The organism is Marinomonas sp. GJ51-14, assembly GCF_055808695.1.
Genome location: NZ_CM147879.1, coordinates 1,128,201 through 1,297,500, shown reverse-complemented (window position 1 = coordinate 1,297,500; position 169,300 = coordinate 1,128,201). Strand labels below are relative to the sequence as shown.

Annotated in this window: 147 protein-coding genes, 1 tRNA gene, 3 pseudogenes and 1 riboswitch (2 of these 152 only partly in view); of the genes and pseudogenes, 78 read left to right on the top strand and 73 right to left on the bottom strand. The window is 40.5% G+C overall.

What is annotated here, in order from left to right:
* The 4 genes from AC0L3Y_RS06290 to AC0L3Y_RS06275 form a co-directional block, all read right to left on the bottom strand.
* Window positions 1-173, bottom strand: partial view of an ABC transporter permease gene (locus AC0L3Y_RS06290; RefSeq protein ID WP_473469981.1) — the start only. It extends 622 nt beyond the left edge of the window; the window shows 173 of its 795 coding nt (coding positions 1-173); its start codon is at window positions 171-173; its stop codon lies beyond the left edge, outside the window.
* Window positions 170-1,057, bottom strand: coding sequence for an ABC transporter permease (locus AC0L3Y_RS06285; protein ID WP_473469980.1), 888 nt, complete (start codon window positions 1,055-1,057; stop codon window positions 170-172). The genes AC0L3Y_RS06290 and AC0L3Y_RS06285 overlap by 4 nt, the downstream gene beginning before the upstream one ends.
* Window positions 1,050-2,132: an ABC transporter ATP-binding protein gene (locus AC0L3Y_RS06280; protein WP_473469979.1), complete on the bottom strand. Its 1,083-nt coding sequence runs from the start codon at window positions 2,130-2,132 to the stop codon at window positions 1,050-1,052. Before AC0L3Y_RS06280 ends, AC0L3Y_RS06285 begins: the two co-directional genes overlap by 8 nt.
* 119 nt (window positions 2,133-2,251) lie before the next feature.
* Window positions 2,252-3,364, bottom strand: a complete 1,113-nt coding sequence (locus AC0L3Y_RS06275; protein WP_473469978.1) for an extracellular solute-binding protein — start codon at window positions 3,362-3,364, stop codon at window positions 2,252-2,254.
* A 436-nt stretch (window positions 3,365-3,800) separates the two neighbouring features.
* Between AC0L3Y_RS06275 and AC0L3Y_RS06270 the strand changes: the two genes are divergently transcribed.
* Window positions 3,801-5,687 (top strand): methyl-accepting chemotaxis protein, encoded by a 1,887-nt coding sequence (locus tag AC0L3Y_RS06270; RefSeq protein ID WP_473469977.1) that lies wholly within the window; start codon window positions 3,801-3,803, stop codon window positions 5,685-5,687.
* Window positions 5,688-5,745: 58 nt separating this feature from the next.
* On the opposite strand, the gene serA is transcribed toward AC0L3Y_RS06270, so the two are convergent.
* The 11 genes from serA to tkt form a co-directional block, all read right to left on the bottom strand.
* On the bottom strand, window positions 5,746-6,975 hold the full coding sequence (serA, locus tag AC0L3Y_RS06265) for a phosphoglycerate dehydrogenase (RefSeq protein ID WP_473469976.1): 1,230 nt from the start codon (window positions 6,973-6,975) through the stop codon (window positions 5,746-5,748).
* 166 nt (window positions 6,976-7,141) lie between these two features.
* Window positions 7,142-8,248, bottom strand: coding sequence for a tRNA (uridine(54)-C5)-methyltransferase TrmA (gene trmA, locus AC0L3Y_RS06260; RefSeq protein ID WP_473469975.1), 1,107 nt, complete (start codon window positions 8,246-8,248; stop codon window positions 7,142-7,144).
* Between the two features lie 105 nt (window positions 8,249-8,353).
* The gene (locus AC0L3Y_RS06255; protein WP_473469974.1) at window positions 8,354-9,550 is read right to left on the bottom strand and encodes a hypothetical protein; all 1,197 of its coding nucleotides are present in this window, start codon (window positions 9,548-9,550) and stop codon (window positions 8,354-8,356) included.
* Window positions 9,551-9,553: 3 nt separating this feature from the next.
* A complete protein-coding gene (gene mtnN / locus AC0L3Y_RS06250) occupies window positions 9,554-10,249 on the bottom strand; it encodes a 5'-methylthioadenosine/S-adenosylhomocysteine nucleosidase (RefSeq protein ID WP_473469973.1) in 696 nt (231 codons plus the stop codon).
* A gap of 33 nt (window positions 10,250-10,282) precedes the next feature.
* Complete coding sequence (locus tag AC0L3Y_RS06245; protein ID WP_473469972.1) at window positions 10,283-12,850, bottom strand: hypothetical protein; 2,568 nt, start codon at window positions 12,848-12,850, stop codon at window positions 10,283-10,285.
* Window positions 12,838-13,938, bottom strand: a complete 1,101-nt coding sequence (locus AC0L3Y_RS06240) for a substrate-binding domain-containing protein (protein WP_473469971.1) — start codon at window positions 13,936-13,938, stop codon at window positions 12,838-12,840. The genes AC0L3Y_RS06245 and AC0L3Y_RS06240 overlap by 13 nt, the downstream gene beginning before the upstream one ends.
* A 185-nt stretch (window positions 13,939-14,123) precedes the next feature.
* A tRNA-Leu gene (locus AC0L3Y_RS06235) sits at window positions 14,124-14,208 on the bottom strand.
* 145 nt (window positions 14,209-14,353) lie between these two features.
* Entirely contained in the window at window positions 14,354-15,421 is a 1,068-nt protein-coding gene (gene fba, locus AC0L3Y_RS06230; RefSeq protein WP_473469970.1) for a class II fructose-bisphosphate aldolase, read from the bottom strand.
* Window positions 15,422-15,654: 233 nt separating this feature from the next.
* Window positions 15,655-16,863 (bottom strand): phosphoglycerate kinase, encoded by a 1,209-nt coding sequence (locus AC0L3Y_RS06225; protein ID WP_473469969.1) that lies wholly within the window; start codon window positions 16,861-16,863, stop codon window positions 15,655-15,657.
* A gap of 45 nt (window positions 16,864-16,908) precedes the next feature.
* On the bottom strand, window positions 16,909-17,928 hold the full coding sequence (locus tag AC0L3Y_RS06220; protein ID WP_473469968.1) for a type I glyceraldehyde-3-phosphate dehydrogenase: 1,020 nt from the start codon (window positions 17,926-17,928) through the stop codon (window positions 16,909-16,911).
* Between the two features lie 133 nt (window positions 17,929-18,061).
* On the bottom strand, window positions 18,062-20,062 hold the full coding sequence (gene tkt, locus AC0L3Y_RS06215) for a transketolase (RefSeq protein WP_473469967.1): 2,001 nt from the start codon (window positions 20,060-20,062) through the stop codon (window positions 18,062-18,064).
* Window positions 20,063-20,427: 365 nt separating this feature from the next.
* On the opposite strand from tkt, the gene metK reads away from it, so the two are divergent.
* The 5 genes from metK (at window position 20,428) to AC0L3Y_RS06190 (ending at window position 26,122) form a co-directional block, all read left to right on the top strand.
* Complete coding sequence (metK, locus tag AC0L3Y_RS06210) at window positions 20,428-21,591, top strand: methionine adenosyltransferase (protein ID WP_473469966.1); 1,164 nt, start codon at window positions 20,428-20,430, stop codon at window positions 21,589-21,591.
* A 106-nt stretch (window positions 21,592-21,697) separates the two neighbouring features.
* Window positions 21,698-22,438, top strand: coding sequence for a 16S rRNA (uracil(1498)-N(3))-methyltransferase (locus AC0L3Y_RS06205; protein ID WP_473469965.1), 741 nt, complete (start codon window positions 21,698-21,700; stop codon window positions 22,436-22,438).
* Window positions 22,439-22,543: 105 nt separating this feature from the next.
* Window positions 22,544-24,040, top strand: a complete 1,497-nt coding sequence (locus AC0L3Y_RS06200) for a TolC family outer membrane protein (protein WP_473469964.1) — start codon at window positions 22,544-22,546, stop codon at window positions 24,038-24,040.
* 266 nt (window positions 24,041-24,306) lie between these two features.
* Window positions 24,307-25,254, top strand: a complete 948-nt coding sequence (gshB, locus tag AC0L3Y_RS06195; RefSeq protein ID WP_473469963.1) for a glutathione synthase — start codon at window positions 24,307-24,309, stop codon at window positions 25,252-25,254.
* 7 nt (window positions 25,255-25,261) lie between these two features.
* Complete coding sequence (locus AC0L3Y_RS06190; RefSeq protein ID WP_473469962.1) at window positions 25,262-26,122, top strand: energy transducer TonB; 861 nt, start codon at window positions 25,262-25,264, stop codon at window positions 26,120-26,122.
* 102 nt (window positions 26,123-26,224) lie between these two features.
* Here AC0L3Y_RS06190 and rpoH read toward each other — a convergent pair whose 3' ends face one another.
* The 4 genes from rpoH to ftsY all read right to left on the bottom strand — a co-directional run bounded on the left by rpoH (window position 26,225) and on the right by ftsY (window position 30,166).
* Window positions 26,225-27,091 (bottom strand): RNA polymerase sigma factor RpoH, encoded by an 867-nt coding sequence (gene rpoH / locus AC0L3Y_RS06185; protein ID WP_473469961.1) that lies wholly within the window; start codon window positions 27,089-27,091, stop codon window positions 26,225-26,227.
* 130 nt (window positions 27,092-27,221) lie between these two features.
* Complete coding sequence (gene ftsX, locus AC0L3Y_RS06180; protein ID WP_473469960.1) at window positions 27,222-28,229, bottom strand: permease-like cell division protein FtsX; 1,008 nt, start codon at window positions 28,227-28,229, stop codon at window positions 27,222-27,224.
* Entirely contained in the window at window positions 28,230-28,901 is a 672-nt protein-coding gene (gene ftsE, locus AC0L3Y_RS06175; protein ID WP_473469959.1) for a cell division ATP-binding protein FtsE, read from the bottom strand. It abuts the gene before it with no gap.
* A 47-nt stretch (window positions 28,902-28,948) separates the two neighbouring features.
* A complete protein-coding gene (ftsY, locus tag AC0L3Y_RS06170) occupies window positions 28,949-30,166 on the bottom strand; it encodes a signal recognition particle-docking protein FtsY (RefSeq protein WP_473469958.1) in 1,218 nt (405 codons plus the stop codon).
* Between the two features lie 173 nt (window positions 30,167-30,339).
* Between ftsY and AC0L3Y_RS06165 the strand changes: the two genes are divergently transcribed.
* The 3 genes from AC0L3Y_RS06165 (at window position 30,340) to AC0L3Y_RS06155 (ending at window position 34,375) form a co-directional block, all read left to right on the top strand.
* Window positions 30,340-31,653, top strand: coding sequence for a peptidase M16 family protein (locus AC0L3Y_RS06165; RefSeq protein ID WP_473469957.1), 1,314 nt, complete (start codon window positions 30,340-30,342; stop codon window positions 31,651-31,653).
* Entirely contained in the window at window positions 31,650-32,267 is a 618-nt protein-coding gene (rsmD, locus tag AC0L3Y_RS06160) for a 16S rRNA (guanine(966)-N(2))-methyltransferase RsmD (RefSeq protein ID WP_473469956.1), read from the top strand. Before AC0L3Y_RS06165 ends, rsmD begins: the two co-directional genes overlap by 4 nt.
* Window positions 32,268-32,488: 221 nt before the next feature.
* On the top strand, window positions 32,489-34,375 hold the full coding sequence (locus tag AC0L3Y_RS06155; protein WP_473469955.1) for a methyl-accepting chemotaxis protein: 1,887 nt from the start codon (window positions 32,489-32,491) through the stop codon (window positions 34,373-34,375).
* Between the two features lie 38 nt (window positions 34,376-34,413).
* Here the strand turns inward: AC0L3Y_RS06155 and AC0L3Y_RS06150 are convergent, their stop codons facing one another.
* On the bottom strand, window positions 34,414-34,548 hold the full coding sequence (locus AC0L3Y_RS06150; RefSeq protein ID WP_473469954.1) for a hypothetical protein: 135 nt from the start codon (window positions 34,546-34,548) through the stop codon (window positions 34,414-34,416).
* Between the two features lie 53 nt (window positions 34,549-34,601).
* Here AC0L3Y_RS06150 and metX point away from each other — a divergent pair, with 53 nt between their 5' ends.
* From metX to AC0L3Y_RS06110, 8 genes are all read left to right on the top strand, one after another.
* A complete protein-coding gene (metX, locus tag AC0L3Y_RS06145) occupies window positions 34,602-35,759 on the top strand; it encodes a homoserine O-succinyltransferase MetX (protein ID WP_473469953.1) in 1,158 nt (385 codons plus the stop codon).
* The gene (gene metW / locus AC0L3Y_RS06140) at window positions 35,759-36,349 is read left to right on the top strand and encodes a methionine biosynthesis protein MetW (RefSeq protein ID WP_473469952.1); all 591 of its coding nucleotides are present in this window, start codon (window positions 35,759-35,761) and stop codon (window positions 36,347-36,349) included. Before metX ends, metW begins: the two co-directional genes overlap by 1 nt.
* 82 nt (window positions 36,350-36,431) lie before the next feature.
* Window positions 36,432-37,052, top strand: a complete 621-nt coding sequence (gene rdgB, locus AC0L3Y_RS06135) for an RdgB/HAM1 family non-canonical purine NTP pyrophosphatase (protein ID WP_473469951.1) — start codon at window positions 36,432-36,434, stop codon at window positions 37,050-37,052.
* Window positions 37,049-38,218 (top strand): radical SAM family heme chaperone HemW, encoded by a 1,170-nt coding sequence (gene hemW / locus AC0L3Y_RS06130; protein WP_473469950.1) that lies wholly within the window; start codon window positions 37,049-37,051, stop codon window positions 38,216-38,218. Before rdgB ends, hemW begins: the two co-directional genes overlap by 4 nt.
* Before the next feature lie 439 nt (window positions 38,219-38,657).
* Window positions 38,658-40,241: a BCCT family transporter gene (locus tag AC0L3Y_RS06125; RefSeq protein ID WP_473469948.1), complete on the top strand. Its 1,584-nt coding sequence runs from the start codon at window positions 38,658-38,660 to the stop codon at window positions 40,239-40,241.
* Between the two features lie 110 nt (window positions 40,242-40,351).
* A riboswitch (yybP-ykoY riboswitch) is annotated at window positions 40,352-40,570 on the top strand.
* A gap of 9 nt (window positions 40,571-40,579) precedes the next feature.
* A complete protein-coding gene (locus AC0L3Y_RS06120; protein WP_473469946.1) occupies window positions 40,580-41,146 on the top strand; it encodes a TMEM165/GDT1 family protein in 567 nt (188 codons plus the stop codon).
* Between the two features lie 30 nt (window positions 41,147-41,176).
* Window positions 41,177-43,033 (top strand): DUF294 nucleotidyltransferase-like domain-containing protein, encoded by a 1,857-nt coding sequence (locus tag AC0L3Y_RS06115; protein WP_473469943.1) that lies wholly within the window; start codon window positions 41,177-41,179, stop codon window positions 43,031-43,033.
* Window positions 43,034-43,744, top strand: coding sequence for a 3'-5' exonuclease (locus tag AC0L3Y_RS06110; RefSeq protein WP_473469941.1), 711 nt, complete (start codon window positions 43,034-43,036; stop codon window positions 43,742-43,744).
* Between the two features lie 16 nt (window positions 43,745-43,760).
* On the opposite strand, the gene AC0L3Y_RS06105 is transcribed toward AC0L3Y_RS06110, so the two are convergent.
* The 7 genes from AC0L3Y_RS06105 to AC0L3Y_RS06075 form a co-directional block, all read right to left on the bottom strand.
* Window positions 43,761-44,840, bottom strand: coding sequence for a LacI family DNA-binding transcriptional regulator (locus AC0L3Y_RS06105; protein ID WP_473469939.1), 1,080 nt, complete (start codon window positions 44,838-44,840; stop codon window positions 43,761-43,763).
* 104 nt (window positions 44,841-44,944) lie between these two features.
* A complete protein-coding gene (locus AC0L3Y_RS06100; RefSeq protein ID WP_473469937.1) occupies window positions 44,945-46,564 on the bottom strand; it encodes an alpha-glucosidase family protein in 1,620 nt (539 codons plus the stop codon).
* 59 nt (window positions 46,565-46,623) lie between these two features.
* Window positions 46,624-47,718 carry an ABC transporter ATP-binding protein gene (locus tag AC0L3Y_RS06095; protein ID WP_473469935.1) on the bottom strand — a complete coding sequence of 365 codons (1,095 nt, stop codon included), beginning with the start codon at window positions 47,716-47,718 and terminating at the stop codon, window positions 46,624-46,626.
* Between the two features lie 84 nt (window positions 47,719-47,802).
* Window positions 47,803-48,945, bottom strand: a complete 1,143-nt coding sequence (locus AC0L3Y_RS06090) for a carbohydrate ABC transporter permease (protein WP_473469933.1) — start codon at window positions 48,943-48,945, stop codon at window positions 47,803-47,805.
* A 1-nt stretch (window position 48,946) separates the two neighbouring features.
* Complete coding sequence (locus AC0L3Y_RS06085; RefSeq protein WP_473469931.1) at window positions 48,947-49,957, bottom strand: carbohydrate ABC transporter permease; 1,011 nt, start codon at window positions 49,955-49,957, stop codon at window positions 48,947-48,949.
* 115 nt (window positions 49,958-50,072) lie between these two features.
* The gene (locus tag AC0L3Y_RS06080) at window positions 50,073-51,425 is read right to left on the bottom strand and encodes an ABC transporter substrate-binding protein (RefSeq protein ID WP_473469929.1); all 1,353 of its coding nucleotides are present in this window, start codon (window positions 51,423-51,425) and stop codon (window positions 50,073-50,075) included.
* 462 nt (window positions 51,426-51,887) lie between these two features.
* Complete coding sequence (locus tag AC0L3Y_RS06075) at window positions 51,888-52,859, bottom strand: carbohydrate kinase family protein (protein WP_473469927.1); 972 nt, start codon at window positions 52,857-52,859, stop codon at window positions 51,888-51,890.
* 243 nt (window positions 52,860-53,102) lie between these two features.
* Between AC0L3Y_RS06075 and AC0L3Y_RS06070 the strand changes: the two genes are divergently transcribed.
* On the top strand, window positions 53,103-53,837 hold the full coding sequence (locus tag AC0L3Y_RS06070) for a response regulator (protein WP_473469925.1): 735 nt from the start codon (window positions 53,103-53,105) through the stop codon (window positions 53,835-53,837).
* Window positions 53,827-55,293 carry an ATP-binding protein gene (locus tag AC0L3Y_RS06065; RefSeq protein ID WP_473469923.1) on the top strand — a complete coding sequence of 489 codons (1,467 nt, stop codon included), beginning with the start codon at window positions 53,827-53,829 and terminating at the stop codon, window positions 55,291-55,293. The genes AC0L3Y_RS06070 and AC0L3Y_RS06065 overlap by 11 nt, the downstream gene beginning before the upstream one ends.
* On the opposite strand, the gene AC0L3Y_RS06060 is transcribed toward AC0L3Y_RS06065, so the two are convergent.
* Window positions 55,279-55,497 carry a hypothetical protein gene (locus AC0L3Y_RS06060; protein ID WP_473469921.1) on the bottom strand — a complete coding sequence of 73 codons (219 nt, stop codon included), beginning with the start codon at window positions 55,495-55,497 and terminating at the stop codon, window positions 55,279-55,281. The genes AC0L3Y_RS06065 and AC0L3Y_RS06060 overlap by 15 nt on opposite strands.
* A gap of 17 nt (window positions 55,498-55,514) precedes the next feature.
* On the opposite strand from AC0L3Y_RS06060, the gene AC0L3Y_RS06055 reads away from it, so the two are divergent.
* The 5 genes from AC0L3Y_RS06055 (at window position 55,515) to ushA (ending at window position 61,908) form a co-directional block, all read left to right on the top strand.
* A complete protein-coding gene (locus AC0L3Y_RS06055) occupies window positions 55,515-56,762 on the top strand; it encodes an ABC transporter substrate-binding protein (RefSeq protein ID WP_473469919.1) in 1,248 nt (415 codons plus the stop codon).
* A 206-nt stretch (window positions 56,763-56,968) separates the two neighbouring features.
* Window positions 56,969-57,898, top strand: coding sequence for a carbohydrate ABC transporter permease (locus tag AC0L3Y_RS06050; protein ID WP_473469917.1), 930 nt, complete (start codon window positions 56,969-56,971; stop codon window positions 57,896-57,898).
* The gene (locus AC0L3Y_RS06045) at window positions 57,891-58,793 is read left to right on the top strand and encodes a carbohydrate ABC transporter permease (protein ID WP_473469915.1); all 903 of its coding nucleotides are present in this window, start codon (window positions 57,891-57,893) and stop codon (window positions 58,791-58,793) included. The genes AC0L3Y_RS06050 and AC0L3Y_RS06045 overlap by 8 nt, the downstream gene beginning before the upstream one ends.
* Window positions 58,794-58,910: 117 nt before the next feature.
* The gene (locus tag AC0L3Y_RS06040) at window positions 58,911-60,020 is read left to right on the top strand and encodes an ABC transporter ATP-binding protein (RefSeq protein WP_473469913.1); all 1,110 of its coding nucleotides are present in this window, start codon (window positions 58,911-58,913) and stop codon (window positions 60,018-60,020) included.
* A gap of 280 nt (window positions 60,021-60,300) precedes the next feature.
* Entirely contained in the window at window positions 60,301-61,908 is a 1,608-nt protein-coding gene (gene ushA / locus AC0L3Y_RS06035; RefSeq protein WP_473469911.1) for a bifunctional UDP-sugar hydrolase/5'-nucleotidase UshA, read from the top strand.
* Window positions 61,909-62,030: 122 nt separating this feature from the next.
* Here ushA and AC0L3Y_RS06030 read toward each other — a convergent pair whose 3' ends face one another.
* The 3 genes from AC0L3Y_RS06030 to rph form a co-directional block, all read right to left on the bottom strand.
* Entirely contained in the window at window positions 62,031-62,537 is a 507-nt protein-coding gene (locus AC0L3Y_RS06030; protein ID WP_473469909.1) for a hypothetical protein, read from the bottom strand.
* A 114-nt stretch (window positions 62,538-62,651) separates the two neighbouring features.
* Window positions 62,652-65,054, bottom strand: coding sequence for a putative bifunctional diguanylate cyclase/phosphodiesterase (locus AC0L3Y_RS06025; protein WP_473469907.1), 2,403 nt, complete (start codon window positions 65,052-65,054; stop codon window positions 62,652-62,654).
* Window positions 65,055-65,223: 169 nt separating this feature from the next.
* Window positions 65,224-65,943: a ribonuclease PH gene (gene rph / locus AC0L3Y_RS06020; protein WP_473469905.1), complete on the bottom strand. Its 720-nt coding sequence runs from the start codon at window positions 65,941-65,943 to the stop codon at window positions 65,224-65,226.
* 193 nt (window positions 65,944-66,136) lie between these two features.
* On the opposite strand from rph, the gene AC0L3Y_RS06015 reads away from it, so the two are divergent.
* The 3 genes from AC0L3Y_RS06015 (at window position 66,137) to AC0L3Y_RS06005 (ending at window position 68,456) form a co-directional block, all read left to right on the top strand.
* A complete protein-coding gene (locus tag AC0L3Y_RS06015) occupies window positions 66,137-67,003 on the top strand; it encodes a YicC/YloC family endoribonuclease (RefSeq protein WP_473469903.1) in 867 nt (288 codons plus the stop codon).
* Window positions 67,004-67,182: 179 nt separating this feature from the next.
* The gene (locus AC0L3Y_RS06010; protein WP_473469901.1) at window positions 67,183-67,521 is read left to right on the top strand and encodes an Arm DNA-binding domain-containing protein; all 339 of its coding nucleotides are present in this window, start codon (window positions 67,183-67,185) and stop codon (window positions 67,519-67,521) included.
* A complete protein-coding gene (locus tag AC0L3Y_RS06005; protein WP_473469899.1) occupies window positions 67,518-68,456 on the top strand; it encodes a tyrosine-type recombinase/integrase in 939 nt (312 codons plus the stop codon). The genes AC0L3Y_RS06010 and AC0L3Y_RS06005 overlap by 4 nt, the downstream gene beginning before the upstream one ends.
* A gap of 40 nt (window positions 68,457-68,496) precedes the next feature.
* Here AC0L3Y_RS06005 and AC0L3Y_RS06000 read toward each other — a convergent pair whose 3' ends face one another.
* Together AC0L3Y_RS06000 and AC0L3Y_RS05995 are read right to left on the bottom strand one after the other, a co-directional pair.
* Window positions 68,497-68,817, bottom strand: coding sequence for a hypothetical protein (locus tag AC0L3Y_RS06000; protein WP_473469897.1), 321 nt, complete (start codon window positions 68,815-68,817; stop codon window positions 68,497-68,499).
* A gap of 97 nt (window positions 68,818-68,914) precedes the next feature.
* Entirely contained in the window at window positions 68,915-69,595 is a 681-nt protein-coding gene (locus AC0L3Y_RS05995; RefSeq protein ID WP_473469895.1) for a hypothetical protein, read from the bottom strand.
* Window positions 69,596-70,478: 883 nt separating this feature from the next.
* Between AC0L3Y_RS05995 and AC0L3Y_RS05990 the strand changes: the two genes are divergently transcribed.
* From AC0L3Y_RS05990 to mobF, 5 genes are all read left to right on the top strand, one after another.
* Window positions 70,479-70,673: a helix-turn-helix transcriptional regulator gene (locus tag AC0L3Y_RS05990; protein WP_473469893.1), complete on the top strand. Its 195-nt coding sequence runs from the start codon at window positions 70,479-70,481 to the stop codon at window positions 70,671-70,673.
* A 10-nt stretch (window positions 70,674-70,683) separates the two neighbouring features.
* Window positions 70,684-71,022 carry a hypothetical protein gene (locus AC0L3Y_RS05985; protein WP_473469891.1) on the top strand — a complete coding sequence of 113 codons (339 nt, stop codon included), beginning with the start codon at window positions 70,684-70,686 and terminating at the stop codon, window positions 71,020-71,022.
* A gap of 147 nt (window positions 71,023-71,169) precedes the next feature.
* Window positions 71,170-71,463 (top strand): hypothetical protein, encoded by a 294-nt coding sequence (locus AC0L3Y_RS05980; protein WP_473469889.1) that lies wholly within the window; start codon window positions 71,170-71,172, stop codon window positions 71,461-71,463.
* A 15-nt stretch (window positions 71,464-71,478) separates the two neighbouring features.
* Window positions 71,479-73,194, top strand: coding sequence for a type IV secretion system DNA-binding domain-containing protein (locus tag AC0L3Y_RS05975; protein WP_473469887.1), 1,716 nt, complete (start codon window positions 71,479-71,481; stop codon window positions 73,192-73,194).
* A complete protein-coding gene (gene mobF / locus AC0L3Y_RS05970; RefSeq protein ID WP_473469885.1) occupies window positions 73,181-75,745 on the top strand; it encodes a MobF family relaxase in 2,565 nt (854 codons plus the stop codon). Before AC0L3Y_RS05975 ends, mobF begins: the two co-directional genes overlap by 14 nt.
* A 56-nt stretch (window positions 75,746-75,801) precedes the next feature.
* On the opposite strand, the gene AC0L3Y_RS05965 is transcribed toward mobF, so the two are convergent.
* Complete coding sequence (locus AC0L3Y_RS05965; protein ID WP_473469883.1) at window positions 75,802-76,320, bottom strand: phosphatase PAP2 family protein; 519 nt, start codon at window positions 76,318-76,320, stop codon at window positions 75,802-75,804.
* Window positions 76,321-76,598: 278 nt separating this feature from the next.
* On the opposite strand from AC0L3Y_RS05965, the gene AC0L3Y_RS05960 reads away from it, so the two are divergent.
* From AC0L3Y_RS05960 to AC0L3Y_RS05935, 6 genes are all read left to right on the top strand, one after another.
* Window positions 76,599-77,249 (top strand): helix-turn-helix domain-containing protein, encoded by a 651-nt coding sequence (locus AC0L3Y_RS05960; RefSeq protein ID WP_473469881.1) that lies wholly within the window; start codon window positions 76,599-76,601, stop codon window positions 77,247-77,249.
* A 342-nt stretch (window positions 77,250-77,591) separates the two neighbouring features.
* Window positions 77,592-78,725, top strand: coding sequence for a hypothetical protein (locus AC0L3Y_RS05955; protein ID WP_473469879.1), 1,134 nt, complete (start codon window positions 77,592-77,594; stop codon window positions 78,723-78,725).
* Window positions 78,722-79,789: a DNA cytosine methyltransferase gene (locus tag AC0L3Y_RS05950; RefSeq protein ID WP_473469877.1), complete on the top strand. Its 1,068-nt coding sequence runs from the start codon at window positions 78,722-78,724 to the stop codon at window positions 79,787-79,789. Before AC0L3Y_RS05955 ends, AC0L3Y_RS05950 begins: the two co-directional genes overlap by 4 nt.
* 753 nt (window positions 79,790-80,542) lie before the next feature.
* On the top strand, window positions 80,543-80,920 hold the full coding sequence (gene mntA, locus AC0L3Y_RS05945; RefSeq protein ID WP_473469875.1) for a type VII toxin-antitoxin system MntA family adenylyltransferase antitoxin: 378 nt from the start codon (window positions 80,543-80,545) through the stop codon (window positions 80,918-80,920).
* Window positions 80,917-81,324: a type VII toxin-antitoxin system HepT family RNase toxin gene (hepT, locus tag AC0L3Y_RS05940; RefSeq protein ID WP_473469873.1), complete on the top strand. Its 408-nt coding sequence runs from the start codon at window positions 80,917-80,919 to the stop codon at window positions 81,322-81,324. Before mntA ends, hepT begins: the two co-directional genes overlap by 4 nt.
* Before the next feature lie 787 nt (window positions 81,325-82,111).
* Window positions 82,112-83,395: a hypothetical protein gene (locus tag AC0L3Y_RS05935; RefSeq protein ID WP_473469871.1), complete on the top strand. Its 1,284-nt coding sequence runs from the start codon at window positions 82,112-82,114 to the stop codon at window positions 83,393-83,395.
* A gap of 42 nt (window positions 83,396-83,437) precedes the next feature.
* On the opposite strand, the gene AC0L3Y_RS05930 is transcribed toward AC0L3Y_RS05935, so the two are convergent.
* Window positions 83,438-84,343 (bottom strand): LysR family transcriptional regulator, encoded by a 906-nt coding sequence (locus AC0L3Y_RS05930; RefSeq protein WP_473469869.1) that lies wholly within the window; start codon window positions 84,341-84,343, stop codon window positions 83,438-83,440.
* 153 nt (window positions 84,344-84,496) lie between these two features.
* Between AC0L3Y_RS05930 and AC0L3Y_RS05925 the strand changes: the two genes are divergently transcribed.
* The 4 genes from AC0L3Y_RS05925 to AC0L3Y_RS05910 all read left to right on the top strand — a co-directional run bounded on the left by AC0L3Y_RS05925 (window position 84,497) and on the right by AC0L3Y_RS05910 (window position 90,117).
* The gene (locus tag AC0L3Y_RS05925) at window positions 84,497-85,402 is read left to right on the top strand and encodes an HlyD family secretion protein (RefSeq protein WP_473469867.1); all 906 of its coding nucleotides are present in this window, start codon (window positions 84,497-84,499) and stop codon (window positions 85,400-85,402) included.
* Window positions 85,402-86,409, top strand: a complete 1,008-nt coding sequence (locus tag AC0L3Y_RS05920; RefSeq protein ID WP_473469865.1) for a DUF2955 domain-containing protein — start codon at window positions 85,402-85,404, stop codon at window positions 86,407-86,409. The genes AC0L3Y_RS05925 and AC0L3Y_RS05920 overlap by 1 nt, the downstream gene beginning before the upstream one ends.
* Window positions 86,410-86,567: 158 nt before the next feature.
* A complete protein-coding gene (locus AC0L3Y_RS05915) occupies window positions 86,568-88,277 on the top strand; it encodes a sensor domain-containing diguanylate cyclase (protein WP_473469863.1) in 1,710 nt (569 codons plus the stop codon).
* Between the two features lie 313 nt (window positions 88,278-88,590).
* On the top strand, window positions 88,591-90,117 hold the full coding sequence (locus AC0L3Y_RS05910) for a sensor domain-containing diguanylate cyclase (RefSeq protein WP_473469861.1): 1,527 nt from the start codon (window positions 88,591-88,593) through the stop codon (window positions 90,115-90,117).
* 106 nt (window positions 90,118-90,223) lie between these two features.
* On the opposite strand, the gene AC0L3Y_RS05905 is transcribed toward AC0L3Y_RS05910, so the two are convergent.
* From AC0L3Y_RS05905 to AC0L3Y_RS05895, 3 genes are all read right to left on the bottom strand, one after another.
* Entirely contained in the window at window positions 90,224-90,724 is a 501-nt protein-coding gene (locus AC0L3Y_RS05905) for a YbhB/YbcL family Raf kinase inhibitor-like protein (protein ID WP_473469859.1), read from the bottom strand.
* A gap of 160 nt (window positions 90,725-90,884) precedes the next feature.
* Entirely contained in the window at window positions 90,885-92,558 is a 1,674-nt protein-coding gene (locus AC0L3Y_RS05900) for a sensor histidine kinase (RefSeq protein ID WP_473469857.1), read from the bottom strand.
* Window positions 92,559-92,779: 221 nt separating this feature from the next.
* Entirely contained in the window at window positions 92,780-94,981 is a 2,202-nt protein-coding gene (locus tag AC0L3Y_RS05895) for a GGDEF/EAL domain-containing response regulator (RefSeq protein ID WP_473469855.1), read from the bottom strand.
* Window positions 94,982-95,274: 293 nt separating this feature from the next.
* On the opposite strand from AC0L3Y_RS05895, the gene gmk reads away from it, so the two are divergent.
* From gmk to AC0L3Y_RS05875, 4 genes are all read left to right on the top strand, one after another.
* Window positions 95,275-95,898, top strand: coding sequence for a guanylate kinase (gene gmk, locus AC0L3Y_RS05890; protein WP_473469853.1), 624 nt, complete (start codon window positions 95,275-95,277; stop codon window positions 95,896-95,898).
* 57 nt (window positions 95,899-95,955) lie between these two features.
* Window positions 95,956-96,180, top strand: coding sequence for a DNA-directed RNA polymerase subunit omega (gene rpoZ, locus AC0L3Y_RS05885; protein ID WP_036157451.1), 225 nt, complete (start codon window positions 95,956-95,958; stop codon window positions 96,178-96,180).
* A gap of 62 nt (window positions 96,181-96,242) precedes the next feature.
* Window positions 96,243-98,360 (top strand): RelA/SpoT family protein, encoded by a 2,118-nt coding sequence (locus AC0L3Y_RS05880; RefSeq protein ID WP_473469850.1) that lies wholly within the window; start codon window positions 96,243-96,245, stop codon window positions 98,358-98,360.
* A gap of 61 nt (window positions 98,361-98,421) precedes the next feature.
* The gene (locus AC0L3Y_RS05875; protein ID WP_473469848.1) at window positions 98,422-98,808 is read left to right on the top strand and encodes a RidA family protein; all 387 of its coding nucleotides are present in this window, start codon (window positions 98,422-98,424) and stop codon (window positions 98,806-98,808) included.
* Between the two features lie 86 nt (window positions 98,809-98,894).
* Here the strand turns inward: AC0L3Y_RS05875 and AC0L3Y_RS05870 are convergent, their stop codons facing one another.
* Window positions 98,895-99,731, bottom strand: coding sequence for an NAD-dependent epimerase/dehydratase family protein (locus AC0L3Y_RS05870; RefSeq protein WP_473469846.1), 837 nt, complete (start codon window positions 99,729-99,731; stop codon window positions 98,895-98,897).
* A 191-nt stretch (window positions 99,732-99,922) separates the two neighbouring features.
* On the opposite strand from AC0L3Y_RS05870, the gene AC0L3Y_RS05865 reads away from it, so the two are divergent.
* The 3 genes from AC0L3Y_RS05865 to AC0L3Y_RS05855 all read left to right on the top strand — a co-directional run bounded on the left by AC0L3Y_RS05865 (window position 99,923) and on the right by AC0L3Y_RS05855 (window position 103,738).
* Window positions 99,923-100,828 carry a hydrogen peroxide-inducible genes activator gene (locus tag AC0L3Y_RS05865; protein WP_473469844.1) on the top strand — a complete coding sequence of 302 codons (906 nt, stop codon included), beginning with the start codon at window positions 99,923-99,925 and terminating at the stop codon, window positions 100,826-100,828.
* 9 nt (window positions 100,829-100,837) lie between these two features.
* The gene (gene recG, locus AC0L3Y_RS05860; protein WP_473469842.1) at window positions 100,838-102,919 is read left to right on the top strand and encodes an ATP-dependent DNA helicase RecG; all 2,082 of its coding nucleotides are present in this window, start codon (window positions 100,838-100,840) and stop codon (window positions 102,917-102,919) included.
* A 141-nt stretch (window positions 102,920-103,060) separates the two neighbouring features.
* The gene (locus AC0L3Y_RS05855) at window positions 103,061-103,738 is read left to right on the top strand and encodes a hypothetical protein (RefSeq protein ID WP_473469840.1); all 678 of its coding nucleotides are present in this window, start codon (window positions 103,061-103,063) and stop codon (window positions 103,736-103,738) included.
* A gap of 60 nt (window positions 103,739-103,798) precedes the next feature.
* On the opposite strand, the pseudogene lrp reads toward AC0L3Y_RS05855, so the two are convergent.
* Window positions 103,799-104,276, bottom strand: a pseudogene (gene lrp, locus AC0L3Y_RS05850) (leucine-responsive transcriptional regulator Lrp).
* 542 nt (window positions 104,277-104,818) lie between these two features.
* Between lrp and AC0L3Y_RS05845 the strand changes: the two are divergent.
* The 10 genes from AC0L3Y_RS05845 to phoR all read left to right on the top strand — a co-directional run bounded on the left by AC0L3Y_RS05845 (window position 104,819) and on the right by phoR (window position 113,941).
* Entirely contained in the window at window positions 104,819-105,841 is a 1,023-nt protein-coding gene (locus AC0L3Y_RS05845; RefSeq protein ID WP_473469838.1) for an amino acid ABC transporter substrate-binding protein, read from the top strand.
* Between the two features lie 115 nt (window positions 105,842-105,956).
* Window positions 105,957-107,132 (top strand): amino acid ABC transporter permease, encoded by a 1,176-nt coding sequence (locus AC0L3Y_RS05840; protein ID WP_473469836.1) that lies wholly within the window; start codon window positions 105,957-105,959, stop codon window positions 107,130-107,132.
* A 9-nt stretch (window positions 107,133-107,141) separates the two neighbouring features.
* Entirely contained in the window at window positions 107,142-108,242 is a 1,101-nt protein-coding gene (locus AC0L3Y_RS05835; protein WP_473469834.1) for an amino acid ABC transporter permease, read from the top strand.
* A 22-nt stretch (window positions 108,243-108,264) separates the two neighbouring features.
* The gene (locus AC0L3Y_RS05830; protein ID WP_473469832.1) at window positions 108,265-109,044 is read left to right on the top strand and encodes an amino acid ABC transporter ATP-binding protein; all 780 of its coding nucleotides are present in this window, start codon (window positions 108,265-108,267) and stop codon (window positions 109,042-109,044) included.
* Window positions 109,045-109,140: 96 nt separating this feature from the next.
* On the top strand, window positions 109,141-110,409 hold the full coding sequence (locus AC0L3Y_RS05825; protein ID WP_473469830.1) for an HDOD domain-containing protein: 1,269 nt from the start codon (window positions 109,141-109,143) through the stop codon (window positions 110,407-110,409).
* A gap of 6 nt (window positions 110,410-110,415) precedes the next feature.
* Window positions 110,416-110,976 carry a chorismate--pyruvate lyase family protein gene (locus tag AC0L3Y_RS05820; protein ID WP_473469828.1) on the top strand — a complete coding sequence of 187 codons (561 nt, stop codon included), beginning with the start codon at window positions 110,416-110,418 and terminating at the stop codon, window positions 110,974-110,976.
* Entirely contained in the window at window positions 110,973-111,827 is an 855-nt protein-coding gene (gene ubiA, locus AC0L3Y_RS05815) for a 4-hydroxybenzoate octaprenyltransferase (protein WP_473469826.1), read from the top strand. The genes AC0L3Y_RS05820 and ubiA overlap by 4 nt, the downstream gene beginning before the upstream one ends.
* Before the next feature lie 85 nt (window positions 111,828-111,912).
* A complete protein-coding gene (gene phoB / locus AC0L3Y_RS05810) occupies window positions 111,913-112,608 on the top strand; it encodes a phosphate regulon transcriptional regulator PhoB (protein ID WP_473469824.1) in 696 nt (231 codons plus the stop codon).
* A complete protein-coding gene (locus tag AC0L3Y_RS05805) occupies window positions 112,605-113,093 on the top strand; it encodes a phosphate regulon sensor protein PhoR (RefSeq protein WP_473469822.1) in 489 nt (162 codons plus the stop codon). The genes phoB and AC0L3Y_RS05805 overlap by 4 nt, the downstream gene beginning before the upstream one ends.
* Window positions 113,051-113,941 (top strand): phosphate regulon sensor histidine kinase PhoR, encoded by an 891-nt coding sequence (phoR, locus tag AC0L3Y_RS05800; RefSeq protein ID WP_473470596.1) that lies wholly within the window; start codon window positions 113,051-113,053, stop codon window positions 113,939-113,941. The genes AC0L3Y_RS05805 and phoR overlap by 43 nt, the downstream gene beginning before the upstream one ends.
* Window positions 113,942-114,013: 72 nt before the next feature.
* Here the strand turns inward: phoR and AC0L3Y_RS05795 are convergent, their stop codons facing one another.
* Together AC0L3Y_RS05795 and cysZ are read right to left on the bottom strand one after the other, a co-directional pair.
* Window positions 114,014-114,850 carry a response regulator gene (locus AC0L3Y_RS05795; protein ID WP_473469820.1) on the bottom strand — a complete coding sequence of 279 codons (837 nt, stop codon included), beginning with the start codon at window positions 114,848-114,850 and terminating at the stop codon, window positions 114,014-114,016.
* A gap of 2 nt (window positions 114,851-114,852) precedes the next feature.
* Window positions 114,853-115,629 (bottom strand): sulfate transporter CysZ, encoded by a 777-nt coding sequence (gene cysZ / locus AC0L3Y_RS05790; RefSeq protein ID WP_473469818.1) that lies wholly within the window; start codon window positions 115,627-115,629, stop codon window positions 114,853-114,855.
* A 237-nt stretch (window positions 115,630-115,866) separates the two neighbouring features.
* On the opposite strand from cysZ, the gene AC0L3Y_RS05785 reads away from it, so the two are divergent.
* Genes AC0L3Y_RS05785 through AC0L3Y_RS05775 form a run of 3 tightly spaced genes read left to right on the top strand, consistent with a single transcriptional unit; the run spans window position 115,867 to window position 118,530 of the window.
* Window positions 115,867-116,376, top strand: a complete 510-nt coding sequence (locus tag AC0L3Y_RS05785; protein ID WP_473469816.1) for a putative pterin-binding protein — start codon at window positions 115,867-115,869, stop codon at window positions 116,374-116,376.
* 4 nt (window positions 116,377-116,380) lie between these two features.
* Complete coding sequence (locus tag AC0L3Y_RS05780) at window positions 116,381-118,198, top strand: sensor histidine kinase (protein WP_473469814.1); 1,818 nt, start codon at window positions 116,381-116,383, stop codon at window positions 118,196-118,198.
* The gene (locus tag AC0L3Y_RS05775; protein ID WP_473469812.1) at window positions 118,195-118,530 is read left to right on the top strand and encodes an Hpt domain-containing protein; all 336 of its coding nucleotides are present in this window, start codon (window positions 118,195-118,197) and stop codon (window positions 118,528-118,530) included. The genes AC0L3Y_RS05780 and AC0L3Y_RS05775 overlap by 4 nt, the downstream gene beginning before the upstream one ends.
* Before the next feature lie 2 nt (window positions 118,531-118,532).
* Here AC0L3Y_RS05775 and AC0L3Y_RS05770 read toward each other — a convergent pair whose 3' ends face one another.
* The 6 genes from AC0L3Y_RS05770 to AC0L3Y_RS05745 form a co-directional block, all read right to left on the bottom strand.
* Window positions 118,533-119,033: a GAF domain-containing protein gene (locus AC0L3Y_RS05770; RefSeq protein WP_473469810.1), complete on the bottom strand. Its 501-nt coding sequence runs from the start codon at window positions 119,031-119,033 to the stop codon at window positions 118,533-118,535.
* Window positions 119,034-119,186: 153 nt separating this feature from the next.
* Window positions 119,187-119,900 (bottom strand): phosphate signaling complex protein PhoU, encoded by a 714-nt coding sequence (gene phoU / locus AC0L3Y_RS05765; RefSeq protein WP_473469807.1) that lies wholly within the window; start codon window positions 119,898-119,900, stop codon window positions 119,187-119,189.
* A gap of 15 nt (window positions 119,901-119,915) precedes the next feature.
* Complete coding sequence (pstB, locus tag AC0L3Y_RS05760; RefSeq protein WP_473469805.1) at window positions 119,916-120,746, bottom strand: phosphate ABC transporter ATP-binding protein PstB; 831 nt, start codon at window positions 120,744-120,746, stop codon at window positions 119,916-119,918.
* A gap of 20 nt (window positions 120,747-120,766) precedes the next feature.
* Window positions 120,767-122,467: a phosphate ABC transporter permease PstA gene (pstA, locus tag AC0L3Y_RS05755; RefSeq protein ID WP_473469802.1), complete on the bottom strand. Its 1,701-nt coding sequence runs from the start codon at window positions 122,465-122,467 to the stop codon at window positions 120,767-120,769.
* A gap of 11 nt (window positions 122,468-122,478) precedes the next feature.
* The gene (locus AC0L3Y_RS05750; protein WP_473469800.1) at window positions 122,479-124,737 is read right to left on the bottom strand and encodes an ABC transporter permease subunit; all 2,259 of its coding nucleotides are present in this window, start codon (window positions 124,735-124,737) and stop codon (window positions 122,479-122,481) included.
* Between the two features lie 111 nt (window positions 124,738-124,848).
* Complete coding sequence (locus AC0L3Y_RS05745; protein WP_473469797.1) at window positions 124,849-125,817, bottom strand: PstS family phosphate ABC transporter substrate-binding protein; 969 nt, start codon at window positions 125,815-125,817, stop codon at window positions 124,849-124,851.
* Between the two features lie 425 nt (window positions 125,818-126,242).
* Between AC0L3Y_RS05745 and AC0L3Y_RS05740 the strand changes: the two genes are divergently transcribed.
* The 6 genes and pseudogenes from AC0L3Y_RS05740 (at window position 126,243) to AC0L3Y_RS05715 (ending at window position 134,217) form a co-directional block, all read left to right on the top strand.
* Window positions 126,243-126,764 (top strand): TRAP transporter small permease subunit, encoded by a 522-nt coding sequence (locus AC0L3Y_RS05740; protein ID WP_473469795.1) that lies wholly within the window; start codon window positions 126,243-126,245, stop codon window positions 126,762-126,764.
* Window positions 126,764-128,152 carry a TRAP transporter large permease gene (locus AC0L3Y_RS05735; RefSeq protein ID WP_473469793.1) on the top strand — a complete coding sequence of 463 codons (1,389 nt, stop codon included), beginning with the start codon at window positions 126,764-126,766 and terminating at the stop codon, window positions 128,150-128,152. The genes AC0L3Y_RS05740 and AC0L3Y_RS05735 overlap by 1 nt, the downstream gene beginning before the upstream one ends.
* 56 nt (window positions 128,153-128,208) lie before the next feature.
* A complete protein-coding gene (locus AC0L3Y_RS05730) occupies window positions 128,209-129,168 on the top strand; it encodes an NADPH:quinone reductase (protein WP_473469790.1) in 960 nt (319 codons plus the stop codon).
* 136 nt (window positions 129,169-129,304) lie between these two features.
* Complete coding sequence (locus tag AC0L3Y_RS05725; RefSeq protein WP_473469787.1) at window positions 129,305-130,078, top strand: AraC family transcriptional regulator; 774 nt, start codon at window positions 129,305-129,307, stop codon at window positions 130,076-130,078.
* Window positions 130,079-130,382: 304 nt separating this feature from the next.
* Window positions 130,383-133,504 (top strand): annotated as a pseudogene (putA, locus tag AC0L3Y_RS05720) (bifunctional proline dehydrogenase/L-glutamate gamma-semialdehyde dehydrogenase PutA).
* 14 nt (window positions 133,505-133,518) lie between these two features.
* Window positions 133,519-134,217 carry a 1-pyrroline-5-carboxylate dehydrogenase gene (locus AC0L3Y_RS05715; protein ID WP_473469785.1) on the top strand — a complete coding sequence of 233 codons (699 nt, stop codon included), beginning with the start codon at window positions 133,519-133,521 and terminating at the stop codon, window positions 134,215-134,217.
* Window positions 134,218-134,336: 119 nt separating this feature from the next.
* Here the strand turns inward: AC0L3Y_RS05715 and AC0L3Y_RS05710 are convergent.
* From AC0L3Y_RS05710 to AC0L3Y_RS05690, 5 genes and pseudogenes are all read right to left on the bottom strand, one after another.
* Window positions 134,337-135,451 (bottom strand): annotated as a pseudogene (locus AC0L3Y_RS05710) (TRAP transporter substrate-binding protein).
* 219 nt (window positions 135,452-135,670) lie between these two features.
* On the bottom strand, window positions 135,671-136,783 hold the full coding sequence (locus tag AC0L3Y_RS05705) for a TRAP transporter substrate-binding protein (RefSeq protein WP_473469782.1): 1,113 nt from the start codon (window positions 136,781-136,783) through the stop codon (window positions 135,671-135,673).
* A gap of 328 nt (window positions 136,784-137,111) precedes the next feature.
* Window positions 137,112-138,224 (bottom strand): TRAP transporter substrate-binding protein, encoded by a 1,113-nt coding sequence (locus AC0L3Y_RS05700; protein ID WP_473469780.1) that lies wholly within the window; start codon window positions 138,222-138,224, stop codon window positions 137,112-137,114.
* A gap of 138 nt (window positions 138,225-138,362) precedes the next feature.
* Window positions 138,363-139,475 carry a TRAP transporter substrate-binding protein gene (locus AC0L3Y_RS05695; protein WP_473469778.1) on the bottom strand — a complete coding sequence of 371 codons (1,113 nt, stop codon included), beginning with the start codon at window positions 139,473-139,475 and terminating at the stop codon, window positions 138,363-138,365.
* Between the two features lie 309 nt (window positions 139,476-139,784).
* A complete protein-coding gene (locus tag AC0L3Y_RS05690; RefSeq protein WP_473469775.1) occupies window positions 139,785-140,876 on the bottom strand; it encodes a Gfo/Idh/MocA family oxidoreductase in 1,092 nt (363 codons plus the stop codon).
* Between the two features lie 127 nt (window positions 140,877-141,003).
* Between AC0L3Y_RS05690 and AC0L3Y_RS05685 the strand changes: the two genes are divergently transcribed.
* Both AC0L3Y_RS05685 and AC0L3Y_RS05680 read left to right on the top strand, forming a co-directional pair.
* A complete protein-coding gene (locus AC0L3Y_RS05685; RefSeq protein ID WP_473469773.1) occupies window positions 141,004-141,273 on the top strand; it encodes a CopG family ribbon-helix-helix protein in 270 nt (89 codons plus the stop codon).
* Complete coding sequence (locus AC0L3Y_RS05680; protein WP_473469770.1) at window positions 141,273-141,554, top strand: type II toxin-antitoxin system RelE/ParE family toxin; 282 nt, start codon at window positions 141,273-141,275, stop codon at window positions 141,552-141,554. Before AC0L3Y_RS05685 ends, AC0L3Y_RS05680 begins: the two co-directional genes overlap by 1 nt.
* A gap of 8 nt (window positions 141,555-141,562) precedes the next feature.
* Here AC0L3Y_RS05680 and AC0L3Y_RS05675 read toward each other — a convergent pair whose 3' ends face one another.
* Both AC0L3Y_RS05675 and uvrD read right to left on the bottom strand, forming a co-directional pair.
* Window positions 141,563-142,309 carry a hypothetical protein gene (locus tag AC0L3Y_RS05675; RefSeq protein WP_473469768.1) on the bottom strand — a complete coding sequence of 249 codons (747 nt, stop codon included), beginning with the start codon at window positions 142,307-142,309 and terminating at the stop codon, window positions 141,563-141,565.
* A 151-nt stretch (window positions 142,310-142,460) separates the two neighbouring features.
* A complete protein-coding gene (gene uvrD / locus AC0L3Y_RS05670; protein WP_473469766.1) occupies window positions 142,461-144,674 on the bottom strand; it encodes a DNA helicase II in 2,214 nt (737 codons plus the stop codon).
* Between the two features lie 186 nt (window positions 144,675-144,860).
* Here uvrD and AC0L3Y_RS05665 point away from each other — a divergent pair, with 186 nt between their 5' ends.
* From AC0L3Y_RS05665 to AC0L3Y_RS05655, 3 genes are all read left to right on the top strand, one after another.
* Window positions 144,861-145,055, top strand: a complete 195-nt coding sequence (locus tag AC0L3Y_RS05665; RefSeq protein WP_473469764.1) for a PA3496 family putative envelope integrity protein — start codon at window positions 144,861-144,863, stop codon at window positions 145,053-145,055.
* 295 nt (window positions 145,056-145,350) lie between these two features.
* Entirely contained in the window at window positions 145,351-146,547 is a 1,197-nt protein-coding gene (locus AC0L3Y_RS05660; protein ID WP_473469762.1) for an amino acid aminotransferase, read from the top strand.
* Window positions 146,548-146,713: 166 nt separating this feature from the next.
* Window positions 146,714-147,340 (top strand): DsbA family protein, encoded by a 627-nt coding sequence (locus AC0L3Y_RS05655; RefSeq protein ID WP_473469760.1) that lies wholly within the window; start codon window positions 146,714-146,716, stop codon window positions 147,338-147,340.
* Window positions 147,341-147,376: 36 nt separating this feature from the next.
* On the opposite strand, the gene AC0L3Y_RS05650 is transcribed toward AC0L3Y_RS05655, so the two are convergent.
* Window positions 147,377-147,931, bottom strand: a complete 555-nt coding sequence (locus AC0L3Y_RS05650) for a phosphatase PAP2 family protein (RefSeq protein ID WP_473470595.1) — start codon at window positions 147,929-147,931, stop codon at window positions 147,377-147,379.
* Between the two features lie 11 nt (window positions 147,932-147,942).
* Window positions 147,943-148,200 (bottom strand): hypothetical protein, encoded by a 258-nt coding sequence (locus AC0L3Y_RS05645; protein WP_473469758.1) that lies wholly within the window; start codon window positions 148,198-148,200, stop codon window positions 147,943-147,945.
* Window positions 148,201-148,535: 335 nt separating this feature from the next.
* On the opposite strand from AC0L3Y_RS05645, the gene eptA reads away from it, so the two are divergent.
* A complete protein-coding gene (eptA, locus tag AC0L3Y_RS05640; protein ID WP_473469757.1) occupies window positions 148,536-150,167 on the top strand; it encodes a phosphoethanolamine--lipid A transferase EptA in 1,632 nt (543 codons plus the stop codon).
* 57 nt (window positions 150,168-150,224) lie between these two features.
* Here the strand turns inward: eptA and AC0L3Y_RS05635 are convergent, their stop codons facing one another.
* Window positions 150,225-151,826, bottom strand: coding sequence for a GntR family transcriptional regulator (locus tag AC0L3Y_RS05635; protein ID WP_473469755.1), 1,602 nt, complete (start codon window positions 151,824-151,826; stop codon window positions 150,225-150,227).
* A gap of 204 nt (window positions 151,827-152,030) precedes the next feature.
* Here AC0L3Y_RS05635 and AC0L3Y_RS05630 point away from each other — a divergent pair, with 204 nt between their 5' ends.
* Both AC0L3Y_RS05630 and AC0L3Y_RS05625 read left to right on the top strand, forming a co-directional pair.
* A complete protein-coding gene (locus tag AC0L3Y_RS05630; RefSeq protein WP_473469753.1) occupies window positions 152,031-153,248 on the top strand; it encodes an aminotransferase class V-fold PLP-dependent enzyme in 1,218 nt (405 codons plus the stop codon).
* A 6-nt stretch (window positions 153,249-153,254) separates the two neighbouring features.
* Window positions 153,255-153,653 (top strand): SufE family protein, encoded by a 399-nt coding sequence (locus tag AC0L3Y_RS05625; RefSeq protein ID WP_473469751.1) that lies wholly within the window; start codon window positions 153,255-153,257, stop codon window positions 153,651-153,653.
* Here the strand turns inward: AC0L3Y_RS05625 and tcdA are convergent.
* Window positions 153,625-154,416: a tRNA cyclic N6-threonylcarbamoyladenosine(37) synthase TcdA gene (gene tcdA / locus AC0L3Y_RS05620; protein WP_473469749.1), complete on the bottom strand. Its 792-nt coding sequence runs from the start codon at window positions 154,414-154,416 to the stop codon at window positions 153,625-153,627. The two genes, AC0L3Y_RS05625 and tcdA, sit on opposite strands and share 29 nt — an antisense overlap.
* 114 nt (window positions 154,417-154,530) lie before the next feature.
* On the opposite strand from tcdA, the gene AC0L3Y_RS05615 reads away from it, so the two are divergent.
* Window positions 154,531-155,271, top strand: coding sequence for a TrmB family transcriptional regulator (locus AC0L3Y_RS05615; protein WP_036157660.1), 741 nt, complete (start codon window positions 154,531-154,533; stop codon window positions 155,269-155,271).
* 80 nt (window positions 155,272-155,351) lie between these two features.
* On the opposite strand, the gene AC0L3Y_RS05610 is transcribed toward AC0L3Y_RS05615, so the two are convergent.
* The 14 genes from AC0L3Y_RS05610 to AC0L3Y_RS05545 all read right to left on the bottom strand — a co-directional run bounded on the left by AC0L3Y_RS05610 (window position 155,352) and on the right by AC0L3Y_RS05545 (window position 168,741).
* The gene (locus AC0L3Y_RS05610) at window positions 155,352-155,771 is read right to left on the bottom strand and encodes a F0F1 ATP synthase subunit epsilon (protein ID WP_473469746.1); all 420 of its coding nucleotides are present in this window, start codon (window positions 155,769-155,771) and stop codon (window positions 155,352-155,354) included.
* A 64-nt stretch (window positions 155,772-155,835) separates the two neighbouring features.
* Window positions 155,836-157,212, bottom strand: a complete 1,377-nt coding sequence (atpD, locus tag AC0L3Y_RS05605) for a F0F1 ATP synthase subunit beta (protein WP_473469744.1) — start codon at window positions 157,210-157,212, stop codon at window positions 155,836-155,838.
* A 29-nt stretch (window positions 157,213-157,241) separates the two neighbouring features.
* Window positions 157,242-158,102 carry a F0F1 ATP synthase subunit gamma gene (atpG, locus tag AC0L3Y_RS05600; RefSeq protein WP_473469742.1) on the bottom strand — a complete coding sequence of 287 codons (861 nt, stop codon included), beginning with the start codon at window positions 158,100-158,102 and terminating at the stop codon, window positions 157,242-157,244.
* An 86-nt stretch (window positions 158,103-158,188) separates the two neighbouring features.
* Window positions 158,189-159,733: a F0F1 ATP synthase subunit alpha gene (gene atpA, locus AC0L3Y_RS05595; RefSeq protein WP_473469740.1), complete on the bottom strand. Its 1,545-nt coding sequence runs from the start codon at window positions 159,731-159,733 to the stop codon at window positions 158,189-158,191.
* A 38-nt stretch (window positions 159,734-159,771) separates the two neighbouring features.
* A complete protein-coding gene (locus AC0L3Y_RS05590; RefSeq protein ID WP_473469737.1) occupies window positions 159,772-160,308 on the bottom strand; it encodes a F0F1 ATP synthase subunit delta in 537 nt (178 codons plus the stop codon).
* A gap of 11 nt (window positions 160,309-160,319) precedes the next feature.
* Window positions 160,320-160,790: a F0F1 ATP synthase subunit B gene (locus AC0L3Y_RS05585; RefSeq protein ID WP_473469735.1), complete on the bottom strand. Its 471-nt coding sequence runs from the start codon at window positions 160,788-160,790 to the stop codon at window positions 160,320-160,322.
* Between the two features lie 58 nt (window positions 160,791-160,848).
* Window positions 160,849-161,106 (bottom strand): F0F1 ATP synthase subunit C, encoded by a 258-nt coding sequence (gene atpE, locus AC0L3Y_RS05580; protein WP_133010645.1) that lies wholly within the window; start codon window positions 161,104-161,106, stop codon window positions 160,849-160,851.
* Window positions 161,107-161,171: 65 nt separating this feature from the next.
* Entirely contained in the window at window positions 161,172-162,020 is an 849-nt protein-coding gene (gene atpB / locus AC0L3Y_RS05575; RefSeq protein WP_473469732.1) for a F0F1 ATP synthase subunit A, read from the bottom strand.
* 51 nt (window positions 162,021-162,071) lie between these two features.
* Window positions 162,072-162,476 (bottom strand): ATP synthase subunit I, encoded by a 405-nt coding sequence (locus AC0L3Y_RS05570; protein ID WP_473469730.1) that lies wholly within the window; start codon window positions 162,474-162,476, stop codon window positions 162,072-162,074.
* A 163-nt stretch (window positions 162,477-162,639) separates the two neighbouring features.
* A complete protein-coding gene (locus AC0L3Y_RS05565; protein ID WP_473469728.1) occupies window positions 162,640-163,521 on the bottom strand; it encodes a ParB/RepB/Spo0J family partition protein in 882 nt (293 codons plus the stop codon).
* A gap of 46 nt (window positions 163,522-163,567) precedes the next feature.
* A complete protein-coding gene (locus AC0L3Y_RS05560; RefSeq protein ID WP_473469726.1) occupies window positions 163,568-164,335 on the bottom strand; it encodes a ParA family protein in 768 nt (255 codons plus the stop codon).
* Window positions 164,336-164,338: 3 nt separating this feature from the next.
* Window positions 164,339-164,965: a 16S rRNA (guanine(527)-N(7))-methyltransferase RsmG gene (gene rsmG / locus AC0L3Y_RS05555; RefSeq protein ID WP_473469724.1), complete on the bottom strand. Its 627-nt coding sequence runs from the start codon at window positions 164,963-164,965 to the stop codon at window positions 164,339-164,341.
* Between the two features lie 53 nt (window positions 164,966-165,018).
* Entirely contained in the window at window positions 165,019-166,908 is a 1,890-nt protein-coding gene (mnmG, locus tag AC0L3Y_RS05550; RefSeq protein ID WP_473469722.1) for a tRNA uridine-5-carboxymethylaminomethyl(34) synthesis enzyme MnmG, read from the bottom strand.
* Between the two features lie 777 nt (window positions 166,909-167,685).
* On the bottom strand, window positions 167,686-168,741 hold the full coding sequence (locus tag AC0L3Y_RS05545) for an NAD(P)-dependent alcohol dehydrogenase (protein WP_473469720.1): 1,056 nt from the start codon (window positions 168,739-168,741) through the stop codon (window positions 167,686-167,688).
* A 221-nt stretch (window positions 168,742-168,962) separates the two neighbouring features.
* Here AC0L3Y_RS05545 and acuR point away from each other — a divergent pair, with 221 nt between their 5' ends.
* Window positions 168,963-169,300 carry the 5' portion of an acrylate utilization transcriptional regulator AcuR gene (gene acuR / locus AC0L3Y_RS05540; RefSeq protein WP_473469718.1) on the top strand. The gene runs 337 nt beyond the window's last position, so 338 of the gene's 675 nt are visible here — the first part of the coding sequence; the start codon lies at window positions 168,963-168,965; the stop codon falls past the right edge of the window.

Below are 169,300 nucleotides of genomic sequence, written 5' to 3'. Positions count from 1 at the left end.
TGAGCGAGCGCCTCAAACCACTTGAGTGTTGCACCTTTCCACGGTGATACAGTAGGAAAGCGGCTGTCATTAAACGTCGCCAACCCCATGATAATAAGTGGCGTAAATAGATATAAGAAGAATATGCCGATATAAAAACGCACACCGAATCGCATAATGGTTTCAGACTTCATTTTGCAATATCCCCCAACCCAACTTTAAAGACATGCATCACCAAAGCAATAAAACCAATACACATAATCAAAAGCAAGAACGCGTAAGCCGCACCTTGGTTCCAATTACCGCCCTCAAAAAACCAGTTGTAAATAATTTGTGTGAACCATCGACTTCCCGGAGAACCTAACAATGCAGGAACCGCATAACTACCGGCAGCCAACATGAAAGTCATAATACAACCTGTTGCAATACCCGGTTTAGCATGAGGTATAACCACTCGCCAATGGGTTCGAATCCAGCCAGCCCCAAGATTACGAGCTGCTTTGATCTGATTCGCATCCAAACTTTCAATGGCGTTATAAATCGGAAAAATCATAAAAAGAATATAGGCGTAAACCATACCAACTAACACACCACCATCACCCGATAAAAAGCGGATTGGACGATCAATAAAACCTAAACCTAACAACAAAGCATTCAATGGTCCTTTATAAGCCAAAATAATGTACCAAGAGAATGTGCGTAAAATCTCATTAATCCAAAAAGGAATAATCAATAACAACAAGCACAAAGCTGCTTTTTGTGGTGTTGCCACTTTCGCCAAATAAAACGCTATAGGATAACTAACCAATAGGGTCAATGCAGTCACAAGAACACTCGACCAAAGGGTTTTAAAGAAGATGGATAAATGTATCTTGTTATTAAATAACGTCTCATAGTTAACTAAAGAAAAGGTATCTTTTGGCCCACCTATGTCTACAGGTAACAAATTTGGGCGAAGTGAGTAATCGATCATCAAGATCTGCGGCAAGATTACTAACGCAATCAACCAAACAGCAACCATGCCTACAATACCAACAGCTAGCCCACTACCAAAGCGAGATTTAAGTTGATTAAACATGACCCTCTCCAGCAATAACAATTGCATCTTGTTCATTATAAGAAAGACTAACAGGTGCACCTTTTTTCAACGACTCTGAAAATTGGTGCGTTCCAAGCTGAATTGACAAAGTCTGATTCGCCGGAGTGTTTGCATTCAAGGTTAAATAAGCACCTTCGAAATTAACTTCGTCGATCGTTGCTTTCAGGGTGTGCATACCATCTTCAGACTGAAGCCTAAAATGCTCTGGCCGAATAAACAGCGTAGCATCACTTCCAACCGTCAGATCACCTTGAGAACGTCCAGCCAAATTACCTAAAGGACCACAATCTAATACAACAAGATTAGACTCTGCAGCTACCACTTTTCCACGAACGCCATTATTTTCGCCAACAAATGAAGCCACGAAAGGCGTATGGGGATCGCGATATAGCGTAATTGGGTCTGCAACCTGCTGAATTCGGCCTGCCGACATAACAGCAACTCGATCAGACATGGTTAAGGCTTCACCCTGATCATGGGTAATATAGATAAAAGTAATGCCAGTTTTACGCTGAATCTCTTTTAACTCAGTTCGCATATGTTGGCGTAATTTCAAATCTAGCGCAGACAATGGCTCATCAAGTAATAACACTTGCGGCTCAACTGCCAATGCTCGAGCAATGGCAATACGCTGCTTCTGACCACCAGATAATTCCGAAATTTTCTTTGTGCCACTATCTTCTAGCGCTACGAGTTCAAGCAATCTATCTGATGCTTTTTTACGCTCACTTTTCGAAACACCGCGAACCTCTAGACCAAATTCAATATTTTCAGCTACCGTCATAAGAGGAAAAAGCGCGAGGTTTTGAAAAATCATCGACGTAGGGCGTTTATTGGCTGGAACACCTTTCATGCTTTGACCACCAATTTTCACATCACCCTGAGTTGGATCCAAAAAACCACTAATCATGTTCAGAATCGTAGTTTTTCCACAACCAGAAGGCCCTAGAAAACTAAAGAACTCACCAGACTCAATTTTCAAATCTGTTTTCTGTATTGCTGTAAAATCGCCAAATTGCATTATTGTGTTGTCTAAATGAACACTACTATCCATATCTCTCTCGCTGATTATTTTTCTATAAACAAGAAAGCTCCTTGCAAGCAAACGTCGCAAGGAGCTTTACTAAAGAAGGTACTATTCTAAAAGATACAAGCACCTTCTCTAGGCTTTCTTTATGCCGACAAGTAACGGTCTTGATATTCATTACGTAATGCAACATACCAAGGTTCTTGAATTGGCCACCACCAAAGGTTGGCAAGATCTTCTTTACTATAAGAGTCTTGGAAGAACTGTTTAGTTGCTTCTGGTAATAGTACATCAGCACCTTTTGCAGTTGAGTTATAACCAGTCGCTTTTACGAACATAGCACCAGCTTCTGGAGTGTAATACCAGTTGATAAACTCATAAACTGAATCAATGTTATTGGCATTTTTAGGAATAACAAAACCTTCCATCCAAGCCAATGCGCCTTCTTTTGGTGCGCCATAAGCAATAGGTTCACCTTCAGATTGAAGTTTAAATGCCGTGCTATCCCATGTTTGACCAATAACAGCACCATTTGCACGAAATGCACCTTGAGCTTCATTTTCTGTTGACCAAAATTGAGCTAGTGAACTTTTATGCTCCGATGCAACTTTCAAAATCACATCAAAGTTAGCGCGCATTGCTTTTTCATTTTTATATGAATCAAGTAGTGGGTAAGGTAGTTTGCCTGCTTTTTCTAACCACAAGCCAATACCAACTAACGCAGAATGACCACGAACCGTAACACCACCGACATGCTCTGGCTTCCAAAGGTCTCCATAACTCAAGTTGCGCGGATCAACGCTTGCATCTTGCTTATGGTAAGCAATAGCTTCTGTACCCCAGTCTGATGGTGCAAAATAACGTTTTCCGTTTACTATACCACCAACATCTGAACCAGCTAGAGCGCTGTCTAAACAGCCACTCCAATTAACACGTTTTACATCAAGCGGTTGGATTAGATCGTAATCAACATAACCAGGCACACGGTCAACGGTTGGCATAATGATGTCAAAACCGGTCCCATCTGTTGCACGTAAAGAGTTTAGCAACTCATCATTTGTGCCGTATGGCGTGAAGGTCGCATTAATACCTGTTTTCGCCTTAAAGTCTGACAACATTTCATCTGTAATGTAACCAGCCCACGCATAAATACGTAATTCTTTATTAGCTGCAATGGCTTTATTCATTGCGAATGGCGTTGCGGCAACAGCTCCTGCTGCAGAAGCGCCTTTAACAAATTGACGTCTTGAAAGGGTCATTTCTTAACTCCTTTAATTTATATGGTTATTTGCGATTTTTTAGATAAATGGCTATACGCCTAAAAACCTTCCAACTAAGCACATGCTTAATATGTTTTTTAATCTATTACAAAATAATGACAAAAAAGTGACTATGACAGTTTTTTTCATTTTTTATAAACAACAAACACCGATAACGACAATTAAAGTCGAGTGGTGTCGTTATTAGACAACAGATGCATCCGTTTCATCAAATATACCTTATTTAAAACCACCTAACTCATGTCACATTTTTGTCACACTATCGTATTAAGGTAATCCTCTTTAATAGATGCTGTAAACAAATACCCTAAAAAAGGTTGGTTTTTAATTGAAAATTTCCCAAGTCACTCGCACTACCACATTGAGTTACCTCATCATTGCCGTTATGTTAATTGCCCTACTTCTATGGAGTCTTATGAAATTTCGCAATGCTTTTGAGCAAAGCGATACTTACACTCTTGTATGGGAATATTCGTCAATCAATTTAAAACAACAAATTGAAGGCTACCTATCCTCTGGTGATGCATCCGCTTTGCAAACAACAAAAAATTTTATACAAGAAAATATTCGTCCAGCATTAAGAGCCCTGCCTAGAGATATTCAAGAACCGATTGATGCTCAGTTAGCTTTAATTGAAGAAAGTCTGCAATCAGACGTCAGAGCTGCAGGAAAGTTATCAGGCAACCCCTTAGCGCTAATCGAAAATAATGAACGACAAACGCTCTTATCTCTCAATACACTCGCAGACAAAATTCAATTATTCCAAGCTAGAAATGATCTATTTTCAGCCGCACCTTATCTCGCTAATCAAGCGAACTTATATGCAGATCTAGCACACGTAAATAGTGCTAAAAATGACTATCTAACGAATAACACACAAGAAAACTATCAACGCCTAAAACAAAGCATCGAACTTTTCCAATCTCACATAAAAGATCTGAGCCACCTTCCTACATTGGTATTAAACGAAGGAGAGACGATAGATGATGCTAACGATTTATCATCATTGATGGGGTGGAGTACTGAAGAAGAGACTCCAGAAGAAATTGATCCACTAGAAGAAACCAAAAGTGAGCTGCACACTTGGTCCAACCGCTATTTGAAAGACGTCGACTCTAGCCTTATTAACATACAACATGCTTTAGCCGCACAAGAAAAAATACGTTCGCAGATAAGCCAACTAGAAGCGACTCTCAAACTAGGTACCAAAAATATTCAAGACAGTGCCAAAGCAACTCAGCAGCAAACTCTTTTCGCCTTCTCCGGCTTCGTCATTCTAATGGTATTAACCACCATTTTAGTGCACATTTTTCAAAATCAGGTCGTTGTAAAAAGTGCCAAGGATTTATACTTCGCTGTTAAGAGTTTAGTGGAACATCAAAATATCAATAGATTAACTATTAGCAAAAACAAAAATGAGTTGTCTGATGTTGCTCATTATCTTAATCGATATCTAGAGCAAATAGCAGCTCAACGCCAACAACGAGACACAGAACTAAATAATATTTCAGTTTCTCTCAATGATATGCTGAATGCTTTTAGCCAAGTGCATGAACTAGGTGTAACATCAAAACAAGATCTTGATGACACTTTAAAACTGTCAAACCAAGTAGAAACACTCGCTAATAAAGCAGAAGTAAGAGCTCAGGAAGTAGCCAGCTACGCGGCGGAAACAAACACAGCAATGACGTACAGCGTAGAACAAGCAAAATCTTTAGCGTCTGCTAACCAAATTACAGTTGAGCGCCTCAATAGCAGCAAAAGCGCCTTAGATAACTTAGAGTCTTCTGTATTGAGCGCTTCATCCATTGTGAGCGGTATTAAAGACATCTCCGAGCAAACCAATCTGTTAGCACTTAACGCAGCCATAGAAGCCGCTAGAGCGGGTGAGCACGGTCGCGGTTTTGCTGTTGTTGCCTCCGAAGTACGGACTCTTTCCAGCCGTACCCAGCAATCTCTTGAAGAAATTACCGAAATTTTCTCACGCCTTACCTCTGCCACCAGCAAACTAAAAACAAACTTAAATCTTATTGAGAATGCATCCTCAGAACAAATCAGTTTAACAACTGCACTTGGACAATCGGCTCAAGACATTCTTGAAACATCTGAGCGATCAAGTTATCTTGCGAAAAAAGCAACAGGCTATGCGGCGGAACAAAAGGTAGGTATGAATAACCTAAATGCAGCAGTTGTAAAAGTAAGAGAACAAGCCAATGAATCAGAAACTTTTATGGTAAACGTTACCAACAACATTAAACAAAAAATCCAAGACATTACGTCAACATTAGGCATCAAGAAATAAACATAAAAAATCCAGCCGTAGCTGGATTGTTTTATTCACTAACGTATCTATATAAAGTTTAGAACAAGACGCGCGCTTTTACTGTGCCATCTACTTCTTTTACTTTCTCAAGTGCAAGTTCACCAGTTTTAGCATCCACATCCATTACCATATAGCCCAATTTCTCCGTAGTTCGAAGATACTGACCAGTGATGTTAATGTTGTGTTCAGAGAAAATTGCATTAATTTTAGAAAGTACACCTGGACGATTTTCATGAATATGCAAAATTCGGTGGTTATCAGCTTGTGCTGGTAAGGCCACTTCAGGGAAATTAACCGCAGCAATGGTTGTACCGACATCAGAGTATTTAATTAGCTTCTCAGCCACTTCAACACCAATGTTTTCTTGTGCTTCCATTGTACTACCGCCGACATGAGGCGTTAGAATTACATTATCTAGACCACGCAATGGCGATATAAATTCTTCGTCATTACCTTTTGGTTCAACCGGGAACACATCTACTGCAGCACCGCTCAAATCACCTGATTTAATAGCTTCTGCAACAGCGTCCAAATCCGCAACTGTTCCACGAGAAGCATTAATAAAAATAGAACCCTTCTTCATTTGAGAAACTTCTTTCGCACCAATCATCAACTTCGTTGAATTGGTTTCAGGTACATGCAAACTAATAATGTCACAAGTAGACAAAAGTTCTTTCAAGCTTTTAATCTGACGGGCATTACCCAGTGGCAACTTCGTGACGATATCGTAAAAGCAGACTTCCATACCTAAGGATTCAGCCAAAACACTTAATTGTGTTCCTATGCTACCGTAACCAATGATACCTAAACGCTTGCCACGAGTTTCATAAGAACCAACGGCTGACTTAATCCAACCACCGCGATGACAAGCCGCATTTTTAGCAGGAATGCCACGAAGCAATAAAATCAACTGACCAAGTACAAGTTCAGCCACACTACGCGTATTTGAGAAAGGGGCATTAAATACAACAATACCTTTCGCGCTTGCCGCATCAAGGTCAACTTGGTTTGTACCAATACAAAAACACCCAATGCTAACCAGTTTATTGGCATGCTCTAATACTTTAGCGGTCAGCTGAGTACGAGACCGAATACCAACAAAATGCGCTTCCGAAATTTTCTCGATCAGCTCATCTTCCGCTAAAGCGGTTTTATGATATTCGATGTTGGTATAGCCTGCCTCATGCAACGCATCCAATGCAGATTGATGAACGCCTTCTAATAGCAAGATTTTGATTTTGTCTTTGTCTAGTGAGTTGTTACTCATGGCTCGTTCGACTTCTCTATGGTGGTGGGGGAAATAATTCAGTTATATTAACACAGAACAATCCGTAACCTAATCATCAGTACAGGAATGTCATTCATTATAAAGAGAACAAAACTCATACACCTTTACGTAATTTAATGAACTTTCCACTCTTTAAGTTTAAAGGTTATTGATCTTGTGATTTTCTAGTCAAGTACACAGCAGTTTCCACATGATGAGTGTAAGGAAACTGATCAAACATGGCATAACGAACAACGTCATGCGTACTTGATAAAGCTTCTAAATTCGATTTCAGTGTTTCTGGGTTACAAGAAATATAAAGGATAGAATCGATTTTACGCACAAGCTCAACGGTTGCGTCATCCAACCCTGCGCGCGGAGGATCAACTAGTACAACTGACGGTGAAAGCTCATTGACTCCGGCTTGAATTAATGTTTTTGGTAATTCAACATCTCCATTTAGTGCAGCAGATACATCTTCACTGGCCATTTTGACCACTTGAACATTTTGCATACCATTAATCGCAATATTAAGTTGCGCAGAATTAACAGAGACTTTAGAGATTTCAGTCGCCACCACTCGATCAAAACGTCGAGCCAATGGAATAGAAAAATTACCATTACCACAGTACATTTCTAGTAAATCTCCTGATGCATTTTTTGTTACATCAAGAGCCCACTCAAGCATCTTCTCGCTAATACCTGCATTCGGTTGGGTAAAACTATTTTCCACTTGTTGATAATGAAATTTTTGACCATGAACCGTCAAAGTTTCCATAACAAAATCACGGGTCAGTATTTGTTTTTTCTTACGACTTCGACCAATAAAATGGCAGGCAGGAAAAGCAGTATTTAATAGTTGTGCAGCAGCATTCCATTCTTCATCAATTGGTTTGTGGTAAAGCAAACTAATGAGAGCTTCACCTGTGGTAGTCGTTAAAAAATCTACTTGGAAAAGCTTATTACGTAGCACAGGAACATCACGAACAGCTGCAATCAGTTTCGGCATTAGTTCATTAATAAGACGTGAGGCAGCAAGAAATTGATCTGTTCTAATTGGGGTACGAGGGTCAGCAGAGTCAAACATTGCATAGTACAAGTCATCACCATCATGCCAAATTCGAAATTCAGCTCGCATACGATAATAGGATGGCTCACTTGCAAACACTTCCATCTCAGGCAATGACAAGGCTGCCATTAACTCTGCCAAACTAGCCTGTTTTTTTTGCAATTGCTCTTCGTACATTTCGGGTTGAATTTGATCCGGTCTCATGACTCATTCTCTTGGAAGCGATAGGAACTAATAATCTTAGAGCGCGGCATTATACGAGTTCCCTCCTCACAAATCTAATCGCACTAATCTATGAAGCAGACGGATTTAATGTAGATACTCTGGACCTAATAGAATAGCAAGAGATAAAGTAAGCGAAGCCTCAGCATCATAACCATTGTCCGCTTCATGGGTAAACTGTGGTTTTACCTGACCAATTAACCAATCTTTGTAGAGTAAATGTTCATATAAAAAATTATACAAAAAACTATCGGGTTGAATATTATGTTCTCCAGATTGTAGAAAACTTAATTGATAACTCATTCTATTTTTTTCATTGATAACATGACGAATATAAAAGTTTTCCCGTACATAAAACAACCCGTCTTTATCTAACCATGTTACACCAAAATCAGTACTATACTGTAATGACGGGCTTTGTTTATAGCTAAGCCCTATGCCGTATCTAGCCCCAACACCATCAGAGTAGTAGGCAAACATTTCTTGCTTTTGCCACCATGCAAATGCATTTTCATCGTTTCCTTGTTGAAAATGCAAACGTAAAAAAGGATCTAGAGGGAAAGCTAAACGAATCCCCATATCAAAATCGGCCCCCATGTCAACTCGAACAAAACGTATAGCAGCGGAAAAGCTCGAACTTAGAGCAGAGTTAACAATATTGTCTTGCTGTGAGGATTCATCTAATTCGTTTTCAGGCACGAGAGAATCACCATTAGACTCAATAACCAGCCTTAAACGATCTTGTGTATTCGGCAGTTTCAACTGCCCCTTTAAATCAAAGAAGCCTGAACTAGAAGCTTCTTTTAAAATAGGCCCAAAACGGATCTTAACTTGACTTTCAGAAGCCGCGCTACTGGGCTGCCCAGATAAAAAAGTATCAATATTACCTGACCAATTACCAATAGTTTTAGAAACCGTTTCGTGAGTGCCTTTCCACCAAGAAAGATCATCTCTCTCTATTTGAGTCTCACTTTCAACACTTTCAACACTTTCAACACTTTCAACACTTTCAACACTTTCAACACTTTCAACACTTTCAACACTTTCAACACTTTCAACACTTTCAACACTTTCAACACTTTCAACACTTTCAACACTTTCAACACTTTCAACACTTTCAACACTTTCAACACTTTCAACACTTTCAACACTTTCAACACTTTCAACACTTTCAACACTTTCAACACTTTCAACACTTTCAACACTTTCAACAGAATAAGAGTATAAGGGCCATATAGAAACCACCACATAAGCCACAATAAAATAGCCCTTTCTCCATAACACCTTTTATTGACCTTTAATCATTTGCTGAATCATACGAGAAGAGTTTTCAGCTGCAACTTTAAGGTATTCTTCAAAGCTTTGAGGTGATTCTTTACCTGCGATATCTGACAATGAACGAACAACAACAAAAGGTGTTTCGAATTTAAAACAAACCTGTGCCACCGCAGCGGCTTCCATTTCAACCGCAACCAAAGCTGGAAATAGAGCACGCACAGAGTCAACTCGAACTGGGTCATTCATAAAGCTGTCGCCAGTGCCAATTAGACCTACTTTAGCCTTAACATCTGTCACCGTTTGCATCGCTTGCAGAGCTTGATTCACCAGTTTCTTATCTGCTTCATAAGTTGCGGGCATACTTGGCACCTGCCCCATAACATAACCGAACGCTGTAACATCCACATCATGATGGATAACTTGATCTGAAATCACGACATCCCCAACCTGCAGATCAGGGTCAAAGCCACCAGCTGAGCCAATATTAATAACATACTCAGGTTTAAATTGAGAAAGCAGTAAAGTGGTAGAAACGGCTGCATTTACTTTACCAATTCCTGATTTCAGCAGTACAACATCTTTACCTTCAAATTGCCCTATAAAAAAATCACAGCCAGCAATGCTTTCTTCACAAACATCTTTCATCCATGCCGTTATAACAGCTACTTCTTCATCCATAGCCCCAATCAATCCAATAACACTCATGTACTGCTCCTATTCATTCGTCGCACTTAATCATTAACTTTGTTGTATGACATATTGAGTAAATAAACTTATTTGATCATCTGAATACGGTTGTCCCATTTCAAAAAGTGCCACATTATCCGGCATTTCAGGCCAGCTTTGTACTGAATAAAACTGTATTTCAGGAAACTCAGAATGGATTGTTTTCAAGAGTTCTGATGATTGTGGTGTTAATAACACAACAATCGCATCTGAATGATAAGACAACACAACATGATAATTGGATAAATCCGTTAACCACTGTGTAGCCAATCCATAGTGACTTAACTCTGTATACCAAATTGCTTTAGTTACTCGACTTCCTCCAACCATCACCCACGAACGTCCTTTATCTGTAGAGCGTATCGGATCAATTCCTTCCAGCTCAAAAGCCTTTTTCAATGATTGATATAAATTGTAATCGAATGGGCATCCATTCAATGTAAAAACATAAGGATCAATATCTTCAAGCAGCGCACTATTGAGCCATACAATAGGAAGTGAATCACGGTTGTACTTTAATCTGAGCGCTCTAGTCATTTCAGATTGAACATCAATCTCTTTGTCACACCCAATTAATATTGCATCGAATTTGACCACATCACTAAACTGAGTAAAAAAGCTGTCCGTCGACACATACTCCTCAACACTTAATCCCAATCTAGTTAATGACGCCTTAATCGCATTTGAATTAGGGTAATCGTTAGCCACCCATGCAACAACACGATCAGGCGACAATGATTCAAATTCCGATTCTTTTTTCTGCGTTAGAAAATTAAGCTGTAATGCATTATTTCGTAATATTTTTTGTTCACCATCAAAATGCGTCATGAGCATTTTAATCATCCAGAAAAACAATGGTCTTGACGTCATGTCATGCATAGCAATTAATTCAATTTCATTTTGCTTAAAGCGAATAGTTAAGCGACGCTCAGCCATATCATTCGACATTACCATCATAAATAAAATACGTATTAGACTTTTAAAACTAGCATCGACTTCAATTTCTGTTTCTCCGTCGATAAGTGAACAGTCCAACAGTGCCCTATTTGCTTCAATTCCCATTGCCGACATGACGCGAGCACTCTCTTCACAAAGCACTTCTCCAAGTGGTATATAAGTCACGTCACTCTCAGCCTGGCTAATATCATTCAAAGCTGATATTAATAAAGAGATCCAACCTTTAAGCTGCCGTGTCGTAATATGCGATGGTAAAGAAGACAAATAAGAAAGCTCGCTCAACATAGCCTTTGTATCCACCTGCCTTTGCACTGCAGAGGCCAATGGTTGTAATTGCTCCAGCTGCCATAACAAGCTAGTTTCTTGAGTCATATTTCTACCAACCAAAAGCAGACCGCGATATGAGCTTTCATTTTTGAATGAATAAACCTGCCATTTATAGATACGCCCTAAACTCGTCATTGTTAGCTCAAATGTAATACCAACCTCACCTTTTAGAGCTTCTTTAATGGCTTGATGACAAGATATTGGCATGAAATCAAACACTGTCCGAGCTTTTTCAGCCTCTGGAAAGAGTATCTTTGCTTCCGCATTAATCATCTCCACTTCAGTCACTTCACTACAGAAAATAATCGCGCTGTGTATGGACTCTGTTAGAAGTTTAAACCTATGATCTTTCGCTTTAATCAACGCTCTATATTGACCATTTTGTTGCTGTATCGGCTGCAGTTCATCGAAAGGTAAAAATTGCTTTTCATTATGATGAACAATCGCTTTAAGAGGAGAAAACACCAATTTATTAATGATGTAGATCAGTAAGAAATAGAAAACTATCAAAACCATTCCTATTGCTATAAGCAAAGGAATTGCACTCTTTAATGTTGTCGAAGATAAGGTATTTTCTTGAATGATTTCTAGTTCTAGATCCGTTTGTACTGGCGACTTTAAGGGCAAACGGGTACTTAATGCCTGCTTAGTTGGTTCGGAGCCTATTTTATATTCTTCGAGCAACACATTATTAGGCCCATTACCATAAATACGGACACCACTTACTTGCGGACTTTCAAGCAATTCACTCGCCAATGTCAGATTATCGTTTAGTGAAATAAAGCCATATAAAAAACCGATATTTTTCCGGTTCTCAGAAAGTAATTTTTTCTTATACATCAACAAAATAGAATTATCTTGTGTCACAATAGACATCCATCTATTGATAAGCCCTTTTTGTAGTACAGAATCAAAGTCAATCTTAGTAAACAAACGAGCGCGAGGATCCATAGATCGCTCCCCATCACCCCATTCAATATAGAAAAAATCTAATCCACCAAAAAATAACACTTCATGGTGACTAAACAACAAATCTAATTCGCGTCCTGTTTCATAACGACTAAAAGACAAGCCTTGCCCAATAAAATTAATTTCATCTTCCGCACGAGCTAAGTAACTATTAAACGCTTGCTCTGCAACTTGATGCTTTAATGCTAAGTTTCTCTCAGCAGCAGAACGATTTAAAGACTCAATAAAATATAATGTCGCTAACCCAATAATTAAAAAAACCACACTAATTAAAAGCAACATTCTCTGTCGTAAACGACGACGTAAACTAACGGTTACTCTTGCCATAAATCCGCCGAATAATGATATGCCTCTTGCACCATTAAAAGTAAACTTTCTAAACCCAACTCTGCAGGTATGAGGTTTGCGTGAGCGACATATAGGTTTGGCATATTTTTCCCTTCAATATCCAGTTTAATGGCTTCAGCTACAGCAATAGACAAATCATCCATCATAAACAACACGCTAGCTTTGATTTGTGAATTTTCTGACTCCGCCACCCCTCCGGCAAGCAGTCCCCAGGCATTAGTTTGAATACTGGTAATATTGCTTTCTTTTAACGCATCCACAACTCCAGCAGAAATATTCTGAGAACAACTAAAAATAAAATCGGTTGGACTCTCCTTAATTACAGCACGAGCAAGATTAAATGCGTCCTGTTTATTATCTGCGACTTCCCAGATGTCACTAACATGACGTCCATAACGCATCATTTCATCTAAGAATAAATCACAACGAGCATATCCAAGGTACCCAATAGGTAAAACTAAAGCGGATATACTTATATCTAGCGGCAATTGTCGATTAAGATAACTAGCGAGCATCTTAGTCGCTCTTTTTTGATCAAAGCCGATATACATCAATGGAGGATGATTCATCCAATGAATAAATGGCGAAGCAAAATTATACAAAATCACCTTAGTTTTATCTGAACGTAAAAAACGTTCCAAGAACCGACGCTGTATTGCACCAATTCTGGTCATGACAATGTAGTCAGGTTGAGCATTTTCCATTTTGAGATAAGGCTCTAGATTAGGCCGATATTCAGATCCATCAACATAAGTGTCTAACCGATAATTAATTGCCAGCTCTCGCATACGCCTTTTGAACGACTGTAAAAGAGATTTATTTTCCAGTGAGTTTTCATCACCAAACAATAGCATCGCGATTCGCACAGGCTCTTTCTGGGCGATATTAATGGGATTAGGAAGAGAATTTACTACCGAAGTAAATTGTTCAGCCAAAGGGCCTTGCTTCGGTATCGCCTGATAAAATTCGTGACTCTCCATCACATCCAGCATTATGCCCGCAGACTGTCCAGAAGAAACAAATCCTCCCAAAGCAATCAACAAGATAAAAACATGCAGTCTTCGCATTCATTGGACCCGATGAAAATCATTAGAATTGTTATTCTAACCAAATTAACGAACTTTCGTGACAACAGAAATAAGAAAATGCAAACAAGCACAAAAATGAAGGGTAAATAGAAAAAGAAAACAAAGCGTTTAAACAAAATTCAGACATAAAAAAAGCCGACATAAAGTCAGCTTTTTTTAAAATTTGGTGCGGAAGGAGAGACTCGAACTCTCACGCCGTGAAGCACTGGAACCTAAATCCAGCGTGTCTACCAATTCCACCACTCCCGCAAGGAATGGCGAGCATTATAGGTAAATGAATTTTACGGTCAATAGTTTTTTTGAATATTTATCAAAAAAACTTAAAAAACACTACCATTCACCCGTTTGACTCGCCTAACCAACACAAATGCTTTATCAAGCACAAGGATAGGTTTTAAAAAGCACGCCCATTGTTATACTCACCACGCTCATAACGCACAGCCATTTCTTCCAAATCCATAGTATGAATTCGAGAAGCCTGACCTGCAGACCCAAACGCTTCATAACGATCAATACAAACCGCTTTCATCGCTTTAATACTTTCGGTTAAATACTTACGTGGATCAAAGTTACCTTTGTGCTCTGCAAGACTACGGCGAATAGCGCCTGTCGCTGCCAAACGTAAATCTGTATCAATATTTACCTTACGAACACCATAACGAATTGCTTTCACAATTTCGTCGACAGGAACACCGTAAGTTTCTGGAATTTCACCGCCAAACTCATTGATGATTTCTAACCAGTCTTGTGGCACAGAAGAAGAGCCATGCAATACGATATGCGTATTAGGTAACAATTCAACAATCTTCGCAATACGCTCGATATCAAGAATGTCTCCTGTAGGTGGTCGAGTAAACTTGTACGCTCCATGACTTGTTCCTATGGCAACAGCCAAAGCATCAATACCTGTCGCATTAACGAAGTCTACTGCTTCCTGAGGATCTGTAAGCATTTGATCCATCGTCAAAATACCTTCAGCGCCCACACCATCTTCTTCACCAGCTTCACCTGTCTCTAGCGACCCCAAAACACCCAACTCACCTTCTACCGATACGCCACAAGCATGTGCAAACTCAACCGTACGGCGAGTAACATCAACATTGTAGTCGTAACTGGCAGGTGTTTTACCATCAGCCATCAAAGAACCATCCATCATGACAGATGAAAAGCCTAATTGAATAGAACGCTGGCAAATCGCAGGTGATGTACCGTGATCCTGATGCATTACAACAGGGATATGAGGGTAATCTTCAATAGCTGCAGCAATCAAGTGACGCAAGAAATGGGAGCCTGCATACTGACGCGCTCCCGCTGATGCTTGCATGATAACAGGTGAATTCACTTCATGAGCGGCCTCCATAATGGCCTTAACCTGTTCCATGTTATTCACATTGAAGGCTGGTAAACCATAGCTGTGCTCGGCAGCATGATCTAGCAGTTGACGCATACTAATTAAAGGCATACAAGGTTTCCTCTGACAATTGGTCTTATATTGTATTTATACGGATGAAGTTAAGATGTTTAGCTAACTCTCCGAATATTTATTCATGATACTTCACAGCATCATAAGGCTTTTCAGCCCTATCGTTATTGTCATATTCGATCTTAACGCCGAATAGGTCACTCTCTAGTGTGATAATCGCCGACACTACTTAATACCTGTATCTATATTAAACAATGCCAGCGAAATAGGCTTTACGCCTTTATAATTTTAAATGATCTTTTGTCATTCTTTGATACTAATTTTGCGCTGCGCGACTCTAACATCGCAACAGCTGGAAGTACTTTTCCTTCAACAAATTCTAAAAAAGCTCCGCCACCAGTCGAAATATAAGAAATTCTATCTGCTAAACCGTACTTATCGATTGCTGCCAAGGTATCGCCGCCGCCAGCAACAGAGAAAGCATCGCTATCAGCAATAGCTTGCGCGACCACTTCCGTACCTTTAGAAAAATTATCAAACTCAAAAACACCGCATGGACCATTCCATAGAATGGTTTTTGCGTTCTTTAAAATCTCAGCAAGGGCTTGAGCAGAATCTGGACCCAAATCCATAATCTCTTCATTATCAGCCACTTGATCAACAGGTTTGATTGTTGCAACAGCTGTCTCAGAAAACTCCGTTCCAATACGAACATCAGTTACTTCTGGAATATCCAAGTCAGCCATTAGTTTTTGTGCTTGAGGGATTAAGTCTTTTTCATACAATGACTTACCTACATTGTAACCTCGAGCAGCAACAAACGTATTTGAAATACCGCCACCAACAATCAGTTGATCGCAAAGCTTAGATAAAGATTCTAGAACAGTTAGTTTAGTCGATACTTTTGAACCTCCAACAACGGCAACTAAAGGACGAGCTGGGTTATCAAGTGCTTTACCTAATGCTTCTAATTCCGCTGCAAGTAAAGGTCCAGCACAAGCTACAGGAGCAAACTTAGCAACACCATGAGTTGATGCGTGCGCACGATGTGCTGTACCAAAGGCATCCATCACAAAAACATCACATAAAGCCGCCATTTTTTGGGACAAAACTTCATCGTCTTTCTTTTCACCGACATTGAAACGCACGTTTTCAACTAAGACAAGCTGACCGGCTTCAACATCAACACCATCTAACCAATCTTTTATCAGAGGAACGTCTTGACCCAACAAACTTGCTAAATGTGTCGCTACAGGTTGAAGTGAAAACTCTTCTTCATATTGACCTTCTGTTGGACGACCAAGATGAGACATAACCATCACTTTCGCACCAGCCGCTAAAGCAAGTTTGATTGTTGGCAATGCAGCACGAATACGAACATCGCTGGTTATTTCCCCATTCTTCACTGGCACATTAAGATCTTCACGAATCAACACTCGTTTGTTCTTCAAATCTACATCGTTCATTTTTATTACGGTCATTTACAAAGTCCTTAAATTAAACATAGCGGTGCATCAATATGAAGATTACGACTTAATCACACCAGCCCAATACTTAGCCACATCTAACATACGATTAGCGTAGCCCCATTCATTATCAAACCAACACAACAACTTAACCATGCGTTGATCAATGACTTGTGTTTGCGTACTGTCAACAATGACAGAACGCGGATCATGATTGAAATCCACTGAAGCATGAGCCTCTTTAGTAAACCCCATTAGTCCAATATATTTCGTACTAGCTGCATGCTCTAACTGAGCATTAATTTGCTCAGCTGTTACATCTTGCTCTGTACGTAAAACCAAATCGATAACAGAGACGTTTAGAGTAGGAACACGAACGGCATTACACCCCATTTTCCCTGCAAGCTCAGGCATCATACGTGTGATGCCCCTTGCCAAACCAGTATCCACAGGAATGATTGAACTCAACGCAGCACGGGTCAAACGCAAATCTTTAGTATGATAACCATCAATTACAGGTTGATCATTCATTGCAGAGTGGATGGTTTGTGTTGCCCCATGCGCCACACCTGCGAATTGCTTAATGACATCTAATACAGGAATCAGACAATTTGTCGTGCAAGAGGCAGCAGAAACAATATCATGACTCGATTGTATTTCTTCATGGTTAAAACCATAAACAATCGTCGCATCCACATCCGATGCCGCAGGTTGAGAAAGTAAAATTCTTGGCACACCGGCATTTAGGTATGCCTGAGCACCTTCACGATCAGAGAAGCTACCAGAACACTCAAACACCATATCTAAACCTAAGGATGACCACTCTAGCTCTTCTGGTTTAGCACAAGAAAAACAAGCAATGGCGTCATCACCAATAAACAATGTATTGTCTTTTGTAGATACAGGTTTAGGGAAGCGACCATGAGTCGTGTCATAGCGTGTCAGATAACTGATTGTCTCAATGTCAGACAATTCATTTATTGCCACCACTTGAATGTGATCACGATAGCCATTTTCATAGAGTGCTCTTAATACCGAACGCCCTATACGGCCATAACCATTAATAGCGACTCGCAACATATTCCTACTACTTCATCGCAACGTAAAACAATTTTATCATTTCACATTTTATAAAAGAAAAAGAGGTGCACGAACGCACACCTCTTTCATTATCAAGCCCCAGTTATCAAACAACAACAGCTAAACAGCAAAATTACGCTGCTAACACTTTCTCAGCTGTTGCCACAACATTATCAACAGTAAAGCCAAAATGTTTCAATAAATCACCGCCAGGAGCTGACTCACCAAAGGTCGTCATTGCAACCATAGCACCACTAAAGCCAACATATTTGTACCAGTAATCAGCATGGGCAGCTTCTATAGCAATGCGCTTAGTTACTGAACTTGGCAATACAGATTCTTTATAAGCTGCATCTTGAGCATCAAAGACATTCGTTGATGGCATGGAAACCACACGAACTTGTTTACCTTTCGCTGTTAACGCTTCTGCTGATGCCATAGCTAAGCCCACTTCAGACCCTGTGGCTAGCAAAATTAGATCTGGTGTACCGCTGCAATCCTGAAGTACATAACCACCCTTTGTAACATTTGCTAATTGTTCTGCATTACGTGCTTGCGCAGGCAAACCTTGACGGGAAAAAATCAATGATGTTGGTCCATCACGACGTTCAATTGCCGCTTTCCAAGCAACGGCACTTTCCGCTGCATCACATGGGCGCCATACAACCATATTCGGCGTCATACGAAGATTCGCTAATTGCTCAACAGGTTGGTGAGTTGGGCCGTCTTCACCTTGACCAATAGAGTCATGGGTATATACGAAAATGTTCTGTATTCCCATTAGAGCAGACATACGAACCGCATTACGCGCGTATTCCATAAACATCATAAAAGTCGCACCGTAGTTGATGAAACCACCATGCAAAGACACGCCATTCATAATACCACTCATGCCAAATTCACGAACACCGTAGTAAATGTAGTTACCAGCAGGGTCTTCTTGAATACCTTTTGAGCCAGACCATAACGTCAGGTTAGAACCGGCTAAGTCAGCAGAGCCACCCAATAATTCTGGCAAGATAGCACCAAAGGTTCCGATTGCATTTTGAGATGCTTTACGGCTGGCGATATTTTCGCCTTTATCTTGGCTTTCTTGAATGAAAGCTTGAGCTTTTGCTTCAAAGTCAGCAGGGAGTTCACCCGTTATAACACGGCGTTCAAATTCTGCAGCTAATTCAGGAAAAGCTACTTGATAAGCTTTAAATTTTGAGTCCCATTCTACTTCGCGAGCTGCACCGTCATCTTTTGCATCCCAACCAGCATAAATATCAGCAGGAATTTCAAAAGGAGCATATGGCCACTCAAGGAATTCACGAGCCGCTGCAATTTCAGCATCACCTAGTGGTGCACCATGACAATCATGACTGCCAGATTTATTTGGTGAACCAAAACCAATAATAGTTTTACAACAAATTAATGTTGGCTTGTGTGTTTCCGCTTTTGCAGCTTCAATTGCTGCTTTAATCGCTACTGGATCATGACCATCTACATCAGCAATAACATGCCAACCGTAAGCTTCAAAGCGCTGTGGAGTGTTGTCTGTAAACCAACCTTCAACATGACCATCAATAGAAATACCGTTGTCATCCCAAAACGCCACTAATTTACCAAGACCTAATGTTCCAGCTAACGAACAAGCTTCATGGGAAATACCTTCCATCAAACAGCCATCGCCAAGGAAACAATAAGTATTGTGGTCAACAACTTCATGACCTTCACGGTTAAACTGTGCCGCCAAAGTTTTTTCAGCAATCGCCATACCTACAGCATTACTAATACCTGCACCTAGAGGGCCTGTTGTCGTTTCAACACCATCGGTATAACCATATTCAGGATGACCTGGCGTTTTAGAGTGCAGCTGACGGAATTGCTTTAATTCTTCAATTGGTAATTTATAACCAGACAGATGCAATAAAGAATAGATAAGCATAGAGCCGTGGCCATTAGACAAAACAAAGCGGTCGCGATCTACCCATTTTGAATTATTTGGGTTGTGCTTAAGGAAATCGTTCCATAGCACTTCAGCAATATCTGCCATACCCATTGGTGCGCCTGGATGTCCTGAATTGGCTTTTTGTACTGCATCCATACTCAATGCGCGTATGGCGTTAGCAAGTTGTTTACGAGACGGCATGGTTATTCCACTCCTGATAGCTTAACGAACAAATAGAAAGAACATTCTCTACAGGATAGAGCCACCATGCAATGCTGGCACCATCATTACGCCCACAAAATGAGCAAAGAAAATGAAATGACATAAAATCTGCACCATCGTAACAAAAAAACCGCCTTTTGCCTCATTAAAATCCACATCTCTGGTTGATATTTAACCCGCTCTAGTTCATCATTCGCCACTTAACAGCGTCGATTTGTCTCGGCTTGCGGGCGCTATATAAACTCAGCTAAACAGATGCGCAAGAACCTGTTTAGCATTTTTATGCAAAACAGGTTTTTTTATGCCTGTTTAGCGACTAACTCAGCTAAAGAGGAACACTCCTTATGTCCGAATATTCTTTATTTACTTCTGAATCCGTTTCAGAAGGTCACCCTGATAAAATTGCAGACCAAGTATCTGACGCCATTCTTGATGCGATCCTTGCTGAAGACCCTGAAGCTCGTGTTGCCTGTGAAACATTAGTCAAAACAGGTATGGTTTTAGTTGCTGGTGAAGTACGTACTAACGCTTGGGTCGATATTGAAGAAATCGCCCGCGGTGTCATTCGTGAAATTGGCTACAATAGTTCAGATATGGGCTTCGACTGGGAATCATGCGCCGTCATGAATGCCATAGGTAAGCAATCAGCTGACATTGCAGTTGGTGTAGATGAGGCCAGCGAAAAAGAGCTTGGTGCCGGTGACCAAGGTTTAATGTTTGGTTTTGCAACAAACGAAACCGATGTATTAATGCCAGCACCAATCACTTATGCCCACCGTCTTGTACAACGCCAAGCGGAAGTTCGTAAAAATGGCACACTTGATTTCCTTCGTCCGGATGCAAAAAGCCAAGTTACCTTCCGTTATGACGAAAGTGGCAAACCATGCGCAATTGATGCAGTCGTTTTATCAACACAACACAGTGCGACGGTAAAACAAGCGGATCTGCGCGAAGCAGTATTGGAAGAAATCATTAAACCTGTTCTTCCTGCAGAATGGTTATCAAAAGAAACCAAATACTTCATCAACCCAACAGGTCAGTTCATCATTGGTGGCCCTGTTGGTGATTGCGGTCTAACAGGTCGTAAGATTATTGTTGATACCTACGGTGGCATGGCTCGCCATGGTGGTGGTGCATTTTCTGGTAAAGATCCATCAAAAGTTGACCGCTCTGCCGCTTATGCCGGCCGCTATGTAGCGAAAAACATAGTTGCAGCAGGTCTAGCAGATAAGTGTGAGATTCAAATTTCTTATGCTATTGGTGTGGCTGAACCAACATCGATCAGTATCAATACATTTGGAACTGGTAAAGTTAGTGATGCGATCATCAGCCAACTTGTTCGTGAGCATTTTGAATTACGCCCCGCTGGATTGATTAAAATGTTGGATCTGAAACGCCCAATTTATTTACCAACTGCGGCATATGGTCACTTTGGCCGTGAAGGTGAGAACTTTACTTGGGAAAAAACAGACAAAGCAGACGCATTGCGTAAAGCCGCTGGTTTATAATTTCCTAGTTTTCAGTTATAAAGCCTTCTTTTGCCTTACTTTTTTAATAGAATGTAAGTGCTAAAGAAGGCTTTTTCATTTCTATTTTTTAAATACAGGACAAGGTATGCGTATCCCAAGAATTTTTATCGACACTGAACTCAATGAAAATACTGTCGTTGCCTTGCCTGATTCTACGTTCCAACACCTATGTAAAGTGCTGCGTCTAAAATCTAACCACCCTCTTCGTGTATTTAACGGCAAAGGCGGTCAATTTCATGCAACGTTACATGACGTAGAAAAACGTTCCGCAAGCATTTCCATTACACAGTTTGAGCCACTTAATAATGAATCTCCTCTACAAATCACCATAGGCCAATCCTTGTCCCGTGGCGAACGCATGGATTATGCCATCCAGAAAGCGGTAGAAGCTGGTGTTTATGCTATTCAACCTTTATTTAGCGAACGATGTGAAGTAAAACTGCAAGACAATCGAGCAGAAAAACGCCAACAACACTGGCAACAAGTGGCGATTAGTGCCGCAGAACAATGTGGTAGAGGCATAGTTCCCATTGTCCATTCCCCGATCGAACTCATTGATTGGCTAGAAAAAACCAAATGTAACGAAGTGTTAAAACTCACATTACACCATCATTGCATAAAACCTATCAGCCAATTAGAGCCACAAAAAAACAATCAAATTTTTTTATTAATAGGCCCAGAAGGAGGCCTAAGTGAAAAAGAAGTACAAGTATCTGAAAGCAAAGGATTTAATTCTATTGCTCTTGGCCCACGAGTTCTCAGAACAGAGACAGCCCCAGTTGTAGCACTCAGTGTAATTAACACTCTATGGGGTGATATTTCATGAAAGTTGATACAATATACCTGACGAAGCACTAACAAAATCACAACATATCCAGCGTACAAATAGCTTTAGTATTTTATCAGCAAAAAATTAAGGATAAATAATCACATGCTTCATCGAATCATTTTAGTCTGTATAAGCTACGTAAGCGCAGTTTTTCTTTCTACCGCTGTACAAGCTATTACGCTTGAAGAAGCGACTTATACAGCAATAGAAAATAGCCCTGAAGTCAGACAAGCTATTGCACTATACCGAGAAATCAAAGAAAGCGCTGACATAGCGCGTCGCTCTGGGTATTACCCAAGTATCGATCTATCAGCAGGTATAGGTCACGAAACAACTTATGCGGATGACTCGACATCAGAAGATGTTGACCTCACTCGTCGTGAACTCACTTTGGCATTAAATCAGCCCATCTTCGGTGGTTTTTCAACAGAAAACGAAGTGAAAAGATTACTAAGTGAAGCAGAAGCAGATCGCTGGGACGCACTAATTTCAGTAGAAAATACAGCCCTCGAGGTCGCTCAGGTTTATGCTAATATTTTACGCTACAGAGAACTCGTTACACTTGCAGATCTTAACTTAAAAACCCATCAGCGCATTTATGAACAAATAAAACTAAAAAGTGACTCTGGCATTGGCCGTCAATCAGATTTAAGCCAAATTACGGCTCGCCTAGCTAAAGCTCATGCGAATCATTTAGCTGCCATTAATAACTTAATCGATGCTGAGAGTAATTATAAAAACATTGTCGGTGAGCTTCCTCCTGAAGACCTTATTTATCCAGTTCCAGACCGTGCCCTATTACCACAAGATCTAGATTCAGCAATTCATGAAGCATTAAAGAAAAACCCTGCAATTGAAGGTGCCTACTGGGATATTATTGCCACAGAAAGCAGCGCGAAAATCACGGATTCTGAAAAATACCCAACAATCAACTTTGTATTAGAACGTACTTGGGACAATAATATCGACGGTAGTGTAGGCCCTAGTGAAGACCTACTTGCCATGGTACGACTAAACTACAATATCTACAGTGGTGGTTCTTATAAACGCAAGAGAGAAGTCGCCGTTCAGCAAAACATTCAAGCAAGCGAAATTCGCCGTAATACAATCAGAGACACTGAACTTACTGTTCGCTTGGCATGGGCCGCTTATGAAGCAACAACTGGTCAAAAAGAACATATTCAGCAATATGTTATTGCGACAAAAGAATCACAAATTGCTTACGAAAAACAATTTCGTTTAGGTCGTCGAACCTTATTAGATGTACTTGATAGTGAAAATGAACTATTTCAAGCCCGCCAAGATTACGTGAACGCAGACTACGATGAGCTTTTTTCTGAATTTCGCTTATTTAACGCCAAAGGTGAATTGATGCGAGCATTCCGCATTTATCGCCCTCAGCTACTAGGATTCAACGACTCATTTGATGAAAAAAGCGCACCTTCAACAGAAAACCAAAGTGCCATTAATGAATTGAAAGAGATCGAAGAAGCATCTCAAGCAAATGCAGATATTCAATCTACAGCACCTGAAAATACAGAAAATGATTTAGAGAGTGAACTTTTCCTAGAAGCCGATGAAAATTCTGGTAACTGGTAAGTAACTATTTCAATGCCCTCTCTCATAGGTTAATTAATCGTACAACTGCCATGAAAACGATTAATTAACCTTTTATCTCAAACAACATTGGCAACCCTGTACTTCGTTTTCGTCCTTCACAAGGTATAATCCACATTTCCTGACGCAAGTATCTGCATAAGATAGGGATTTTCCCTTCTCAGCGCCCTTATATTTCTATAGCATCAGTATCTATTAAATAGATTGTCTCAAAGCACAAAACGCTGCTTCGTTTTAGGAACTGACATATGACTATCAAACTCGGCATTGTTATGGATCCAATTTCATCCATAAACTACAAAAAAGATACTTCCTTGGCTATGTTATGGGCTGCTGCCGAAAAAGGCTGGCAATTATTTTACATGGAGCAGAAGGACCTATTTTTAGACAATGGCAAAGCATACGCCATGTCACGCCCATTAAATGTTTATAAAGATCCAACTCATTTTTACGATCTTGGTGAAGAAAATAAAACGCCTTTAGGTGATTTAGACGTTATCTTAATGCGAAAAGACCCACCGTTTGACAGCGAATTCGTCTACAGCACAATGATTCTAGAGCAAGCAGAAAGAGACGGTGCACTTGTTGTAAATGATCCTAAAAGCTTACGCGACTGCAATGAAAAGCTTTTTGCGACTCAATTTCCTCAATGTTGTCCGCCAGTATTGGTGACACGAAGAGCCGACTTATTAAAAGAGTTCCACAAAGAACATGGGGACGTCATTTTCAAACCCCTTGATGGAATGGGCGGCACGTCTATTTTTCGCCTAAAGCCTGATGACTCGAACGTTAGTGTGATTATTGAAACCCTAACCAAAATGGGCGTCGAGCAAACAATGGCACAGAAGTTTATCCCAGAAATTAAAGAGGGTGATAAGCGTATCTTAGTCGTAAATGGTGAACCCGTACCTTTTGCACTTGCACGCATTCCTGCATCTGGAGAAACCCGTGGCAACTTGGCAGCAGGTGGTCGAGGTGAAGGCCGTCCTCTGACTGATCGTGATCGCTGGATTTGTGATCAAGTCATTCCATCGCTAAAAGAAAAAGGATTGATGTTTGTTGGCTTAGATGTAATCGGAGATTACCTTACAGAAATTAATGTAACTAGCCCAACCTGCGTGCGTGAGCTGGACAACCAGTTTGACCTCAACATCGCTATGATTCTGATAGAAGCTATCGAAAAACGTCTTCAGTAACATCAGCATGCGAACAATAGATAAATTTTCAGTAGCGCTTTTCATCGCCATTAGCTTTCATGTGCTAATGGTGATGGCTATTGGTTTTGACTTTGTACTTCCATCACCAAAGCCTAAAACGCTCGAAATAACCCTAGTTCAACACACAACAAAAGCTCCCGTTGATGCAGACTTTATCGCCCAAGCTAACCAGCAGGCCAGCGGCACAGAACTGCGGAAACAAAAGCTTACGACCACAGAAAATTCACGCTTTTTATCCGATAAAATACAAGAAATATCGCCCCCTGTTCAACCTCAACTGGCTTCTGCAGAACCCGTCGATGAGCCTAGCCTACTTGCGACAAAAGACCAAGAAGCGGTTTTCGAAGTCGCTAACGAACCAGAGCAAGAAGCTAAAACACTTGAAGAGAAGTTTCTTGGTGAAACACAAATCCCAAGCCATCTTTCTAATGATATCGCGACATTAGAAGCCCTTCTCGATCAGCAACGACAGTCCTATGCAAAACGCCCAAGAATTCGTCGTTTAACCTCAGTGTCTGCCAAAGCGGCTATTGATGCCCAGTATTTGGATGATTGGCGCCGGAAAATCGAACGTATCGGCAATATCCATTACCCAGAAGAAGCTAAGCGTAACCATTTATATGGCGAGCTACGTTTAGCCGTAATTTTATTGCCGAACGGCTACGTGGATGACATTGAGGTGTTACATTCTTCCGGCACTCGCATTCTCGATGATGCCGCCATGCGAATTGTACGTTTGGCCGAACCATTTCAGAGTTTCCCCAGCGAGCTAAAGAAAGATATAGATAAACTGGAGATCATACGTACATGGCGCTTTATTCCAGGCAATCAGCTACAAAGTCAGTAGTATAACATTGAGTCTATTACCAATTCATAGGTATAAAAAAACCCTCATCTAGAGGGTTTTTTTGTCTTAAGCAAATCGATTATTATCGATATAAGCCGATCATCAATCGAATTGACCATCACCCATAGCAAGACGTATTTTTTTCATTGCGTTCTTTTCAAGTTGACGAATACGCTCTGCAGAAACACCATATTCATCGGCTAACTCATGCAGAGTAGATTTTGCATCAGATAACCAACGCTGAACTAAGATGTTACGACTACGCTCATCAAGATCAGCCATAGCAATTTCAAGACGCTGGTTCGAATCTTCCGTCCAATTACCATTCTCAAGCAAAGTTGCTGGATCTGAACGGTGATCTTCAAGATATTGTGATGGCGCTTGGAATGCACTTTCATCATCGTCATCGGCAGAAGCATCAAACGCCATATCAGATGAACTTAAACGCCCTTCCATTTGGCGAACGACTTCAGGTGTCACACCTAAATCACTAGCGACAGATTCAACTTCTGAATTACTGAACCAAGATAAAGTTTTCTTCGCACTGCGTAAATTAAAAAACATTTTACGTTGTGCCTTTGTTGTAGCAACTTTTACGATGCGCCAATTTTTCAGAATAAATTCGTGAATCTCTGCTTTAATCCAATGTACGGCAAAAGAAACAAGACGCACACCCACTTCAGGGTTAAAACGTTTCACAGCTTTCATTAAGCCAACATTGCCTTCTTGGATTAAGTCACCTTGTGCCAATCCATATCCTGAGTAGCTTTTCGCAATATGAGCAACAAATCTCAAATGCGACATAACCAATGTTCTAGCTGCTTCTAGGTCTTCGTTGTAATAAAGACGTTCCGCCAATACTTTTTCTTCGTCAGCCGATAAAATCGGAATACGACCAACGGCTTGCATATAAGATTCTAGGTTCTGACCAGGAATCATAATGTCTGTAGGCTGAAGAGTTTTACCCATCTCTGTTTCACCTTCTTAGTTGTTCATATTGAATATGACTAAATATTACCAAGTAAACGCTACAAATATGTGCCGTAAATGTGAATAAACCATGGCTATTATCTTAATACTGATTTTAGCCTTTTATGGATCACTGCAGTTCAATATTTGTTATATGGCGGTTGACGGCAATCCAAGCCCCAAGCACACCAATAAGCGCACTAATAGTTAAACACAAAACGATTTCATCTGCATTAAAAGTCTGCAATTGAAAACCACTTTGATACGACTCAATCAATCGCTCTGCGGGAGCACTTACCCACCAGCTAAGTAAGAGAATACAAAGGCTGGCAAAAAAACCACCTAACACGCCGAACCAAAATCCCATGTATAAAAATGGTCGACGAATATAGCCATCTGTCGCGCCAACCAACTTCATCACCAAGACTTCATCACGACGGCTTTCCACTGACATCCGGATGGTATTACCCACAATTAAAAGTACAGCGACAATCAGTAAAACCGACAAGGCATATACAAAACGCTGCCCAAAGCTCAGTATATTTGCAAGACGCTGTAACCATTGTGCATCTAATTCAGCGTATTCCACTTCCTTTTGTGCTGCCAACTGATCTCGCAATGCTTGTAGATTCGATAAAGTAGCAATATCAACAATTTCTCTTGGAATAACCCGTAATACAATAGGTAAAGGGTTTTCCGGTAACGAAGAAAGAATTTGTTCGTAGCCGCTTGAACTCTCAAAATATCGCAGGCCTTCTTCTTTCGAAATATATTCCACTGACGCTACATCTGCTTGCGCCGAGATACGATGCGACAAAGCAAGTGCTTGCGTATCTTCTAAGTCAGCAAAAAGATAGAGCGTAATGACCGACTGTTGCTCCCATTGATCCGTCACTGACTGTACGTTTTTTAATAAAACATACAGTCCACCGGGTAGAGACAGCGCGATCGCCAGCACCATAACAGTCATCACACTCGCCAAAGGGTAGCTTACCAAGCGCATAAAACTTTCAATGAAAGTAGTTTGATGCTGACGAAAGTATTTACCTAGATTGAACGAAGAGCGTGTTGGCCAGTTGTGTTTAGTTGCTTTAATTGATTGCCTGGTTGCACCTCGTTGATTCGGCTTCTGTGCCATTTAGCCAAACCCTCCATCATTCACCATTCGGCCTTGATTCAAAGTTAATACTCGATGACGCATACGAGCAACCAGTGCCAAGTCATGACTTGCTACTAAAACAGTCACACCAACTCGATTAAATTCCTGAAATAAATTCATAATTTCAGCTGACAATTTAGGGTCTAAGTTACCTGTTGGCTCATCGGCCAATAACAGCTGAGGTTTATTCACAACCGCTCGAGCAATACCTACTCGCTGCTGTTCACCACCAGACAAAGCCATTGGGTTGTATTTTTCTTTATCCAATAAACCCACTTTATCCAGTGCAGCACGAACACGTTTTGCAATTTGTTCAGAATCTGCACCACTCACCTGTAAAGGCAGCGCAACATTATGAAAAACACTTCGATCAAACAATAATTGGTGATTTTGAAACACTACACCAACACGACGTCGATGTTGCGGAATAGCACGGCGACTTAACGTACGTAGATCCACACCATCAACCAAAATCTGCCCAGTCGTCTGACGCTCAATCATCATCATAAGTTTCATTAAGGTACTTTTACCTGCACCAGAATGACCAGTCAAAAACGCCATTTCGCCTTGTTGCAAGTGAAAGCTCACCTGCGACAATGCTTCTTGTCCGCTCTCGTACTTTTTACCAACTCGCTGAAATTCGATTTCCACGTTGACCCACTGACATTAAATTTAAAAAAGAAGTGCCTAAGTTATTTTTACTCACTATCAAACAAAGCATCAACAAATTCTTGAGCAACAAAAGGACGCAAGTCATCTGCTTGTTCACCGACACCAATGTAACGTATTGGTAATCCGAACTGCTTGGCGATAGCAAAAATGATTCCGCCTTTCGCCGTGCCATCCAGCTTAGTTAAGGTTATACCACTCACACCAACTGCTTCAGAGAATAGCTTAGCCTGACTGATGGCATTTTGACCAGTCCCAGCATCAAGCACCAACATCACCTCATGTGGCGCATGCACATCAAGTTTTTTCATTACTCGAACGACTTTTGATAACTCGTTCATTAGATTCGCTTTGTTTTGTAAACGACCAGCTGTATCTGCAATCACAATGTCGACACCTTTGGCTTTAGCAGACTCAATCGCATCATAAATAACAGACGCAGAATCCGCTCCCGTATGCTGTGCAACGACTGGAACATTATTACGCTCACCCCAAACTTGTAGCTGCTCCACAGCCGCTGCTCGGAATGTATCACCTGCAGCCAACATAACACTTTTGCCTTCAGCCTGATATTTTTTAGCAAGCTTACCAATGGTGGTGGTTTTACCTACGCCATTAACGCCTACCATCAATATCACAAAAGGTCCGTCACTATTTATCGGATCAAGTTCTTGCTGTGACTGACTCAATATATCCGTCATGTCAGTTTTCAAACTGGCCAACAATGCGGAAGAATCTTTCAGTTCTTTACGAGTCAGCTTTTCAGTTAGACTGCTGATTAATGTTTGTGTTGCATCAATACCAACGTCAGCCATCAATAGTTGCGTTTCCAACTCTTCTAATAGCTCGTCGTCTACTTTTTTACTACCGCCAAGAACTGTCGATAAACCACTTCCTAATCCACTTCGAGTACGAGACAAGCCTGATTTAATACGTTGAGACCAAGATAAGGTAGGTTCTGAATCTACAGCAACCGACTCTGAAGTCTGAGTAGTTACAAGATCTGCGGTGTCAGCAATCAATTCCATTTCAGGATCAGCAGAATCCGTTGATTCTTGATTAGTGTTCAAGGCGGCTGCATCTTTTCGTTTAGCCGCTTTGATATCAGCGTTCATTCTATTAACAAAACGACGGCGAATCACAAAGGCAATAATCGCCAAAATTGTTCCTATGGCAATAGGAATATAGCGAGCATATTCACCAAGATAAGGTGTAAAAAAAGCAATAATCTGATTAACAACTTCCATTAAATCGGTCTCTTAATTTTGACTGATGCAGTAAACATCAGTGAAATGCTATGATTGAACCCAGCGCCACACACATGGATACTCAAAAATGATTATTTTATCATCATTCTGATTAGCAAACAGGCCTAGTTTCGCGCAACATACACCCAATTTACTATGACTCAAGGTTCATTATGCCTGATAATAACAAACCGCTCTTCAGTCGACCTGTTTTAACCCTTGTCATGTTTTTTTGTATCTTGGCAATTTGGGTCTTAAATTTGGCATCGTCAAACAGCAAACTACCTTCACCAAACATAGAAACATGGGCAACAGAGTCAGGCATTCCTGTTATTTGGCTAAAACAATCAGAATGGGAAAATAGCAATAAATTAGAAATTCGCTTTTCATTTCATTCAGACATAAAAAATACCACATTAGTTCAAGCCACTTTTGCCATGTTAATGAGTGATTCTTTGCCTCTGAGCACCGCAACTATTAATCAAAGATTAGAGCCTTTAGCGGCAAGAGCAAGCAGCTATTATGATCACGAAAACCAAATCATTGGCTTAACACTTAGTAACGAACCTCAATACTTACAACCAACTTTGTCTTTAATCAGTAATTGGCTAACACACCCAACATTTAAACAACGAACACTTGATACATGGCAACGCCAGCAAAAGACGAACATATCAGCACAATCAGACCAGGAGCTGACTGTCTACTCTAATACGACAAGGAGACAAAATAGCCAAACAGTAGCGGATCTCTCATTAACGCAAATATCAGACTTCTATCACGGCCTCCAAAGTTTTGCTGGAACCATCTTTGTTGTGGGTGATTTATCTACAGAAGCTAAGCAAACGCTTAAAACAACACTGAATACTATCAGTCAAAACTATCAGGTATCGCAACCTATGATAGAGCTCGATCAAAGTACAAAAAACAGCTCAATTATACGAGCAACTAAAGGTCAGTATTTATGGCAAACGAAAAGCGCCATAGCACTAACGCCAATATCTTCCATACAAGACTGGCTTAGCTTACAAATTTGGGGAGCGGATCTTGTTTCAACACTTAATCAACAAGAGCATATTGATTTTGTTCAACTATCACTGACTCTTTCCCAATATCAACCAAGGACTTGGTGGAATATTCAATATGCCAATCATCTCAAAGATAAAGCTCAAGGCGATATTTCCAATAAGATAATGGATGCCATAAGTTTCACATCTATTGAAAAAGTCCCTTCAGCAAATGATGAAAAGGCTTTTACGCTGTTATTTGACTCTTTCAAATCACAACTTGAGCATCAAGTGCAGTCACCGACTTGGTGGAGCTATATCGCCACACAAGTTACTCATGAGAACGGCCAGTTCACCATTGAAGAATTTGTTAACAACTATAAAGAAGCGATCGATACTTTTACAATAAATGATTACCAAGTGACGCTACAACAGTTATTAAAGCCGTCATCCTACCAAGAGATTCAGGTTTACCAATGAGAAAAAATGTTCTGAAACATGCATCGAATAACAGTAAAACAAAAGCATCGAAACTGCGTATTATTGCGGGTGAATGGCGCTCTCGTCAGTTACCTATTCCAGATATCCAAGGCTTACGTCCAACACCAGATAGAGTAAGAGAAACCCTCTTTAATTGGATAAACCCTTATGTTCCGGGTGCAGCCTGTGGCGACCTTTTTTGTGGATCTGGCGCATTAGGTTTAGAAGCTTTATCACGTGGTGCAAAACATCTACTTTTTGTTGATAACTCACGAATTGTTTCTCAACAGATGACTGACAACCTAGCAATCCTAGGTGCCACCAATGCTGATGTTGTGGCTCAAAATGCAGCAACGTTTCTAGAATCCGCAATACCTAGACCACTAGACATTGTCTTCCTAGATCCCCCTTTTCGAAAAGGCTGGTTGGCACAAATGATTCCTTTGCTGGAAAAAGGTTGGCTCGCGAATCGCGCTCTTGTTTATATAGAAATGGAAAAAGAAGCAACCCTTCCCCCTTTACCACGCCATTGGTCGCTAAAAAAAGAAAAAACTGCGGGACAGCTAGTCTATCGTTTATTTGAAGTAACCAATTCTTCTGAAGAAACAAATTAGGCTAATATTAAGGGCCCTGACCAAAATAGGGCCCTTAATATCTTGCCTCTATATCCATGCACTTTAATATTGCACACGTATCCTTTTTTACCTCGAATCCCCCCTTTAAACTCAATACCCTAAAGCCATAAATTTTTAGCACGATGATTGCATAGGCTCTTCTATCAGGTGCTATTTTATTGGCACATCAGTCGATACTATTAATAAACAGGGAGTCCTCTATGTTGGCAAACCTATCCTTCAAAGCAAAATTATTATTTCTACTTATTACAGCAATTATGGGGTTTGTTATTGTTACTTTTGTTGCGATGGACGGTCTCTCATCCCAACAAAATGCAAATAATGAATTAAGAAAACTTTCAAAGATTCAAGCATCTAGTGATCAACTTAGTATCAAGATGTTAGAAATAGCGGACGGTTTACGCTCCATATCCATGGAAAATTACACAGATTATGTTGCTAGCGCGAATAATCAAATCGCAAAAAACGCAGATGTGATTGGAGTTAATATTGAGCGGGCAAACAGTTTAGATCTAAAACAAGCTCTTGAAGAAAACTTAATAGAAATAAACAACTATAGTCAGTCACTCATGGCTCTGATCGACAAACGCTACATTATTGGTTTTGATTCCACATCTGGATTACGTGGTCGTATAAACAGCATGGGATCTGAAATCAGTGAGGACATAAAACGACTTAGTTTATTAAAACGAGAGTTCACAAATGTTCGTAAGGCTGAGGCAGGTTATTTATCAGGACCATCAAATGAAATTTTAGAAGAATTCTCTAACAGCTTTGCACGTTTTGAAAGCCGAGTACTTAACTTTGGTTTCGAAGACACTCATGGTGTTAAAGCCTATGCCTATCGTGATGCAATTTTGCAATATGGTGAAGAATACCTATCTTTGAATGAGATTGAGTCTGTTTTTAGCACGCAAAAAAATCAATTCGACAACAGTTTACAGAAAACGAACCAACTCATTGAGACAGAAGTATTAAAGGCCGAAGCTAGTGCCGAAGCCAGTTCAACCCAAGCCAATGCCACCTTACTTATTGTGAGTGCTATAGTTGTTCTTGTTGCAACTCTGCTAATGATTACCATAGGTCGTAGCGTAAATAGCACACTACAAAACATCATCACAGACTTGAACAAAGTAAAGCAAGGCGACATGTCTGCTAAGGCTCGAATCAATACAAAACGCCATGATGAATTTGATCAACTGGGTCAATCTTTAAACGAAATGACGGATGGCTTAGGTGGTGTATTAAAAGACGTGGTTTCAACCACAGACCACATCAGTACCATGTCTATCGACTTAAATAACACCATTAGCAATATCGCCAACAGTAATTCTCTTGTGAATCAGCGAACACTCTCATTAGCTACAGGTACCGACGATATATCAAATCGGCTTTCCGTACTGTCCAACACAACAGATTCTCTTCGAACTCAATCCAACGACACTTACCAATCAGCAAAATCGGGTGCAGATACGATAAAAACCGTACTCACTAGCATCAGTGACACTGTTAATGTGGTTAATATGACCAGCGGACAACTAAATGAATTAGGCCGATTATCTAAAGACATCGATAACGTCATTGCCATGATCAATGATCTAGCTAATCAAACTAACTTACTTGCTTTGAACGCTGCAATTGAAGCTGCACGAGCAGGCGAAGCAGGACGAGGTTTTTCTGTTGTTGCCGATGAAGTGCGAGCTTTAGCTGAAAAAACCGTTGATGCCACATCAAAGATTACAGACATAGTCGGTACAATCCAAAATTCAACGCAAACGGCTATTACGACTATGGAAAGTGGTCAAGCTAACCTTAAAATCATCAGCGAAAATGGTAGCCATGCTGAAGAGGCTATGCGAGATATAGAAGCCAATGCTATGACTGGATCGAAATCCACCGACGCCATGGCCAATGCCATTCAAGACGTTGCTAGCACTGCCGTTCAAATGAGCACTGAGATGGAGGAAATTGCTCAGCAACTCAATCAAGACACCCAGTCTATTGATATATTGGTGGATAAAACCAAACAAATTCAGCAACTTTCAGAAGAGTTAGCAAGTAAAACTAAAGTATTTACACTCGTATAATCTTTTCCCTACCTGATTAATAAAAGACTTATTATTGTCTAATTCATAAACAACAAGAAGTCTTTTATTGTCAGCTCCAACTTAATCTTCCAATCCTCTATGACTGAATCCATCAAGCCCTTGATGACACTCAACGCAAGCGCTAGACTGTGTGCCATTATTAATCGATGCATTCCCTCTTCTTTTCCCGGGAAATCGAGCACTTTCATCAGGATAATCAAAACCTATGCCGGACGTCATCCCAGCTGACTCTGTTGGTATTGTTACGCCACAGATTGCGCAATTCGAAACACCGTTGGCACTTTCCTGCGGACAAACATTGTCATCATATCAACTCGTTTATGAGACTTATGGAACGTTAAATTCAGACGCTTCCAACGCAATTTTAGTTTGCCATGCTCTAAGTGGCGACCATCATGCTGCGGGATATCATGCTATGTCTGATACCAAACCGGGCTGGTGGGATTCTGCCATCGGGCCAGGCAAAGCCATCGATACAAATCACTTTTTTGTTATTTCATTAAACAATCTCGGTGGTTGCTGCGGAACGACGGGGCCAACATCCATTAACCCAGCAACAAAAGCACGATGGGGAGCAGATTTCCCTATCGTTACCGTTGAAGACTGGGTGGAAAGCCAAGCACGTTTAGCGGATCGACTTGGTATTAAGACTTTTGCAGCTATTGTTGGCGGTAGTCTTGGTGGCATGCAGGTTTTAGAGTGGAGCATTCGTTATCCTGACCGTATCAAAGCGGCGGTTATTATTGCTTCTGCCCCAAAACTGTCTACACAAAATATCGCTTTTAACGAAGTCGCTAGACAATCTATCCGACGTGACCCTGACTTCTATGATGGCAACTATCTGGACAATAACTCTGTACCAACCAACGGGTTAGGTTTGGCTCGCATGTTAGGGCACATTACCTATTTATCAGACGATGCTATGGGCGCCAAATTTGGCCGTCAGATGCGTCATGACACATACCAGTACAACTATGGTATTGAGTTCGAAGTAGAAAGCTATTTGCGCTATCAAGGTGAGGCATTCACCAAACGATTTGATGCTAATACCTATATGTTAATGACTAAAGCTCTTGATTACTTTGATCCTGCAGCACAAACCAATGGTGACTTAGCGGCAGCATTAGGTAGAGCGCAATGTGAATTTTTATTAGTATCGTTTACAACCGATTGGCGTTTCTCTCCTGAACGAAGTGAAGAAATCGTTGATGCGTTAGTTAAGGCAGGCAAACAAGTTTCTTATGCGAAAATAGAAGCGGCAGAAGGTCACGATGCATTCCTTTTCCCAATTCCAAGATATATGACCGTATTGAATACTTTCTTAACTCGCGTTGCCAATCACTTAATAACAGGGGCTAACTAATGCGTTCTGATTTAGAAATCATCGATGAATGGGTTAAGCCAAATATCCGCGTACTCGATTTAGCCTGTGGTCCGGGTGAATTACTTAAACACTTGTTGGATAACAAAAAAGTCCGTGGCTATGGATTGGAAATTGATCCTGATGATTTAAATACCTGTATCGAAAAGGGCATTCCTGTTTTAGAACAAAACATAGATGAAGGCTTACAGAATTTTGAAGATCACAGCTTTGATTTGGTGCTTATGACACACGCTTTGCAACAGTTTCGTCGCCCAGACTTGTTGATCGATGAAATGCTTCGTATTGGCAAAGAATGCATCATTACCTTTCCAAACTTTGGTCATTGGAGAAGTCGCCTTCACCTTGCTCTAAAGGGCCGTATGCCGGTATCCGAATTTTTGCCATACAACTGGTATGATACGCCAAACATTCACTTTTTTACCTTTCAAGACTTCGAACTCTTGTGCCGCGAAAAAAACATTAAAATTCTACGTTGGGCAGCAGTAGATGGTCATTTAAAAGACCACTGGTGGATTCGTTCTATGCCTAATTTATTCAGTGAAACTGCAATTTTTCATATCAGCCGCTAAACCACAAGCTTCAAAATAAAGTAGGCAAGTATGTTGTTGCCTACTTCTTAGATTCATATTTTAAAACTCACGGGAGTTTCCGATGAATAAAACCATCGTATTAGCCAGTAACAATGCAGGTAAAATAAAAGAGTTTAATGCTCTATTGAGTGATGTCGGTATCGATGTAAAACCACAAAGCGAATTCAACGTACAAGAAGCAGAAGAAAATGGATTGAGCTTCATTGAAAATGCCATATTAAAAGCACGTAATGCTTGTGCTCAAACCGGTTTACCGGCTCTTGCCGATGATTCTGGTATTGAAGTCGATTATTTAGATGGTGCGCCAGGTATTTACTCTGCTCGTTTTGCTGGCGAACATGGCAACAATGAAGCTAACAATGCACTTTTGTTAGAAAAACTAGATGGCGTTCCTGTGTTAGAACGTACTGCTCGTTTTCACTGTGTTTTAGCTTATATGCGCCATAAAGACGACCCAACACCTCAAGTATTCCATGGCATTTGGGAAGGCCGAATTCTCACTTCTGACGAAGGCGAAGAAGGATTTGGTTACGACCCAATATTCTATGTTCCAGAATGCGGTTGCAGTGCGGCAAGCTTACCAAAAGAAGTAAAAAATCAAATCAGTCATCGTGGCAAAGCATTGCAACAACTATTAGCGACGTTTCAAAAAGACGCTTTCAAATTGAGTAATAGATTGTGAACCACTCGTTACCACCACTGAGTTTATACATACATTTACCTTGGTGTGTACGAAAATGCCCTTATTGTGATTTCAACTCACATCAAGCCGACCGTTTTGAAACCAATGGTCAGCTACCAGAAGATGCTTATTTATCGCAATTGCTTGCGGATCTAGACGCCGATTTACCTTATGTTGCTGGCCGCCCAATTCAAACGGCTTTCATTGGTGGCGGCACGCCAAGCCTAATGAGCGAAGATTTTTACTACAAGCTCATGAACGCGCTACGAGAAAAACTAACTTGGGTAAACAATGCTGAAATTACCATGGAAGCCAACCCTGGCACCTTTGAGCAAGAAAAATTTAGTCATTTCCGCAAAGCTGGCATCAATCGATTGTCCATTGGGATTCAAAGTTTCCAACCAAACCTGTTGAAAACTCTAGGAAGAATCCACAACCGAGAAGAAGCCATCCATGCTGTGGATAAGTCTAGAGCAGCAGGGTTCGATAATATCAATATAGATTTAATGCATGGTTTGCCAGATCAAAGCCAAGTCATGGCCATGGAAGATCTTGCCATCGCTATTGATTTAAACCCTGATCACCTTTCTTGGTATCAATTAACCATAGAGCCAAACACGGAGTTTTATCGTCGTCCGCCAACGCTTCCAGAGGACAATACTTTATGGGAAATCCAAGACGCAGGACAAGCACTACTCACTCAGTATGGCTATGCTCAATATGAAGTATCCGCAAATGCGAAAACCGATCGTCGCGCCGCACATAATCTGAACTATTGGCGCTTTGGTGACTACATAGGAATTGGCGCTGGTGCGCACGGAAAAATCACATTAGTTAATGGTCAAATATTTCGTACACGAAAGACTAGACACCCAAATCACTATCTAAAAAACCTTCCTGAAGCGCTCGTGATCAAAGAAGCCATTGAACAGGAAGATCTACCATTAGAATTCATGATGAATCGCTTACGCTTATTCGAAACCTTTGATTTAAAGGATTACCAACGATTCACCTATCAATCAGTCCCAACCCCTTTGATAGTGGCTTGCGAAACAGCAATTAAACAAGGTTTGTTAGACGCTAATGAGTGGAAACGGGGTCATATTAAAACAACAGAAAAGGGCAAACTTTTTCTCAATGAGTTGCTAGAATTATTCCTCCCCTAGCACGTCACTTTGTTTACTATAATTTGACATCTAACTAAATTGATGTACCCTTTGCCACGTTAAGAATAAAAAAAGGCCCTCGTAGATGGCCTTTTTTTCGTTCTGTTACAAATACATAAATCTAGATGATTTTTCCGGTGTGGTATTAATCTTAAAAAAAAACGATTAATTACGTTGTTCTAATAATTACCTAACGTGAGTATCCATACGCTTTTCAGTATTCATCAAGAATGAATAAGACGAAGCAAACGGGTCAGTTCTCGGTGATCAAAAAATAGCCGGAATAGAACAATATAGGTCGTATTAAGAACAATCTAATAATGAAATTTCTTTTAGGGTTAAGTAACGAAGTTACATAAAAAGTACTCATGTAGGTTTTCGTTTAAACAGATTGGAAAGTAGATCAGAAAATGATTTTACTAATTAGGGGAGAATGTTTATGAGTAATAAAGTTCCTGACGATGGTCGGGCTGAATACAATACATCTTATAAAGTAGGACAAGACAACGTACAGTTTCTTGGTCTAGACGTACTAAATCCAGTATTTAGTACCAGTGCGATTATCATCTTTGCTTTCATTCTTGGAAGTATTTTATTTCCAACGGATGCAAGCGCATTATTATCAGGAGCAAAAAGCTGGTCTATTAATAATTTTGACTGGTTTTTTATGGTTTCAGGTAACATCTTTGTACTTTTCTGTTTGGCTCTCATTGCTCTTCCTCTTGGTAAAATCCGTCTTGGTGGTACAGAGGCAAAAGCAGAACATTCAACCATCACTTGGTTCTCAATGTTGTTTGCTGCAGGTATGGGTATTGGCTTAATGTTCTGGAGTGTTGCAGAACCGGTTGCTTATTACACAGGTTGGTACGGAACACCATTTGATGTTGCAGCCAATACACCTGAAGCGAAAGAATTAGCAATGGGCGGCACCATGTTCCATTGGGGTCTTCATCCTTGGGCTATTTATGCGGTTGTTGGTCTTTCACTGGCTTTCTTCGCTTACAACAAAGGCTTACCACTAACGATTCGTTCTGCGTTTTATCCTTTACTTGGCGAAAAAGTATGGGGCACAACCGGTCACGTTATCGACGTTATTTCGGTTATTGCAACCATCTTTGGTTTGGCTACTTCACTTGGTTTTGGTGCGCAACAAGCAACAAGCGGTCTTAACTTTTTATTCGGTATTCCAAATACACTCACTACACAAATTATTGTTATTTGTGCCGTGACGGCAGTTGCGATCATATCGGTTGCTCGTGGTCTAGAAGGCGGTGTCAAACTACTGTCTAACGTAAACATGATCATTGCTGCAGTGTTGGCTTTATTTATCGTTGTTGTTGGTAACACTGGCGCGATCTTCGCTGCAATCGGAACTTTCTTCCTAAGCTACATTGAAAACATCATTCCACTAAGTAACTGGATTGGTCGTGAAGACGAAACCTTTTACCATGGCTGGACTGTGTTCTACTGGGCTTGGTGGATTTCCTGGTCACCATTCGTAGGTATGTTTATCGCACGTGTTTCTCGCGGTCGTACGGTACGTGAGTTCGTTGTTGCTGTTCTATTAGTTCCAACAGCTGTATCACTGGTTTGGATGTCTATCTTCGGTGGTTCTGCACTTGAGCAAGTAGAAAATGGTGTTGGCGCATTGGCTAATGGCATCAGTGATTCTTCACTGGCTATGTTCCAAATGTTTGCTAGTCTGCCCCTAACGTCTTTGACTTCTTTCGTAGGTATCGTTCTTGTATTGGTATTCTTCGTAACATCTTCTGACTCTGGCTCTTTGGTTATCGACGGCATTACAGCTGGTGGTAAAACTGACGCGCCAATGATTCAGCGTGTTTTCTGGGCAGTTCTTGAAGGTATTATTGCGATTGCATTGTTGATCGGTGGTGGCTCTGAAGCTCTTGGCGCGATCCAAGCAGCTGCAATCACAATTGGCTTACCTTTCACTTTCCTAATGCTGATCATGTGTATCAGTCTATGGAAAGGATTACGCAGCGATATGCACCTTTATAAGTAATTCAGCACTTATAAGATAAAGCACTTGTCATAAGTGTTTATAGAAAATGAAATGCGAGTGGCAGTCAGACTGCCACTCGTATTGTTTTTTATAGGCTAATATTTTATTATCACTCTCTCTTAGGGGAGTAATCTTCTTTGCACGTACAAATATTGTGTTTAACACTTTGTATATTGCAAAAATTCTTTGTCAACATAATTGGGCCTCAAGCTCGTGGCAAAGAAGTTCTAGTTCGATATCAATCGACAGAATTGGTGAGACTTAAGACAATAACTTGGCTCAGGTGGGCACAGGTGTATTGTCTTTTGTTGTATTGCCCACCTAGGACCCACTAATAAATGGAAGCTCTACTAACCTCAATATCTACGGTTGCTCTCGCTGAAATGGGCGACAAAACTCAACTCTTGGCGCTGTTCCTCGCAACTCGTTTTACGTCTAAATTCTCTATTATTTCCGGCATTTTTATTGCGACATTATTAAACCATGCGCTATCCGCTTGGCTTGGTGTGGAAGTAGCACACTGGATTCCTGAAAGCGCTATAAGTTGGATCATAGGATTAAGTTTTATTGCTGTCGGTTTGTGGCTATTAATCCCAGACAAGGACGAAAATGAAGAAAGTAATATACTTAAATATGGAGCTTTCAGTGCAACCTTTATCTTATTTTTTCTTGCTGAAATAGGTGACAAAACACAAATCGCAACCGTATTACTTGGAGCCCATTATGGTGGTGTCTGGATGGTATTATTAGGCTCGACATTAGGTATGATGCTAGCAAATGTTCCTGTGGTATTAGCTGGCCGCTGGCTCATAGATAAAATAAATGCAGATAAAACAAGATTACTTGCTTGTTTACTCTTTCTTATTATGGGCATAGTGACGTTAGCATCACCTTTGCTTGAATAAACATTCGTTCTAATAAATGGGAACAGTACAATGGACGTCGAATTAACAGAAATACTCGAAGCACTTTGTCTACATGCACCTTTTAATGAGATTGCAGAAGACCCGCAACTAAACGATATGGTCAAAGATATAGAGATCCAATACCTGCGTGCGGGAGAGTGGACAATCGCCCCCGGTGCGCTGAACAATACTTTATTCTTTATCCGTAGCGGTGCCATTGAAGTGCTCAGTAAAGAAGGTAAGTTAATTCGACGTATGAATGAAGGCGAGCTATTTGGTTATGCGTCTTTGTTGCGGGGCGGTAAATCATCACAGTCCATGCGAACCATGGAAGATAGTTTACTGTATAGAATTCCTGCTCGTTGGTTTCTCAAGCTTTACGAAGAGAACGACAATTTTTCTGATTTTTTTGAGCTAGCACGAGAAGTCCGTTTACGAGCGGCCATGGATTCACAAAATTCAGACGTCTCATTAATGACTTGTCCTGTTGTCAGCTTACTCAGACGTCCACCTATTAGTATTCAAATGGATGCGGATATTCGTATGGCGGCACAAACTATGTCGGAACATCGCGTATCTAGTTTATTAATTACAGACAATGGTGAGCTAATCGGTATTCTCACAGATCGAGACTTACGCACCAGAGCTGTTGCTCAAGGGCTAGATTACGACACGCCAGTTTCGACCATAATGACACATGACCCTATTGTCATGGACAGTCACGATTATGCTTCAGAAGCCGTCTTGAAGATGATGGAACGAAATGTTCACCATATTCCCATTATGAAAAGCGGCCGCCCTATTGGTGTGGTTAGCACAGGAGATATAGTTCAAAAGGAAAGCCACGGTAGCGTTTACCTAATCAGTGATATTTTTAAACAAAATAATATTGAAAGCTTACGGGCCATCAGTCAAAAAATGACCCACACCTTTACTCAGCTTGTCGTAGCAGACGCCAACACACAAATGATTGGCAATGCCATGTCTCACATTGGAACAGCCTTTGTGAAGCGCCTCTTGCAACTTGGGGAGGAAAAATTCGGCCCAGCTCCTGTTCCTTATTGTTTTATTGCTTTGGGTTCACAAGCAAGAGAAGAACAAACCATTAGCACAGATCAAGACAACGCGCTGATCATTAGTGACAAATACAAGGAAGAAATTCATGGCGAATACTTCGAAGCATTAAGTCATTGGGTTTGTCAGAATCTAGATCAATGTGGCTACACACTCTGTACTGGCGATATTATGGCTTCAAACCCTCGTTGGCGTCAGCCTTTATCCGTTTGGAAAGAAAACTTCAGTGACTGGATACAAAAACCAAAAGCAGAAGCTTTGCTACGCCTATCTATTTTCTTTGATTTACGTGGGGTTTATGGCGATAAAACATTAGCAAAACAACTTAATCAACATATTCGCAAAGAGGCTAAAGAACACTCAGGCTTTTTAACCTTTATGGCCCGTAATGCCAATCAAAGAAAGCCACCTTTGGGCTTCTTTAGGCAATTTGTTCTAGATGGCGAAGGCAAACAATCCCGAACCTTTAATTTAAAAGAAAGAGGTATCGCGCCCATTATCGATATCGTTCGTGTGCACGCCCTCGCCTGTGGTAGTGATAAACTTAATACGTTAGAGCGCATAGAAGATATCGAAGCAGCAGGTTTACTTCCCGACGGCCGAGCTAAAGACTTAACGTTAGCATTAGAAATGATAGGTATGGTTCGAATTAAAAACCAGAAAGACCAAATAGAAGCAGGTGAACCACCTACCAATCACGTCAACCCAGAAAATTTGTCTTCCTTTGAAAAGCGGCATTTAAGAGACGCGTTCAATATTGTCACACGTCAGCAGGAATTCATTAAATTCCGTTATGCAGGGAAGCGTAGTTAAATGTCATTCTTTAAAAAGAAACCTGCAGTAGAAGTTCAAGATTGGCAAAGTATGTTTGCAGAGTGGGCAAAAGAGGCTCCTGAAGGCCCTTTAAAACGCTATTATCAAGCAGGCATGATCAGCCCAGACACCAAGCTTGAAGATACGCCTTTGTTGGCATTAGACTTGGAAACAACGGGTCTGGATTCAAACCAAGACGAAATCATCAGTCTAGGATTAATCCCCCTAAGCAGCAAAACGATTCGCTGTAAGGGAGCGCAATATTGGATGGCAAAGCCTGAGCATTCATTGCATGCAGAATCTGTTACGATTCATGAAATTACCGATGCAGAACTGGAACAAGCCCCACCTTTAGAAGCCATACTGGATGAAATATTGTCAGCCTTAACCAGACAAGTGATTGTTGTCCATTGTGTTTCAATTGAGCGTCAGTTTTTACTGCAAGCCGCTATGAAAATATACGGCTATCCGCTGTATTTTCCAGTACTTGATACGATGGGGATTGAATACCAAGCGATTCACAAGCCTTGGTGGAAGCGCTTTGGTAAACAGCCGTCATTGCGTTTAGATGCTTGTCGACAGCGTTATCGTTTACCTCGTTACAAAGCTCATCATGCATTGACCGATGCCTTGTCATCGGCAGAGTTACTGCAAGCTCAAATTGCTTATCACTTGGACCCTGCCGCTGACATTTCAGACTATTGGGTATGAGAATTTCGTCATAGTTCTAGTTTTTAATTTCTTGATTTTCAACCAAAGGGCAGCTTTCCCGAACCATTAGTTCAGTTTCTAAAATCACATCTTTGGCTTCACGTAATCCCAAAAATACTTCTGCAGCAATGCGCCCTTTTTCAACGGTTTGTTGATGCATGGTTGTAATAGAAGGATGGAAATTTTCACTTTCAGTAATGCCATCGAAGCCAACAACTTGTAGATCTTCTGGAACACGTAATCCCATTTGTAAGGCTGCTTGTACGGCCGCAATGGCAATACAATCGCTCATACATAGCAAAAGCTGAGGACGATTAAACATAGTTAGAGCTTCACGAGCCGCTTGATAAGCGAGCTTATGACTGTTTTCAGGGATATTCCAAATACACTCTGGTGGAACGCTTATATTCTGCTCTTTTAAAGCTTCAAAGTAACCATGAAGTCGTTGAATAGAAATGGATGCTGCACGCTCAAACAGCTCATCCTCACGAATTCGACAGACTCGATCCGTGTCTACTAAAGACAAGCCTAAAATAGCCACATGCTCCGGCTTATGAGTCAAAGCATGGCGTGCAATAATATATGCACCGCCGTGGTTTTCCACATTAACCGAGGTTGTTCCAGGAATAAAACTATCTACTGTGATGATATTTTTATTTGGCATCAACCAAGGAGCGTTATGGCATTGTTGAGGTTTATGACCGTAAACAATAAAACCATCTACCATGGAAGATTGCATACGGCTTTGCGCGTCTTGTTCAATTTCATCAGAAGACAACAACAGCATATTGTATGCATTGGCCTCTAGCACTTCGGCTATACCTTTCAAAAATTGATTTGCAACGGGGTCCGTTAAGCTATAACTAAGATCATCAGACAAAACAATGCCAACAATACCAGTACGGCCAGTACGTAAACTACGTGCTGCTGCATTCGGGCCGAAATAGCCCATTTTTTCACACTCATTCAGAATGTTTTCACGCAGATTCGCTGACAGTTGATCAGGTCTGTTAAAAGCGTTCGATATTGTTGCAGTCGACACTTCCAAGCGTTCTGCAACATCTTTTAAAGTCAGTTTCTTTATGCCTTTTTTCATACAAGCACTCACAACAATATAAAGCAGTTACAAATAAGCCGATTCATGTACAACATAAACCGGCTTGGCCACAGAAACCCCAGCGAAACAGTGCGCTAGAAGCGCTAAGGCAATCTAACGTAACATGCTTGATAAGCTGGTAAAGTTAATGTCTGGCCGTCCCACGCAGAGTCAAAACCATGACCCTGCAATATCTCAATCCCTTCGTTTTTCAGTACTGCTTGCTGTGTTCCATTTGTCATGTTCAACACAACTAATAGGCGCTCGCCTTGGTATTCGCGCACCAAGGCAATCAACTGCTCATTACCAACATCAAGTTGAGACAAGTCTCCATTTATTAATGCCGGCTGCTGTTGACGCCAATGGATCAATTTACGAACCTTATGCAATAAAGCATCAGGGTTCGCTTCTTGTTCCTCGACACTCAATGATAAATGTTTTTCGTAAACTGGCAACCATGGTTCAATTGTTGAGAATCCACCTTGTGATGAATTACTCCATACCATAGGAGTACGGCAGCCATCCCGCCCTTTAAATACAGGCCATAATGGAATGCCATAAGGATCTTGGATTCGCTCAAAAGGCACTTCTGCTTCTGGTAAGCCAAGCTCTTCACCTTGGTATAAACATACACTACCACGTAAAGACAAAATCAGTGCTAATGCAATTAATGGATAAGAGTCACCATCTTCGTTTTCACCCCAACGGGATCGCGATCTTACCACATCGTGATTAGACAGTGCCCAACAAGGCCAACCATCCCCCACGATGTCTTGCATATTTTTCAATACATCACGAATGTATTCTGGTGAGTGCGGTTTGTTTAGAAAATCAAAAGTATACGCCATGTGGAGCTTATCACCGCCTGACGTGTATTCCGCCATACGCTTAAGTGGGAAGTCATCACCAATTTCACCAACCGTTGTACTACCCGGAAATTCATCCATCATGGCACGTAGCTCTTTCAGAAAATCTAAATTCTCAGGGCGGCTTAAATCATAGACATGACGCTGATACGTGTACGGGTTATCGTGTGGCGCACCCATTGTTTTAGGCTCGCCAGCCGGTACTGGTGGATTGTCTTCCAAGCCTTCACTGTGAAAGTAAAAGTTCACTGTGTCTAAGCGAAAACCATCCACACCCAGCTTCAACCAGAAACGCATATTATCCAAATGCGCTTTACGTACGTCTGGATTATGAAAATTAAAATCTGGCTGAGACTCTAAGAAGTTATGCAAATAATACTGCAAGCGACGACTGTCCCATTTCCATGCACTGCCACCAAAAATAGACAACCAGTTATTCGGCGGTGAACCATCCGGCTTAGGGTCTGCCCAAACATACCAATCGGCTTTTGCATTGGTTTTATCTTGACGGCTCTCTTCAAACCAAGGATGCGCATCAGCAGAATGACTGATAACTTGGTCAATCATGACTTTAAGACCCAATTCGTGTGAACGATTAATTAAGGTTTTAAAGTCATCTAATGAGCCAAACATTGGATCGATATCGCAATAATCAGAAACGTCATACCCAAAATCTTTCATTGGCGAAGTAAAAATAGGTGAAAGCCAAATGGCATCCACACCTAAGGAAGCGACGTAATCTAATTTGCTCGTAATACCAGCCAAATCACCAATGCCGTCGCCATTCGCATCCATAAAACTACGTGGGTAAATTTGATAAATAACCCCACCTTTCCACCAATTCAAGTTGGTTGTCATAAAGACTCTCCAAAACAGATAAAGCCTGATACAGCGACGTTCGCCGTATCAGTAAAAAATTAACGCAGGTATGACAACTCTTTATCATCAAACAAATGCATTTTTTCAGGCAAGGCAGATAAATGAACCGTGTCACCACGTTGAATATTCAATGTACCGGCTTGCTTAGCAATGATGGCTTCATCACACCCAGAAACGGTCACATAAAGTAAGGTGGCTTCACCAAGCGCTTCAACAAATGACACCTTGCCGGACAGAAGGCTTTTTTCTTCCGTATCAACCACAACCAAATCTTCAGGACGAATACCAAAAAATGCCTTCTTAGATTGCTCGCCTGCATCGGTGACAATCGGAGTATTCACAATTGTCGAAGAGGACAAAGATACGCTGGTTTGTTCTCCCGCTTTTTCAATTTTACAAGGCACAACATTCATTGCTGGTGAACCAATAAACTTAGCCACGAAGACATTAGCTGGGTGTTCATATAAATCCAGCGGCGCACCGACTTGTTCAATATTACCCGCAGACAACAGAACAATACGATCCGCTAGCGTCATCGCCTCGACCTGGTCATGAGTGACATAAATCATAGTTGAATCCGGCATGCTGTCTTTCAAGTTCGCAATTTCCATACGCGTTGCCACACGTAAAGCCGCATCCAAGTTCGACAATGGCTCATCAAATAAGAACACTTTAGGGCGACGAACAATCGCACGACCAATAGCCACACGTTGGCGTTGCCCACCAGAAAGCGCTTTCGGTAAGCGGTCTAAATATTCGGTTAGCTGCAACAAATCCGCCGCTTTTCGAACTTGTAAATCGACTTCAGCTTTACTCTGTTTTGCAATCTGTAAACTGAATGCCATATTGTCATAGACAGACATATGCGGGTACAAAGCATAACTTTGGAACACCATAGCAATGCCGCGTAATGCTGGCGGAACGTCATTTACAACCTGGCCATCAATTTCTAATGTACCTGACGTGATCTCTTCAAGACCCGAAATCATACGTAACAAAGTAGATTTACCACAGCCAGATGGCCCAACAAACACGATGAATTCACCTTGTTTGATATCCAAATTAATATCTTTCAGTACTTCGACTTTATTCGAATAAATCTTTTTAACATGCGTTAGCTTTACATCAGCCATGGTTCAATTGCCTCAATCTAAATGCTTACCTTGAGTGAGGAGCAAAGCTCAACTCACTACTTAGGTTTACGTTACATATTTAAGTTATTTAACAGAGCCTGCCAACAGACCACGCACAAGATAACGCTGCAGACTGAAGAAGACACACAAAGGGATAATAATAGTGATAAACGCAGACGCTGTGAGAATTTCCCAGTTGCCACCACGTGATCCTAAAAGCTCACGAAGCTGACCAGTGAGAACCAAATGCTCTTCGTTATTACCCAAGAAAACCATCGCTATCAATAAATCATTCCAAACCCAAAGGAACTGGAAAATGGCAAAGGATGCCAACGCAGGAAACGACAAGGGCAATATGATTTTGCGGAAAATATCAAAATCGGATGCACCATCAACACGAGCGGACTCAATAATCTCAGCAGGCAAACCCGCAATATAGTTACGTAATAAATAGATCGCCAAGGGCAACCCAAAACCCGTATGAGCAAGCCAGATACCGATATATGTTTTCGAGCCTACGCCAAAGAATTCACCTATCAAATTGTAGCTTTTCAATAGTGGGATCAATGACATCTGTAAAGGTACAACCAATAAACCTACTACAGCAGCAACAAGTAACGCACGTCCAGGAAATCGCATCCAAGCCAACGCATACGCGGCAAACGCAGCGACTAAGATTGGAATCACGGTAGCTGGAATCGTCACAGTCAGAGAGTTAAGGAAAGACTGGCCTAAGCCTTCGGTTCCTAACACTTCACGGTAATTATCTAACGTAAAACGAGGAGGCACTTCAGCCGTATAAAAAATACGCTGTCCACGGGAACCTTTCCATTCATCCGGAGAAGAAAGCACATAATCGCCATTTTCCATGACTTGTAATGTTTTGCCTTTTTTAAGCTCAGCAACCGTACCAACAGCGAAAGCTTCAGGTTGTAATGAACTGGAACCAAACTTGGTGATCTCCCCTGCGGAACCTTCTAATAAATTACCGCGAATAACATATAGATCACCTTCTTGCACCTGTGCTTTTGGTTCATGTGCTCGGGCAACAATACGCTGTTCAGAAGTCGATAATGCCGTCCACCAGCCAGACACAGACAATTGGTCTTTATCTCGAATAGAAGAGATAAACAAACCTGCTGTAGGAATTGTCCAGATAATTACCAAAAATAAAACGGTGGCATGAACCAAATAGGTTAACGGAGAACGCTTCGATGAAGTAATCATATTAACGGCCCTCCATTTCTGCGTTCGCACGCTTAATATTCCAAACCATAATAGGAATAACCAATACCATAATAACGATTGCTACAACGGCACCACGACCGAAATCACCACCACCTCGGAACATCCAATCGAACATTTGATTCGCCAAGACTTGCGTATCCCATTGTCCATTTGTCATTGCCAAAACAATGTCGAAAACCTTCAGCACCAGAATGGTAATGGTCGTCCATACCACAGCTATGGTTCCCCAAATTTGCGGCACCATAATTTTGAAAAAAATCTGTAAACCATTCGCGCCATCTAATACGGCGGCTTCGATGGTTTCGTCAGGAATACCTCGTAGCGCCGCAGACAAAATCACCATGGCAAAACCGGTTTGAACCCATACCAAGATGACCATTAAGAAGAAATTGTTCCAGAAAGGAATCGTGATCCAGTTTTGCGGCTCGCCACCGAAAAACACCACAACTGCATTTAATAAACCGATTTGGGCATCGCCGCCGCTGCGAAAATCATAAATAAATTTCCAAATAACAGATGCGCCAATAAAAGAAATCGCCATCGGCATAAAGATAAGGCTTTTCGCAATATTGCCCCACCAGATACGATCCGTCATGGTTGCAATAACTAAACCTAAAAAGGTCGATGCCGTGGGAACAACAATTAACCACAGCATGTTATTACGAAACGATTCGAAAAATTCATCACTACCAAACAACCACACATAATTCGAAATACCGACAAACTCATCGCCGGTTCGATCAAAGAATGACAATCGAATAGAGTCAACAACAGGATAAAAAAGGTAGAACGTCAGCAACAAAACCGCAGGTCCTAAAAACAACCAAGGACGAACACCATTAGCGATACGCAAGTTACGAGACACACGTTGTGCAGAACCGGTTTTTGTAGGAAAGATTTTATCTAAGAGAATATTAGAACCGTAGAAATAAACAACACATCCCAAGATACCCACAATCATGGTCATCAACGCAGAAGCGAGCTGGGCCATAGAAACTCCAAATACATGTAACACAAAGGCCACTTTTAAAAGCAGCCTTACCTATTAAATACTGCAACATAAAAAGCCCCTAAACTCACATGAGTTTTAGGGGCTTTAAAAAGTGTTACTTCAATGCATCCCATGTTTTCTGGATATCATGAGCCACGTCTTTGGCGTCTTTACCGCCAGTGTAATCAACCATACCAGTCCAGAAAGAACCTGCACCGATTTTACCTGGCATCAAATCTGATCCATCAAAACGGAAGGTGGTTGCATAACGTAAAATTTCACCTTGTTTTTTAGCTGCTTCACTTGAGTAAAGATCTGGATTGGCACCCAAATGCGCAGAAATAAAACCAGTTTGCGCCATCCATAATTCATGAGCGATTGGTGAGCGAATGAAATCCACAAAAGCACGTGCGCCTTTGGAATCGCTGGTGATACTGGTCAAAGTACCTGCACCTAAGACAGGGTTACCTAAGTTCTTCGATTCATAAGAAGGGAAATAAAAGAAATCAGCATCTAGACCAAGCTCAACACCTTCTGGGAAGAATGCTGGAATAAACGATGCTTGGCGATGTAAATAACACTTTGGAGGAGACTGGAACATACCTTTTGGGCTGTCACGGAAATCCGTTGACGCTACTGCGCCTGCACCACCATCAACAAAAGCATCATTACGTGCGAACCAACCGAACTCATTGATAGCGCCAACAATGCGCGGATCATCGAATTTAATTTCATTGCTTACCCATTTGTCATAAACAGATGCGGGTTGTGTACGAAGTAGTAAATCTTCAACCCAATCCGTTGCAGGCCAGCCTGTTGCTGCTCCGGAACCTAGACCGATACACCAAGGAGTGCCGCCATCTGCAACGATTTCTTCTGTCAGAGCTTTGAGTTCTTCCATTGTTTCAGGAACATCATATCCAGCATCAGCAAAATTATCAGGAGAGTACCAAACTAAAGACTTCAAATCGGCACGATAGAAAACACCATAAAACTCTTTTTTACCCTTGGCATTTTTAAAGGTTGCAAGATCGGCCCAAGATTGACCAGCGGCATAATCTTTTATAACAGCATTTTTTACATCATCACTTAATGGCGTCAGCAAACCTTTTGCAGCTAGATCGGCAGCCAAACCAGGCTGAGGAAAAATCGATACATTTGGAGCACTACCTGCTTGAGTATCAATAACAATTTGTTGTTCAAAGGAATCGGAACCCGCGTAATTAACTTTTGCGCCTGTGGCTTTTTCAAAATAAGCAACCACGCGTTCAAAGTTTGCTTTTTCATCACCCATCCAAGGACCGAAAACAGAAACAGTTTCGCCAGACAGGTCAACAGACTTCAAAGCCTCATAACTTTTCCAATTAAAGCGTGAATCTTCACCGGGTTTAACAAATAGGTCCGCTGCACTAGCAACGTTTACGGAAAGTGTCAGAGCAATCGCCGCTGACAATAGTGATTTTTTCATAGGTGCTCCTTACAGGCTTACTTGGGAACTCCCTAGTACGCCTTTATTGTTATTATCGCAGGTCGAAATAAGGTAAAACATGTCTTCTATAAGGATTAAGAAGAAGTTTGATTATTAACAATCAAAACCAGAGCTTCAAGCACTCTCCTTCCTTAATATTGTCTTAATTGTTTTTTAAATTTAGTAATGAGTTCTTAAAAAGTGAATCTCATTTTATTCACTCTTGTTGATTAAAAAACCATCAAAATAAAGATTCCATTATAAATTCAGCAAGTTATCAAATAAAAACCGTCAAAAACATATCATTTTTTATACGGTTTATTTGCCCTTGATAACTTATTTCCCAGACATAAAAAAAGCGTGGCAAGGCCACGCTTTTTAAATTCAAAAAATGAGCCACACGCTATTCTAATAGTGAGAGTAACGTGGGTAGTTGATTTAGAGCAGCTTTCTGATACTTAATCAAAAACGTTCTAACTGTGCCTCAGCTTCTGCCAAAGATGGCAAAGATGGATACGCTCCTAATTTTGTTACAGAATCAGCACCGCACGCCGCAGCAAAACGCACGATATCAATCAAGGCTTGCTTTGATAATGTGGCCAAAGATGCCTGACTACCACCTTGCTCAGCCAATTTATAAAGTAAGCCGCCCACAAAGGCATCACCCGCAGCCGTTGTGTCTTTTACTTCCACTTTAGGTGTCACAACCTCACTCTCACCATGAGCTGCTGTGTAGAAGCGAATAGCATTAGCTCCATCCGTTAACACAAATAATGTCACACCTGCCGCTAATGTTTGCTCAATCAATACAAATGGGTCATCAGCCAATACAGCAAGCTCTTCCAAGCTGGCTTTCACTACATCACCACTTTGCATCCAATCAATGACTCGTTGTTTATCTACTTGTCCATTGGGCCACAGGTTTGTACGCAAATTTACGTCGATGCTCACAACCCAATTGGCAGCACGCGCCATACTTACACCAGCTAATGTCGCTTTTGTAATATCTGCATCTGTTAATGTATTAGAGCAGGTATGAAAAACACCTTGGCTTTGAGAGAACCAAGCGCCCTTAAAGTCGTCTTCACCGAATAAAATGTCTGCAGAAGGGCTGCGGTAGAATTCAAAACTACGTTCGCCAGTTTGATCCAAGCTAACAAACGCCAAAGCAGTTTTGGCTTCGGTTGTCATCAACATGTTGTCAGTGTTCACGCCATAACTGTCTAATGATTCTTTCAAAAAGTGACCAAAGGCATCATCGCCAACTTGCCCAACAAAGTGACTATTACCACCTAAACGCGCTACAGCAACGGCTACATTAGCTGGCGCGCCACCTGGAAACTTAGTAAAAGATTCCAGTTCTCCGGCCTGAGTTGCACCATTAGATAAAAAATCAATTAAGGCTTCGCCAAATGCCATCACTTTTGTTGTCATTGTTTTGCTCTCTTTTTAATACACAACTAGATGCTGTGCAGATATAAATAAGGTTAGGCGAAAAATTATGCAGGGCAAGGAACATTAAATCAATTTAATTTATTTAAATAACTTAGGTTTTTAATCCTATAGATTGAACTGGAACGGTTCAAACTAATAAATGCAATTAGTTCACCCTCTCTTTCTTTCTTGCTAGACTCGAAGATATATGACAATTAAAAAAATAACCTTTCGAGCAAAAAAATGACCCAATCCAAATGCATCTATGTTGTAGACGATGACAACGAGATCCGCTCTCTGCTCAAAACTTATTTGGAAAAACACCAATTCACTGTATTAACAGCTGAATCAGGTGAGACTTTTTTAGAGGACTTTAAACCCTCTCAACAGGTTGATTTGGTGATCTTAGATATCATGCTTCCAGGTCAAGATGGCTTTGCTGTGTGCCGTTCACTTAGAACACAATCTCAAGTACCCGTAATAATGCTTACAGCAAACTCAGACGAAACGGATCGTATTATTGGCTTAGAAATTGGTGCAGACGACTATCTTGCTAAACCTTTTAACCCTCGTGAGTTACTCGCTAGGATTAAGGCTATTCTTAGACGAATGGAACATACCGAAGTCATTAAAACACCGACAGTGACCCATCGCTTTTATCGCTTCGCTCAATTTACTCTAGACACCATGTCGAGAGAGTTGCAGGTAAACGAAGAAAAAGAGTCTTTATCAGGGGCGGATTACAACTTACTTATGTTGTTTTTGAATCACCCAGGAGAAGTACTGACGCGAGAGCACATTGCGGAAAATACCAGAGGAAGAGACAGCGCTCCCCTTGATCGCTTTATTGATGTTCACGTTAGCCGCTTACGTCAACGTTTACGTGAAGATGCCCGTCATCCACAATTAATCAAAACCGTTCGAGGCCAAGGTTATATTTTAACTTCTGATGTTGAAGCCATTAGCCATGTCAGCTAACTTGCCAGAAAGCCAAAGCTCCCGCATCAAACGCTGGTCGCAGTCTTTGACAGGGCAACTCCTCATCATCATGGCGTTAGGAGTGGCAAGCGCGCAGTTTATCAGCTCCACCATCTGGTTACGTCAATTAGAATCAGACACCGAAGAGAACGTACGTGAAGTTTCGAAACACATGGCCTTTCGGATCGCAGCCACCGTCAGTTACTTCAAGTCTTTGCCAACAAACTATCGTCATATCGTTATCGATCAATTACAAGACATGGGTGGAACTCGCTTCTTTGTTACTTTAAACAAAGAAGAAATCTTGATTAACCACATTCCAGATTCGCCACTTAAAGACATTGTGAAAAACCAAGTACAATCCACATTGGTCAAGCAATTAGGCATTCATAATGCTCAAATAGCTTTCTCAAGCCCGAGTGATTTACACGTTATTAATAATCACACACGTCTTGCAGACTTACCTGAACGATGGGGACATCACAGTTTATTAGTTAAACCGCTTACGCCACCCATTATCGTCATCCAAATCCCAATCAATGATACAGATTGGTTATATTTGGCGAGCTTGATGCCCGATCCTTATTTTCTTGATGGTACATCAGCATTGAGTGGCGATCGCCTCTTTTCCATGGCCATGTCTGTTATCACTGTATTATTGCTCAGCATTCTAATTTTAAGGCGAGTAACTCGCCCACTTGCTTCATTGGCTCGTGCAGCAGAGCGCTTTGGACAAGGTGATTGGCACCCCATCAAAGAAGTCGGCAGTGTTGAAGTTCGTAATACTGCAAAAGCCTTTAACGATATGCAGAGACGTATACAACGTTATTTAAACGACAGAGAAAGGTTATTCGCATCTATTTCACACGATTTGAAAACTCCTATTACACGCTTGCATCTGCGGGCAGAAATGCTAGATGACGATGACGTTCGAGAAGCTATGATTCGTGATCTTGAAGATCTGGATATGTTGGTAAAAGGCGCTCTGCAAAGCGTAAAAGAAACGGATATTCATGAAAATCGCATCGACGTCAATATTTCTCGAATGCTCAAAGACATGCAATCCGCAGTGAATAGCAATGGCGAAAGACTCACTGTTATTGGTGAATTAAAACATGCCTTTATTGGCAAACCTCTGGCAATCAAACGCTGCCTAGGTAATCTCGTCGACAATGCTTTGTACTACGGAAAAACAGCCACGGTTTTTATTGAAGATAATGAAGACGAAGTTTGTATTCGAATTTGCGATCAAGGCCCAGGCATTCCAATCGACAAGATTGATAAAGTCTTTCAACCTTATACACGACTAACACCGGATCATTCGGGTCACCCTGGCGGCATGGGCTTGGGCCTCAGTATTGCACGGAATATTGCTCGTGCTCATGGCGGCGAAGTCACCCTAAGCAATCACCCTCAACAAGGATTAGAAGCGACAACTAAACTACCTCGCCATTAAGAGTGTTTCATCAAGGAATGTTGTATTCGCATCACCAATGCAAGACTTCGTTACAATAGGTTGCTCTACTTTACCCCACACAGACCAATCCTTTGCTAAATTCTGTAACTCGGTCGCGAGCTTATGTTGAACTTCAACAAGCTGCGTCGAAATGATTAACGCAATGTCAATGTACCCTATGTCATTGACTAGACGATATAACAATAAAAAAGGTCACTATCATGAAAAAAATTGCTTTCGGTTTAAGTGCTGTTGCTCTTTCTCTTGCCGCGTCAACTAGTCACGCAGGCGACGTAGAAGTTCTACATTGGTGGACATCTGGTGGCGAAGCCGCTGCGATCAATGTACTTAAACAAGAAATGGTTGATGCCGGCCACACTTGGAAAGACTTCGCAGTCGCAGGTGGTGGCGGTGAGTCAGCAATGACTGTTCTTAAATCCCGTGCCATTGCTGGCAACCCTCCTTCTGCTGCTCAAATCAAAGGCCCAACTATTCAAGAATGGGGCGATCTAGGCTTCCTTACTAATCTTGATGATGTTGCAGATGCCAGTGATTGGGACGTGGTTTTACCTCGCGTTGTTAGCGACACAATGAAATACGATGGTCACTATGTTGCGGCACCAGTTAACGTTCACCGCGTAAACTGGATGTGGGCAAACCCTGAAGTATTCCGTAAATCAGGCGCATCTATCCCAACAACATGGGATCAGTTTATTGTTGAAGCGAAGAAAATCAAAGCAGCAGGTTTCACTCCTCTTGCTCACGGTGGTCAAGCTTGGCAAGACGCGACGCTTTTTGAAGCCATTGCGCTTTCTAAAGGTTCCCAGTTCTACAGCAGCGCTTTCATTGGTTTGACTGACAAAACATTGCGCAGCCAAGACATGATCGACGTTTTTGATACTTTCAAGCAAATGCGTGAATTCGTTGACCCAGGTTTCTCTGGTCGCGACTGGAACATTGCAACCTCTATGGTTATCAATGGTGATGCAGCAATGCAAATCATGGGAGATTGGGCGAAAGGTGAATTTACTGCTGCAGGCAAAAAAGCAGGCGTTGATTATGTTTGTTTCCCAGCTCCGGGTACAAGCAACGCATTCACTTTCAATATCGACTCTCTAGCCATGTTTAAAGTAGATGGTAAAGAAAAACAAGCGGCTCAAAAAGATCTTGCTCGTTTGATTCTTGAACCTAAATTCCAAGAAACATTTAACTTGAACAAGGGTTCTATCCCAACTCGCTTGAACATGCCTCGCGATAAGTTCGATTCTTGCGCTCATTCAGCAATGGATTCTTTCCTAGCAAGCTCAACAACTGGCAACTTGGTACCAAGTATGGCTCACGGCATGGCTGTGAACTCTATGGTTCAAGGCGCTATCTTTGATGTTGTGACTAACTTCTTTAACGATGAATCTATGACATCTAAAGAAGCAGTAGATAAGCTAGCTCGCGCTGTTAAAGCAAGTATGTAAGATCCATTTACAACATTGGCTGCCATGAAAATGACAGCCAATGCCTGTAAATAAAAGCATACGAGGCTGGCCCCTCTTGCCAGCCTCTTCTTAAGATTTCTTAGAGAATGTCACAAAAAGTCACAGGCAAGATGAGTGAAGTTTTAACACAGCATCATCGAGCACAGTCGTTTTGTTACAATCTCTTCTATAGTGAAGCATCAATTATGAACACTAAAGCCACCAATTCTGAGTCAGCTCAGACTAGGTCAGGACGTCCTGCACGCCTAAGCTTGGCTGACTGGATGCCGAAAATCGTCATGGCACCAACAATGATCATCACCTTGGTCTGCATGTACGGTTATATGATTTGGACCGCCATTCTTTCTTTCACCAACTCTCGTATGTTGCCGTCTTACAATTTTGTCGGCTTTGATCAATACGAGCGTCTATTCAACAATGACCGCTGGATAGTGGCACTGACTAATTTAGGTGTCTTCGGTGGTTTATTTATTGCTATCTGTTTGTTCCTTGGCGTTGTATTAGCCATTTTCTTGGATCAAAAGATTCGTGCTGAAGGTGCAATCCGTACCATCTATCTTTATCCAATGGCGATCTCTTTCATCGTCACAGGTACCGCATGGAAGTGGCTATTGAACCCAACTAATGGCATCGAAAAGATGATGGTTGATTTGGGCTTCGAAGATTTCAAGTTTAATTGGCTCTCAGATCCAGATATGGTCATTTACTGTTTAGTCATTGCTGCTGTTTGGCAAGCCTCTGGTTTTGTCATGGCGTTGTTTTTAGCGGGTCTTCGTGGTGTTGATGGCGACCTGATTAAAGCGGCTCATCTTGATGGCGCAAACACCTTTACCACTTATCGCCGTATTATTTTGCCATCACTGAAACCTGTCTTCTTCAGTGCTTTAGTGATTCTCTCCCACATTGCTATTAAGAGTTTCGATTTGGTGGCGGCTCTCACCAATGGTGGCCCTGGTTACTCTTCCGACTTACCAGCCAACTTCATGTACGCACACACCTTTACCCGTAGCCAAGTTGGCCTAGGTTCAGCATCGGCAATGGTGATGCTCGGATGCGTATTAGCAATATTGGTTCCTTATTTGTATTCAGAATTGCGAGGTGAACGCCATGAGTAACCATAATGCTATAAATAAAAGAGCACTTGGTCGCAAAACTTCGGTTCTAGACAAAGTATTACGAGTTGCCTTGTACACAGTATTAATCACAGTTGCTGCGTTCTATTTAGTACCTTTTGTTGTCATGTTAATAACGTCTTTAAAAGACGTCGAAGAAATTCGCACGGGCACATTACTTTCTTTGCCAGCTTCATTGCATTTTGACTCTTGGGTAAAAGCCTGGTCTAGCGCTTGTACAGGTAATAGCTGTGGCGGTATTTCACCTTATTTCTTGAACTCATTTCAGATAGTGATACCAGCCGTGCTGATTTCAACCCTATTAGGAGCGATTAATGGCTATGTTATTTCTCTTTGGAAATTTCGTGGCAGTGATCTGTTTTTTGCAGCCTTGCTTATCGGTTGTTTCATTCCGTTCCAAGTTATTTTGTTACCAATGGCACGCACATTAGGTTGGTTGGGCATTGCAAACACAACTACTGGGTTAGTATTTGTTCATGTGGTTTACGGTGTGGCCTTTACCACTCTGTTTTTCCGTAATTTCTATCAGTCTATTCCAGGAGAACTAGTTAAAGCAGCTCGCCTTGATGGTGCAGGCTTCTTCACTATTTTTTACCGAATTATTCTTCCTGTATCGACGCCAATCATAGTGGTTACCGTAATTTGGCAGTTCACACAAATTTGGAACGACTTCCTATTTGGCGTGGCTTTCTCTGGATTTGAAACGCAACCCGTTACCGTCGCACTGAATAACTTGGTTAACACCAGTTTTGGCGGCAAAGAATATAACGTAGACATGGCGGCGGCGATTATTGCGGCATTACCAACCCTACTCGTTTATATCTTCGCAGGAAAATACTTCGTCCGTGGCTTAACCGCTGGAGCAGTAAAAGGTTAATGACTTTCTAGTCAAAAATAATAGCAAGCACCTTAAAGACGATTTTAGAGAACCTCTCACATTCGTGCCTTTTACGTTTCACAGCATGAGTGATAAGACAAAATTTGGAGTAATAACATGGCAAACCTAGTCATTGAAAATGTTAAAAAAAGCTACGGTAATACTGAGATATTAAAAGGCATCAATATCTCTATTAAAGCGGGTGAGTTTTTAATTCTGGTCGGTCCATCCGGCTGTGGCAAATCCACCTTGATGAACTCGATCGCAGGACTTGAAGACGTTACAGAAGGTCGTATTTTAATCGCGGACAAAGATGTTACTTACACAAGCCCAAAAGATCGTGATATCGCCATGGTGTTTCAGTCATACGCCTTGTATCCAAACATGACGGTTGAGCAAAATATTTCGTTTGGTCTAGAAATGCGTAAAGTACCAAAAGAAGAGCGTCAGATTGAAGTACAACGTGTAGCAGATATGTTGCAAATCAGTCATCTACTGAATCGTAAACCGGCACAATTGTCTGGTGGACAACGTCAGCGTGTTGCTATGGGACGCGCCTTAGCCCGTCGCCCTCAGCTTTACTTGTTTGATGAGCCACTTTCAAACCTTGATGCAAAATTACGTGTAGAGATGCGTACAGAGATCAAGAAGCTACATAAGAAGCTGGGTACGACCATCGTTTATGTAACCCATGATCAAATAGAGGCTATGACCTTAGCAGATCGTATTGCGGTAATGAAAGACGGTGAAGTTCAGCAGCTTGGTTCACCTCAAGAGATTTATGATAATCCAGCTAACCTTTTTGTTGCTGGGTTCATGGGATCCCCTGCGATGAATTTTATTCCTGCTAAGGTTATCTCTCAAGATGGCAAACCTATGTTGGAATTGGCGACCACATCCAGTGCTGCTCTACCCTTCCCAAAATCAGAAGCTTTAGAAGCCTACGTAGGAAAAACCATCTTACTTGGCCTACGCCCTGAAATGATCACAGAACCACAGCCACACAAAGAAGGTCAACCTTTTGTGACTACAACGGAAATTGAAGTAGAAGTCACTGAGCCAATGGGTGCCGATACCATGATTTTAACTCGTGTTAACGATGCTGAAATTAACTGTCGCTCTAATCCAATGTATCCAGCAGAAGCCGGTTCCATTATCCAGATGATGTTCGACACATCCAAAGCGGTTGTTTTTGATCAAGAGACAGGACAGCGCCTCGATAAGTAATCAAAGGTCGACTGCTTAAAAAAACATTTGATAAAACATCTTTATCAGATTGCAAAAAAATGCCTGTTTACGACATCCGCTTCGTAAACAGGCATTTTTTTGCTTAAAAAGCGCTTGTTGTTGCACAAATGGTCAAAATTACTGCACAGTCCCTCGAACTTGTCACAAATATGCGATACATTTTGTAGAACAGTAATTCACTACTCTGACTTACTAATGGCTATTTGATTATCAAAGAACCCAAAATCTGTCGATTTAATATCACCAAGGGAACCAAAAAATGAAATTAACTAAACGTTTTGTCGCAAATCTTGCGATTACAGGTGTCGCTCTATCTGTGACAGCCTGTTCTATGATGGGGCCTCAGCAACCAAATTGGCAAGAAGACAAAGAATATCGAGTGACTATCTTGCACACCAATGACCATCACGGTCGTTTTTGGCAAAACAGAAATGGCGAATACGGCATGGCTGCTCGTAAAACATTGATCGATAACATCCGTGAAGAAGTGGCATTAGATGACGGTAGCTCTTTGTTACTTTCTGGCGGCGACATCAATACAGGTGTTCCAGAATCAGACCTTCAAGATGCTGAGCCAGATTTCCGTGGCATGAACATGATCAAGTACGATGCAATGGCATTGGGTAATCACGAATTTGACAACCCACTTTCTGTATTGAAAAAGCAACAAGAATGGGCAGGTTTTCCTTTCCTATCCGCTAACATTCTTGATGAAAAAACAGGCAAACCACTGTTTGAAGCGTACAAAATATTTCAAGTAAATGATCTTAAAATTGCAGTAATGGGTCTGACGACAGACGATACTGTGAAACTTGGTAATCCAGAATATCTAGAAGGCATCAAAATAGAGTCTCCTATTGAAGTTGCTTCAAAATTGGTTCCTGAGCTGCGTAAAAAAGCAGACATAGTGATTGCAGTTACTCACATGGGTCACTATGCAAATGGTAACCACGGCGGCAATGCACCTGGTGACGTAGCTTTGGCTCGTGCTGTTCCAGGTATTGATGTTGTTGTTGGTGGTCACTCTCAAAATCCATTGTTCCAACCTGATGAGCAAAATGGCACTTTGATTTTACAAGCTCACGAATGGGGCAAGTATGTAGGTCGTTTGGATTTCGTTTATAAAAATGGCGCTATTGTATGGTCTGAATATGAGCTAATCCCAGTTAACCTTAAGAAAAAAGTAAAAGACGCTGATGGCAAATCGGTTCGCGTTTTCATCCAAGACGAAATCGCACAAGATCCAGATATGCTTGATATGTTAACGCCTTTCCAAGCAAATGGTCAGAAAGAGCTTAATGTAGAAATTGGCTTCTCTACAGATGACTTTATTGGTGATCGTAGTGTTGTTCGTAACCAAGAAACAAACTTGGGTAACCTAATTGCTAAAGCAATGAAAGAGAAAGTGAATGCAGACATCGGCATCATGAACTCTGGTGGTATTCGCGATAACTTAGCAAAAGGCATTGTGACTTATAAAAGCGTACTTCAAGTACAACCTTTCGGAAACATGGTGTCTTATGTTGATTTTAATGCAACTGAGCTAACAGATTACCTTTCTGCTATTGCATCAAAACAAGCGGGTACTGGCGCATTCGGTCAATTCGATGGTGTGGCTCTAACACTGAAAGATGGCAAAGCAACTAATATTGTTGTGAATGGAAGTCCATTAGATCCTAGCAAAACTTACCGTGTTGCAATAAATAGCTATGTAGCAACAGGTGGTGATGGCTACCCTAAAGTGACTGATCACCCTAACTATGTAAACTCTGGTTATGTTGATGCAGACCTTTTGGTTGAATACATCCAGAACAACTCTCCAGTTGATGCCGCTAAATTCGCTCCATCTGGTGCAGTTAAGCGTTAATATCCATTCTTTAGTGCTTTCAAGCTCTAAAGAAGAGCAATAAGAAATCCCCAGCAGACAATATCTACTGGGGATTTCTTTGTTTTCAACCAAGCATTTAAAAATAACACCCTATTGGACTGTTACTTCTTATAGGTCAAAGTCCAAGTTAGCGGAGTTGGCAATTTCTCTGATTCCAGCTTGACGGTATAGATCAGTTCATTATCACTCACACTTTGCCATGTATTGGTTCGTATTCCCCTTTCGGACTCGAGAACAACGACAACAGAAGTCTCTGTTTCTTGATATGTGCCAGAAATTTCAACGCCTTCTTCGTCTTTTTTAATGACTTCGCCACTGGCTGAAAGCGAAATGGTATCGACTTCTTCACTGTCACATTGCCATTGGAATTGATTTGCAGTTTGGCTCAATAACCACTGCTGACAAACTTGTGTTTGTTTTTTTAAAACGGGACGTGCCAAAGCACGTATAAAGAAGTTCATTTCTTGGGCAACGTTTTCAACCGCTTCATCTAATTTGGTTTGTGTATTGTCTGCGTCTTGTAGTACCCATTTTCCATCTAGATTAGATGCTTGCACACCTGAACCTAGCATCATGGCGATTACGCCAACACTGATAAACTTGTTCACCTTATATCTCCTTATTTTTATTGTGAACAGATCATCGCAAAGAACCATCACCTTGTGAGGCTCAAAAACGCGCACAATAACTGACATTTATCGCCAGCCTATGACAGATTATAATTAGGAGTTCAAAGGAAACCGAACATCTTGATGTAAATATTGGCCAGCGACTTCTTCTGCAAGAGGTACGGAAAAGTAATAACCCTGATATCGATCACAACCTATTTTTTCTAAAATTAATTTCTCTTCAAGACTTTCCACACCTTCGGCCAAGACAGATAAATTCATATGAGAAGCCATAGAGACGATTGTATTGATAATCGAACTGTTGCTGTTATCACCAGATAGATCTCTGACAAACGATTGGTCAATTTTTAACTGAGTGAGTGGAAAGTGCTGTATATAACGCAATGATGAATAACCCGTCCCAAAATCATCAATTGAGAATCGTATATTTAACTCCTTGAGCTGTAACATTTTATCAGTCACTGAAGACATTTCTTCCACCAGCATGCCCTCAGTAATTTCGAGGTCCAACAAGCTAGGATTAATCTGATGCTTTTCTATTACTCTTTTAATAGTGTCAACAAAGTCGCCTTTAGCAAACTGATAAGGGCTAATGTTGATCGCAATACTTTCAAACAAATCAGGCAAACCTTTTTCCTGCCAGACCTTTAGTTGTCGGCAAGCATTGTCTAACACCCAAAAACCGATTTCTTCAATCAAACCAGCTTCTTCAGCAACAGGAATAAAACGACTTGGCGACACTTGTCCAAGCTCATCATTAAACCAACGTAGTAATGTCTCGAATCCAACTAGTTGACCGTCGATATTGACTTGGGGCTGATAAACCAAAGAAAATTCGTTTTTATTTATTGCTCCATGTAAGGCTTTTTCTAAAGCGAGTTTTTCCGTCACTTCTTGCTGCATTTCCTGACGATAAAAACAATATTGGTTGCGCCCTTTCACCTTAGCATCATACATAGCCGTATCTGCCTGACGAAGTATTTGGATGTCATTCTCGTTTTCCAACGGAAACAAGCTGATACCAATACTGGCTGAAATAAATACATCGGTTTCATCCAAGCGGAACATTTGAGAAAGCTTAAACAACAAGGATTCCGCCAGTTGCGACACCTTATATTGTGCTTCTTCAAGGCTTCTACCAAGCACAGGAAGTAATAAAACAAATTCATCACCACCAATCCGAACTGCAATTTCTGGTTCAGACAAAGAAGAAACAATACGTTGTGCAACCTCTTCTAAAAGTGCATCACCAACATGGTGTCCCATAGAATCATTAATACTTTTAAAACGATCAAGATCGAGAAAAATTAACCCACCAATATGATTATTTTCACGAGCCTCAGCGATCACCTTTGCTAAGTTTTGATTCAAAAATCGACGATTCGGTAAGCTGGTCAAAGCGTCGTAATAAGCAAGAAACTTAACTTGCTCTTCATCTTTTCTCCGCTGAGTAATGTCTCTAAAAGAAGCGAGGAAAAAGTCGTCTTTATCCAAGGTAATAATATTGCCGCATACTTCTACAGGAAAGTAACTACCATCCTTTCTCACATAATCCGCTTCATAGGTTTTTGCATCCTGCATAGATGCAACAGACCATTGTTTAAGAAGACTCGGTGTTTGCTCCGGATCAATTTCTTGGATATTTAAAGTAAGTAATGTTTCTGTGTCATAGCCCAATAACCGACTGGTTTGATCATTCGTATCTAAGATTTTTCCGTTTAAGTCAGTTAACAACATAGATTCGCTAGATTGGTGTAAAACAGCTTTAAAGTAGGCTTCACTTTTCGCCAGCTCTGTTTCGACCTTCCTGCGTTTGTGCCAAAGCGCCGCAATCGTTCGAGCTAATATACCAAGCTCATCATCCCGCGCCGTTTCTTTGAACTCAACTTGCTCCGGGTCAACTTCGGCTTCATCAAGTACACTAAGTTGGTTAGTTAAACGAAATAACGGACGAGACAACTGCACATAGACTAAAAAGAAAATCATCCCTCCCAGCAATACCGCTGACCCAAAGACAAGCAAGGTGCCACGAAGATTTCGTATCACAAAAGCTTTTATCAACTCTGCGGTATCCACATTAGTAATTAACTTACCAACATGATGACCATTTACCATAAGATCCAAGGAAAACTGTTTAGGAAGCCCTCTAAAAAAGAGATCGGAAAACCAACGGGTAGATACATCTGCTAAAGGTCGGTAGGTACTTGCCAATACTCTACCTTGAGCATCTTCGAGTCTAGTTTCGTAATAGGCTAGGTGATTCATCAGCCCCTGCAGTACATTTTCCGCTTGTGATCGGTTTGAACCTGCCACAGCTTCTGATGCAAAATACTCTACGCTACGTAAGGAAGATAAAATTTGTTTCTGAAGAGCAACTTTTTGATTTTGCCAATCCTCTCGAATAAAACACACACTAATAATCAACAGTAAAAAGCATAAAAACCACAAAGATTTTTTTATTTGGCTATAAAAAAGACTTTTTCGAAGTGTTGACATAGTACTCCATTCAATCAGTGGAAAGGGAAGAGATCGTCATACTCAAATCTAACACACTATTCATAGATATTTCCTTCACTACGTACTCAAACGGAATGGTAAGAACCAAGTAATAAAACAAAAAATCTCGCCGAAGCGAGATTTTAGTAGAACGAGAAATAATGGTGACTTATTTTTCAGCTAACGCAGCGGTCTGTGCGGCAATGATTTCTGCAATACCTTTGCGAGCTACAGCCAGCATTCCCATCATGTGTTCATCACTGAATGCTTCGCCTTCAGCCGTACCTTGAATCTCAATGAAACCGCCTTTGTCATTCATAATGACGTTCATATCGGTTTCTGCATTGGAATCTTCTGGGTAATCCAAATCTAAAACGGGAACCCCTTTATAAACACCAACAGAGATAGCCGCGATTTGCGAAACAATAGGATTTGTTTTTACTTTTTTACTTTCAACTAGATTGTTCATCGCATCAGCTAAGGCAACAAAACCACCCGTAATAGACGCAGTACGAGTTCCGCCATCAGCTTGAATCACATCACAGTCAATCGTGATGGTGTTTTCACCTAACTTTTTAAGATCTACGGCGGCACGTAAAGAACGGCCTATCAAACGTTGAATCTCAACCGTACGTCCATTTTGCTTACCACGAGCAGCTTCACGATCCATACGATTGCCAGTAGAACGAGGCAACATGCCGTATTCAGCAGTGATCCAACCTTGCCCTTTGCCTCTCAAAAAACGCGGCACACCAGAAACGACAGTAGCAGTACAAATAACCTTGGTATCACCACATTCAATTAACACAGAACCTTCCGCGTGCTTGGTAAAGTGACGGGTAATTTTAAGGGGACGTAACTGATCTACTGCTCTTCCGCTAGGACGCATATTGGCTCTCTCTATTAATTAACACGATAAAGGCGCAATTATAACGAACCCACACAAAATTGCGCGCTCAGCAAACAGAAAGCATTACAATAAGTGGAAAAATCCACAATAAGCTAAACTGTCGAACCCCTCCCGGTTAAGCTACAATATCACCTTTGTTTTCTCTATTTATTCTTTTACCTAGGTACTCAACATGACTGCAAGCATGACAGCCTTCTCACGCCAAGAAGCCGTATACGATTGGGGCACAATTAGCTGGGAAGTTCGCTCCGTAAATCAACGTTATCTAGAGCCTAACTTTCGTCTACCAGAAAACTTCCGCGAGCTTGAATTCTCTTTTAGAGATGTACTGCGCAAAAAACTCAACCGCGGAAAATTAGAATGCCAACTGCGTTTTCAAGGAGTAGACAAAGCCGCAACCAGTCTAAAAATCAACCCAACCAATGCTCAAGCATTAGCGACTGCGATTGACACCCTTGGTACTTGGTTTAAAGACCTAGATCCAGCAAACCCACTTGATATACTAAAATGGCCAGGCATCTTGAGCGACGAAGGCACAGACGCTGAAATGATGAAGAAAGCCGTTGTTGAACTATTTAACCAAAGCGTGGATGAATTGATTCAAGTGCGACTACGCGAAGGCACTCAGCTAAAAGAAATTATCGAACAACGACTAGACGCTATCGACGCCATCGTCGTCGAAGTACAAGCTAAATTGCCTGAAATCATCGCCGCACAGAAACAGAACCTTATAGACAAACTCGAAGCAGCAAAAGCCGACCTTGATCCAATGCGCGTAGAAACAGAAATCGTTCTACTGGCTCAAAAAGCCGACGTCGCAGAGGAACTGGATCGCCTCGCCACACACACCAAAGAAGTTCGTCGCCAACTACAGCAAAAAGGCCCAATCGGCCGCCGCCTCGACTTCCTCATGCAAGAACTCAACCGCGAAGCCAACACCTTGTCATCCAAATCCATCGTTGTTGAAACCACACAAAGCGCCGTGGAATTGAAGGTATTAATCGAACAAATGAGAGAACAGATACAGAATATTGAATAGCATTTCATAGAATGCCATAACAAACTAAATCCCATAAAAAGCAACAACTTATATGAATTATAGTTTTTATTAGCATTCATATTAATTCATAAAACCGCATTAAACTGGTGGCATAATTGGTGACAAATAAATTCTAATATTCTAGAATCAAACCATCTGTCACCAATTATTTTATCACTATGAATGATGCTCAATTAAAAGCCACACTAAAAGCAGGAAAGGTCGGAAAGTTCAAAGTCGATACAGGGCTATACTTTCGAGTCACAGAGCAGAAAAGTGCATTTTGGGTGCTTAGATATACCATTAACGGTAAACGTAGAGAAATTAGTTTAGGACGTTATGGAAAACCTCCTGAAGGGCTACCTCTCAGTGAAGCCAAACTAAAAGCAATACAGACAAGAGCCTCTATCAAAGAAGGCGTTGATCCTATTGCAGAGAAAAAAGAAATAAACTCCCTCACTTTAACACCGTCAATGATGTCGCTAAAGATTGGCTCTCTGAATGTGAACGTCATTTGAAAAACCCTCAAATCCCAGCCCGTGTATATCGCAAAGATATATCGCCTTATATTGGTGAACTGGCAGTAGATAAGGTTAATTCAAGAGATATCTTACAAATCATTCGAACGATCAACAAAAGTGGCCGCCCTTCGATTGCAAATGATGCACTTAATTATTGTAAACAGCTATTCAACCACGCTCTTAAATTAGACCTTCTAGCCAATAACCCAGCAGCCCCATTTACTGAAAAAGACGCTGGAGGGGCTGAGAAATCAAGAGATAGAGCGTTATCTTTAGATGAAATAAAAACTGTATTTAAAGTTTTTGAACGTCATACAGACATCATGACGAGAGAAAACTACTTAGCTCTAGCCCTCCTCCTTGTCTTAGGAGTCCGTAAAGGCGAACTTATTTCTGCAAAATGGAGTGAATTCGACTTTAAAAAAATGGTATGGATCCTAGATGCGAATAAGACAAAAACAGTAGCTCAGATCAAAATACCATTACCTGATCAACTGAAGCCTATCTTTCAAGAATTAATGGTAAGAGCGAATGGATCAGAGTATGTATTCCCTTCAAGAAGAGCTAGCAAAAGACGAAAGTATATTAGCGACGACACATTAAACCACGCCCTAGCAAAGCTGTTTGGACAAAAAGTAGACTCCAAAAAACAGCCACTACCAAATATCTTAGGTGAACATGGTATTGAGCACTTTGTTGTACATGATTTAAGAAGAACCTGCCGAAGCCTGTTAGCTCAGAATAGTGTTCCTAGCCATGTAGCGGAGCGCTGCTTAAATCATAAAATTAGAGGGGTCGAAGGAATTTATGATAGATATGATTATTTCGATGAAAGAAAAGACGCGATTTCACAGCTTGCAAATACTATTGTGGCAGAGATAAATATTACGTCATCTATATTTGAACAAAGACTGTATATGCATATAGGATAGATAGCTAAAGGGGCTAAATGCCGCCCCTTCATTACTTCACTTATAAACCTTTTTTCGCCACAGCAATATGCGCTCTTTTGAATAATTTATAAAAATCAGCCACAGACAAATCAAAATCTTTCGTAGATAGGTTAGCCCCTGATCCTTTAAAATCATCATAGCTCATATTTGTATAACTTATGGTTACTGACATCTCTCCTGACAAATGAAAGTAGCTTGCTTCAAATGAATAAATCACATCATTAGATTGAATGTAACCAGCACTCAGCGCGTAATCAGATAATGCTTTAAAATCATCATCATCAAATGCAGCCCCACCAGTCCAGTCATTATATTGAGTATCTGCTTCCCTATTTAACATTTCTAACTCCTTCTTATTTATGGTTATGAGCTCACATTAGTATTATCCATATGCACCCTTCAGAAGCATAGATAAAATTTCCTTGAAAAAAGCTCTTCTATGAAGAGCTCTCTGCAAGTAATGCCATGGCCTTTTTTGTTATCTTCTCACGACGACCAATATATTTATCTATGGATAACTCAAGTTCATCTAAAATTTGTGCGCGTTTAAAACCTTTAGATAATAAGCTATAGATAGCCTGCTCTTCCTGATCTAACTGGCTTTGAAGCTTATTTGTAAACTCTGGCGGTAATTCCATATCATCAAAGATATTGAATTCGGTATTACCTATAACGTCATTATCATCAAAACCATCATGATGCATTGAAACAACTTTCTTGGCTTCGTCAGAGCTAGCCATTCTTTTTTCTTTACTTAGGTGAGAGCGATGGTTTAAAGCTACGGTAATCTTATCCGAAATCAAATTACTAGCGCAGCGATGAACAAGGCCACCAATAGAATCATTCTCATCAAAGTACCATTCCTTATCGAGTCGAGACTTGTAAAATTTAGCCCACACTTCCATTTCGATATCTTCATATAAGTCTTCACGACTATAACGTAGAAACCCTTGAGTTTGAGGGAAGGCTTTTTCATACAAAGACTTTATACGAGGCCTATAACGCCTTTGAAATTCATCAAGTGATTTGGTGCAACCCTTATCCATAGCTTCAAGTAACTGCTTGTCTGTATGTTCTCCAACAGTTTCAAGTAACTGCTTGCCTGTATGTTCTTCCATATTTCCTCTATGCAATCTGCGAAGTAATTTATTATAAGAAATAAGTTAAATAGAGAGTCTAATAACCTACCCACCCCATTCGAAGTACGGAATCCTCTGCATCATTTTTAGAGAAAAAACTATTCATTCTTCCTCTTACATACATCTAAAACCTTCAACTTAAAGTACCAGTTACTCATTAATAATCAATATTAAAAACGCTATACCAAACATCACTTCATTTTTTCATTTCCTTCCCCACTTTTTGAAAACCCATCGGTAATGGTCAGTGAGGACGAAAAATGACTCAACTTCACGATCAAAAATGGATTGAGAAATTTTAATTATTTTTCCCACATTTTGAAAAACCATCGGTAACGGTTAGTGAGGGCGAGAAATGTCTCATCCTCACGATAAAAAATGGATTGAGAAATTTTAGTTATTTTTCCCACATTTTGAAAAACCATCGGTAACGGTTAGTGAGGGCGAGAAATGTCTCATCCTCACGATGAAAAATGGATTGAGAAATTTTAGTTATTTTTCCCACATTTTGAAAAACCATCGGTAACGGTTAGTGAGGGCGAGAAATGTCTCATCCTCACGATAAAAAATGGATTGAGAAATTTTAGTTATTTTTCCCACATTTTGAAAAACCATCGGTAACGGTTAGTGAGGGCGAGAAATGTCTCATCCTCACGATGAAAAATGGATTGAGAAATTTTAGTTATTTTTCCCACATTTTGAAAAACCATCGGTAACGGTTAGTGAGGGCGAGAAATGTCTCATCCTCACGATGAAAAATGGATTGAGAAATTTTAAAGATCTTACCCACTTTTTTGGAAAAACATCGGTAATGACAAGTGAACCTAGCAATAACTGTTAGGGCGGAACAGGAGAATGAGCCATGTTGCAGACTTCAATAAAAACAGGAACAAAGCTCTTTATAAGAGCTAACGAATTATCAGGAGCTTTAGGAATTAGCCCCTCAACAATTTATCGATGGAGAAAGGCTGGGTTACTACCAGAGCCATTATCTCTCGGCCCAAGAGTAATTGGGTGGAAATTGAAAGACATTAACAACTGGCTTGAAGAAAAATAAGGGGAATAAAATGAAAAAACTTTATCAAAAACTACGCGGTACCTTCGCTAAAAGCCCAACCAAGAAGGAAAAAGAAAATCCACTCAGAACAGGTCAAATAGTGTTTGCCAATTCCAATCTATGGGATAGGTTGCAAACACTTACCCTCGATTACTTGGATGCCCCACTTTTCGAGAAATATCAAGGTCAAGGTCTAGACCTAGATTGCATTGTTATGGATGCCTATGAAGTATTCAACGAAAAAGGTGACTTTTCACCATCAAACCATAAATGCATAAAAGAAATTAAAAAAGCAGTCCAAAGAGAAATAGAAGCTATAAGTGATTCAGACCTTAACGCTTCCATTTAAGCATTAGATCAAGTCAAAACATCACGATAAACCTATTAAAAACAATGGTTTATCGTGATATCAGCTATGAATACAAATATTAAATTTTCTACAAAAAAATATAATAAATTCATAGTGTTTACATTAAATACATTAAGAGAAATAAATATGTCTAATTCAAAAACACGATCAGAAAAAGATAGAAGCATTACTTTTCGCACGAGTAATCATCACTATAACCGATTTATACAAGCTGCGGAAGATAATAATATGACTCTTTCAGCTTTTATTCGCTATTTATCAGAAAACCACTTAGCCCTAGAAGATATGAATATAAAAATAGATCGACTGGAGAAAAGATTAGAAAGACGAATCTTTGAAATGCTTTCAGTAATAGCAGGGCTAGATGAGCAAGAACATTTAAAAGCTAAAAAAACATATTTATCAAAAGTTAAAAATTAAAAAAGGAAATTGATAATGATTTTATCTAATAAAATATTTAAATCTATATTTTTTATTTTGGCCTGCATACTGCTACTACTTCCAGTAACTCTTGCCTTAATGAGTTTATATTTTAACATTTCACCTCATTACTATGAATTAAAGCCAATAGAAACGTTTTCTAATTATATCTATATATTAAGAAATTTTGGTTTTGAGGCTTTATTTAATCAATTAATTCAGAAAAAAGACATTCAAATTATTGTTTTTATATCTTTTTTATTCTCTATATTTTTCGTCACATTTTGCGTTAAATCTAGAGAAAAAACCAAAGAGTTAACTTACATTAGCGACTCTAAATTATACAAAGATGAAGCTGCTATCAGGCATGCCAAGAGCATGCATAAAAAAGACTTAAACGATAATAAGTCAACGACATCAGGCATCCAGATACACCCGAAAATTAAGATTACAGAGCTTAGAGAGCAAAACAACTTTCTGATCTTAGGCACTACTGGTGCGGGTAAATCTACTGCATTCAAGCCTCTAGTTAAGCAAGCTATTGAACGCGGCGATTACGCATTGATTTATGATGAGAAAGGGGAATATACACAATCGTTTTTCAATAAAAATACAACGATTTTATTGGCACCATGGGACGCAAGGAGTGCTTCTTGGGATATTTCTAGTGATATCCAGAATAAGCAAGATGCTGAGTTGCTAGCTCAATGCCTTATTCCTGATTCCAACAGCAAAGACCCTCTATGGGATTCAGGGGCTCGAATCATTCTAGTAAGTATGATCATGATGCTAATAAACACCAAGAGGCAAGCATGGGGTTGGGAGGACATCTATAAACAGCTGACAACTCCTCTTGATCTGGCTCGCTCAACATTGGTTAAGCACAACCCTATCGTGGAGCCATTACTAACACCAAATTCCAAAACCACGACCAGCTTTTATGCTCACATCATGAGTAAATTGAGCTGGATAGAAACCCTAGCAACAGCATGGCCAAAACAAGATAACAAAGCATTTAGCCTAAAAGAGTGGGTCACAGAAAGCACTAAGAAACGTATTGTGATAGTACAAGCAGATAGCCAGTTTAAAAACCTAGGTGAGCCTCTATGTAACGCCATCATCTCGTTTATGACTAAACATTTTTTAGGGCTTAGTAATTCATCTTATCGGAAAACGTGGTTATTTGTTGATGAATTCGCAAACCTCCCACGTAATCCAAATATATCAGCGTGGTTAGAACTCGGGCGCTCTAATGGTGCTAGGTCAGTTCTTTGTACTCAATCTATTTCACAGCTCCATAGTATTTATAGTGAGGACGAAGCAAACACAATCCTCAATCTTTTATCTAACGTTATCGCATTTAGGGTCGGAGCGGTTGGAAGCGATGCAAAAAACACTGCAAGTATTTTTGGGGAGTACGAAGCTGAAGTACCAAATTACGACCACCCAGATCGCATAGGAACACGATCATATGAACTACTAGTAAAACCATCAGAGCTCATTCAGCTAGGCCAACCTACAAAACATGGAGTTGAGGGCTTTATGCAAATCCCAAGCTGGAACGCTGTTTACAAGCTGCGATGGCCTCTATTTAAGGGTTCAGGCGATGCGGAAAAAAAGGTGCCAGCAAAATGGCTCACCAAATCTACCTCAAAATCCAATATACAACCAAAAGTTAAGCAACCAGCAAACAGATTAAACAAAAGGAGAATAAACAATGATGTCAATTAGCCCAGTAAACAATGTTGCTTACTATATGGACCTCGAAAAGGAAGATTACTACTCAGGTCATGGAGAGCCAAAAGGTAACTGGCTCGGTATTGGAGCTAGAATTCTGGGGCTGCACGGTCAAACCATTGACGACACAGACTATCAACAGCTAATGACGGGGTTCTCTCCTTCTGGAGAACCGCTCGTACAAAATGCAGGAAAAGATAACAGACGAGCTGCATGGGACTGCACTCTCAGTGCGCCAAAAAGCGTCAGTATCGTGTGGGCTAGCGCCTCCCCTCAACTAAAAAAGAAAATTGAGGTCGCGAAGAGCCAAGCGGTTAACAAAACTATTAGATTTATGGAGCGCCAAGTTGCTAAGACACGACGCGGCAAAAACTCTTTAAAACATGAAAAAGCCTCTGGTTTTGTAATTGCAGCCTTCTCCCATTGCACAAATAGAAACGAACAAATGCAGCTCCATAATCACGTATTAATTCTAAACACGTCCCCCCGTGAAGATGGAACCTGGGGGGCTGTCGAGTCGAACTCCATATACCGCTGGAAAATGGCCACGGGGGCAATTTATCGCGCTGAACTTGCATTTCAAATGCAAAAATTGGGGTTCGAAATTGAGCCCGATGGTGATTCTTTTCACCTTAAAGGTGTGTCAAAAAAGGCGTGCGATGCTTATTCAAGTCGAGCAAAAGAAATTGATAAGGAACTAAAAAAAGCAGGCATAAAAAGCAGCTCAAGTAAGGAAGGGGCTCGCATTAAAACCATAACTAGAAAAGCAAAAAAAACAGTAGATAAAGACGTTCTTTTTCAAAGATGGAAATTTGAATTAGAAAAATATGGTTTAACTGAATCCTTTATCGACTCTCTAACTCTATCTGAGAAAACCACTCAACCACAAGAGCTAGACCAATCGGTAATATTGAGTGAACTAACAGAGAAAAAAGCTATTTTCACTAAGCAAGACTTATTCAAAGAGACTGCAATTAGAGCGTCACATTGTGGAATGAGCGCTATACAAGCTGAAGAATTCGTACTTCAAACACTGCAAAATGAAGAGGTCATTTCTCTGAATTCCGAGAATAGTTTTGTACAGCAATTTACCACTGAAGACGTCATCACAGGTGAACGTTTAATGGTAAAAGACGCAAAGTTTTTGGCTAACAGCTATACAAAAACAATGAATGAACAACAAGTGAATGAAGCAATTTCGCTAGCTGAAGAGCAACTAGGCTTCTCTTTCGATGAAGAACAAAAAAGCGCCGTTCAATACACATTATGCTCTGGTGACTTATCTATTACACAAGGTAGCGCAGGCGCAGGTAAAACGACTCTCATGCTTGCTGCCAAGATTGCATTTGAGCAGCAGGGAAAAAGAATCCAAGGTGCTTGCATAGCCAAAAAAGCAGCCAATAACTTGATGCAAGAAACAGGAATTCACTCTCATACGGTTGCATCTCTAGTTCATTCTATTAATGACAACAAACACCCTTTAAGAAACGTAGATGCCCTTGTTATAGATGAGGCAGGGTTACTTCCTAGTACAGATTTACAGGTATTACTTTTCGAGGCAAGAGCATCAAACTGTAAAATTATACTGACTGGTGAAGATAAACAATTAGATGCGATCAATAGAGGTGGAGTTCTACGCTACCTATCTCAACCAGAAGTTCTAGGCTCACAACGTATTGAAACTATTCGACGTCAAAGACAAGATTGGGCAAAGCAAGTTGTAGCGGATCTTCGAGATGGGTGCTCAACAAGAGCATTGAATTCGCTGAAAGAAAAGAAATGTCTTCACTGGTCTGAGAACAACGACAAGACAAAAGAAGCACTAATACGCGATTGGCACCGTTATCAACGAGAGTACCCGAATAAAAAATCTCTCGTTCTTGCTCAGCAATGGAAAGATGTGAAAGCACTCAGTGAAGCCATTAGAAACATTCATATTGAAGAAGGCCGAGTGGGAACAGAGCATATTCCTCTAAAGTGCAGCATTGCAGAAAAGCTATTTGAATATAAGTATTCAGTTGGCGATAGAGTCAAGTTCTGTAGAAACGAATATCGATCATTAAGGGTTTCGAACGGCACTCTTGGCACAATAAAAGAAATTCAACAATTAGAGAATGATGTCCAATTCACAATAGAAGTAGATGATAAAAGAGTCATTTCGTTTTTAGCATCAGAGTATAGCGATGAGCTAGGCGCTCATCTATGCCATGCCTACGCTCTCACTGTGTTCAGCTCCCAAGGCACAACGATAGACGGCAACACTTTCACACTCTATAACGGCAGCATGGACAGAGCTAATACTTATGTAGCGCTCAGCAGACACAAAGACGAGTCACATCTGTATATAAACAACGCTGAAATAAACGAGCGATGCAGAGCAAAAGATATAAGCGTTGAACCAACTCAGGAGATGCGAGAAAAGCAGCTAGCTGAGCTTACCAGACGAGATAATTATAATTCACTAGCAATAGAGCATCTGGCTGAGCGAGAAGAGCAACGAGAGAAGGAGTTACAGCCCTCTCATGTAGAAGAATTAGAAGCTTAAATATTCCCCCTGAAAGAATTCATAGCAAGCAATGAACTCTTTCAGGGGGCTTAAGGTTAGTAACTCATTGAAGCATGTAAACTAACTTGATTATCAGTAACAACAGGCGTAATAAAAAAGTTTCTAGCCGTCATCCCCATTTCTGTAATCGCGTATTGAATCCCAACTGCCAATGCAGCACCAGCCGCGACATCATGCCAATAATGGTAGTCACCATGAACTCGAGAATAACCCACATAAGAAGCAGCAGCATAAGCAGGTAAACCATACTCCCAGCCATAACGCATTTGTAAAAAGGCCGCGCCTTGGAAAGCCGCAGAAGTATGCCCAGATGGAAAAGAGTTATTATCATTTCCATTCGGCCGCTCTGCATCAACAGCAAATTTAAGGCTATGTGTTGCAACACCTGTCCATAAAGCACCCTCAGCCCATTGAGCGGTTCCTTCATTGTCACCTTTGATTATTGAAATCATTCCAGCAACCAGTGGAATCCCTATCTGTAAATTATCGCCAGCACGAACTACGCTGTCATTAGCATGAACTACACTAAGATAAGATATACAGAAAACAGTCATGGTAATCTGAAATGCTCTCTTAAAATTAAAAAAATGAGTGTTTTTTCTATTTTTACTAAATTTTAGGCGCAAAAATCCGCCCCATCTAGCCTCGGCAGGGTTATACAAAGAGAGCATTCTAGTTACCTTATAGAGTTAATAAATTAAGATTTTGAATATCACTTGGCCAGTGTTGTGAAATCATATATGTGAAATCCTTTCAGATCAATAAAGATCTCACAAAAAGATTTAACAAATTATTCAAAATCATTTTTTACCCCTATATAAACGGTGTAATAATGACAAAAGAATGGTTTACAGCTGCCGAACTGGCAGGACAAAAAGGCATGCCAGCACACGCCACAAACGTGACGCGTAAGGCTAAAAGTCAAAATTGGGAATACAGGCAGATTACGGGATTACGAGGTGTAAATTTTGAATATCACGCCAGCTGCCTACCTGAGGAAACACAAGAGGCGCTTGGGTTAGAAGGTGTTAAAAAACCTATACCAGCTGAAAATAACAATTCAGATATGGTTACTATTCAAATCTACTCAGCAAAAGCAAAAACGTGGAATAAGGCTAAGCCAGAAGCTCACATGATGCTGCCTAAACGTTATTTACCGAAATCGTTATCTGATCAAGAGCTTAGCCACCTTTTCGCGTTAGAAGCACCTGACAGTACAATGCAACCTACAATAGACATAGGTGAAGTGGTTCTAGTTTCCAAAGTGATTAACAAGGCAGACATATCAACAGGTGTGTTTGTTATTGAAACAAATATGGGCATCACCATAAAAAGGCTAAAGCCAAACCTTGCAGGAACAGAGGTAAAAGTGTGCTGTGATTCAGACAAATTTGATGATGAGACATTAAAGCGAGATGAGTTTAAGGGGGCGACTAGACTGATAGGTAAAGCAATAGGATCCATCATCAAAGAAATAACTTAGACAGATGACAACAAAAGGCGCCTCCCACATGCCGTACTCTAATACAAATAGTTTTTTCCGCTCTAATTATGCACACTTCTTCTGAGAGGATACTTAGAAATAGGCATTTAGACTTATGTTAATTCCCTATTCCCAAGAGCTTTATTTTTATATGGCACTAGACTATCTAAGATATCAAGAGAGATAGTGAAAAGAGTTTCAGCTTTTTCCTGATGGTGCATGGAACAGAAAACTGATAAGTTCCTAACATACAAACGGTTAACTATGTACGTTTCCACTAGTCTAACGTGCATACGCTAATAAATGTTATGCACCAAGCATTAAAGTTACATCGAGGAATAAATGACATTTCAAGTTGAAAATATCTCAGGAAGGGAGCCGCTAGCAGATTATCCATGGCGGGGTGAAGTTGATAGGTTATTAGATTGGCTCATAGATAAAGACTCTCATATACAAGCATTCTGCTTTGATCTAATGATGTCTTCTGCGTATATAGATGCAACAGCTGGTATTGAAAGGTCTATCGAACAATGCGGCGAATTGAATGAAAAATATAATTCCCACTTAGGGTTTATAAACCTTTGTTCACCATGCTACATAAATAGTGAAAAATGGTCTTATCAAAAAGCTGTAAAACCGCAATCAGGAGCATTAGGCAAGTTAAGCAGTGAAGTAATACTCCGATTCATTGAAAAGCTCTACCCTCAGCTAACAGAGGTTATCGCTGTAGGTGGCACAGAGACGGCTGATGCCGTACTAAAGCATGAATCAGGAATGATCATTCTTGCTGAAGTGAAGTCGGCACCGTTGTTAACTTACCCCTTTTTGTTCAAGGCCCCAGATAGCTGCTTGAAAGGTGATCATGAAAAACTAGTCATTACAAACTCACAGTTAAGGGCCTGTGAATCTGCTATCTACCTTCATAGCCTTGGAGCAGTGGACCTAGGAAAAGCGGGGGATGATCTTTGGCCTTTCAAGCCATTGGTTAATTTTTTAACCAATTCTAGTAACTACAAGTTCATTCAAGCATGTATCGATGAGTGGCTTGCAGCTAGAGATGCTTATTCTAGGAAAGATCGTAAAAATAAAATGTACTATCTTGCTAATGCTAGCGGAAGCCCTCCAAAAATAGCTAAAGATAGAGACGGTTGGCCTAAGAAAGAGTCGATCAGCGATAGTAAAACTAGTGCTGGAATGGATCGTACCGACGACATAAAGAAAGGAATATACCAGTCTCTAAAAATAGGAACTCATGTAAAAGATGATTCTAGCATCAAAACAGCTATAATATCGAATCTTCCTGCCTACAGACACGGAGAAGAGTACGTCACTCCTTTTGTCAATATGTTATGGGGGGTAGAAGAAGATATCGATTGTCTGAACGGCCAAAAAGCAATCCTCGCTGACAAACTTCGAAGGACTTTTGACTTTATCATTACATTAGAAGAACCAATTTTACGTGACATTAAACTATGACATTACCTAATCATGAGACTCGAGAATATACAGGAATAGTTCTTGAAAGAATGAAACATCTTCCTCCTGGGGGAAAGATGGGGGATTTGCCAGAGCACCTTCAACATGAAAGCTTTGTGAGAAAAGGTGAGAAAAAAACTGGTGGCCCAAACATGCGGTTATTGCGATTAGAAAAGAACAAGCCATCACTCACTGTGACAGCCTACATTTTTAACAAATTCGTTCATCCTAAAGAAAATAGATATATAACGCCAAGAGAAGCTGCGGCATTGCAAGACTTCCCACTTGACTATGAATTTAAGGGGCCCCTTGGGCAAGTTCAAAAGCAAATAGGGAACGCCGTTCCAGTTGGCCTTGCAAGAGAATTAGCCAAAGAGGTTGCTAAATACTTTGAACGATTGAACAAAGGGGGTAAGAAACGAATTGCATCCTATTTTACTGGTGCAGGAGGACTGGATTTAGGCTTTGAACAAGCCTCAAATAATCTTATTCAATTTGAAACATGCTTTTCAACAGATATAGAAAAATGGGCAGAAGCAACCGTTAGGCACAACCGTCCAGAATGGAATTTTCACAGAGAAGATATAACTCAACTTGACCCCCTTACCGTTAAAAATTCAATAGGAGAAAAGCCTGACATCATTATTGGTGGACCTCCTTGCCAACCATTCAGTGTAGCGGGTAAGCAAAAAGCAACAAAAGACCCTCTAGGCGTTCTTTATAGAGACTATATTCGTCACGTTGATGCACTACAGCCAGAAATTGTTGTCATGGAAAATGTTTATGGATTAGCACAAGTGAAGAGTGCAAATATGATTGAGGAAATATATAAATCATTTAAAGATATTGGCTACGATGTAACACATAGAGAATTAATGGCTGCCGACTATGGTGTACCACAAAAAAGACGTAGGCTGTTTTTTGTGGCTGCCAAAAACTTACACTATTTTCAGTACCCACAACCAACATATTGCGAAACAAAGAACCTATTAGGGTTGCCCCTTTATAAAGGAGCTGGTGATGTAATCCTTAAGCTACCAAAGGCGGTTGCCCGAGAAAAATAGTGTATAGCAAGGCACAGCACTCCAAATTAGCGAGAAAACTAAAGAAAATGGAGCTTGCTGCCCATCGACATGTCGTCGAAAAAGAGAATTGATCTTAAACAGATATCAGCTTCACATATTTTATCGCGACATTGAAATTTAAAAGCCTGAAGTATCTATACTAAAAGTTAACTATGTAGCTTAAATCATGTGAATGGATGAATCGGGCTAGATTAAAAGAATTATATTTACTGATTCAGCCCTTATGAAGGCTAGTATATTGGCTTATCCAGTCAGAACGAAATTTAAGACTCATTAGCACAATTTTTAGGTAAGGTGACGGTGTTTCTCACTTCTTAATTGGCCATTAATTCATAGAATTTTTATCCGCAATTCACCTGATAAAAGCGATATCCTAACATGCTTCTGCCCAGAAATAAGTTATCTCATACTGTAACAAGCGGTATGAGTAGGAAGTGATACATCATTTTCACTGCGCCAATGAGTTAACTTAGCAGCTACCGTAATCACTAAGTTTTTAAAAACAGTCAAGATGATAAGTGAAGTTATCGACATGCAACTAAATATATCACCCACTTAAAATCGGTGACATAAATAATGACAGATAATTAAAAGAATAAAAATAATCTATATCATTTAAACACTTAGATTGAATATCAATATTCAGATACAGAATATTGAGTGATGTGTTTTAAATTTTCTCAACTTGAGGCAAACTCAAAGTAAATACATTAAAGCCAAGGTAAATCAAACATGACGTTAAAAGAAAAGCTTGTACAAGAAACGCTCTTGCTCCTGCCTGACGTTAAACTGATTTACCTATTTGGTTCACAAGCAAACGGTAGCGCTCATCAGAATAGTGATATTGATATCGCAATTCTTCTAGACAAAAAAATCGCCTCTGTAAAACGCTTCGACATACAAGAATCTCTCGCGATTAAGCTAGATAAAGACATTGATTTGGTTGACCTTTTATCAGCTTCAACTGTTATGCAGAATCAAGTTATACAACATGGTGAACTTATCTATGGTGACGAAACCATATGCTGTCAATTTGAGATGCAAGTACTCTCTATGTACCAGCACCTTAATCATGAAAGAGCTGAGATTTTGCAGGATTACATAAAATGAATGATGCGATTATTAATAAATTCGCCACGATAGAGCGCTGTATAAAACGCATTAAAGAAGTATACGAAGAATCGCAAGAGAATTTTGATAACGACTACACAAGCCAAGACTCCATCATCCTTAATTTACAACGAGCTTGCGAGGCCTGCATTGATGTTGCCAATATCATTAACAAACAACACAGAACAGGCGTTCCTCAAAGTGGTCGAGATAGTTTCGAGTTATTAAAAAAGGCCGGACTGCTTTCACCACAGTTGACTGAAAATCTACAGAAAATGGTTGGACTCAGAAACATCGCCGTACATGATTATCAAACACTTAATTTAGACATTGTTAAACACGTTGTGAAAAATAAGCTTGCTGAGTTCACAGGGTTTATAGAGGAAATGAAAGCGCTTGGGTGATTTGAGTTCTAACACGATTTATCAGAGAACAAATTCAGAATATTGAGTAATAATTCGAAGTAAAGTAGCAATATTGCATCAAAGAAAATGAATGCTAGTATTTATCTCACAACTCAGCCTTGTACGCAGCGATTAAGTTACGCTGGCCGTTAAGGCGAAAAAACCGACTCCATGTCGGTTTTTTCACATCTAAGGATAGATAAAATGAGAACCGCTTTCTTTGTTGATGAGCATTAAAAATTACCTTCTGCAACCTGAAAGCAAGTTAGCCCCATTTTGATTCAAGGTAAAAGAAGGGCTGTATTCCCAATAAACAGTCGATTCAGGGAATACAGTCCTACTTTTTGAAATAAAAATACAAGAGCACATGCTCAATCTGAAACTATTTTTCAATTACTTACCCCCTAAACCAGCTCTTTATTCTCTTGGTGGGTGTTTTCTAGTTGTTTCCTATCAGTTTTCACATTGTGATCTTTGGCTGTGTCAGCAAAGTGACTAAGTACATCGTTATTGGGATAAAACTCACAGTAAAAAACGAAACGCTTGCCTGACGTATTACTTCCCCCTTCTATTTAAAATCCTATTCCAAGCCTTCTATGCAAGAAGTTATCTACCACTCAACAACTTCTTTCCCTCCTAAGAAAATACTGAGTAATATAAGTTACTTGCAAGACTGACGTTTTTAGGCAATGTTTAGGTAGTGGAGAATAATCCTTCTAGATCAATAAGGTGTTATTCTCAATTAGACAATCCCATTAAAAGATACACGTTAGGAGTGAATCACTGCGTGAAGTTAGACGTTGAAGTATTAGACACTTCTATTGAAGTAAGGACGACTGTCACTAAAAATAAAGAATCATTGCTTGAGATGTTCGTGTTCTTACCTACGGACATGGCGATACGAGAGCGTGATATCAATGCCAGTGTATTGTTAGACTCTAAAGCTTCTCGCTACCATTACTCAGTTTCTAAATCTAAATTCCCCTTGCTTAAGTTAAAAGCAGAAAAACCTGAAAGTAAAAGTGATTTCCCTGTTTTTTTGAAAGCATTCAAATTAAAGCTCTCTAAGATGATTCAGGAAATTACCGCCAGCAATGCGAAAACTAAAAGTGGAGAGTTTTTGGAAGTCGCCGAGTCATTATTGAACGACCTCAGAAGCACTCCGACTACGGATGTTAATCTAAAAGATTTCTGCTCTGCCGACGAGCTTTGTTCTTATTACGCGGAACAAATGACGCTTACCTATTACGATAAATGCCAAAAAAGAAAAGTCAGTGGTGTGAACTTTGACGAGCTTATTCATTTCGTTAGTGAAGAGAGAGAATACAGAAAGCAAAAATACGGTTTAAAATCCAAAGAAGCTCAATACATGCGCAAAAAAGAAGACCTCTTCTGTAAGTCCATTAATATCTCTCAACAGAATCGGGCGTTAGGACTAATGAGAGAGCAAATTGCCTTTAGCATCAGTGCTTTCTTATCTATGTCATTAACGACATTGATCGTATTTTACTTTCAAAGAGGCTATGGCACCGTGTCTTTTGCGGTTTTTATGGCCCTTTGTGTCAGTTACATTTTTAAGGACAGGTTCAAAGAGTTGTTCCGTAATTATGTCGCCAAAAAAATGGGAAAAGGAAAGTACAGTATTAAAAGTACCTTGATTGATAGTGAGCAACATATCATTGGGCATTGTTATGATCTTGCTGAATTTACGACACCGGATGAAGACATATTAACCATTAGAGGGAAAGGGAAATTTACTAAAAAAGAAGAAGGTGAAGTGGTTATCTATTACAAGAAAAAATACGATGTAAATGATAAGTTCCTGAACGGTTTTTCCCAAATCAGAGACACAATGAATATTAACCTTAGTACCTTACTGGAACTGCTGCCAGACACGACGCTAAGGTACTCTAGTTTTGAAAAGGGTGCTCTCGTGAAACGCAAATTCTCCAGGTTGCATGATATCAACATCATTGTTCGTCTGAACAACCACAAGATAGAGCGATATCGTTTAAAAGTATCCCATTCAAATATAGAAAAACTAGAACGAGTGAAATTATCTGCAAGCTAGTTTATTAGCAGACAATTATGGTTGTTGGATCTATAACACCTTCTATTCATCCGTAAAATCACGCAGTTGATTTAGTAAGGTTTGATGCGCATGGGCAACTCGAACCTGACGTAATGCACTAGGTAACCAAATTAAATAGTAATTTATTTCTTTAGTCCCAACAGGAGAAGGCAGTTCCACTAATTCACCTTTGGCAATATATTCCTGACAGAGAAACTCAGGCATCACTGACCAACCAAACCCCCGAACTAACAACTTACGTTGTGATCGTAAATCTTGACTCACCATAGCAGGAACAAAACCCTCAACACTGATGCGGTTTTTAATGAGCCATTGATCAACGAGAGACAATTCCAGATTGTAAGCAAGTAGAGGCTCTTTCCTGATGGCTTGATCAAAATGCTCTGCTTTAGCAAGCCTTCCTGCTACACCTGGAGAAGCTACAGGTAACACTCTACTAGTAAAAATCTTTTCGCTTTTCAAACGACTATCTAGCACGGGTAAAGGAGATACTCCTAGGTCACAATGGCCTTCCAATAGTAAACTCATTACCAGATCATTATTACCTGAGTGCATGCGGATTTTCACACCGCTTTCTAGCAAAGGTAGAAGTTGCTCGCTCAAGACCTCTTCCAGAAAACCACTGTAACCAACCACTTGAAGTACGCCCTCTATATCCATTGAACGCGCCCTAGCAGAAGCTAATGCACGTTCTGTCGCATCTAACTTATCACCAACATCCATTGCTAATTCATCAGCAGCAGACGTTGGCTTTACGCCACTCGGTGAGCGTACAAAAAGTGGTCGGCCTATAACGGCTTCAAGACCAGAAATATGCTGTGAAACCGCAGGCTGAGTTAAGTTTAACGAACGCGCCGCACCACTAATGGAGCGTTGACGATAGACTTCAATAAAAGTGCGTATTCTAGATAAAGACATAAGAGCCATAAATTAATTTATACCCTATAGAAAATAGCATTGTTACCTATTCACTAGCAATTCTCTTTATTATGGGACACCTCAAAGGCCCATAGGCCTATTCAGACTAATGATGCTGATAAATGGTATCTAGACTGCTACCACCCATATTGAAGAACGAGAATGAAACGAGATATATACGCCCTATTCACCACTATTGTGCTGTTCTTTGCCATCGCATTTAGTGTTTTTTTAATCATCAGTGACAACACAGTCCCCTTTACGACACAGGCGACAGTGAAAACATCTGCGATTGAAGTTGTGCCAGAAATTCAAGGCTACATTAGCGAAATCATGGTTGAAGAAGGCCAGCTAGTCACAATAGGAACTCCCTTATTAAAGGTTGATCCAACAGATTATGAGATTGCTCAAAGAAAAATTAAAGCCAATGTGATGCAAGCTCAAAGTCAATTCAAACAAACACAAAATCACCTTAGCCGTATCCAATCTTTGTATCAATCTAAATCAATCAGTAAAGAATCTTTAGATGAAGCGGAATCTAATAACCAAAGTTCGAGGGCGGCATTACTTTCAGCCCAATCCGATTTAGAAACGGCGCAAAGAAACTTGGATCACACTTTAATCATCGCTAAACAGTCCGGCATAGTAACGAACTTAGCTTATCGAGTTGGCATGCATATCAACTCTTCAACTCCTGTTCTACATCTGATCGATAAAGATAACCTCTGGGTTGCTGCTGACTTTACGGAAAAAGGCTTGCCGGCGTTAAAGGAAAATAAAAAGGTTAATGTTGTATTAGATGCTTATCCGAACGAAGTTTATTCTGGGCGTATTTTTTCAATAGACTCCGCCATCCTATCTGGCATTACTAATCCAAACCAATTAGCACAGGTGACGGATGAAAGCCGCTGGATTCGAGCACAACAAAAAATTCGTGTTCGAATCCAGCTAAATGATGCTCCTGTCCACATCATCGCAGGGAGCCGTGCCAGTGTCATGATGGATGATAACAGCCATGTTTCTGATGTCTGGATGACACTCTTAAGTTGGATGAGATACCTTTACTAATGTACGAAATAATACGTAAGACCTTGATCATTGTGGTTTGCCTGATGCTGAGTAAAGTGCTTCACATGACAGTCAGTGTCTATATGGTGTTGTTTGCTATCGTATTGGCAAATTTTTGTTTCTCTAAACACATCATAGATTTGATTAAGCCTTTATTACCCTCTTTGTTTGTCACTTTTGCTGCCGTTGTGATCAATCAGCTTTTCGCTGGGCATCCATTTATTATTTGGACCTGTTGCATCGTTTTTTTCGATTCTGTACGTCGTCGAGCAAACAATAATATTCGTATCACAATGGCGACTCTGCCTTTGTTTATGATTATCTTCATCACTACATACCAAAACAGCACGGCATATAGTTCCGCCATTATTGGCTTTTTTTGGGACATGTTGATCAGCGCGGGCGTCGCTGTTTTAGTGACCAGTTTTATTAATCATCTAATGCCTGTAAAAGCGACACCTATGATGCCTACTGTGGTGTTTCAAGAAGTAACTGGAGTAGATCGGCTAAAACTTCTTGTTTTAGTTGGCGGTGGTTTGGCTTTTATCATGATTAACCAAGTCACCAGTGCGGTCTTTTGTCTTGTTCCTTTAGTAACATCAGCTATGCAGCCTTCCCATGATCAAATGAAAAACCACTCTAGGGAGAAAATGCTGACTCAAATTGGTGGCTGCAGTTTAGCTATTGTTATGGCTTTGTTTTATTCAGGTACGGAAGTGAATCTCTTCACTTATTTTGTCATCTCATTTTTCTTAATTTTCATGTTGATTTTTTGGACCCACCATTCTGCTATAGAGGATCGTGCCATTCATGCTGACGCCCTAATGGGGTTCTTAATTCCATATCAGCTCTATATTGCCCAATATGGAAATAACTTCGGTCTCAATTCTATTTCACTACGTGCAGTAGAACTGTTTATTGCGTTAGCCATTATTTATATGGCAGGACATTGGTTAGATACCTTGTCAAATCGTTCTCAGAAAAGCGAGCGGGTTCAAAACGGATGAAAAATAAAAAGTCATCCTCTGCTATCTAATTGGAGTTTAAAGCCATCTCAACAAACGTGATGAGAAACAATAATTCACAAAAAAAACTATTCAAATGGTTGGAATATCAAAGGATTATGGCAATCTAGGGTAGCTACTCTTATTATGGAAGATAACTCATGGTGTATTCACGTTTAATTCAAACGATCATTGCTTTGTTGTGTTATGTATTACCTCATACCGCTGTAGCAGAAATCCCCACACAAACTATTAGTAATTCTTCCATAAAACTCGAACAGTTTGAAATGGGGTATTTTGTTGATAATACCGAAAATATGCCTTTTTCAGATATTCAGAAACAAACTTTTCAACTGTCTAAAAATGGTGTGTCGTTAGGTTCAACCTCACAAACAACTTGGGCAAAAATTGAACTTGAAAATATAAGCCAAGCGCCTATTACTGCTTACCTTCATTATCCTTATGCATACCACAACCATAGAGTTGACCTTTATGAAGTTGTAGACGATGAGCTCATCCAAAAACGTATACTAGATATGGACCGTGAAGAAACGCAGCAGTGGATGTACCGTGGCAGCGCTATCTTCGATATTACTTTGCTTCCCAATCAACATAAGACTCTGTTTGTAAAAAGCCAAGCTTTCTCACACCAATGGCTGACTCTCAACCTTTACGATGAAAACCAATCCAAAAGAGCGGTACTTGGTTTATATACTGATGTCGCCTTGCTTGTCGGTATGTTGTTGGCGCTTATTATCTATAATTTTCTACTCTTCTTTTCATCCCGTTTAAAGGAACACTTCTTTTATGCCTGTTATCTCGTAACTGGTGGTTTCTGGATCGCCCTTTCTTACGGACTACTTGCCGACCTTTTTAATGTTTTTGGCTCTATCACTTTGAAATGGCATTTGTCCTTGGTTGCAATGCCGATTTTCTTGCTACTATTTATGATCAATATCTTCGAAACTAAGAAAAAATATCCCATTGAACACTGGACCTTATTATCAATCCTGATTTTATTAGCCTGTGATTTTGTTTATGGTCTGTTTGATATTGTCTTAGCACTAAAATATGCCAGTACTCTCGCAGCTATCATGATGGCGGTGAGCCTATCTGTCACCGTCTCCATGTTGATTCGTAAACACCCCATTGCTCCTTTCTTTTTGTTAGGTCATGGATTGTTTGTCATTTTTAGCACCATGGCAGTCTTCTTTTATAAAGGTAAAGCTGAATTTAATTACATCAACAGTCACGGGGTTGGCATAGGTATCATGTTAGAAGCGCTCGTATTGTCGCTCATCATGGCTTATCGAATTCGTACATTAGAAAACTTAAAGGCAGCCCAAACGGAGCTGAAATTTCTTGCTTCAACAGACCCACTAACTCAGCTGTTTAACCGTCGTCATTTCAGTAATGAAGCAAGCTTGCTATTAGAACAAACCAAGCAGCTCCAACAGCCTACTACTATCGCTATTCTTGATATTGACCATTTCAAGAACATCAATGATACCTATGGCCACAATTTAGGTGATCAGGTCATTATAAGAGTTGCTGATGAGCTAAAAACACGGTGTCGCCATCAGGATGTTTTAGCACGATATGGTGGAGAAGAATTCATCATTCTCATGTCGAATACACCATTAAACGAAGCTTATACACTAGTAGAGCGTCTTCGAGAAAAACTGAAGCAAATACAAATCCCAGTCAATGACCAAGAGACCTTGAGTGTTACTGTTAGCTTCGGGATAGCTGAAGTAAATTCTGAACAACCAGACTTACAAGAAACAATAAACAAAGCCGATAAGGCACTCTATCAGGCAAAAAATAACGGCCGAGATCAGTCTCAACGATATGATCCACAGGTTAAATAAACTTAGTTTTTAGCTTCTGCAGTAAACCAATCGTGAAATTTTCGGTCGATAAGGTTCGGTTGATGTGACATAGTCGGATTAGGAAATCAGAAAGTAACGCTTCTGCTTTATAATCGACTGCGATGTATGACTTCAACTTTATCTTCATTCGTCAGCTATACTTTATACACATCGAATACGGCAATCCCTGAGAGATGGCATGTTAAAAACCATAAGAACCAAAATCATAACCACATACTCTTTGGTTATGATTGCCTTCATATCGACGCTTTTACTATCAACATTTTTTAATGAACGTGGCCGTGTCCTTGAGTTGGCGTTAGAAAAATCAACAGAAATATCCAAGATGCACGCAGAGCTGCTTAATCAGGAATTTAGTCAATATATTGCGATGCTAAAGGTGTTAAGCAACAGTCCACAAATAAAATCTAACAACCTCAAACAAATTCAACCTCAATTGAAAAGACTAGTAGAAGTCGGTGATGGCAATTTCATTAATGCCGTTTATGTCGATGAGAATTTGAACCTAATGGATTCGAATGGAAACAAAAGTAAGATCACTCACCCTTTTTTCCTTAAGGGAAATCAATGGGTTGGAAAAGAACATAATATAACAACACCCTTATTTAGTAAGTTCGAAGAAAAACCCGTTATTCTTGTTGCTGTCCCGATTCTAAATTCAGCAGAAACATGGTCTGGAACCATCGCAGTAGCCGTACCCGTTGAAGTTATTAATGAAAAACTGTCCGCTATTAAAGTAGCTAAAGGTAGTTATGCATGGATTGCGAACTCAAATAATGTTGTCGTGTCGCATCCAAATAAAAGCTTCCTCATGACGAAAATCAGTGCTACCACTGACAATAATTTTATTGGTTTGTCCTCTATTATTAGAAAAACAAAATCTCAAGAAGATGGTTATGGGCAGTATTTTGACAAGAGAATGAATGAGTCAAAAATAGTCACTTTTTCTAAAATACAGAATCTCCCCGGCTGGAACTTGTTTGTAACAACTCAGGAATCTGAAGTTTTTCATGACATTTATGAAGTGCTATACAATGTATTGATCACCTCTTTTTGCCTAATAATCATCTTCTTACTCATCATAATTAAGCTATCTGGGAAAATAACAAAACCTCTGATACAGCTAACTAAAGATGTAAAATCATCGGTTAATAATAAGCACGCTCATTTTGAAGTCGTACATTCAAATGATGAGATAGGACAACTGTATAAAGCTTTTTGTGAAACTATCCAGAAGATCCACCAACACACACATTATTTAGAAGAGATGGTGAGTGACCGCACGAAAGAAATTTCAGCTAAGAACTTAATACTAAGGGAAAAAAATAATCAGCTAGAAAAAATTGCGTCTACTGACTCTCTAACAAAATTGTATAATCGCCGTGCCTTCAGCGCCTTAATTGATGAAGAGATGTTAAGCTCTGAACAGCATGACTTCCCGGCAACACTCATTGTTTTAGATATAGACCATTTCAAAAAAATAAATGATCAATTTGGTCACGATGTTGGCGATGACGTCCTATGTCGTTTGGCTCACGAGCTGTCTATTCATAATGACGAAAGCCTTATTTGTCGCTGGGGCGGTGAGGAGTTTGTTATTTTATTATCTAATATAGCACCGAATATCGCCTCAACTTATATCGAAACATTACGTGAAAAAATATCAAACATAAGATTCGATCCTGTTGGACAATTAACATTCAGTGCAGGCATAGCAACAGCACGACCAAATGAACCTTTTAAAGAATGGTTCCAAAGAGCGGATAAAGCCCTGTATAAAGCAAAAGCATCAGGAAGAAATAAAGTTGAGTGGGGCTAATCTGGCGTTTAGGCAGCAATTGCTAATATGTGATTAAAAATAAAGCAGATCAGCGTTAAGCTAATCTACTTTATTTATTCTAAAGTCTAATTAAATCATTTCTAACTTAGTATTTACCTAGCTCAAGTACAGTTGTTGCTAATACTTTATCACCATCTACGGCTTTAACGGTTACATAATAAGCGTGATCTTTACCACCAGAGCAAGGCGGCATATAAGCACCGGCCTTATCCCAACCTGGTCCACGGTGTGGCGCAACAATTTCAAATGGCGCAGGCACATCAAATGTATGACCGTGAATTGAAGGAATATCTACTGACTTAGCAGATGACTTAAGCGCGTAAATCAGTTGTCCATGACCGCCGTTGTTCATATTTTCTGAATCACGATCACTGTATTCCATAATAATTGCATAAGTTCCTTTCGGAATACTACTCAAAGATAATGCAGGTGTTGAAGGGTTCATCCCTCCAAATTTCTGACATTGTTGCCCTGCTGGAATTTTATTGCCATTCCATGATGAGTCTGACAACTTAACGTCAAGAGCTAAGACACCAGTGCTGATAGCAGCCAAGCCAAATGACATAACTAATGTTTTTAGTTTCATAGCAATAAATCTCCTACTGATTTGTAATAGTAATTGAGCATCGAAGAACAATATACATACGCTTAACAATAGAAAAAGTATCACTATATTGAGAAAAAACCGAAACAAATATAGGTTTTTTTTGAAAAAAAATAAAAATAACGTTTTTATTTTTTTCAAATTAACTTGATTCATTACTCACGTCAGGAGTTTGGGTCAACGGAATAATAAAAGTAAATTTAGTACCCACACCCAACTCGGATACAACCTCAATCTTGCCTTTCATCAGTTTATACACCCACTGGTTCACTAGATATAAACCCAAACCTGTATGTTGTTTTTCTCTACCTGTAGTTATAAATGGTTCAAAAATACTATCGATAATAAGAGGTGAAATGCCATTTCCGTTATCTCCTACAGAACAAATCAAATCATCACCTTTTTTGCTTGCAACGATTGAAATCACGCCTTGGGCTGGTTGTTGAAAAGCATACTCCAAAGCATTGTCGATAAGGTTTTGAATGATTTGAGATGTCGCTCCTGGATAACCCATCATATAAATATCTTCAGCGCATTCTGTCTTGATGCTTATACCAGGATGATTTTTTAAAACAGGCTTATAGGTGAAAACAATGTCATTCAAGACATTATGGAAAGCGAAAGCTTGAATATCTTGCGATGTCCTATCAGACGCAATTCTTTTAAAACCAACAACTACATCCAATGCTCTGGCTAGATTTTTTTCAGCAATAGTAATGGAGTCATTTATTCTAGTAAAACTATTTTCTAGAAGCTGATCTTTTCCTTTCTCCAGCCATACCTTCGAAGACGATAACGCCATTTTTACGCCACCAAGTGGCGTATACATTTCATGAGCCAGACCTGCAACCATAAGCCCCAGCGAAGACAATTTACTTGCTTCAACCAACTCATTTTGTAAGTCCACTAATCGTTTATTAGTGAAACTCAACTTACGGTTTGCTTGTTCTGCTAAGGCTTTTTCTTGCTGCACTAATTCTAGTAATCGATAGGTTTCAAATCGTGCCGTAATTTGTCTCCACACTAACCAAGCAAGAATGATAAAGCTCGCACTGGCAATGCCCACAATACTGAGTAACAGGGTCATATGCCATTTAGCAAAGTTATCAGCATCTGACTTTGCAACAAAGTGCAAGAGAGGGGCATCTTCACCTTGTCTTTCTTCATCTATATGTAATGTAAGAAAACTCCATAGACGACCGTCATCAAAACGTCTCTCTAGTGTTTTTGATGTATGAATCGACTCCCAAATATTAGGAAAGTGAGCTTCGATATTAAAATATGGATCTTGGTAATTTAGGATCCCTCCCCACTCAAGCGTTCTATCTGTCGATAACACCCAATTGCCATGGCTATCCAATACTTCTAAATGCACACTCTCGTTGCTAAAAGTACGCATCTGCTCAAACAATTTGCTTAAGTCATAGTTCACAACTAAAAAGCCGGATACAAAAGTACTCACCCTAACGACACCTCGAATTGTCGGCTGAAAAGGTCGTACAATTTCATGGTTCTCGATATTCAAATCAAGAGAGGAAATATAAACTTCATGATCAGTATCATCAGGGGCATTTATTACATAATCACGATCTGATTTATCTTGCAGTTGCCCATCAGGAACTCTGGTAATCACACCAGATTGGGAGTTGACTCGAATAAGTTCTTTTCCGTTTGGCATGATCCAACGTACTTGCGAAATAAGATCAGATGTTTGGGCAAATAATTCAAATTCTTCTGTGACTTGATTTTTCCAATTGTTCGTGAACTTTTCAGCTTCTGTTTGTGATGCTAAGCGTGCATTGACAGTGTTTTTCAAAAGCAACGTGACTCGTTTTATATACCCCACCTCTCTACTAAAAACACTGCCACTCTGCGATAAAATTTCAGATTCATTCCACGCTAGTTGGTTAATTTTGTTTTCAACAAAAAAACGGTAACTCCCCCAACTTAGTAAAAAAACAAACACTAAAATGCTGGATATACAAACCAGCAACAAAGGTTTTTTCTTAACAAAGTATGGCCTTAGAAACTCAGAATTTACAGGCACGTTTTAATCCAATTAATGGTTTCATCTAAAGGCATAGGCTTTGCAAACAAATAACCTTGTCCATTTTCACACCCTAATGTACCAAGGTGTTCCTTTTGTTGTTGGGTTTCTATGCCTTCGGCAATAACACTCAACCCCAAAGAATTTCCTAACTCAACAATCATTTTAAGAATCTGCCAGTCTTTTTCAGACTCTTCCATTCGCCAGACAAAACTATGGTCTATTTTAAGAGTGGATACTGAAAGTGTGGATAAATAAGCAAGTGATGAATAACCTGTACCGAAGTCATCGATGTTTATTTTAACACCTAAGGTTTTTAATATGGTGAGATGTTTGTTAATCGAGCCTTTTTCTTCAATTAACTGAGATTCTGTGATTTCCAGCTCAATCATATTATAGGGTACATTTTCTTCTTTCAGTAATGCCTTAAAGCTATCAAAATAATCAGGGCGTATAATTTCATTACCTGTAACATTGACAGAGATTGGTACATTAACCCCTATTGTTTTTAACCTATTGACCGCTTTACAGGATTGTCGAAGCATCTGTTGATCTAGTTTATCAATCAAACCACTACTTTCTGCTAATGAAATAAATTGATCTGGTGGGATCAAACTGCCATTTTTATGCTTCCAGCGAGCCAATGCCTCAAAGCCGATCAAAATATTATCTTTCAACTTCATTTTAGGCTGAAGATAGATAACAATATCATCGTTCAAAATGGCTTCTCGCAGGTCTTTAAGTAACTCGTATCGACCGAACATGGCTTTAGCCAATTCATCAGAAAACGCCAAATAAGAAACTCCGGCGTATTTCGCTCGTTCTAATGTGCTTTTCCCTACGCTTACCAATTGCTCTGCTTCATAAGTAGGGAATTCAGAAAATTTTACCAGGCTAATAGTAAGATCAAGAGAATGTAATGAATTTTCAACTTCAATGCTGGAGTGAATAATACGCTCAAGTGTCGCTTCGTTATAATCCACATCATCATAAACAAGCAAAACTAAAGTATCTCGTTCTAGTAGGGCTATATCTACGGTATTCTCAAAAAACGAGCACAAATGATCATGTAAAACCAAAGTGAGCTGATCGCAATACTTAGATCCAAGAACAGACTCGGTGTAAGCCAAATCTTCTACATAGAGCATAAGCAACTTGGCTTGTTTACGCTCAATTAATGACATGTCTCGTATCTCTCGAACAAGCCAGTTTTTGTTATGGATCCCCGATACGGGCTCAATGTAGGCAAGCTCTGTCAGCTTATTATGCAACGCAACATTGCGAAAACCCGCACTGATATTTTCACAAAAAACTTGAAGTAAATTAATTTCACTCGACTCAAGCTGACGATCAAGTTTCACAACAATTAAATATTCTCTGCCATCCAGTTCTTGGTTCGAAAAATACAATATGGAAAAGCCGTCGAGAAACACATGATGCTTATCTGTATTTGCCAGTTGAATGGCTTCATTAAGTATATTTTCTTGAATAACTGAGGTGGCATTATGGTTGATAAAAGGAGTAAATTCACCACAAGCTGCAACGATTAAGGCTTGATCAATACTTTCTTCGGCGGGATGGAAAAAACAAACAATACCGCCTTTCTGCATTTTCAAAATAGAACCAATTTCTTCTAGGATAGAGTGCGTGTACTCTGAAACATTACTTTTCGATGAAATTCGCTGGCTAGAAGCAAGCAACAGCTGCAGTCCATGCCGTGCTTCTTTCATATCTGAAAGGTGTTCCCATGTTCGTAAATTACTCAGTACAATGGTTTGTAGATGTCCTTGAGTTAAATCTGATTTACACCAATAGTCATCAATATCGTAATGACTAATTACATCATTAATTGGCGCTATACCTGGCTGACCAGTTAATAAGACAATACGAACTAAATCGTTACCTATCATCTCCCGAATCGTCCGAATTAAACGTAATCCAGCTTTATCGGTTTCCATGACAACATCAAGAAAAATAACCGAGATATCAGAATTCGCTGCAATAACGGTTGCAGCATCACTGGCAGAAGAGGCGGTTAAGAATTCGACTTCTTTCCCATCGTAATTTAAAGAGCTTAATCCGTTCATCAAGGCTGCCTGATAATCTGGATCATCCTCTACAGATAAAATCTTACAATGCCGACGTTGCATAGAAAATGATTTAAGTTGCTCAATATCGTCAGGTAAACCCATTGCATTCCCTTTTTTCAAAATCACCTTTGATGTTTCATAAGAACCTTATTAAAGCTTAGTTAAATCTCGCTCTTTTTTCGTAAAAAAATAAAGATTATTCAGCCTCTCAAGAACAATATAAAAAATAGAAGCAAAACCTATTTTTTACAAACTAAACAAGTATTTAAATTTACTTTTTTCATCTGGCTTATCTCAAGGAACTGGAAATTATATTGCTGCCTATCTGAGTACTTTCTTTGTGCTATAGTGTATAGCCTGTAATAAAGATTCTGACTGGCGGATTAAAAAATCTCATGGACAAACATAAAGGCAACTTATTCATTTTATCGGCACCATCTGGTGCGGGTAAGTCGACCTTATACAAAGCATTACTGAAACAAGACGACAATGTGCGGATTTCTATTTCACACACAACAAGACAGATAAGAGAAGGTGAAGAAGATGGTCGTGAGTACTACTTCACTGACGTAGAATCTTTCTTAGACATGATTGCAGAAGACGCTTTTTTCGAGCACGCTCAAGTCTTTGATAATTATTATGGTACGTCAAAGGCCTCTATTTTTGAGATGCTTGAGCAAGGTTTAGATGTCATTCTAGAAATCGACTGGCAAGGTGCTCGTCAAGTACGCCAACTTTACCCTGAAGCCATCGGTATTTTTATTTTGCCACCATCACTTTCCTCTTTAGAAGAGCGTTTAAAGAAAAGAGCAACAGACACAGAAGAGGTCATTCAGCGACGCATGGCGAAGGCAGTTGATGAGATGTCACATTACCATGAGTACGATTTTGTCATTATAAATGACGACTTTGACGCTGCGCTTTCTCAAATGTCTTCAATTTTTATGTCAATGCGTGCAAAAACGTCCGTTATAGAGCAAAAAAATAGCAATCTTATAAATGATCTCTTGTCATTGTGAGAACGCGTTAAGTAGAATTACCCTTGGAAAAATAGATAACTGAATACAGAGGTCAAAATGGCTCGAGTTACCGTAGAAGATTGTTTAGAAAATGTTGATAACCGCTTTGAATTAGTGATGGTGTCATCAAAACGTGCACGCCAACTGGCAACAGGTGGTGAAGAAGCTAAAGTCCCTCTAGAAGGTGACAAAGTAACAGTTATTGCACTACGTGAAATAGCGGAAAACTTGATCAACGCAAGTAATGTTGATCTACAAAAACGCCCAATTCACGAGTTTTAATTTCTATGGTGTCGCTCATTGCACAGCTGCCGCATCTCTGTTTTGCCTTTGTGAGGTGAGCGATGTACACCGTTGAAGATTTAGCACTGACGTTAAGTCAATATTTACCTTACGACCAAGTCGCCAAGGTAAAACGCGCTTACTATTACGCCGAACAAGCTCACGATGGGCAACGACGTAAAAGTGGCGAGCCCTATGTCACTCATCCTCTCGCTGTCGCCGAAATTCTTTCTGAACTTCGGATGGATTGTGATGGACTGACTGCGGCACTCCTGCACGACGTAATTGAAGACACTGGTATAAGCCGCGAAGCTCTCACGGAACAATTCGGAGAAGGTGTCGCAGGTCTTGTTGATGGTGTTAGTAAATTAACCCACCTTGAATTCAACAGCCAAGTCGAGAAACAAGCTCACAACTTCCAGAAAATGGCCATGGCCATGGCGGATGATATTCGCGTCATTCTGGTTAAATTAGCAGACCGTTTGCATAACATGCGTACATTGGATGCTATGCCAGCCAATAAAAAACGTCGAATTGCTCGCGAGACGCTAGACATTTACGCCCCCATTGCGAATCGTCTAGGCATGTACAATGTTCGCGTTGAATTAGAGTCACTTGCTTTTCAAGCCTATTACCCAATGCGTGCACGTATGCTGCAACGAGCTATCCATAAAAAATATGGCCAACAGCGCATACAAGACACACAAAAATTAGAAGACACTATTCGCTCAGAATTAGCGGCTGACTACATTGAAGCCAGCATCAGTGTTCGAGAAAAACACATCTTCAGTATTTATCAGAAGATGGATAAAAAACGCCGTTCATTAGATGAAATTATGGACGTGACGGGGGTGCGAATTGTCACCGATCGCCACGACAGCTGTTACCGGATCTTGGGAGTTATTCACTCGCTTTTCAAACCAATTGAAGGTCGTTTCAAAGATTATATCGCTGTACCAAAATCCAATGGTTATCAATCTCTTCATACAACCGTATTGGGAACAAACGGTATTCCAATGGAAGTGCAAATACGCACAGAAGAAATGGATCTTGTTGCCAATAACGGTATTGCTGCTCATTGGGCTTATAAAGCCAACGGAACTGCCAACACACCAAGTAACCATGACCGCGCGACAAAATGGGTAAAAAGCCTGTTAGAAATTCAGCAAAAAGCACGCAATCCTGTCGAATTTGTTGATAACGTGAAAAGCGATTTGTTCCCTGATGAAGTGTATGTTTTCACTCCAAATGGCCAAATCATTGAATTACCTTCAGGTGCGACGCCAGTTGATTTTGCATACGGGGTTCATACAGAAATAGGCAACACCTGTATTTCTTGTCGCATCAATCGTCGCCTTGCTCCGCTCAGTACTCAACTTGAAAGTGGGCAAACGGTAGAAATCATTACCGCCAAAAATGCCCAGCCTAATGTAGCTTGGTTAAGCTTTGCTATTACAGGTAAAGCACGTACAAACATTCGTCATTACTTAAAAGATAAACAGCGTGAAAATGCCATTTCTATTGGCCATCGTCTGCTAACACGTTCTTTAAATGCCTTTAAGACCAATACAGACGAATTAACAGAAAAACAGATCTCCCAAGTATTAGACAACCACCAGCTATCTTCTATGGATGATTTATTAGAATCCATAGGCAAAGGCCGTCATGTAGGCTATTTGGTAGCTCGTGAGTTATTTCCGAATTTTGATGAAGACACTCTTGTTACACCGAAATCATTCAAAGTTAACGGTTCTGAGGGCATGCTCATTTCCTATGCGAAATGTTGCGCACCAATCCCAGGTGACCCGATTGTTGGTTATGTACAAGTAGATAAAGGCATAGTGATCCATCATCTCAATTGCCCAAATGTCCAAGATCATTTAGCCAGCCCAGAACGCTTTATTCATATGGCGTGGGGCAAAGAAATTGAAGAAGAATTACATATCAGTTTGATCGTCTCTTATATAAATGAGCGTGGTGCAGTCGCTAAAATTGCAAGCTCTATTAGCGATACTGATTTCCAAGTGTCGAACCTAGATATTATTGAGCGCGGCCGTGTAAGCCGTTTACGCTTGAGCATTACTATTTCCAGCCGAGTTGGCTTGGCTGATGTAATGCGTCGCATTAAAGCGGTTCGTTGCGTCGAGAAAGTATCACGGGAAACTATTGTTGGACGCTAATACTTTATAAAGAAGTAAATGATCGTCTCCATTAAACACCTTTTTAAATAGGATATTCATCATGTCAAAACAAGTGATTCATACAGAAAATGCTCCAGCGGCAATCGGTCCATACTCTCAAGCCATTCGCGCTGGTAATACAGTTTATCTTTCTGGTCAGATCCCTCTAGTTCCTGAAACAATGGAAGTCATCAGCGAAGACGTAAAAGAACAAACCACTCAAGTATTTAAAAACCTGCAAGCAGTTTGTGCAGCAGCTGGCGGCTCTTTAGACAAGGTTGTTAAATTCAACATTTTTATGACAGATCTAGGTAACTTTGCCACTGTAAATGAAGTCATGGCAGAATTCGTTAAACAACCTTACCCAGCTCGCGCAGCAATGGGCGTTCGTGCTTTGCCGAAAGGTGTGCAAGTGGAAATAGAAGGTATCATGGTTCTAGAAGACTAATTACTTAAAATTAGTACTATAAAAAACGGACAATAAAAAAGAGACTTCGGTCTCTTCTTTATTGTCCGTTTTTTATGCTGAGATTCTTAACTTTTATACTCGCCCAATAGCGTCTGATACCCCGAAACATAGCTCGGATAACGAGGCTTCCAGCCTTGGGATAAAAGATATTGCCCCTGTATTCGCTTGCCTGAATTCGGAGTAAAATCACCAATACTACTCACCGCAGTTTTCACACCAAGACAGGTTGCGAGCCAAAGCTTCACTTCCCACATTGAAACAGGTGTTTGATCTGTAACGATAACGTGCTTAGGCAAAAGCCTTCCTTCTAGTGCGTGCTTAGCTAACATAAGCAACGCTGATACAACATCGTCTCGGTGAACACGGTTTGTCCAGCTGTTCGGTCCCCAATCCTCTTCACTTTCTACTTTTTCCAATAATCTAAACCGCCCTGCACCATAAATACCGGAGCAACGCACTGCTACACTTTGAAACACAGCAGCCAATGCCGATTCAGTTTCCAATAAAATACTGGCTGTTACTGATTGAGGTTGCGCAGGCGTACTTTCATCTATCCACTCACCTTGGCTTTGTCCATAAACACTGGTACTTGAGACAAAGAATACTCGCGGTGGTTTTGCCATTGCTTTATATCGGCGAATAATCACTTGAGTCGTATCAAAATAAGCTGCTCGATAAGCAGATTCGTTTCTTCCACTTGGCGTCATAATTATAAAGATGGCATCGACATCAGGTAAAACATCATCGCTCATTTCAACAAGATCACCTGTTATCCCCTGTACACCATGGGGAAAGTCTAATTTTGTGCGGCGTACTCCCGTGACTTGATGACCTTGTGTAATAAGCTCTGTAGCCAGTCCTGAACCTAAATCGCCACAGCCCGCAATTAATACATGTGCCATCAAACGCCTCCATACAGGGTTTTGTAATAACCTTATCTATTTCATTTCTTAAGAAGGAGAAACAATAAAGAAATAATCTGTAACAACAAATGAACGAGTATACTTTATCAAATGATGTATTATCATAGCTATTAACAATCAATCAGCCAATATATCCATTCAGCGATACATCAAGCTATATAAGGTGCGTTATGACATTAACGGAATTGAAATACATTGTAATGCTTGCAGACGAAAAACATTTTGGCCGAGCGGCCGAGCGCTGTTATGTTTCGCAACCAACGCTAAGTGTCGCGGTAAAAAAACTTGAGGAAGAGCTCGGTACCGCTATTTTTGAACGCAGTAAGAGCTCCGTGTATATCACCCCACTTGGCGAGCAAATCATTACTCAAGCCAAACGTGTTTTAGATCAAGCTGGCATGATCAAAGAGCTTGCAGCATCAGGGAAAAATCAACTAAAAGGCCCACTAAAAATTGGGGCCATTTTTACGATCGCACCTTATCTATTTCCTTTTATGATTCCGGCTTTGCATAAAATTGTTTCTGGTATGCCGCTAATCATTGAAGAAGACTTAACTGAAAACCTACGCCCTAAGCTTCGCAATGGAGAATTAGATGCAATCATAGTGGCGCTTCCTTTCCGTGAACCTGATGTGGTGACACAACCGATTTACGAAGAAGAGTTTGTCGTCCTTATGCCTAAAGACCATCCATGGACAAAATTAGAGACCATAGAAACAGACCAACTCTCGACTGATAATCTATTACTCCTTGGTAAAGGTCATTGTTTTAGCGAGCAAGTGTTAGAAGCCTGTCCTTTGGTTACAGAAAGCGAATTTGACGATGGTCGAACCGTTGTGAATGGCAGCTCTCTAGAAACCATCCGTTATATGGTTGCATCTGGTTTGGGCGTCACTGTATTACCTAAATCAGCGGTAACTAATATCAATCACGATATGCTAGAAGTACGCCCTTTCTCTGAACCTGTCCCAAAACGTACTGTGGCATTGGCTTGGCGCGCTAGCTTTCCTCGCCCAAAAGCGATTGAAGCTGTTAGCCAATCGATTCGTGATGCTTGTAAGCAACTAGATTTGTAGAGACACAAGATGATCGACGGATTAGACACACAGGATGTGCGCGAATTAAAAGGGGTAGGTAATGCAATGGCCGAAAAGTTGGCCAAACTGCATTTGAATACAGTACAAGATTTGCTATTTCACCTCCCTATTCGCTATCAAGACAGAACACGAGTTGTTCCTATTGGACAGCTCCGTTTTGGCGATGAAGCTGTTATTGAAGGCCAAATCACGGGATGTGAGATAAAAATGGGCAAACGTCGCAGTTTGCTTTGCCGTATCAAAGATAATACAGGCACATTGTGTCTACGTTTCTTTCACTTCTCTGCAGCACAGAAGAAACAATTAGAGTCAGGTAAACGTGTTCGCTGTTTTGGTGAGATTCGTCGAGGCAGTACAGGATTTGAAATCTATCACCCTGAGTACAAGGTAATAGGCGACGATGAGACACAAGAAGAAACGGCTCAACTTACACCTATATATCCTCTTACTGAAGGTTTGACTCAAACCAAAATACGTCAACTTTGTGAGCAAGCCTTAGAGCGTTTAACCCCTTATAACTTGCAAGAGTGGCTACCAGAGGAAATACGCTCACAATTCAGTTTGCCTCCATTGAGCGACGCTATTCTCTTTCTACATCACCCTTCTCGTGAAGCAGACCTAGAACAACTTAGATCTGGTTGTCACCCTGCTCAATACCGTTTGTCTTTTGAAGAACTGATGGCGCACCAACTTTCGTTAATTGGTAAGCGTATTAAAGCGAAACAAGATGTTTCCATAAAGGTCCCAACTGCTGGTGAACTGAGCCAAGCACTCTTGAATCAGCTACCATTTTCACCAACCAATGCACAACAACGTGTTTTCCAAGAAATTCTGACAGATTTGAACACAGGCCATCCAATGCTTCGTTTGGTGCAAGGGGATGTTGGTTCAGGAAAAACATTGGTTGCTGCACTCGCAGCAGCGTCAGTTGTTCAGGCTGGGTATCAGGTCGCAATTATGGCACCTACGGAAATTCTCGCGGAACAACATTACATAAACTTCACCCAATGGTTTAAACCGCTAGGACTTCAGATTGCTTGGATGACAGGCAAATTGAAAAGCAAGGTACGTGAAAAGGAACTAGCCGATATAGCTTCAGGTGTCGCGCAGATTGTGGTTGGAACCCATGCTCTCTTTCAAGACACGGTTGATTTCGATCGCTTAGCTTTGGCTATTATTGATGAACAACATCGTTTTGGCGTTCATCAACGTATGGCCTTACGGGAAAAAGGCATGAAGCATGGCTTTCAACCTCATCAGTTAATTATGACAGCGACGCCTATTCCTCGCACACTTGCCATGTCCGCATATGCGGATTTGGATTGTTCGATCATTGATGAGCTTCCACCTGGCCGTACGCCAGTAAATACTATTGTAGTATCTGATCAACGTCGCCAAGAAGTCATTGATCGCGTTAAGAGTGCTTGTGAAGAAGGCAAGCAAGCTTATTGGGTGTGTACGCTAATCGAAGAGTCTGAAGCACTGCAATGCCAAGCAGCAGAAGACACAACAGTACTATTACAAGAACAACTTAATGGATTAACAATCGGCTTGATTCATGGTCGATTAAAAGCCCAAGAAAAAGCCGATATCATGGCAAAGTTCAAAGCTGGTGAGATTCAACTATTGGTCGCGACAACGGTAATTGAAGTTGGCGTTGATGTGCCGAATGCAAGTCTCATGGTAATAGAAAATCCTGAGCGACTGGGTCTTGCGCAACTTCACCAGCTTAGAGGCCGTGTTGGTCGAGGTCAGGCAGCAAGCCATTGTGTATTACTTTACAAGTCACCTTTAGGGCAGAACGGAAAAGAGCGGCTATCAACTATGCGTGAAACCAGTGATGGTTTCAAAATCGCAGAAAAAGATTTAGAGCTACGTGGCCCTGGTGAACTGTTAGGCACTCGCCAAACCGGACTCTGGGAATTTAAAGTCGCAGATTTACAACGTGATAAGGGTTTACTAGATGACGTACAAAAAGCGGCTGCACTATTACATGCCAATCACCCCGAACATGTATCGCCTCTTTTATCTAGATGGCTTCCTAACCATGACCAATACTTAAACGTCTAGCTGAGCCTCTCATACTCCTTGGCTTCATATTTGCTTCATATCAAGCTTAGAAATCTAATTGAACACAATATGATCAATAAGACTTCTAACTAATAGTTTTCGGTGTATTCTTATTTTATCGATTCATTTGAAGGAGTAGACATGTCCTCTCTAAATCAAGGTGCTGAGTTATTCATACAAGGTTGTGGTTATCGAATCGAAAATGATCGTGTCATGATTTCCATTGAACGTATTGGAAACAATAGAACAGAAGATAATATTAGTGGCACTTTACGCCTTCAACTCTGCGCTTTTTCCTCAAACTCTAATATCTTTGATTGTAATGTATTAGCCTCGACATCTATTGGTGAAATCAAAGGCCAACACTTTATTCCAAATTGTCACTATGATTTAGTGTTCCAACCACCATCAACGGGATCATGGCAACTTGCTCTACAGCTAAATGAATGGGATGGCGTCAATTACGCATTACGTGACACAGTATATTTTGAAGCGCTTTATCAGACTCTTGCAGGACCTGACAACATAGCAGCAACTAAAATTGACACAGTAACACCTTTATTAACTCAATCAACGAATCATTCTGAGGCGATAAAGCAAGATAAGGCACCAAAAGTGTCCATAGATATGACAGACTCATCCCCCATTATAAATAAATTAAAAACAAAGAAATTACTGAGTATCTCCGGAATTCCCATAAAGGTACTTGAAAGACTTATTGCGGAGCGTCCATTTCAATCGGAAAAAGCCATCCTCAGCGTAAAAGGGATGGGGCCAGTAATGCTAAAAAAATTACTGACAAAATTGGCTGACTCATGATGCAGTTCTTGAACGGATGAAGGAGACAAGATCCAGTGCTCTCGCCTCTAATAGGAAGGACTAAGGTATATTAACCACTGTCGTGCTTTTAACCTCTTCCATTGCAACATAAGTGCGTGACTCACGAACATGGGGAAGCGTTAACAAGGTTTCACCAAGTAGTAATCGATATGTATCCATATTCGATACGCGCAGCTTTAAGAAGGTATTCAAAATCACCTGCAATTAGATGACATTCCAAAATTTCTGGAATTTCAGAAACGGCAGTTTTAAATTCGTTAAAACCTTCTGGTGATGTTGTCTTAAGACGAATTTCGACAAACACCAATAAGCCTGCATCAACTTTCTTAGGGTTTACCAATGCACAATAGCCAGTAATGTAACCATTACGCTCTAAGCGACGCACTCGCTCTAAACAGGGTGTAGCGCTCAATCCGACACGACTAGCCAATTCAACATTAGATAAACGACCATTTATCTGTAGTTCACGAAGAATCTTTTTGTCTAAACGATCAAGTGGCTTTGCTGAGTTATCCATCTGACGTGGATCTCCTTACATGACTTCTACTGAAGTTTAAGTCTACCATGTAGATTACAAGCTGTGGAAAGTGCTTTATTCAATATATTACGTATAGACGCAATTACCCTGTACAAAAAAGCACCAAAACAACGCAAAATACACATTTGATACAAAACAGTACATTCATCCATCAAAAATGCCCCTATATTGTGCAAAATAACTTCTTATATAAGCTACAAGCCTCACATACCGTGACTTGAAGAATTAAAGAACAATAATGTATAACATTAGCGCTTAGTGTGATTTTTGCCAAAAAGGTGTAAAAAAAGCATGTAGCACATCGTTTTAAATATTTTATTCTTGACTACGCCTCAAAAGAGTAATTCTATAGAGGTATGTGATGGTCTTTTTAGATGAATCATCTGCATATATTCAACAACAAGAAGAATTAAATGTTGGCACCAACCTTGCTAAGTATCAATACATAGATCTTCAGGTCTAATATTGAAAGGTTAAGTGAAATAACAACATATATAAAAATGCCCGGGAGGCTCAATATAATGAAATCGAATGTTGGTAAACTACTGTCTACTGCAGCAATCGCCGCTACTCTAAGCACTGCCGCTACTGCCGCTACTCTAGATGACGTTAAGTCAAAAGGCTTTATCCAATGTGGTGTTAGCCAAGGTGTTCCAGGGTTTTCAAACGCTGACTCTCAAGGTAACTGGTCTGGTATTGACGTTGATGCTTGTCGTGCTGCTGCCGCTGCCGTTTTCGGTGATGCTCAAAAGGTAAAATTCACTCCTCTTTCTGCTAAAGAGCGTTTCACCGCTCTACAATCTGGTGAAATCGATGTTCTAGCTCGTAACACTACTTGGACTTATACTCGTGATTCGTCTCTAGGCTTAGATTTCACAGCGGTTAACTTCTATGACGGTCAGGGCTTCATGGCTCGTAAAGACCTAGGTGTTGAGTCTGCATTGGATCTTGACGGTGCAACAGTTTGTACTGAGCAAGGCACAACAACTGAATTGAACATGGCTGACTTCTTCCGTAAGCACAAATTGTCTTACGTTCCTGTTGTCGTTCAGAAAGCTGATGAAGCACTAGCTGCATACGCTTCTGGTCGTTGTGATGTATTCACTACAGATAAATCAGGTCTTGCTGCTCACCGTTCTAAACTAGCTAATCCAAGTGATCATATGATCCTTCCAGAAACAATTTCTAAAGAGCCTCTAGGCCCTGTAGTTCGTCACGGCGACAACCAGTGGAAAGACATTGTAACTTGGGCTATGTTCGTTCAGGTTAATGCTGAAGAAATGGGCATTACTTCTAAAAACGTTTCTAAAATCAAAAAAGAAACAAATGATCCAGGTATTGCTCGTCTGTTAGGTAAAGAAGGCGATATGGGTGCTCAGCTAGGTCTTCCTGCTGATTGGGCTTACAACGTAATATCTCAAGTAGGTAACTACGGTGAAGTGTTTGAACGTAACGTTGGTCCATCTACTCCAGTAGGCCTTCCACGTGGTATTAACAATCTATGGACTGAAGGTGGTGTAATGTACGCGCCACCAGTACGTTAATATTTAATACCTAAAAGCACACCTGCTTAGGGTAATTTACTCAGCGGCAAATCGCCGCTGAGTTTCTCCCCCTTCCTTACCACATCTGACGAGCATTCCATTTGCCTGAACTAAGATGAGCGATAAAACTATTTCAAGTAATAAAAGCCTTTTGCATGACGCCGGCACTCGCGCCCTAATCTTTCAAATTGTGCTTCTAGCAGTGGTTGTATTCGTAGGCTATTATTTATTTAGTAACTTACAAGCCAACCTAGCAGACCAAGGTATTTCTACTGGTTTTGAGTTTTTAAACCAACCAGCTGGATTTCCCGTTCTTATTCACCTAATTGAGTACACAGAGGCAGACACATACGGACGAGCGTTTGTTGTTGCCTTAATTAATACTATTGTTATCTCTTTAATGGGTATTGTTTTAGCCACTATTATTGGTGTTGTAATGGGCTTAGCTCGCCTTTCCAATAATTGGTTAGTTGCACGCCTAGCGACTGTATATGTTGAAACCTTACGTAACATTCCTCTTTTGTTACAAATGTTCTTCTGGTACTTCGCTGTATTAGCAACCTTACCGCACCCTAGAAACAGCATCATATTTGCAGACTTTTTCTTAAATAAACGCGGCATTTATTCTCCAAACCCTATTTTTCAAGAAGGTTTTGGTATTGTTGTCGCAGGATTTATCCTATCAATTGCTGCCTCCATTGCTTTAATTGTTTGGGCGAAAAAACGTCAAACCAGAACAGGTCTTTGGTTTCCTGCTTATTGGGCTTCTTTCGGCGCAATCATTGCTATCACCTTTCTAGCATTGGTAGTGTCTGGTTTCCCTATTGAGTTTGACCTACCGCAAAAAAGTCGTTTTAACGTCACTGGCGGAATGGTTCTTCCTCCAGAATTTGTTGCTGTACTTGTTGCCCTTTCTACTTATACAGGAGCCTTCATTGCCGAAATCGTTCGTGCTGGTATCTTGTCTGTAAATTGGGGACAAACTGAAGCTGCTCGTTCTCTGGGTCTAAAAGATAGTTTGACTCAACGTTTGATCGTTTTACCTCAAGCGTTACGAGTTATCATCCCACCGCTTACTAGCCAATTCCTAAACTTAGCGAAAAACTCATCACTTGGTGCCGCCATTGCGTATCCAGAGTTAGTTGCTGTTGTTATGGGTACGACGCTAAACCAAACAGGTCAAGCGATAGAAAACATCGGTCTTTGTATGTTGGTTTACGGAACATTGAGTCTTACGATTTCAGTATTCATGAACTGGTACAACAAAAAAATGTCATTAATGGAACGCTAGGAGGAAAACATGGCTATTGAATTTAAACCATCACCAAGCCTTCCACCACCAGTGAATTCTGTTGGTGCTGTGGCATGGGTTCGCCAAAATTTATTGTCGTCCCCTTTAAACATCTTTTTAACACTGTTCAGCTTTTATGTTTTATATCTGCTTGTTCCACCCGTTGTAGAATGGGGCATTATTACTGCAACATTTGACGGTGCATCTAAAGCAGCTTGTACTGGCGGTGGTGCATGCTGGGCTTTTATTGGCGTTTATTTTGATCAGTTTATGTATGGGTTATATCCATCTGAAGAAACTTGGCGTATTAATTTAGCCTTGATTTTACTCGTGGTTCTAATCGGTACTTTTGCTGTAAAAACAGTCAACAAACTATATTTATCCATTGGGATTATCGTTGTTTACCCTGTTATCGCCTACTTCCTATTCGCTGGCGGTGTATTTGGGTTAGAAATCGTTGAAACGTCTTTGTGGGGTGGCTTGTTCTTAACGACTCTTTTGGGTGTCGTTGGTATTGTTGCTTCGTTTCCTTTAGGTGTTTTGTTGGCGCTTGGTCGTCAATCTAATATGCCAATTGCGAAATCTATTTGTATCGTTTTTATCGAAACTGTTCGTGCTGTTCCTTTGATCACTATCTTGTTTATGGCGTCAGTAATGATTCCTCTATTCTTGCCTGAAGGCATGAACTTCAACAAGCTATTACGTGTTCTGATCGGTATCACTCTATTTTCAGCAGCTTATATGGCCGAAGTTATTCGTGGTGGCTTACAAGCTATTCCGAAAGGTCAATATGAAGCTTCAGATGCTATGGGGTTAACTTACTGGCAGTCGATGATTTTGGTCATCTTGCCACAGGCATTGAAACTGGTTATTCCTGGTATCGTAAACACTTTCATTGGTCTATTTAAAGACACAACCCTAGTGTACATTGTAGGTATGTTTGATTTACTTGGTCGAATCCAAGCGGCAACCCATGATGCAGACTGGTTAGGAACCACTATTGAAGGTTATGCCTTTGCAGGTTTTGTTTATTGGGCTGCATGTTTTGGTATGTCACGCTACAGTATGAGAATCGAGCGTAAATTAGAAACTGGGCACAAGCGAAATTAGTTAAGAATTTGAGGTATTTATAATGTCAGATACAAATATGGCTCGTGCCCAACTTGCGCCGGGTGAAGAAGCAATCATCGAATTTAACGATGTAAACAAATGGTACGGTGACTTTCACGTATTAAAGAACATCAATTTCAGCATTAAAAAAGGCGAACGTATTGTTGTTTGTGGTCCTTCCGGTTCAGGTAAGTCCACAATGACACGATGCATTAACCGCCTTGAGGAGCACCAAAAAGGTTCTATCATTGTTGATGGTATTGAAATGAACGATAACTTGAAAAACATCGAAGCAATCCGTAAGGATGTGGGTATGGTTTTCCAGCACTTCAACTTATTTCCTCACCTAACCATTTTAGAAAACCTAACTTTAGCTCCAATCTGGGTACGTAAAATGCCTAAGAAAGAAGCGGAAGAAATGGCAATGCATTATTTGGAGCGTGTAAAAATCGCCAACCAAGCATTGAAATTCCCAGGTCAGCTTTCTGGTGGTCAGCAACAACGTGTAGCGATTGCTCGCGGCCTATGTATGCAACCTCGTATCATGCTTTTTGATGAGCCAACCTCTGCACTTGATCCGGAAATGATCAAAGAAGTATTGGACGTAATGGTTCAATTAGCAGAAGAAGGTATGACCATGGTGTGTGTAACACATGAAATGGGCTTTGCAAAAACCGTTGCAGACCGCGTTGTATTTATGGATGCCGGAGAAATTGTTGAAGCAAATGAGCCACATTCATTCTTCGACAACCCTCAACATGACCGTACGCAAATGTTTTTGAGCCAAATTCTAAATCACTAATCCGTAATTTAGTTCTAAAATCTGTTATATTGACAAAAGCCCCTACTAGGGGCTTTTTTACATCTATCGTTAGTATGTGTTTTAACAGAGAGTTTTATGGAACAATCACTTAACTTCCAACCCAGCAAAAAACTAAGAGTTGTTCATTTAGCTGATCATACTGGTCGTTTACAGGTTATTTTTCCCGAGAGTAATATGCTGGACATCTCGGCTGTATCTCGCATAACTAAACGTCGCTTTGAACCCATTACTAATTTTAATACTTCTGGCGACCCTCTCATTAAACCAAATAGTGTTACTACAATATTAGAATCAAGCATTTTGGAAGGTTCTTCTTTTTCTATTCGAACAAAAGCCAACAGTAGATATCGCGAAATTTCAGTGGATGAATTACAAGACATGTTTTCAGGCCCATTAAATCGCTTTGAGCGTATATCCATCGAAACATCTTTAATCCTAACGCCGGTCGAAAACCATGAAAATGATGAAGAACAGATCCTTCAAGCATTAGGAAAATTTCAGTCTATTCGACTTAAGCAACGCCTAGAAGAGACACTAGAAATACCGCCACTGCCAGCATCGTCTCATCGAATTATTCGCCTCTCTTCTGATAAAACCGCAAATACAGATGAGCTGTGTCAAGTTATCGCCTTAGATCCTAGCTTAGCCGCCCAAGTTATTAGTTGGGCCTCTTCAGCTTACTACGGTGCACCTGGCTCTATTGAGTCTGTGGAGGATGCAATTATTCGAGTATTAGGCTTTGACATGGTAATGAACTTGGCTCTTGGCCTTTCCATGCGAAACGCTTTTCAAACACCAGAAGAAGGCCCTCGACATTATGAAGACTTCTGGCTAGATTCTGTTGCAAACGCTGCTCTTATGGAAGCCTTGGTGAAAGCTATGCCTGTGAACAATCGACCGAAAATTGGTCACGCTTACCTTGCAGGTTTACTGTATAACTTTGGCTACTTAGCGATTAGTACTATCTTGCCTCCACATTTTTCGATTTTATCTCGATATCAAGAAGCGAATGCTCATTTGCCTTCCGAAATCATTGAAATGCAAACATTGCGTTTTACAAAAGAACAGTTAGGTTCATGGTTGTTACGTTATTGGAGCTTGCCAGATAACATTTGGACAGCAATCCGCTACAGTAAAAAACCACACTACTATGGTGAACACGATACCTTAGCGAAGCTACTCTATATATCTACTCAACTACGTGATGACGGAGATATTGAGCCATCCGTATTATTAGAAGTTGGTTTAACTCGGGAAGAAGCAGAAGCGTGTCGTACCCATATTTATAAGAAGTCGGCCGAAATACACAAAATGGTCGATTTAATTAACAAGATGAATAACTAATTAATCATGACGTTAATAAATCAATCTGCTACACAACAATTCGACTATAGCTGGATGCCGGCACATCGAATAAATAAAACAAGAGTGCCTAAAAACTTATGGCCTTGGTTAACCTCTGATGTGTCTCTAACCGCAAAACTACAAGAACTTGGCTCATTGACCGTCGAAGTCATAGAAGACGCTTGGGGGACACCAACAGCACGAGAAAGAAGTCGTCTAAAGTTACGCCCTCGTGAAGCAGCAAGAATTCGTACTGTTTTACTAAAGGTTGATGGTGTTAGCGTTATTTATGGGCGCTCCATTATCCCTGCAAAAGCATTACGAGGTCATTGGCGACAAGTGAAGCACCTGAAAAATAAACCATTAGGTGGCTATTTATTCCAACATAGAGCACTTATTAGAAGCAGTATTGAAGTAACACAGTTACCAAAACACCTGTTTCCGAATCAACAAACAGGTCTGTGGGCAAGACGCTCTGTTTTCCATCAATTTGGCCCAGGCATATTGGTCAATGAAGTGTTTTTTGACGAAATAAACCATTTAAAATCACCGTTTGGATTATTATGAAAAAACTTCAAAATTATTTAGAACTTACACGATTTAATCGCCCTATTGGCTCATTTCTTCTAATGTGGCCAACATTATGGGCTCTATGGCTTGCTTCAGGAGGCATGCCTGAATGGCATTTAATTATCATCTTTATATTAGGTGTATTCAGTATGCGTTCAGCTGGCTGTGTCATTAATGATTACGCAGATAGAAAAGTAGATGGCAGTGTAGAACGTACAAAGAACCGCCCTTTACCATCAGGTCGTGTTTCAGAAAAAGAAGCTTTAATTCTTTTCGCAGGTCTTTGTGTGCTCAGTTTTGTATTAGTCCTCTTCACGGATATGAGAACCATTTTATTGTCTTTTGTCGGATTGGGCCTTGCAGCACTTTATCCATTCATGAAGCGATATACTCATTTACCACAACTTTTTCTTGGTTTGGCTTTCTCTTGGGCCATTCCAATGGCTTACAGCGCTCAAGGAGGCGACTTAAGTGATCCCATACTATGGATGTTATTTGTCGCAAATTGCTTCTGGACGATTGCCTATGACACTTATTACGCGATCACAGATCGCCCTGATGATTTAAAAATAGGCATTAAATCGACCGCCATTTTATTCGGTGAGCAAGACTTATTCGTGATTATTTGCTTACAGGGATTAACCCTATCTCTTTTGACTTGGGTAGGGTTGCTTGCAGAATTAAATTGGCCTTACTTTGCTTCATTAATTATCTGTATCGGACTTTTTTATCATCAGTTTAAACAAGCTAAATATCGTGACCGAGACGCTTGTTTCCGTTCTTTTCTAGATAATAATCGTATCGGTTATTGCGTATTCATAGGCTTAGCGACAAGTTATTTTATGTAATATATATGGCAAAGTTATGACATTTTAACCAAACTGTCATATATAGCCGTTTTAATAGACCGTTCCTGAGATGAGGATAAATCCTGTGACCGGTAAAAAAGTATTAATTATTGACGACGAATCTTCCATACGTGAAATGATTGCCATCGCTCTTGAAATGGCTGGTTATGAGTATTTGGAAGCAGAAAACATTCAACAAGGCCACGAAATTATCGTGGATCATAGACCTGATCTTATTCTTGTCGACTGGATGATGCCTGGTGGTAGTGGCATTGAGTTAACTCGTCGCTTGAAAAAAGACAATACAACCGCTGAAATCCCTGTAATTATGTTGACTGCGAAAAGTGAAGAAGACAACAAAATACAAGGATTGGAAGTCGGCGCGGACGATTACATCACCAAACCTTTTTCGCCACGCGAATTAGTCGCGAGACTCAAAGCGGTATTACGTCGAGCGACACCTCAAGGTGTTGATGAACCAATTGAAGTCGAAGGTTTAGTTCTCGACCCAATCAGTCAGCGAGTCACCATCGGCAGCCGCCCTTTAGATATGGGGCCAACCGAGTATCGACTACTGAAGTTCCTGATGACTCACCAAGAACGAGCTTATTCAAGAGCTCAGTTATTAGATCAAGTATGGGGTGGGAACGTTTATGTGGAAGAACGAACCGTGGATGTTCACATTCGTCGCTTACGTAAAGCAATTGGCAGCTCACACGATTCCTTAATACAAACGGTACGAGGAACAGGCTACCGATTTTCAGCAAAAAGGTCCGCATGAAAAGTATTTGGCGAAACGCCATCCTTAGTTGGCTTTTAGGTTTAGCAGCCTGCATTGTAATCGGTATTGTCATTGGACAATTGCTGGGTGTTTTACTGCTTTATGTCCTTGGGTCTTTATACTGGCAACTGTATCAACTATACCAATTTCATAATTGGCTACGTCACTCTGGCCGTGCTGCTCCACCAGAAAGCAGCGGTATTTGGGGGGAAGTTTTTGATGCTGTATATCGCTTACAGAAGAAACAACGTAAATCCAAGCGACGAATGCGCCAAGCCCTCACCCGAGTAGAAAGCTCTACCACAGCCTTGAAAGAAGGCGTAATCATGGCTGATAACCAAGGCAATTTAGAATGGTGGAATAATTCTGCGGCTCATTTTCTTGGGCTGATGCGCCCGGTTGATCGTGGTCAAGCCATTACTAACATTGTTCGCAGTCCAGAATTTTTAGATACTTCACTCAAAAGCGCTTTGGCGAGCCTTTAATTATCAAATCACCAGCCAAAGACGGCGTATATTTAGAAATACAAACCACTCTGTATGACAAAAATGACCATCTTGTTTTTGTACGTGACGTTACTCGTTTACACCTGTTAGAACAAATGCGAAAAGATTTTGTCGCTAACGCTTCCCATGAATTAAAAACGCCCTTAACAGTCATCAAAGGTTATTTAGAAACCTTAGAAATGTTCAAAGATAGCCTGCCTAAAAGCATGCAGAAAGGCATAGTAAATATGTCCGAACAATCTGAGCGCATGGAACAACTTATTGAAGACCTTTTACTTTTATCTCGATTAGAAAGTGATGACAAACGGGAAGAGAACCAATGGCACAAAGTCTCTGACATCGTTACCTCTATCCAGAAAGTGACAATACCAATATTAGATGATCAACATTGTCTTTCTGTGGACATTCCAGAAGAAGCTCGCATTTATGGTTCTTACAAGGAGCTCTACAGCGCATTTTCTAATCTTATTGTTAATGCCATCAAATACTCACCGGATGGCGGTAGCATCGATGTAAAGTGGGAATCCAATGATTTAAGCGGTGTGTTATCAGTCAAAGATGCAGGGCTCGGTATAGACCCAAGGTATATACCACGACTCACTGAGCGCTTCTTTAGAGTAGATAAAGGTAGAGGATCAAAAACAGGTGGGACAGGCCTTGGATTAGCCATAGTAAAACATGTTCTATTACATCATGATGCAAAACTACAAATCCGCAGCCAACCAGGAAAAGGCAGTACCTTCTCTTGCTACTTTCCAGCAAACCGAACCAGAACAGACAGTATTCCAGCTGTATCATCCACCAGTGATAACGAGCCAACTCTATAAATAAAAAAGGGAAGCCAAATATACTTGCTTCCCTTTTTAAAAAATCATTTTCTTCAACACTATAAAACAAGATTATAAGCTATCAAAAAGTTGACCAATAAAGTCTTCTTTTTCCTTATCTTGGTCAATTAAGCTTAATGTTACAGTCAAAAATGTCGAGTCGTGTTTCTTCTCAGTCGTTGCTACCGCCTGAACGTAATAATTCAAGCGATTTACAATACCATCAAATTCCAAATCTAGCACAGATTGTCCTAGTACTTGTGGCACAACATCATCACTCTTAATCAACATAGTCGCAGATTGTTTACTAAACTGAATCACCATACAGCGGAACTGTTTGCCTTCAAAACGCACAATTGTTGGTACTTTTACGTCTTTCACAGTAATAGTAGGGTTGTTAAATTTAGTTGCTTGTACAGGTTTCGATGACCCAGTAGAACCCATTAGTACATCCAAAGATGCGGAGCTGACTCCGCTAGCAGATGAGTTACTACGCGGTTTTTGCGCCGCCAATTGCCGGTCCATATTATGTTTCTTTGCAGCTGAGAAAACTTTATTAATCAACTGTTCACTAGAAAATGGTTTGCCAAGATAGTCGGTCACCCCAGACTTAACAGCCTCGATGACATGGTCTTTATCTCCACGACTGGTAATCATGACAAAGGGGATGTCTTCTTTTTTATACTTAGGCTGCTCTCGACACCATTGTAATAGCTCGACGCCAGTCATCTCTGGCATTTCCCAATCACACAGCACCATATCGAACTGTGTTTTGGTCATTAATATCTGTGCTTTACGTCCATTTACTGCATCTTCAATTTCAACAGCAGGAAATTGCTTTCGCAATGTTCGTCGAATCAAGTCTCGCGTAAAAGACGCATCATCAACCACTAAAATTTTTAATGACATCACTATATTCCATTAGTGCGATCTAACAGGGCTGAAAAATCCCCATGTTGTGATCTAAAAACCGACACCCATAATAAAGTCGCCGCAACAACAGCAATAGGCATAACGAATAAATTAAAGAAAGGTATGGTTAACCCAACCATGACAATTCCACCAAATGTCCAACATAACAAAGGTTTAGTACGTAACGCCATTCTCATATCATGAAATTTCACTTTATTATTATCAAATGCATAATCCATATATTGAATAGATAGCATCCAACATGAAAACAATAATAACAAAACAGGAGCAATAACGTTCACTATTGGTATAAAAGACAATAAAAGCAGCAAGATAAAACGTGGTAAAAAATAAAGAATCTTTTGCAACTCTCTTTGTAAAGACCTTCCAACAATAACTAAAATAACTTTTGTCGTTAATTCTTCATCAAACGTCTTACCCGTTTGTTTTTCTTCTACTTTTTCCGCCAAAAACGCCATAAATGGTGCAGCCAATATGTTGATGCCAACTGAAAAACTGTAAAATAAAAGTACGCTAATAATGGCGCCAAAAATCAGATAAAACAGCCAATTTAGAAAAGCAACCCATTCCGGTACATAACCCATAGCAGAGTCGAGTAGACTCTGAAAATAACTAAAAGCCACCATGTAAATTAAGCCCATTAGGAGAAAATTGGCTAATAATGGAACCAATATAAACAGTCTTAATTCTTTCGAAAGCACCAAAGGCATGGCTCTTAAAAAAGCACCAGCCGCTTTAAAGGGTTGTGTGATCAAAGTAAATACAGCCTTTCATAGGTAAAAATACAGGATATCACGGAGACTTTCAGGCCTCCACAATCCCATTTGTAATATCTTATTCCACTGAAACAATTATTGACCCCAAATGAATCCTTTAAATATCATTCAATCAGTCTATTTGCGTATTGGGAATAATGTTATTTTATAGGGTCAAAGTAATAAGATTCTACCTCATTAAGAAACGTCTTAATGTAACTATGGAGAGAGTAGGTTATGCGTTTAACAACAGTGTTAGTATTACTATGGATTGGTTTTACTTCTTCTTTTTCTTACGCATTAGATAAGCCTGAAGGTAACATTATTCTTACTGTATCAGGTGCCATCAGTGCTACGAATTCAGATCAAGACGCCAAATTTGACCTGACAATGTTGCAATCCTTACCCCAATATTCTGTCACAACACATAATCCTTGGACCCGCGGCTCTCATACATATCAAGGTTTCTCAGCGGCAGACTTAGCCAAGCTTCTAGATAGCAAGAGTGAACGATTACAGGTTTTCGCACTCAATGACTATATGACAGAAATACCTTTGAGCGACTTCGTAGATAATGGAGCCATTTTTGCATTCCTTCAAGACGGGCAAAAAATGGAAATAAGAAGTCTCGGTCCTATCATGGTAATTTACCCCTTTGATGAATTAGAAGAGTTAAAATCCGAAATATATTATGGGCGCTCTATTTGGCAGGTAGCCAAAATTAAGTTCATCAGTTTAACGGAGTAATACTGTGCGTTTATTCAAAGGAAAACTATGGTTACTGAAACTAAAGCAATGGACGCTTTATATTTTAATCTTGATCATCATATCAGTTTCTATCGCTGTGTTTGGCATCATCACTCATACAAGTGACAGTGCAAAGAATCACAGTCGCCGAGTTTTCGAAAGTGCCTTATGGAATGCTTTACAGTTACAAATTCAAGCCTATCGCTTTCAAAACTACCTCGTAGCATTAGACAACAGTGACTACCCTCTTAATGGTGGCGCTTTTTTTGAATACGACTTATTAATGAGTCGAATCGACTTACTAAGAGAAAGCGATGTTGGCTTATTGATTCGAAATTTTGAAGGCGGCCGTACAATAAGATTACTCAATATCATTAACGGCGAATTGGAGTTATTGAGCTTCAATTTGTCGAAAATCGAAGCAGGTGATCCTTCCTATCTCCCTGACTTTATTGACAGAATTAAGAAAATTGAAGGACAGATTAATGAATTCATCTTCTTAGTGAATAAAGGCAGTAATGAGTTTATAACCAATCAACATCATGAATTACAAAAGAATTTAAACTATATCCAATTCCTATCTGTCATTCTTTTGGGATGTTTATCTATTTTTTGTTTTACCACAATAAAAGGTTTATCTGAGCTTAAGAAAATAGTTAAATCCAATAAGAAGCTTCAATCAAACATACAGGCAATGTATCAAGAAAAAGCTAATTTGGTAGGTTTTATTAGCCAAGAAATACGCTCTCCTGTTAACGCTATTCTCAGTATCGCCAATACCCTAAAAACCAAACAAACCGTTGAGTCATCACAAGATTTATCAAAGCACATTGAAGAGTCAGGACAGCAGCTGCTTCAAACTATGGAAATGCTATCCGATTTAACTTTAATTGACACACATAAAATGACGCTAACACCTACAATAGAAAACCTCCAAGATTCTATTGAAAGTACTTTGGCAGTAGTCACTCCTCAATTATCGAGAAAAGACTTAAAGTGTGTTGTTTATATTGACCCGACCCTACCGGAATATATTAGCGTCGACTTCCTACGGGTAAAAGAAATAGTCATTGCACTATTACAGAATGCCATTACATATACACCGTCTGGAAGCATCAGTCTGCAGGTCAGATCATCTGCCCTACCAGCACCATTAACCACACTGCCAACCGGCACACAAGAAGCCAGAGTATTGCAAATTGCGGTTCGAGACACTGGTATTGGCATGCCCAAAAAATTGCAGCAACACTTAAGAATAAATCCGTCTTTACCCATGAAACAAAAAGAGCCAATCCCTAATATGGTTGGCTTGAGCTTAACCTTATGCCATAAGTTAGTGTATTTAATGAAAGGGGAAATGTATTTTTCATCCACACCGCAACAAGGCAGTGAATTTTGGATAGATATTCCTTTCTATGTCCCAAATAAAAAAGCTCCATTGAGACACTCTAAGCTTCAAAAGGAAGTCAAAAGGCAAGCCTTGTTAATCGAAATGGATACTCACCTTGCAGCTATTATTGGCCTTCAGCTCGGCTTATTTAATATTGATACAATCACCTCGAAAGATGGCCACTTTCAAGATGATCTCCATTATGATCTTGTGATTTTAGGAAACGCCAGTCAGTTTGAATACGATGATAATGAAACCATTATTCAATGGACAATGAAGAAAGTACCTATTTTAAGCTACCACCCTCAAGCCATAAACAATGCGGATTACCCAACTATTCCATTGTATTTTCCTTTGCTGCAAAATCAGCTAGAACTTATTCTCTCTAAACTGTTTAATACCACCCATAACATCGAAGATAAACGAGTATGATTGAAAAAAGTCAGATAAACGCATTGATTGACCTACTCGGCAAAGACACGATTAACGACATTCGACTACAATATGTGGAAGACAGTACGCAAAAAATTGCGAAATTAAAATCAGCTTGGGACGAAGAAGATTATCAAACACTTCAAGAAATAAGCCATTCACTTAAGTCATCGAGCTTGAACATGGCAATGCGAGCTTTTGCACAGCAATGTGAGAAAATCGAGCAATCCGCCTCACAACAAAGTGACAATGGAATACAAGACATTTTAGATAGCTTATCTACTATTCATTCAGAATCATTAGCAGCCCTTGAAACCTACTTCTTAAAGTAGGATCAAAGCGACCAGGTAAAGTCAGTAGCCTTAATAAAGGTCTCGACAAACGCTTCTAAGCCTTCTTGATCCGCTTTAGAAAATCGTCCGATTTTTGGGCTATCAATATCAAACACACCTATTAGTTTACCTTCAGACATAACAGGCATAACCAACTCTGACGCAGAATCGGCATCGCATGCAATGTGACCCGCAAAAGTATGAACATCTTTGATACGTTGAGTTTGTTGTGTTTTAGCCGCTTCACCACATACTCCTCGATCAAAGGGAATGCGCGTACAGGCGACTTTTCCCATATAAGGCCCAAGTACTAATTCTTCATTACGAGCGAAGTAAAAACCAGACCAATTCAAATCCGGAATCGTCTGCATAATAAAAGCGGAAAACTGAGCAGCATTGCAAATGAAGTCACGCTCTCCACTTAACAAAGCGGCCAGTTGAGCATTCAATTCTTGGTAGCTGTCTTCAAGAGAGGCTGTAGGGTCAATTTCTATCGTAAACATGATGCATCACACCGGATCAAACAAAAAAACGATGATAGCAAAGTCTATAAAAGAGGAAAGTAAAATAGCTTAAAAACAAAATTGGCCTCTTTGTTCGATGACAAAGCGGCCAATTTTATGGAGTCACTTCAGAACACTCATATTTAAGCGTTTTTATATATCTTTTACTTCACCAGCAAGATCGTTCACATGGACATGACGAACGTCGACGCCTTTTACCATAAAGATCAAATGTTGACACGTATGACGGGCATGATCACCAATACGCTCAAGTGAACGCAGCACCCAAATCACATTAATCACGCTTGAAATGCTACGTGGATCTTCCATCATATAAGTCACTAAAGAGCGCAAAGCCGCTTCGTATTCACGATCCACTTCTCGATCTTGCTTCGCCACTTTAATCGCCGCATCGATATCTAATCGAGCATAAGCATCTAGCGCATCATGAATCATGCGTGAAACCATTTGCCCAATGCGATTTATCTCAACGTAACCACGTGGTGATTCACCTTCATGAATCAAATTCAACGTAAGACTGGCGATTTTTTTCGCTTCATCACCAATACGTTCAAGCTCACTAACAGCTTTACTGATAGATAAAATCATTCGAAGATCAGAAGCGGCAGGCTGGCGTTTCGCCAAAATACGCGTACATTCTTCGTCAATAAGACCATCTAGTTGATTTACGGTTGCGTCTTTGTCTTTGACTTCTTCAGCCAAAGAACCATTGCTGTCTAGCAAGGCCTGCACCGCGTCTTGTACTTGCGTTTCAACCACACCACCCATGGTTAGAAAGTGTTGGCGTAGCATCTCCAGCTCGTTATTAAACTGCTGAGAAATATGATCCGTTGTTAATTCTTTCATAATGCGTCCTCCGCCTTAGCCGTAGCGGCCTGTGATGTAGTCTTCAGTTTGTTGTTTGCTTGGGTTCGTGAACAAGGTATTTGTATCACCGAACTCAATCAAATCACCTATGTACATGAACGCGGTGTAATCCGATACACGTGCCGCTTGCTGCATGTTGTGCGTCACAATAGCGATAGTAAAATCTTTCTTCAGCTCGTGAATCAATTCTTCAATTTTAAGCGTTGAAATAGGATCCAACGCAGATGCAGGTTCATCCAATAGCAAGACTTCAGGCTTAACTGCGACAGTACGAGCAATAACCAATCGCTGCTGCTGACCACCAGACATGCCAAGCGCACTTTCATGCAGACGATCTTTTACTTCGTCCCACAGTGCCGCTGAACGTAACGCCCACTCAACCGTTTCATCAAGCACGCGCTTTTTGTTAATACCTTGAATACGAAGGCCGTAAGCCACGTTTTCATAAATACTTTTTGGAAATGGGTTGGGCTTCTGAAATACCATACCAACACGGCGACGTAGCTCAGCCACATCAGTTCCTTTCGCGTAAATATTTTCGTCATGAAGATTGATCTCACCAGTAATACGGCAACTATCAACCAAATCATTCATACGATTAAAACAACGTAGCAAGGTTGATTTACCACAACCAGAAGGCCCGATAAATGCAGTCACTTTTTTCTCAGGAATAACCATATTTATTCCCTTCAAGGCTTCTTTTTCACCGTAATAAAGGTGCAAGTCGTTTACTGAAAGGCAAACTTTTTCATCTTCAATACGTAACGCCTCTTGGCCGCGCTGCATTGCAGAAATATCAATAGAATGTGTTTTTGCGTCGCTCATAATAATCTCTTCCTAGCCGCTTACATTTCCAGCGATTTGTATTTTTCACGTAGGTGATTTCGAATAGTGACAGCAGATAGATTCAATAAAGCAATCACTATCACAAGCAATAAGGCGGTTGCGTACACAAGAGGTCGTGCCGCTTCTACATTTGGACTCTGGAAGCCAACATCATAGATATGGAAACCTAAGTGCATGAATTTCTGATCTAAATGGATGAAAGGATAATTACCATCCAAAGGCAATGATGGAGCAAGTTTTACCACACCAACCAGCATCAGAGGTGCGACTTCACCTGCAGCCCGGGCGACCGCAAGAATCACTCCCGTCATAATCGCCGGGCTTGCCATCGGTAAAACAACACGCCATAAGGTTTCAGCTTTTGTTGCACCCAACGCCAAGCTACCTTCACGAACGTTTCGAGGAATCCGTGACAAACCTTCTTCTGTCGCCACAATAACAACCGGAACCGTCAGCAAGGCAAGCGTAATAGATGCCCACATCAAACCACCAGTACCGAACGTAGGCGATGGCAATGCTTCTGGGAAAAATGCCTGATCAATACCAGATCCCAAGAAGTAGATAAAGAAACCCAAACCAAACACACCATAAACAATCGATGGTACACCTGCTAAGTTGTTTACTGCGATACGAATGATGCGCGTCACCCAACCCTGTGATGCGTATTCACGTAGATAAACCGCCGCGACCACACCAAAAGGCGTCACCAAGACAGTCATCAACAACACCATCATCACAGTACCGAAAATAGCGGGGAACACACCACCTTCTGTATTGGCTTCACGGGGTTCGTCAGATAAGAATTCCCACAATTTCGTGAAGTAAAATCCCATTTTCTGAACAATACCCATCGAATTCGCACGATATGCGTGAACAATCTTAGCGACCTGAACTTCGTGCTCACTGCCATCCATAACCTGCACTATGAAAGTATCACGGTTAATTTTAGCGTAGAGGTCAATCAAACTCTGTTGCAGTTGCTTATATTCTTCATCGTATTGAACACGTTCCGCAGCTAAATCCGCTTGTGCTGCTGGCGTTAATTTGTCTTCTAATTCAAGACGACGTTGCTTGAGGCGAATGCGTTCCAGTGCGTAGTTAATCTTTCCAATATCAGCTTTCTCAATGTCATGAATTTCGTCAAAAATGCCCGCAGCTCGTTCAATACTGGCTTCAAACTTTGCCCAAGTCGCCAAGGCGGAATCCGTTGGCGTTAGGTCTTCTGTCTGAGATACTATTTGACCGTTTTCTTTAACAGCTTTTAAGTAACCATACAAGTTACCCCATTCACGACGCTCTGCCGTGAACAGCATTTCTGGTCGTTTCGTACCCGTAAGGTATTCATCAATAACCCAACGAAAATCCGCACCATAAACATCACGGTTACCGGTTTTCATTAACGTACGCTGCATCAGTAGATGATTATCTGGAATCGCTATGCCAGCTTCACGTAATTGAGTCGCTGGTACTTCAACGCTTTCAACTCGCTCTGCCACAATGTTGTATGCAGATTGACCTGGCAATGCGTAATTTGCTTCCACCACATCCGCTGGCCAAAAATGGCCCAAACCACGGACGGCGATCAGTAACAGCAAACCAATAACCATGATAACAGAAATTGCCACGGCGCCAGCATTTAGCCACACCCATGGATCACCTGATTTAACCCATTCAGATACGGTCTTTTTTTGCATTTTCATCTGATTACTCATTATAGCGATCCGTATTTTTTGCGTAGGTGCTGACGCACGGTTTCAGCGATCGTATTCACTATGAAAGTGAAAATGAAGAGCACAAACGCTGCCAAGAATAAAATTCGATAATGTGAACTTCCTACTTCAGATTCAGGTACTTCCACTGCTAAATTAGCCGCTAAGGTACGCATGCCTTCGAATATATTGAAGTCCATAATCGGTGTATTACCCGTAGCCATTAAGACAATCATGGTTTCACCTACTGCTCGCCCCATACCAATCATGATCGCAGAGAAAATACCTGGACTCGCCGTTGGCAATACCACACGAGTCATAGTTTGCCAGTACGTCGCTCCTAACGCTAAAGAGCCTTGCGTTAACGCCTTTGGCACGCTGAAGATCGCATCCTCGGTAATCGAGAAGATAGTCGGAATAACCGCAAAGCCCATAGCAAAACCAACCACCAGTGCGTTACGTTGGTCAAACGTGATGCCCAAATCATTGGTGATAAAGCCACGGATATTGCCACCAAAAAAGCTCAACTCAATAATCGGACTCAATGCCAAACAAAACCAAGCAAGGAAGACGATAACCGGAATAAGCAACAATGGCTGCCAACCGTCAGGCACTAACCAACGAATATTTTGCGGAAGACGTGACCAAAGGTAAGCAAAAAGAAGAATACCAACTGGCAAGACAACCAAGATGCTAAAGGTTGCTGCTAAGTTCTCTTCTAAGAAAGGGGCAAAGAACAAACCTGCCAAGAAACCTAAGATAACCGTTGGCAAGGCTTCCATTAATTCAATAACAGGTTTAATTTTACGTCGTAACGCAGGCGCCATGAAATACGCAGTGTAAATTGCACCACAAATCGCCAATGGTACCGCCATCAACATGGCGTAAAACGCGGCTTTTAAAGTTCCAAACGCCAAAGGCATCAAGCTATATTTAGGCTCGAAGTCATTATTCGCAGCAGAAGACTGCCAAGTATAGGTCGACTCTTGATACCCTTCATACCAAACTTGTCCCCACAATGAAGACCAAGACACTTCTGGATGTTCGTTATCAACGTAGAAAAAATGCAAACCTTTACTATCTTCCAATAGCAAGCCGTTTGCACGAGGAGAAAAGCTAATCATACGCGCTGTGCTATCGCTCAACTTCTCATTCAATACTTGGCGAGTAGAAGTCGCATTATAAATAGCAACCAGACCACGTTCATCCAACGTAGCAAAACCTTTACGACGCTGCTCCATAGCTAAATCAATCAAGGCCACAGGCTGCTTCACGTCACGAATGAAAGTTAGCTTTTCTTCATTGGTTGCATCATCGCGAACATTGAACCACTGACTCACACGACCAGATGAATCCGCTACCATAATAGAGGATTGACCGAGCAAGTAACTCATGGAAACCAGCGAAGCATCATCATTGAATAAAGCAAAATTGTCTTTCAAGGCGATGCTGTCAAAATCACGCAAATCAAATTCACTCAATTCACCAGAGCGTGTTGCAACATATAAATAGCGCTGATCGCCGCTCAATAGCATGCTTGCCACATTCTCTACGAAAGGTAATGGCTCGCTTTGTTCGCTTAGCTCAACTTCTTCGGTAATGAAATTTACGTCTTTGGTGACTTTCGTAATCGCGCTATTCGTATCACCGATCGCAGCAAGCGTTAGACTGTCATCACCATCACGAAGCGTCAGTTGCTTGATTGGAAAATTCGCCACATCGATTGCTTCTTCACCATAAGGGTACTCAACCACTGGCGTAATTTTACGAGTGCCATCTGGATAAGAAATACGATAATGATGCTTCACAATAAGTGCTTTACCATCACTGTAACCAAATGCCATCAAGTGACTAGTATCGGACTCAACAGCAAAAGCCGTAACCTCTTCTGTTCGCAAGTTTGAAACCGTATTGATTACACTTCCGTCAGCAACAGAGAAGAATACAATACTGCCATTAGCCGTGACTCGCATCCCAACTTCAGATTGCTCTTCCGTTGTTAGATAGAGACTTTCTCCCTGCTCTTGTGCAGGCAAAGAGTAGCTTGCCTTAGGGTCTATAGAGGCACCAGAGAACAAAGGTGCCACCTCATAAAGGAGATAAAAACAAATCAGAAGCACCGCAAGTATTACGCTACTGCCTCCGATCGCAATACCCATTCCAGCCATACGGTCTTTCAGGGCGCGAATTTTACGATGACGCTTTAAAGCAGGCGTATTGAAATCCAACTCAGGCATCTGATGGTCAGTTGATTTAGTCATCCGCATTCATCTTTTTAGTGTGACAATTTTATGACAAGGAGGAGCGAGCAAAAAGCAGGATAGCATCACGCCACCCTGCTTTAAGCATTTCATCCGAATCGCTAAGCTTACTTAGTTAATACCAAGATCTTTAAGGTATTTGTTAGCAACTTTAGCTGGTAGAGGAACATAACCGTCTTTTACAACAACCTCTTGACCCATTTTTGAAAGAACCATTTTAACGAATTCACGCTGTAATGGTGCAAGCGGCTTGTTAGGCGCTTTGTTTACATAAACGTATAAGAAGCGAGACAGTGGGTATTTACCTGTCGCTGCATTCTCTGGTGTTGCTTCAATGAAAGCGCCACCTTCTTTCTTAGCCAAAGGCAGAGCACGTACAGAAGAAGTCTTGTAACCGATACCAGAATAACCAATACCGTTAAGTGATGTAGAAACAGACTGAACAACAGAAGCAGAACCTGGTTGCTCGTTTACGCTGTTTTTGAAGTCACCTTTGAAAAGTGCGTTTGATTTGAAGTAGCCATAAGTACCAGATACTGAGTTACGACCAAATAATTGCACATCGCGGTTAGCCCAAGCACCCGTCAAACCAGCTTTGCCCCAGTTAGTGATATCTTCGCTATGGCCACCCTTACGAGTAGAAGAGAAAATGGCATCAACTTCTGGAAGAGACAAACCTTTGATTGGATTATCTTTATGAATAAAAACCGCTAGAGCATCGATAGCCACTGGAATAGCCGTTGGCTTATAACCGTATTTTTTCTCGAATGCTGCAATTTCTTTGTCTTTCATTGTACGAGACATAGGACCGAAGTTAGACGTACCTTCTGTCAATGCTGGTGGCGCAGTAGAAGAACCTGCTGCTTGAATTTGAATATTCACATTTGGGTATAGACGTTTAAAGTCTTCAGCCCACAATGTCATCAAATTCGCTAAAGTGTCAGAACCCACACTTGAAATATTGCCAGAAACACCGCTTGCTTTACCGTAAGAAATCAAACCTGAATCAACATCTGCAAAAGCGTTAACAGAAACGCCTACTGCTGCTGTCATCGCTAAACCTGCAACTAGTTTTTTCATTTCATAAACCTCAGTGGTTATCGTCAAATGTTTATGAGCAAATGCTCATAGCTCGTTCAATGACATTCACTATAAAAGCCTTATGTGACAGAAATGTTAAATAATGAAATATTTCAAAAAAATTAAATTTCGTACATTAACAATAGTGCAGAATCGTTAAAGAACTCTTTGTAAAAGGAATGCCTTAGAAAAGTTTAAACACACTAATAACCGTTTTTTAGAATAAAGAGGGAAATTCTATTAATGAAAAGAGGTAATTACTCCCAAAATGCCACAAACAACCAATTGTATCCCTTTGAAATATTCACAAGCATTGCGTTATCCAATAGACTAGCCATCCGGAATTTTTCTACTCCATTACTCACTAGAAAGTACTGTCTAGAAAATTTTCGATAATAATGATTAAAAAACTGTGGGTATTTTTAATGTTTAACAAATTGGTCTGTGCGGCTGAGGCGATCTCTCATTACACGGGAAGATGCGTTGCTTGGCTTACGTTAATAATGATGATACTAACTTGTCTTGTCGTATTATTGCGTTATGGCTTTGATTTTGGCTCTATCGCGTTACAAGAATCCGTTCTCTATCTTCATGCTTTAGTATTCATGCTTGGTGCCGCTTATACTTTTAAAGATGATGAGCATGTGCGCGTTGATGTTTTTTACCGAGACTTTTCAGTGACTAAAAAAGCATGGGTAAATATTATTGGCGGTATTTTCTTTTTATTGCCTTTTACACTCTATACCGCTTATCTCAGTTTAGAATACGTAGGTGCATCTTGGAGAGTGTTAGAAACCTCTCAAGAACCAGGTGGCTTACCTTTTATCTATCTGCTTAAAACCCTTATTCCTCTCATGATGATAAGTCTTATTCTTCAAGGCTTAGCAGATATCATAAAAAATATTGGCGTAGTGAATGCAGCTCGAACCGCGAAAGGAATGAACTAATGGTTGAATTTATCCCCTTATGGCTTTTTGCTGGCGTGTGCGCTTGCTTGTTATTTGGTTACCCTGTTGCATTTTCATTAGGTGGCACCGCATTGATTTTCGCGGGTGTTGGCTCTCTTTTTGGTACATTTGATAGTGTTTTCTTGGAAGCTCTACCTAACCGCTTATTCGGTATTGTCCGTAATGAAACACTGATTGCTGTTCCATTATTTGTCCTCATGGGCGTGCTCTTAGAAAAATCCAAGCTCGCTGAAAAATTGCTTGAATCCATGGCAATGCTATTCGGCACTTTACGTGGTGGTTTAGGTATTTCGGTTATTTTGGTTGGCATGCTACTGGCTGCAAGTACCGGTATTGTCGGCGCAACGGTTGTTACAATGGGCATGATTTCATTGCCAACCATGTTACGTCGTGGCTATGACCCTGCATTAGCGACGGGGACAATTTGTGCCACTGGTACACTAGGACAAATCATTCCACCATCAATTGCTTTGGTTCTATTGGGCGATGTTATGTCCAATGCTTTTCAAAAAGCTCAACTGGATATGGGTATTTTTTCACCTAAAACCATCTCTGTTGGTGACTTGTTTGTTGGTGCCTTGATTCCAGGATTAATCCTTGTGAGTCTTTATATTCTTTATGTCATTCTTGTTGCTTGGTTACAACCTCATAAAGCACCTGCAGTTCCTCGAGAGGAATTACGTAATGGCTCAACAGAACCTTTAATCATCTTATTGCTGAAAGGTTTGATTCCACCTCTTGTACTTATTTTTGCGGTTCTTGGTTCTATCTTGAGCGGTATCGCAACACCAACTGAAGCAGCGGGAGTTGGCGCTTTAGGTGCAGCTCTGTTGGCTTGGGCAAGTGGTAAATTGAACTTTCCGACATTAAAAGACGCTGTGTACTCAACGACCAAGGTCACCTGTATGGTGTTTATGATCTTGATCGGTGCCTCTTTGTTCTCTTTGGTATTCCGTGGTTTTGGTGGAGAAGAGTTAATTCATGACTTCTTCTCTCAACTTCCTGGCGGTGTTGTCGGTGCGATGATTGTAGTGATGTTGCTAATGTTTTTCCTTGGCTTCATCTTAGACTTTATTGAAATTACTTTTGTTGTCGTACCGATTGTCGCTCCTGTTCTATTGGCAATGGGATTAGATCCGGTATGGCTCGGCATCATGATGGCCATTAACTTACAAACGTCATTCTTAACACCACCATTTGGTTTTGCTTTGTTCTACCTTCGAGGCGTAGCACCTCCAGAAGTGAAAACTCAGTCTATTTACAAAGGCGTATTACCTTTTATTATCATCCAACTATGTGTATTGGTCATGTTGGCTGTATGGCCTGAGTTGGCAACTTGGTTACCAGAACAAGTTTACGCAGACTAATAAATTGAACGACTCATGATACAAAAAATATAAATGTCTACAGTGAGGATCAGAAGATGAAAGCAATGCAAATGAAAGACTACGGACCTGCTAGCGCATTGACGCTGACAGAAACAAGTAAGCCGAAATTTAATGCGGATCAAATTCTGGTTCAAGTTGGCGCTGCTGGCGTGAACCCTGTGGATACTTATATCCGTTCAGGCACAAATAACTATTCAACCACTTTTCCTCATACTCCAGGTTTGGATGGTGCAGGAACCATTGTTGAATTAGGTGATCAAGTGACAGACTTTAAAGTAGGTCAACGGGTTTACTTTAGCCGTAACCTAACAGGCTCATCGGCTGAGTTTGCGGTTTGTGCAACCACTCATACTTACCCGCTAGCTGATGCTTTATCTTTTGAAGAAGGTGCTTGTTTAGGTATTCCTTATACTACAGCACATCGTGCTTTGTTTGGTCGTGCGAATGCAAAAGCAGGCGATAAAGTTTTGGTTCATGGAGCAACGGGGGCAGTTGGTATTGCCACTATTCAGTTAGCTCTATCTGCTGGAATGGATGTGGTTGCCAGTGCAGGGACACAAGCCGGAGCAAACTTACTCCGTGAGCAGGGTGTTGAAACTGTCATCATGCATAACGACGATAATCATCTTGCGCCATTCCAATCTTTGGAAAACGGTTTTGATGTGATTATCGAAATGTTGGCGAACCATAACTTAGACCAAGATTTAAAAGCCTTGGCTTTTGGTGGCTGCGTAGCCGTAATTGGTAACCGAGGCACAGTTGAGATTAATCCTCGCGACCTAATGGCACGTGATGCGTCTGTGATTGGTGTTGCGCTTGCGAACATTAAACCAAACGAGTTAGCCCTGATCGCAAAAGCATTACGACCTCTTTTTGAAAAAGGTGTATTAAAGCCAGTGATCCGTCATTGCTACGACTTAACAGAGCTAGCACAAGCTCATGAAGACGTTTTGAAATCAGGTGCTTTAGGTAATCTTGTGGTTCGTGTCGGCTGATACGGTATAAAAGAATACTGATTACAAGCAATAACACAGTAAACACGACGCTTTCACTCGAAACGTCGTGTTTATTTTTATTGCTAATGTTATAACGCGCTATACTTTCCATTTAATCTGTACAAAAGGTTTCTTTTTGACTCAGCCTGATTCTGACGTTTTCAGTTTGCCAACTGAAGCTCATGCACATGATCACGATTACCATCAATTGGTGGTTGTGCTTGATGGCAATACGGACTTCGATATCCAAGGTAAAGGCAAGCAGCTCCATACTGGCGAAGGTTGTATTCTTCCTTCAGCAAACAGCCACGCCTTCGCAGGACTGGGAGACAATCAGATCATGGTGGTAAATTTGCCGATTCCACCACAAAAAAGTATTACAGACGAAGAATACGAGGTAGTCTCACGCTTATTCGATCAAGCCGCCTATTTTCAGCTGAACCCTCGTTTACAGATATTGGCATCAGCTTTATCTGGTGAACTCCAGCAATACCCAAATGATTCTATTCTCGCTCGTGCCTGTGGTAATACCTTACTCAGTGCAATTCGTCATCAGATGAACAATAAAGACGTTCGTACTCGTGGTAATCATCTGGATATAGACAAACTCGATCAATTTATAGAGCTCAACTTATCCCGCAAAGTTCACATTGATCAACTAGCTAATTTCTGCTTTTTAAGCGTTAGCCAATTTCACGAACGCTTTAAAGATCGAACAGGAATGACACCTCACCAATATTTGATGCGCAAACGCTTAGAGCGCGCTCAAGATTTACTTCGAGATGGTTTCCCACCCATTCAAGTCGCAGAGATGTGTGGTTTCTCAAGCCAAAGTGCCATGACCAATGTTTTCTCCCAAACCTTAAACATCACACCACTTAAATACCAAAAACAATTCGGTAACCGTTAGTCTTTTTATAATAGAGTAAAACGCCCTATTTATAAGCATTTCCCACTTTCTCTACTGTTTTTTGCACAACAACAAAACACGCCTGATTTTATTCTTCCTCAGCCGGACTTTCTTATAAAAATACACGATTTTTTCGAAAGACAATGAATCCCCTCTGTCACTAAAGTGTCAGCATTATCCGGATATGCATTTTTCCACTTTCGCTGGTTAAAAAGTGGTCATAAAAATGCTTAATGCTCTATAACAATATGCGACCTTGGTAAAAAGCTAATCCGCTTTTTATGCAGCTCGGGAGAACCCAATCATGTTTAAAGCGATTGATGTGTTACAGCCAGAATTTATTCAAAAACCACTAAATGAATTATGGACGCTCATTTCCCCCTATATAAAGCGGATGAAGAAAGCTGGTTAAAAGAGCTTTTGCCTTTAGCAAAGCCTACTGAGCAAGAACTCGCTGACCACACTAACGCAGCGTCTCAATTGATAGCAGAAGTTCGTAAAGACGACGACAGTATGTCGATGATTGATGCGCTTTTGTTGGAATACAGTTTGGACACTAAAGAAGGCATTTTATTAATGTGCCTTGCTGAAGCCTTGATGCGCGTGCCAGACAAAGAAACTGCCGATGCTTTTATCAAGGATCGCTTAAGCGTTGCCGATTGGGCTTCCCACGCGAAAAACTCAGACTCTTTCTTCGTTAATGCCTCAACCTGGGGATTATTATTAACAGGCAAGATCGTCTCCATGGACGAAAACCAAGATGGCACACCAGCCAACCTTGTAAATCGCATGGTAAACCGTGTTTCTGAGCCTGTAATTCGTAAAGCGATGAACCAAGCTATGAAGATCATGGGTCATCAATTTGTACTGGGTCGTGATATCAAAGAAGCTTTGTCTCGCGGTAAAGGTTACCGAGACAAGGGTTACACCTATTCCTTTGACATGTTAGGTGAAGCGGCTCTAACCGCGGCAGACGCAGATAAATATTTGCGCTCTTACGAGCAGGCTGTTGAGTCTGTCGGTAAAGACACCTACTCAAAAGGCTATCGCCCAACTATTTCCATTAAGCTTTCTGCACTTCACCCACGCTATGAAATTGGTTGTGAAGAACGCGTCATGACAGAGCTTTTCGATAGCGTAAAAGGCTTAATCACCAAAGCTCGTGAATTGAATGTCGGCATCACCATAGATGCAGAAGAAGCAGACCGTCTAGAGCTTTCTCTAAACTTATTTGAAAAGCTTTATCGTGATGAAACCACTCGTGGCTGGGGATTATTCGGTCTTGTTGTTCAGGCGTACTCTAAACGTGCTCTACCGGTTTTAGCATGGCTTGCAGCATTGGCGAAAGAACAAGGCGATCTCATTCCCGTTCGCCTTGTAAAAGGTGCTTATTGGGATTCTGAAATCAAGCTTTGCCAGCAACGTGGCATCAATGGCTATCCTGTTTATACTCGTAAAGAAGCGACTGACGTTTCTTACCTTGCCTGCGCACATTTCCTTTTGAGCGAACATACTCGCGCGAACATTTTTCCACAGTTTGCCAGCCATAACGCCCACACAATCGCGACAATACATTGTTTAGCGAATCAGCTTGGCGCTACGTCAAAAGAGTTTGAATTCCAGCGTTTACACGGTATGGGGGATGCACTCTATAACCATTTAATAAAAGAAAACGATATCTGTGTCCGTATTTATGCGCCTGTAGGCAGCCATAAAGATTTACTTCCTTACTTGGTACGTCGTCTTCTAGAAAATGGTGCTAACAGTTCTTTTGTACATCGCTTAATTGATGCCAGTTACCCAATCTCTGATTTGGTAGATCACCCTGTGACGACATTGGAAAGCCGTAAATCATTAGCGAACCCGCACATTAATTTACCTGCAAATTTGTTTGATGATCGTAAAAATTCATTCGGTCCAAACATCGAAATCGCTTCTGAGTGGACTCCGTTCAAAGCAAAAATAGACGCTTTCATGGAGCAAGACACGCAATGGCGCGCCTTCCCGATTGTGGGTGGTGAAAAAATTGAAACGGGACACACTCATTCCATTTTAAGCCCTTACGATCACAGCCAAGCGGCAGGACAAATTGACTGGGCTGATGCAGCGACTGTTAGCAAAGCCATTGACCTTGCTGAAGCTGCATTTCCTGTTTGGTCAGCACGCCCAGCAACAGAACGAGCGGATTGTTTGGATCGCGCAGCGGACTTGATGGAAGAAAACTACGCGGAGCTCATGGCTCTTTGCCATCGTGAAGCGGGTAAAACTATTCAAGACAGCATTGACGAAGTACGAGAAGCAGTGGATTTCTGTCGTTATTATGCACAGCAAGCACGTAGCCATTTTGCAACGCCAACCGCTTACATCGATTTCTTAGGTCAGGCGAAACAAGCACAACTTAAAGGCCGTGGTGTTTTCACTTGTATTAGCCCTTGGAACTTCCCATTAGCTATTTTTACCGGCCAAGTAGTTGCCGCGCTTGTCGTCGGTAATACTGTTGTTGCAAAACCCGCTGAACAAACCAGCTTAATTGCCTTTCGTGCCATTGAATTGCTTCATCAAGCAGGTATCCCGACAGATGTGCTTCACCTTCTTCCTGGTGATGGCGCGACTGTCGGTGCACCGTTAACCAGCGATAAGCGTATTGCTGGCTTGGCGTTTACTGGTTCAACCGGAACAGCACAATTGATCAACCGCACTTTAGCTGCACGTGGTGTGGCTCCGGTTCCTGTGATTGCTGAAACCGGTGGTCAAAATGCCATGTTGGTTGATTCAACCTCTTTACCAGAACAAGTCGTACGTGATGCCGTTCGCTCCGCGTTTGCGTCAGCTGGTCAGCGCTGTTCTGCTTTGCGTGTTTTGTTTGTACAAGAAGATATTGCCGACCGAGTCATTCCAATGATTAAGGGCGCAATGCAAGAACAAGCCGTTGGTTTACCTTATTTGCACAGCACGGATGTTGGCCCTGTTATCGATAAGAAAGCACAAACCATGTTGCTTGATCATATTGAATACATGAAAACAGCAGGTAAATTGATTGCACAAACGACTTTGCCTGAATTTGCAGACAAAGGCACTTATGTTGCGCCAACTGCTTTTGAAATCGCTAGCATTGATCAATTAACGGACGAGAAATTCGGCCCAATCCTTCATGTAATTCGCTACAAGGCTCGCGATCTAAATAAGATCATCGACACGATTAACAATTCAGGTTTTGGTCTGACGCTTGGTGTGCATAGTCGTAACGAAACAACTTGTGCCAACATTGCAAGCCGAGCTCGCGTTGGCAACCTGTACATTAACCGCGACCAAGTCGGTGCCGTTGTTGGTGTGCAACCATTTGGTGGCCAAGGTTTGTCTGGCACTGGGCCAAAAGCAGGCGGCCCACATTACTTACAACGCTTCGCCATTGAGCAAGACCTTTAAGGGGAGACAACATTATGACAATCGTACAACCTATCCAAATTCAGGTCGCTCAAAATGTCTTCGAAGCATGGGACAAAATTGGCGTCACCGGTCGTGCTGAAAAGCTAGAAAAAGCCCTTGCTGCTTTTTCTGATAATCAAGGCAAAATGGCACAATGGCAAATCGATAACGCCAAGCAAGAAATTGCTGAAACTCGCGTTATGCCAGGGCCAACAGGCGAACGTAACGAGCTTTCTAGCCAAGGCCGTGGGCCATTTCTTTGTACATCTCTTCTTAAGAGCGAAGAAGTTGATTCTGAAAAAGAAAATATTGGCTTAGTAGGTCAGATTTTTACGGCACTTATTGCGGGCAATCCAGTGATCACTGTTGGTCAAGCGGGCCAAGACATCATGGATAAAATCAGCCCGTATGTTGCAGAAGGCGTAATCCAGAATATCGCTGATTCAGCACTGGATTCTTTGATTGAAGCAGATCACCTTGCTGGTGTTGCTACATTGTGTGATGACACGCAAGCACAACAGTTAAGTCAACGACTTGCAGCAAAAGGCGGATTAATCTGTCAATTGATCGAAGAAACCGACAGCGAGCACCTGAGCGCCATTACGAAGCCGCACTATTTATTGCGATTTGTGACGGAACGTACTGTATCGAACAACACCACAGCCATTGGTGGTAACGCAACCTTACTTGAACTGGGTAGCATGAACGATTAAAAATCAGACTTAATTAACTGTATTTTTAAAAAAGATAGATACAAAAAAGCCCCTTGAACGCCTCACTTCAATTCAGAGTCATTCAGGGGGCTTTTTTATAAACTGACATTGCGTTTTACTTACTCAACTTCTCGAGCATTGATGTAAGCACGTTCAGATACTTCATGCCACGCGCTAGCACCTTACTGTTGAAATCTTTGAATGAGTTGTAGACCTTTTGGCTCATTGGATCCGCTGCAGCTACTTCATCCAATGTTTCTGCTGCTGCCGCTTTTAAAGCGACCAGAACTTCTCTTGGAAAAGGTTTCAAAACAACATTGTGTTCATTCAATAAGCTTTCTAGTGCGGCATTGTTACGTGCCGTAAACTCGTCCAACATCACGGCATTAGCTTGGCGAGTTGCCGCACGAACGATCGACTGAAGGTCTTTAGGTAACGCTTCAAATGCGTCTTTATTAAAAAGCGCTTCCATAGTTGAACCTGGCTCATGCCAACCTGGGAAGTAGTAATACTTCGCAGCTTTATGCAAACCAAATGCTAGGTCATTGTAAGGACCAACCCATTCTGTCGCATCAATCGTACCTGTTTGCAAAGCAGTAAAGATTTCACCGCCAGGTAAGTTAACTGGTGTACCACCTACTTTTTTAAGTACTTCACCGCCAAGACCCGGAAGACGCATTTTTAGGCCTTGAAAATCTTCTAGGGAATTTATCTCTTTATTGAACCAACCACCCATTTGCACACCAGTGTTACCAGCTGCCATAGGAATCAAGTTGAATGGTTCATAAAGCTCTTCCCACAATTCAAGACCACCACCATTATGAAGCCAAGAATTCATCTCTTGAGCAGTAAAGCCAAAAGGAACTGCTGAGAAAAATTGTGCAGCAGGTGCTTTGCCTTTCCAATAAAAGGCACCACCATGCCCCATTTGAGCAGTACCGCGAGAAACAGCATCAAAGACTTCAAGCGCAGGAACCAGCTCACCAGCCGCATACACTTTAACATTCAAACGACCACCGGACATTTCTGTAATACTGTTCGCTAAACCCTCAGCCCCCGTACCTAGGCCAGGAAAGTTTTTAGGCCAAGTTGTCACCATCTTCCAATTAATGACTTCCGCTTGAGCATTTACCTTAGCTGTATCTTCTGCTTTATCAGAGCCACCACACGCTACCAATGTAGCCGTCGCTAAACCAACTAAGGTCAGCTTTTCCCACAATTTTATTTTATTCATGTTTTTTTAATCCCTTAGAAGACGAGTTAGATTTATTGTTATTTAATGCTACGCTTTCCAGCAAAGTCGATCACACTGCCCTAACAGCACAATTCGGCTCCGTATTATGAATAGGCCTTGGCACTTTTATCAAATAAAAAAGCTCCGTTATCAAAAATAACGGAGCTTTTTAGCTATTAAATCAATGGTTTGTTATAAAACCATAATCATGAATAATACTTAATCAACTTCTCGAGCATTGATATAAGCACGCTCTGACACTTCATGCCATGCGCGAACTTTACTACCAAAGTCTTTAAATGAGTCATAGACTTTCTGACTCATTGGGTCTTCTGCAGCAACTTCTTCTAATGTTTCTTCTGATGCTTTCTTCAATGCTGATAAAACGTCAGCAGGGAAAGGCTTCAAAACAACATTATGTTCATTCACAAGTGTTTGTAGTGCAGAGTTATTGAGTGCGGTGAACTCATCTAACATTTCTGCATTAGCTTGACGTGTCGCTGAACGAACGATCATTTGTAAGTCTTTTGGTAAAGCTTCAAATGCTTCTTTGTTGAAAATAGCTTCCATTGTGGAACCCGGCTCATGCCAACCTGGGTAGTAGTAAAACTTAGCAGCCTTGTACAAACCAAACGCTAGGTCATTATAAGGGCCAACCCATTCCGTCGCATCAATTGCACCAGTTTGCAAAGAAGTAAAGATTTCACCACCTGGCAAGTTAATTGGTGTACCACCTACTTTTTTAAGTACTTCACCACCAAGACCTGGAATACGCATTTTCAGACCTTGGAAGTCAGCAAGAGAGTTAATCTCTTTGTTAAACCACCCACCCATTTGAACGCCTGTATTACCAGCAGCCATAGGAATCAAGTTAAATGGCGCATAGATTTCTTCCCATAGTTTTAAACCGCCACCATGGTGAATCCAAGAGTTAATTTCTTGTGCAGTGAAGCCAAAAGGAACTGCTGTAAAGAACTGCGCTGCAGGAGCTTTACCTTTCCAGTAATATGCTGCGCCATGGCCCATTTCTGCAGTACCACGAGAAACGGCATCAAAAACTTCAAGAGGTGGAACTAACTCACCAGCCGCATAAACTTTAATATTTAAACGACCATTCGACATTTCACTAATGTTCTTTGCAAGACTCTCAGCACCCGTCCCTAAACCGGGAAAGTTCTTTGGCCAAGTTGTCACCATTTTCCAATTAATGACGTCCGTTTTTTTATCTACTTTAGCAGTGTCTTCTGCTTTATCAGAACCACCACATGCCACCAAAGTAGCTGTCGCTAAACCGACTAACGCCAGCTTGCTCCATGTTTTAATTTTCTTCATTACTTATCCCTCGGGAGACTAGTTTTCATTATTTTTATTGTTCAGCACTTAACGCTCTACGATGCCTTTTAATACGACCCTAATCGTACAAATCGAATCCTCCAAATAAGGACAGATATCGGTTTTTTAGACACATTTTATGCACTAAGTTAATGAGATAGTATGGATTGATGCTTCAGCTCTCAAGCGATTTTTTGTTTTTTTTGTCATCTATGACAATTCCCCCTATGACACCAAAAACAAAAAAGCCGCGTCATCTAAAATAACGCGGCTTTTGAAAAGCTTAATAATTTACTTATGTTAGTAAACTATAAGCGGCATATAACACTTAATCAATTGCTCGAGCATTAATATAAGCTCGTTCAGACACTTCATGCCATGCATTTACTTTATTGCCAAAATCTTTAAATGAGTCATACACTTTCTGGCTCATTGGGTCTTCTGCTGCGACTTCTGCCACTGTTTCTTCTGCTGCTTTTTTCAATGCAAATAAGACATCGGCAGGGAAAGGCTTCAAGATAACATTGTGCTCATTCACTAGCGTTTGTAATGCTTCATTATTCAATGCCGTGAACTCATCCAACATCTCAGCGTTCGCTTGGCGAATAGCAGAACGCACAATCAACTGCATGTCTTTTGGCAAAGCATTGAAAGCGTCTTTGTTAAATAAGACTTCCATTGCGGAACCTGGCTCGTGCCAACCTGGGTAATAATAGTATTTCGCCGCTTTATACAAGCCAAACGCTAGATCGTTATATGGACCAACCCATTCAGTCGCATCAATAGTCCCAGTTTGTAGAGCATTGAAAATCTCCCCACCCGGCAAGTTAATAGGGGTCGCGCCAACTTTCTTAAGCACTTCACCACCTAAACCTGGCATACGCATTTTCAAGCCTTGGAAATCTTCCAGAGAATTAATCTCTTTATTGAACCAACCACCCATTTGCACACCTGCGTTACCAGCAACCATAGGAAGTAAGTTAAAAGGCTCATAGATCTCTTCCCATAATGCCAACCCCCCACCATGGTGAATCCAAGAATTCATTTCCTGTGCCGTTAAGCCGAAAGGTACTGCTGTAAAGAATTGGGCTGCAGGCACTTTACCTTTCCAATAATAAGACGCGCCGTGGCCAATTTCTGCAGTACCACGAGAAACGGCATCAAATACTTCTAACGCAGGAACTAATTCCCCAGCAGCATAAACTTTGATGTTTAATCGGCCATTCGTCATTTCTGTAATGTTTTTAGCTAGTGCTTCTGCGCCTGTACCCAAAACAGGATAGTTTTTTGGCCAAGTTGTCACCATTTTCCAATGAATAACATCGGCTTTTTTCTCAACGCTGGCAGTGTCTTCTGATTTTTCAGATCCACCACAGGCCACCAGAGCAATAGCAGTCAAACCAGTTAATACCAATTTACTCCACGCTTTTATTGTTATCATTATTGATTCCTCAGGAAACGAATTTCCACTATCTCAATGCATTTGTCTGAACGTAAAGAAGCCCTATTATCTAGGATAAAAGGGTTTCTACAGATCAATGGTCCACCTAATTAAGCCAACCTTAAAGAAGGTTTTAACTTAATCGTCTGCTCGTGCATTAATAAAGGCACGTTCAGAAACATCATGCCATTTAGACACAGACCCTAAGAAGCTTTTGAATGAATCATATACTTTTTGGCTCTGTGGATCATTGGCTGCGACCTCTTCCAGTGTTTCATAAGATGCTTTCTTCAAAGCTTCTAAAAGATCTGTTGGGTAAGCTTTCAATGTGACATTGTGTTCTTCTAATAATGTTTGCAAAGCAGCATTGTTACGTGCAGTAAACTCACTAATCATGTCAAGATTACCTTGCTTAACCGCTGTACGTACAATCGCTTGTAAATCATTAGGTAGTGCATTGAAAGCATCTTTATTAAAAATGGCTTCAACCGCTGAACCAGGCTCATGCCAACCAGGGTAATAATAGTATTTCGCTGTTTTATACAAACCAAACGCTAGATCATTGTATGGGCCAACCCATTCAGTGGCATCAATCGTACCAGTTTGCAAAGCGGTAAAAATTTCACTGCCTGGAAGGTTCACTGGCGTCGCACCTACTTTCTTAAGTACTTCACCGCCAAGACCTGGCATACGCATTTTCAAACCTTGGAAGTCAGCAAGAGAATTAATTTCTCTGTTAAACCAACCACCCATTTGCGAACCTGGGTTACCAGCAAGCATAGGGATCAAATTGAATGGTTCGTAAACTTCTTCCCATAATTCAGCACCGCCGCCGAAATAAATCCAAGCGTTAAGCTCTTGAGCAGTCAAACCAAAAGGCACAGTCGTGAAAAACTGAGCAGCAGGGACTTTACCTTTCCAGTAATAAGATGCCGAATGGCCCATTTCTGCAGTACCACGAGACACAGCATCAAACACTTCTAACGCTGGAACCAATTCACCAGATGCATAAACTTTAATATCTAAACGACCGTTAGACATTTCTTTGATGTTTTTAGCCAGTGCTTCTGCACCGGTACCCAAGCCTGGGTAGTTTTTCGGCCAAGTCGTTACCATTTTCCAATGAATCGTCTCAGCTTTTTGTTCCACTTTAGCTGTTTCTTCTGCTTTCTCTGATCCACCACAAGCGACCAACGACAAAGCTAATAAACTGGCGACCGCCAACTTACCTAATACCATTACATTACGCATTTTTTCCCTCAGGAAGACAGTTACTAAATATAAAAAATGGACCTGCTTCTATGGCATGTAAAAATGATGCTTGCATCAAAAATGCCCTGATATGATCAATAAAAGGCGCGCCCTAAACACAACCTATTATTGTATTTTTATTATGGAATCAGACAGACAGTTATCCTTAGATAATTGCCCTTCAATGTATAAAACATGTAAAGGGCAAGAGATGATAAGAATTGCGGTAATTTAGCTCAACCCTTTTCAATGAAAAAAGTTCTTATTTAGTTAATAATCGCCTTTTTAATGACATTAGAAGTAAAGTAACTAAATATTAGCAACATAATTCCAAGGCAAACGCTGTCCGCTTTTTGCAGACTCTTCAGCTAGGCACAATCCATAAACCAACTGGCAAGCATCCTCCATCGAAACAGGCGCTTCTCCCTTACACAAAATAGCATCACGCAACTGTGCGTAAAACGCAGCGTAACTGCCATGTGTCGGTTCCTCTTCAATCATTTCAATCAAATCAGATGTTGACGCAACAAATCGTTTATTAGACTGCTCAACCGCTTTAGAAGGAAACGCGTCTTCCCAAGGCATTTGCCCAGCTCGCAGTGCGTCTTCCTGTGGATCTAAACCAACACATTGCCAACTGCCTTTGGTAAATCGAGCATTGAATCGACGCATGTCACCGGCTTCAAACGAACTGTGACCAAGGCGAATACGTTTATCGCCATAACCTAACTCTATTTCAAAGGTATCCGCTGTCTGTCCACCTTCTCGCAACGCATCAATGCTTGCTTGAATCCAATCTGGCTTTCCTAACAAGTTCAACATTTGATCCAATAAATGCGGACCAAGATCCCAAAAAATCCCAGCACCAACGCCTGGCTCTTCCCGCCACCTCACCTGAGGAACAGGACGAAAACGATCAAAGCGAGACTCTAACTGTTTAAACTCACCTAACTCGCCACCAGCAATTAACGCCTTCAAACGCTGAAAGTCGCCATCAAAACGACGATTTTGATACACACAAAACACCAGGCCTTTTTGCTTGGCTAGGATACAAAGCGCTTCTATTTCTTCAACACTGGTTACAGATGGTTTTTCTAATAAAACATGCTTACCATTTTCAAGCGCTTGTTTTGCTTGATCAAAATGCACCTTATTAGGTGTCGTGATCACCACCAAATCTACATCATTCGCTAGAAAAATCGCTTCCGCAGATGACACCACAACGACATCTGGCGCACTCCAATCAGATGCACTCCAATCAGATAAAGTAGCCTTCACTTCCTCTGGCTTGGAACTGCAAACATACGCCATTTCCATATGGGCATCATTCACCACAAAAGGCGCATGAAAAATACGCCCAGACAAACCAAAACCAATCAAACCTACTCGAACCGCCGCCATGCCCACTCCTATTATTTTTGTATTTAAAAACAGTCTACAGACTAAAAATAGAATTTGCTTCAAGCAAAACTGAAAAAGTAAACTATACTGTATTACAATGTATTTTTCATAAAGAGGTACCTAAACGATGAGTGTAACAACAGTAAGGTTGCAAGCAGAAACCGAACAACATTTAGAAGCGCTAGCGAATAAGCTTCAACGCAGTAAAGGTTGGGTTATCAACCAAGCACTAAACGAATACATAGAAAAACAACAACTAGAACAAGACCGTTGGAAACAAACACTAGAAGCAATGGAATCAGCCACACAAGGGAAGGTTGTAGACGCAAGTGAAGTTCATGAATGGCTAAACAGCTGGGGAACTGAAAACGAACAGGACGCACCGAGGGTTAAATAATGAAATTGGTTTACACGGAAGAAGCCATTGCAGACTTAAAACGTCTACGAGAATTCATCACCCTTCATAATCCGATAGCGTCAGCGAAAGTCGCTAAAGAACTTGTAGAAAAAATAACACTGCTTCCTGACTTTCCTCATATTGGCCTACCTGTTAAGCAAGCACCTTTACCAGACTCAGTTAGAGACATGATATTTGGAAGTTATATCGTTCGTTACTCAATTCATAGAAATACCGTAATCATTTTGCGGGTCTGGCATGGACTAGAAAACGAGAGGTAGATGAAAAACTAATTTTCAAGTAACTCAGCACTCAGTAAGTCAATTTCTCGAATTATCTGAGGAAGTAGCTTAGATTGACGGTCGTATTCTCGTTCAATAAATAAAAGTACACTTTGCTTTGGATAAACACCCTTTCTGTAGGTGAATTCTTCAAAATTCCAACTATAAATATTTTCATCTGGCCCTTTTAAGTTATATGTTAATTGAGCACTGATATTTGACCAATGCTTAGTATGGTTCCCCCAAGCCATGAAGTATTTATAATCGTCACCTTTAGTATATTCTATGAGTAAGCTATGGAGGTTTTCATACTCAAGTTTATTTTTAAGATTTTCTTTTAGTCTATATAGGCTAATTAAATTCTCTGGTATAAGAGTTCTCTGTATATTTTCCAAATTGAGGCAGAAATAGACTACATGAGCTAGCAAATCAGAATTACTATGCAAATTTCTTAACAGTGCATTAATATGAGCCTCACACCCAATTTTGAATTCATATTCTTTTGATGTGTGACCATCACCATCTCCCCCTCCCAAAGCTCTAAAAACCAAACCTTCGTCTATTGCTCCCTCTTTTTTTAGTTTAATCAAATGTTCTTGATGGAGACGTTTAAATTCTTGATAGTGATACCGACAATAAGCTTGATTCTGAGAAATTGAGGTCAACGGTTGTATTGATTTTTTCAAGTATTCTTCATCAAACTGACGACGTAATCTGTCCACTAGCCCTGAAAAGTCCCATGTTTCAGTCATCATATGTCCTTATAAAATTTTTCTACTTAAACGCAATCAATAATTATCACTGGATTCATAACAAACAAGATGAAAGGGAGCATTTATGCAGACGCGTTGAGCTTGCGAAACAGGCGCAAATAAATACTCTCTTTCATCTCATTACAACCAAAGCTTAAATCACTTCTAGCTTAGCGAAAGACAATACCAGCCATTTACTGCCTTCATCATCAAAGTTAACCTGCACTCGAGCCTGTGGGCCTTGGCCTTCGTAGTTGATAACCAAGCCTTCGCCAAACACTGGGTGATTAACACGATCACCCATGTTAACGGTAACCTCTGGCGCTTTATAAGCGTTCAATACATTGCTGTTTTGCAGCTTATTCTTTTCAAGTTGATAATCTGGACGTTGCATAGAAACTGGACGACTGACTTGAGATCGCAGGCGAACTTCTTCCAAACACTCAGGTGGAATCTCTTTGATAAAGCGAGAAGGACTGTTAAAAGATTCACTGCCAAACAAACGACGTGACTCCGCATAGGTGATGTAGAGTTTTTCCATCGCGCGAGTAATGCCTACATAACAAAGGCGACGCTCTTCTTCGAGTCGACCCGGTTCTTCGAAAGACATTTTGCTTGGGAAGAGGTTTTCTTCTACCCCTGTTAAAAACACCAATGGGAATTCTAGACCTTTTGCCGAGTGAAGCGTCATCAACTGAACCGCATCTTGGTATTCGTCTGCCTGAGCATCACCTGCGTCTAACACCGCCTTATCAAGGAACGCCATTAGCGGTGAACTGAATTCTTCGTCTTCATCATTCCAACTAAAACCACCCGCTGCGCCGACCAACTCTTTTAAGTTTTCGATACGCGCTTCGCCTTTTTCACCCTTTTCTTTTTCGTGGAAAGGAATCAAACCCGCTTCTTCAATGATCTGCTCAAAAATATCATTCAAGTTCAAATCTGGCTGCTGTACCGTGGTGCTTAAGCCTTCGATAAGATGTAAAAACAACTTAATGGCATTGGTTGCTCTCGCAGGCATTAATGACTGACTAACAACTTCTTGAGCTGCTTTCCACATAGAACAACCATGATCACGAGCAAATTCCCGTAAGGTGCCAATGCTACGTTCGCCAATACCACGAGGCGGCACGTTTACCACTCGTTCCATCGCGCCGTCATCATTAGGGTCCAACGCCAAACGCGCATACGCCAAGGCGTTTTTAATTTCTAAACGATCATAGAATCTGTGTCCACCATAAATACGATAAGCAATCTGTTCCCTAACAAGGCATTCCTCTATCACTCGTGACTGAGCATTTGAGCGATATAAAATCGCCATGTCCGTTAAAGATGTGCCTTTGTCGCGCCATTGCTTAATGATGCCAAGGATAAAGCGAGCTTCATCTTGTTCATTAAAACCTGCGTAAAGGGAAATCGGATCACCTTCACCACTATCAGTCCAAAGTTCTTTACCAAGACGATCATCATTGTGTTTGATCAAACCGTTGGCCGCATTAAGAATGTGTCCTGTGGAGCGGTAGTTTTGCTCCAATCGAATAGTACCAACATCTTTAAAATCTTTGGTGAAGCTTTGGATATTCTCAATCTTCGCACCACGCCAACCATAAATAGACTGATCGTCATCACCTACGGCAGTAATAGTACCTTGATCACCAACCATGATACGCAACCAAGCGTATTGAATTGTGTTGGTATCTTGAAACTCGTCCACCAGCACGTGACGGAAACGATCTTGATAATGACGCAACAATGCTGGAGTACTTAGCATTAACTCATGAGCACGCAGTAGCAGCTCACCAAAGTCTAATAAACCGCCACGCTCACAGGCTTCTTCATAATGGTAGTAAAGTTCGCGCATGCCTTTTGAGAAAGGATCATGGCTGTCTGGTACATGTGCAGCACGACGACCTTCATCTTTTTGAGCATTGATAAACCAAGACACTTGTTTTGGCGGCCAGCGGGTATCATCAATATTAAGTTGTCGCATGATTCGTTTTATTAAGCGAAGTTGGTCATCACTGTCCATGATCTGGAAGTTTTCTTTCAATCCAGCATCACGCCAATGAGCACGCAATAGCCGATGCGCCAAACCGTGGAAAGTCCCTACCCACATACCTTGTGGCGGTACACCAACCAATTCTTCTATACGACCCTGCATTTCACGAGCCGCTTTGTTGGTAAAGGTTACGGCCATTAAACTGTAAGGTGATAATTCGTATGCGTGCATTAGCCATGCAATTCTATGTACTAATACGCGGGTTTTCCCTGACCCAGCACCCGCCAAAACAAGGCTATTTTGCAACGGCGCCGCTACGGCTTCTCGTTGCTTGTCATTCAATGAGTCGAGGATAAAAGAAACGTCCATTACATTCCGCCATGGTTAATTAATTTTTTTGTCATAAAAAACACGTAAAAAGAGATTGATTTTTGATCGATTTCCGTTTTTTATTAACTTGAAAATGAGTTGTCTGTCTATTTTGACTTTTTTCAACTGCCGATGACAGTGATCTATGCATTTCATCTGTTATTGCAAAGCCAAAAGGGTATTACGATGAGTGATTTTTACGAAACTTTAACCGAAGTAAAAACTGATATTATTCATGCATCTATCAGCTTGGATAATGAAAAAAAAGAACAAAATCAAAAGGATGATGCTTCTCGCATGCTCAGAGCACGACGTGCCATAGAACAGCATTTAGAAGAAAAACGTCTACATCATAATATATCGAATGGTTGGGATGATTAAATTCATTTAACCTAAAAGTTACGATTAATATAAAAGTACAGATTTGACCAATTGATTAAATCTGTACTATTTATTACTCAAAAAAGTACATCTCACTCTATCCGTATTGTGGGCTATGTCTTTTTTTTACCTTACAAAAACCCACTGAATGAAAAAAAACGCCATTTTATACACCGATTAAACGCCCTTTTCCTATAGCTTATAGCGGTTACTGGCGTCTTGGAGTACCATACTGCTCAGATTTTTACGTATCTTAATCCATAATAAAAAAACAAATAACCTTCATGGAGTTACCATGTTTGAACATATCCAAGCTGCTCCTGCAGACCCAATACTTGGTCTAAACGACGCTTATAAAAATGACACCAACCCAAATAAAATTAATTTGGGTGTTGGTGTTTATAAAGATGAGCAAGGTAATACACCTATTCTAAAGGCTGTTAAACAAGCTGAAGAGCGTTTGTTGGCTCAAGAAGTAACGAAAAGTTACCTTAGTATGGAAGGTGCGCCAGCTTATCGAACCGCTGTACAAAAGCTTTTATTTGGTAATGGTCACAACATCATTACTAAACAGCTGGCTCAAACAGCCCATACACCAGGCGGAACAGGTGCATTGCGCGTTGCAGCAGAATTCATTAAAAAGCACTTACCAGAAGCCACTATTTGGGTCAGTAACCCAACTTGGGCAAATCACCAGTCTGTTTTTCAATCTGTCGGTTTGGAAGTTGGTAGCTATGCATATTACGATGCTAACAACAAGTCTTTGGACTTCGAAGCGTTACTCGCAAGTTTGTCTCAAATCCCAGAAGGTGATGTAGTTTTATTCCATGGTTGCTGCCACAACCCAACTGGGGTCGACCCGACACCAGAGCAGTGGTACCAACTCGCTAAGCTTTGTAGTAAACAAGGTTTCTTACCTTTGTTTGATTTTGCTTATCAAGGTTTTGGCCAAAACTTAACGGACGATGCGCAAGGATTACGTACCTTTTTAGAACATGTTCCTGAAATGCTTATTGCCAGTTCATTCTCAAAGAATTTTGGCTTATATAACGAACGTGTTGGCGCACTAACAATAGTATGTGAGACAGCAGAGCAAGCTGAAACAGCTTTTACTCAAGTAAAACGTTGTATCCGTACAAATTACTCAAATCCACCTTCTCATGGTTCTGCTGTTGTCGCAGAAATTCTTAACGATCCAGAATTATATGCTTTATGGGAAAGCGAACTAAAAGACATGCGCCTACGTATTCATGAAATGCGCAGTTTGTTTGTAAATACACTACGAGCAAAAGGAGTGAGCCAAGACTTCTCGTTTATTTCTCAACAACAAGGTATGTTCTCTTTTTCTGGGTTAACGCCAGATCAAGTCGCTCAACTACGTAAAGACTACGGTATTTATATTGTCGGTTCGGGTCGTATCAGTGTTGCTGGTATGACACACAATAATATGGAACCACTTTGTAATGCGATTGCAGCGATACTAAAAAGCTAAAACGTAACAATCTAAAGTTGTTTATAAAAACGGTTAACTCTCTGCTTTTCCAGAAACAGAGTTAGCCGTTTTTTTATACCTGTAGCCTTTAGCTTATTGTTTTATGGTCAAAGACACTGTTACCTTATGGGACTATTTTTATATGAATTCAATAATGGAGCCGTCAATGACTGCCACACTGATTTATTGCTATGACCCAATGTGCAGCTGGTGTTGGGGATTTAGCCCTACTTGGACAAAGCTACAACAATCCCTGCAAGGATTAATTGATTCAGACCAATTGACTATCCAGCCAATGTTAGGAGGTTTAGCGATTGACTCCGATGTACCAATGCCCGAGGGTATGAAAGCCAATCTTGAAAGCACTTGGAAAAATATTCAAACAACGCTAGGTACAGAGTTCAATTTTGACTTCTGGCGTACTGCATCACCTCGTCGTTCTACTTACCCCGCTTGTAGGGCTTGTTTTGTTGCGAGAGATGTTGGTTTAGAAGAAGAAATGTACCACGAAATTCAAAAGGCCTATTACCTTGAAGCGAAAAACCCATCGGATATAGATACATTAACAGGATGTGCAGAGCACATAGGTCTAAAGGCAGAAAGCTTTCAGAAAGCCATGTCACACGTTAAAAACAAAAAGCTCCTCGAAGACGAAATAGAGCAAGCAAGGCACCTTGGTTTAAACTCTTTCCCTTCCTTAGCCTTACTTATCGGAGACAGGCTCACTCCTATTCAATTAGATTATAAAAATCACACTAGTATGTTGGAGGCAATAAAAAAGGCGCTTTCTTAGCGCCTTTTTCGTTTTTAATAAAGCTTACTCAATAAATCATTTAATCAAAATATAACCTTTTATAGCTCGAAATAGCGCAGCTGCAGCAACAACGTAGAGTAAAGGTAAAGCTAATTCATAGTCATTACCTTCTATGAACACCATAATACATGCAATAACAAACAAACTCAGTGTAAATAAATGCACATAAGCACATACACCAGCTTTCCATTTACTTGTAATAATCATGCCAGCTACGCCTATTACAATACCTAAAGAACCACCAACCAAAACATCCATTGGCCAATGCACACCAATCAATACTCGACTTAAAGCCACCATCACGGCAATAACAATTATAGTCGCTTTTAAATACCAATTTTTAATATAACAAAAACAAATACTTGCCAATAGAAAAGCCGTTAAGCTGTGACCAGAAGGAAAACTACGAGTTTTATAAGCCTTCCCTAATAAATTAAAGGTTTCCGGGTCAAGTATCGCTGGCGGACGAGGCATAGCAAAATAATCTTTCAGTAAATTAACAATAATAGCTCCTAATAAACTGGTAAATAATACGGTCCAATGAAAGCGAATATTGCGACAGGAAAACAATAAAACCAAAGTTAATAAAAAATGCCATCACCGAAAACGGTTATATTCTCTAATAAAATCACAGGAACATAGGGAGTAAGACTATTAATCTCAATAAAAGCATATTGATACCCACTAATAGAATATCCAGCAATCGCCACCACAGATAAAGCAATAGCAATAAGCAGCAATATTTGAACACTTGGCTGGCAAATGGTTATTTCAGTTGCTTTCGCTTGATCTAACAAAGATTTGTAGTTCGTGGATATTTTAGTGAGATGGCAACGCATATAAGAAAGTCCTATTTCTAATAAACCAAGATGGTTTAACGTAATAAATGTGCATTAAAGTTGCACTAAAGGACACATTTTATACATATAAGATGAAAAATAAATGAAATATTCATAAAAGATATAAAAAAAGGAAATATCAGATTTTTTTGTGTTTTTATATTAATATGTGTAAGCAATAGATTTTACACAAGATTCATCTTTCATCACGATAGATAAAAAATAGTTCAATAGTAGAGGGCGCTACTTAATGCTTTATTTATACTCACTGCTGAATGGCAACTGTCCCTCACAAAATAACCCTCGAATTAAGATCAATAGGAATACACTCTCTAATGAAAAGTAATTCACCTTCCTTTACTAAAATTATGATGAATTTACGCTCCACTTTAAAATATTTTTCTCGTACCAAACTCAGCACATCAACTTTTGTTGTTTTAGCTATATTGCTTAATACAGCGCTATATAACTGGCCTTTACTATCATTTATGTTGGATAACCTAGACGCTCGAAGTTGGAATGGTATTCAGACATTGATTACAGTTTTTGCCATTGTATATCTAGTAACGTCTCTTGTTTTTTATAGCTTATTTATTATATCTAGGCGTCTAGGAAAAGCAGTTTGTGTGGTGTTGGCTTTAAGTAACTCTTTAGCCGTTTATTTCGTAGTGACTTATAACGTGATTCTAGATAAGTCTATGATGGGGAATATTCTTAATACACAACTTTCTGAATCGGAACAATTTTTAAGTCCTAAACTAGTCATCTATTTCATTATCTTAGGCTTGATTCCTGCTTGGTTAATCATTCGAACCTCTATCACAAAAACACATCGTTTTAGATTATTCGTACATTTGCTTATTTCTGTAGTCATCACTTTTTCATGGGCTTGGGTATCTGCAAACAATTGGCTTTGGATAGATAAACATGCAAAGAAACTTGGTGGGATGATCATGCCTTGGTCATATGTAGGCAATGTCATTCGCTTTCATAATGAGCAATCCAAACAGAATATTGTACAAACACTATTACCTGATGCGATTTTCAATTCAAACGAAAAAACAGTCGTTGTGTTAGTTATTGGAGAATCAGCAAGAGCAGAGAATTTCTCACTTTATGGCTATAAAAAACAAACAAATCCACTACTCTCAGCTTCTGATGTAATTACATTGAAAAATGCAACATCTTGTTCCAGTTACACAACAGCATCTGTAAAATGTATTTTGTCACACGTTAATCCAAGTGGTCCTTTTTCTAAAAACTTCGAACCATTACCTAGCTATTTACAACGACAAGGTGTTGACGTTATTTGGCGTACTAAAAACTGGGGAGAAGCACCAATTAAGGTTTCAAGTTACTTAAAGTCCAGAGATTTAAAGAAAGAATGTAAAGGAACAGAGTGTAATTACGATGGTGTTTTATTAACAAATCTAACAGAACAAATCAAAGCATCAGATAAACAGAAAGTCTTTGTTGTGTTGCATCAAACTGGCAGTCATGGTCCTTCTTATCACAGTAAGTATCCGAGTAACTTTGAAGTATTTAAACCTGTTTGTCGCTCTGTAGAACTAAATAACTGTACTCAGGAAGAGCTGGTAAACGCTTACGATAATACCATTTTGTACAACGATTACTTTTTAGACCAACTAAGATTGTCACTGAAAACACTTGAGAATACTTCAAGTGCCTATTTGTATGTTTCCGATCATGGTGAGTCTTTAGGAGAAGGTGGTATTTACCTACACGGAACCCCTTACTCCATTGCACCAGAACAACAATTGAAAGTACCTTTTCTTGTTTGGATGTCCCAAACCTTTATTGATCAAAAGCATATATCTATCGATAAATTAAAGGCACGAGAAGAAACCACTCAAGCGAATGTGTTCCATAGTGTGATGGGGGCATTTGATATGGGAAGTGAAATTTATAATAAAGATTTAGATATGTTTAACACAGCAGCTGAATAAAGATTGCTTTAGTAGAATAGGGCTAAGAAGCTCTATTCTACTAGATACAAACAACTTCTAGCCAAAATCATGATTTATTAAATCAAGCATTGGGTTATAAAGCGGCTCACTGGTCGAGTTGCGTGACTTTTTATCTACTTTTTCTAAAGACTCTTCCAATTTAGGTTCTTTAGCAGATTCATTTTCAATTACGTCTTGATTTATTATTTGTTTCATTTCTTCTTGATGACTAACATCGGCACTTTCTGCTTCTTCAGTTATTTCACTTTTACCCTCAGACAGAGACTCTTCAAATAATATTCCTCCAACATCTAATTTATTCTCAATAGATAAATGGTCTGCTAGGGCTTTTGCTAATGGTTCTACATCATCTAAAGTCACATTCACAGCTAACCAATGATTCGCATCCGACTCATGACTGACTAAAGTTCCCGGAACAATGGCGTGTCTGAAGCTCGCTAATAAAGAAGTTATACTGGCGACGTCTAAAGGTTCTGATAAATGCATCCAGAGCGACATACCACCTTTACTTGTGGCGAAACTAACATGATGACCTAAACGAGTTTCTAAATGTGCTTTGACTCGCTCAGAGTTCGCCCAAACATCTCTCGCTCGCCGAGTTAATGATCGTTTACTGTTTGGTTGTAAGACATCACTCAACGCCGTTTGTTGTGCATCACTAAGTGCCATATCAGCACCAAGTAAAGCACCTTCTAATAAGGCTTGATGTCGTCCCGGTAAACACCAGCTAGCTGAACACCCCACCCCTTTGGACTCCACCCCGCCGATATAAACAATATGATCCGATTGATCTAAAGATTTATAAGTCAGAATAGGACCAGGACGATACGAAAGATGTGAACACAAATCCCATTCGATCGCAGGCAATTTGGTTTCTTCAATAATAGCGAGCCAACGACGTAAACTTAAATTACTAATTAGTTGTCCTGCGGGAAATGAAAATTGACCAGGCAATATAATCAAACTTATCGATTCATCTCGTAGACAATGGATTGCTAGGTCCAAATCTACACCACGCTCACCAGCGCTTAAAGTAATGACTTGTCGCCCAATACTTTGCAATGTTGTCGTGATTCTAGGGTCACAAGGCTCTAGCACTAAAACCTTATCATCTCGTTTCGTTAAACTTTGAACACTTTGTGTAAAGATGGCTAAAGGTGAATAACCAAGCCAGAGTTGTGATGCATGGGCTTTGATTCCTAATCCCTTTAAATAATCACTAACTGACTCGCGAGCAGTTAAATGCCCTTTTCCTAATACCGGTAAATGCACTTCATCTTGACGACTAACGGGATTCAAAAAAATATCACTTTGATCGACTAATGCTCCGCGATGAGCAAGGCAAGACCAAGCAGGCTTCACACCTTCGTTTGTAAGCTTTTGCAGTGTTTCACCCGCCAATAATAAGGCCGGTTTAGTATCACTACGATGACAAACAAAGTAACCAGATTTGGGGCGAGACTCAATCCAACCGTCACTACTTAGTAAATCATAACCATGTATGACGGTATTTAAACTCAAGCCTAGCTCTTTTGATAAGATACGTAGAGATGGCATACGATCACCGGGCACAATTGACTCTTGTGACATCTGATCTAAAAACCAATCCACAACACCCTTATATAAAAATTCAGCCACTACTTTGTACCTTTTCTTGTTTGTCATCTAGTATCTGTTATCAATCATTATATCTGTATAAAAAAAACGCAAGTAAAAGACCAATATTTCCCGATTTTGATAGAAGTTAAGGTACAATTTCGTCAATTCTGTGCCGCTTTAATGGCCTCTCTTAAATAAAACCAACCCTCAAAACAACAACCCTAATATCAAAGTAGAGTATCCATGGCTTTTGACCCTTCATCGCTTCGCCCCTTTTTTCCTATTTTGTCATTACAGGCTCATGATCATCCTTTAACTTATTTGGATAACGCTGCAACGACTCAAAAACCATATCAAGTGCTTGATGCCATTCAAGATTATTACTGCACGCACAATGCAAACGTTCACCGCGGTGCTCATTTTTTAAGTGACAGAGCAACAAATAGTTTTGAACAATCTAGAGAAACGCTTGCTCGCTTTATCAATGCACCAATACAAAGCCATATCATTTGGACAAAAGGCGCAACGGAAGCCATTAACATGGTCGCTTTTGGCCTAGAGCATATTCTCGAAAAAGACGATGAAATTCTAATAACCAGTTTAGAGCATCACGCCAACCTTGTTCCTTGGCAACAATTAGCGTTTCGAACTGGCGCTCGATTACGTATTTTACCGCTAACTTCGAGTGGTGCTTGGGAAGATGAATTCAGTCACTACTTTACTGATCGCACTCGCATTTTTGCTGCAACACAAGTATCCAACGCTATTGGCACCAGTACACCGCTACAAACCATGCTTCACCATGCGAAACAACACGGCGCATTTACTCTGGTTGATGGTGCTCAAGCGGTTGCCCACTATGAAGTGGATGTGCAAGCACTCGACTGTGACTTCTACGTTTTTTCTGGCCATAAGATGTATGGCCCGACTGGTATTGGGGTTTTATATGGTAAAAGTCATGCCCTTGAAATACTCATGCCTTATCAAACGGGTGGAGAAATGGTGCTGCATGTTTCTCATCAAGCCACTGAATTTAATGTTTTACCTTATCGATTAGAAGCGGGAACACCGAATATTGAAGGTGTTATAGGCTTAGCTGCTGCATGTAATTTCTTAACCGAACAAGACAGACCCGCTTTACTCGCTTGGGAACAGACTCTTGCTTCTCATGTTTATTCTCGTCTTAAAAAAGAAAGCGGAGTCGAGATTTATTCTCCCGAAAAAAACACCACACTGGTTTCTTTAAGTGTACCCAATGTTCATTTAATCGATTTAAATGCTTACCTAGACAGCCAAGGTATAGCTGTAAGGGCAGGAAGTCACTGTGCCCAACCACTTATGGCACAACTCGGTGTAGCGGGAACATTAAGAGCATCCTTTGCTTGTTACAATACAATGGAAGAGGCCGACCGTTTCTGCGACGTTTTACTTGAAGCCATAAACTTATTAGACGATGAGTAACACGTAATGACCAACTTAAACCAAATACTCACTATAAAAGAGCAGCTACAAGCTTGTCGTAGTAAAGAAGAAACCTTTAAAGCGCTCGTCACCTTAAGCAAGACCTTATCTAGGCTTTCAGTCGAAGAGAAAACAGAACAATATAAGGTAAAAGGTTGTGAAAGCGCGGTTTGGCTCATCATGAAAGAAGTGGACGGCATTCGCCACTTTCACGCCGACAGCGACGCCAAACTGATGCGTGGCGTATTAGTCGCTATCCTAAGTTTGGTAGAAGGGAAAAATTCAGCAGAAATCCAAAAAATGAACCTAAAAGCCGAGCTAAAAGAACTCAATCTAAGTAGCTACCTAACCAGCTCCAGAACCAATGGTGTATTAGCTATTTTAGCTCGGATTCAGAAAGCTTAGCTAATTTCTCTAGTACTCTAGAAACAGCAACAAAACCAAATGTGGCAGTGACTACAGTACTGGCACCAAAGCCTGTATCACAATTCATTTTGGTTTCTGTATCTCCTTTTACTCTATCTTTCGATACTGTTCCGTCTCCTTGAGGGTATTTCAATTCTTCTACAGAATAGACGCACTCTATATTAAATCGACGTTTAGTATTACGGCTAAAGTTATAATAGCGACGTAAAAAATTACGCAGTTTCGCCGCTAATGGATCACCTACAGTTAGAGATAAGTCACCCGTTTGTATTTTAGTTGGGTCAGTTTGACCTCCGGCTCCACCGACTGTGATTAACTTACGCTTATTTCTCTTACACCAAGCCACAAGAGCGGCTTTAGGTTTAATACTATCGATGCAATCAATAATGTATTCAAATGACTCAGAAAGAAGTTCAGATAGGTTATCTGGCGTAATAAAATCCTCAACGATGGTTATTTGGCAATTTGGATTAATGAGCGCTAATCGTTCCGCCATCACATCGACTTTAGACTGGCCGATTGTCCCTTCCAATGCATGAATTTGACGATTTGTGTTAGTAATACAAACATCATCCATGTCGATTAGTGTGATTTTTCCAATACCTGAGCGAGCCAAAGCTTCTGCTGCCCAAGAGCCTACACCGCCAATGCCAATAACACACACATGAGCTTGAGAAAATACCTCATAAGCTGCATCTCCGTATAAACGGCGAATGCCACCAAACCGCTGTTCATCTGTCACTTTTATCTCCTCTCGAGCGTATCGTCTTGCGATTTTTTCTTTCAATACGTGTATTCTTTAAAGCAATGAATACTAACTAATTTCTATAAATTACGACTGCAAACTGTGAGCCCTATGATTCAACAAGCTTTCGAACAACTCGGTTTAACACCAAGAGAAGCTCAACTTTATCAAACCTTGCTAAAGCTTGGTCCTTCTTCTATTCGAGATATTGCTGAGCACAGCGGCATTAATCGAGGAACAGCTTATGAATCACTTAAACAATTACAAAGCAAAGGTGTTGTTAGTTATTTTCCCAAAGGAAAGCGTCGATTTTTTACTGCTGAGAACCCAGATATTTTACTTAACCTTGCAGAAGAAAAGCGTAATCGGTTAGATAAAACAATTGAAAACTTAAAAACCTCGATTATTCCCAATCTGCATCAGCAACAGCCTGATTATCATCAAACCAACGTACGATATTACGAGGGTGATGATGGTATTGAATGGGTTTTGCGCGACATTTTAAACGTGGTTTCCCAACAAGACCATAAAGAATACTGTGTATTTTCTTCTAAACCCATTCGACCATTTTTGTATCGTCCGTTTCCAAACTACACCAAGCAACGAGTAAAGCTAGGGATTAACGTAAAAGTTATTGCCTTAGGAGATGGTGGTGAAGAAGCAGAACTATCAGAACGTAAATGGATAAAAACCGAAGGCTCGGTGGATGCCAGCTATATCGCTATTTATCCGCCTAAATGTGCCATTATTTCATTGGCAAGCAACAACTTCCCTTCTGCTGTTGTTTTAGAATCAAAAGACATTGCCAAAGCGCAACAGATTATCTTTGATACGCTTTGGAAAATGCTTTAGAGCTTCAAAAACTAAATAACAGGTAATAAAAAAGCAGCCCTTAGGCTGCTTTTTTGACTATCCAAACTCAACATTACCGCTTAGTTATTACTACGGAACTGCTGAATTGTACGCAAACGGGCCATAGCTTCCACTAATTCCGCTGTCGCACGAGTGTAGTCGACGTCAGGTTTTTGATCAGCTAAAAGCTCTTGAGCATGTGCCTGAGCTTTCAGTGCCGCCTCTTCGTCCAGATCTCTTGCACGAGTGGCTGTGTTAGCCAAGACGGTGACACGGTGCGGTTGAACTTCTAGGAAGCCACCGGACACGAAAATAAACTCTTCGTCACCATTTTCTTTAACCACACGAACAGGACCTGGTTGCAGAGTCGTCAACAATGGCGCGTGACCAGGCATAATACCCAAATCGCCATAGCTGCCTGCAGCCACAAGAGATTGAACCGTACCGGAAAAAATCTCTTGTTCAGCGCTTACGATATCGCAGTGTACTGTGATAGCCATAAGTTGCCTCTCTTAAGTCATACTTAGTAAAAGCGTCTTACAACGCTTTTACTACGCGTGATGGTTAAAGTTTCTTAGCTTTCTCGACAGCTTCGTCGATACTACCAATCATGTAGAACGCTTGCTCTGGAAGGTCATCAAATTCCCCATCCAAGATGCCTTTAAAGCCACGAATAGTGTCTTTCAAAGAAACATACTTACCTGGTGAACCAGTAAACACTTCTGCTACGAAGAAAGGCTGAGACAAGAAACGCTGGATTTTACGAGAACGGTTAACCGTTTGCTTATCTTCTTCAGATAACTCGTCCATACCCAAGATTGCGATAATGTCTTTAAGCTCTTTATAACGTTGCAATACCATTTGAACGCCACGTGCTACGTCATAATGCTCTTGACCAATTACAAGAGGATCAAGTTGACGTGAAGTAGAGTCTAGAGGATCGATCGCTGGATAAATACCCAAAGATGCAATATCACGAGACAATACAACAGTTGCGTCCAAGTGAGAGAAAGTTGTTGCTGGAGACGGGTCAGTCAAGTCATCAGCTGGTACGTATACCGCTTGAACTGACGTGATAGAACCAGTCTTAGTAGAGGTGATACGTTCTTGAAGAACACCCATCTCTTCAGCAAGTGTAGGCTGGTAACCTACTGCAGATGGCATACGACCTAGCAATGCAGATACTTCTGTACCAGCAAGCGTGTAACGGTAGATGTTATCTACAAAGAAAAGTACGTCACGACCTTCGTCACGGAATTTTTCTGCCATAGTCAAACCAGTCAATGCAACACGTAGACGGTTACCTGGTGGCTCGTTCATTTGACCGTATACAAGAGATACTTTATCGATTACGTTCGAATCAGTCATCTCATGGTAAAAATCGTTACCCTCACGGGTACGCTCACCAACACCAGCAAATACAGAATAACCACTGTGCTCGATTGCGATGTTACGGATAAGCTCCATCATGTTTACGGTTTTACCTACACCGGCACCACCAAACAGACCAACTTTACCACCTTTCGCGAAAGGACAAACAAGGTCGATTACTTTGATACCAGTTTCTAGCAACTCGTTACTAGAAGACTGTTCAGAGTATGAAGGTGCTGGACGGTGAATTGACCAACGCTCTTCTTCACCGATTGGGCCTTTCTCATCAATAGGGTTACCTAGAACGTCCATAATACGTCCTAGCGTTTTTGTACCAACAGGTACAGAAACTGGCTTGTTTGTGTTTTCAACAGTCAAACCACGCTTCATACCATCAGTTGAACCCATAGCGATGGTACGAACAATGCCGTCGCCTAGTTGTTGTTGAACTTCCAACACCAACTCTTTACCCTCGATGGTCAGGGCATCATATACTTTTGGCACATTATCACGTGGAAATTCCACATCGATAACAGCACCGATAATTTGTACGATTTGTCCGCTACTCATGTTCGGATCCTCTTAAATACCTAAATACCTTAAACCGCTGCCGCGCCGCTGACTATCTCAGAAATTTCCTGAGTAATCGCTGCTTGACGAGCCTTGTTGTACACCAACTGTAATTCATCAATGATATCACCGGCGTTGTCCGTTGCGTTTTTCATTGCAAGCATACGAGATGCTTGTTCACACGCAATATTTTCAACGACTGATTGATATACTTGAGATTCAATATAGCGAACCAATAACTCGTTCAAAATTTCAACGGCTTCTGGCTCATAAATATAATCCCAGTGGTGCTGTAACTCTGTATTCTCTTCCGCTTTTAATGGCAAAAGTTGTTCAACCGTCGGGGTCTGAGTCATAGTATTAACAAACTCATTTGACACCACGTAAAGACGATCAATACGACCTTCATCAAACGCGTCTAGCATCACCTTTACACTACCAACTAAGTCGTCAGCTTTAGGTGCATCACCTAAGCCAGTAAAAGCTGCTGTTACATTTCCGCCGTAGTTACGAAAGAATGAAACGGCTTTACCACCGATAGCACAAATGTCTATTTCAACACCTGAGTCAGCGAACTGTTTCATATCTTTAATGGCTTTTTTAAACACGTTAATGTTTAAGCCACCACATAAACCACGATCAGAAGAGATTACGATATAACCAACACGATTCGCCTCACGCTCGGTAAGGTAACGGTGTTTATACTCAGGATTCGCGTTAGCCAAATGACCAACTACTTGGCGAATTCGTTCCGCATACGGACGAGAAGCGGCCATACGATCCTGAGCTTTACGCGTTTTACTTGCTGCTACTTTTTCCATAGCACGAGTAATTTTACGCGTATTGTTAATGCTCGAAATCTGAGTACGTATCTCTTTTCCGACTGCCATAATAGAACTGCCCTTGTGAGAATGTTATTTCACAAACTGCAAGAAAGTGGTGACAAACTAAAATAATTAGCTTGTCACCAAAATCATTACCAAGTTTGCGTCGCTTTAAACTTCTCGATTGCCGCTTTAAGTGTCGCTTCAATCTCGCCGTTAAAATTACCAGTTTTGTTGATGTCAGCCATAAGATCAGCGTGCTCGCTGTTCATATAACCTAACAATGCTGTTTCAAAACTACCAATTTTGCTTGTTTCAACATCTTCAAGGAAGCCATCATTAGCAGCGTAAAGAACTACGCCCATATCAGCTACAGGCATAGGAGAGAACTGCTTTTGTTTCATCAGTTCAGTAACCTGTTTACCATGTTCTAGCTGCTTACGAGTCGCTTCGTCTAGGTCAGATGCGAACTGAGCGAAAGCCGCCAATTCACGATACTGAGCCAAAGCAAGACGAATACCACCGCCAAGTTTTTTGACAATCTTAGTTTGCGCAGCACCACCAACACGAGATACCGAAATACCGGCGTTCATTGCTGGACGAATACCCGCATTAAACGAGCTCGTTTCCAAGAATATCTGACCATCTGTGATGGAGATAACGTTGGTTGGTACGAAAGCAGATACGTCACCACCTTGGGTTTCGATGATTGGCAAAGCAGTCAAAGAACCTGTTTTACCTTTCACTTCACCGTTGGTGAATTTTTCTACATAGTCAACGTTTACACGAGACGCACGCTCAAGAAGGCGAGAGTGAAGATAGAAAACGTCACCAGGATACGCTTCACGACCTGGTGGACGACGAAGAAGCAAAGATATTTGACGGTAAGCCCAAGCTTGTTTTGTCAAATCATCATAAATGATCAAAGCGTCTTCACCGCGGTCACGGAAATACTCACCCATAGTACAGCCAGTATATGGCGCTAAGAAAAGCATTGACGCTGGATCAGATGCACCGGCTGCAACAACAGTGGTGTATTCCATCGCGCCAGCTTCTTCAAGCTTACGTACTACGTTTGCAATAGTAGATTGTTTCTGACCAATCGCTACGTAAACACATTTAATGCCACTATTTTTCTGAGCAATAATTGTATCGATAGCTAATGCCGTTTTACCAATTTGACGGTCACCGATGATCAACTCACGCTGACCACGACCAATTGGCACCATTGCATCAATGGCTTTATAACCAGTTTGAATAGGTTGATCTACTGACTGACGTTCGATAACGCCTGGAGCCACTTTTTCAACTTTATCAGTTAATTTTGCACCGATCTCGCCTTTGCCATCAATTGGGTTACCCAATGCGTCAACAACTCGACCAAGCAATTCAGGACCAATTGGAACTTCCAATATACGACCTGTACATTTAACTTTTTGGCCTTCTACAAGGTCTTGGTATTGACCCAATACAACCGCACCAACAGAGTCACGCTCTAGGTTTAAGGCCATACCGTAAATACCACCAGGGAATTCAATCATTTCCCCGTACATAACATCTGCCAAGCCGTGGATCAGAACGATACCGTCTGCCACACTGACAATTGTGCCCTCATTTTGGGCATCAGAAGTAACATCGAGGTTGTCGATGCGCTTCTTAATAATCTCGCTGATCTCAGATGGATTCAGTTGCTGCATGCTAAATTCCTCAACCCTGGTTTCGATTTAACGAAACTCTAGGAGTTTATCGCCTCGGACAGTTTCGCTAATTTACCGCGTACCGAACCGTCGATGATTAAGTCACCTGTACGTATAACCACGCCACCAATTAGGCTCGCGTCAGTTTCATTGATTAAGTTAACAGTACGGTCTAACTTTTTACTCAATGAAGCGGCTAATGCTTGTGCTTGCTCAGCTGATAATTCAAATGCTGACGTAAAATTAACATTTACGGCTTTCTCAAAATTCAGTTTGAACTGTTGAAATAACATAGATATTGCTGGAATAAGAGTTAAACGCTTATTTTCAGCAAGAGTAAGCAAGAATGCTTTCCCCTGTTCTGTTGTTACTTCAGCACAAACGTCCGCTAGAGCGTTTGCCTTCTCTTCCGCACTAAAAGCTGGATTTCCAAGTGCTACCTTGAGCTTAGGATCCACAGTTACAGCAGCTAATATGTTTAACATATCAGCCCATTCTGTAATGTGCCCTTGCTCACGGGCAACTTCGAAAGCTGCTCTAGCGTACGGTCGCGCGACTGTTTTTAATTCAGCCATTAGACCCTCGCTTAAAGCTCTTTAGCGAGTTTTTCAACGATCTCGCTATGTGCTTTTTCGTCAATTGTGGCACCCAAAATCTTCTCAGCACCAGCAAATGCAAGAACCGAAACTTGAGCACGCAATGCTTCTTTAGCACGCAATACATCTTGTTCAATTTCTGCTTGAGCTGCTTCGCGCAGACGCTTGCCATCAGCAATCACCTGCTCTTTTGCCTCGTCGATCATTTGGTTCGCACGTTTATTGGCTTGTTCAATTATATCGGCCGCGTTATCTTTGCTTTCACGTAGAAGTTGAGTGGCTTGTTCTTGTGCCAATTCAAGATCACGTGAAGCACGATTCGCTGCTTCCAAACCGTCTGCAATTTTCTTGCTACGCTCTTCGAGCGCAGCAATTACTGGTGGCCATACATATTTCATGCAGAACCAGACAAAAATCGCAAACGAGATAGCTTGGCCTATAAGTGTGAGATTCAAGTTCACGCTAATACCCTCGCTCTAAGTCGTTTAAAAGATAGTTCCTGCATAATTTGCAAGAATATTAACCAGCGACCTGAGCAATGAAAGGGTTCGCAAAAGTGAAGAACAATGCGATACCTACACCGATCATAGTTACGGCATCAAGAAGACCCGCTACGATGAACATTTTAACTTGCAACATAGGAACCATCTCAGGTTGACGCGCAGCGCCTTCCAAGAATTTTCCACCCAAAATACCAAAACCAATCGCAGTACCTAAGGCACCTAGACCGATTAGAAGGGCTACAGCGATAGCAGTAAGACCAACTACAGTTTCCATTTTAACTCCTAGATTTTCACAGTTTTAGATTAGATTTAAACAATATTACTTTAAAGAACACACTTTTAGTGATCTTCGTGCGCCATACTCAAGTAGACGATAGTCAACATCATAAAGATGAAGGCTTGAAGCACGATGATCAAAATATGGAAGATTGCCCATGGAACAGACAGAGCCCATTGTAGTCCCCATGGTAAAATGGCAATCAAGATAAAGATCAATTCACCAGCATAAAGGTTACCAAACAAACGTAATGCTAATGAAACAGGTTTAGCTAATAGACCAACACCTTCAAGTAATAAATTGAAAGGAATCATCCATTTACCAAAAGGCTGTAATGTTAATTCACCAACAAAACCACTCAATCCTTTTACTTTGATACTGTAAAAGATAATCAAAGCAAAAACAGAAAGAGACATACCTAATGTGGCATTAATGTCTGTTGTTGGAACAAATTTAAAATAGACATGATGAGGATCAGCACCAAAGACGGAAACACCTATCCATTGGGCTACTGTTGGCAGAAAGTCAACTGGAATTAAATCCATGAAGTTCATCAAGAAAACCCAAACAAAAATAGTAAGGGCTAAAGGCGCAATGACTTTACTCTTACCATGAAAGGTTTCTTTAACACTGCCATCAACAAACTCAACCATAAGCTCTACAAAATTTTGTAAACCAGTTGGTGTATCTGTTGATATTTTTTTCGCTGCTTTACGGAACAACCACAAAAACAATAAACCCAAAGCAATTGAGATTGCCATAGTGTCTACATGAATTGCCCAGAACCCCATATCAGCTGCTTCTTTAGCATCGTGAGCCATGCCCCAACTACCATCAGGATGTTGACCAAAGGTCAAATTCTGAAGGTGATGCTGTATATATTCAGAAGCTGTTGGATTTTCACTTGCCATATTTATATCCACGCTCTTTCAATGATTAAAACCTTATTCCTATCATGCTAATTATTGCTTTAGCACAATAGGGCTGAGCCAGTGACTCAAAATAGCGACCCCAAAACCCGCAAAAAAAGCTTCTGCAGATAAGGGTTTTATCAGAAGAAAAACCAGCGACAATAAAACCGCTGTCATAACCAACTTTCCGGCTTCCCCTCGATAGAATGATCTAACAACATCTTTTGCTGGACGAGTACCTTTGTAACCAAAGATCCGCCATGCCATATACACACTAGGCAATATACTGGTCCAAGCTCCTAATAAAAAAGAATATCCACTAAGACCACCAGCAATGTAAAAAATTCCCAAAGATATAAAAATAGTAAGTAAAAATTGTAATAAGATGAAACGAAATACAGCCTGCTTCTTTGCGCTTATGATTGCGCTTGCACTTAGCGGCTTATTTACTCCCATTACCTACTCTCTATTTCGCACTGTAAAAGTGCAATCAATGTGATGATTTATAAAATTCGAGGCATTATATGGGTAATGGCAGCGCTATTCAACTTAAAGTGAATAGCAAGATGACTTTCTAGCTATCTAACTTGAATACAAATAAATAACTTATCGATGTTATTTATTTACCTTCGAGAAGCTCACTAATCAAGAGTTCTAAGTGTTCAGGGTTACGATACTCAATGACGAGTTTGCCTTTTCCTTTTGCAGAAGGCTGAATTTTTACTGCTGCGTTAATCTTTTGACTGATACGCTCAGCTTCTGCACTTAAATCAGGCAGGGCAGGTTTATTATCTTCAACTTTGTCAACGACTTGAAAGTTTTTCACAAGCCTTTCTGTTTCACGAACAGATAAAGATTTAGTCACCACTAGTGAAGCGGCTTGTATTTGTTTGTCATGCTCTAAGGGTATAAGGGCTCTCGCATGACCCATTTCAATATCACCATGTTCTAATAAACGACGAACTTCTGGTGTTAACCCTAATAGACGCAATAAATTAGCAACCGTCGATCGAGACTTACCGACAGTATCTGCAACCTCTTGTTGAGTCAGATGAAAGTCTTCAATTAAACGCTGTAATGCAAGCGCCTCCTCTACAGGGTTTAGATCTTCACGTTGAATATTTTCAATTAAAGCCAATACAACAGCATCAGCATCTTCAACATGGCGAACAATAACAGGTACTTGTGTTAAATCAGCAAGCTTAGCAGCACGCCAACGACGCTCACCAGCAATGATTTCATATTGATTATGACCATTAGGGCGAACAACGATAGGTTGCATAATACCTTGTGTTCGAATAGAAGATGCTAAATCTTCTAGTTGCGCAGGATTCATGTCACGACGAGGTTGAAACTTTCCTTTGGAAAGCCATTCAACAGGTAGATAAGTTAGGCCTTTTATCTGATCATTATTAGAATCAGCTTGCTCTTTTGTGGCAGCAGCTTGCGGTGCTAATAATGCATCTAAGCCACGACCTAGACCTCTTTTTTTCATCGTCATTTCATCAACCCTAATTGGTATTAAAGCATTTTTTATTAAGCAGTCATTACACTACACATTTACGGATAAACTCGCCAGCTAACGCAAGGTAAGCAATCGCACCACGAGATTGTTTTTCATAATGTAAAACAGGTAATCCATAGCTTGGAGATTCAGCTAAACGAATATTCCTCGGTATAACTGTGTCATACACTTTATCACCAAAGTACTTATGAAGTTGACTAGAAACATCGTGGGTCAAACTAGGACGAGGATCATACATGGTTCGTAGAATACCTTCGACTTCAAGTGATGGATTCAACGCTTGAGTAATACGTTCTATTGTTTGCAGTAAAGCTGTTAAACCTTCCAAAGCATAATATTCACATTGCACTGGAATAAGCACGCCTTGGGAGGCTGCTAATGCATTTACCGTGAGCATATTTAATGATGGAGGACAATCTAACAGGATATAATCGAAGTCATTATCTACTTCATAAAGACCTGCTCGAAGTCGTGTTTCTTTACTTGGTAAATCTAATAAAGCCACCTCTGCACCGGTTAAGTCACCATTAGCAGGTAATACCCAGTATTCACCAGGCATGCTTTTTTTCATCACTTCTTTAACACCATGAGACCCAATAAGAACATCATAGACACTGGTGTCTAGCTCTTCTTTAATTAGTCCACTCCCTGTCGTAGCGTTACCTTGAGGATCGAGGTCAATAAGCAAAACTCGACGTTTCATTGCCGCAAGTGATGCGGCCAAATTGACACAGGTAGTGGTTTTTCCAACACCACCTTTTTGATTGGTAACTGCGATGATTCTAGCCATTATTTATCCTTTACGCGTCATCACTACCATGTGACGCTCCGCTTGAATATTTGGCACATTAAGAGGTTCTACTGAAACGACATTTACCTCTTTTGGTAGTACTGCTATTTCGTCATGAGGGTACACACCTTTCATGGCTAAAAAATTACCAGTTTTTTTGGGTAAAGGTAAAGTCCAATTAATCATATCTTGCAAAGAAGCAAAGGCCCGTGAAATAACATGATCATAATTACCTTGATAACTGTGTTTCTCCACTCTTTCGTTTGCGACGATTACATTATTTATATGTAAATCCATCTTAACCTGAGTTAAAAAACGTGTTTTTTTACCATTACTATCTAATAGAGTAAAACGTTTTTCTGGATAACATATAGCAAGCACCATACCAGGTAATCCAGGACCAGTACCAACATCAATAATATTTTCACCAGTTATATAAGGCAACGTAGCCAAACTATCAAGTAAATGTAAGGAGATCATCTGATCCACATCACGAATCGCAGTCAGGTTATAAGCCTTATTCCACTTTTCAAGCATGCTCAAATAGTTAACAAGTGTCTGAATAGTTTCATCAGATAAAGAGGCGCCCATTTTTTGGGCGCCTCTTTGAATGGTTTCAAAATGTGTCACAGTCGATCCATTTCAATAAATAAAAAGTAATAAAGAATTATCGGTCGATGATATTAGGCACTTTTTCGTGCAATGGCACGTTTTTTCAAATGAATAAGTAATAAGGATACAGCAGCAGGTGTCACTCCTTGAATTCTAGATGCTGCAGCAAGTGTGGCTGGACGAATTTGAGTCAACTTTTGTTTCACCTCATTCGATAAACCTTCCATATTACTGTAATCCAAATCATCAGGTAATGGCGTACTTTCTTGTCGACGTAAACGTTCAATATCTTCCGCTTGGCGAGTAATATAACCGGAATACTTTACAGCAATTTGAACTTGTTCTGAAACTTGCTCATCAACCGCTTCGTCGGGCATATTTTTTAAGTTTGCAATATCAGAATAAACAACATTAGGACGTTTAAGCAGATCTAATAAACTGTATTCATGTGTAATTGGTGTTTCTAATTTTGGATTAAGAAGCTCTGACTCGGGTGAATTTGGAACAATCCAAGTAGATTTAAGACGTTGTGTTTCAACTTCTATAGCTTCACGTTTTTTACAAAAAGCAGCCCAACGTTCATCGGACACCAATCCAAGCTCTCTGCCTTTCTCTGTCAAGCGCATATCGGCATTGTCTTCACGAAGAATCAACCTATATTCCGCACGACTAGTAAACATGCGATAAGGTTCTTTGGTTCCCATGGTAATTAAATCGTCAACTAGCACACCAAGATAAGCTTCATCTCGTCGAGGAGTCCAAGCTTCTTTGTCTTGAGCAAGTAATGCGGCGTTTAAACCAGCAAGTAACCCTTGAGCACCAGCTTCTTCATATCCTGTGGTGCCGTTAATTTGTCCAGCAAAGAACAAACCCGGCATATGTTTGGTTTCTAACGAATATTTTAGATCTTGAGGGTTAAAGTAATCGTATTCAATGGCATAACCAGGACGAATAATATGCGCATTTTCCATTCCTTTCATTGAACGAACTAATTCAATTTGTACATCAAATGGCAAAGATGTCGAAATCCCGTTTGGATAAAGCTCGTGCGTCGTTAAACCTTCAGGTTCGATGAAAATCTGATGTGAGTTTTTATCGGCAAAACGGACTATTTTATCTTCAATCGAAGGACAATAACGAGGTCCAACGCCTTCGATCACACCAGTATACATAGGCGATCGATCCATACCGGCACGAATAATATCGTGAGTACGTTCATTTGTGTGGGTAATAAAGCACTCGATTTGACGAGGATGCATAGCGCGATTTCCCATGTACGACATAACAGGTGTTACATCATCTCCAGGCTGTGCTTGCATCTGAGAAAAATCAACCGAACGTGCATCAATTCGAGGTGGTGTTCCGGTTTTTAAACGATCAACTCGAAATGGCAATGCTCGAAGCTTTTCAGCTAAACCAATGGATGGAGGGTCACCAGCTCGGCCGCCAGAATGATTTTGCAAGCCAATGTGTATAACTCCACCTAAAAAAGTACCGGCCGTCAATACAACCGTTTTACTGTTAAAACGTATACCTGTTTGTGTAATAACACCTCGAGCAGTACCCTCTTCAACAATAAGATCTTCAGCAGATTGTTGAAAAAGCCATAAATTTTCTTGGTTTTCTAGTTTATGACGAATAGCTGCTTTATATAAAATACGGTCAGCTTGAGCACGAGTTGCTCTAACAGCAGGCCCTTTTCTAGAGTTTAAGGTTCGAAATTGAATTCCTGCCTGATCTGTTGCTAAACCCATAGCACCATCCAAAGCATCAATTTCTTTTACAAGATGGGATTTTCCTATACCACCAATGGCTGGGTTACAGGACATTTGTCCTAAAGTTTCAATGTTGTGAGAAAGTAATAATGTTTTGACACCCATGCGAGCTGCAGCTAAAGCCGCTTCTGTACCAGCATGTCCGCCACCAACCACAATTACATCAAAACGACTTGGGAAATCCACAGGAACCTCGGTATTACTTAATAAACAGGAAAAATGAATAAAAAACGATCAACGCTTGATTAGGCCGCTTAGTATATAGGCAAATTTCGAAAAAGAAAGCGATCGGATTCAGCTTACCCGGTCATCAATATTAATATATATAAGTAAGTATATAAGATCTTTTATGTTTGTTATGTTTATATAGCAAGAGAAAATCTGTATATAAGTTAAATTTATTCATATATATCAGGTGATTACATCGATAACATCATGTTAATTACCCCCTTTCTTCCTGTGTTGTGGATAACCTAAACCTGTGTATAAAACTACCACTTATACACTGTCTGAACTTTACCTCTAAGTTGTTAAAAACTGTGCAAAACTTCCTATCAATCTATCACCGTACTTATCAACAGGTGGTTTTTGATTTTAAAAAAATATTAACTTATTGTTTTAAAAGTATTTTTTTTGTTTTTTATTGGCTTTCAGGAGGGCTTGTATGAACTTTTAATCCACAAGTAAAAAAATGAAAAAAAATATTTAAGTAAATATAATCGACTTTAAGACAGTGGTCTAAATTGTGGAATGGTTGATTTATATAAGTTTTTTAATATTGTGAAAAAAGAAAGATGATTTCCTATAAAAAAAATTGTGAGTAACTTTGAGCTCGTCTGATTTATTTTTATAAATTAGCGAGAAAAATCATAAAATGGATATCTTGTCTAATAAAAAAGACTCTAATCTTTTGCTGACTGAACAGAAGATTAGAGTCTTTATAGACGGCTTTAAAAAACAGGTTTAACTATTTTTTAGGCTTTTCATGTCAATGATGAAGCGATATTTTACATCACCTTGTTTCATGCGTTGGTAAGCTTGGTTTATATCTTGGATATTAATCATTTCAGCATCACATTCTATATTGTGTTCTGCACAGAAGTTCAAAACCTCTTGTGTCTCTGCAATACCACCAATTAAAGATCCAGTTAGAACACGACGCTTCAATACTAAGCTTGCAGAATGAAGTGCAGGTTCTATTGGCTCAATTAACCCGACTAAAATGTGAGTTCCATCAACTTTTAAGGTGTTCAAATATGGGTTTAAATCATGTTGAACAGGTATCGTATCTAATAAATAATCAAAGGTCATAGCTGCGGCTTTCATTTGATCAGCATCAGTTGAAACAATGACATGATCTGCACCTTGTTTTTTGGCCTCTGCTATTTTACTTTCAGAACGCGTAAAAATAGTTACTTCAGCGCCCAATGCTTTAGCGAATTTCACCCCCATATGGCCTAAACCGCCCATACCTAAAACGCCGACTTTATCACCTGCTTTAACGCCGTGATGACGAAGAGGTGAATATGTGGTTATACCTGCACATAATAATGGCGCCGCTTTACTAGCATCCAATGTTTCTGGAATAGACAATACGAACTCTTCACGGACAATAATATGATCAGAATAACCACCATAATTTAAAGAGCCATCAATTAAGTCACGAGCACCATAGGTGCCTAACATACCGCTTTCACAATACTGTTCTAAGTCTTGCTGGCATGATGAACAGGTTTGACAAGAATCAACCATGCAGCCAACGCCAACCAAATCACCGACTTTATACTTACTTACCTTGTTACCAATAGCGGTGATTCGACCAACAATTTCATGGCCAGGTACGACTGGATATTCACTCGGTCCCCAATCACTCTCTGCAACATGAATATCAGAATGACAAACGCCACAATAAAGGATATCGATACTAACGTCGTTTTCACGAAGTGCACGACGTTCAAATGAAAATGGTTCTAAAGGTGTTGTTGCTGATTTTGCAGCATAAGCTTTTGCTTGACTCATAATGTTCACTCCAATGATTGAGTATGTAATACGTGTAACGCAGTTTAGATCAAAAAAGATCACTTTGTTGTTGGTATTCTTATGATTAGCTTAGCCTTTGTTCTAAAAAGAAAAAATTCAATTTTTCCTACACAGTTTTATAAAAAATAAATCTAAATTTGATTTTATTAGACGATTGGTCTAAATTATTTTTCATACTTTATTTTAATAGGTCATTAAGCTTGTCTAGTTTCGTTGATGAAAAGCATTTAATAAGCGCTTTATCCCATAAGCCTCGTCGTGGCCGACCTAAAAAACAGCCAATGGATACACTTGATACTCGTGAGTCTTTATTGCGTGCAGGCATGCAAGTACTCACAGAAACCGGTTTTGTGAGTAGCAGTATTGACCCGATACTCAGATCGGTTGGTGTTCCTAAAGGCTCTTTTTACCACTACTTTTCTAGTAAAGAAGCTTTCGGTCTTGCCGTTCTTGAACGATACAGCCGCTACTTTGAAAACAAGTTAGATAAATTTTTATTGGATGATGCTTTTACGCCTTTGGAGCGCCTACGAAATTT

Bases quoted from the DNA above. Each gene is read 5' to 3' on its own strand.
- AC0L3Y_RS06285 (WP_473469980.1), bottom strand. From the start codon at position 1,057: ATGTTTAATCAACTTAAATCTCGCTTTGGTAGTGGGCTAGCTGTTGGT.
- AC0L3Y_RS06280 (WP_473469979.1), bottom strand. From the start codon at position 2,132: ATGGATAGTAGTGTTCATTTAGACAACACAATAATGCAATTTGGCGAT.
- AC0L3Y_RS06275 (WP_473469978.1), bottom strand. From the start codon at position 3,364: ATGACCCTTTCAAGACGTCAATTTGTTAAAGGCGCTTCTGCAGCAGGA.
- AC0L3Y_RS06270 (WP_473469977.1), top strand. From the start codon at position 3,801: ATGAAATTTCGCAATGCTTTTGAGCAAAGCGATACTTACACTCTTGTA.
- serA (WP_473469976.1), bottom strand. From the start codon at position 6,975: ATGAGTAACAACTCACTAGACAAAGACAAAATCAAAATCTTGCTATTA.
- trmA (WP_473469975.1), bottom strand. From the start codon at position 8,248: ATGAGACCGGATCAAATTCAACCCGAAATGTACGAAGAGCAATTGCAA.
- mtnN (WP_473469973.1), bottom strand. From the start codon at position 10,249: ATGAGTGTTATTGGATTGATTGGGGCTATGGATGAAGAAGTAGCTGTT.
- AC0L3Y_RS06245 (WP_473469972.1), bottom strand. From the start codon at position 12,850: ATGGCAAGAGTAACCGTTAGTTTACGTCGTCGTTTACGACAGAGAATG.
- AC0L3Y_RS06240 (WP_473469971.1), bottom strand. From the start codon at position 13,938: ATGCGAAGACTGCATGTTTTTATCTTGTTGATTGCTTTGGGAGGATTT.
- fba (WP_473469970.1), bottom strand. From the start codon at position 15,421: ATGCCTTTAATTAGTATGCGTCAACTGCTAGATCATGCTGCCGAGCAC.
- AC0L3Y_RS06225 (WP_473469969.1), bottom strand. From the start codon at position 16,863: ATGACCGTAATAAAAATGAACGATGTAGATTTGAAGAACAAACGAGTG.
- AC0L3Y_RS06220 (WP_473469968.1), bottom strand. From the start codon at position 17,928: ATGTTGCGAGTCGCTATTAATGGTTATGGCCGTATAGGGCGTTCGGTA.
- tkt (WP_473469967.1), bottom strand. From the start codon at position 20,062: ATGCCGTCTCGTAAACAACTTGCTAACGCCATACGCGCATTGAGTATG.
- metK (WP_473469966.1), top strand. From the start codon at position 20,428: ATGTCCGAATATTCTTTATTTACTTCTGAATCCGTTTCAGAAGGTCAC.
- AC0L3Y_RS06205 (WP_473469965.1), top strand. From the start codon at position 21,698: ATGCGTATCCCAAGAATTTTTATCGACACTGAACTCAATGAAAATACT.
- AC0L3Y_RS06200 (WP_473469964.1), top strand. From the start codon at position 22,544: ATGCTTCATCGAATCATTTTAGTCTGTATAAGCTACGTAAGCGCAGTT.
- gshB (WP_473469963.1), top strand. From the start codon at position 24,307: ATGACTATCAAACTCGGCATTGTTATGGATCCAATTTCATCCATAAAC.
- AC0L3Y_RS06190 (WP_473469962.1), top strand. From the start codon at position 25,262: ATGCGAACAATAGATAAATTTTCAGTAGCGCTTTTCATCGCCATTAGC.
- rpoH (WP_473469961.1), bottom strand. From the start codon at position 27,091: ATGGGTAAAACTCTTCAGCCTACAGACATTATGATTCCTGGTCAGAAC.
- ftsX (WP_473469960.1), bottom strand. From the start codon at position 28,229: ATGGCACAGAAGCCGAATCAACGAGGTGCAACCAGGCAATCAATTAAA.
- ftsY (WP_473469958.1), bottom strand. From the start codon at position 30,166: ATGGAAGTTGTTAATCAGATTATTGCTTTTTTTACACCTTATCTTGGT.
- AC0L3Y_RS06165 (WP_473469957.1), top strand. From the start codon at position 30,340: ATGCCTGATAATAACAAACCGCTCTTCAGTCGACCTGTTTTAACCCTT.
- rsmD (WP_473469956.1), top strand. From the start codon at position 31,650: ATGAGAAAAAATGTTCTGAAACATGCATCGAATAACAGTAAAACAAAA.
- AC0L3Y_RS06155 (WP_473469955.1), top strand. From the start codon at position 32,489: ATGTTGGCAAACCTATCCTTCAAAGCAAAATTATTATTTCTACTTATT.
- AC0L3Y_RS06150 (WP_473469954.1), bottom strand. From the start codon at position 34,548: ATGCATCGATTAATAATGGCACACAGTCTAGCGCTTGCGTTGAGTGTC.
- metX (WP_473469953.1), top strand. From the start codon at position 34,602: ATGCCGGACGTCATCCCAGCTGACTCTGTTGGTATTGTTACGCCACAG.
- metW (WP_473469952.1), top strand. From the start codon at position 35,759: ATGCGTTCTGATTTAGAAATCATCGATGAATGGGTTAAGCCAAATATC.
- rdgB (WP_473469951.1), top strand. From the start codon at position 36,432: ATGAATAAAACCATCGTATTAGCCAGTAACAATGCAGGTAAAATAAAA.
- AC0L3Y_RS06125 (WP_473469948.1), top strand. From the start codon at position 38,658: ATGAGTAATAAAGTTCCTGACGATGGTCGGGCTGAATACAATACATCT.
- AC0L3Y_RS06120 (WP_473469946.1), top strand. From the start codon at position 40,580: ATGGAAGCTCTACTAACCTCAATATCTACGGTTGCTCTCGCTGAAATG.
- AC0L3Y_RS06115 (WP_473469943.1), top strand. From the start codon at position 41,177: ATGGACGTCGAATTAACAGAAATACTCGAAGCACTTTGTCTACATGCA.
- AC0L3Y_RS06110 (WP_473469941.1), top strand. From the start codon at position 43,034: ATGTCATTCTTTAAAAAGAAACCTGCAGTAGAAGTTCAAGATTGGCAA.
- AC0L3Y_RS06105 (WP_473469939.1), bottom strand. From the start codon at position 44,840: ATGAAAAAAGGCATAAAGAAACTGACTTTAAAAGATGTTGCAGAACGC.
- AC0L3Y_RS06100 (WP_473469937.1), bottom strand. From the start codon at position 46,564: ATGACAACCAACTTGAATTGGTGGAAAGGTGGGGTTATTTATCAAATT.
- AC0L3Y_RS06095 (WP_473469935.1), bottom strand. From the start codon at position 47,718: ATGGCTGATGTAAAGCTAACGCATGTTAAAAAGATTTATTCGAATAAA.
- AC0L3Y_RS06090 (WP_473469933.1), bottom strand. From the start codon at position 48,945: ATGATTACTTCATCGAAGCGTTCTCCGTTAACCTATTTGGTTCATGCC.
- AC0L3Y_RS06085 (WP_473469931.1), bottom strand. From the start codon at position 49,957: ATGGCCCAGCTCGCTTCTGCGTTGATGACCATGATTGTGGGTATCTTG.
- AC0L3Y_RS06080 (WP_473469929.1), bottom strand. From the start codon at position 51,425: ATGAAAAAATCACTATTGTCAGCGGCGATTGCTCTGACACTTTCCGTA.
- AC0L3Y_RS06075 (WP_473469927.1), bottom strand. From the start codon at position 52,859: ATGACAACAAAAGTGATGGCATTTGGCGAAGCCTTAATTGATTTTTTA.
- AC0L3Y_RS06070 (WP_473469925.1), top strand. From the start codon at position 53,103: ATGACCCAATCCAAATGCATCTATGTTGTAGACGATGACAACGAGATC.
- AC0L3Y_RS06065 (WP_473469923.1), top strand. From the start codon at position 53,827: ATGTCAGCTAACTTGCCAGAAAGCCAAAGCTCCCGCATCAAACGCTGG.
- AC0L3Y_RS06055 (WP_473469919.1), top strand. From the start codon at position 55,515: ATGAAAAAAATTGCTTTCGGTTTAAGTGCTGTTGCTCTTTCTCTTGCC.
- AC0L3Y_RS06050 (WP_473469917.1), top strand. From the start codon at position 56,969: ATGAACACTAAAGCCACCAATTCTGAGTCAGCTCAGACTAGGTCAGGA.
- AC0L3Y_RS06045 (WP_473469915.1), top strand. From the start codon at position 57,891: ATGAGTAACCATAATGCTATAAATAAAAGAGCACTTGGTCGCAAAACT.
- AC0L3Y_RS06040 (WP_473469913.1), top strand. From the start codon at position 58,911: ATGGCAAACCTAGTCATTGAAAATGTTAAAAAAAGCTACGGTAATACT.
- ushA (WP_473469911.1), top strand. From the start codon at position 60,301: ATGAAATTAACTAAACGTTTTGTCGCAAATCTTGCGATTACAGGTGTC.
- AC0L3Y_RS06025 (WP_473469907.1), bottom strand. From the start codon at position 65,054: ATGTCAACACTTCGAAAAAGTCTTTTTTATAGCCAAATAAAAAAATCT.
- rph (WP_473469905.1), bottom strand. From the start codon at position 65,943: ATGCGTCCTAGCGGAAGAGCAGTAGATCAGTTACGTCCCCTTAAAATT.
- AC0L3Y_RS06015 (WP_473469903.1), top strand. From the start codon at position 66,137: ATGACTGCAAGCATGACAGCCTTCTCACGCCAAGAAGCCGTATACGAT.
- AC0L3Y_RS06010 (WP_473469901.1), top strand. From the start codon at position 67,183: ATGAATGATGCTCAATTAAAAGCCACACTAAAAGCAGGAAAGGTCGGA.
- AC0L3Y_RS06000 (WP_473469897.1), bottom strand. From the start codon at position 68,817: ATGTTAAATAGGGAAGCAGATACTCAATATAATGACTGGACTGGTGGG.
- AC0L3Y_RS05995 (WP_473469895.1), bottom strand. From the start codon at position 69,595: ATGGAAGAACATACAGGCAAGCAGTTACTTGAAACTGTTGGAGAACAT.
- AC0L3Y_RS05990 (WP_473469893.1), top strand. From the start codon at position 70,479: ATGTTGCAGACTTCAATAAAAACAGGAACAAAGCTCTTTATAAGAGCT.
- AC0L3Y_RS05985 (WP_473469891.1), top strand. From the start codon at position 70,684: ATGAAAAAACTTTATCAAAAACTACGCGGTACCTTCGCTAAAAGCCCA.
- AC0L3Y_RS05980 (WP_473469889.1), top strand. From the start codon at position 71,170: ATGTCTAATTCAAAAACACGATCAGAAAAAGATAGAAGCATTACTTTT.
- AC0L3Y_RS05975 (WP_473469887.1), top strand. From the start codon at position 71,479: ATGATTTTATCTAATAAAATATTTAAATCTATATTTTTTATTTTGGCC.
- mobF (WP_473469885.1), top strand. From the start codon at position 73,181: ATGATGTCAATTAGCCCAGTAAACAATGTTGCTTACTATATGGACCTC.
- AC0L3Y_RS05965 (WP_473469883.1), bottom strand. From the start codon at position 76,320: ATGACTGTTTTCTGTATATCTTATCTTAGTGTAGTTCATGCTAATGAC.
- AC0L3Y_RS05960 (WP_473469881.1), top strand. From the start codon at position 76,599: ATGACAAAAGAATGGTTTACAGCTGCCGAACTGGCAGGACAAAAAGGC.
- AC0L3Y_RS05955 (WP_473469879.1), top strand. From the start codon at position 77,592: ATGACATTTCAAGTTGAAAATATCTCAGGAAGGGAGCCGCTAGCAGAT.
- AC0L3Y_RS05950 (WP_473469877.1), top strand. From the start codon at position 78,722: ATGACATTACCTAATCATGAGACTCGAGAATATACAGGAATAGTTCTT.
- mntA (WP_473469875.1), top strand. From the start codon at position 80,543: ATGACGTTAAAAGAAAAGCTTGTACAAGAAACGCTCTTGCTCCTGCCT.
- hepT (WP_473469873.1), top strand. From the start codon at position 80,917: ATGAATGATGCGATTATTAATAAATTCGCCACGATAGAGCGCTGTATA.
- AC0L3Y_RS05930 (WP_473469869.1), bottom strand. From the start codon at position 84,343: ATGGCTCTTATGTCTTTATCTAGAATACGCACTTTTATTGAAGTCTAT.
- AC0L3Y_RS05925 (WP_473469867.1), top strand. From the start codon at position 84,497: ATGAAACGAGATATATACGCCCTATTCACCACTATTGTGCTGTTCTTT.
- AC0L3Y_RS05920 (WP_473469865.1), top strand. From the start codon at position 85,402: ATGTACGAAATAATACGTAAGACCTTGATCATTGTGGTTTGCCTGATG.
- AC0L3Y_RS05915 (WP_473469863.1), top strand. From the start codon at position 86,568: ATGGTGTATTCACGTTTAATTCAAACGATCATTGCTTTGTTGTGTTAT.
- AC0L3Y_RS05905 (WP_473469859.1), bottom strand. From the start codon at position 90,724: ATGAAACTAAAAACATTAGTTATGTCATTTGGCTTGGCTGCTATCAGC.
- AC0L3Y_RS05895 (WP_473469855.1), bottom strand. From the start codon at position 94,981: ATGGGTTTACCTGACGATATTGAGCAACTTAAATCATTTTCTATGCAA.
- gmk (WP_473469853.1), top strand. From the start codon at position 95,275: ATGGACAAACATAAAGGCAACTTATTCATTTTATCGGCACCATCTGGT.
- rpoZ (WP_036157451.1), top strand. From the start codon at position 95,956: ATGGCTCGAGTTACCGTAGAAGATTGTTTAGAAAATGTTGATAACCGC.
- AC0L3Y_RS05880 (WP_473469850.1), top strand. From the start codon at position 96,243: ATGTACACCGTTGAAGATTTAGCACTGACGTTAAGTCAATATTTACCT.
- AC0L3Y_RS05875 (WP_473469848.1), top strand. From the start codon at position 98,422: ATGTCAAAACAAGTGATTCATACAGAAAATGCTCCAGCGGCAATCGGT.
- AC0L3Y_RS05870 (WP_473469846.1), bottom strand. From the start codon at position 99,731: ATGGCACATGTATTAATTGCGGGCTGTGGCGATTTAGGTTCAGGACTG.
- AC0L3Y_RS05865 (WP_473469844.1), top strand. From the start codon at position 99,923: ATGACATTAACGGAATTGAAATACATTGTAATGCTTGCAGACGAAAAA.
- recG (WP_473469842.1), top strand. From the start codon at position 100,838: ATGATCGACGGATTAGACACACAGGATGTGCGCGAATTAAAAGGGGTA.
- AC0L3Y_RS05855 (WP_473469840.1), top strand. From the start codon at position 103,061: ATGTCCTCTCTAAATCAAGGTGCTGAGTTATTCATACAAGGTTGTGGT.
- AC0L3Y_RS05845 (WP_473469838.1), top strand. From the start codon at position 104,819: ATGAAATCGAATGTTGGTAAACTACTGTCTACTGCAGCAATCGCCGCT.
- AC0L3Y_RS05840 (WP_473469836.1), top strand. From the start codon at position 105,957: ATGAGCGATAAAACTATTTCAAGTAATAAAAGCCTTTTGCATGACGCC.
- AC0L3Y_RS05835 (WP_473469834.1), top strand. From the start codon at position 107,142: ATGGCTATTGAATTTAAACCATCACCAAGCCTTCCACCACCAGTGAAT.
- AC0L3Y_RS05830 (WP_473469832.1), top strand. From the start codon at position 108,265: ATGTCAGATACAAATATGGCTCGTGCCCAACTTGCGCCGGGTGAAGAA.
- AC0L3Y_RS05825 (WP_473469830.1), top strand. From the start codon at position 109,141: ATGGAACAATCACTTAACTTCCAACCCAGCAAAAAACTAAGAGTTGTT.
- AC0L3Y_RS05820 (WP_473469828.1), top strand. From the start codon at position 110,416: ATGACGTTAATAAATCAATCTGCTACACAACAATTCGACTATAGCTGG.
- ubiA (WP_473469826.1), top strand. From the start codon at position 110,973: ATGAAAAAACTTCAAAATTATTTAGAACTTACACGATTTAATCGCCCT.
- AC0L3Y_RS05805 (WP_473469822.1), top strand. From the start codon at position 112,605: ATGAAAAGTATTTGGCGAAACGCCATCCTTAGTTGGCTTTTAGGTTTA.
- AC0L3Y_RS05795 (WP_473469820.1), bottom strand. From the start codon at position 114,850: ATGTCATTAAAAATTTTAGTGGTTGATGATGCGTCTTTTACGCGAGAC.
- AC0L3Y_RS05785 (WP_473469816.1), top strand. From the start codon at position 115,867: ATGCGTTTAACAACAGTGTTAGTATTACTATGGATTGGTTTTACTTCT.
- AC0L3Y_RS05775 (WP_473469812.1), top strand. From the start codon at position 118,195: ATGATTGAAAAAAGTCAGATAAACGCATTGATTGACCTACTCGGCAAA.
- AC0L3Y_RS05770 (WP_473469810.1), bottom strand. From the start codon at position 119,033: ATGTTTACGATAGAAATTGACCCTACAGCCTCTCTTGAAGACAGCTAC.
- phoU (WP_473469807.1), bottom strand. From the start codon at position 119,900: ATGAAAGAATTAACAACGGATCATATTTCTCAGCAGTTTAATAACGAG.
- pstB (WP_473469805.1), bottom strand. From the start codon at position 120,746: ATGAGCGACGCAAAAACACATTCTATTGATATTTCTGCAATGCAGCGC.
- pstA (WP_473469802.1), bottom strand. From the start codon at position 122,467: ATGAAAATGCAAAAAAAGACCGTATCTGAATGGGTTAAATCAGGTGAT.
- AC0L3Y_RS05750 (WP_473469800.1), bottom strand. From the start codon at position 124,737: ATGACTAAATCAACTGACCATCAGATGCCTGAGTTGGATTTCAATACG.
- AC0L3Y_RS05745 (WP_473469797.1), bottom strand. From the start codon at position 125,817: ATGAAAAAACTAGTTGCAGGTTTAGCGATGACAGCAGCAGTAGGCGTT.
- AC0L3Y_RS05740 (WP_473469795.1), top strand. From the start codon at position 126,243: ATGTTTAACAAATTGGTCTGTGCGGCTGAGGCGATCTCTCATTACACG.
- AC0L3Y_RS05735 (WP_473469793.1), top strand. From the start codon at position 126,764: ATGGTTGAATTTATCCCCTTATGGCTTTTTGCTGGCGTGTGCGCTTGC.
- AC0L3Y_RS05730 (WP_473469790.1), top strand. From the start codon at position 128,209: ATGAAAGCAATGCAAATGAAAGACTACGGACCTGCTAGCGCATTGACG.
- AC0L3Y_RS05715 (WP_473469785.1), top strand. From the start codon at position 133,519: ATGACAATCGTACAACCTATCCAAATTCAGGTCGCTCAAAATGTCTTC.
- AC0L3Y_RS05705 (WP_473469782.1), bottom strand. From the start codon at position 136,783: ATGAAGAAAATTAAAACATGGAGCAAGCTGGCGTTAGTCGGTTTAGCG.
- AC0L3Y_RS05700 (WP_473469780.1), bottom strand. From the start codon at position 138,224: ATGATAACAATAAAAGCGTGGAGTAAATTGGTATTAACTGGTTTGACT.
- AC0L3Y_RS05695 (WP_473469778.1), bottom strand. From the start codon at position 139,475: ATGCGTAATGTAATGGTATTAGGTAAGTTGGCGGTCGCCAGTTTATTA.
- AC0L3Y_RS05690 (WP_473469775.1), bottom strand. From the start codon at position 140,876: ATGGCGGCGGTTCGAGTAGGTTTGATTGGTTTTGGTTTGTCTGGGCGT.
- AC0L3Y_RS05685 (WP_473469773.1), top strand. From the start codon at position 141,004: ATGAGTGTAACAACAGTAAGGTTGCAAGCAGAAACCGAACAACATTTA.
- AC0L3Y_RS05680 (WP_473469770.1), top strand. From the start codon at position 141,273: ATGAAATTGGTTTACACGGAAGAAGCCATTGCAGACTTAAAACGTCTA.
- AC0L3Y_RS05675 (WP_473469768.1), bottom strand. From the start codon at position 142,309: ATGATGACTGAAACATGGGACTTTTCAGGGCTAGTGGACAGATTACGT.
- uvrD (WP_473469766.1), bottom strand. From the start codon at position 144,674: ATGGACGTTTCTTTTATCCTCGACTCATTGAATGACAAGCAACGAGAA.
- AC0L3Y_RS05665 (WP_473469764.1), top strand. From the start codon at position 144,861: ATGAGTGATTTTTACGAAACTTTAACCGAAGTAAAAACTGATATTATT.
- AC0L3Y_RS05660 (WP_473469762.1), top strand. From the start codon at position 145,351: ATGTTTGAACATATCCAAGCTGCTCCTGCAGACCCAATACTTGGTCTA.
- AC0L3Y_RS05655 (WP_473469760.1), top strand. From the start codon at position 146,714: ATGACTGCCACACTGATTTATTGCTATGACCCAATGTGCAGCTGGTGT.
- AC0L3Y_RS05645 (WP_473469758.1), bottom strand. From the start codon at position 148,200: ATGCGTTGCCATCTCACTAAAATATCCACGAACTACAAATCTTTGTTA.
- eptA (WP_473469757.1), top strand. From the start codon at position 148,536: ATGAAAAGTAATTCACCTTCCTTTACTAAAATTATGATGAATTTACGC.
- AC0L3Y_RS05630 (WP_473469753.1), top strand. From the start codon at position 152,031: ATGGCTTTTGACCCTTCATCGCTTCGCCCCTTTTTTCCTATTTTGTCA.
- AC0L3Y_RS05625 (WP_473469751.1), top strand. From the start codon at position 153,255: ATGACCAACTTAAACCAAATACTCACTATAAAAGAGCAGCTACAAGCT.
- AC0L3Y_RS05615 (WP_036157660.1), top strand. From the start codon at position 154,531: ATGATTCAACAAGCTTTCGAACAACTCGGTTTAACACCAAGAGAAGCT.
- AC0L3Y_RS05610 (WP_473469746.1), bottom strand. From the start codon at position 155,771: ATGGCTATCACAGTACACTGCGATATCGTAAGCGCTGAACAAGAGATT.
- atpD (WP_473469744.1), bottom strand. From the start codon at position 157,212: ATGAGTAGCGGACAAATCGTACAAATTATCGGTGCTGTTATCGATGTG.
- atpG (WP_473469742.1), bottom strand. From the start codon at position 158,102: ATGGCAGTCGGAAAAGAGATACGTACTCAGATTTCGAGCATTAACAAT.
- atpA (WP_473469740.1), bottom strand. From the start codon at position 159,733: ATGCAGCAACTGAATCCATCTGAGATCAGCGAGATTATTAAGAAGCGC.
- AC0L3Y_RS05590 (WP_473469737.1), bottom strand. From the start codon at position 160,308: ATGGCTGAATTAAAAACAGTCGCGCGACCGTACGCTAGAGCAGCTTTC.
- atpE (WP_133010645.1), bottom strand. From the start codon at position 161,106: ATGGAAACTGTAGTTGGTCTTACTGCTATCGCTGTAGCCCTTCTAATC.
- atpB (WP_473469732.1), bottom strand. From the start codon at position 162,020: ATGGCAAGTGAAAATCCAACAGCTTCTGAATATATACAGCATCACCTT.
- AC0L3Y_RS05570 (WP_473469730.1), bottom strand. From the start codon at position 162,476: ATGGGAGTAAATAAGCCGCTAAGTGCAAGCGCAATCATAAGCGCAAAG.
- AC0L3Y_RS05565 (WP_473469728.1), bottom strand. From the start codon at position 163,521: ATGACGATGAAAAAAAGAGGTCTAGGTCGTGGCTTAGATGCATTATTA.
- AC0L3Y_RS05560 (WP_473469726.1), bottom strand. From the start codon at position 164,335: ATGGCTAGAATCATCGCAGTTACCAATCAAAAAGGTGGTGTTGGAAAA.
- AC0L3Y_RS05545 (WP_473469720.1), bottom strand. From the start codon at position 168,741: ATGAGTCAAGCAAAAGCTTATGCTGCAAAATCAGCAACAACACCTTTA.